At 47.6% G+C, this 228,334-nt stretch carries 232 protein-coding genes and 1 tRNA gene (2 of these 233 cut by a window edge); 118 read left to right on the forward strand and 115 right to left on the reverse strand.

Annotated features, from left to right (window positions below):
* Together LEPBO_RS0107045 and LEPBO_RS0107050 are read right to left on the reverse strand one after the other, a co-directional pair.
* Positions 1-249: the start of a hypothetical protein gene (locus LEPBO_RS0107045; protein WP_017286840.1), read on the reverse strand. Its footprint begins 381 nt before the window's first position; the window shows 249 of its 630 coding nt (coding positions 1-249); it begins with the start codon at positions 247-249; the stop codon falls past the left edge of the window.
* Positions 250-1,068, reverse strand: coding sequence for a hypothetical protein (locus tag LEPBO_RS0107050; RefSeq protein ID WP_017286841.1), 819 nt, complete (start codon positions 1,066-1,068; stop codon positions 250-252).
* Between the two features lie 184 nt (positions 1,069-1,252).
* Here LEPBO_RS0107050 and LEPBO_RS39825 point away from each other — a divergent pair, with 184 nt between their 5' ends.
* The 3 genes from LEPBO_RS39825 to LEPBO_RS0107065 all read left to right on the forward strand — a co-directional run bounded on the left by LEPBO_RS39825 (position 1,253) and on the right by LEPBO_RS0107065 (position 3,775).
* Positions 1,253-2,080 carry a DNA-methyltransferase gene (locus LEPBO_RS39825; protein WP_017286842.1) on the forward strand — a complete coding sequence of 276 codons (828 nt, stop codon included), beginning with the start codon at positions 1,253-1,255 and terminating at the stop codon, positions 2,078-2,080.
* Positions 2,081-2,418: 338 nt separating this feature from the next.
* Positions 2,419-3,405, forward strand: a complete 987-nt coding sequence (locus LEPBO_RS0107060) for a tyrosine-type recombinase/integrase (RefSeq protein WP_017286843.1) — start codon at positions 2,419-2,421, stop codon at positions 3,403-3,405.
* 34 nt (positions 3,406-3,439) lie between these two features.
* The gene (locus tag LEPBO_RS0107065) at positions 3,440-3,775 is read left to right on the forward strand and encodes a hypothetical protein (protein WP_017286844.1); all 336 of its coding nucleotides are present in this window, start codon (positions 3,440-3,442) and stop codon (positions 3,773-3,775) included.
* A 52-nt stretch (positions 3,776-3,827) separates the two neighbouring features.
* Here LEPBO_RS0107065 and LEPBO_RS0107070 read toward each other — a convergent pair whose 3' ends face one another.
* Positions 3,828-4,016, reverse strand: a complete 189-nt coding sequence (locus tag LEPBO_RS0107070) for a hypothetical protein (protein ID WP_017286845.1) — start codon at positions 4,014-4,016, stop codon at positions 3,828-3,830.
* 328 nt (positions 4,017-4,344) lie between these two features.
* On the opposite strand from LEPBO_RS0107070, the gene LEPBO_RS0107080 reads away from it, so the two are divergent.
* Positions 4,345-4,620 carry an HU family DNA-binding protein gene (locus tag LEPBO_RS0107080; protein ID WP_017286847.1) on the forward strand — a complete coding sequence of 92 codons (276 nt, stop codon included), beginning with the start codon at positions 4,345-4,347 and terminating at the stop codon, positions 4,618-4,620.
* A 181-nt stretch (positions 4,621-4,801) separates the two neighbouring features.
* On the opposite strand, the gene LEPBO_RS0107085 is transcribed toward LEPBO_RS0107080, so the two are convergent.
* The 5 genes from LEPBO_RS0107085 to LEPBO_RS0107110 form a co-directional block, all read right to left on the reverse strand.
* Positions 4,802-5,275 (reverse strand): hypothetical protein, encoded by a 474-nt coding sequence (locus LEPBO_RS0107085; protein ID WP_017286848.1) that lies wholly within the window; start codon positions 5,273-5,275, stop codon positions 4,802-4,804.
* A gap of 4 nt (positions 5,276-5,279) precedes the next feature.
* Complete coding sequence (locus LEPBO_RS0107090) at positions 5,280-5,624, reverse strand: hypothetical protein (RefSeq protein ID WP_017286849.1); 345 nt, start codon at positions 5,622-5,624, stop codon at positions 5,280-5,282.
* Positions 5,621-6,016, reverse strand: coding sequence for a hypothetical protein (locus tag LEPBO_RS0107095; RefSeq protein ID WP_017286850.1), 396 nt, complete (start codon positions 6,014-6,016; stop codon positions 5,621-5,623). The genes LEPBO_RS0107090 and LEPBO_RS0107095 overlap by 4 nt, the downstream gene beginning before the upstream one ends.
* On the reverse strand, positions 6,013-6,198 hold the full coding sequence (locus LEPBO_RS0107100) for a hypothetical protein (RefSeq protein WP_017286851.1): 186 nt from the start codon (positions 6,196-6,198) through the stop codon (positions 6,013-6,015). The genes LEPBO_RS0107095 and LEPBO_RS0107100 overlap by 4 nt, the downstream gene beginning before the upstream one ends.
* 126 nt (positions 6,199-6,324) lie before the next feature.
* On the reverse strand, positions 6,325-6,717 hold the full coding sequence (locus tag LEPBO_RS0107110; RefSeq protein ID WP_017286853.1) for a hypothetical protein: 393 nt from the start codon (positions 6,715-6,717) through the stop codon (positions 6,325-6,327).
* A 94-nt stretch (positions 6,718-6,811) separates the two neighbouring features.
* Here LEPBO_RS0107110 and LEPBO_RS0107115 point away from each other — a divergent pair, with 94 nt between their 5' ends.
* The 11 genes from LEPBO_RS0107115 (at position 6,812) to LEPBO_RS0107175 (ending at position 15,770) form a co-directional block, all read left to right on the forward strand.
* Entirely contained in the window at positions 6,812-7,027 is a 216-nt protein-coding gene (locus LEPBO_RS0107115) for a hypothetical protein (protein ID WP_144056165.1), read from the forward strand.
* A gap of 70 nt (positions 7,028-7,097) precedes the next feature.
* Positions 7,098-7,409, forward strand: a complete 312-nt coding sequence (locus LEPBO_RS0107120) for a hypothetical protein (RefSeq protein WP_017286854.1) — start codon at positions 7,098-7,100, stop codon at positions 7,407-7,409.
* 28 nt (positions 7,410-7,437) lie between these two features.
* Positions 7,438-8,109 (forward strand): hypothetical protein, encoded by a 672-nt coding sequence (locus tag LEPBO_RS0107125; protein WP_017286855.1) that lies wholly within the window; start codon positions 7,438-7,440, stop codon positions 8,107-8,109.
* Between the two features lie 346 nt (positions 8,110-8,455).
* The gene (locus LEPBO_RS0107140) at positions 8,456-8,815 is read left to right on the forward strand and encodes a hypothetical protein (protein ID WP_017286858.1); all 360 of its coding nucleotides are present in this window, start codon (positions 8,456-8,458) and stop codon (positions 8,813-8,815) included.
* Entirely contained in the window at positions 8,809-9,207 is a 399-nt protein-coding gene (locus tag LEPBO_RS0107145) for a hypothetical protein (RefSeq protein WP_017286859.1), read from the forward strand. Before LEPBO_RS0107140 ends, LEPBO_RS0107145 begins: the two co-directional genes overlap by 7 nt.
* A 57-nt stretch (positions 9,208-9,264) precedes the next feature.
* A complete protein-coding gene (locus tag LEPBO_RS0107150; RefSeq protein WP_017286860.1) occupies positions 9,265-9,819 on the forward strand; it encodes a hypothetical protein in 555 nt (184 codons plus the stop codon).
* A gap of 119 nt (positions 9,820-9,938) precedes the next feature.
* Positions 9,939-11,633, forward strand: a complete 1,695-nt coding sequence (locus tag LEPBO_RS0107155; RefSeq protein WP_144056166.1) for a hypothetical protein — start codon at positions 9,939-9,941, stop codon at positions 11,631-11,633.
* On the forward strand, positions 11,633-12,127 hold the full coding sequence (locus LEPBO_RS0107160) for a hypothetical protein (RefSeq protein ID WP_017286862.1): 495 nt from the start codon (positions 11,633-11,635) through the stop codon (positions 12,125-12,127). Before LEPBO_RS0107155 ends, LEPBO_RS0107160 begins: the two co-directional genes overlap by 1 nt.
* Positions 12,127-14,898 carry a hypothetical protein gene (locus tag LEPBO_RS0107165; RefSeq protein WP_017286863.1) on the forward strand — a complete coding sequence of 924 codons (2,772 nt, stop codon included), beginning with the start codon at positions 12,127-12,129 and terminating at the stop codon, positions 14,896-14,898. The genes LEPBO_RS0107160 and LEPBO_RS0107165 overlap by 1 nt, the downstream gene beginning before the upstream one ends.
* Positions 14,899-15,098: 200 nt before the next feature.
* Positions 15,099-15,278: a hypothetical protein gene (locus LEPBO_RS0107170; RefSeq protein WP_017286864.1), complete on the forward strand. Its 180-nt coding sequence runs from the start codon at positions 15,099-15,101 to the stop codon at positions 15,276-15,278.
* 3 nt (positions 15,279-15,281) lie between these two features.
* On the forward strand, positions 15,282-15,770 hold the full coding sequence (locus LEPBO_RS0107175; RefSeq protein ID WP_017286865.1) for a hypothetical protein: 489 nt from the start codon (positions 15,282-15,284) through the stop codon (positions 15,768-15,770).
* Here the strand turns inward: LEPBO_RS0107175 and LEPBO_RS45260 are convergent.
* Genes LEPBO_RS45260 through LEPBO_RS0107200 form a run of 6 tightly spaced genes read right to left on the reverse strand, consistent with a single transcriptional unit; the run spans position 15,755 to position 18,339 of the window.
* Positions 15,755-15,907, reverse strand: a complete 153-nt coding sequence (locus LEPBO_RS45260) for a DUF6464 family protein (RefSeq protein WP_225885753.1) — start codon at positions 15,905-15,907, stop codon at positions 15,755-15,757. The two genes, LEPBO_RS0107175 and LEPBO_RS45260, sit on opposite strands and share 16 nt — an antisense overlap.
* Entirely contained in the window at positions 15,849-16,013 is a 165-nt protein-coding gene (locus tag LEPBO_RS42820; protein WP_017286866.1) for a hypothetical protein, read from the reverse strand. The genes LEPBO_RS45260 and LEPBO_RS42820 overlap by 59 nt, the downstream gene beginning before the upstream one ends.
* Before the next feature lie 16 nt (positions 16,014-16,029).
* Positions 16,030-17,541: a glycosyltransferase family 2 protein gene (locus LEPBO_RS0107185; RefSeq protein WP_017286867.1), complete on the reverse strand. Its 1,512-nt coding sequence runs from the start codon at positions 17,539-17,541 to the stop codon at positions 16,030-16,032.
* A gap of 1 nt (position 17,542) precedes the next feature.
* A complete protein-coding gene (locus LEPBO_RS42825) occupies positions 17,543-17,710 on the reverse strand; it encodes a hypothetical protein (protein ID WP_017286868.1) in 168 nt (55 codons plus the stop codon).
* Positions 17,711-17,769: 59 nt separating this feature from the next.
* Positions 17,770-17,952, reverse strand: a complete 183-nt coding sequence (locus LEPBO_RS0107195) for a hypothetical protein (protein WP_017286869.1) — start codon at positions 17,950-17,952, stop codon at positions 17,770-17,772.
* A 57-nt stretch (positions 17,953-18,009) separates the two neighbouring features.
* Complete coding sequence (locus LEPBO_RS0107200; protein ID WP_017286870.1) at positions 18,010-18,339, reverse strand: hypothetical protein; 330 nt, start codon at positions 18,337-18,339, stop codon at positions 18,010-18,012.
* A 70-nt stretch (positions 18,340-18,409) separates the two neighbouring features.
* On the opposite strand from LEPBO_RS0107200, the gene LEPBO_RS0107205 reads away from it, so the two are divergent.
* From LEPBO_RS0107205 to LEPBO_RS41685, 10 genes are all read left to right on the forward strand, one after another.
* Positions 18,410-22,084, forward strand: a complete 3,675-nt coding sequence (locus LEPBO_RS0107205) for a hypothetical protein (RefSeq protein WP_017286871.1) — start codon at positions 18,410-18,412, stop codon at positions 22,082-22,084.
* Positions 22,084-23,079 (forward strand): hypothetical protein, encoded by a 996-nt coding sequence (locus tag LEPBO_RS0107210; RefSeq protein ID WP_017286872.1) that lies wholly within the window; start codon positions 22,084-22,086, stop codon positions 23,077-23,079. The genes LEPBO_RS0107205 and LEPBO_RS0107210 overlap by 1 nt, the downstream gene beginning before the upstream one ends.
* A gap of 39 nt (positions 23,080-23,118) precedes the next feature.
* Positions 23,119-23,553: a hypothetical protein gene (locus tag LEPBO_RS0107215; protein WP_017286873.1), complete on the forward strand. Its 435-nt coding sequence runs from the start codon at positions 23,119-23,121 to the stop codon at positions 23,551-23,553.
* A gap of 590 nt (positions 23,554-24,143) precedes the next feature.
* Complete coding sequence (locus tag LEPBO_RS0107220) at positions 24,144-24,584, forward strand: hypothetical protein (RefSeq protein WP_017286874.1); 441 nt, start codon at positions 24,144-24,146, stop codon at positions 24,582-24,584.
* 158 nt (positions 24,585-24,742) lie between these two features.
* Positions 24,743-25,027 carry a hypothetical protein gene (locus tag LEPBO_RS36350; RefSeq protein WP_026148470.1) on the forward strand — a complete coding sequence of 95 codons (285 nt, stop codon included), beginning with the start codon at positions 24,743-24,745 and terminating at the stop codon, positions 25,025-25,027.
* A 155-nt stretch (positions 25,028-25,182) separates the two neighbouring features.
* Positions 25,183-25,752: a rhodanese-like domain-containing protein gene (locus tag LEPBO_RS36355; RefSeq protein ID WP_071596208.1), complete on the forward strand. Its 570-nt coding sequence runs from the start codon at positions 25,183-25,185 to the stop codon at positions 25,750-25,752.
* A gap of 3 nt (positions 25,753-25,755) precedes the next feature.
* On the forward strand, positions 25,756-25,965 hold the full coding sequence (locus tag LEPBO_RS43930; protein WP_225903980.1) for a hypothetical protein: 210 nt from the start codon (positions 25,756-25,758) through the stop codon (positions 25,963-25,965).
* A 179-nt stretch (positions 25,966-26,144) separates the two neighbouring features.
* Positions 26,145-26,600 (forward strand): IS5/IS1182 family transposase, encoded by a 456-nt coding sequence (locus LEPBO_RS42225; protein ID WP_051077774.1) that lies wholly within the window; start codon positions 26,145-26,147, stop codon positions 26,598-26,600.
* Between the two features lie 380 nt (positions 26,601-26,980).
* The gene (locus tag LEPBO_RS0107245; RefSeq protein ID WP_017286879.1) at positions 26,981-28,879 is read left to right on the forward strand and encodes a response regulator; all 1,899 of its coding nucleotides are present in this window, start codon (positions 26,981-26,983) and stop codon (positions 28,877-28,879) included.
* A 4-nt stretch (positions 28,880-28,883) separates the two neighbouring features.
* On the forward strand, positions 28,884-32,756 hold the full coding sequence (locus LEPBO_RS41685; RefSeq protein WP_017286880.1) for a PAS domain S-box protein: 3,873 nt from the start codon (positions 28,884-28,886) through the stop codon (positions 32,754-32,756).
* A gap of 36 nt (positions 32,757-32,792) precedes the next feature.
* Here LEPBO_RS41685 and LEPBO_RS36365 read toward each other — a convergent pair whose 3' ends face one another.
* The 3 genes from LEPBO_RS36365 to LEPBO_RS0107265 are packed head-to-tail and all read right to left on the reverse strand — an operon-like array spanning position 32,793 to position 35,094.
* Entirely contained in the window at positions 32,793-33,554 is a 762-nt protein-coding gene (locus tag LEPBO_RS36365) for a hypothetical protein (RefSeq protein WP_017286881.1), read from the reverse strand.
* A 21-nt stretch (positions 33,555-33,575) separates the two neighbouring features.
* Positions 33,576-34,580: a methyltransferase gene (locus tag LEPBO_RS0107260; protein ID WP_197693286.1), complete on the reverse strand. Its 1,005-nt coding sequence runs from the start codon at positions 34,578-34,580 to the stop codon at positions 33,576-33,578.
* Between the two features lie 37 nt (positions 34,581-34,617).
* Entirely contained in the window at positions 34,618-35,094 is a 477-nt protein-coding gene (locus LEPBO_RS0107265) for a hypothetical protein (protein ID WP_017286883.1), read from the reverse strand.
* A gap of 414 nt (positions 35,095-35,508) precedes the next feature.
* Here LEPBO_RS0107265 and LEPBO_RS0107270 point away from each other — a divergent pair, with 414 nt between their 5' ends.
* The 3 genes from LEPBO_RS0107270 (at position 35,509) to LEPBO_RS0107280 (ending at position 38,948) form a co-directional block, all read left to right on the forward strand.
* Positions 35,509-36,993, forward strand: a complete 1,485-nt coding sequence (locus LEPBO_RS0107270; RefSeq protein ID WP_017286884.1) for an ATP-binding response regulator — start codon at positions 35,509-35,511, stop codon at positions 36,991-36,993.
* Between the two features lie 67 nt (positions 36,994-37,060).
* Positions 37,061-37,441: a response regulator gene (locus LEPBO_RS0107275; RefSeq protein WP_017286885.1), complete on the forward strand. Its 381-nt coding sequence runs from the start codon at positions 37,061-37,063 to the stop codon at positions 37,439-37,441.
* 142 nt (positions 37,442-37,583) lie between these two features.
* Positions 37,584-38,948, forward strand: a complete 1,365-nt coding sequence (locus tag LEPBO_RS0107280) for an FAD-binding oxidoreductase (RefSeq protein ID WP_017286886.1) — start codon at positions 37,584-37,586, stop codon at positions 38,946-38,948.
* A 112-nt stretch (positions 38,949-39,060) separates the two neighbouring features.
* Here the strand turns inward: LEPBO_RS0107280 and LEPBO_RS41690 are convergent.
* Positions 39,061-40,175 (reverse strand): IS630 family transposase gene (locus LEPBO_RS41690; protein ID WP_096735585.1). Its coding sequence is split into 2 segments (ribosomal slippage): positions 39,061-39,767 and positions 39,767-40,175, totalling 1,116 coding nucleotides; the frame shifts between segments, so codons are not numbered across the junction.
* Positions 40,176-40,246: 71 nt separating this feature from the next.
* Positions 40,247-40,522, reverse strand: a complete 276-nt coding sequence (locus LEPBO_RS0107295) for a GlsB/YeaQ/YmgE family stress response membrane protein (RefSeq protein ID WP_017286889.1) — start codon at positions 40,520-40,522, stop codon at positions 40,247-40,249.
* 270 nt (positions 40,523-40,792) lie between these two features.
* Here LEPBO_RS0107295 and LEPBO_RS0107300 point away from each other — a divergent pair, with 270 nt between their 5' ends.
* Entirely contained in the window at positions 40,793-41,509 is a 717-nt protein-coding gene (locus LEPBO_RS0107300; RefSeq protein ID WP_081614724.1) for a transposase family protein, read from the forward strand.
* A 439-nt stretch (positions 41,510-41,948) separates the two neighbouring features.
* Here LEPBO_RS0107300 and LEPBO_RS0107305 read toward each other — a convergent pair whose 3' ends face one another.
* From LEPBO_RS0107305 to LEPBO_RS0107320, 4 genes are all read right to left on the reverse strand, one after another.
* Positions 41,949-42,596 (reverse strand): TMEM165/GDT1 family protein, encoded by a 648-nt coding sequence (locus tag LEPBO_RS0107305; protein WP_017286891.1) that lies wholly within the window; start codon positions 42,594-42,596, stop codon positions 41,949-41,951.
* 226 nt (positions 42,597-42,822) lie between these two features.
* Complete coding sequence (locus tag LEPBO_RS0107310; RefSeq protein WP_017286892.1) at positions 42,823-43,584, reverse strand: ABC transporter permease; 762 nt, start codon at positions 43,582-43,584, stop codon at positions 42,823-42,825.
* Positions 43,585-43,589: 5 nt separating this feature from the next.
* The gene (locus LEPBO_RS0107315; protein WP_017286893.1) at positions 43,590-44,417 is read right to left on the reverse strand and encodes an ABC transporter ATP-binding protein; all 828 of its coding nucleotides are present in this window, start codon (positions 44,415-44,417) and stop codon (positions 43,590-43,592) included.
* Positions 44,418-44,476: 59 nt separating this feature from the next.
* Positions 44,477-45,595, reverse strand: a complete 1,119-nt coding sequence (locus LEPBO_RS0107320) for an ABC transporter substrate-binding protein (protein WP_026148474.1) — start codon at positions 45,593-45,595, stop codon at positions 44,477-44,479.
* A 443-nt stretch (positions 45,596-46,038) separates the two neighbouring features.
* Here LEPBO_RS0107320 and LEPBO_RS0107325 point away from each other — a divergent pair, with 443 nt between their 5' ends.
* Positions 46,039-46,743, forward strand: a complete 705-nt coding sequence (locus tag LEPBO_RS0107325; protein WP_017286895.1) for a GntR family transcriptional regulator — start codon at positions 46,039-46,041, stop codon at positions 46,741-46,743.
* Positions 46,744-46,874: 131 nt separating this feature from the next.
* Entirely contained in the window at positions 46,875-48,653 is a 1,779-nt protein-coding gene (locus LEPBO_RS0107330; protein ID WP_017286896.1) for an iron uptake porin, read from the forward strand.
* 95 nt (positions 48,654-48,748) lie between these two features.
* Here LEPBO_RS0107330 and LEPBO_RS0107335 read toward each other — a convergent pair whose 3' ends face one another.
* Positions 48,749-49,879 (reverse strand): methanobactin export MATE transporter MbnM, encoded by a 1,131-nt coding sequence (locus LEPBO_RS0107335; protein WP_017286897.1) that lies wholly within the window; start codon positions 49,877-49,879, stop codon positions 48,749-48,751.
* Positions 49,876-50,781 carry an MbnP family copper-binding protein gene (locus tag LEPBO_RS0107340; protein WP_197693285.1) on the reverse strand — a complete coding sequence of 302 codons (906 nt, stop codon included), beginning with the start codon at positions 50,779-50,781 and terminating at the stop codon, positions 49,876-49,878. Before LEPBO_RS0107340 ends, LEPBO_RS0107335 begins: the two co-directional genes overlap by 4 nt.
* Before the next feature lie 188 nt (positions 50,782-50,969).
* Between LEPBO_RS0107340 and LEPBO_RS36370 the strand changes: the two genes are divergently transcribed.
* The 3 genes from LEPBO_RS36370 (at position 50,970) to LEPBO_RS39840 (ending at position 55,695) form a co-directional block, all read left to right on the forward strand.
* On the forward strand, positions 50,970-53,759 hold the full coding sequence (locus LEPBO_RS36370; protein WP_017286900.1) for a WD40 domain-containing protein: 2,790 nt from the start codon (positions 50,970-50,972) through the stop codon (positions 53,757-53,759).
* Positions 53,760-53,853: 94 nt separating this feature from the next.
* Positions 53,854-54,780, forward strand: coding sequence for an NAD-dependent epimerase/dehydratase family protein (locus tag LEPBO_RS0107355; protein WP_026148475.1), 927 nt, complete (start codon positions 53,854-53,856; stop codon positions 54,778-54,780).
* Positions 54,781-54,861: 81 nt separating this feature from the next.
* Positions 54,862-55,695 (forward strand): Ycf66 family protein, encoded by an 834-nt coding sequence (locus LEPBO_RS39840; protein WP_051077776.1) that lies wholly within the window; start codon positions 54,862-54,864, stop codon positions 55,693-55,695.
* Between the two features lie 75 nt (positions 55,696-55,770).
* Here LEPBO_RS39840 and LEPBO_RS0107365 read toward each other — a convergent pair whose 3' ends face one another.
* From LEPBO_RS0107365 to LEPBO_RS36380, 9 genes are all read right to left on the reverse strand, one after another.
* On the reverse strand, positions 55,771-56,541 hold the full coding sequence (locus LEPBO_RS0107365; protein WP_017286903.1) for a hypothetical protein: 771 nt from the start codon (positions 56,539-56,541) through the stop codon (positions 55,771-55,773).
* 100 nt (positions 56,542-56,641) lie between these two features.
* A complete protein-coding gene (locus tag LEPBO_RS0107370; RefSeq protein ID WP_017286904.1) occupies positions 56,642-58,327 on the reverse strand; it encodes an ArnT family glycosyltransferase in 1,686 nt (561 codons plus the stop codon).
* Between the two features lie 65 nt (positions 58,328-58,392).
* Positions 58,393-58,854 (reverse strand): MgtC/SapB family protein, encoded by a 462-nt coding sequence (locus LEPBO_RS0107375; protein ID WP_017286905.1) that lies wholly within the window; start codon positions 58,852-58,854, stop codon positions 58,393-58,395.
* Positions 58,855-61,323 (reverse strand): U32 family peptidase, encoded by a 2,469-nt coding sequence (locus LEPBO_RS0107380; RefSeq protein ID WP_017286906.1) that lies wholly within the window; start codon positions 61,321-61,323, stop codon positions 58,855-58,857.
* A 79-nt stretch (positions 61,324-61,402) separates the two neighbouring features.
* Positions 61,403-63,301 (reverse strand): hypothetical protein, encoded by a 1,899-nt coding sequence (locus LEPBO_RS0107385; RefSeq protein WP_017286907.1) that lies wholly within the window; start codon positions 63,299-63,301, stop codon positions 61,403-61,405.
* Between the two features lies 1 nt (position 63,302).
* On the reverse strand, positions 63,303-64,502 hold the full coding sequence (locus LEPBO_RS0107390; protein WP_017286908.1) for a VWA domain-containing protein: 1,200 nt from the start codon (positions 64,500-64,502) through the stop codon (positions 63,303-63,305).
* On the reverse strand, positions 64,499-66,823 hold the full coding sequence (locus LEPBO_RS0107395; protein WP_017286909.1) for a DUF5682 family protein: 2,325 nt from the start codon (positions 66,821-66,823) through the stop codon (positions 64,499-64,501). Before LEPBO_RS0107395 ends, LEPBO_RS0107390 begins: the two co-directional genes overlap by 4 nt.
* On the reverse strand, positions 66,823-67,920 hold the full coding sequence (locus LEPBO_RS0107400; protein ID WP_017286910.1) for an ATP-binding protein: 1,098 nt from the start codon (positions 67,918-67,920) through the stop codon (positions 66,823-66,825). Before LEPBO_RS0107400 ends, LEPBO_RS0107395 begins: the two co-directional genes overlap by 1 nt.
* Positions 67,913-70,459 (reverse strand): DUF4132 domain-containing protein, encoded by a 2,547-nt coding sequence (locus LEPBO_RS36380; protein WP_017286911.1) that lies wholly within the window; start codon positions 70,457-70,459, stop codon positions 67,913-67,915. Before LEPBO_RS36380 ends, LEPBO_RS0107400 begins: the two co-directional genes overlap by 8 nt.
* A gap of 148 nt (positions 70,460-70,607) precedes the next feature.
* On the opposite strand from LEPBO_RS36380, the gene LEPBO_RS0107410 reads away from it, so the two are divergent.
* Complete coding sequence (locus LEPBO_RS0107410) at positions 70,608-71,111, forward strand: DUF2243 domain-containing protein (protein WP_017286912.1); 504 nt, start codon at positions 70,608-70,610, stop codon at positions 71,109-71,111.
* Positions 71,112-71,200: 89 nt separating this feature from the next.
* Complete coding sequence (locus tag LEPBO_RS0107415; protein ID WP_017286913.1) at positions 71,201-72,133, forward strand: manganese catalase; 933 nt, start codon at positions 71,201-71,203, stop codon at positions 72,131-72,133.
* A gap of 135 nt (positions 72,134-72,268) precedes the next feature.
* Here LEPBO_RS0107415 and LEPBO_RS0107420 read toward each other — a convergent pair whose 3' ends face one another.
* The 4 genes from LEPBO_RS0107420 to LEPBO_RS0107435 form a co-directional block, all read right to left on the reverse strand.
* Complete coding sequence (locus LEPBO_RS0107420) at positions 72,269-73,129, reverse strand: phycobilisome linker polypeptide (RefSeq protein ID WP_017286914.1); 861 nt, start codon at positions 73,127-73,129, stop codon at positions 72,269-72,271.
* 172 nt (positions 73,130-73,301) lie between these two features.
* The gene (locus LEPBO_RS0107425; RefSeq protein WP_017286915.1) at positions 73,302-74,117 is read right to left on the reverse strand and encodes a phycobilisome linker polypeptide; all 816 of its coding nucleotides are present in this window, start codon (positions 74,115-74,117) and stop codon (positions 73,302-73,304) included.
* 134 nt (positions 74,118-74,251) lie between these two features.
* Complete coding sequence (locus LEPBO_RS0107430) at positions 74,252-74,740, reverse strand: globin family protein (protein ID WP_017286916.1); 489 nt, start codon at positions 74,738-74,740, stop codon at positions 74,252-74,254.
* An 80-nt stretch (positions 74,741-74,820) separates the two neighbouring features.
* On the reverse strand, positions 74,821-75,339 hold the full coding sequence (locus tag LEPBO_RS0107435) for a phycocyanin subunit beta (RefSeq protein ID WP_017286917.1): 519 nt from the start codon (positions 75,337-75,339) through the stop codon (positions 74,821-74,823).
* A 544-nt stretch (positions 75,340-75,883) separates the two neighbouring features.
* On the opposite strand from LEPBO_RS0107435, the gene LEPBO_RS0107440 reads away from it, so the two are divergent.
* A complete protein-coding gene (locus LEPBO_RS0107440; protein ID WP_017286918.1) occupies positions 75,884-76,636 on the forward strand; it encodes a phycobilisome rod-core linker polypeptide in 753 nt (250 codons plus the stop codon).
* 71 nt (positions 76,637-76,707) lie between these two features.
* Here LEPBO_RS0107440 and LEPBO_RS0107445 read toward each other — a convergent pair whose 3' ends face one another.
* The gene (locus LEPBO_RS0107445; RefSeq protein ID WP_017286919.1) at positions 76,708-77,271 is read right to left on the reverse strand and encodes a hypothetical protein; all 564 of its coding nucleotides are present in this window, start codon (positions 77,269-77,271) and stop codon (positions 76,708-76,710) included.
* A 240-nt stretch (positions 77,272-77,511) separates the two neighbouring features.
* Here LEPBO_RS0107445 and groES point away from each other — a divergent pair, with 240 nt between their 5' ends.
* The 5 genes from groES to LEPBO_RS0107470 all read left to right on the forward strand — a co-directional run bounded on the left by groES (position 77,512) and on the right by LEPBO_RS0107470 (position 82,206).
* The gene (gene groES, locus LEPBO_RS0107450) at positions 77,512-77,823 is read left to right on the forward strand and encodes a co-chaperone GroES (protein WP_017286920.1); all 312 of its coding nucleotides are present in this window, start codon (positions 77,512-77,514) and stop codon (positions 77,821-77,823) included.
* Between the two features lie 100 nt (positions 77,824-77,923).
* A complete protein-coding gene (gene groL / locus LEPBO_RS0107455) occupies positions 77,924-79,564 on the forward strand; it encodes a chaperonin GroEL (protein WP_026148478.1) in 1,641 nt (546 codons plus the stop codon).
* A 121-nt stretch (positions 79,565-79,685) separates the two neighbouring features.
* Positions 79,686-80,867 (forward strand): AAA family ATPase, encoded by a 1,182-nt coding sequence (locus LEPBO_RS0107460; RefSeq protein WP_017286922.1) that lies wholly within the window; start codon positions 79,686-79,688, stop codon positions 80,865-80,867.
* Positions 80,868-80,869: 2 nt separating this feature from the next.
* Positions 80,870-81,535 (forward strand): DUF3226 domain-containing protein, encoded by a 666-nt coding sequence (locus LEPBO_RS0107465; RefSeq protein ID WP_026148479.1) that lies wholly within the window; start codon positions 80,870-80,872, stop codon positions 81,533-81,535.
* A gap of 176 nt (positions 81,536-81,711) precedes the next feature.
* Positions 81,712-82,206 carry a hypothetical protein gene (locus tag LEPBO_RS0107470; RefSeq protein WP_017286924.1) on the forward strand — a complete coding sequence of 165 codons (495 nt, stop codon included), beginning with the start codon at positions 81,712-81,714 and terminating at the stop codon, positions 82,204-82,206.
* 51 nt (positions 82,207-82,257) lie between these two features.
* Here the strand turns inward: LEPBO_RS0107470 and LEPBO_RS0107475 are convergent, their stop codons facing one another.
* Positions 82,258-83,121, reverse strand: coding sequence for a DMT family transporter (locus tag LEPBO_RS0107475; RefSeq protein ID WP_017286925.1), 864 nt, complete (start codon positions 83,119-83,121; stop codon positions 82,258-82,260).
* Positions 83,122-83,131: 10 nt separating this feature from the next.
* Here LEPBO_RS0107475 and miaE point away from each other — a divergent pair, with 10 nt between their 5' ends.
* The 3 genes from miaE to LEPBO_RS0107490 all read left to right on the forward strand — a co-directional run bounded on the left by miaE (position 83,132) and on the right by LEPBO_RS0107490 (position 85,532).
* Positions 83,132-83,728 carry a tRNA-(ms[2]io[6]A)-hydroxylase gene (gene miaE / locus LEPBO_RS0107480; protein ID WP_239741300.1) on the forward strand — a complete coding sequence of 199 codons (597 nt, stop codon included), beginning with the start codon at positions 83,132-83,134 and terminating at the stop codon, positions 83,726-83,728.
* The gene (locus tag LEPBO_RS0107485; protein ID WP_017286927.1) at positions 83,728-84,225 is read left to right on the forward strand and encodes a GNAT family N-acetyltransferase; all 498 of its coding nucleotides are present in this window, start codon (positions 83,728-83,730) and stop codon (positions 84,223-84,225) included. The genes miaE and LEPBO_RS0107485 overlap by 1 nt, the downstream gene beginning before the upstream one ends.
* A gap of 161 nt (positions 84,226-84,386) precedes the next feature.
* On the forward strand, positions 84,387-85,532 hold the full coding sequence (locus tag LEPBO_RS0107490; protein WP_017286928.1) for an AI-2E family transporter: 1,146 nt from the start codon (positions 84,387-84,389) through the stop codon (positions 85,530-85,532).
* Between the two features lie 171 nt (positions 85,533-85,703).
* Here the strand turns inward: LEPBO_RS0107490 and LEPBO_RS0107495 are convergent, their stop codons facing one another.
* Together LEPBO_RS0107495 and LEPBO_RS0107500 are read right to left on the reverse strand one after the other, a co-directional pair.
* The gene (locus tag LEPBO_RS0107495) at positions 85,704-86,108 is read right to left on the reverse strand and encodes a hypothetical protein (protein WP_017286929.1); all 405 of its coding nucleotides are present in this window, start codon (positions 86,106-86,108) and stop codon (positions 85,704-85,706) included.
* Between the two features lie 3 nt (positions 86,109-86,111).
* Positions 86,112-86,327 (reverse strand): hypothetical protein, encoded by a 216-nt coding sequence (locus LEPBO_RS0107500; protein WP_017286930.1) that lies wholly within the window; start codon positions 86,325-86,327, stop codon positions 86,112-86,114.
* A gap of 320 nt (positions 86,328-86,647) precedes the next feature.
* On the opposite strand from LEPBO_RS0107500, the gene LEPBO_RS0107505 reads away from it, so the two are divergent.
* Entirely contained in the window at positions 86,648-87,058 is a 411-nt protein-coding gene (locus LEPBO_RS0107505) for a hypothetical protein (protein ID WP_225885710.1), read from the forward strand.
* 49 nt (positions 87,059-87,107) lie between these two features.
* Complete coding sequence (locus LEPBO_RS0107510) at positions 87,108-88,052, forward strand: bestrophin family protein (protein ID WP_017286932.1); 945 nt, start codon at positions 87,108-87,110, stop codon at positions 88,050-88,052.
* On the opposite strand, the gene lnt is transcribed toward LEPBO_RS0107510, so the two are convergent.
* Positions 88,002-89,471 carry an apolipoprotein N-acyltransferase gene (gene lnt / locus LEPBO_RS0107515; protein ID WP_017286933.1) on the reverse strand — a complete coding sequence of 490 codons (1,470 nt, stop codon included), beginning with the start codon at positions 89,469-89,471 and terminating at the stop codon, positions 88,002-88,004. The genes LEPBO_RS0107510 and lnt overlap by 51 nt on opposite strands.
* Before the next feature lie 185 nt (positions 89,472-89,656).
* Between lnt and LEPBO_RS0107520 the strand changes: the two genes are divergently transcribed.
* Complete coding sequence (locus LEPBO_RS0107520; protein ID WP_017286934.1) at positions 89,657-90,529, forward strand: pentapeptide repeat-containing protein; 873 nt, start codon at positions 89,657-89,659, stop codon at positions 90,527-90,529.
* On the opposite strand, the gene LEPBO_RS0107525 is transcribed toward LEPBO_RS0107520, so the two are convergent.
* Positions 90,495-91,577, reverse strand: a complete 1,083-nt coding sequence (locus LEPBO_RS0107525) for an acyl-CoA dehydrogenase family protein (RefSeq protein ID WP_017286935.1) — start codon at positions 91,575-91,577, stop codon at positions 90,495-90,497. The two genes, LEPBO_RS0107520 and LEPBO_RS0107525, sit on opposite strands and share 35 nt — an antisense overlap.
* 44 nt (positions 91,578-91,621) lie before the next feature.
* Here LEPBO_RS0107525 and LEPBO_RS36385 point away from each other — a divergent pair, with 44 nt between their 5' ends.
* Entirely contained in the window at positions 91,622-92,251 is a 630-nt protein-coding gene (locus LEPBO_RS36385) for a rhomboid family intramembrane serine protease (protein WP_017286936.1), read from the forward strand.
* Between the two features lie 2 nt (positions 92,252-92,253).
* On the opposite strand, the gene LEPBO_RS0107535 is transcribed toward LEPBO_RS36385, so the two are convergent.
* Positions 92,254-92,652: a type II toxin-antitoxin system VapC family toxin gene (locus LEPBO_RS0107535; RefSeq protein ID WP_017286937.1), complete on the reverse strand. Its 399-nt coding sequence runs from the start codon at positions 92,650-92,652 to the stop codon at positions 92,254-92,256.
* A 2-nt stretch (positions 92,653-92,654) separates the two neighbouring features.
* Positions 92,655-92,951 (reverse strand): hypothetical protein, encoded by a 297-nt coding sequence (locus LEPBO_RS36390; protein WP_017286938.1) that lies wholly within the window; start codon positions 92,949-92,951, stop codon positions 92,655-92,657.
* A gap of 91 nt (positions 92,952-93,042) precedes the next feature.
* Between LEPBO_RS36390 and LEPBO_RS0107545 the strand changes: the two genes are divergently transcribed.
* Complete coding sequence (locus LEPBO_RS0107545) at positions 93,043-93,639, forward strand: DUF4340 domain-containing protein (protein ID WP_017286939.1); 597 nt, start codon at positions 93,043-93,045, stop codon at positions 93,637-93,639.
* On the forward strand, positions 93,636-94,490 hold the full coding sequence (purU, locus tag LEPBO_RS0107550) for a formyltetrahydrofolate deformylase (protein ID WP_017286940.1): 855 nt from the start codon (positions 93,636-93,638) through the stop codon (positions 94,488-94,490). The genes LEPBO_RS0107545 and purU overlap by 4 nt, the downstream gene beginning before the upstream one ends.
* Here the strand turns inward: purU and LEPBO_RS36395 are convergent.
* The gene (locus tag LEPBO_RS36395; RefSeq protein ID WP_017286941.1) at positions 94,440-95,852 is read right to left on the reverse strand and encodes a sensor histidine kinase; all 1,413 of its coding nucleotides are present in this window, start codon (positions 95,850-95,852) and stop codon (positions 94,440-94,442) included. The two genes, purU and LEPBO_RS36395, sit on opposite strands and share 51 nt — an antisense overlap.
* Before the next feature lie 112 nt (positions 95,853-95,964).
* Here LEPBO_RS36395 and LEPBO_RS0107560 point away from each other — a divergent pair, with 112 nt between their 5' ends.
* The 4 genes from LEPBO_RS0107560 to LEPBO_RS0107580 all read left to right on the forward strand — a co-directional run bounded on the left by LEPBO_RS0107560 (position 95,965) and on the right by LEPBO_RS0107580 (position 98,662).
* On the forward strand, positions 95,965-96,648 hold the full coding sequence (locus LEPBO_RS0107560; protein ID WP_017286942.1) for a response regulator transcription factor: 684 nt from the start codon (positions 95,965-95,967) through the stop codon (positions 96,646-96,648).
* 542 nt (positions 96,649-97,190) lie between these two features.
* Positions 97,191-97,880, forward strand: coding sequence for a hypothetical protein (locus tag LEPBO_RS0107570; RefSeq protein ID WP_017286944.1), 690 nt, complete (start codon positions 97,191-97,193; stop codon positions 97,878-97,880).
* A 193-nt stretch (positions 97,881-98,073) separates the two neighbouring features.
* A complete protein-coding gene (locus LEPBO_RS45025; RefSeq protein WP_017286945.1) occupies positions 98,074-98,298 on the forward strand; it encodes a GIY-YIG nuclease family protein in 225 nt (74 codons plus the stop codon).
* Positions 98,299-98,455: 157 nt separating this feature from the next.
* Complete coding sequence (locus LEPBO_RS0107580) at positions 98,456-98,662, forward strand: hypothetical protein (RefSeq protein ID WP_017286946.1); 207 nt, start codon at positions 98,456-98,458, stop codon at positions 98,660-98,662.
* A 108-nt stretch (positions 98,663-98,770) separates the two neighbouring features.
* Here the strand turns inward: LEPBO_RS0107580 and LEPBO_RS0107585 are convergent, their stop codons facing one another.
* Positions 98,771-99,940, reverse strand: coding sequence for an LL-diaminopimelate aminotransferase (locus LEPBO_RS0107585; protein WP_017286947.1), 1,170 nt, complete (start codon positions 99,938-99,940; stop codon positions 98,771-98,773).
* Between the two features lie 14 nt (positions 99,941-99,954).
* On the reverse strand, positions 99,955-100,287 hold the full coding sequence (trxA, locus tag LEPBO_RS0107590; protein WP_017286948.1) for a thioredoxin: 333 nt from the start codon (positions 100,285-100,287) through the stop codon (positions 99,955-99,957).
* Between the two features lie 101 nt (positions 100,288-100,388).
* On the opposite strand from trxA, the gene LEPBO_RS0107595 reads away from it, so the two are divergent.
* Positions 100,389-100,775, forward strand: coding sequence for a hypothetical protein (locus LEPBO_RS0107595; RefSeq protein ID WP_017286949.1), 387 nt, complete (start codon positions 100,389-100,391; stop codon positions 100,773-100,775).
* A gap of 70 nt (positions 100,776-100,845) precedes the next feature.
* Here LEPBO_RS0107595 and LEPBO_RS0107600 read toward each other — a convergent pair whose 3' ends face one another.
* The 10 genes from LEPBO_RS0107600 to LEPBO_RS39845 all read right to left on the reverse strand — a co-directional run bounded on the left by LEPBO_RS0107600 (position 100,846) and on the right by LEPBO_RS39845 (position 107,837).
* Complete coding sequence (locus tag LEPBO_RS0107600; protein ID WP_017286950.1) at positions 100,846-101,193, reverse strand: thioredoxin family protein; 348 nt, start codon at positions 101,191-101,193, stop codon at positions 100,846-100,848.
* A 51-nt stretch (positions 101,194-101,244) separates the two neighbouring features.
* Positions 101,245-101,952 carry an NnrU family protein gene (locus LEPBO_RS0107605; protein ID WP_026148482.1) on the reverse strand — a complete coding sequence of 236 codons (708 nt, stop codon included), beginning with the start codon at positions 101,950-101,952 and terminating at the stop codon, positions 101,245-101,247.
* A 29-nt stretch (positions 101,953-101,981) separates the two neighbouring features.
* Entirely contained in the window at positions 101,982-103,793 is a 1,812-nt protein-coding gene (locus LEPBO_RS36405) for a serine/threonine-protein kinase (protein WP_190711093.1), read from the reverse strand.
* Positions 103,794-103,814: 21 nt separating this feature from the next.
* Positions 103,815-104,471: a V4R domain-containing protein gene (locus tag LEPBO_RS0107615; RefSeq protein WP_017286953.1), complete on the reverse strand. Its 657-nt coding sequence runs from the start codon at positions 104,469-104,471 to the stop codon at positions 103,815-103,817.
* Positions 104,471-104,968: a globin family protein gene (locus LEPBO_RS0107620; protein ID WP_017286954.1), complete on the reverse strand. Its 498-nt coding sequence runs from the start codon at positions 104,966-104,968 to the stop codon at positions 104,471-104,473. The genes LEPBO_RS0107615 and LEPBO_RS0107620 overlap by 1 nt, the downstream gene beginning before the upstream one ends.
* A gap of 13 nt (positions 104,969-104,981) precedes the next feature.
* Complete coding sequence (locus tag LEPBO_RS0107625) at positions 104,982-105,296, reverse strand: hypothetical protein (protein WP_017286955.1); 315 nt, start codon at positions 105,294-105,296, stop codon at positions 104,982-104,984.
* Positions 105,293-105,973: a V4R domain-containing protein gene (locus LEPBO_RS0107630; protein ID WP_017286956.1), complete on the reverse strand. Its 681-nt coding sequence runs from the start codon at positions 105,971-105,973 to the stop codon at positions 105,293-105,295. Before LEPBO_RS0107630 ends, LEPBO_RS0107625 begins: the two co-directional genes overlap by 4 nt.
* 85 nt (positions 105,974-106,058) lie before the next feature.
* On the reverse strand, positions 106,059-106,532 hold the full coding sequence (locus LEPBO_RS0107635; protein WP_017286957.1) for a globin family protein: 474 nt from the start codon (positions 106,530-106,532) through the stop codon (positions 106,059-106,061).
* 60 nt (positions 106,533-106,592) lie between these two features.
* Positions 106,593-107,078, reverse strand: a complete 486-nt coding sequence (locus LEPBO_RS0107640; protein ID WP_017286958.1) for a 2Fe-2S iron-sulfur cluster-binding protein — start codon at positions 107,076-107,078, stop codon at positions 106,593-106,595.
* 6 nt (positions 107,079-107,084) lie between these two features.
* The gene (locus tag LEPBO_RS39845) at positions 107,085-107,837 is read right to left on the reverse strand and encodes a hypothetical protein (RefSeq protein ID WP_026148484.1); all 753 of its coding nucleotides are present in this window, start codon (positions 107,835-107,837) and stop codon (positions 107,085-107,087) included.
* A 210-nt stretch (positions 107,838-108,047) separates the two neighbouring features.
* Here LEPBO_RS39845 and LEPBO_RS0107650 point away from each other — a divergent pair, with 210 nt between their 5' ends.
* The 4 genes from LEPBO_RS0107650 to uraH all read left to right on the forward strand — a co-directional run bounded on the left by LEPBO_RS0107650 (position 108,048) and on the right by uraH (position 111,328).
* Complete coding sequence (locus LEPBO_RS0107650) at positions 108,048-109,070, forward strand: LysR family transcriptional regulator (RefSeq protein ID WP_017286960.1); 1,023 nt, start codon at positions 108,048-108,050, stop codon at positions 109,068-109,070.
* Positions 109,071-109,177: 107 nt separating this feature from the next.
* Positions 109,178-109,627: a salt stress protein, Slr1339 family gene (locus LEPBO_RS36415; protein ID WP_017286961.1), complete on the forward strand. Its 450-nt coding sequence runs from the start codon at positions 109,178-109,180 to the stop codon at positions 109,625-109,627.
* A gap of 25 nt (positions 109,628-109,652) precedes the next feature.
* On the forward strand, positions 109,653-110,867 hold the full coding sequence (locus LEPBO_RS0107660) for a lipid-A-disaccharide synthase-related protein (protein WP_017286962.1): 1,215 nt from the start codon (positions 109,653-109,655) through the stop codon (positions 110,865-110,867).
* A 101-nt stretch (positions 110,868-110,968) separates the two neighbouring features.
* Positions 110,969-111,328 (forward strand): hydroxyisourate hydrolase, encoded by a 360-nt coding sequence (gene uraH, locus LEPBO_RS0107665; RefSeq protein ID WP_017286963.1) that lies wholly within the window; start codon positions 110,969-110,971, stop codon positions 111,326-111,328.
* Here uraH and LEPBO_RS0107670 read toward each other — a convergent pair.
* On the reverse strand, positions 111,325-112,032 hold the full coding sequence (locus LEPBO_RS0107670) for an SGNH/GDSL hydrolase family protein (protein ID WP_017286964.1): 708 nt from the start codon (positions 112,030-112,032) through the stop codon (positions 111,325-111,327). The genes uraH and LEPBO_RS0107670 overlap by 4 nt on opposite strands.
* A gap of 361 nt (positions 112,033-112,393) precedes the next feature.
* Between LEPBO_RS0107670 and LEPBO_RS0107675 the strand changes: the two genes are divergently transcribed.
* From LEPBO_RS0107675 to LEPBO_RS0107695, 5 genes are all read left to right on the forward strand, one after another.
* Positions 112,394-113,653 carry a glycoside hydrolase family 10 protein gene (locus LEPBO_RS0107675; RefSeq protein ID WP_239741302.1) on the forward strand — a complete coding sequence of 420 codons (1,260 nt, stop codon included), beginning with the start codon at positions 112,394-112,396 and terminating at the stop codon, positions 113,651-113,653.
* A 78-nt stretch (positions 113,654-113,731) separates the two neighbouring features.
* Positions 113,732-114,649 carry a bifunctional riboflavin kinase/FAD synthetase gene (locus tag LEPBO_RS0107680; protein WP_017286966.1) on the forward strand — a complete coding sequence of 306 codons (918 nt, stop codon included), beginning with the start codon at positions 113,732-113,734 and terminating at the stop codon, positions 114,647-114,649.
* 108 nt (positions 114,650-114,757) lie between these two features.
* Entirely contained in the window at positions 114,758-115,132 is a 375-nt protein-coding gene (locus tag LEPBO_RS0107685) for a hypothetical protein (protein ID WP_017286967.1), read from the forward strand.
* Complete coding sequence (locus LEPBO_RS0107690; RefSeq protein ID WP_026148487.1) at positions 115,125-115,574, forward strand: HNH endonuclease; 450 nt, start codon at positions 115,125-115,127, stop codon at positions 115,572-115,574. The genes LEPBO_RS0107685 and LEPBO_RS0107690 overlap by 8 nt, the downstream gene beginning before the upstream one ends.
* Before the next feature lie 39 nt (positions 115,575-115,613).
* Complete coding sequence (locus LEPBO_RS0107695; protein WP_017286969.1) at positions 115,614-116,648, forward strand: molybdopterin-dependent oxidoreductase; 1,035 nt, start codon at positions 115,614-115,616, stop codon at positions 116,646-116,648.
* Here the strand turns inward: LEPBO_RS0107695 and LEPBO_RS0107700 are convergent.
* Entirely contained in the window at positions 116,645-117,424 is a 780-nt protein-coding gene (locus LEPBO_RS0107700; RefSeq protein ID WP_017286970.1) for a hypothetical protein, read from the reverse strand. The genes LEPBO_RS0107695 and LEPBO_RS0107700 overlap by 4 nt on opposite strands.
* 98 nt (positions 117,425-117,522) lie before the next feature.
* Between LEPBO_RS0107700 and LEPBO_RS0107705 the strand changes: the two genes are divergently transcribed.
* Genes LEPBO_RS0107705 through LEPBO_RS42230 form a run of 3 tightly spaced genes read left to right on the forward strand, consistent with a single transcriptional unit; the run spans position 117,523 to position 119,018 of the window.
* A complete protein-coding gene (locus LEPBO_RS0107705) occupies positions 117,523-118,278 on the forward strand; it encodes an HAD family hydrolase (RefSeq protein WP_017286971.1) in 756 nt (251 codons plus the stop codon).
* A 29-nt stretch (positions 118,279-118,307) separates the two neighbouring features.
* Positions 118,308-118,862 (forward strand): thioredoxin family protein, encoded by a 555-nt coding sequence (locus LEPBO_RS0107710; protein WP_017286972.1) that lies wholly within the window; start codon positions 118,308-118,310, stop codon positions 118,860-118,862.
* Between the two features lie 6 nt (positions 118,863-118,868).
* Complete coding sequence (locus LEPBO_RS42230) at positions 118,869-119,018, forward strand: hypothetical protein (protein ID WP_017286973.1); 150 nt, start codon at positions 118,869-118,871, stop codon at positions 119,016-119,018.
* Positions 119,019-119,196: 178 nt separating this feature from the next.
* Here the strand turns inward: LEPBO_RS42230 and LEPBO_RS0107720 are convergent, their stop codons facing one another.
* Positions 119,197-120,366: an IS701 family transposase gene (locus tag LEPBO_RS0107720; RefSeq protein WP_036045471.1), complete on the reverse strand. Its 1,170-nt coding sequence runs from the start codon at positions 120,364-120,366 to the stop codon at positions 119,197-119,199.
* Here LEPBO_RS0107720 and LEPBO_RS0107725 point away from each other — a divergent pair.
* Positions 120,345-121,352, forward strand: a complete 1,008-nt coding sequence (locus tag LEPBO_RS0107725; protein ID WP_144056169.1) for an ABC transporter permease — start codon at positions 120,345-120,347, stop codon at positions 121,350-121,352. The genes LEPBO_RS0107720 and LEPBO_RS0107725 overlap by 22 nt on opposite strands.
* Here LEPBO_RS0107725 and LEPBO_RS0107730 read toward each other — a convergent pair.
* Together LEPBO_RS0107730 and LEPBO_RS0107735 are read right to left on the reverse strand one after the other, a co-directional pair.
* Entirely contained in the window at positions 121,349-121,951 is a 603-nt protein-coding gene (locus LEPBO_RS0107730) for a hypothetical protein (RefSeq protein WP_017286976.1), read from the reverse strand. The two genes, LEPBO_RS0107725 and LEPBO_RS0107730, sit on opposite strands and share 4 nt — an antisense overlap.
* Before the next feature lie 212 nt (positions 121,952-122,163).
* Positions 122,164-124,137, reverse strand: coding sequence for an amylo-alpha-1,6-glucosidase (locus LEPBO_RS0107735; RefSeq protein ID WP_017286977.1), 1,974 nt, complete (start codon positions 124,135-124,137; stop codon positions 122,164-122,166).
* Between the two features lie 156 nt (positions 124,138-124,293).
* Here LEPBO_RS0107735 and LEPBO_RS0107745 point away from each other — a divergent pair, with 156 nt between their 5' ends.
* From LEPBO_RS0107745 to LEPBO_RS0107760, 4 genes are all read left to right on the forward strand, one after another.
* A complete protein-coding gene (locus tag LEPBO_RS0107745) occupies positions 124,294-125,037 on the forward strand; it encodes a sucrose-phosphate phosphatase (RefSeq protein ID WP_017286979.1) in 744 nt (247 codons plus the stop codon).
* 7 nt (positions 125,038-125,044) lie between these two features.
* Positions 125,045-125,671: a Holliday junction branch migration protein RuvA gene (ruvA, locus tag LEPBO_RS0107750; RefSeq protein WP_017286980.1), complete on the forward strand. Its 627-nt coding sequence runs from the start codon at positions 125,045-125,047 to the stop codon at positions 125,669-125,671.
* Between the two features lie 97 nt (positions 125,672-125,768).
* On the forward strand, positions 125,769-126,146 hold the full coding sequence (locus tag LEPBO_RS0107755; RefSeq protein WP_017286981.1) for a hypothetical protein: 378 nt from the start codon (positions 125,769-125,771) through the stop codon (positions 126,144-126,146).
* 366 nt (positions 126,147-126,512) lie between these two features.
* Positions 126,513-127,367 (forward strand): universal stress protein, encoded by an 855-nt coding sequence (locus tag LEPBO_RS0107760; RefSeq protein WP_017286982.1) that lies wholly within the window; start codon positions 126,513-126,515, stop codon positions 127,365-127,367.
* Here the strand turns inward: LEPBO_RS0107760 and LEPBO_RS0107765 are convergent.
* The 6 genes from LEPBO_RS0107765 to LEPBO_RS42830 form a co-directional block, all read right to left on the reverse strand.
* Positions 127,364-128,917 carry a serine/threonine protein kinase gene (locus tag LEPBO_RS0107765; protein WP_017286983.1) on the reverse strand — a complete coding sequence of 518 codons (1,554 nt, stop codon included), beginning with the start codon at positions 128,915-128,917 and terminating at the stop codon, positions 127,364-127,366. The two genes, LEPBO_RS0107760 and LEPBO_RS0107765, sit on opposite strands and share 4 nt — an antisense overlap.
* 86 nt (positions 128,918-129,003) lie before the next feature.
* Complete coding sequence (locus LEPBO_RS0107770; RefSeq protein WP_071596146.1) at positions 129,004-129,462, reverse strand: hypothetical protein; 459 nt, start codon at positions 129,460-129,462, stop codon at positions 129,004-129,006.
* Positions 129,463-129,506: 44 nt separating this feature from the next.
* A complete protein-coding gene (locus tag LEPBO_RS0107775) occupies positions 129,507-130,622 on the reverse strand; it encodes an anhydro-N-acetylmuramic acid kinase (protein WP_036044475.1) in 1,116 nt (371 codons plus the stop codon).
* Between the two features lie 4 nt (positions 130,623-130,626).
* Positions 130,627-131,439 carry a type I methionyl aminopeptidase gene (gene map, locus LEPBO_RS0107780; RefSeq protein ID WP_017286986.1) on the reverse strand — a complete coding sequence of 271 codons (813 nt, stop codon included), beginning with the start codon at positions 131,437-131,439 and terminating at the stop codon, positions 130,627-130,629.
* Between the two features lie 47 nt (positions 131,440-131,486).
* A complete protein-coding gene (locus tag LEPBO_RS0107785; protein ID WP_017286987.1) occupies positions 131,487-133,016 on the reverse strand; it encodes a hypothetical protein in 1,530 nt (509 codons plus the stop codon).
* Positions 133,017-133,077: 61 nt separating this feature from the next.
* Positions 133,078-133,218, reverse strand: coding sequence for a hypothetical protein (locus tag LEPBO_RS42830; protein ID WP_154660824.1), 141 nt, complete (start codon positions 133,216-133,218; stop codon positions 133,078-133,080).
* 109 nt (positions 133,219-133,327) lie between these two features.
* On the opposite strand from LEPBO_RS42830, the gene eno reads away from it, so the two are divergent.
* Positions 133,328-134,623: a phosphopyruvate hydratase gene (eno, locus tag LEPBO_RS0107790; protein WP_017286988.1), complete on the forward strand. Its 1,296-nt coding sequence runs from the start codon at positions 133,328-133,330 to the stop codon at positions 134,621-134,623.
* A 121-nt stretch (positions 134,624-134,744) separates the two neighbouring features.
* Here eno and mnmE read toward each other — a convergent pair whose 3' ends face one another.
* The 14 genes from mnmE to hpxO all read right to left on the reverse strand — a co-directional run bounded on the left by mnmE (position 134,745) and on the right by hpxO (position 145,447).
* Positions 134,745-136,103: a tRNA uridine-5-carboxymethylaminomethyl(34) synthesis GTPase MnmE gene (gene mnmE / locus LEPBO_RS0107795; protein WP_017286989.1), complete on the reverse strand. Its 1,359-nt coding sequence runs from the start codon at positions 136,101-136,103 to the stop codon at positions 134,745-134,747.
* On the reverse strand, positions 136,100-136,666 hold the full coding sequence (locus LEPBO_RS0107800) for a GNAT family N-acetyltransferase (RefSeq protein ID WP_017286990.1): 567 nt from the start codon (positions 136,664-136,666) through the stop codon (positions 136,100-136,102). The genes mnmE and LEPBO_RS0107800 overlap by 4 nt, the downstream gene beginning before the upstream one ends.
* Before the next feature lie 6 nt (positions 136,667-136,672).
* On the reverse strand, positions 136,673-138,091 hold the full coding sequence (locus LEPBO_RS0107805; RefSeq protein WP_017286991.1) for a protein adenylyltransferase SelO: 1,419 nt from the start codon (positions 138,089-138,091) through the stop codon (positions 136,673-136,675).
* A 24-nt stretch (positions 138,092-138,115) separates the two neighbouring features.
* Positions 138,116-138,361: a nucleotidyltransferase family protein gene (locus LEPBO_RS45030; protein WP_017286992.1), complete on the reverse strand. Its 246-nt coding sequence runs from the start codon at positions 138,359-138,361 to the stop codon at positions 138,116-138,118.
* Positions 138,358-138,759, reverse strand: a complete 402-nt coding sequence (gene vapC, locus LEPBO_RS0107815; protein WP_017286993.1) for a type II toxin-antitoxin system tRNA(fMet)-specific endonuclease VapC — start codon at positions 138,757-138,759, stop codon at positions 138,358-138,360. Before vapC ends, LEPBO_RS45030 begins: the two co-directional genes overlap by 4 nt.
* Entirely contained in the window at positions 138,760-138,987 is a 228-nt protein-coding gene (locus LEPBO_RS0107820; protein ID WP_017286994.1) for an antitoxin, read from the reverse strand.
* Between the two features lie 287 nt (positions 138,988-139,274).
* Entirely contained in the window at positions 139,275-139,586 is a 312-nt protein-coding gene (locus LEPBO_RS42235; protein WP_144056170.1) for a hypothetical protein, read from the reverse strand.
* Between the two features lie 452 nt (positions 139,587-140,038).
* A complete protein-coding gene (locus tag LEPBO_RS0107830) occupies positions 140,039-140,416 on the reverse strand; it encodes a nuclear transport factor 2 family protein (protein ID WP_017286997.1) in 378 nt (125 codons plus the stop codon).
* Between the two features lie 325 nt (positions 140,417-140,741).
* On the reverse strand, positions 140,742-141,050 hold the full coding sequence (locus tag LEPBO_RS0107835) for a pepsin/retropepsin-like aspartic protease family protein (protein ID WP_017286998.1): 309 nt from the start codon (positions 141,048-141,050) through the stop codon (positions 140,742-140,744).
* Between the two features lie 102 nt (positions 141,051-141,152).
* Positions 141,153-141,413: a hypothetical protein gene (locus LEPBO_RS0107840; RefSeq protein ID WP_017286999.1), complete on the reverse strand. Its 261-nt coding sequence runs from the start codon at positions 141,411-141,413 to the stop codon at positions 141,153-141,155.
* Positions 141,414-141,512: 99 nt separating this feature from the next.
* Positions 141,513-142,358, reverse strand: coding sequence for a trypsin-like peptidase domain-containing protein (locus LEPBO_RS0107845; RefSeq protein WP_017287000.1), 846 nt, complete (start codon positions 142,356-142,358; stop codon positions 141,513-141,515).
* Between the two features lie 202 nt (positions 142,359-142,560).
* Positions 142,561-143,793 (reverse strand): Zn-dependent hydrolase, encoded by a 1,233-nt coding sequence (locus tag LEPBO_RS0107850; protein WP_017287001.1) that lies wholly within the window; start codon positions 143,791-143,793, stop codon positions 142,561-142,563.
* Positions 143,790-144,290 (reverse strand): 2-oxo-4-hydroxy-4-carboxy-5-ureidoimidazoline decarboxylase, encoded by a 501-nt coding sequence (gene uraD / locus LEPBO_RS0107855; protein ID WP_017287002.1) that lies wholly within the window; start codon positions 144,288-144,290, stop codon positions 143,790-143,792. The genes LEPBO_RS0107850 and uraD overlap by 4 nt, the downstream gene beginning before the upstream one ends.
* Entirely contained in the window at positions 144,287-145,447 is a 1,161-nt protein-coding gene (gene hpxO / locus LEPBO_RS0107860; protein ID WP_017287003.1) for an FAD-dependent urate hydroxylase HpxO, read from the reverse strand. The genes uraD and hpxO overlap by 4 nt, the downstream gene beginning before the upstream one ends.
* 314 nt (positions 145,448-145,761) lie before the next feature.
* Between hpxO and LEPBO_RS0107865 the strand changes: the two genes are divergently transcribed.
* From LEPBO_RS0107865 to xdhB, 3 genes are all read left to right on the forward strand, one after another.
* Entirely contained in the window at positions 145,762-146,163 is a 402-nt protein-coding gene (locus LEPBO_RS0107865; protein ID WP_017287004.1) for a gamma-glutamylcyclotransferase family protein, read from the forward strand.
* 135 nt (positions 146,164-146,298) lie between these two features.
* Complete coding sequence (xdhA, locus tag LEPBO_RS0107870; RefSeq protein WP_017287005.1) at positions 146,299-147,708, forward strand: xanthine dehydrogenase small subunit; 1,410 nt, start codon at positions 146,299-146,301, stop codon at positions 147,706-147,708.
* Positions 147,705-150,032 carry a xanthine dehydrogenase molybdopterin binding subunit gene (gene xdhB, locus LEPBO_RS36425; RefSeq protein ID WP_017287006.1) on the forward strand — a complete coding sequence of 776 codons (2,328 nt, stop codon included), beginning with the start codon at positions 147,705-147,707 and terminating at the stop codon, positions 150,030-150,032. The genes xdhA and xdhB overlap by 4 nt, the downstream gene beginning before the upstream one ends.
* Here xdhB and LEPBO_RS0107880 read toward each other — a convergent pair.
* Together LEPBO_RS0107880 and LEPBO_RS0107890 are read right to left on the reverse strand one after the other, a co-directional pair.
* Positions 150,010-151,035, reverse strand: coding sequence for a DUF389 domain-containing protein (locus tag LEPBO_RS0107880; RefSeq protein WP_017287007.1), 1,026 nt, complete (start codon positions 151,033-151,035; stop codon positions 150,010-150,012). The genes xdhB and LEPBO_RS0107880 overlap by 23 nt on opposite strands.
* Before the next feature lie 231 nt (positions 151,036-151,266).
* Positions 151,267-152,496, reverse strand: a complete 1,230-nt coding sequence (locus LEPBO_RS0107890) for an LL-diaminopimelate aminotransferase (protein ID WP_017287009.1) — start codon at positions 152,494-152,496, stop codon at positions 151,267-151,269.
* 170 nt (positions 152,497-152,666) lie between these two features.
* Between LEPBO_RS0107890 and mrdA the strand changes: the two genes are divergently transcribed.
* Both mrdA and dnaX read left to right on the forward strand, forming a co-directional pair.
* On the forward strand, positions 152,667-154,436 hold the full coding sequence (gene mrdA / locus LEPBO_RS0107895; protein WP_017287010.1) for a penicillin-binding protein 2: 1,770 nt from the start codon (positions 152,667-152,669) through the stop codon (positions 154,434-154,436).
* 55 nt (positions 154,437-154,491) lie between these two features.
* The gene (dnaX, locus tag LEPBO_RS39850) at positions 154,492-157,878 is read left to right on the forward strand and encodes a DNA polymerase III subunit gamma/tau (RefSeq protein WP_144056172.1); all 3,387 of its coding nucleotides are present in this window, start codon (positions 154,492-154,494) and stop codon (positions 157,876-157,878) included.
* A gap of 13 nt (positions 157,879-157,891) precedes the next feature.
* On the opposite strand, the gene LEPBO_RS0107905 is transcribed toward dnaX, so the two are convergent.
* The 6 genes from LEPBO_RS0107905 to LEPBO_RS39855 all read right to left on the reverse strand — a co-directional run bounded on the left by LEPBO_RS0107905 (position 157,892) and on the right by LEPBO_RS39855 (position 163,342).
* Positions 157,892-158,170 (reverse strand): hypothetical protein, encoded by a 279-nt coding sequence (locus LEPBO_RS0107905; protein WP_017287012.1) that lies wholly within the window; start codon positions 158,168-158,170, stop codon positions 157,892-157,894.
* 103 nt (positions 158,171-158,273) lie between these two features.
* Positions 158,274-159,515 carry a tryptophan synthase subunit beta gene (trpB, locus tag LEPBO_RS0107910; protein ID WP_026148491.1) on the reverse strand — a complete coding sequence of 414 codons (1,242 nt, stop codon included), beginning with the start codon at positions 159,513-159,515 and terminating at the stop codon, positions 158,274-158,276.
* Positions 159,516-159,548: 33 nt separating this feature from the next.
* Positions 159,549-160,145, reverse strand: coding sequence for a hypothetical protein (locus tag LEPBO_RS0107915; RefSeq protein WP_017287014.1), 597 nt, complete (start codon positions 160,143-160,145; stop codon positions 159,549-159,551).
* A 110-nt stretch (positions 160,146-160,255) separates the two neighbouring features.
* Complete coding sequence (gene acsF / locus LEPBO_RS0107920; protein ID WP_017287015.1) at positions 160,256-161,332, reverse strand: magnesium-protoporphyrin IX monomethyl ester (oxidative) cyclase; 1,077 nt, start codon at positions 161,330-161,332, stop codon at positions 160,256-160,258.
* 211 nt (positions 161,333-161,543) lie between these two features.
* The gene (locus tag LEPBO_RS0107925) at positions 161,544-162,332 is read right to left on the reverse strand and encodes a YdcF family protein (RefSeq protein ID WP_017287016.1); all 789 of its coding nucleotides are present in this window, start codon (positions 162,330-162,332) and stop codon (positions 161,544-161,546) included.
* A gap of 113 nt (positions 162,333-162,445) precedes the next feature.
* Positions 162,446-163,342: a glycoside hydrolase family 19 protein gene (locus tag LEPBO_RS39855; RefSeq protein ID WP_017287017.1), complete on the reverse strand. Its 897-nt coding sequence runs from the start codon at positions 163,340-163,342 to the stop codon at positions 162,446-162,448.
* A gap of 274 nt (positions 163,343-163,616) precedes the next feature.
* Here LEPBO_RS39855 and LEPBO_RS0107935 point away from each other — a divergent pair, with 274 nt between their 5' ends.
* The gene (locus LEPBO_RS0107935) at positions 163,617-163,805 is read left to right on the forward strand and encodes a DUF2949 domain-containing protein (protein WP_017287018.1); all 189 of its coding nucleotides are present in this window, start codon (positions 163,617-163,619) and stop codon (positions 163,803-163,805) included.
* On the opposite strand, the gene ftsE is transcribed toward LEPBO_RS0107935, so the two are convergent.
* Both ftsE and LEPBO_RS0107945 read right to left on the reverse strand, forming a co-directional pair.
* On the reverse strand, positions 163,802-164,530 hold the full coding sequence (gene ftsE, locus LEPBO_RS0107940) for a cell division ATP-binding protein FtsE (protein WP_017287019.1): 729 nt from the start codon (positions 164,528-164,530) through the stop codon (positions 163,802-163,804). The genes LEPBO_RS0107935 and ftsE overlap by 4 nt on opposite strands.
* Before the next feature lie 136 nt (positions 164,531-164,666).
* Positions 164,667-166,316: a mechanosensitive ion channel gene (locus tag LEPBO_RS0107945; RefSeq protein ID WP_017287020.1), complete on the reverse strand. Its 1,650-nt coding sequence runs from the start codon at positions 166,314-166,316 to the stop codon at positions 164,667-164,669.
* 488 nt (positions 166,317-166,804) lie between these two features.
* On the opposite strand from LEPBO_RS0107945, the gene LEPBO_RS0107950 reads away from it, so the two are divergent.
* Positions 166,805-167,251: an SRPBCC family protein gene (locus LEPBO_RS0107950; RefSeq protein WP_017287021.1), complete on the forward strand. Its 447-nt coding sequence runs from the start codon at positions 166,805-166,807 to the stop codon at positions 167,249-167,251.
* A gap of 48 nt (positions 167,252-167,299) precedes the next feature.
* On the opposite strand, the gene LEPBO_RS0107955 is transcribed toward LEPBO_RS0107950, so the two are convergent.
* The 5 genes from LEPBO_RS0107955 to LEPBO_RS0107975 form a co-directional block, all read right to left on the reverse strand.
* Positions 167,300-168,124, reverse strand: a complete 825-nt coding sequence (locus tag LEPBO_RS0107955; protein ID WP_017287022.1) for a SirB1 family protein — start codon at positions 168,122-168,124, stop codon at positions 167,300-167,302.
* 11 nt (positions 168,125-168,135) lie between these two features.
* Entirely contained in the window at positions 168,136-169,698 is a 1,563-nt protein-coding gene (locus LEPBO_RS0107960) for an FAD-dependent oxidoreductase (protein WP_017287023.1), read from the reverse strand.
* Between the two features lie 117 nt (positions 169,699-169,815).
* A complete protein-coding gene (gene lgt, locus LEPBO_RS0107965; protein ID WP_017287024.1) occupies positions 169,816-170,658 on the reverse strand; it encodes a prolipoprotein diacylglyceryl transferase in 843 nt (280 codons plus the stop codon).
* A 34-nt stretch (positions 170,659-170,692) separates the two neighbouring features.
* Positions 170,693-170,896 (reverse strand): sulfur carrier protein ThiS, encoded by a 204-nt coding sequence (gene thiS, locus LEPBO_RS0107970; protein ID WP_017287025.1) that lies wholly within the window; start codon positions 170,894-170,896, stop codon positions 170,693-170,695.
* Positions 170,897-171,952 (reverse strand): thiamine phosphate synthase, encoded by a 1,056-nt coding sequence (locus LEPBO_RS0107975; protein ID WP_017287026.1) that lies wholly within the window; start codon positions 171,950-171,952, stop codon positions 170,897-170,899.
* 281 nt (positions 171,953-172,233) lie between these two features.
* Here LEPBO_RS0107975 and LEPBO_RS0107980 point away from each other — a divergent pair, with 281 nt between their 5' ends.
* The 3 genes from LEPBO_RS0107980 to LEPBO_RS0107990 all read left to right on the forward strand — a co-directional run bounded on the left by LEPBO_RS0107980 (position 172,234) and on the right by LEPBO_RS0107990 (position 175,359).
* Positions 172,234-173,874, forward strand: a complete 1,641-nt coding sequence (locus LEPBO_RS0107980) for a DUF1565 domain-containing protein (RefSeq protein WP_172410468.1) — start codon at positions 172,234-172,236, stop codon at positions 173,872-173,874.
* A gap of 96 nt (positions 173,875-173,970) precedes the next feature.
* Complete coding sequence (locus LEPBO_RS0107985; protein WP_017287028.1) at positions 173,971-174,525, forward strand: phycobiliprotein lyase; 555 nt, start codon at positions 173,971-173,973, stop codon at positions 174,523-174,525.
* Between the two features lie 87 nt (positions 174,526-174,612).
* Positions 174,613-175,359: a hypothetical protein gene (locus tag LEPBO_RS0107990; RefSeq protein WP_017287029.1), complete on the forward strand. Its 747-nt coding sequence runs from the start codon at positions 174,613-174,615 to the stop codon at positions 175,357-175,359.
* Between the two features lie 177 nt (positions 175,360-175,536).
* On the opposite strand, the gene rsfS is transcribed toward LEPBO_RS0107990, so the two are convergent.
* Positions 175,537-175,938: a ribosome silencing factor gene (gene rsfS, locus LEPBO_RS0107995; RefSeq protein ID WP_017287030.1), complete on the reverse strand. Its 402-nt coding sequence runs from the start codon at positions 175,936-175,938 to the stop codon at positions 175,537-175,539.
* Complete coding sequence (yqeK, locus tag LEPBO_RS0108000) at positions 175,939-176,658, reverse strand: bis(5'-nucleosyl)-tetraphosphatase (symmetrical) YqeK (RefSeq protein WP_017287031.1); 720 nt, start codon at positions 176,656-176,658, stop codon at positions 175,939-175,941.
* Between the two features lie 283 nt (positions 176,659-176,941).
* Between yqeK and LEPBO_RS0108005 the strand changes: the two genes are divergently transcribed.
* Positions 176,942-177,628 carry a zinc metallopeptidase gene (locus LEPBO_RS0108005; RefSeq protein ID WP_017287032.1) on the forward strand — a complete coding sequence of 229 codons (687 nt, stop codon included), beginning with the start codon at positions 176,942-176,944 and terminating at the stop codon, positions 177,626-177,628.
* 193 nt (positions 177,629-177,821) lie between these two features.
* Here LEPBO_RS0108005 and LEPBO_RS0108010 read toward each other — a convergent pair whose 3' ends face one another.
* Positions 177,822-179,018, reverse strand: coding sequence for an HhoA/HhoB/HtrA family serine endopeptidase (locus LEPBO_RS0108010; RefSeq protein ID WP_017287033.1), 1,197 nt, complete (start codon positions 179,016-179,018; stop codon positions 177,822-177,824).
* Positions 179,019-179,660: 642 nt separating this feature from the next.
* Here LEPBO_RS0108010 and LEPBO_RS0108015 point away from each other — a divergent pair.
* Entirely contained in the window at positions 179,661-180,050 is a 390-nt protein-coding gene (locus LEPBO_RS0108015) for an AbrB family transcriptional regulator (RefSeq protein ID WP_026148493.1), read from the forward strand.
* Between the two features lie 145 nt (positions 180,051-180,195).
* Here LEPBO_RS0108015 and LEPBO_RS0108025 read toward each other — a convergent pair whose 3' ends face one another.
* Positions 180,196-182,118: a chloride channel protein gene (locus LEPBO_RS0108025; protein WP_017287036.1), complete on the reverse strand. Its 1,923-nt coding sequence runs from the start codon at positions 182,116-182,118 to the stop codon at positions 180,196-180,198.
* Between the two features lie 355 nt (positions 182,119-182,473).
* Between LEPBO_RS0108025 and LEPBO_RS0108035 the strand changes: the two genes are divergently transcribed.
* The 3 genes from LEPBO_RS0108035 to clpB all read left to right on the forward strand — a co-directional run bounded on the left by LEPBO_RS0108035 (position 182,474) and on the right by clpB (position 190,185).
* Positions 182,474-182,863, forward strand: coding sequence for a hypothetical protein (locus LEPBO_RS0108035; protein WP_017287038.1), 390 nt, complete (start codon positions 182,474-182,476; stop codon positions 182,861-182,863).
* A 371-nt stretch (positions 182,864-183,234) separates the two neighbouring features.
* On the forward strand, positions 183,235-187,221 hold the full coding sequence (locus tag LEPBO_RS0108040; protein WP_017287039.1) for a magnesium chelatase subunit H: 3,987 nt from the start codon (positions 183,235-183,237) through the stop codon (positions 187,219-187,221).
* Positions 187,222-187,497: 276 nt separating this feature from the next.
* Positions 187,498-190,185 (forward strand): ATP-dependent chaperone ClpB, encoded by a 2,688-nt coding sequence (gene clpB / locus LEPBO_RS0108045; RefSeq protein WP_017287040.1) that lies wholly within the window; start codon positions 187,498-187,500, stop codon positions 190,183-190,185.
* A gap of 95 nt (positions 190,186-190,280) precedes the next feature.
* On the opposite strand, the gene LEPBO_RS0108050 is transcribed toward clpB, so the two are convergent.
* On the reverse strand, positions 190,281-190,739 hold the full coding sequence (locus tag LEPBO_RS0108050; RefSeq protein WP_017287041.1) for a GatB/YqeY domain-containing protein: 459 nt from the start codon (positions 190,737-190,739) through the stop codon (positions 190,281-190,283).
* Between the two features lie 519 nt (positions 190,740-191,258).
* Between LEPBO_RS0108050 and LEPBO_RS0108060 the strand changes: the two genes are divergently transcribed.
* Both LEPBO_RS0108060 and LEPBO_RS36440 read left to right on the forward strand, forming a co-directional pair.
* Positions 191,259-192,251, forward strand: a complete 993-nt coding sequence (locus tag LEPBO_RS0108060; protein ID WP_017287043.1) for a ribose-phosphate pyrophosphokinase — start codon at positions 191,259-191,261, stop codon at positions 192,249-192,251.
* A gap of 166 nt (positions 192,252-192,417) precedes the next feature.
* Positions 192,418-192,651 (forward strand): LapA family protein, encoded by a 234-nt coding sequence (locus tag LEPBO_RS36440; RefSeq protein WP_017287044.1) that lies wholly within the window; start codon positions 192,418-192,420, stop codon positions 192,649-192,651.
* On the opposite strand, the gene LEPBO_RS0108070 is transcribed toward LEPBO_RS36440, so the two are convergent.
* The 3 genes from LEPBO_RS0108070 to LEPBO_RS0108080 all read right to left on the reverse strand — a co-directional run bounded on the left by LEPBO_RS0108070 (position 192,648) and on the right by LEPBO_RS0108080 (position 195,530).
* The gene (locus LEPBO_RS0108070; RefSeq protein ID WP_017287045.1) at positions 192,648-193,520 is read right to left on the reverse strand and encodes a hypothetical protein; all 873 of its coding nucleotides are present in this window, start codon (positions 193,518-193,520) and stop codon (positions 192,648-192,650) included. The two genes, LEPBO_RS36440 and LEPBO_RS0108070, sit on opposite strands and share 4 nt — an antisense overlap.
* 207 nt (positions 193,521-193,727) lie before the next feature.
* A complete protein-coding gene (locus LEPBO_RS0108075) occupies positions 193,728-194,822 on the reverse strand; it encodes a hypothetical protein (protein WP_017287046.1) in 1,095 nt (364 codons plus the stop codon).
* A 36-nt stretch (positions 194,823-194,858) separates the two neighbouring features.
* Positions 194,859-195,530: an Npun_F0813 family protein gene (locus tag LEPBO_RS0108080; RefSeq protein WP_017287047.1), complete on the reverse strand. Its 672-nt coding sequence runs from the start codon at positions 195,528-195,530 to the stop codon at positions 194,859-194,861.
* A gap of 275 nt (positions 195,531-195,805) precedes the next feature.
* On the opposite strand from LEPBO_RS0108080, the gene LEPBO_RS0108085 reads away from it, so the two are divergent.
* Together LEPBO_RS0108085 and LEPBO_RS0108090 are read left to right on the forward strand one after the other, a co-directional pair.
* Positions 195,806-195,878 (forward strand) — tRNA-Arg (locus LEPBO_RS0108085).
* Between the two features lie 189 nt (positions 195,879-196,067).
* Positions 196,068-197,015, forward strand: coding sequence for a DUF1517 domain-containing protein (locus LEPBO_RS0108090; protein ID WP_017287048.1), 948 nt, complete (start codon positions 196,068-196,070; stop codon positions 197,013-197,015).
* A 92-nt stretch (positions 197,016-197,107) separates the two neighbouring features.
* Here LEPBO_RS0108090 and LEPBO_RS36445 read toward each other — a convergent pair whose 3' ends face one another.
* On the reverse strand, positions 197,108-197,560 hold the full coding sequence (locus LEPBO_RS36445; protein WP_017287049.1) for a hypothetical protein: 453 nt from the start codon (positions 197,558-197,560) through the stop codon (positions 197,108-197,110).
* Between the two features lie 196 nt (positions 197,561-197,756).
* On the opposite strand from LEPBO_RS36445, the gene LEPBO_RS0108100 reads away from it, so the two are divergent.
* The 4 genes from LEPBO_RS0108100 to LEPBO_RS0108115 all read left to right on the forward strand — a co-directional run bounded on the left by LEPBO_RS0108100 (position 197,757) and on the right by LEPBO_RS0108115 (position 200,544).
* On the forward strand, positions 197,757-197,936 hold the full coding sequence (locus LEPBO_RS0108100) for a hypothetical protein (RefSeq protein ID WP_026148494.1): 180 nt from the start codon (positions 197,757-197,759) through the stop codon (positions 197,934-197,936).
* 141 nt (positions 197,937-198,077) lie between these two features.
* Positions 198,078-198,890 carry a carbon-nitrogen hydrolase family protein gene (locus tag LEPBO_RS0108105; RefSeq protein ID WP_017287051.1) on the forward strand — a complete coding sequence of 271 codons (813 nt, stop codon included), beginning with the start codon at positions 198,078-198,080 and terminating at the stop codon, positions 198,888-198,890.
* Between the two features lie 146 nt (positions 198,891-199,036).
* Positions 199,037-200,002 carry a prolyl aminopeptidase gene (gene pip, locus LEPBO_RS0108110; RefSeq protein WP_017287052.1) on the forward strand — a complete coding sequence of 322 codons (966 nt, stop codon included), beginning with the start codon at positions 199,037-199,039 and terminating at the stop codon, positions 200,000-200,002.
* A gap of 242 nt (positions 200,003-200,244) precedes the next feature.
* The gene (locus LEPBO_RS0108115; protein ID WP_017287053.1) at positions 200,245-200,544 is read left to right on the forward strand and encodes a ferredoxin; all 300 of its coding nucleotides are present in this window, start codon (positions 200,245-200,247) and stop codon (positions 200,542-200,544) included.
* Positions 200,545-200,670: 126 nt separating this feature from the next.
* Here the strand turns inward: LEPBO_RS0108115 and LEPBO_RS0108120 are convergent, their stop codons facing one another.
* Positions 200,671-202,290, reverse strand: coding sequence for a SpoIID/LytB domain-containing protein (locus LEPBO_RS0108120; protein WP_017287054.1), 1,620 nt, complete (start codon positions 202,288-202,290; stop codon positions 200,671-200,673).
* 240 nt (positions 202,291-202,530) lie between these two features.
* Between LEPBO_RS0108120 and LEPBO_RS0108125 the strand changes: the two genes are divergently transcribed.
* From LEPBO_RS0108125 to LEPBO_RS0108145, 5 genes are all read left to right on the forward strand, one after another.
* Positions 202,531-202,791, forward strand: a complete 261-nt coding sequence (locus tag LEPBO_RS0108125) for a sulfiredoxin (RefSeq protein ID WP_017287055.1) — start codon at positions 202,531-202,533, stop codon at positions 202,789-202,791.
* Positions 202,792-202,842: 51 nt separating this feature from the next.
* Positions 202,843-203,319, forward strand: coding sequence for a Dps family protein (locus tag LEPBO_RS0108130; protein WP_017287056.1), 477 nt, complete (start codon positions 202,843-202,845; stop codon positions 203,317-203,319).
* Positions 203,320-203,726: 407 nt separating this feature from the next.
* Complete coding sequence (locus tag LEPBO_RS0108135; RefSeq protein WP_026148496.1) at positions 203,727-204,077, forward strand: DUF1815 family protein; 351 nt, start codon at positions 203,727-203,729, stop codon at positions 204,075-204,077.
* Between the two features lie 156 nt (positions 204,078-204,233).
* The gene (locus tag LEPBO_RS0108140; RefSeq protein WP_017287058.1) at positions 204,234-205,115 is read left to right on the forward strand and encodes an alpha/beta fold hydrolase; all 882 of its coding nucleotides are present in this window, start codon (positions 204,234-204,236) and stop codon (positions 205,113-205,115) included.
* Positions 205,116-205,322: 207 nt separating this feature from the next.
* On the forward strand, positions 205,323-206,237 hold the full coding sequence (locus LEPBO_RS0108145; protein WP_017287060.1) for a DMT family transporter: 915 nt from the start codon (positions 205,323-205,325) through the stop codon (positions 206,235-206,237).
* A 49-nt stretch (positions 206,238-206,286) separates the two neighbouring features.
* Here the strand turns inward: LEPBO_RS0108145 and LEPBO_RS0108150 are convergent, their stop codons facing one another.
* The gene (locus LEPBO_RS0108150; RefSeq protein WP_017287061.1) at positions 206,287-207,534 is read right to left on the reverse strand and encodes a methionine gamma-lyase family protein; all 1,248 of its coding nucleotides are present in this window, start codon (positions 207,532-207,534) and stop codon (positions 206,287-206,289) included.
* Positions 207,535-207,677: 143 nt separating this feature from the next.
* Between LEPBO_RS0108150 and LEPBO_RS0108155 the strand changes: the two genes are divergently transcribed.
* From LEPBO_RS0108155 to LEPBO_RS0108195, 7 genes are all read left to right on the forward strand, one after another.
* Complete coding sequence (locus tag LEPBO_RS0108155) at positions 207,678-208,496, forward strand: acyl-CoA desaturase (protein ID WP_017287062.1); 819 nt, start codon at positions 207,678-207,680, stop codon at positions 208,494-208,496.
* Between the two features lie 424 nt (positions 208,497-208,920).
* Entirely contained in the window at positions 208,921-210,537 is a 1,617-nt protein-coding gene (locus LEPBO_RS39860; RefSeq protein ID WP_017287065.1) for a serine/threonine-protein kinase, read from the forward strand.
* Positions 210,538-210,607: 70 nt separating this feature from the next.
* Positions 210,608-210,940 (forward strand): DUF6825 family protein, encoded by a 333-nt coding sequence (locus LEPBO_RS0108175; RefSeq protein ID WP_017287066.1) that lies wholly within the window; start codon positions 210,608-210,610, stop codon positions 210,938-210,940.
* Between the two features lie 34 nt (positions 210,941-210,974).
* Positions 210,975-212,822 carry an ABC1 kinase family protein gene (locus tag LEPBO_RS0108180; RefSeq protein WP_017287067.1) on the forward strand — a complete coding sequence of 616 codons (1,848 nt, stop codon included), beginning with the start codon at positions 210,975-210,977 and terminating at the stop codon, positions 212,820-212,822.
* Between the two features lie 96 nt (positions 212,823-212,918).
* On the forward strand, positions 212,919-213,644 hold the full coding sequence (locus LEPBO_RS0108185) for a PP2C family protein-serine/threonine phosphatase (RefSeq protein WP_017287068.1): 726 nt from the start codon (positions 212,919-212,921) through the stop codon (positions 213,642-213,644).
* A 298-nt stretch (positions 213,645-213,942) separates the two neighbouring features.
* Positions 213,943-215,199 (forward strand): methionine adenosyltransferase, encoded by a 1,257-nt coding sequence (gene metK, locus LEPBO_RS0108190; protein ID WP_017287069.1) that lies wholly within the window; start codon positions 213,943-213,945, stop codon positions 215,197-215,199.
* A 199-nt stretch (positions 215,200-215,398) separates the two neighbouring features.
* Positions 215,399-216,358, forward strand: coding sequence for a glycosyltransferase family 9 protein (locus LEPBO_RS0108195; RefSeq protein WP_017287070.1), 960 nt, complete (start codon positions 215,399-215,401; stop codon positions 216,356-216,358).
* A gap of 113 nt (positions 216,359-216,471) precedes the next feature.
* Here the strand turns inward: LEPBO_RS0108195 and LEPBO_RS0108200 are convergent, their stop codons facing one another.
* Entirely contained in the window at positions 216,472-216,906 is a 435-nt protein-coding gene (locus LEPBO_RS0108200; RefSeq protein ID WP_017287071.1) for a pentapeptide repeat-containing protein, read from the reverse strand.
* 405 nt (positions 216,907-217,311) lie between these two features.
* Here LEPBO_RS0108200 and LEPBO_RS36455 point away from each other — a divergent pair, with 405 nt between their 5' ends.
* The 4 genes from LEPBO_RS36455 (at position 217,312) to dacB (ending at position 221,649) form a co-directional block, all read left to right on the forward strand.
* Positions 217,312-217,722, forward strand: a complete 411-nt coding sequence (locus LEPBO_RS36455) for a hypothetical protein (protein WP_017287072.1) — start codon at positions 217,312-217,314, stop codon at positions 217,720-217,722.
* A gap of 55 nt (positions 217,723-217,777) precedes the next feature.
* On the forward strand, positions 217,778-219,091 hold the full coding sequence (locus LEPBO_RS0108210) for a four-carbon acid sugar kinase family protein (protein ID WP_017287073.1): 1,314 nt from the start codon (positions 217,778-217,780) through the stop codon (positions 219,089-219,091).
* A 124-nt stretch (positions 219,092-219,215) separates the two neighbouring features.
* Positions 219,216-220,175, forward strand: coding sequence for a quinolinate synthase NadA (gene nadA, locus LEPBO_RS0108215; RefSeq protein WP_017287074.1), 960 nt, complete (start codon positions 219,216-219,218; stop codon positions 220,173-220,175).
* A 112-nt stretch (positions 220,176-220,287) separates the two neighbouring features.
* Positions 220,288-221,649 (forward strand): D-alanyl-D-alanine carboxypeptidase/D-alanyl-D-alanine endopeptidase, encoded by a 1,362-nt coding sequence (gene dacB, locus LEPBO_RS39865; RefSeq protein WP_017287075.1) that lies wholly within the window; start codon positions 220,288-220,290, stop codon positions 221,647-221,649.
* Here dacB and LEPBO_RS0108225 read toward each other — a convergent pair.
* Together LEPBO_RS0108225 and LEPBO_RS44340 are read right to left on the reverse strand one after the other, a co-directional pair.
* Positions 221,646-221,867 (reverse strand): Asr1405/Asl0597 family protein, encoded by a 222-nt coding sequence (locus LEPBO_RS0108225; protein WP_017287076.1) that lies wholly within the window; start codon positions 221,865-221,867, stop codon positions 221,646-221,648. The genes dacB and LEPBO_RS0108225 overlap by 4 nt on opposite strands.
* Positions 221,848-222,222 (reverse strand): IS1 family transposase, encoded by a 375-nt coding sequence (locus LEPBO_RS44340; protein ID WP_017287077.1) that lies wholly within the window; start codon positions 222,220-222,222, stop codon positions 221,848-221,850. Before LEPBO_RS44340 ends, LEPBO_RS0108225 begins: the two co-directional genes overlap by 20 nt.
* A gap of 238 nt (positions 222,223-222,460) precedes the next feature.
* Here LEPBO_RS44340 and dpsA point away from each other — a divergent pair, with 238 nt between their 5' ends.
* Positions 222,461-222,991: a DNA starvation/stress protection protein DpsA gene (dpsA, locus tag LEPBO_RS0108235; protein WP_017287078.1), complete on the forward strand. Its 531-nt coding sequence runs from the start codon at positions 222,461-222,463 to the stop codon at positions 222,989-222,991.
* 231 nt (positions 222,992-223,222) lie between these two features.
* Here the strand turns inward: dpsA and LEPBO_RS0108240 are convergent, their stop codons facing one another.
* On the reverse strand, positions 223,223-223,501 hold the full coding sequence (locus tag LEPBO_RS0108240) for an HU family DNA-binding protein (protein WP_017287079.1): 279 nt from the start codon (positions 223,499-223,501) through the stop codon (positions 223,223-223,225).
* Positions 223,502-223,629: 128 nt separating this feature from the next.
* Here LEPBO_RS0108240 and LEPBO_RS40875 point away from each other — a divergent pair, with 128 nt between their 5' ends.
* The 4 genes from LEPBO_RS40875 (at position 223,630) to LEPBO_RS0108260 (ending at position 227,904) form a co-directional block, all read left to right on the forward strand.
* Positions 223,630-224,955, forward strand: coding sequence for a glycoside hydrolase family 76 protein (locus LEPBO_RS40875; RefSeq protein WP_071596147.1), 1,326 nt, complete (start codon positions 223,630-223,632; stop codon positions 224,953-224,955).
* Positions 224,952-225,626: an SGNH/GDSL hydrolase family protein gene (locus LEPBO_RS0108250; protein ID WP_017287081.1), complete on the forward strand. Its 675-nt coding sequence runs from the start codon at positions 224,952-224,954 to the stop codon at positions 225,624-225,626. The genes LEPBO_RS40875 and LEPBO_RS0108250 overlap by 4 nt, the downstream gene beginning before the upstream one ends.
* 125 nt (positions 225,627-225,751) lie before the next feature.
* On the forward strand, positions 225,752-226,795 hold the full coding sequence (locus LEPBO_RS36475; protein WP_017287082.1) for a hypothetical protein: 1,044 nt from the start codon (positions 225,752-225,754) through the stop codon (positions 226,793-226,795).
* A gap of 185 nt (positions 226,796-226,980) precedes the next feature.
* Positions 226,981-227,904, forward strand: a complete 924-nt coding sequence (locus tag LEPBO_RS0108260; RefSeq protein ID WP_017287083.1) for a hypothetical protein — start codon at positions 226,981-226,983, stop codon at positions 227,902-227,904.
* Positions 227,905-227,993: 89 nt separating this feature from the next.
* Here the strand turns inward: LEPBO_RS0108260 and LEPBO_RS44345 are convergent, their stop codons facing one another.
* Positions 227,994-228,334, reverse strand: partial view of a uroporphyrinogen-III synthase gene (locus LEPBO_RS44345; protein ID WP_051077779.1) — the end only. 460 nt of this gene lie beyond the right edge of the window; 341 of the gene's 801 nt are visible here — the last part of the coding sequence; its start codon lies off the right edge, out of view — the gene reads right to left on this strand; its stop codon occupies positions 227,994-227,996.

Genomic DNA, 228,334 nt, shown 5'->3' on the forward strand with positions numbered 1-228,334 from the left:
CCGATCGACCGATTGAAGTTCGCTTGGGTCAAGGTTTGGCTTCAATCGGCTGGCAACCTCCTCATACAGATATCTGAACTCCTCGAACAGCACTAAGTCTGTCCGTGAGTCGTAATAGCCATGAAAATCTTGCACCTGCTGTAATAGCTCCGAGTGATAGGCTCTAATCTCATGCGATCGAGCAAACACCGGAGCCATTACAAACAAGACGCGCCCATTCGATAGCTGAAGTCGAAAGGATGCTTTCATCTAGCAGGCATTGAGCAGAGAAGTATCTACAATGTCAAATCCCAATCCAGAAGCGCTCTGAGGGCTTTGCAGAATCGTCAGCTTGATCGTCCGTTCCGAGGTATCTGCCAGCGGTGCGCTTTCAGTCCGAGAACACGACCAGATCGAAACCAAGCGAGCCTTGTTATCGAACGATACGCCTTGAGCGAAGATGCTGACGAGTCCTAGCGGTTCTGCCGTGACGATCGTTGCATTCGACACGGAACAAGGAACCCAAGCTTGAATATCGACCGCTTTCGCTTCGAGTTCAGGGCTGAATGTGAATAGCATTCCTGCACCGATCGAGCACTCGTCATCTACCAAGGTGTCCGAAGCATCTTTGACCGTCACTTTCACGGCAAGCTTTGTGTCAGGATCAATGTAGGTCACGAGTGCTTTGCTTGTCGCCTCGGTTTGAGCCAGCACCGAATTGCCGATCGTGCCTGACGGACGCGCGCCAGGTGGGTCGGCTGAGTTGAATTCAGCAAATACCATCACTTCGGTTGCACCACTTGCCTGCGCCACGATTTTGCCGTGCATCAAGGCTTCAAGTTCCATCACGGCTCCCGAAAACTTGATTTCAACCTCTGGCTCTGAGCCTTCGGGGTAGGTCAGACCGATGACTTTCCGACCGTCGCAGGCTTTCACCATGCGCTTCTCGATTTGGTCATTTGGGTTAATGGTCATTTCTTCAGGCGGAGCCGCGATCGCGATCGGAACAAGGGTTGGAACGCCACCGACTCGCACTTGGCGGAAGATTCCACAGCGGGTGATGGTTCTGAAACACTGAATCAGAGACATTTAAATTGAACGGGGAAACTGTAGCATCCCGTCTGTGTGGCGCGGGCGTTCCGATTGCTGTTTTCAGAATGCCCAAAGCACTGCATTGTGCAAATTCCCGTCTAATCTGTGACTCTTGAAAATTTGTATTATCAATAGTCTGATTCGGGAAGGCTTGAAATCATTAGCTTTCAGAACTTGCCCAATGTTGCCCCTGAATCAGATTTTGCTCGGTGATGCGATCGAACAATTGAGAACTCTGCCTGATAACTCGATTGGTTGCTGTCTCACAAGCCCGATTTATTTCCAGAAATGCAATTATGAGCATGAAGGACAGTACGGGCATGAGCAGACGATCGCAGAATATCTCGATCGAGTCGGGCTAGTCTTTGCCGAGGTCTATCGGGTTCTGGAGGTTGGGGCGGTTTGCTGGATCGTGATTGACGACACGATGAATAATTGCAGTCCAGTGCGCGGGAAGCATCAGCGGCGCAAGGCTGGAGAATACTCGCACCGCCGTCCAAGGCAGTCAGGTTATCTGGAGAAAGAGACGTTAGGGATTCCGTTTAAGCTTGTCGATCGCTTGCGGCAAATGGGCTGGATACACCGCAATACGTTGATTTGGGACAAGGGTACAAGCGGCGCGATCGCAAACTCTGATACTTCGGCAAATCATCACGAGTACATTTTACAATTCGGCAAGTGGAAGAATCGATCTCGCCCCTACCTTAAATGCAAACCGATAAAATCGAGTGTTTTGCGCTTTTCACCGACCTCAAACCCCGCACATCCGTGCCCCTATCCCCTAGAACTTGCTTTAACGCTAATCGATCACTCATTAGGCGATGCAGTTCTCGATCCTTTCATTGGTTCAGGGACGACGGCTCTAGCGGCTGCCCAGTTGGGTCGATCGTTTGTGGGGATTGAGTTAAACCCAGAATATCGGCAGATTGCCCTTGATCGGTTGCAAGCAGTGTCCACCCCGCTTGCCGTAGCCACTGGTACGTGCTCCACCCCTTCGATGCACCTTTAATCTGCAAATCAGGCCGCCTGTACTGTGGAAACGATGTATAGACTCTCCAAGGATGATGCGATTTCTCGCGCAGGTGCAAGATTTTGCCCGCTTCCCCTTCCCTTAGAGCATCTCGCCGCCCTGGTTGTCGCAGCCACTGATAGGTAGTCCATCCCTCCAGCGCACCTGGATGTGTAAGTTCTGACTGTCTGCACACCTTCAAGCGAAGGCGATCGTCCAAATCCCGCCACATCATTTCGCCCATCGCTTGATCCTCAACGCTGAGCAACGATAGCAGGGAATCTTGAGAACAGCGATCGTACAATTGCGCGATCGATTGCTTCATTTCCCTCGATCGTATGTCCGATCTGATTCAATCCTCCAGCTTCGGTAGTTTCCGACTCATCGAAGAACGCGATCTACTGCAAGAATTGCTTGCCGATAAACGCAGTCCCGAAACCCGTCGAGCGTATGAGCGTTGTCTGAAAGATTTTTTCCGAGTTCTCAGCAATCAAGAGCCTTCCCCTCAACTGATCCGCGAATTCCTTGAATTGGAGCGATTCACCGCGATTCAGTTGGTTTTGTCCTACAAAGCGCATCTGATTAGTAAGGGACTGGCAGAAGCGACGATTAATCAGCGCATTGCGGCGGTGAAATCTTTAGTAACTTATGCTCAAAAAGTTGGGAAATGCTTGTGGAGTCTAGAGGAAGTCCAAGGTCAAAAGATAAGGGCGTATCGCGACACCAGCGGGGTCGATCGCGATAATTACCTCAAGATTCTGAACTTACTCGATCGCTCTACACTCAAAGGATGTCGAGACTATGCACTGTTTCTGCTGCTCTGGTCAAACGTCCTGCGGCGCGGTGAAGTTAGCAAGATCAACTGCTCAGACTTCGATTCTGATTCTGGTTCACTCTGGATTTTAGGCAAGGGCAGAGGAAAACAGAAAGAGCGGGTCACGCTCGATCGAAGTGTCACCGATGCGATCGCGGAATGGCTCGCACGGCGTGGGAAGGTCAAGCCAGATTCACCGCTATTCACCTCGATCAGTCGATCGTCTGCGGGGCATCGCCTCACTGGGGACGGCATTTACAAAATTGTGAGGGAAACGGCAGAGAAAGCGGGCATCAAGAAGATTCTTAGCCCTCACAGAATTCGGCACTCAGGGATTACAGAAGCGCTAGAACTCACGAATGGCGATGTTCGTAAGGTTCAAAAGCTCTCTCGACATGCTTCGGTGAATACTGTCCTTCTCTATGACGACTCTCGGAAGAATACTCAGGGTGAGATGAGCGAATTGCTTGCGCGATCGCTGAAAACTGGGCAAGACTCGACTTCGGCTTAATCGGCTATCATGCTTGGGTCGATCGAGGGCAGATATGCGAGACAACGATGAAATTATTCGGATTGCGGCTGAGATGCAATCGCAGATTCGAGACGGTTTGGTGAAATTGATTCAGAACGGCGCGCCGATCGGAGTCATGCACCCACTGATCGAAACTTTGGATCGGCTAGAACGAGTTCCGAGTGACTTGGCTGAGCCTCGGCACGGGGAGATCAGAGAGATTAGCCCTCCACATTTGGCGGAGTTCTATGTAGATCCGTGGCGGGAAAGAGCATTGCAGGCAGAGGCAGAATTGCAGCATCGCGTGGTGTTAGCAGCAGTCGGGCAACCGCCTGAATCATTAGCGATCGCTGAAGAAGTAGGACATTAAAAGCCGAGTTGCAGATGTTACCGTAATTAGTTACGGTAACATCCCTCAAAGCCTAGCCTAGCTTTGCTCTCACAAAGCAGTCTTTCGCTTCCAGAAGCTTTCGCATTCCTGTTGATTTTTCCGCTCCATCTGGAAGGGATTTGTCCATTAGTTCCGCTAGTTCTGCGATCGGCTTGCTCACTTCTTGTAGATGCGGCGGCAAGTGCTCGAACGTAAAATACTTGTCAACATTGGTCGGCATAGCCATAAACTCCGAGTGATGGGTACGATCCACATTCTTCCTGCACTGTTGCCGCCTGTTGCATGGTGAGAATCGAACTCACGTCCTCTGCCATCCACAGTATCTAATCCCTTTCGGGGAGAATCCCTGAGCTGCACACAACAGATAATCAATGCCCAGTATCATTAATCTTTCGAGATGGTCTCTCGCTAGCAAAGAATTTGATCCCTCCATCGTTCAGGAGCGCGGCTTGCCACTGGTGAAGAATGCGATCGCCCAAATATTCTAACCACGATCGACATTTCCGAAGCACGGCACTATAATTCAGCGCAGAATTGGATTTCAACAAATGAATCGAGCAGAATTGATTGATGCAATCTCAGCAAAAGTAGACGGGACAAAGAAAGATATTGACGCGATCGTGGGAGCAGCGATCGACACGATCGCGGGTGCTGTTGCCGATGGGGATAAGGTCACGATCGTTGGGTTTGGTACGTTTGAGGCGCGAGATAGACAAGCTCGTGAAGGTCGCAATCCGAAAACAGGCGAGGCACTGAAAATCCCTGCTACCCGCGTTCCTGCTTTCAGTGCTGGAAAAGCATTTAAAGAGCGAGTCGCGAACTAGAATGACTCGAAAGGAGCTAAGCTCCCTTCCAACTGCGCGTTCTGGGGGATCAGGACGCGATTTTTTGCTTGATTTTTGGGAGTGCCCGATCGATACTGTACGGGTTAATCCATGACGGATTCTCGACTTGGGAACAGTACGCCAATGTTTAAGCCTCTGCCCGTTGGGTGGGGGCTTTGCTCTAGCGATGCTCTCCACACATCGTTTTCCCGATCGCGACTTCTGCCACCATCGGCACAACAATATCACCGATCCACAAATGCCCTTGCTGCTTATTTGGCATCGTAATCGGCGCACGTTTGGTCGGATTAATCTCGGTTGGATAGCCTAGCTGCATCAAAATTCCCCGCTGATTAATCCTGTCTGGCACGGAAGGAATCAGCGATCGTACATCCGCCGTCAACTGAATCAAACCATCGCGGCATGAGCCAAACGACTCGTAAGACGAGACAATCCAGAAGTTGAACTTGATCGATTCGCGTTCGTTGCGCTCCTCTGGTGTGCCCGACCATCCGGTAAAGTCGCAGATTCCGAAGCGCTGACCAGGGACAGTGCAATCATCCTGAAATGCAGCCGTGAAGCCTAGCTCCGTGGCGAACAGTTGCTCGATGTCTCCGAACAGTTGAGAGATTAGCGCGCCGTATCGAGAAGCCATGTTCCTATGAACCCTCGATCGTGACCTTGAAGCCTGGGCGAGGCTGCAAGATGCCCACTGCCAAGCCTTCTAAATCTTCTTCTGTTACGCCAGTTGTGTTGAAAATTGGTTGCGATGGCGGATTCGCTTCTTCTGTTGCCTTAGCTTCCTCTCTCGCTTTGTGGATATACGCTCTCAATAATTCTGTAGCGTCCTCGCTCAAAACGTTGATTCGCCCCAAGTTAAACCCTGTCTGTTCTGGGGTTGTATCTGAGTTCAGGTTAGCTCGCTGTGAAAGCTGTCGAATCGCAAAGACATGTTGAAACGCCTGTTCAAGGTCGGCTAAACCCTTGCATTCATTCGTGGTCATTGATAGTTAACTCCTGTTTCAACAGTGTTTAGTTCCAGTAGATCCAGCGATACATAGGTTCCATCGTCAGTCATGGTATCCCCTTCAACCGCACATGGCACAACAGGCTGATCATCTCGAACTTGAATCGAATAGGTTCCGTGGCTCGATCCCTGAGCCATCCACCAATCTGCCGAAACCTTCACCGAATGCCGATGACCTGCGACCTCTGATCCAGTTTTCCAGTTCTTCTGGCTCCATCCCTTGTCATCGTGAGCAAAGATTTCAACAGGCTCGATCGCTCCATTTGCAGGCTGGAAGTAGAGTTTTGTCGTGAGAAATCCTAAGCGTCGGAAAATCTTCGACACTCGAGAATCAACCTTAGTCAGCCGATCGGGAATTCGCCGCTTCATCGCATCGCCCTCTCTTCAATCAGTGCAGGAAGCCAAACCGCGATCGCAATGAGATAGCAAATCAGCCAGTCTTGATCGCTCTCGGCTCCAGACATCAGGCAGGATTGCTCGAATTCTTCTTTTCGCAGCAGCACAAACAGAATCCCACCAAGCAAATAGAGTCCAACCAATAGGCTAATCATGTCTCACCCATTTGATTCGATAGGCGATCGCGTCCACAATCGTTTCGTTCGTCGCCAAAGACAGCGCCGCGATCGACAACACCAAAACTGAAAACCCTAGAAGAATCATAGTTACGGGGAACGACATCAGCTTAAAGATTCCCCGATCGCTTGCTCAACATTCGCCCTCAACCGATCCTCAACGCCTTGCATATCGACTTCCGAGGGAGCTAGTACCCCGATTCGCGTTGTTCTGGGGGAAAAGAGTGAAGGGGACGGATAACCGTTTGGATAGCGCTTTGAGGAATAGAGCTTGTAAGGGTATTGCTCGCCAGAGTAACTGACAGAATTTGTGACCTGTCCAGACAGCTTTTCGGGAGATGCGCGTTGACTAATCCGATACCGACTCGCAAGCAGCCCTGTTTTGCGGGGTGCATTCAGCACCAAATCGGCAAGCACATCGTCTAGGGTCCGATTGACCCCACTTGCCGCTGCCTTGAGAATACGGGCTTGAAGTGCTGAGATTGCAGAGATTGTCACCGTTGTGTAAAAAAGGACTTAGGATTTTCTTAAGAATTCCCGAATCCGCTTAACTCCCCCACCTACAAGGTTTGCCAGCTCTCCGGAGGCTCTTTTGAAAATCGACTTCTCAATGATGACGATCGACCCCAGCGATCCAACCACTGTATTCCTGTTCTGTCCTAACCTCGAACCGATTAACTACGCGATCGCGCATCCAGACGACGCGCTGAAACAGGCACAGGAATCTTATCCAAAAGTCGAGAGAATTATCGTTCGATACCGAGAGTTTAGCTGTCCAATCACAGCGAAATGTATGGATTTGGTATAGTTGCGGGCTTTTCGGATGTCTCGATCGTGCTTTGCGTATAGAAGCGAATCACCCTAACCGTTCTCAGAAAATGTCACGCCAGCCTGTCTCTGCTCGCGCACGAATGCTTGAACAATTCAGGCAAGAAACGAAGAGGCGATCCATAATCCATCGCTTTAAAGTTGGAGATTTCATTCGCCCTCGCTGTCCTGAATCAAGACTCAACGATCGACGTGCCTCGATCGAGGTGATTGCCACTTCCTTCGATCGCATGACTGTCAAAGCCACTTACCCCAATGGCTACGTGATCGAAATTCCGCTCGCAAAAATGTCTTCCTATGTACCAGAACCCCAAAGAAGACGCAAGATCGGGAATGCTGGAAAGAAGGAAGTCCGTGCCTGAGTCGGAAGAACCGCTATTTTGATTGAGTGTGGATCAGTCTTGGGCACAGCAACCGAATGAGAATGACGTGTGGTTCGCTAGATTCACACACTATCGACTCATGGGCGAGAAGCGATCTCTTCTGGGTTGCTACAACGATGAAATCGTCCGATCGAATCCCGAAAAACGCGATCGCGCCAAATCGATTCCGAAGTCTTGGAGTGAAGCTGCTAAGCGCTTTTCGTGGAAAGAGCGCGCAGAAGCTTGGGACAAGTGGGGAGCGATCGAACTCGAAAGTAGCGTGATCGAGGCGCGATCGAACCACTGGCAGAAGCGGATCGCGCTAGAGGATAAATGGCTCTCGAAAGAAGCAGCTTTGCGCGATCGGGCTTATCAATGGGTTGAAGACTATCTCTATGGACGGGTGCAAGAATCCCGTGTTACCAAAAAAGAGAAGTTCAGCGACGAAAAAGGACATAGCTCTGAGGAATCAACTGTAGAGATTCCCCAAGCTCCGCCCCAATGGGTGCTAGAGCGCTTTGTGGGTAGACGGAACTATGAGAAGCACTTGAATGCGTTGTATGGGCTTGCTCAACAGCTATTGCAACTAGAAGGCACGTCAGAGGATTTGCAGCGGGTCAAGGCACTGACTCAAGCAACACTCGAGAGTCTCTTACTCTCAGAAGGTGCGGAAGAATTGCGGGCATTTTTGAACAAGTAGTTAAAATGCAGGGTACTTTTCAGACATCTGAATCAACCTGTTGCTATGCCTCCATATCCCGTCATTCTTCTTGCTCGACTAACCTTGTCAGGATTACTGCTCTCGACTCTGATTGTTCTGGGGGCGATCGCGCTCAAGGCTTTGGGGATAGGACGATGAGAAATCGCAAGCGAGATCGCGTCCCTAGTCGAAGCCAGTTGAGAACGAAACCGGGAAACATCTGTCCACTGTGCAAAAATCGCGTCTCGGCTCCTCCAAGAAATCCACGCAATTGGCTCGAAAACGGGATTATTTCAAGATTTTGTCATCCTAATTGCATTGCGCCGATCGACCCAGAGGAAATTCGATGAAGCGATTTAGAACACAGTATCGAGACGAACTAACCCAGTGGACAGGACCTGACATTGAGGCAGAGACTTGGGACAAAGCACAGTCGATCGCGCATTCTCTGAGTGTGATTGAGCAAGCAATCCAGAATCGCGCCTTGTATCTCCAAGTGGTTGCTGAGAATCCACCGCTCGATATGATCGCGATCGAGGTCACACTCGACAGCGGCAAATCGTTCAAGATCGTTTCTGAGGTTCCCACCATTGCGGCGGCATATCTACTTGTAGCAACGCATTGCAGCCAACACGGGTTAATTCCTCTCGAAATGCGACTGCTACTAGAGCACGAACCAATCGTGGAGCCGCCCGAACTATGGTGAAGTATGCCAGTATCGTGATCCGTATGGTGAGCAACCCGCTTACAGGAGAAAGTTACATCGATCGATATGTTTGGGATGGTGAGCCGCACTTGCCTGTACAGCTTGATTTTTGGGCTAGAGCGGATATCAAGAACATGCCGTGGACACTCGAAATTATCAAGCAGGACTACATGCGGTTAAACGCGATCGCAGTTCGTACTGATATTGTTGTGCCGTGGTATGCCTACTATCGGTTTGAGCGCGATGTTTTAGCGATCGTAGATGCAATCAAGAATCTTTTGCGGCGGCTGATTTTAGTTGCAATGGTTTTTGGGTTTGCTGATGTGCCCATGGCAGAGATTCCATCATGGCGGCATTTAGGAAGAAAACAAAAATGGCGTGATGCCCGTTGAGATCAGCCGTTTTCTGATGCAACAATAGCTCTAGAACGTTCTAGAACGACCGAAACCATGCAAATTCATCGGCACTTCTGCAAAGATCTCTACGGTGAAGCGGGTGAATATCGCAACTCGGACGGATCGCCGTTGAGTAAAACGATGTTCTACACGAAATACCTGAAAGATTTGGACATTGAGCCATCAAAGGACGATCAGAACCTGGCATTCGTAACCCATGAAGAGAAACAACTGCTCGATCGCTATCACTCAGCCCGGTTAGCGGGAAAAGCCGCGCTACAAGCGTTCTTGGCTGAGTTAAAGGGTGCGATCGTTCCCTCTGAAGTCAAAGTCTCACCTGTTCTAGAACGTTCTGAAACGAATCCGAACGCAATCACCATCACGGTGATGCCGCCTGAACCTAGCCCGATCGCGAAGTTGAGAGAACGTATCGAACTGCTCTCGGATTTATGCGATCAACAAATTCTGATTCCAACTTCGGACGTGAAATTATTGCTCGATCGCAAGTCAATTTCGGGGTCTGAGCTTTCAGCCTATGGGTTTAGCGTTATTCGTACCGACCTGAGCCAGTCAGGGCAATCACTGTGGAAGGTCAAACGGGCATCCTGAATCGTAGGACAGTCCGCGCCTGAAGACGGAATGCGATCGATAATCTCTTCCGTCCCATGCCCACCGTTAAGGCTCTCAAACAGCAAGCCAAAGCGCGAAAAGTCCCGAAATATTCCCGCATGAATAAGTCTCAGCTGCTCTCTGCTTTAGGCATGAGCAGTGAGGCAAAGGCGCAAAAATCGCAGTCAACGAAGCGCAAAGCGATCGAGGTTCACAGCCGTACTCTATCTGAGGGCAATGCCACCAAACGGGCACAAATCAAGGGCAGAATCACCCGTGCCGTGAAACGTGAACTTGATGCCGCGAAGAAATCTGGCAAAGAACTCAGTCAGGATGAGAAAAGAGCAATCGCAGCAAAGGCACTGGCAAAAGAAGTCAAGGCGATCAAAGCGGGTAAACCTGAGAAGCAGAAGCCTTTCGGTATTCAGAAGCCGCCACATATGAGCGTGGCAGAGTATCGCGAACATTTACGCCGCAAATTTGATCCCAACAGTTCAGGTTCTCGTGTGGAGTCGATCGCGAAGAAAGAGAAGCAACGCTCTGAGATTGGTTCAGGAGAATTTGAAGGGCGATCGACGGCTGAGAACTTGCGACAAATGGAACAGCAAGGCAAGGTGAGCTATGGCAAGTCGGGAGAGCAGCAATCTAAACCTAAGACGCTAGGAGAGGGAATCAAGGCGTATGCAGAGAAAGTGAATGAGCTTCGTCGAGAAAGTGCTCGTAGAGGAGTATCGATCGCGCTCGAATCCGACGTTTTGACTCACCTGAAGGATCAAGGCTACTCACAATCGCAAATCAAAGCAATTCAGGGTGCAACCGACAAGTTGATGGGCAAGATTTCAGGGCGACACGGAACAGTAATTCATCACGATCCTGATCACCCTGGATTTCAGAAGGCGATTCGAGACAAGACTCCACTAGAAAAAGGCAAGGTGAGCTATGCGAAGGAAGAATCGAAACCCAAGCCAATCAAGATTGGAGGTAAATCCTACGATATTCCAGCCGGAAAGCCTGTTAAAGCGGGAACCGACCTCGACACGCTAAGCATGTCTTCAGGGCAGTTTTACGTCGTTCACGGTGCGGATGGATCGTTAATTCGAGAAACCCGCGATCCGAAAACCGGACGGATGCCCGTTGCGCGATTCAGATCTCAATCCGCAGCAGAAAATCTAGCGGCAAAAATCAATAAAAACCTCGATCGCCAACCTGAGCGCCTCACAGATAAGAAGCTCAAAGATCCTGAGCTGAATGAGATGTTTCGGCAAGCTCAAGAGATCTCCGATCAAGGCGATCGTAAGTCTCGTGAAATCAAGAAGGGAATTCGAGAGCTTCGCAGTGCAGCAGAAGGACTACACCAAGATTCGGGCAACTTCGCCGCTGAAGTGACTGAGCAGACTGGAGGTATTAAACGCAAGCAGGATGAGATCAAGCCGTTCCAGCGGAAACAGAGTGAAGATCATGCTTCTTCACCCCGCCAGAAACTTGAGGCTGAAGCCGCAAAAGACCCCAAACTGAAGCAATTCTTAGGCTTGGTTGCAGGTAAAAAACTGTCTGACAAGCAGATGCGAGAAAAGCTAGGAGTCTCGCAGGATGAATTGCTTCAACTGGGAGAGCGATCGCGAAAACTACTTGGCATCACAGCGATGAGTACCTTCAAAGAAGGTTTGGCTCGAATGTATGGCGACACTGGCTCTAAATCTCGCAGTACTACCCCCAAACCCTCACCCCGCCTAATCGAAAAGACTGTGGATGGACGCAAGCGCTACTACAACAGATCCGGTTCTGAAGTTGTACGTGGGAGGTCGATCGACTAATGACCCCTGAATTCCCAAGACTTCTGATCGAATGCCCGTCTGATCTTTATGAGGTTGGTGGTCGTGAGTGCGACTGGGAAACGTTTAACAGCGTTCCCTGCCTCAAGTTGCTCGTTTCTCCGGGCGAATACACTCCAGTCATCAACTATCCCAATAGTGAGCCGGGATACGTGCGATCGCTCTCTTCCCCGCAATACTCCAGACGTGCCTACAAAGGCGGATTTGAACTGAAAGTCTCAGACGAGCGAGACTTTCTCTTCTACACAATGCAGTCGATCTGTACGCGATCGAGTACAACTCAATTCAAGCGAGAAACGAGAGTGTTTGATTTTGTCTTGCCTGAAGTTGAAGATCGCACGATCGGCTACAGCTTGAGAGTCGGAGCCTTTCAGCCACCGAAGGCGCAAGGTGGGCGAATCCTTCTAGAAAGTGAGGGCTGGATCAAAGACGGATTCTCGATCGCGTTTGAGGAAAAGAGACTGAGGATTCGATAGTGTTTCGATTACTGAATGACCAACTCCCTGAAACCGCTTCCCCACCATCCAAGGGCGCGCCCGCTTGGGGAATCGACCTTGATCAAAGCCTTGCACCTCTAGCCCGCATTGACTTTCAGAATCAATATGTTCTGCCTGGAATTCAGCAAACGGCAGAACCCACAAGCCTCACAGCCGTTACCCCCCAGAACACGGATGAACCATTCACGATCGACGTTCCCGAAACATTGGTGCAGGTCGATGCGGTGCAGATCGGCAGCCAAGCCTACACCCTTGCCCTGTCTAATCCTCAGCCAGGGCAATTTACCTTTGATGCAGGCATTTTGACGATTTACCCCAAACCTCGCACCCCCCAGAACAGCCCGATCGTGATTTTGGGAGGAACCGAATCAACTCCGACTGATTGGGTTGATCCGTCGATTCTCAGTCTGTTCTACGGCTTGCCCGTGGTCGCACAAGTTCAATGGTCGATGACGGCTGAGGCTCATCCGTCTGGCTCAATTAATTTGCGCGTTCTGGGGGACATGGCAGAGAGCCAAGTTGCACGTCGATTTCGTAAAGGCACTGAAATCACGTTTGCGGGTGTGGGCTTCTCAGTCAGTTCCTACAGCAAGAAACTTTTAAACACGTTGGAGTGTCCCGATCGCGAATTTGAAGTTTCAATCTCTCTCGCTGGCAAGTGGGAGCGACGCAAATACAATCAACCGACAACGATACTACCGCCTGAGTACCGCGATCCCCTGTTCCCGCGCTATCAAGACCCCGATTGCCAACTTGGTGCAGACGGCAAGACCAAAATTCGCACCAATAAGCCTGAAGTTGTCTCAGTGCAGACATTGGCGCGTCGTGTGGGTGCAAGCTTTACGGGTGGATCACCTGGATCAGTCAGCGTGGCTGGAGATTGGGAGATTCCCGTCCCCAAAGATGCCACGCAGCGCGATACCACGTCATTTTTTGAGGTCGCAGATCAGCTAAAGCGGCAAAATGGCACGCTGATGGACTTCAATAGTCCGATCGCAGTCAGGGCGCGATCGATTAACTCGGGTGCGAACTGGAGTTATCGAGTGCCTGAAATTTCGATTAGCTACAAAGGCGACTGCCAGAACGTTTCAGGCGTTGAAGGTTACGCCGTCGAGTATCGAGCGGTGAAACTCACAGGCAAATTCTCAGAGCCATCTGACCCCGAAACAGGCGAAGACACCCAAGGGGCAAAGACCCCGCCCAAAGTCAAATGGAAGAAACGCGAAGTCAAAGTCAAGACGTTTAAATCCGGCGATAAGAATCCGATGTTTCCACCGGAAACATTCCCGCTGATTCGCAACATGAACATGACGATCGATACTTCGGGACCATCCAAAGAAGAAGTGATCGTTACGACGCACGACGGCATTGAAATGCTGAAGATTCGTCGAGTCTACGGTGCAGTGTTCAACTCTGATCAAGTCATGGAAGACTCTGAGCAGGGAACGCCGATCGGCAACTCTGGGCGAAAGAGAGGTCCAATCATTGCAGATTCGCTTTCGTTCTGGGGGCTAACGACCTACGAGCGCACCGAAACGCTGTTCGATGAGAAGACGCGCTACATTCTGGGATCTCGCACTACAGGCAATCGATCGGGCAGATTCATGCAGGAATCCGATAAGCTCGAAATTCTCGACTTTATTGGACCGAGAGAAGCAGGCGAGAGTGACGAGGATTATAACGATCGAATCTATCGTGAGTCTCTGTACCGGTTTAAACAATTTCCGATTTACTCAGTCGATCAGAAAAAACTGATCACGTTTGGCTCAATCTACGAAGATGCGAGCAAGGAGCCGATTCCGGTCGATTATGAGAAACGCTGTAACCCTGATGGCACTTCCGAAATCGTGCCCGTGGCAAATCCGAACTTTGCAGAGCCGATGTTTGCGATCGCGCATCTCACCTACTCGAATAGTTTTGAAAACACGCGCAATCCTGACTCAACGCCTGAAGAACCTTTACCCGACTTGACCCAGGGCGAGGAACGCCAGACTTACAAAACGATTCAGATTTTGCCGTCTCAGAAGACGATCGCCGATCGTTTCTTGCGTCCGTTCAAAGAAATTGTGCTTGATTACGACTCGTTTATCGAGCATACTTGGGAGTCTTCAACTCAGGGTGCGGCATTCGGGGAGTACACCTCCCGTCGCACCTTTTCCACAAACGACGGTCGTCCTCCTGTTGCTCAAAGACTGCCAGATTTGTACGAGAAGGAAGAACCAGAGAAGAAAGAAGGCGATCCGAATATCTTCCAGAAAGACGAATTTGAGTATATTCTCTGCACACCTGGACACGATCAGTTTGATCCGTCTGCTGGCTCGCTTAACTTCCCTCATGCGAAATATCTGCGTCAGGCGTTGCGCGGTGCAGAAACCGATTTGAAGTATCGAGATGTGATGGAATCGATCGAGTATTCCGCGACGATTCCCACCAATTTTGCGATCCGACCGTTCGATCTCGTTTCGTTGCATGATGGACACCGAAGCCACCAAACACGGGTAATCAGCGTTGAGAATACCATCCTGATTCAAGGGCAAGTCAACGACTATCCCGAAATCGTTGCCCCCCAGAACACACAAATTCGAGCAGGTATCGATCGCACAATTCCAGTGACAAATTACCGTCGCAAACTGCCCAAAAAGCCAGAGCCGCCGAAGCCGTCGAAAGCGAATAACAACGATCGTCGGGATTTCGAGCTAACGCTAGGGCAAGTTCTACCAAGAAGCATGAAAGGGAGAGGGAATTATTGATGAATCGGTTTTTTGGGAGAGCAACGGGCTATTCCTTGCTCTTGACATCTTTTCTATTTATGGGTGCATACTTTCGCCCTTCAAACGTGATAGGTTTCGCGCTGCTGTTCAGCTTCGTAATCGCTGCTGTTATTGAGGGATACAACCCGACTGCGAGATGCTTGCGACGATGGCTCCATGCTAATTTTTGGATCTAAAACATGAGAGTTGCAACGATCGAAGAAGTGCGCGACTTGTTCAAAGACCTTTACAAGCCACCATCGATCGAGGTTCGTAAAGGTGGGCAACAGGTACAGATTCAACCGCAATCCGGGGATATGATTAAGCTCGATCGTGCGCCTGCGGTGAGTGCACGATCTTCGTTGCATTCATTGAGGTAGTGCATGAGTCGAGTCAAGATTGGTGTGAGAAACGAAGTTGAGTCGGTTACTTGGTACAACGCGATCGAGCTAAATGAACCCAAGTCGTTAGATTTCTGGGAATGGCTTAATGCTGACTGGAAAGAATGGCTTAATTGCTTCTCGATTTGGTGGCTAAAGCGTAGAGAACTACTACAGGAAACCGCTCACAAGAAAGTCAGTCTTGCATTTGAAGCAATTGAATTTGATGATCGGCAAATCATCAAGCAGATTCGTCATCACATGGATGCCTTGTGCTACCGATACGGTGAGTATCCTTCAGTGGTCTATATTGGCAGAGACTTGCACGCCCAAGTGATTAGGTTCCACCTCGATCTGCCCGTAATGCGTCCCAGTCTTCACCCTGATTCTAGAATCCCTCATCCAATTACAACTTTATTGGGAGTTGACGTTGTATTTGTCCCGTGGATGGATGGGATTTTTGCATGGAATCCAAACTACGCTTCGCGGTAATCTGAGCATCGATCGCAAGTCTTCGCCATTGGATGTACCGCGCACCAAAGATACCGACTATGGGCATTGTATCGACAGTCAGACGTATTGATAGGCTTGGCTTTTCGGAGTTGCCGAACAAGCGATCGATGCTTCAAAAACTCGATCAGATTCGGGATGAGGATGGAAGCAACGATCGCGATCGGGACGAGTAGCAAGAGCATAGAAAAAGCGGCTATTTGCCGCCTGAACCTGAAAATCCATGAATGAATACCGAATCTTAGCCGCAATCTTCTAGCTCAGTGCGAATTTCTCGCAAAACTAACCAGGACAGAACGACCTGTAAGCTCATCCATAGCAACGGAACTGTTTCAGATCGCCAAGGCACATCATGAATTGCTAAACCTAAAACCATCAAGGCTAATAGTGCAGGCGGAATGAATGCAATCATGCGAATAAAGCGATCGTACTTTGTCGATTTTGCCCCAGTCGCCCCCGTTGGAACCCATGGTGCAACATTGCCCCCCAGAACATCGATAATCCCGGATAGATGCGCGTAGCTTGCCGCGATCGAGGTTGTTAGCACTGGCAACCCCCATCGATTCTTTGCCCACACCCCGCGAGCAATAATGGAAACCGCGATCGCTGGAAACACCAAACTGTAGTTACCTGCACTTAAATCCTGCGGATAGAACCACACATTGATCAGTGAGGGCAAGGGAAAGCAGAGAATTCCTAGTCCTGAAGTCGAATAGTAGAGGATCGAGAGAACATAGGAGAATTTCGTCAGTAGATTGACGTTTGGCTGAGTCCAGAACTGACGAGATGTAATCAGATGTTTTGAGCCTGAGCACCATCTGTATTGTTGGTTGAAGAATCCCTTCACCGTATCGGGTGAGAGTCCTTTCGCGAGGCATAGCGGCAAATACTCGATCGTCCAACCATCTCTCAGTACCATCATTCCCGTGTTCACATCCTCACTGCGCTCGACGGCAGCCGCGCCACCGTGAGGGGCAAGAGCCTCGCGACGGTAAATTGCATTCGAGCCACAGCACACTGATGCACCCCAAGCATTTCTAAAGTTCTGAATCAGTCTGTAGAACACTTCTTGCAGGAACGTTGCACCATTGGCGATCGCTGTTTGTTCTGGGGTGGATTGAAAGTACTGCGGTGTTTGCAGGATCGCTAGTTTGGGATTACGAGCGAAATAAGCAACGGTTTCAGCGAGAAAATCAGGGCGCGGGGCGAAATCCGCGTCAAACACCAAAATCAATGCTCCTTGAGAGCGGGCGAATGCGTGGCGCATATTGCCCGCTTTTTTTAGCTCTCCCTTGTTTGGACGAGACATATATTCAAAGCTGTGTAGCTCTGCTGCGATGCGAACTTCATCGCGTCCAGCATCATCGAGAACGTAAACTTTGAAATTCGGATAGTCAAGCTGCTTTACAGCCTTGAACTGATTGACCAAAACCTGAATGTCTTCGCCGCAGTTCGGCAGATAGACATCGACAGTCGGAACATAATCAGAAAAACGCGATCGTACTTGCTCATGTTCAAGGGCGTTGAAGTTTCGAGCAAACCATGCACCAATCGCGCAAAATCCCACATTGGCAAAATAAATCAAACAAAACACGCCATAGCCTAGTAAGGCTGGATGCTTCGAGATGAACGAGATCGAGGTTACGGCAAAAGTCGTTAGCCCGATCGCGCCCACAAACCCTATCCACCGACCGTTCGGAGTGGAATAGGCGTATTTCTCGTCGTCACTCGGAACGGTGGGTAGATAGGTCATCTTACTTGCCCACGTACCACGAAACAATCAGCAAGACGACATCAGTGATGACGGATTGCGCGTCTAGCGTGGGAGTCTGCCCCGTGAGCACCCTGATCAACAGAAAAGCAAGCGGCATCGCACCTGTGATCGAAGTCACAAGGTCGGTATTTTTAACTTTGAGAGACATGAAAATTAATTGAATTCTGCGGGCATCCCGTCTTGCGTGGCGCGGGCGTTCCAGTCCGACTATGAATTCATTTGATAGGCTCGAAAAATCACGAAACCTGAGAGTAAAACCGTAGCAACTGCACTACCCAAAGCAACCGTATAAAACAGTGTTGGAAGCGCTAAGAAGTCCGAAACAACCAGCGCGATCGCACATAAAAGAAGCGCGATCGACACAATAAATGAAAGAGCGATCGCAGTCATGATTCTGCTGAATAAGGGCTTGCTGCTAGGATTCCCGCGAAATTCGTTGATGTTCTCTCAAGGCAAAAATCGAAGCGTGATGTCGCAATAGTATCCTGCTCTGCATTCTGGAAGCCCTTCTGTGTCGCGACAGCTTGAGCAAGAAGTAATGACATCTTTATTGGTCGATCGTTTTGCATATTCTTGGCACTGCCCAGTCGCATCCGCCTCAGAATCGGTATCAAAATATCTCCAAAAGCTCTGAACAGGTTCCGTCGCTGCAAGCTCAAGCGGGCATTGCTCACGCGAGGCTTCTCGAACAAACTGAATTGAGACGGCACTTAGAACAGAGATTGTCACGATAAGCAGGGCTATTCCAGCTTTTTTGACCCACTGACTGATATCCATACGATGATTTTGCAACGATTTGAAGCTTTAAGGCTATCGTGATCAGCGAATCAGTCACGACTCTTCATAGATGCTTCTTCAATACGCTAACGGCAGATCTCAACTTCCCGCGCCCACAGTCACCGTCACATCTGGCGGTGAGGTTACTACCCCCAGAACACTATGGTTCGCAATCCAAGGATGCAACCCGATCGGGTGCAACCTGCTGAGTGATCCGATCCAAGCCACGATCGCGGCAAATCAAAAAGCAACTGTGACCCTACCAGCAATCCTAGATGGCGAATCGTGGGATTCATTTGTGCTGAGTGCATCCGAGACAAATACGCCATCATCCTTTGTTGCGATCGCTCGAATTGAACCAGGAACAACGATCGAGCTATCGACCGACGCACATTTAAGCCTGAGCGAGATTGTTCTGAATCCCGCTGCACTGCCTACTGCAAGCCTAATCCCCGGCATGAGGCGCGGAGTGTCAAGCCTTGCTCAAGTCTTTGAGTATGACCCTACTTCACTTCTCCCCCAGAACAATCAGACCGTGCTATCTGCTGCGCCCGCTCCTGGAAACTGGCTGATTGTTGCTGGATTCTCGACTTATGTTGTCAACACTGACGATCCAGGTGGATGCGCTCAAGATGTCAGATCGATCGATGAATCCGTCGTCAATCTCAAAACCTATAACTGCAATGGCTCAAGCGGTGATGGCTTCAGGTTTTGGCTGATTAATGATTCCGACGATGCGATCGCGGCAGGTAAGCGCGTCATGATTGCGGTCACGCTCAACGAAATGCCCAGATCGGGTTTATTTGAAGGGCTGTTGCGCTGTGTGTTTCGAGGCTACGTCAACACAATTACAGGTGCGCTCAGAGTCGAAGATAGCAACGGCAATCCGATGCGCGGGATTGATACCGAGGTGCTATTCGAGAACCAGAAAACTGATTTGATGCTCGAAGACGATTTGCAGCCGGATGAAGCTTACGCGATCGATGTCTTCCCGAACTTCACCCCAGAACAACTCGATAATCAAATCCTCAATGGCTCACTGATCAAAATCAATCTCGGCTTGGCAGTGCAGGCGGGTGCATACGTGGAGGGCGGATTTGCCAAGGGTGATCAAATCTATCCAGAGTACGATCGCGGAATCGTAATTCCTCAAGCGAGTGGTGCGAAGTGCCTCAAGCGATCAGGCTTAGTCAATTCGCGATCGTTCCTTGCGGTTTCTCCCTCGCTTGTTCTGGGGTTAGCGCAAAACACGCTGAATCAACCGCTCTACATCAACTCCAACGGTTCGGTTTATCTCAAGCCGCTGGATGAACCACAAGATGATACCGAGGCAATTCGAGCCAAGATCGGCACAGCAGCAGGGATTTCGAGCGCTTCAGACTGGTCTGATCCTGTGACCTTTAGCGCGGGTGCGGGGTTAAAAGTGACCTGCTCCTATCCGTCCAATGGCACAAACGCTACGATTCGGGCGAACTATCCAGACTCACTCATTGCAGGGAACACACAAGCCGAATTCAATCCGCCGTTTGCCGTGGTCTATGTGCGATCGACGGTTGCAAGTGTTGCCACAATCAAGAAGTTTGATGGCTATCTCGTGATTGATGCCGCGACTCAAGAATTTACGATCGACAATTGGAGTGCGGGCGAAACGATTTCGTCAATTCCAGTTGCAGATGAAGATTTCAGCTTATTTGAGGCAATTTCGGCAACGCCTGAAACGTTTGGTTCTGGCACAATTCCAGCGGGCACGATCGAGGTTTGCTTTGCTTACGAATACGACGGCGCGCAAGTCACACTGATTTCGCACAGTACCCTAGATGGATGCCTGCATACGCGCACACTTACCGATGCTGAGGTAGAGGCATCGTCGCGCTACTGGACAGAACCGCTTGCGACTCGTGAAGCGCTGCGATCGACCGTTCAGGTGCGAGTCAGCCCGTATCAGGCGAGATACCTGAAAGAAACTGAATCGCCGTGGTGGTTCAATCCTGAATCAACAGAGGATGAATCAGACCGGGTGATTCGTCCAGTGTGGCGCACTCCAGAACAACCGGGGCGATGGATTGAATCTGCGAGTAATCGCATTCTCACGCCTGATACTATCCCCACGGGAACGGCAGGAATCGGAGATATCGCGATCGTCTTGAAAAACGACACCGAAGATCCGGACCACGGCAAGGTGTATGAGTTTGAATCCTCTGGATGGACGTTCAAGGCAATCCTCAGAGGTCAACGGGGCGCGGCTGGGGCAAGAGGTTCAATTATTATTTTTGAAACTCCTCCGACCTCAGAAACCCCCGGAGATTTAGACGAAATCGGCTTTGTCCTCAATCCAGATCCGGACTACATCCATAACGGCAAGGTTTATCGCAAAGAGGCGGGTGGATGGGTCGAAATCGGCAACCTGAGCGGCGGCAGTGGTTCTGGGGGAGGTGGAAGCAACGTTCTCAGTACCGACGCGATCGCGCCTGCATTGCAGCCCAACGAACTATTTTTGTCGATCGATACCGACGATGCCGGATTGTATCCATTTCTAGAAGACGAATTCGGCAACCGCAGACGCATTGCAATGCCCGATCGTACTCAGCTTTGGACAAGTGCGCAGCAATACAGGCTGGGTCTTGAGTATGACGAATTCGCCTTTGAACCAGTAGACGGGATTCGTAAAACTGGCGATGTTTACACGATCGATGCAGCTTACGCGAATATTTTCGAGTTGGAGCTACGTGGAGAGGATACCGATGTCTCGATCGCGGTGATTAACGGCGTAGCGGGAACGCGGTTTGAGTTGTATCTGACTTGGGACGATTCCGACGCTCCGCGATCGCTGTCGTTCCCGAACGATTTTCAGTGGCTCGATCGCCCACTTGCCCCCGACTTCACGGCTGAGAATTCAGCGCGCTCCCGTGCCAGCGTTCTTTACACGGGTAACAACTGGATTGCAAGCTACACGCCGCTTTTAACGACCTCAGAACCATTTGAGCCTGAGACGATCGATCTACTCGATCGCTTCACTGGCTACTACTCCAACATTCAACAAAATCGGATCAATACGCTCATCAAAACTCTGAAGGAAGCGGACATCTGGGCAAGTAGCACGCTGTTTATTTTCGCGGCAGCGCACCCAGACGATGCGCGCCAATTTTGGACGCAATCAAACTTGCTCAATTCAACCTCAAACACGTTTACTCAGTGGCGCGGCATTACGACAGACAACCCAATGCCAGTTTCGTTTACGTATAGCGGGGTGCAAACACTGGGGTTATGGACAACCTACAACGATCCGCAATCAGGCACGGATTTAGGGGTCGAAATCGTCGATTCAAGCACATACGATCAGGCTTCAACTTTACGATTCAGAAATAACTTGGGGCAGGCTCAGGGACGAGCACTCGGACGGTCCGATGTTTCGATCGCTTCATCGATCAACTTCTTTGATCCCGCGTGGATTGCTGCAACTCGCTATCCGCAAGGCGCAAACCAGACAAACACTCTATTTCTCAACGGCTCTGAAATCGCGTCTCAAACAGAGCTAGCGACAAGTTTTAGTGGAACAAGTCCTGAATTTGTTCTGGGGGGAAGTCGCCGCGTTGTCACCTCTCCCGCAAGTTCAACGATCGTTGACCCGATCGTGCGCGAGTATTCCGCTCTTTTTGCCTCAGATCAGGCGCTCACCCCAGAACAGCACAAGACACTCTATCGAGCAATGCAGACCTATCTTTCCAGTCTGCCAGGAGGGTTTTAGTGGATAAAACCCCGGATGAAGTCGCTTATCAACTCAGGGAGATCGCGAATTCTGCTCAAAACATCATTTCTGCTGTGACCTCCAGCGCGGCAAGCCCAGGCGGATCGATTACGTTCCGCTACACCGATCACAATGGAACGCGCAGTGTCACGGGAACGGCTCACACGGCGATCAGTCCAGGAAACGTGCAAGCAATGCGAACCAATGACGGACAGTGGATTGTGTTCGGAACACCGACCAGTCCAAGCCGCGAAGCGCTGCATGAGTCTCGACGGCGACGGGCAAAACCGGACGAACCCGGAAAAGTTAAGATTCTCTGTTTCAAAGATGGCGCGCTTTGGATTGGCGGCGATCGCCCAAATCCGAAACGCATCTACACGATTCCCGAAGGGGCGCGGCTTGATTTTGATCAGAGTCGCATCGTCAACAAAGGGGGCGGGGATAAGTGGATCGTGACCTTTGTTTTAATCGGTAACGATCGCACAGGGATCGTGGTTCTTCAATCCGGGGTTGGTACGCTTTGGGAGATCTGGATGGATGATCCGCGACTGAGTTCCTTGGCTGGTCCACGACCAGTCTTGTGGACTCAGACGGGATTGTGGACTCTCTTCAGCGGTAGCGGCGATGACACTACCTTTATTTATGCGGGGGAGGTTTACGGTAGCCTCGGCGAAAGCCCGCTTAATTACATCAACGGGCGACCCGATTTTGTTGATCCCAAGGCTGGTACGGCGATTTACACCCGATCCGTTGGACTAGATATTCAGGTTCTCTTTTGGGATGGCGCGACTGAGACGGAAGTTCCGCTTTTGGAGTCGTTTCCGCTCGGTGCGCCAACATTTATCAAAGACACGCTCTATTCCTGCCTAACCGAGGGAAAAACAGCGACGATAACAAAAATATCGCTCCCGTCTGGGGACACATCAACTCGGAAAACGAAAGTCTTTCCGATTCCCAATGGTTACACTCGGCTTGATGTCGGATTCCACCCTTGATTCGGGGAACGCTGAAGAAAATATTAAGCTCCCTGAAACATGACTACGACGATCGCGACAATTGGGACATCAACCAATCAATCCACTACTGGTCAAATGCCTACCCTGTTTGAAGGGGGAGTCGCTCTCGCCTTGCTGTATTTTGTGCTCAAGGAAGCGATCGAGTTTTTCAAGAAAAAAGACGATGCCGAGGGCGCATTGACGCAATCCTTAATCGACGACTTGAGGAAGGAGCGCAAAGAGGATCTGTTCAACATGAGTCAGATCATGCTGAAGATTGATGGCTCTAATCAGCAAATCGCGATCGCAATTCACGACATGTCGAAAGCGATTCACGACTTGAATGTATCGACGCAGCAAAATGCTCGAATTCATTCCGAAATTTTCGGACTACTCCGAGAGCAAGAGCGTGTGTTGCACAAAATCGAAGCGCATATTAGCGATCGAGAAGCCCCGAAAAGAGTGTCGGTTTGAGGACAATTTGAGTACGAAATCAAATCAACTCTCGTAAAATCCTCCTTTATCAAGGTTTTTAAGCTTAGAGTGCATCCTTGACAGGGATGAAGTCACTGGTTCGAATCCAGTATCGCCCATCAATTTCAGGATACCGAGTTTCATAGCTCCCTAAAACATCCCTAAAACCGAGTTACAACCGAATAAGTGAGACGCGATATCAAAGCGTATTCACAGCTTCTTAAGGGAAGAGAAACCTATGGGAAGTCTATGAATACCAAGACTGATACCGCTGTTTTTTTCGGTATGTCCACAACTTGCAGTTTGATTTTATAAATGCAAGTTGTGGACGTGCGTACTAAAGTTCAGTTGTATCAAGCGTGATCGACACAATTTGCCTCTAGAAAACATAAGCCCGTTCCCTATTCCAGTGGCAATGGAAGGAATCGGTTTGATGATAAATTTCGAGTCTGCATCTGCGCCGATGACGACCGCAGCATAGCTGATTCTAGCGATCGTGCTTCGGATCTACGCGGTACTAGCTTGGTTACGGTACGCTGAAGCATGGAGGCTTTTTCGTACCCATTTCGTTGAGCGATTGCTTTTATCCCATGAATAGCGAATCTTCTCGTTCGTTGCCCTGGCTCTCGTTAGGACTGTTTTGGTGCGCTTATGCCATGCTCGGATGGTATCTTGCGGCGCATCATATTATCTGGCTTGTTGGAGCCGCCGCAATCCTTGCAATCGTGATCATTTCTGGAACGGGCAGGGCTTTGCTTGAGCAGTTGTCCGGAGTGATTTCTCGCACTTTATTGATCGTTGTATTCCTGAGCTTTTTGATTAGTGTCTGTGCATTTCTATTTGTCAGCAAGTTTGAGTTCTTGGGTTTAGTCTTTCTGCCACTTGTGACAGCGGTTCTAGCGGATCTCAGCCTGCGTTCTGCGGGGTTTGAGCAGCGTCAGATATGGATTTATCTTGTCGTTATCGCTGGATTAGGAATCGGTTTAGGCGAGGTGTTCGACCTTGTATTCCTTCCGAGCATGCGGTACTGAAGAAGTCCAAATCATTAGAGCCGCGATCGTAACCGCTCTCTACACTGCCAGAAACTATAGCGAAGACGAAGCCTCGTATGAATGGGTAAATTTTCAATTAAAGCTGATCCCTCAATACTGGGAGGAGCCCTGAGTTAACCGAGGATTTTTGCAAACTTGTGAAGTCGCTTCGGCGGCGGCAGGAAGCTTACGCAAATCTTGAGGCACAACAGGGGAATTCTAAGCCCGTTCCCTCAAGATTTGCGCCAATGGAAAATCAATGGACAGCCCGACCCTGGAAAGTATTTCAAGGTGTGGGGATCTCATTCCTGCTGATCGTGGTTCTCGCCTTCATCTATGGCAAGTTCATTCATCACCCGTTGCGTATCTGGCTGGCGGATGGGGAATGGTGCGTCAGATTTTCTCCAGATGGATCGGGAAAAGTCCTCTACGGCTTCGAGTGAGATCGTTAACAGATTGAGATAGTCCAGCCTTGTTTTTCTCTGGTTTGATAAGCTTGAGTAGCTCTGACGGGATCTCTATCAGTAGGATTGCAGCAGAGTTATGGAAAATGGGTGCCAGTCAAGCTTCTTCGATCTTCTTTGATAAGGAAACAGTGATGAAATATCTCGCAGTGGCTCTCCTCTCTTGCATCGTTCTGTCCAGTGAGATGCTGGCTACTTCTAGAAATCAGGCAGCGATCGCCGCTCCCAAACCCCCTTTAGATAATCCGGCAATTGATATGCCAGGGTATTTGCGCGTTTCCTATGAAGCTGCAAAGCATCGGGAGACACGCCGAATTTCTGAGGACGACTTTATTCGCATGAGCCGTGAACCGAATACGATCATCCTGGATGCCCGGAGCCGCGAGAAGTATGATTTGCTGCATATCAAAGGGGCAATCAATCTGAGCTTTCCAGACATTACGGTTGAAAGTTTGAAAAAAACGTTTCCTGACAAATCAGCGCGAATTCTCATCTATTGCAACAACAATTTCATCAACGCTGAAGAACCTTTTCCTTCAAAACTCCCAACGGCTTCCCTCAATCTCTCAACCTACATTGCCTTGTATAACTACGGCTATCGCAATATCTACGAACTGGCTCCCCAAATTGACCCAAAGGTGTCCAAACTTCCCTTTGAATCGGCTCCCGTCTCAACCTCGTCTCATGGAAGCATCGTTCCTTAAATTATGCGATCGCATTCTCCCTGTCTGGCACAAGAACAATCCTCTATGGCTCCGAGTGCGATCGCTAAACCAAAGCTCATGCGCAAGGGGAAACGTGGCGGACAAGGCAAGTTTGGTGTCGAAGACCAACTGCTCATTGCGATGGCATATTGGCGAGAATATCGCACCATCTTACTCAATTCCCTACGGAGGGAAATCCTCCTACAGGATTGAGCGCCAGTTCCACATCGGGCAAAGTTGGGGAATTCATGAAACGACGGTTGGACGCATTGTCCGCAAGATTGAAAACATCTTGATTCAGTCGGGTGAGTTCTGCTTGCCAGGTAAAAAAGCGCTGCACTCAGCCCAGACCGAATGGAACATCCTCGTCGTCGATGTGAGTGAGAGTCCAATTGAACGCCCAAAAAAAACAACGACCTTACTACAGTGGCAAGCAGAAATGGCACACGCTAAAAGCTCAAGTGGTTGTGGACTATCTCAGCGGGATGATTATCTGTACTGCTTTTGACAAAGGGCGAAAACATGACTTTCGCATCTTCAAGGGTTCGCAACTTCCGACTCAACTTGAGCAACTCTGGGTCGCAGACCGAGGCTATCAAGGCATCGCCAAGTTTCATGCTTACAGGTGTACTCCAGTCAAAAAGTCGCGCAAGCGCTCCCTCTCCAAAGCGGAACGGCAATTCAATCGCCAATTAGCGCAAGTTCGCATCACGGTAGAACACACCTTTCGCAAGCTGAAGATCTTTCGCATCTTATCGGAGCGCTATCGCAATCGACGCAAGCGCTTTGGGCTACGCTTCAACCTGATTGCAGGCTTACTCAACTACGAGCTTACTCACTCAAACTGATTCGTGCAGGAGGTCTAATAGTGCGATGACTTCTGCTTGATTGGCTGTGGTTTTGAGTTGCTGTTGCAACTGTGCGTTTTGTAGCAATTCTTTGAGAGTTTGAAGCGTGGATGTTCCCCTAATTTGTGACTTGGTTCTGAATGTTATCGGTGGCAGCGTTAAGTTGTGTCTCCGTCGCATTCCTGAACTGATTTGAATTGAATCAATTTATCGGGGAGAAGCCGTGGAGAAACTTGCTCAAAAAGAGAATTTTCAGCACTCCGAAAAGACTCGCTCGCATAAAGTCAAATCGGGGAGAACTAGGGGACTTGTTGCATTCCGTAAGGCTTCCTCGCATCGTGAACCCGTACAATGCAATCAGCGTTGGATGTTGGGATTGGATGCGGATTTTAATTGTTGAAGATGATGAGGCGATCGCGAATTTAGTTGCGCAATCGCTCAAAGCACATCACTATGCAGTTGATATTGCTGATGATGGTTCGATCGGCTGGGAATGCGCAGAAAGCACCACTTATGACTTAATTCTGCTCGATGTGGATTTGCCCAAACTCGATGGCATTTCACTTTGTCAGCAACTTCGCGATCGCCGCTGTGAAACGCCAATTTTGTTGATGACCGCAAAAAATGCAACCGAACATCGCATTCGAGGATTGGATGCAGGAGCAGATGATTACTTAGTCAAGCCGATCGACTTGGGAGAACTACAAGCACGAGTTCGAGCACTCCTGAGACGCGGTGTTGTGGGAGCGTCGCTGTTAGAAGTTGGAGATTTGCGGCTTGATCCGCAATCGTGCCAAGTTACTTATGCCGAGGAACTATTATCGCTGACCCCGAAGGAATATAGCCTTTTAGAGCTATTTCTGCGTCATCCTGCCCGTGTATTTAGCTGTGGAGACATTATTGAGCATCTATGGACGTTTGATGATCCCCCGCAAGAAGACAGCGTTAAATCCCATATCAAAGGCTTGCGACAGAAATTAAAAGCCGTCGGTGCAGTCAATTGGATTGAGAATGTCTACGGATTAGGCTATCGATTGAATCAAACCATCGGAAAAGAAGAGAAGAAAACGACGATCGATGACGCGAAAACAATCGCTTCTCCGGTTTCTGAACCCGAAGTCCCCGATTCTGAACCATACAATCAAGCGGTAGCGCAACTTTGGAATCAGTATCGTGGGTTAATGGAAGAACGCCTAACAGTGCTACAGCAAGCCGTTCAAGCGTTGAGGACTGAGACGTTAACCGAGGATATGCAGCAAGCGGCAGAACGAGCGGCGCATAAATTGGCGGGCGTATTGGGAATGTTCGAGCGTCCCGAAGGCACTCAGATTGCGCGTCAGCTTGAGGAACTTTTTTCAGGACAGCTAAATTCTCAACAGCACCCCGCACTCCAGTTGCTCGTTCAACAGTTGAGTCAAGTATTGGAGATTGAGCAGTCGAGCATCGAGCAGATTGAAGTTCAAATTGAAGTTCAACCCATTACGACACCTGCTTCGATTCGATCGTGGAACATTCTCGCAGTCGATGATGATCCGATCATTCTCGCCACGTTAAAGCAACAACTTGAACCTTGGGGAATGCGCGTCACGGCGATCGAGAATCCCTTACAATTTTGGACGATTCTACCCAGCGTTAATCCGGATCTGATGATTTTGGATGTGGAGATGCCGCAACTCAATGGAGTCGCACTCTGTCAAGCGATTCGAGCGAATCCAACTTGGCAAAGTTTGCCGATCGTCTTCCTCACTGCTCATCAAGACCCTGCAACGGTTCAGCAAATTTTTGCAGCGGGAGCCGATGATTATGTGGTTAAACCTGTGGTTGGGCACGAATTAATTTCACGGATTACCCAACGATTAGAGCGAATTCGATTGCTGCAAACATTGTCCACTAAAGATTCGATCACTGGACTTTCCAATCAATATCATTCGAGTCAAGTGATCGCGACGCTCATAACACAAACCCAATCGGGCTGTTTTGCGATCGCATATCTGCCAACACTCAGACAAATCAATATTCAACAAGGTCACGCCGCTGGAAATCAAACCTTGAAACAATTAAGTCAACATTTAGAAATGACTTTTAACAACGCAGCAATCTTAGGATATTGGGGGAATGGAGAATTTGCGATTGCACTTTCTCACACTTCAAAAGAAGCCTTGCAAAAACAACTCTCAGCCATCCCAATGAGGTATGAATTTGCAATTGTGCAATATCCAGTCGATGGATTTACTGTACAAGCGCTGTATCAAGCTGCAAGTCTCTGCTTAGAAGGTTAAACCTATGAGTAACGCCTCTAATTCAGTTCCGCAACTCCAACGCGACGATTTGATTACTGTTCTAGAGTCAGCCGTTGATTTGATTGGAATTGCCGATGCGGAAGGCAGAACGCTTTATGTCAACCCTGCAACCCGCCGAGTCATGGGGTTTGGAGAGACCGAAGACATTTTACAGAAACGCATTCTAGACTATCATTCCCCCGAAGCTGCTAAGTTTCTGATGGAAGAAGCTTTTCCGATTGCTTTACAACACGGAATTTGGATGGGCGAAACGCGCCTGCTGAGGACGGATGGACAAGAGATTCCAACGTCTCAAGTGATCATGACGCACAAAAATCCAGATGGATCGTTGAAGTTCGTTTCTTCAATGATGCGAGACATTACCGAGCAAAAAGCGATCGAAGAACAACTTCGACGTAGTAATGCGTTGCTCAAGGCTCAGCAAGAAGCCTCGATCGATGGCATCCTAGTTGCAGACGAACACCGCAACATTGTTGATTACAATCAAAAGTTCTGTGAAATCTGGCGATTGCCACAAATTCTAACGGCTAGAAGCTCGCGTCAGATTGCAGAAATGGTTGCAGATCAGGTAGAAGACCCAGAAGCTTTTTTAGCAGACATCGAAGCGCTTTATCAGAACTTAGATGAAGTTCTGCACGATGAGCTTTTGTTGAAAGATGGACGAACGATCGAACGCCATAGTAAAGCAGTAAAGTCTCCAACAGGCGAATATTACGGGCGGATTTCGTTCTTTCGAGATATCACCGAGCGTAAGAGTGCTGAGAAAGCACTTCGTCGTAGTGAAGGTCGATATCGTGCCTTTGTCACCGCAACGGCTCAAGCGGTTTGGATGACCAATGCTCAAGGAGAAGTAGTCGAAGATATTCCGCTTTGGTGTGCGCTCACGGGACGCAGCGCCGAAAGTGCAAAAGGCTGGGGATGGCTTGAAAGCGTTCATCCCGACGATCGCGCTCCTACCGCACAGGTTTGGTTAGACGCAGTCAATTCTGGAACAATCTATGAAGTTGAACAACGGGTGCAGATAGCATCGGGTGAATATCGATTGTTTGCGGTGCGAGGTGTCCCCATTTTCGATGAGCAGGGCAAGATTCAAGAGTGGATTGGAACGCAAACCGACATCACTGAACAAAAACAAGCCGAAGAAGCATTGCGGCATCAGAATGCTTTACTCCAAGCGCAACAACAAGCCTTACAGCGCAGTGAACTCAAATATCGCAATCTGTTTGAAACCGCTCAAGTTGGCATCTACCGAATTCGCTTAGAAGATGGGCTAATTCTAGAAGCAAATCCGTATGCGATCGCGGCTCTTGGTTACGATTGCGCTGATGAAGTCGTTGCTAAGAAATACACGATCGATTTCTATGCCGATCTCAGCGATCGAGACATCATTCTCGATGAAATTCAAAAGCATGGCAAAGTCACGAACTATGAAATGCAGTTTCGTTATCGGGATGGATCATTGCGATGGGGAATGTTTACTTTGTCGATCAATGCTGCCGAAAATGTTTTAGAGTCTGTCTTTACCGATATTACCTCCCGCAGACAAACCGAAGAAGCGCTGCGGCGGAGTGAACTGAAATACCGTCATTTGTTCGAGAATTCTCAAGTTGGGATTGGACGCACCCGCATCGAAGATGGTTTATTTCTCGATGCGAATCAACGCTGTGCGGATATTCTGCGGCTTGAATCGGCAAGCGACTTGATTGATAAACGCTACACCAGCGAGTTTCAGGTTGATCCGCAGGCACGGCAGTTGATGTTGAATGCTCTTCAGCAAAACGAAGAAGTACGCGATTTAGAAACGCAATTGCATCGAGCAGACGATTCAACAGGTTGGGGCTTGTTTTCGCTGCGTCCGAGCTTAGAAGAAGGCTGCTTTGAGTTCGTGATTGTGGATATCAGCGATCGTAAAGCTGCCGAAGAATCACTGCAACGTCGCGCTGGACTCGATAACTTACTCAGTCAAATCTCTCGACAGTTCATTGACCAAGATGCAGAAACCGCAATTGGGGAAGCTTTGGAGCTGATTACTCGCCATATTGGTGCAGAGCGCGGCTGCATCTTCGAGTACTGGAACAATCACGGTGAATGTCAATTGTTGTACGAATGGTGTGGTGAGAATATTGCTCCCTTAACTCCTGAAGCAAGAGGGTCGAGTGTTCCTGAATTTCCCGTTCTACACCAGCAGATTCTTTCAGGAGAAGCCTTATATACGACCAATATCGCAATGATTCCGGACTCTCCAGAACGACGGTTATTTATGCAACAGTCGATTCAGTCGTTAATGGCAGTGCCCGTGATTTACCAGGGAAACGTAACGGGCTTTATGGGGGTGGACACGACTCATTTTCAGAAAGCTTGGAGTCAGGAGGATATTAACAGCCTCAGATTGGTGGGTGAACTCATTGCGATCGGACGAGCCAGATACAAAGCCGAAGCCGATTTACGTATCGCGAAAGAAGCGGCGGAAACAGCAAATCTCGCAAAGAGTACGTTTCTTGCCAACATGAGCCATGAACTGAGAACGCCGTTGAATGCAATTCTTGGATTTGCTCAATTGATGGAGCGTGAGGTTGCACTGTCCGATCGACAACGCAATTCGCTTGCCATTATCAATCGCAGTGGTGAACATTTGCTAGATCTGATCAATGATGTATTGGAGATGTCCAAGATTGAAGCCGGACGAACGACGTTAAACCTGGTTTCCTTTGATTTGCATCATCTTTTGTACACGCTACAAGAAATGTTTTTAATGCGGGCAAAGGCAAAGCATCTTGCGTTGAATTTTACGATCGCACCTAATCTTCCGCAGTACATCCAAACCGACGAAAACAAGCTCCGACAAGTCTTGATCAATTTGCTCAGCAATGCGATGAAGTTTACAGACCACGGCAGCATTACGCTCGAAGCAACGGTGCAATCCGAAACAATGCTCCAATTCAAAGTCCAAGACACGGGACAAGGCATTGCTCCCGAAGAATTTGACCAGCTATTTCGCACCTTTATTCAAACTCATAGCGGTTCCCAATTGCGAGAAGGTACTGGGCTTGGATTAACGATTAGTCGTCGCTTTGTGCGATTGATGGGCGGTGATATTCAGGTTGAATCGACAGTCGGACAAGGATCAACGTTTTCATTTGGGATTCAAATCGCGATCGCGAATCCCAAAGATGTTATACCCATGCTGAATTCAAAACGGGTGTTGCAGCTTACACCACAACAATCGAGCTATCGAATTTTAGTCGTAGACGATCGCGCTGAAAATCGAGAATTCGTAGAACAATTGCTCACAATGGTGGGCTTTGAAACGAGATCAGCAATCAATGGAGAAGATGCGATAGCACAATGGCAACACTGGCAGCCGCACTTGATTTTGATGGATATGCGAATGCCCATCATGGATGGCTACGAAGCAACTCGACAAATTCGCGCGCTGGAATCGGCTCAGACTCGATCGAAGATCTTAGCGTTAACTGCCAGTGCCTTTGAAGAACAACGCGCTTCGATCTTGGCGGCTGGCTGTGATGACTTATTAGCAAAACCGTTTCGAGAAGCTCACTTATTTGAGAAATTAGCTCAGCATCTTGGTGTGAACTATGTCTACGAGGAAGAGACAACACCCTCAACTGAACCAACGTTAGAACTAACTCGTGAGATGCTAGATTCGATGCCTTCTGCTTGGATTGCCCAACTACATCAAGCATCGCTCGCGGTAGATGCTGATCAAATTTTGCAATTAATTCAGCAAATTCCAAAATCTGAGCAGCAAATCGCGATAGCATTAACCGAGCTAGTTCAACAGTTTGGCTTTGACGAAATCGCCGAGCTTTCTCAATCCGAGAATCACACAATCTGATGCTCGATCAAGATCAGCAACGATCGCTACAGCAAGCTAATTGAGCCAAGTGATTGATTGCATAATCTCAATCGCTTGATTTGGAGTAATCGTATTCTGGCACAGAGGTGATCCACCTTTGTAGTAAGCGTCCCGAGCAGTATCGCCTCCACTGATGCGATAGAACGGACCCACACCTGCCCAATCCGTTAATAAATTGGGCTGTGGTGAATCAAGCTGCTCTGCTGAAGGCGTTTTGAATTCGCCATTTTCTTGACCAAATAGCAGCGAAGTTTCTCCCAACAACTCGGTCTTGACTTTCGCTGCATACTCTCTCGGCACACCACCCACTCCGCCGCCTGTCGCTTCGATGGCAAAGCAGCTATTCTGTTCAGCATTGCGATAAACAATGCCGTATTGTGGCCCAAACCGACAAGTGCCTTTCTCTGAACGAGACGCATTTTCAGGGCAAGGTTCGGTATCAACTTTGATGACCGTATAGCCTGCTGGAATCGCGCTTGGAACTGCGATCTCAATCCCTAACGATTTGAGTGAAGCTTGCTGAGACGGACTCAAGCCCCCGATTTGCTCTGATTGAGAGTTGTCAGAACTAACATTACTCGCATCGTGAGAAACTTGTACCGATTGATTCGAGTTCTGTGCAACTTCAACCGAACGATTGCTCTTAGAGGGTGGAGCAGATGCTACTTCAACCGGACTGCTTTTAGAAGATGGAGCAGATGCATAAATGTTCAGACAGGCACTGGAGCCTAAAGCGAGAGCAACAGTCAACGGCAGGAGAGCAAAATGGCGCTTCATAACGGTTGGGAAGGAGATACGTTAAAGTTTGACAGCTTCAATAATGCTGAGCATTGAAGGTGTGGGAATGACTCGTGTCAGTTCAAAGCCATTCGATCGCAGCAACGATCGATATTCTGCTTCAGTGCGTTCTCTTCCACCCGTCATCAATAACATAATCATGTCAATCAACTTGGCTGGAGATGGTTCATTACCAGGTGGAAGAATGCTTTCAACTAGCAGCAATTTGCCGTGATCTGGCATGGCTCGATGACAATTGTTCAGAATGATCGAGGACTTTTCATCATCCCAATCATGAATAATCCATCGCATCACATAAGCATCACCCCCCGTTGGAACAGACTCAAAGAAATTTCCAGCAATCCGTTGAAGATTTCTATCGTCCTCAATATTCCCAATCACTTCGGGTAAATCGAACAGAATGCCTTTAAGATGAGGATTCGCTTGCAGAATCGTAGAAATTAAGCTGCCTTGCGCTCCACCGACATCAACGATCGTATTGAACTGAGAAAAGTCATAGCTTGCAGTCACCGCTTGCGCGATCGCAATTCCCATACTCGACATCGATTGTGAGAAGATGTGTCCATCTTCAGGATGTTGAGCGAAGTGCTGCCAAATGTTCATTCCCGCAGCCTGATCAAACGCAATCTCGCCTGTTTTCAAGCTGTGTAATCCATTGTTCCAGCCTAAAGAATGGTCGTATCCCATTTGCGCCATGACTGCATACCGCATTGAAGCTGGATGATCACTTTTGAGGGTTGCAGCCAGCGGAGTCAGCGCAAACTGTTGATCAGATACTTCAGTAAAGACACCAATACTGGCTAAAGCACGCAGAAGTCGATACAGCGATCGCGGATCAGTATTGGTTCCGGCGGCAAGTTGAGCGATCGTTTTCGGTTGGTCGTCAAATAAATCGGCAACTCCTAACTTGGCTGCAAGATAGAGCGATCGAGCAATCCAGAATCCACTAATGAGATTGAGCATTGCTTCTTGAGGAGCAACTTCGATTCTTTCCATTGTCAACATGATGTCTTTCACTCCAAGTAATGTTCAACAGTAATAGTTAAGCTTCAACGAGTTGGGCGGCAGCTTGATTGAAAAATGCCTCAAAGACACCTGGCTGTGCGAACTGTAAATAGTCCTTCGCCAGTTCAGGCGTGAGAAATTCAAGCATTAACTTGTTTTCCACCCAGAATTCGATCACTTTGAAGGGGCCGCGATCGCACAGTCTAACCAGCCAGCCTTCCCGGTTTGCAATTTCTCCAATCTGCTCTAAAGAAGTAGGAACGGAAATCGCTGCATGAATCGAAGTAAACGATTGAGCCATATTTCCAGTAGAGAATTCAACTTCTTCTAGCCCTGGAGTCAGTTGAGTATCCGCCGGATAAAGTTCGATTCCAGTTCCATACTCGTCTCCAACGACTACCATATAGCTTCCCGGATGCGGCGGAAAAGGAAAACAACGACCTTGTAAAACTTCTGCTAGTACATTTCCAACGTGTAATGGCTGATTCACGGCAACCGAAATATGATGCAACATAATAACCTCTGAGAAAGTTCTGAATTGGATACATCAGCTTTAACTTGCTGATGACCCTTAAAGTAAGGAACGATCGAGGAAAAGTCGGGGAGATGCTGAAAAAAATCTACCTGTAAATTTCGGTTGAACGTTGATCGCGCTCTCCCGCCCGTGATTGAAAATCACGGTCTAACCGTGCGAAGTCTCTAAAGAGACTGCCGGAATACAGCGATGCAGTCCCTTCAGGGACTTCGCACAGTTAGCACGGGGTTTTAAACCCTGTGCGGGAGAGCGCGATCAACAAATCAATCCGAAATTTGCAGGTGGAAAAAATTTGGAACAACATCGAGAAAAGAAATTTTGTTTTGATGAAGGTTCTTTGGAGACTTACGGTCACGTCATAAAATCTGATGAGCGTTCCACTGAAGTTGTGTAATGACCGAGTCCGATTTGCCGAAAGCTGACATTTTAGTCATTGACGACACCCCGGAAAATCTCAATCTGCTCTCAACAATGCTGATCGATCGCGGCTACAAAGTTCGGAGCGTGACAAAGGGTTCCACGGGCATTCGAGGCGCACAGGTGATGCCGCCGGATCTCATTTTGCTCGATGTCAATATGCCGCAGATGAATGGATACGAAGTCTGTGAACAGCTTAAAGCCGACGATCGCACTCGTGACATCCCCATTATTTTTATCAGTGCTTTAGAAGCGGTCAACGACAAAGTAAAAGCATTTCAAGCGGGCGGCGTTGACTACATTACAAAACCATTTCAAATCGAAGAAGTGCTGGCTCGAATTGAAACACATCTAACACTGCGGCGATTACAAAATCAACTGCAATCGAAAAATGAACAACTCCAGCAAGAGATCCGAGATCGTCAACACGCAGAAGAAAAGTTTGCAACCATTTTTCGGCAAAGTCCAAACCCGATCGCGATCGTGACCATTCCTGAAGGTCAATTCATCGAAGTCAACTCTAGTTTCTTAAGCATTAGCGGCTACTCGCTGGATGAAGTGATTGGTTGTACGATCGCGCAATTACATCTAGGTCGTGATATTGATGCGTTCATGCGTCGGCTTCAAACCCGGACTGCTTTTCACAATCTAGAGTTTGAATTGCTCACTCGTTCTCAAACTAGAAAAAATATTTTACTTTCGGTTGATCACATTGACCTCAATGGCACATCCTATGCGCTGCTGATTGCGAATGACATTACCGAACGCAAACGCCTTGAAAACGAATTCATTTCCTTGGTCAGCCACGAACTTCGGACTCCGCTAACTTCAATGATGGGTTCGCTGGATCTACTCGGCAGCGGACAGTTAGGCAACCTCACCGAACAAGGGCAACAGGTTCTCAATATTGGCATCAAGAATGCTGAACGATTGATTCGATTAATCAATGACATTCTCGATCTCGAACGAATTCGCTCAGGCAAAATCACGATGAATCTACGATCGTGCAATTTAGCCGACTTAATGACACAAGCCACCGAAGAAATGCAATCCATGGCGAATGGCTCAAACATTCAACTGATCACAGAGCCGCTATCGTTGTTTCTCACAGTAGATCCCGATCGCATTGTGCAGACCTTAACCAATCTGCTCAGCAATGCGATCAAATTCTCACAACCTAACAATCAAGTTTGGATGCAGGCACGATCGACGATTTCAAGCATCTGTATTAGTGTTTGTGACCAAGGACGAGGCATCCCTGCTCATCAGATCCAGACCATCTTCGAGCGATTTCAGCAGGTCGATGCCTCGGATGCCCGACAAAAGGGAGGAACTGGACTAGGACTTGCGATCTGTCGCAACATCGTCGAGCAACATGGCGGCAGAATTTGGGTTGAAAGCATCGTCAATCAGGGCAGTACATTTCATGTTGAATTGCCGCTTAGCGATGAAACGATTTAAGAATAGCTCCCCGACTTCTCCTCGATTCATTGCTACTTTGTGAATATCAGACCTCCAAAGATTAGAAATGAACAAGCAAATTTTGATTGTGGATGATGAAGAAGATGTGAGAGCGATCGCTACACTCGGTCTGCAAATGGGAGCAGGTTGGAATGTCTTAACGGCAAGTTCGGGTGCAGAAGGAATTGCGATCGCGACTCAACATCAACCGGATGCAATTCTGCTGGATCTGATGATGCCGGATATGGATGGCTGTGCTACGTTACATCACCTTAAGCAAAATCCTGAGACCCAGCTTATCCCTGTCATTTTGATGACTGCTAAAGTGCAAGCTTCAGAGCAACATAATCTCCACGATTTAAAAATCGCTGCTGTGTTTACTAAGCCATTTCGTCCCCTCACGCTTGCCCAACAGATTGCTGATGCGTTAGCTTGGCATGATGATTGAAGCAACGCAACTTGAAATGTAGTATTTGCCCGATGTACTTAGGGAATTTTGACAGCTGAACTGTCATTATCCTCTGCGAATTTTCTGAAATGCTCCTCAGTGTGTTTGTGTCTATGAAAGGCAAGCGATTTGGAACAATGCAATGGCTGAACTTACTGGAAAAGTCATTTACGCAGGCGAAGCAGGGTATGAAGATGCGCGGCTGAACTTCAATGCGCGATTTGCTGCCTCGCCGCTGTTGATTGTCTTCTGTCAGTCTGTGCAAGATGTCGTCAACGCTGTAAATTGGGCGCAAATGAGTGGAGTTCCGGTACGAGTTCGGAGTGGACGACACAGTTATGAGGCGTTTTCGGTTGCAGATGATGCGCTGATTATTGATCTCAACGATATGGAGCAGATTCGATTTGATCGCACTACAGGACAAGCTACCATCCAAGCTGGCGCAGAACTCGTTGCGATCTATGAAACTCTTGCGGCAGAGGGGGTCACAATTCCAGGTGGATCTTGTGCGACGGTAGGCATTACCGGATTAACGCTCGGAGGCGGCTATGGATTACTCGCTCGCTGGAAAGGATTGACTTGCGATAGCTTGCAAGCCGTAGAAATGGTGACGGCTAAGGGAAAACTCATTGTTGCGGATGCGACTCAGAATGCTGATTTGTTCTGGGCGTTGCGGGGTGGCGGAGGTGGAAATTTTGGCATTGTGACTGCGCTCAAGTTTCAAACTCATGCGATCGATAAAGTCACCATCTATCAACTCAAATGGGATGCGACTGAGATAGAACGGGTGATTCAACAATGGCAAGCTTTTGCACCAGACAGTGACGATCGTCATACGAGCATTTTGAAACTCACACCCGGAAACTCGGTCTATATCGTGGGTCAATTTGTGGGAACCGAAGCAGAATTACGCACTGTGCTCGCGCCTTTATTCGCGATCGCACCGAAAGAAACCGAGATCGAGACATTGCCTTACCTTGAAGCAGTCTATGCCTTTGCTGGATTAAAGCCAGATTATCCAAAACGCTTAGCTCATTGGCATGGTTCACAGACGAAATTTAAGAATGCTTCTGATTATGTTGTTCGTCCATTAAATGCAGAGGGCATTGCCACGGTTGTTAAATTCCTCAAGCAAGCACCCAGTCGAAATGTTGTGCTGCAATTTGATAGTTATGGCGGCGCGATCGCCAAAATTCCCCCTGATGCCACAGCGTTCTGCCATCGCCAAGTGAAGTGGAACATTCAATATCAAGCATATTGGACAAAACCGCAGGAGCAAGCTGCCCATATCAATTGGGTGCAAAATTTCCGCTCAGCCATGCAGCCGTATGTTACTGGGGGATGCTATGTGAATTACTGCGATCGCTCGATTAAAAACTGGCAAACCGCCTACTACGGAGGTAATTGGCAACGATTAAAGCGGGTGAAACAACAATACGATCCGGGTAATTTTTTCAGTTTTGAACAAAGTATTCCTGCGAATACCGGCGGTCGTGGATTGGCCTGAGTAATACTCGCTTTCGCAGCAGTCTTAGGACTAGGTGTAGAAAGACTGCTGCAGCGAAAACGACAAATCCTTACCTTCGCTCAATGACGTTAGTAGTAGTCCACCACGTTGATTATGAGGGTGAAATTTCTGGGTAAAGTCGCTTCAATTTAACCCTGGCATCCGTGCTGGTAAACTGCCAATCAATCGTTGCTTTTTGAGCATTGCGCTGTTGCTCCCAAGCTTGTACTTCCTGGCGCAAGGTTTCAAGGTCAGGTAAGCGACGGTCTAAGCATTGTCTGACCAGAATGGACAGTTCAATTTCGACCATATTCAGCCAACTGCCATGCTTTGGTGTGTAGTGCCACTCCAGTTTCTCCAAAATTCGACGTGCTTCTTGTGCTTCAAAGGTTTGATATAACGCAGCAGGCGAGTGAATGTTGAGATTGTCGAGGATTAACCGAATCTTCGTAGCCGTGGGGAACCACTCATCGACGAGTCGCTTGAGCCAGTGGGCAAAATCAGCATTAGTGCGGCGTTCGGTCACTTCTACATGCCGCCATCCCACGCGATGTTGGAAGGCAACAAACAGGTTGCAGGTGCCATTGCGTTCATATTGAAAGTCTTCGCGTTCTGGCTTGCCGGGTTCAGCAGGTATCGAGGGTTGTTTGTCGACCAGCAGTTGACAAGGACGCTCATCGACACAAACGACCGGATGTTGTTCGTCGTAGGGTTGCTTGTACAACTCCAGTACATCTTCCATGCGCCAGACAAAATCAGCACCCACTTCGGCGATACACCACTGCTGCTTCAACCACGGCTTAAGTTTGTTTTTTTCAGAATGCGCCGCACGGTTTCATCCGAAATGCTCTCGACTTTGTTCAAGGCGACTAAGCGATCTGCGAGCAGTTGCATCGTCCAGTTAGCACGTCCATCTGGTGCATCACTGCAAGCCGTGGCAATCAAAAAGGCTTCGGTTTTTCCGTCGAGTTTGCACGGCTTGCCAGGGCGAGGTTTCTCAGTGATTGCCTGATCAAGTCCCTGTTGCACGAACTTCTGACGGGTACGTTCCACCGTTGCCACACTCACACCCACACGCTCAGCAATGATTTGGTCTTTGTACCCTTGTTCACTCAGCAGGAGAATTTGCGATCGTTTAAAGGTTCGGACAGCAACCTTGCCCTTACTGGTGATCTCGACCAGACGTTGGCGCTGTTCATCAGTGAGTCGAATTTGACGTTTTGGCATGACAATGTTTCAGAGTGTTCATTGCCTAATCTACCTGAAACAACCTCACCCTGCAAAATCAACGTGGTGAACTAGTAGATTCTTCGGCGGCTGACGAAAGCATAGTAGAGCCACAAGGCAACGATAGCACCCATTACTGCAATCAATAGTCCAGGCAGGGTGAAGCCTACTGCACTGAGGGATAACGTTCCTGTAGTCAACAAGGTGTACAAGGTGCCACCGATAAAAGCACCAACAATTCCCAAAAGCATTGTTCCTAAAATGTTGCTGTCTTGATAGCCAGGATAAATTGCTTTGGCGATCGCTCCAGCTAATAGTCCTAAAATAACCCAAGCCAGAATACCCATAGTGATAATCTCCTGTTTAGACGTATTCAAAAATTAAATTAGGCAGAAAAAAGATGGTAGAACGGATTTTTTACCGCTCACCATCGAATGAAAAACTTGTTTCATTATATCCAGACTTCTCCGCATCGCAGTCGCTCATTAATAGGAATTGAATATGAGCAATTGTCGCGATGACTGCGGTATCTCCAACAGTTAGAAGCAGAATCCATTGCCCAACAGAACAGCCGAAAGATTCGGGTCAATGCTGCTGGAGCAGGTCGCCCAACAACGCTGAGTGCTGAAACCGAGATTCTGTTGTGCTTATACTACTTGCGACACTATCCAACCTTTGAGATTTTAGGCTTAACGTTTGAGGTGAGTTCCAGCCAAGCTCATGCGGTAATGCACTATTGGGTGCAGTTTTTGCGCCAAGCTTTGCCAGCGAGCCTGTTTGAGGAATTTGAAGAGTGCGAGGTAGCTTGGTCTGTGGTTACAGAAATGCTGACCGAATGGGAATTGATAGTCGATAGTACGGAGCAGGTGCGTCAACGACCCGGTGACTCAGACCAACAGACACAATACTACTCCGGCAAAAAGAAGCAAACGACTTACAAACAATCGGTGATTGGCTTGCCCGATGGCAGCGATATCGTGGATGCCATCGTTGCCCATCCCGGTCCGAGTGCCGATATCACCTTGTTCCGGCAACAGCAGTCCCAGTTTCAAGACGTGCAAACGTTTGCGGGAGACAAAGCCTATCAAGGGGCAGACCGCACTCGCACTCCACACAAGAAGCCAAAAGGACGGGAACTGAGTGAAGCGCAAACCCAAGCCAATCGCATTTTTGCAGGAGAACGCATTTTGATTGAACACTTGATGCGTCATCTCAAAATCTTCCGTGCTGCCAAAGAGATTGTGCGGTTGAGAAAAGACAATTATGCACAAGTCATCTTAGCCATTTGTGGATTAGTTCGACTGCGATTAGGCGCGATTGAACTGCCCGTTTAAGAAGTAGAAAAAACCGGAGGTGAGGGTGATGTAAGTCCTCGATCTTGATGGTTCATTGCTGATAGAAACTGCTGTAAACCCGCATGATTACGTCCGGCAACTATCCTGGTGAGATTGCCCTCAAAGCCAGGAACAGTATCGCTTGTAAATTTCTGGAAAGGTCTTTTGAATAAAGATAGAATTCTTCAGTAATTTGTTTTAACGGTTTCGTTCTGTCGTGTAGATGCTTGCCATCTATGTGCAATATATAGGATGTCTCTAGCTCAAGCGACCTTCCTTGAGAGAGAAGGTCACTCAGCTTTGAGAAGGAAAATCATTGAGAACTTGAAAACTTGGGGTAGAGTAACGGAATTCGAGAAAATGATCATTCTAGTGCGGGCGCAATCGCGAGGAATCTGCACTGCGAAACTGAGCAGTGCAGGTTTTAGTAAAGAAGAAGTTAAGCAGGCTGTACCCAAGTTACGATCGCAAACACAAAGAACAATAAGCCCCCCACGATCGTCACTGTTCGCTCTGAAATTCGAGACGCGATCAATCGACCGCCAAATACGGCGATCGCACAACAGATCGCATGTCCCAAAATTGCACCGAGCGTCACTCCGATTAAATTCTTCGAGGCTCCTAGTGCCATCGTGGTAATTTGAGTGCGATCGCCCCACTCGGCAATAAAGGTCAGCGTAAAGGCTTCCAACATAATTGCAAGACGGGTTTTCTTCTTGAGATTTGCCTCTGCTTGGAAAACCGCTTCTATGGCTTCTTTCTCCGCCTCAGAAGCACATTCCGAGTTATCCAGCAGCGATTTGTCTTGGCACTCCGGCTTCATTTTGCTGGCATCGTAGAGCATTTTGAATCCAAACACTGTGAATAACACGATCGTGCCGTAATGCACCCAACTTTGAGGCAAAACATTCGCAGCTTGTCCAAGTAGAACCGAAAGGATCGTCATGGTAGCTAATGCCAACATTGATCCCAGAAATACAAACCGCCGCGAATGTCGCATTGCTAAACACATCGAGATAAAGAACGTCTTATCGCCCAATTCCCCGATCGTGATAAACAATAATCCAGCTGTAAATGCCTCTAACATCAGGCTTCCTCTCAGTCAGTTGATAATGAACTGAGCAAGCTTGATGAAAGACAAAAGACCTCACCAAGCTCACTGCAATTCGTGAACTTAGTGAAGGTCTCGCTTCCAAGTAAAAAAGCTTCTTGTCGCTTGAACCAGGCTCATCGCCAGTATGTTGACTCAAGCGGGCTGAACAAATGTCAGCAGCTACTCCCCTTCAAACTGAATTGATTATACAGGAGATGGGCTACCGCGCCCAATAAATTACTTTTTTCTCAACTAGAACGAAAAAGCCATACAGCAAAATTCCCATCAGTGCCAGAATCAGCAACGCTGCAAAGGCTAAGGGAACATTGAAATCCGAGGTGGCCTGCACAATCAAAAAGCCGAGTCCTGCATTGGAAGCCACGGATTCAGAAATGACCGTTCCAATAAATGCAAATGAAGCGGCAATTTTCAGCGATGCAAAAATGTAGGGTAGGGTGTGAGGCCAACCAATTTTCTGGAACGCTTCGACCTGATTTGCGCCTAATGCCCGCAGCACATCTTTCATTTCTGGCTCAACGGTGTCTAATCCGAGCGCCACATTCACCGCGATCGGGAAGAAAGCCAGCAAAAATGCAGTTAACGTCGCTGGAATTGCATTCGCGCCAAACCAAATGGCGAGCAGCGGCACTAATGCAGCTTTGGGAATCGTGTTAAATGCCACAAGCAGGGGGTACAGCGTCAGATAAGCTGTCCGTGAATACCCAATAATGAATCCAAGTACCACTCCGACTGCAACGGCGATAATGAACCCTAGCATCGTTGTCCAAAGCGTGCGGATCGCATTGACAGTGAGCTGCGGTGCAAAATTGATCAAAGCATTGAGGATATTGGTGGGTGCAGGCAAGTTGAAGGGCGGGATCTTAAAAATGATCACGACCAATTCCCAGACGATGAAGAGGACAACAGTTGCAATGAAGGGCAACACAAAGCCTGCTGACTTTGATTTCAGAAATTTTTCCATCGGTGCTAGTTGTGCTGAATGTGTTTGCGAATGCTGGCAAAGTAGTGATTAAACTCGTCGCTTAGCTCCATTTCCAAGGTTCTTGGACGGGGGAGATCAATCTTGACTTCATAGATAATTGAGCTAGGACGCGCGCCCATCACATAGACGGTATCGGATAAAAAGACCGCTTCTCGTAAGTCATGCGTAATCAAAATACCGACGCATTTGACCTTCATCCACAGGTTTTGCAGCATCCCCCACATTTCCTCGCGGGTAAAAGCATCTAATGCTCCGAACGGCTCGTCGAGGAGCAGAATTTCTGGGCTATGAATCAGCGATCGACACAAAGAAGCCCGTTGTCTCATCCCACCGGACAACTGCCAAGGATATTGCTTCTGAAAATCTTGTAAGCGCACCGTTGCCAGCAGATCTTGCGCCATGCGCACATACTCTTCTTTGCGCTGACGATAGTTTTTCTTGTACGAATCGACGATTTCGAGTGGCAGCATCACATTGTCGATCGTATTGCGCCACGGCAGCATGACTGGATTCTGAAAGGCAATTCCAGTATTGCGCAGGGGCTTTTTAATCGGTGTGCCGCGATAGCGAATTTCCCCGATCGGAGCCGGACTCAAGCCTGAGACCATCCGCAAAATTGAAGTCTTCCCACATCCACTGGGACCGACAAACGACACAAACTCACCTGGTTGGATCGAGAGATTCACTTCTTGAATAATCCGTCGCATTTTCCCTTCAAACGGATACTCCAATCCAACCCGATCAAACTCCAATAATGGCTCTCCAGATGACGAACCAGAATTGACCGATAGAGAATCAACCTGTGGCTGCATAATTCCTCAAGATGTAAATGAAAAAAGGGCTGAACAGTTCAGCCCTGGTGTGAACGAGGTTAGGACAACGGTTTACGATCGCTGGGCAAAGTCCGCTGCTCTTTCGGGGGCAAGAACTTGTCGGTATAAATATCTGCGACAGATGGCGTCGTTTTTAAGCCAAACCCTTCGGCGGTTTGCTTCAAGGTTTTCTCTAGCCGCGCCGGATCAACACTGCCTAGCCCGATTTGCTCCACTTCAGGACTGATAAACATCCGCTCCAAGGCAACTTGTAGTCGCACCTTCTCAGCTTCGCGATCCATCAGCTTTGAATCATCTGATGCCATGACCGCATCCAGTCCTGCCGTTGGGTCTTTCAGCACATCCTGCAAGCCACGCATGTAAGCTTTGACGAATGCTCTCACGGTGTCAGGATTTTGCTCGACAAAGCTGGCTTTGGCTAAAATGGCGTTGCCATAAAAGTCCATGCCATTGTCGTTGTAGTAGAAAATATTGATGTCCTCTAGCTTCTTGCCGCCTTTGAGCAGACTGGGCAATGCAGAGGTTGAGAATCCACTGATCGCATCGACTTGACCTTGAAGTAAAAAGCTTTCCCGAAGTCGGGGTTCCATGGTCGTCCACTCTACAGATTTGGGATCAAAGCCGACTTCCTTGGCGAGCACGGGAAAGAGTTTGCGAGGCCCATCGCCGGTGGGTGCGCCTAGCTTCTTGCCAACGAGGTCTTTGGGAGAATTAATCCCTTTCTCCTTGAGGGTCAAAATTGCAAAAGGTGCTCTACTCTGCGTCACCGCCACCGCAATCACTTTATCATTCGGGTTTTTCTCATTGAATTCCAGCGCGTTGTACATGTCGCTGAAAGACAGATCAAATTTTCCAGTCCCGAGTTTGCTAATGGTGTCTGCGTTGCCGAATCCTCGTTCATAGGAGACATTCAAGCCTTCTTGAGCGAAGTAGCCTTTGTTCATGGCAACAATCAAGGGAGCATCTAAGCTCTGTTTCAAAAACGAAAGTTGCACGCGAACGGCTTTGAGTCCTTGCTGATTGGCGGCAGGGCTAGCCGAGTTAGCAGAACTGCCTGTTGGAGCCGTAGCCGTGGGCTGAGAGGCGCATCCTCCGAAAACCACGATCGATGCCGCAATTAAGGATAGGCTTGATAAACGTCTTGATATCTTACTCACAATCATTCTCCAGCGTTAAATGTCAGCGAAACCGCAAAATCCGCAAAGATGTATAAGATGGGTTGTAGGGTTAGGAAGATAGCGCGCTGAGTGAAGGCGTTGCGGATTGAGTACAGCATCGCTGCTCTTACGAAGCCCGTAAATAACAAGGCTTGTAGTGCATACAGGATACAAAACTTCCCTTAGAGCATTATTGAGATCATCTATCCTGCTTTCTGTATCTTTCGTTACTGGGTTTAGAGTTTCTTAAGCGCTTGGATGATTTCCAAACTAATATAAAAATTTTTATATACTTCCCTTTCCTGCCAGTTTGAAAGATGAATGATGAAGAAACTCGACCATTCACGCTTTCAACGTTTACGAAGTAAATTTTTGTGGTTTAGCGTCGAAAATATTGCCCGATCGCTTATCAAGTTTTTTAGAGCGAGGACTCTATTGTGCTGATGTCTGGTCAATCTCTCCAACGTGCTCAATTGCTTCATGAACAGACCTATCAAATGTTGCGCAGTGCGATTCTGTCTGGGGAACTGGCTGCTGGCTGTCGTTTGATTGAAACCCAACTTGCCGACCAGTTGCAAGTGAGCCGAACGCCGATTCGAGAAGCCCTGCGGTTATTGCAACGCGATCATTTGGTGACGACTGATGCTCAGGGAGCGATGCGAGTCGCAGTGTTATCGATCAAGGATGCAATCCAACTCTATGATTGCCGGATTGCGCTAGAGCAATTATCGGTTTCTGCGGCGTGTGGAACTGCGAGTGATGAGCAAATTCAATGCATTGAAAGCGCCTTGCAACAAGCAGAAAAAGCAAGTTTGACTCCCGCAAATTCGCTCACTCCGTATCAGCTTTTGCATTTGGATTATCAATTTCATCGCTCAGTTGCGGAGAGTTCTAGTAATACGTGGCTGGTGCAGATTTTAGATCAGGTGTTCGATAAGATGGCGCTGCTGAGATTGAGAACGATCGAGCATAACCCGAATGTTTTAGAAATTCGCGGGGAACATCGCCGCGTCTTAGAAGCGATTCGCCAGCGGGATGCTCTCGCCGCGATGCAAGCCATTCAGTATCACTTAATCGCGAGTAAGGAGCGAGTCGTACAAGAAATTCAAGAGTTAGAAGCCTTACTTACGACAGAGGCGGAAAGTTAGGAAATGCTGTTCTCCAGCAAAAGTATGTATACAGCACTACAGAAGATTAAATTGTGCTCGCTGTATTTATTAGGTCAGTAATAAGTCTGTATACCGGATACGATCCGGGTGGTGGTGGAGTGAATAAATCTATGAATAAGCGGCTTCTGTTAGCCCCGGCTGCTGCATGGATAGCGAGCCTTGGGTTCGCTTCGAGTGTGAGTGCAGAATCAGCGATCGAGCAAAAACCAGCAGCGGATGGAATGCAGCGCTTTGCTCCTCTTTCCCAGCTTGAGACTTCTGAATCGAAGTCTGTGCCTGCAAGCGTGAGTCAGGTTACTTCTGTTTCGCAACTTTCAGACGTGAGACCGACCGATTGGGCGTTTCAAGCTCTGCAATCCTTGGTTGAGCGATATGGATGTATTGCAGGCTATCCTGACCGAACCTATCGCGGCAATCGGGCATTGACGCGATACGAGTTTGCCGCCGGGTTAAATGCGTGTCTCGATCGAGTGAATGAACTGATTGCGGCTGCAACTGCCGATTTGGTCAAGAAAGAAGATTTAGCAAGACTACAGAAACTGCAGGAAGAATTTGCTGCAGAACTTGCAACGTTACGAGGTCGAGTCGATGCTTTAGAAGCAAAAGTAACGACGCTCGAAAAACAACAATTCTCAACCACGACAAAGCTCACCGGGAATGTCTGGTTTAATCTCACGGGCGCTTTTCCCAGTGGAGATATCACCGCAGAACGAAATCCCGCAGGCGGGGGAAATAGTGCTTTTGCGCCGCCTGTGCGAGGAGCGGGTGGAGTGCCTTCGCGGGTTCAGCGCCGCAATGTAAATCCGACATTTAGCTACTATACGTTCTTAAACTTAACCACTTCGTTTACAGGGCGAGATCAGTTAGTCACTCAGCTTGTTTCTGGAAACGGCAACTCCCCAGCCAATCAGTTAGTATCTTCGGGCTTTTTTAACTCTTGGGGAACTCCTTTCTTGGATCAAACCGGATTGCCTCCGAATTCAGGACTAGCAATTCGTGAGTTGTTTTACTCGTTTCCGCTCAATGATGCAGTTCGAGTTGTTGTTGGTCCGAGAGTCAACTTCTATCGCCACTTTGATCAAAATCGGTTTACCTTTTACTTGACAGGGACAAGTAGCTTTAACTCGAATGGAAGTACGTTGTCCAATGCAGTCGATCGCGGTTCGGGAGCGGTCGTTGCTTGGAACATTAATAAACAACTACGCCTCACAGCAGCTTATTTAGCTGAGAATACAGAATTTCTCAACTCTGCTGCGGGGTTCAATACTTCGAGCAATCCGGCTAGAGGACTATTCAAGGGCACAAATACGCTCAGTGCTGAATTAGCTTATGCTCCGAGTCCTAGCTTTAATTTCCGGTTTTTGTATACACGATCGAATCTTGACCCGACGAATGGCTTTGCAGGAGGTTCAGCAGGTGAACCGTTGCCTTACGGTTTTGCAGATGATGGATTTGGGGGGCGAGTCCGAGAGTCAACTTCGGATGCGTTTATTGCAAACTTTGATTGGTTGATTACGCCGAGATTTGGAATTTTTGGGCGGTATTCTTATGGACGTACCAACATCAATCCGGTGAATCCTGTGCGCGCGGGTGGTGATGTGAAGGTGCAATCTTTCCAAGCGGGATTGGGTTTCCCGGATTTGGGTAAGAAAGGGGCGTTGGGCGTGATTTCGTTTGTGATGCCACATGACTACATTGATGGTCGGGAATTTTTACTGTCAGGTGGAGGTGATGGTGGAACGCAGTACGATTTAGAAGTGTCTTACTACTATCCGTTGACGCGAAATATTGCGATCGTGCCTTCGTTCTATGCGATTTTTAACGCGAACAATTTCGAGAGTAATCCGACCGTGTTTGTAGGAAATGTTCGCACCCAGTTTAGTTTCTAGAAGTAACGATTGACTCGAAGTGTCAAAGATATTCTGCTGCTCTCTTAACAGGATCGTTGAGAGAGCAGCAGAATAAAGTCTTTCATTTGCAATCCTCAGGAATTTGGATTGCTAAACGCTGGATTTTGGATGAACGATTCATCAGTCAAGCTTTGCAGAAAAGCGAGGAGATCTTGCTTTTCTCGATCGCTCAATTGAAACCCTTTAACAAATGAACTTTTGAAAGGATTCTCGCTGCCGATCCCGGCAAATGCGCCTGCATGAATCGTTCGTCCGCCTGCTTTGTAATGTTCAATTACTTTTTCGAGAGATGCGATCGAGCCATCGTGCATATAGGGTGCAGTCAAAGCAATATTGCGGAGGCTCGGAGCCTTGAATCGACCCATATCAGAGGGTTTGAGTGTGATTTCCTGAATTCCAGTGTTATTGCTTGGATAAGCGCCTTTTCCATCTAGGTTGTAAAGCCCAGTATTGTGAAACGCAATCTCATGAAAAGCTAAACGCGAATGTTTTACAGAATCCGAGAAATTGATTCCCCCGTGACAGTGAAAACATTCGAGCCGTTCACTTTCAAATAAGGCTGCACCCCGTTTTGCTGCATCTGAAATGGCGCGATCGTTGCCTCCATATCGATACTGATCGTAAGGCGAATTGAATGATACTAACGTGCGCTCGAAAGCTGCGATCGCTTTTGCCAAATTTTTAATGCTGACCTCTCCATCAAAAGCAGCTTTGAACAATTTGGAATACTTCGGATCGTTCTGCAACATTGCTAGGATTTCTTGCTCTTTGCCGACCATGCCCATCTCGATCGGATGCTCTCCAAACAAGGGCACGAGCAATTGATCTTCTAAATTGATCAAGTTGGGATTTGCCCAAGTGAGTACCGAATTGTAGGCAACATTGGTTAAGCTCATCGCATTGCGAGGATGAGAATCCCCTGTTGCTCCGATCGAGACAGATTTCTTCTCGGTGAATGCTCTCGATTGTTCATGACACGTTGCACAAGAAAACTCACCTGTAATCGACAAGCGTTTTTCATAAAACAAGTGCCGTCCTAGCTCAACCTTGGCATTGCTCATGGGATTATCTGCCGGGACAATAGGCGTGGGTGTCCAATCCGGCAGATTCCATTGATAGCGCTCGGTTGCAAGAGCCGAACTCAATCCCACAGACAAGCAGAATGAGAGAACTGCCAGAACGATTAACGTGAGAAAGCGCTTCATTGTTTCGGAGCAACACGAAAGAAGGTTTGACGGGCAGGTTGTCCGTTCCAAGGTAAACCGAAGTTTCTCATCACTCCAGCACAATCGCCGTCTTTTGGATCAGACATGCAGCCGAGTGGTGTTTCAGGCTGATTTTTTGCAAGATTTGTATTGGCAACGAGCGCCATGATGTCGGCAGCAATTGCATCTTGTTCTGGATTGAAATTATTCAAAGTAATCGTTGAAGTATTGGGATTTTTGCAGCTTTCTGGTTTTTGTGCTCCACCCATACAGCCAGTACTTCCCAAGTGAATGATAAATCCAGCCCGATCGCGATGATGGGCAGGCGTTTTACCTGGAGCATCATGCTTGGAATGTGCTGACATCGCAGGCGTGAAGTCAATTCGAGCGAATTTGTAGCCCGCTCGCCAATTCCACCAGAGCGAAGTCAGATTCAGCGGAGAAGGCGCGATCGCAGCATCATTGTGATTGAGATTAAACGGCACTCCTAAAGTAAACTTTACGCCTTTGTAAGTTCCTTTTGGAACTGTGCCAACAATGCGATCGTTGGTGTCGATCGTGCCATTAGAACACATGCCAGATTTGTTTTCAAAATCGATCAATGCCACATTCTGATACTGCCATTTCTGATCTTGTGTGAGGGTAACGGGCACTGTGCGACCCTGAGCATCAATCAATGCGGCTTCCGAGACATAGAACCGAAAATCAGTTGGGTTAACAGAAATCGCAGGTGTCCCAAGCGAGTAAGCGGCATCGCATCGAAAAACTTGCTGCCCCGCCATGCCGCGAAACTGAATCGTAATCGGCTGCGTTTCCTGCGCCGCTACACGTTGAGCCATCAAACAAGACGCGATCGAAAGTCCAAACAGAGAAACACCAATCTTCATAAACTGCACGTTCACAGGTCGTTCCAACTCTAAAACAGGCGTAGCTTGGATTCAAAAGACGGCTTGTAGTACTCTATCGTTTCTCCATCACTCCACTCCCTACTACACTCGATCGCTGACCTAAAAATGCTTCGAGCATCTCCGTAAAACGCAAGTAGAATTTAGTATCTTTTTTATCCAAGCAGAAAACCGCTTTTGCTGCCATGACTGATGTTTTTATCTCCTATTCTCGGAAAGATAAGCTCTTTGTGGAGCGGCTGCACAATGCGCTGAAAGACCAAGGACGCGAAACTTGGGTGGATTGGCAGGATATTCCACTGACCGCAGATTGGTGGCAGGAGATTGAGCGTGGAATTGAAGGGACTGCGACCTTTGTGTTTATCTTGAGTCCAGATTCGATCGCGTCAGAAGTCTGCACTCGTGAAATCAATCATGCGGTCAAACATAACAAGCGACTTGTGCCGATTGTGTATCGCGAAGGCTTTGGGCAAACTCATCCGGCACTCGCAAGACATAACTGGCTGTTTTTTCGAGAATCGGATGACTTCGATCGTGGGTTTCAGCAGTTAACAACTGCGATCGAGACGGATTTAGAGTACGTGAAATCGCATACTCGCTTGGAAGTTAGAGCGATCGAGTGGGAGCAACATCAGCGCAACGAGAGCTATTTGTTACGAGGAGCAGATTTAGAAGCCGCAGAAACCGCATTGCTGCGCGGGACAGGAAAGCACCCGCAACCGACCGAACGACAGGGACAGTATGTGAATGCAAGCCGTGAGGCAGAGCGCAAGCAACGGCGCAAAGAAGCGAGACGGCAACAAGCATTTTTGACTGGGGTCGGAACATTCGCGTTACTAGCATTAGGATCTGCGGGGGTTGCCTTTCAACAGCGACAAGAAGCGATCGAGCGAAAAGTCAATGCGGAGTTAAATGCTCAAAGCCTCAGCGCGTTAAATCTGTTCTCATCTCATCTGGAGATTGAAGCTTTACTCGCAGGGCTGAAGGCAGGACAACAGATCAAACAAGCAAACCTTCAGATCGACAATACAGCAATGCAGGTTGCGACAACGCTGCACCAGTTAATTTACGGGGTGAAGGAACGCACGCGACTGGAAGGACATAGCCTTGCTGTCAATAGTGTGAGTTTTAGCCCCGATGGCAACACGATCGCGACTGGCAGTGGAGACAATACAGCCAAACTCTGGAGCAAAGATGGTCAATTACTCAAGACCCTTGAAGGACATACTGGCTTTGTCCATAGTGTGAGTTTTAGTCCCGATGGTCAAACGATCGCGACTGCAAGTTGGGATAACACAGCTAAACTCTGGAATTTGAATGGACAATTACTCAAAACGTTTGAAGGGCACGAATCTTATGTCAACAGCGTGAGTTTCAGCCCTGATGGTAAAACGATCGCAACAGGCGGTTTTGACAATACAATCAAGCTCTGGAGCAGAGATGGGCAATTACTCAAAACGCTCAAGGGTCATAGCAACCCTGTCTTCAGTGTGAGTTTTAGTCCTGATGGTCAAACAATTGCGACAGGCAGCAATGATAAAACAGTGAAACTGTGGAGTAAAGATGGACAACTCCTTAAAACACTCAAAGGTCATAGTGGTACTGTACATAGTATAAGTTTTAGCCCTGACGGTAAAATTCTTGCCACAGGCAGTAGTGACAATACGGTTAAGCTGTGGAGCCTTGAAGGTCGAGTCCTGAGAACGCTCAATGGGCTGGGTCGGGGAATCTCTAGTGTGAGCTTTAGCCCCGATGGCAAGATGATTGCTGGCGCGAGTGAGAATGCTGCTCAATTGTGGAGCATTGAGGGGCAAGAACTGGGTGTATTCAATGGACATAAAGAGTATGTGCTGAGTCTCAGCTTTAGTCCTGATAGCAAAACGATCGCGACAAGCAGTAATGATGGTACAGCAAGAGTATGGAGCATTGAAGGTCAAGGGCTGAAAACTCTCAAAGGGCATGATGACCGCTTACATAGTGTGAGTTTTAGTCCCGATGGTCAGACGATCGCAACGAGTAGTCAGGACAACACAGTCAAGCTATGGAATAGAAACGGGCAAGTTCTCAGAACCCTCAAAGGACATATGTCCGGTGTCGTGTTTATCAGGTTTAGTCCGGACGGTACAACGATCGCGACAGCTAGCTATGACGATACAGTCAAACTCTGGAATCGAGAAGGGCAAGAACTTAAAACCTTGAAGGGGCATGATTATACTGTGACCAGTGTGAGCTTTAGTCCAGATGGTCAAACGATCGCGACAGGCAGTGACGATAAGACCGTAAAGTTGTGGAATTTAGATGGGCAAGTTCTCAAAACCTTTAAGGGACACGATGAGTCTGTAAAAAGTGTGAGCTTCAGTTCCAACGGTAAAATGCTTGCCACAGGTAGCTATGACAAGACTGTAAAGTTGTGGAATTTGGATGGGCAAGTTCTCAAAACCTTTAAAGGTCATGACTGGTCTGTGGAAAGTGTGAGCTTTAGTCCTGATAGCAAGCTGCTTGTGACAAGTAGTGGTGACAAGACAGCAAGATTATGGAATTTGGACGGGCAACTTCTTAGAACTTTCAAAGGGCATAGTGGTTCTGTGAACAGTGTGAGCTTTAGTCCTGATGGCAAGACGATCGCGACGGGGAGTGAAGACAAGACGATCCGATTGTGGAATCTAGACGGACAAATGCTGAGTACCTTGAAAGGGCAGAACAGCCCGATCAAGAGTATCAGTTTCAGTCCAAATCCGAGTCATCTTCTGCTTGCTTCTGCGGGTGAAGATGGAGCAGCTATTCTCTGGAATTTCGACTTAGATGACTTGCAACAGCAAGGGTGTCAGTGGCTCGATGGTTATCTTAAATACAATCCAAATGGCAAGCAATACCAAGACCTGTGCAGGGATGTTGTTCCGAAGTCTATCAGTGATGATCCGAATCCTTGGGGAAAACCCCTCGCTTTTCTGACAAAGCTATTCCAGCGATCGTAATCGAACAGCACAGCAGCGAATGCAGAAATTCCCCATTCCCCCACTCCCCCAATCGCCCTAAGATAAAACTTGTTGTAAATTAGGCGCGATCGCGATGCGAATTCTAATTATGGGTGGGACTCGGTTTATCGGAGTCTATCTCACCCAGCTTTTGGTGCAGCAAGGGCATGATGTGACTCTGTTCAATCGAGGCAATAAGCCCGCTCCAGTCGAAGGCGTAAAGCAAGTGACGGGCGATCGCACGAATGCAGATGATTTGAAACAGTTGGCAAGCCTCGATTTTGATGCCGTGTTTGACAATAATGGGCGGGAACTCAGTGATACTCAGCCTTTAGCCGAACTGTTTAAAGGGCGGATTCAACATTTTGTCTATATGAGTTCGGCGGGAGTCTATCTCAAATCCGATCAAATGCCCCATGTCGAAGGCGATGCCGTCGATCCGAAGAGTCGGCATAAAGGCAAACATGACACCGAATCTTATTTGGCGGATGCTGGAATTCCGTTCACGTCGATTCGTCCGACTTACATCTATGGGCCGCAAAATTATAACGATTTGGAAGCGTGGTTCTTCGATCGCATTGTGCGCGATCGTCCAGTTCCGATTCCTGGACATGGACAACATTTCACCCAATTTGGACATGTGAAAGATTTGGCGGCGGCAATGGCGAAGGTGCTAGGGAATCAAACCGCGATCGGACAAATCTATAACGTGTCAGGTACACGAGAAGTCACTTTTGATGGATTGGCGCGAGCTTGTGCAACAGCGGTTGGCAAAGATCCAGGCAGTCTTAAAATCGTGCATTACGATCCAAAATCGTTTGACTTTGGCAAGAAAAAAGCCTTTCCGATGCGGACGCAACATTTCTTTGCAGATGTGCACAAGGCGATCACCGAACTCAATTGGACACCGGAGTTTGATCTGATTTCAGGGCTGAAAGACTCTTTCCAGAACGACTACTTAAAGACTGGACGCGATCGCAAAGAGATTGATTTCTCACTCGATGATCAAATTCTCGCTTAGTGCAGTTCTGTTAACCCTACCTGTGTACTCTGGCGCTTCAGAGTACATTTAATGTAGTTTTTCCGAGTTGAGGGCAGCAAAATGCTGACATTTCTTTTAGCGTTATTCGTTGCATTGGGTAGCTTCGGGCTTTACATGTCCGCGTTTTTTTACCCAGAAATTTATCGTAAAGGCGATCTAACTCTGGCAGGAGTGGGATTGTTTTACGCATTGGTGCTTTGGATTTGTGCCGATCGTATTACCGGGGGGGTGTTGTTAGGACAGATGGCAAGTGTGACGCTGATTGGGTGGTTTGGCTATCAATCGCTGACTTCTCGATTGGGCTACACGCCTTCGACTGCTGAATTGCAAGCAAAATTTACAGAAGCACTCAACTCGGAAAAGACGGCGAAAGCAGTCGAGCAAGGAAAACAACTGTTCTCAACGGTGAAAGATCGCGCGCAATCCTTGTTGAATCGAGGAGAGCAAACGACGACCACAGCCGAACCCTATCAGCCTTTGACCCGCGAGGATTTTGGGAATCCCAATCCTGAAGTGGGTAAGCCGGATGTGATGGGAACGATCGGGGCAGTAGGCGGCGCGGTCGCTGGTTTATTTAAGAAGCCTGAGAAAAATAAAGAAGTCTACGTTCGCAAAGAGTTTCGCGAAGAATCGACAACTCCTGCAACTCCGGTTGAATCAACTCCTCCTGCAACTCCGGTTGAATCAGCAATTCCTGCAACTCCGACTGAAGTTGTGACGGATGAAGATGATGATTTCGGATTTGAGGAAGACACGATCGCTGAAACACCAACGGTGATTTCTCCTGTAGAAGTGGCTGGCGTTTCTGATTCGGCAGTTACAGCCGATGAGGTGATCGAAGAAGAAGTGGCGTATGAAGCCACGGAGCATGAGAAACAAGAGCCAGAGTCGTAGATCAGTTTTGAGAAGCTGAGAAAATGAGGTTCTCTCCGGTACCAGGAGAAGAACCTCATTTTTTAAGCGAAAGAATTACAATCCAGCGAACACACTGAAGCGATCAGCGATCGCTCGAATATTGGCTGCCAACTGTTCTTTCGTAATGCTTTGAGTCGCGCGAGCAGTAATATTGCGGCTAAAGCCACCCCCAGTGAAGAAGTCTCCGATCGATTGAGTCACCGTGCCGACGAGATTGGAACCGCGCACATCGAGATTGGTCGATCGAGCATTGAACGTATCAACTCGAATTGGACTACTAGAGTTATCCAAACTCAGCGTTAGGTCTAGCTCTAAATCGAAAAACACACGATACGACGGATCAGGTAATGCAAACACATTCGCAGAAGCGTTGACATTATTCCGAGGAGCAACGAGACGTACACTAATTTGATTCGCTCCTGGACCAGCTTTCACCTCTTTGACCGCGAGATCTCGCAGATTGACTGAGACATTTTTCAGGTGAATGGTTTTGATGATTTTGCCAACGCGTTTTCCATCCAGCTCATCTTTGATTTGCTGCGCCAGTACGCCTTTGCCAAATTCGCTCCAAGCTGTATCGATCGTTTGTTGGATTTGACCGGATCGAGCTAAAACTTGTTGCACGATGGGAGAAGGCGGAACTGGGGCAGGAACGGGTTTGGGCTTGGGTCTGGGTCTCGGTTCACCAGTGCATAAAGGGGCATCTGGGGTTTTATCGCAATCAATCACAGCCAGTGCAGGACTAGCAATTCCTGCGAGTGTAATCAATCCGAGGCTGGCGATCGTGCTAATTGAACGAGAGGGAACACAGAATCGAGTCATCATGAATCTCCTTGAGATCAACTTGCCAAATCAATTGCGGGTTGCGATTCATTTGGTCTTGGTTCTTCTCACGATTCAGCGGATCGAATTATGCAAAGATGCACTACCTGCGTGCGGATCGAGGGAGCATTTTTTTCGGTTTTTTCCTTGCCGTTACGGTGGTTTTGACCGCAGGATTTCGGCTCACCAGTACCCAATTCTCGGTCGTTCCCAACCACTGCATCTGTTTCTGCGGCAACTTCTTCAGGGCTTCCATGTCCAGTAACAAATGCGGATGAGCATCTTCTTTCCAGCGTTTGAGTAACCCTTCAGGAGTTTCAGGGACGATCGTTCTCTGACTATAAAAATTCAAAGACGGACGGAAATAAGAATATGACGTATAGATGGTTTGCCCCTTCGGAGTTGCTCTCTGAATCATCACGCCTACGGGTTTTGCTGGAAACGTTTCTTGTAATTCCCATACCCAATGATTTGACATCATCAGCGCGAGCAGCGTCAGATACGTTCCCCAAATCAACACCACAATAAATTGAATATCCTGCCGTGCAACTAAAATCGAGGCTACGGTCAGCGTCAACGCTAAAGTCGAGAATACAAGCTGCACATCCGGCTGCGCTCTCATGCCGTAATAAATTGTGCCTGCCCAAGCCACGATCGATAAAACCAAAAACACTGCCATCCAAATCCGGGCTTTGGGAATCGGGCGCGGATCGGAAAACATTGCGGGTTGCCAGAATTCCTGAATCTGTGCGCCAATCATCAGCGCAAATGCAGGATAGAGCGGCATCGCATACCAAGGCAGCTTTGTCTGCATCACCGAAATCACAACGAAATACACGCCGCTCCAAACCAGTGCCAGTTTTGCCCAACTGAGATTGCGATTTTCCCAAGCGTGCCGCAATCCAACGGGTAGAAATAACACCCACGGAACGCCATGTTTCAGAACTTCCAAAGCGTAATAGAAGACTGTGCCGCGATTATCTTCTACGGGGTCTGACACTCGTTTCAAAGACTGGTTCCAGAAATGGATGCCTAGAAATTCATTGCCATAGCGAACGATCTGCGCACCATTCCACAGCACAACCGGGATGCACCCTAATCCAAATCCACTCCACAAATATGCCGATGTCAGCAATCGAGGCGTATCCCACGCGAGAAACGCTAGCGCGATCGCCACTAATAAAATTCCTAAAATTCCTTTCGTTAAACAAATGCAGCTAAAGGCAAGCCCAATGCCCAATCCCCAACGCAAGTCTCTGCGCGATCGTAAAACACACAAAATCATTGCCAAGAAAAAGCAGAGAATGGCTCCATCGAGCATTGCCAAGCGTCCCTGCCGCACGACTGGCAGTGAGGTGAGATACACCAAAGCCGCAAAAATTGCGGGACTGCGTTGGAAAAAGATTTCGCGCCCGATTCCGTAGAGTAAGGGTACAGAAGTTGCGGTTAACAAGGCTCCTGGAAGGCGAGATGTCCATTCGTTCACGCCCCAAATTCGATAAAACAGCGCCACCATCCAATGCACTAGCGGTGGTTTATTCCAATAGGGTGCGCCATTGGGGTCAAGCGGAAAGAGCCAAGCCAGCGTATCAAATGGGGCTTTAGAAATTTCGCGGGCGATCTGCGCGACAATTCCTTCATCCCAATCGCGTAAGGGCAGTCCGCCTAAATTGATTGTGAATAACAAGAGCGCGGCTGCCCAAAGCCCGATCGACCAAGCCGGATCAATCCAAGCTTGGTATTTTGTCGCAATCCCTGATTTTTGACCGGAGGAGATCTCATGATCCATGTTGGAAATATTGAATTGTTAGGCTAAATGTCACTGAGTCGATGCAATGTATCATTTATTCTGCATCATTCTTCTTCATCTAGGTCATTTCGGCGGGAAACGATCGCGCGTTGTTCGACTTGTTTGACCCCAATTAAGATTAGCAGAGTCAATACCGTACCTAAGAGCGTCAATAGCCAAAGTCCTGCTCCTGAAGTGATTCCCAACGCGGCTGTGACCCAAATCGAGGCAGCAGACGTTAACCCTTTGACTTTAGGATTGCGTTGATCAGGGCGCGATTGATGCAAAATTTCCCCTGCGCCCAAAAATCCGACTCCAGTTGCAATCCCTTGAATTGCCCTGCTTAACTCCTCTCCCGAACCATTGATTTCGATCGGGACAAGCACAAACAACGCCGCTCCCAAACTGACGAGCATATGCGTTCTCAGTCCACCTGCCTTATGTCGTTGTTCTCGATCCCACCCGATCATGCCTCCTGCAAGTATGGCAAGGGCTAATCGGATCACTAAATTGTCCCAGTTGTGCATCTAAGTCAAAGTTCCGCGCGTGACACCGAGTTGATTTTGGAGTTTGAGATCGCGCCAGAGTTGAGCACCTGTGATTTCGTGATTGAGCAGTTGGCGATAGAGTGCGATCGTTTGTGTAATCTGCTGGCTCGATTCGTTCAGAAATTCTACTCTAAATCGTTGTGCGCCACTGTGAACGAGGTGATGCAGAAATTCTGCTCCGGTTTGTGCGGTTCCGTTGAATACAGTATTTCGACAGCCTGCATCTGCTTGAAGAATGTGTTCAATGCCGGGATGTTTTCCTCCACTCATGCCAGAAGCAAGGCGAAGTTTCACTTCATGCTGCTCACAAGGTCGTCCGCAATTGGTGAAATCAGTTCCAGTCGAGAGAAATGCACAGAAAACGCAGTGCTCCATATGAAACATCGGCATGTGCTGGTGAATGGTAATCTCTAACCAATTTGAGGGGCAGCTTTTCAGCAGTGCGATCAGTTGTTGGACGTTGAGATCGTAGGACGCGGTGAGATGTTCTAAGCCAAATTGTTTGAAGTAATTTGCGGTGATGGCGTTGGCGATGTTGAGAGAAAAATCGCCAATTTTGCGATCGTGTTCAAAGAATTTCAAATGATCATAGTTTCGGATTAGATATCCATCAGCGTTGGATTTGCGAACTTGCTCTAAAATCCATTGCTCACTGGGTTTGGTAATGCGAGGGGGAGCAACCCAGATTTCTGCATCTGAGAGTTGGCGGGTGAGTTCAACGGCTTGGCGATAAGCGCGCGGGTCTTCAAATTCGCAGTAGACGGTTTGAATTCCGAGTTTGAGAACGGTTTCGAGTTGCTGGAGATTGCGAACTAGGATGGTGAGTTCTGGCTGCGGTTGAAGGGGGTTCTGCCCAGATTCGTTATCGATGCGAGGCAATAATTCTGAATGCGATCGCGATTCTTGCAACTGCCATTGTTTTGGTTGCATTCTGAGATTTTCTAAGCGATCGACAATTTCCCGGCGCATCCGATTCAATTCGCTCACGGGAATCATGGCTGCGTCCGTGAGATGGTTCTCGAATTTGCCTAAACAGAAAGGAGTGTTGCCTAATCTGCCGAATTGTTCTTGCAGTCGTTCTGTGGTTAACGGCTTGGAATGCGCTTCGATTAGGGGCATTTCAGATTCAATTCGCGTAATGTGCCCGATCGTATCTCTGGCGATCGCAATTAATTCTTTGCCAATTTCGCCATGAATTTCGATGTCGATCGGACGTTGGAATTTTGGCTGATCTCCTGCATAGGTTTGGCGAATTTGACGATCGAGTTCTGGGTCGCTGGTTTTCCAAACGCGATCGCCAATATCAATTCGTCTCAAATTCAACTGATCTCTGCCGAAGGTCAGCACTGTTTGATTGCGATGTTGCTCGACGGCATAAATTCTGCCGCCTTCTTCTTTGGCTTCGGGATGTCCGCTGTCGAATACAACGCCATCACCGGGTTTGACGGGGGCTTTGGTCGCGATCGTAATTTGCTCGTGCTGAATCTGGGTGACTTCGCCCAGATAAACGCCTCGTTTTTTCCCGAATCTGGCATGGACTAATTCTTGATTGTTAATGCCTTCAAACCATCCGGTATGCAATCCACGTGAAAATGCCATTTCTAAGTTGTATCGTTCAGCATTCACATCGGTGATCGCTTGATCGAGCGCATTGCGATAGACTCGCGTGACGTTTGCCACGTATTCAGGAGATTTCAGTCGTCCTTCGATTTTGAGGCAAGTGACTCCTGATTTTACTAAGTCTGGTAAAACGGCTAAGCCTGACAAATCTTGTGGACTGAGCAAGTATCGTCGATCGCCTAAATTCACAGCTTCGCCATCAGAGATTAATTCATAAGGCATTCGGCAGGCTTGAGCACATTCGCCTCGGTTTGCGGATCGACCGCCCAATGCTTCACTCGTCAGACATTGCCCTGAATAAGCAACGCACAACGCTCCATGCACAAAGACTTCCAGCGGCAATGTAAGATTGCTTTCCGTAAGTTGCTTTTGAATTTTATTGATCTCTTTGATCGAACATTCGCGCGCGAGAACGACTAACTGACAGCCTAATTCTTTTGCAAACTCGACTCCTGCGGCACTGGTCACGGTCATTTGTGTCGAGCCATGAATCGGAAAATCCGGTGACAAATGGCGAATGAGACGACAAATTCCGATGTCCTGAACAATGACAGCATCGACTCCGGCAGCAATAATTGATCGTAGATACTGTTCTGCTTCGACTAATTCATTTTGAAAGATTAACGTGTTCAAAGTGACGTAACCTTTCACGCCGCGCCAATGCAGAAACTCCATTAGCTCTGGCAGATCGGATTCTGTAAAATTTTCTGCCCGCATCCGAGCATTAAACCGCTCCAGTCCAAAGTAGATTGCATCTGCGCCATTCTCGATCGCTGCTTTGGCACAGTCCCAATTTCCCGCAGGTGAAAGAAGTTCTGGAGTGTTCATGGTTGGTCGATCGTCATTCGATAGAGAGGCTTTTCAATCCTAAGATGTTCTTACAAAGATTGGCTGAGAATTTCGCTCTTTATTCTCGATCGACAAGATGGTGCAGAACGGACAGGGTGAGAATGGATTGGCTGAGAGATTGAAGGTTCTGATGGGGTGCAGTTAATTGAGAGGTAATCGGGTCGATCGTCGCCGTCAGTGTTTGAAATCCTAACTTGTGGCTGATCTCATTGATCTCTCGCCAAGTTTGTAAGGTCTGAGAATTGGATTGTTCGATGCCAATTAGGAGAAGATCCGCGATCGCATTCAACACGCTCTCTAAATAAGTCTCAATCGGATCAAGCTCGGTCGGGGTTGAATTTGCAATCAATGCACTTTCTGAGGCATGTTCAGCGATCCAGGGTTGCAAAAAGGAATCCTCGAACACAAGTCCGATGGGCGAAATTGTCAGTTGATGACCAGAACGAATGTGACCGGAGACAAAGCGGAGAGGCTCTTGGGTGAGTTGGGTCAGCAGTGCTTCTGTGCCCGCTTGAGCACGATCGTGATAAGGAAAATTCAATCGAATCGCGTTTTGCTGAGCATCCCAGAGCGTTGCAGTTACAGCTTGTTCGATTGAGGAAAATTCGACCGAGGTTACTTTGTCGATCGCTAACACATACAGATTCTCAGTGAGGTGACGGGGGCGGAGATCAGCAGGAGGGAGAAGTTGTAAATGCGCGGAAAGTTCGGAAAAGTCTTCGACGAGCAGCGGGGAGCGGAGTTGGCTCCATTGGAAGGATTGAGGGTTGAGAGAGAGCGGAGAACGTCCGGGCAGAAGACGGAAATCGGGAGAGCGTTTGGCAGATTGGATGAGCAGTTGTCCTGAACCCAGTTCAGTGAACGTGTGCTGCTTGAGAACAGGTTTTTGAGCGAGATCGGAGAAGGAATCGGGAGCATCGGACTCGGTTGAGAATGCCGTCAGCATTCCAGTATTGGCATCTTGAAAGTAGCTGGTGAGTGTGGTGCTGTTCTGTTTAAGCTGGACACCGCAGCCTAGACCGATGAGGCGAGCAGTTCCAATTGCGGTTGTGCGATCGCGCTGTGTACCTGCGATGAAAAGACGAGGAACTTTGCCTGTGTTAGAGCGCAGAGCATCACTGCGGATACAGAGTTCAGCGATTAAAGCAATGACTTCGTGAGGAGAAAAGCGAGCATCTCGGTTTTGATAGCGATCGCATTGTTCCAAGAGTTCGACGAGAATCTCAGCAAACCAGATCAAATTAGATTGACGACAGTGTTGTTCACAGCGCTGGAGTTTACTGAGTAAGCTTGAAGTGAGATTGTTCAGTCCTCGCTGGAGTAAGGTTTCGAGAACTGATTCGATGTCGTCGAGAAGCTGAGTTGGAGTCGTCAGATCAGTTTCAGTGGAAATGATAGCGCTCGTTTGATCATGAAGTTGGCGGAATGCCCAAATTGCGAGAGGCACATGCTGACAAGGAGAAGGCTCGGAACAGTCGCAGTGGGTATATCGGAGATCATGAGGAACGAGAAAGCGGAGGGTGTGACCAAGAGAGTGCAGATATGCGATCGGCTTTGTACTCGATCGCACTTCAATGACTTGATCGGTTTCAAATTGTTGTTTGAGCCGTTGCAGTTGTGAGGGTGTGAAATGGTTGGTCAGTTCTTCGTCTGAGATGCTGCCTGGGTTCCAGGGTTGAGGAGTAAAAGAGTTGGATTGCTGGTAGGCAAGAATTGAGCGGATGAGGTGGCGGCAAATTGTGTTTGCGGAACAGTTACACTGTCGATCGCTGACAGGTTCGCCATTCGGAAAGGTACATTCAACTGAATCTGACCATTTCAGACGCACGAAGTCATTTTTCTCGATGATCTCAACTGTAAATTGTTCGAGTTCTCGTTTAGCGCGATTGACAATGCCGCGATTGGTTAGGAGGGTCAGATCATCTGTGGTTAATGCAAGTAAATCTGTCCGAGACATGCTACTTCCTCACTGTTCGAGCAATCCATTCTGCAAGTTCTCCGGGAGTCATTGCACCAACGTGCATTCCCAGATTGACGAGCGCTTGGGCAGTTGTGCGATCGTAGTTCGGATTGGCATCAGAATCGAGTGCGGCAAGTCCTAGCATCGTCACACCACTTTCAATTAAACGGCGAGTGGTACTAAACAGCGTTTCGCGAGGTGCGCCTTCATAGAAATCAGTGATGAGAACAACGATCGTGTTGCGAGGATGATCAATCAGTGTTTCAGCATAGTTCAACGCTTGCCCAATGTTCGTGCCGCCTCCGAGTTGAACTTGCATTAAGGTTTCGACCGGATCACGGCATTGTTCGGTGAGATCGACGATCGAGGTATCGAAAATACAAAGATGAGTGCGGATCTGCTGCAATTGACAAAAGATAGAAGCTGTTACTGCGGCGTGAATAATGCTATCGATCATGCTGCCAGATTCATCGACCAGAATGATTAACTGCCAGCGATCGAGATTTCGACGAATTCGAGAATAGAAGTGTGGGCTTTTGATGTAAAGCCGTTTTGTCTCAGGATCATAGGTGCTGAGATTATGGTGAATCGTGGCTTTTGGGTCGAAGTTTTTCGCAATTTTTAGGCAAGAGCGATGTTGTCGATCGAGCGTACCTAAGAACGGAGATTGAACCGCGCGCGCGAGTTTTTCGAGTAATTGATCAATCACTTTTTGAACAAGCTGCCGCGCCATTGCTAGCACGGCTTGATTCATTAAATGCTTTGTTCGGAGAACAGCTTTGAGTAGAGTTAAGCTTGGTTCTGCACGACTCAGGAGATCTGGATCAGTGATCATTTCTTCGAGACGATAGCGCTCTAAGGCATCTTTTTCTAAACGCTCAATCGTCTTTTTCGGGAAGAGTTCATGAATTTCATTGATCCACTCTGGAATCGTCAATGCTGAGCTTGCAAGTCCGCCTTCGCGAGAATGCTTTGGATCAGATGGGTTTTGAGAGTTGCTCGGTCGATCTTTTTGATTGATCCGAGAATTGCTTGAGTTGTGGCGAACATTGCGGGATTGGTATTCTCGATCGTACAAAAACGATAATGCTTCGGCTCGTCGCTGCCAAGTTTCTGAGGCATCTTGTCCGATGTTGGAATCTGGATGCGCCGATAAAATGACTTTCCAACGCATGGCTTGAGTGAGTGGATCATTCATTCGCGGATACCTCGCAGTCCATATTGTGCGATCGTGCTCAGTAATCTGGCTTCTCGTGCTTTAATCTGAGCAATTTGTTCAGGTGAGATTTCCAAGATTGGCGCAGGGGATTTTGTCCAAAATTGAGTCAGCGTGTGTGAAAGCATGTGCTGTTCTCTGGGAGTGAAATAAGTAAACGCTAGTCGGAGCGAGGGCAGTGCTTCGAGAAATGCTTCGTCATCAAACTGGGCAATGATGCGATCGATTTGATTTAACAGCTCTGGAGAACGCTGGATCATCTCACGCGCAATGCTGAAAAGCCCTGTTAAGAAATCGCCTAAGTGATTAGAAATCGCATATAAATCGGTTAAAACTTGCTCAGTGGGAGCTTCGTCTAGTACCCATAGTGCGCCAATGGTTGCACCTCGTAGAACTGGATTTTGAGTTTGCTCCTGGCTCGTGCGGGCGAGAACGGCGATAAAGGTTTCACGATCGAGATTCAGTGTGCGATCGCATCTTTGCACTGTTTCAAGGAGCGTTTTGACTGCATTGAGAAGCTGTTGATCTTGATCTCGAACTTGTCCAAGACTTTCTAAAAGCCAAAGGCTGCGAGTAAAAGTAACCTGCAAGAGATAGCCAATTTCTGCATGTTCTGCAATTCCCAGAAGTTCATCATAGCTATAGAGATAAAGTAAATGCGTTAATGTGCTAGTAACAGCAAAGAAATCACTATCAGATTGAATCAGCGTGAGAAGCTGCTGATAGAGAGGAGGAATCAGTGTTTGAACTCCCATTAAGCAAGCATCAAGTAAGAGTAAGGCAGCACTTTCAGATTGCTGCTCACATTGTTTTGCAAGCTCTAGCAATCGCATCTCAGCCGCTTCCAGTAAAGTAGACCCATAAATAGCAGCTTCAATGCAACTGCCTTCATAAGCAGGACTCCACGCGATCGACCATTCCTCCCACTGAATCGAGAGATCCTGACGTGCAGCCAGATCGATTCCACCTGTGCGATTAAAGCCCGCAATTTGTAAGATTCGCAGTTGGTGCAAAAGTTGAGAGCAGGCGGGTTCTTCGAGTAGATTGAGTTGAACAATTCGCCCAATCGGTTGGGGTTCTAAATCATGCTGTTTTAATTGCTGCTTGATCTCTTGAACTAAAGGCGGAACAGAAATTCCCGCAGCAAGTTTCCCTCGTTCTGACCCGCGAAAAACTTCATGGACTGCCCGCAGTAGGGGGTGAGTGGTTGTCACTTCTTCTTTGATTAAAGAAGTTACGATCGCGTCAATGATATCCTGTCGCCAAATCTCTGCATGACTTCGCAAAGCAGCGAGAGCATGGGCAGCAGATTCAACGGCGATCAAATCTGCCGCGCTGATCAGTTGTTGATGTGATCGTAATGCTGTCACGATTTGAGCAAACACTTCGCGATAGATCGCATTGTGAGTGTAAGTGTCTTCTTGAGCGGAGCTTTGATAACGATGCTGCCAAACCTGATGATAGAAGCCTGGATTGGGCATTCCCGCATCATATCCAGTCAGGCTATCTAAGCGATCGTAAGAAAAAGGAGTCAGCGCAATGCCTTGCTGAACGATCGCAGGTTTAAGGCACTGTTCAAGATAGGAAAAGACTAGGCTTGCTTGTGGCTCAGTCGGTGGATTCAAAAGCTGAGTGTGAAGTGCATAACTATGAAAGCCACCCGTTACCACTAAGATTTGACCCCCGTATCGCGCGATCGCTTGCCGAATTTTCTCGGTCATAAAGGCTTCACGCTGCTGATCTTCGAGTGTGGGTTCGTCTAAAGCTCGACAGTGAAAACAAAACTGATGCGCTCGATCGAGATAAGTTTCCAAAGTCAGCGCTGGATCAATTTCAAATAAATGATCCCAGAGATGATCCAGCCCTTCAATTCCAAGCGTTTCGCATAATTGGCTGACGTACTGACTTTGGCGAAGCTCTCGATCGCTATAACGATGATGAGCCGTTTTTGTCGTCGCCATTTTCGACCAGGGCAAATCAATGAATTCAGCCGGAATGTCTAATTCTTTGGCGATTTGTAGCGCTTGCCATTCTGGAGAATAGACACAGTAAGGATAGAACGCAGCTAAGCGAGTATTGTCTGAAAAATGCGCATAGCTATAAACCGCGATCGGTAATTGGTGCAGTAAGTTAAGCTCGGAAATTTGATCATTAAAATCCGCAGGCCCTTCAATCAAAATTGCAGCAGGGCGAATCTTCGTTGCAAGTTCTCGAACAAATCGCGCACAAGCAGGACTATGATGGCGAACTGGAAAAAAGATCACCTTCGCATCTAAATTCAGAATTGAAGTATCAAAATCCATTACAACACCTGATGATGAGCCGTGTAATAGTCTTGCCAAAGCTGGTCTTGGCGATTTTTTACTACATGATTAAAGTAATGCCGGAGCTTTTTCAAATCATCGGTTGCATCTTTTAAAGCAGAACCGACTAAGCTGTGTAAAAGATTTTCAGGAGTGGGAGCGCGATCGCCATAATAATAAGCATGAATCACCGAAGCATATCCGACTGAAACTGCCTCAGCGGTACTCATCACAGTTGTGAGCGGCTCAAATGTTCGACCATCTTCAGTTTGTCCGGTGCGAAGCTCGCGAAATGTGGTAACTAAAACTTCTGTTAAATCTTCATTCAAACTCGCTGGAATGGAAGCCTGTTCTAACATCCGATTCGTTTCTCGTTGTACTAGCTCGATTTCTTGCTGCAAATCTGAGATAGGTTGCAAGGTCTCGAAATTGAAGCGCCGTTTCAGGGCTGCACTCATTTCATTGACTCCGCGATCGCGAGTATTAGCAGTTGCAATCACATTAAATCCGACTTTTGCATATAAGCTCCGATTGCTATCGGGTAATTCTGGAATGCTCATCATACGATCGCTGAGCACAGACAGTAAAGTGTCTTGAATCTCTAAGGGACAGCGCGTAATTTCCTCAAATCGGACAATCTTACCTTCGCTCATTCCGCGATGAAGTGGGGCGGAAACGAGCGATCGAGAACTTGGGCCTTCTGCTAGTAACAGAGCATAGTTCCAAGAATATTTAATATTGTCCTCAGTTGTCCCCGCACTGCCTTGAATCGTGAGAGTTGAATCTCCACTGATTCCTGCCGCGAGCAACTCGCTCAGATAGCTTTTTGCAGTCCCCGGCTCACCAATCAGCATCAAACCGCGATTCGTTGCGAGTGCGACAATGCAGCGTTCCAATTGGGCACGACTGCCAACGAATTTTTGAGTAATTCCCAGTGCGCGATCGCCCAAAATAAATTTCAAAACCGATTGCGGCGTGAGCTTCCATCCCCCCGGACGAGGTGCATCTTTATCGAGTTCGACAAGTTTCTTCAGTTCGGTTGCGTAGAGCGATTCGGCAGCGGGGCGTTGAAGTTCAATCTGAGCGCGTTTAGGCATGACGTTTTTTGGAACGGTGGGTCAGGTGGTCGATTTCGCGGAGTACTTCGCTAAAAACAAGTGGAGCAACTGTCGTTAGCGGAATGCGATCGCGCTCAGTGGGGACACGCCTACCATCCCAATCATTTGCAACAAAGAAAATGCGATCGATGCGTTGATACCCGTGCTCGCGGGGCATCTCCGAGACACTGAGAATAGCAGCGGTATGGTCAGCACGAAATCGCTTACAATACCCGCGCCAATGTCCGCGCCCGATATAGGTTTCAGTCCAGCCTAGCTTCATCAGAGATTGAGTTAAATTGACAGTGAAAACGCCTCGATCGGCGAACCGGGTGACAATCGTAGCATCTTGTTCCTGGGTTGACACAGAATATATTGGGCGATTGACTTGGGCAAAGGGCGGAATCAATTCATAGTCGGACAACAACTCCGCCCAGGTTGATCGATCTGGCATCTCCAACGGATGTGGCAAGTAAATCTCGGCTTCTGAAGAGAGTTCTACGGGCATATCAGAGCTATCCGCGAGAGTTCCATCCTCGGCAATGCGAAAACACATCGATTTAGCTTGCCAAATCAAACTCTGAGCCATTGGACGTACGATCGGATGAAAGACGAAGGACTGAAATTCTGCAACAGTATAAGCAGCTCTGTGAATCATTTGCTGCTCAAATCGTAGCGATTGCAGGGTGAGAAATTGCTTGAGTTGGGTTTTGCTGAGTTGGGTTTGATGGGTCTTGGGTCTACGTTTGCGGGGGCTTCCCGAATTCGCAATCGTAGTGCAATGCCTCTCAAGAACTTCTCGCATTGCACAATCTTCTAACTGTCGCCGAGATAGATTGCGCGCTTTTGCAATCTCATCGAGTGCTTGTTCAGGTCGAATCAGTCTAGAAATCGGTGGGTATGCGAATTGCATCAATTGGTAAATTGCTGTCTCTGACGCATGCAATGTTAGTGCAGCGATTCCCGATGTTGCAAGCTGATGCTTTGATGCTTTACACCAGGCTCGAATCAAATCAGCTAACTTGAGAAGAATCTCATCATCGCCTAATCGCCCTAATGCTAAAATTACCCAGTCTGCTCGACCTTTCGGCTTTTTTAAGCTCCATTGTTCATAGAGTTGCCACACAAATTGGCTGAGTGAATCAGCATTTGTATGTTGTCTCAGAATTGATGAGCAATTGTCAGGATCAGCTTGAAGTAGATTCAAGATTGCTTGATGGTGAGTTGTTGAGAGTCGAGTGTCACCAACGACGATCGCGGGTAAATCACTCACTTTCACCCAATCTAGTGGCTCAAGCTTCGGAGCCGCATCTACGATCGCTTTGAACCACTTGGGCGTTTTTCCCAGTTCTTCTCGCTGCGGAGCATCAAAAATTTGCAGTTCGATCTGCTGATATTCATCACTCATTTTTTCTCGAATCAAATCGCCAAATCCTTGTCGCTGCATCATTCTGAGCCAAGCGATCGCGGTTTCTCTTAAAGGATGTTTTTGAATCGTGAGGGGAAGTAATCCCGCGATCGACAATTCTAGATTCTCTTCTAGCCATTGCTGTGCTCGATCGCGAATTCGCGATCGCTGAACAAGAGCAAGAATTTGGGGAGCGACAATGGGCGATCGGATCAAAGTCAGCACATCAAACATCTCAGCAGCATTTGATACTTCTTTGTTGCTATTGAGCGCAGCAATGCTTTCTGTGACGAGTTCTAGTGCAGTTAATTCCGTATGTGCCAACCATGCTCGAACCTGTTCGGCTGTCCCCAATCGTAATCTTAAACGACGAACATGATGCATGACTAAATCCGCACTTTCTAGCCCAAAAATAACTTCAAGTCTAAAATTGCGATCGAAAGCAGCATAGGATCTTTCAGGCTTCCATTTTGCAACTAAGGCTTCAAGCCAGTCATGTATACCTAATAAGGCGGAAAGATGAGGTCTAAAGTAGAACCTTTGAGGCTCCCAATTTGCCCTAATATAAGTTTTGATTGCTTCAAATTTCGTCTCATTCAAGTAAGGCAAAATATGCTGCCTGAATCCTACAAATAGTTGATATTGCCGATGCTCAGTTAATTTATCTAATAGCTGTTCAATCGATAGAAAATAGCTTAGGATAAACGTCATTTGAGCAGGCGCATAGTTACTTTCAACGAGGGTAAACCATTCCTGTATTTCAGCAATCTCGACTGGAGCGGCTAGAGGCTCAGTTTCAAAACGTTCAGTTTCAAAGCGTTTTACTAAATCTCGAACGCGATCGAAGTGATGTGCTTTCGTAATTGCCTTATACCAAAAAATTGCTTCCTCGATCGACATTGAAACCGGAATCTCACACGCCTCCCATTGCCAATGTCTACTTTTCAATCGTTTTACTTTTTTTAATTTTGCGATCGCAACTTCTCGGTCAAAAGACTGCGGCTCTGGACGGATCAATTGGGGACGTTTGCGCCAAGTTGCCCAACACCAATCTGCTGGATCAAGATCGATGAGAGGATGACGGTCACATTGATGTGTGCCACAGGCATCGAAAGAATCATACAGCATCATCTGGTTGATGGTTCAATTATACTATCACGGAGATTTGACTCGCTATCATAGCACGCAACTTAGTGATGAAGCGTGTTCGTTAAGTGCATTTGGCTCTATAGATAGACGATACTCAGCTTCTCCTGACTAGGATTTAGGTTTTAGCCTTATGACTCAAGTTCTAGAACCTCAACAATCGCGGCTCCTCTCTAAGCAATTCATGCTCGCTGGAATCTTGCTCGGTATGGGATTTGCGGGATTTTTCGATGGAATTGTGCTGCATCAGATTTTGCAGTGGCATCACATGTTAAGCAGTGTGCGACCGATGACGAACATGAGTGATGTCAAAGTCCATTCAGTCGCAGATGGATTGTTTCATTTAGCCGATTATGGATTGACGATCGCGGGTGTAACTTTACTTTGGCGATCGCATCTCCAAGATCAACTGCCAAAATCTTCCCAACCATTCATCGGATTAATTCTATTTGGGGCAGGATTATTTAATACGATCGAAGGCTTCATTGATCACGAAATTTTAGGAATTCATCATGTCCATTCAGGCACACATTACCTGCTTTGGGACATTGGTTTTTTAATGTTTGGAATTGGGCTGATTATAGCGGGTTTGAAATTACTCGATCGCTGGAAAAACGCTCCTGAATCTATGCCCTGAGTGTTCAACTATAGGCTGATTCAACGGTTAGATTGCATCGCTAAAACGGAGAGGTTCGCATGAAATTAACTCTTTTTTAGAGGAATCTTATGTTTCTACACACGAAGCGTTTACAGTACTTTACTCCTCCCTCTAAGCCCGACCCAATCTACGCCAAAAAGCTACAAGAATTAATTGGCGGTTCGATGGGTGAAATGACCGTAATGATGCAGTACTTATTCCAAGGCTGGAACTGTCGCGGTCCTGCAAAATATCGCGACCTATTGCTAGATACGGGAACCGAAGAAATTGGTCACGTTGAAATGCTCGCAACAATGGTGGCTCATCTTCTCGATAAAGCACCTGTAGAAATGCAGGAAGAAGGCGCAAAAGATCCAGTTGTCGGTGCAGTCATGGGCGGAACCAATCCCCGCGATGTAATTGCAGCAGCGATGAATCCTCAGCACGAAATTGTGTCTGGACAAGGTGCAATGCCCGCCGATAGTGTCGGCTTCCCTTGGAACGGTCGCTTTATTGTTGCCAGTGGAAACTTGCTGGCAGATTTTCGCTCGAACCTGCACGCAGAATCACAAGGTCTAATGCAGGCGGTTCGGTTATACGAAATGACCGACGATCCAGGTGTGAGAGACCACTTGAGCTTTATGATTGCACGGGATACGATGCATCAGAATCAATGGTTAGCCGCGATCGAAGAATTACAGAGCGACGGATTTGAAGAGACGGTCACTCCCAAGATTGCCCACGAATATGGCAAGAAAGAGTACGCTTATCAATTCTGGAACAATTCCGAAGGTCAAGAAAGTGCTGAAGGTCGATGGGCAAAAGGACAATCGATCGATGGTAAAGGTCAGTTTGAGTATGTAGCTAACCCCCAAGCCGTTGGTCCAATCCCAGAACCACCGCAACCCGATCCAAAACTACATGCCACTCCCGCGACTCCTGCCATGCAGAAGACCAGCGATAACGGTGCAAAAAACTTTGTCGATAGCGCAGTCGATACAGTCAAACAGATTACGAAGTAAGAGAGTGTAGGGAGTTCTTGTGTAACAGCCCTAAATTAGGTATGAAGTGGGGAGTGGGGAGTGGGGAATTGTTCCCGTAGTTGCTCCCTACTCCCCACTCTGCAAAATCAATGCAGTTGACGACTAATTCACATCCTATAGCGGAGTAATGCTCGCGATTTTACCGCCCTGACGCTGAACTCGCTGCATATGTGCCGACAGTTCCTCATAAGGAATCACCACAACCTTATTCACCCGGCGAACTTTTGGATAACCGCCACCGCGAATACCAGCCACTTCCACCCGGTAGAATTGCCCCGATCCGTGCGCCTTGGAGCCACCAAATGCACTCGCCGTCGCATCTCCTTTCTGAGCAGACAAGAACGCAAAGCCCGGTGCTGAAGACGGAATAATCGTCGGAGCAGATTTCTGAGCAATATTCTTCGCTAAGCGAGGTGCACTGCCGGTCAGAGTTGCATTATCACTATTGGCATAGCCGCGATACAGTTGCAGCAAGCGAGGGAATCCAACCGTGCGTTGACCAACGCCAGTCGTCGTGAAATCCCGATAGTAAGGCACAATGTTTTCGCCAAAGCTGGATTGATACTCATCCGAATCAATGTAAGAATCAATGTCTGCTTCAAATCCCTTGGACTGATACAGATCTAGATGCTCAGTGATCTCAGACTGATCGTAAGGCGCACGACCCAACAGGTGCTTAAAGTTCAACTCGATCGTCCGGCTTTGGAAGCAGTTGTAAAAGAATTTCTCCTTGTACAAGTCTGATTTAGCAACTTGGCGCACAAACTCTTGCACGGTGATCTGACGGTTGCGGAGCAAAGACTCTGAAATGGTCAGGCGCTCAGACTTTAAGAGATGAGGATTTCCCAAAACTTGCTGATAAACCGCAAGAATCACGCCTTCGATCTCGTCCTGAGTCGCATAAGGACGCAATTCGACTTTGGCATCATCCAAACTGGAGATACCCAAGCGAGCTGCTGCTGTTGTAATAGCCACCTAAAACTCTCCTTTATATCGTAGGAAATGAACTGAATAAGGGACTTGCCATTCATTAGCATCCCACTGCTACATTGCAGAAACCGCCCGAAGTTGAGCTTAGGGCGGGATAGAATCGAGATTAAAGAAATCGTTCCTGGGACTTCATCGATTAGCAATTCCCTCAATCGATTTAGACAGGAGTCACACTGACCACTCTGCTGCCCGAACGATTCAACTGTTGAAGTTTCGAGGACAGTTGATCATAAGAAACAAGCACTTCCGTGGTTGCCTGCCGCACAACGGCTGAGTTTGGAGATGCAGAGCGCAACACCCGCAGACGATAGACATCACCACGGTTGCCACCTAACGCACCTGAAAGTGCAGTTGCCGAAGGAGCAGAGATCGGGGTTGCTAGGTTCTTCGCAACTTCCCAGGTTAAACGAGGCTGTTTTTGTCCCTGAGAGCGATCGCTATTTGCATATCCGCGATAGAGATGCAATAAACGACTAAAGCCGATCGCCCGTGAGCCAGGGTGATCGACTTGGAAATCGCGATGGTAAGGAACAATGTTTTCGCCGAAGCTGCTTTGATACTCAACTGAATCCAGATAAGAGTTGATTTCAGCTTCGTAGCCTTCATTCAGGAACAAGTCCAAATGGTAGGAAATCTCAGCCTGCTCGTAAGGTGCACGTCCTAGGAAATGCTTATAGTTCAGCTCGATAAAGCGCACATGGAAGTTCGGATACAAAAACTTCTCGCGATAGAGATCAGACGTTGCGATCGCCCGCACAAAGTCCCGCACCGAAATCACACCCTGAACGAGCTGCGATTCTGCTGCAACCAACCGTTCGCTTTGCATCAGATGCTCGTTGCCAAGCACTTGCCGATATGCTGCTCGAATCACGGCCTGCACTTCATCTTGAGTCCAATTCGCACGGAGTTCAACGGGCTTTGCTTCTTCAAAAGGCGTAATCCCTAACCGTGCAGCTTCTTGTAAACCAGGCATAGTTTGGTTCTCCCAATCTTACAAAGGACTAATCAATTGTTTCTTAAGCGTTCATGCCGACAAAAGTTGCCCAGAACGATAAACATAGCTCTCTCACAGACAGGAATGCTGATCGTCCTGGGCAAACCGCACAATTATGCAAGTGCGTTAATGATGTAGTCGATGTAGGAGTTTGCTTCCAGTGCAGGGTCACCGCTCAAGCCATGGTTTGCTTTGATGTAGCGAAGCGCTTCAGCATACCAAGCAGGAACCAATTCAAAACGGCTGTGCATTTCAGCCAAACCTGCCAACAGATACTCATCTGCAGGTCCAGTTCCACCTGCGATTAAGCAGTATTGGATCATCCGAATATAGTAACCGATGTCACGCAAGCATTTTGCTTTACCGCGTGCGTCGGAAGCATAATTCGCACCCTGCATTTGGGTGGTGTAGGGGAATTTTTGGTATACAGCGTTTGCTGCACCTTGAGCGAGTGAATCTGCTTTGTCACCCAAAGCTTTTGCAGCTTCGAGATCAGCGGTTGCCAAGCGGAGGCGACCGAAAGCGATTTGCAGCTCGGTGTTACCGAGGAAACGACCTTGTGAATCAGCAGCAGCAACTGCTTCTGTCAATTGTGTTTTCATTGGATTCTTTCTCCGTAGTGTTGTAGAAGTTTTCAAACTAAAGCGAGTGCGATGAATCGCATCGCCGAGAATTGAGGGAGTTAGCTGATCGCAGCAGCAGCACGATCGAAGTAGCTGCTCAATTCAGCAATCAAAGAGCTACAATCACCCGGTTGGATATTGTTGCGATCGTTGGCAATTGCGATCGCAGCTTCTTTCATTTTGACGATGCTGTTCGCCATTGAAGAGGTCGGAACGCCCAAAGCAATGTAGGTTTCACGCAGACCATTCAAGCAGCGATCGTCGAGCACGCTTGCATCACCCAAGAAGACTGCATAGGTAACGTAGCGCAGAACGATTTCCATATCGCGCATACAAGCTGCAACACGACGGTTGGTGTAAGCATTTCCACCAGGAGCAATCAATTGAGGCTGTTCTTCAAACAATGCCCGTGCTGCATTCGTAACGATCGTCGAAGCGCTACCTGTGATTCTGTTCACAACATCGGTGCGCTTTGCACCGTCTTTTACGACTGCCAAGAGAGCGTCGATTTGTGCGCCACTGACGAGCTGACCTTGTGTATCAGCCTGTGAAACGACCTTAGTAAAGGCATCTAGCATTGATTCAATCTCCTAATGTGTTGGATTGAGTAAACTTCCTGTTTAAATCTGTGAGAATCAGTCGCACCTGGAGAGCAACCGTCTCATTAAGACTAGCCATAAGAATTAAAGTCTTAAGCTTTTCTGTTAAAGATTTACTTCTTTTGACTATTCTTGCTGAATTAATTAGAGCAGTCTGCTTGTGCAAAACTTGTGCAATTTTCAGCAGATAAGATACAAACTTAGTTAAGAAATATAAACTGAAACAAAAGCCAGTTTTTGTAAGCTTTCTCAGGATTTCTGAAGCTTTCTATTTCAAAGTTTAGTCATTAAGAAAAACGAAATTAAACGGCAAAGTGCTTTCAGGGCAGAACTTTCAGCGTCATTTCGTAATGGTTTTTTACGAATTTATAGCGAGGTTTCTGTTGGCTTTATCTGGTATTCTGTGTTGACGAAGTTAAGGTCTGTAACGTTTTATCGAACGGATGTCTGTTGAAATCCCCTTATCTTTTATGATCGAAGGTGCCATTTTTTCAAGTTTTATAAAGTTGGAGGTTTGTATAACGTGGCAATTCCTCTCTTAGCCTATTCTCCTACTTGTCCTAACCAGCGGGTTGATGCATTAGGCGCACCCGATGATGAAGCAATCATTTATTCAACTGATAATCAGTATTCACCCACGGAGATGGGAGATCTGATTAATGCGGCGTATCGCCAGATCTTCTTCCATGCTTTTCGATGGGATCGAGAAACCATTCTTGAGTCTCAACTTCGCAATAGACAGATCACGGTGCGTGATTTCATTCGCGGACTGTTGCTCTCGAATACCTTTATCGATAGCTTCTATAACAAAAATAGTAACTATCGCTTCGTGGAACACTGTGTCCAGAAAGTTCTGGGACGGAAAGTTTACAACGAAGCTGAGAAGATTGCTTGGTCAGCCGTTGTGATGACCAAAGGGGTCAAGGGGTTTGTCGATGACTTGCTGAACAGTGAAGAGTACATCGAAAACTTTGGTGAGAACACTGTTCCGTATCATCGCCGTCGGACTCTACCAAGCCGGACATTGGGTGAAACGCCGTTTAACATTACTTCTCCCCGCTACGATGGTTACTATCGGGCGAAGTTGGGCTTCCCTCAAACGATCTGGCAAGAAGTGGTTCGCAACTTCACGTCTTACGAGAATCGACCCAAAAATGGCGATCCTTCGCTGTTCCTCAATATGGCGAGAAGTGTCAACACTCAAGGCGGCAATCCAGGTCGTACTTCTGTGTATGACATTGACATTGAAAAGTCTGTTCCTTATCGCAAACGCTAATTAGTCTGCGATCGTCATCCGATTTGGATGCTGAGGAACTTTACTTCATCGTCTAAATCGGATTCATCCATCTATTCGCGAATCCAGAGCGCCAGCCCGCCGCCACGACCGCGCGCTGCAATTAAATCGTCAGTGATCAAAAAGAATGCAAAGAAAGGCAGTTTAGCGATCGATATCTCTTCAAATTCCTGTTCTTTTGCTTCTCCACCTCGAACCGCACCTTTTTTCAGCACGATCGATCCAAACGTCACCTGGATCTGTGTGAATTCAAACGCCAACAAATTTTTCTTCGTCTGAAATCGGGCAGGTCCCGTAAATTTCAATTGCAATGCGCCAAGCTGTGCCAGATTTCCGATGCGCTCCGCTTCATCTCGCGCAAAAGAAATCTGAGCCTTTGCCAATTTCGGCACGTAATAGCCTTTTTTTAACTGAATACCGCCTTGTCGAAGCTTGCGGGTTCCAGTCGCGAAGCAAAGTCGCCACTGACCAACAAGCTGATCAAAAGAAAATTGCGGTGGATGTTGTTTCGCAAATTTTTCTGCCTGTAAGAGCGCATCCACAACCTGGTTTGCATCCGGTCGGGGCGTACCGTCTCGAAACGCCTTTGCTGCCTGATTTAGAATCTCAATACTCATAAAACTGCTCACCCGTTCGGGAACCCGTACTCATCCAAAAGTTGCATCTAACACCGCACTTCGTTAAATTAGCACTCAGGAGATGAGAGTGCTAACTCAAAGATCCAAATGCCTGTAGACTGGTAAGCGTTGAAAAATTACCCGTACTGCGGCAACTGGCTGAACCTGTTGTGAAATGGGACATCCAGCTTAACAGTATTTGATCGTTTCGTGTCCATTTAGATTGTTTGGAGAATTTGTATGGCAGCTGTGTCTCTGAGCGTTTCCACCGTCAAACCGTTGGGCGATCGCGTATTTGTGAAAGTGAGCGAAGCAGAAGAAAAAACTGCTGGCGGAATTATTTTGCCGGATAACGCTAAAGAAAAGCCCCAAGTCGGCGAAATCGTTTCGGTTGGAAACGGCAAGCTCAATGAAAAAGGCGAACGTCAACCCATGGAAGTTCAAGTCGGCAACAAAGTTCTGTACTCGAAGTATGCAGGAACCGACATCAAACTCGGTGGCGACGACTATGTTCTGTTGTCTGAAAAAGACATCTTGGCTGTTGTTTCATAACGATTCTCGATTTTGGATTGCAGCAATCTAAAGTCGCAGATCCAAATTTCTCTTCTCTCTTCTTTCTCTCTGTAAACCTTACAAAGCTTTTAACTCCACTATGGCTAAGCGCATCATTTACAACGAAAACGCTCGTCGTGCTCTAGAGCGCGGTATGGACATTCTCGCTGAAGCAGTTGCCGTCACCTTGGGTCCCAAAGGACGCAACGTTGTGCTTGAGAAAAAGTTCGGCGCACCTCAAATCGTCAATGACGGTGTGACGATCGCGAAAGAAATCGAACTCGAAGATCACGTTGAGAACACTGGCGTTGCTTTGATTCGTCAAGCGGCTTCCAAAACCAATGATGCGGCTGGAGATGGAACCACGACTGCAACCGTTTTGGCTCATGCGATCGTCAAAGAAGGAATGCGCAACGTTGCCGCTGGTGCAAACGCAATCCTCTTGAAGCGTGGTATGGACAAAGCAACTGCATTCTTGGTTGAAAAAATTGCAGCACATGCTCGTCCGGTTGAAGATTCCAAAGCGATCGCGCAAGTTGGAACCATCTCAGCAGGGAATGATGAAGAAGTCGGTCAAATGATCGCTTCGGCAATGGATAAAGTCGGTAAAGAAGGCGTTATCTCGCTCGAAGAAGGCAAATCAATGACGACCGAATTGGAAGTCACCGAAGGGATGCGCTTCGACAAAGGCTACATCTCGCCTTACTTCGCAACCGACACCGAGCGCATGGAAGCAGTTCTCGAAGAACCTTTCATCTTGATCACCGACAAGAAGATCAACTTGGTTCAAGACCTCGTTCCTGTGCTTGAGCAAGTCGCTCGTGCAGGTCGTCCTCTGATCATCATTGCAGAAGATATCGAGAAAGAAGCTCTGGCAACCTTGGTTGTGAACCGTCTGCGTGGCGTATTGAACGTTGCAGCAGTTAAGGCTCCTGGCTTTGGCGATCGTCGGAAAGCAATGCTCGAAGATATCGCTGTTCTGACTGGTGGACAATTGATCACCGAAGATGCAGGTCTGAAACTCGATACGACTAAGCTTGACCAATTAGGTAAAGCTCGCCGCATCACGATCACCAAAGACAACACCACGATCGTCGCTGAAGGCAACGAAGCGCAAGTGAAGTCTCGCGTCGAGCAACTTCGCCGTCAAATGGAAGAAACCGAGTCTTCTTACGACAAAGAAAAGCTGCAAGAGCGCTTGGCTAAGTTGGCAGGTGGTGTTGCAGTGATCAAAGTCGGTGCTGCAACCGAAACCGAAATGAAGGATCGCAAACTTCGCTTGGAAGATGCTATCAACGCAACGAAAGCTGCTGTTGAAGAAGGTATCGTTCCTGGTGGTGGTACAACCTTGGCTCACTTGGCTCCTGAACTCGAAAGCTGGGCTTCTAGCAACCTCAGCGGCGAAGAGTTGATCGGTGCTCAAATCGTGGCTCGTGCGTTGACCGCTCCTCTGAAGAGAATTGCTGAAAACGCAGGTCAAAACGGTGCGGTGATTGCTGAGCGTGTGAAAGAGAAAGAATTCAATGTTGGCTACAATGCTGCATCGGGTGAATTCGTTGACATGCTGGCTGCTGGTATCGTTGACCCTGCGAAAGTAACTCGCTCTGCATTGCAAAATGCTGCATCGATCGCGGCAATGGTCTTGACTACCGAGTGTATCGTTGTAGACAAGCCTGAGCCGAAAGATGGTGCTGCGGCTGGTGCTGGCGCTGGTGGCGGCATGGGCGACTTCGATTACTAATCTCAGTCTCTAAACAATTTAGCGCGATCGTTTCTGCAAAGGAGCGATCGCGCTTTTTTAGCGGAATGTTTAGCGATCGCGTATCCTAAATCAGTAGGAAGCTGCCATCTTTTGAAGAATTATGTTGAAGTCATTAAAGCTTGAGAATTTTCGGGGGTTTAAATCATTTGAGCTTCAGCAACTAGGAAGAATTAATTTGCTAGTTGGGTCGAATAACAGCGGCAAGACTTCCATATTGGAGGCAATCGATCTTTTGCAGTCGAGAGCAAACCTTACCTCTCTAAAGAACCAGATGCTGGCACGTGGAGAGCTTTCAATAGGTGAAGATCAAGAAGAGGAAATTACTCTAGATGCACAACAAATATTCCACAATTACAGTGCTTCAGAAGATGTTGAATTACTACTCAAAGGTGAGCTTGAAAATGGTTCTCAGTTAATACTGCGGATTGCTGTATGGTCTGAAAATCTTGAGAAATCATTTTATGTTCACGGTCAAGTCAATGTTCAGGGTGAGACTAAGGGAGAACTTATGTTTCCTAAGCCTGAAGCCTCTAAAAATCAATCACTTATTACTAAAGAGACATATCCTTTCTTAAGATTTGGTTGGGAATTCCCAAAAAGCCCAAGTAGTATTGGCGTAGATATTGTAGGTATCAGAGTGTTTCCTGGCTATGCAATATCTATGCGAGAACTTAGAGAATATGTCAGAGAGGATATTCTTTCTACCAAGAGCGCTTACTTTATTAGATCTTCCTCACTTACTTCTTATGAAATGACAGAAATATTTAATCGAGTTGTTCTTACTCCTGATGAAGAACTTGTAAATCGAGCCTTACAAGTCATTGAGCCAACTATTCAACGAATTGCGTCAATGGGCATAAACCTAACTAGACGCAACAATAATCATGGCAACTTCTTTGTTCTCAGATCCGATATTAATCAACGAGTTCCAATTGGGAACATGGGTGAGGGAATGTGGCGCATGCTAGGGCTTGCGTTGGGATTAATTAATGCTAAAGGTGGCATTTTGCTTGTTGATGATATTGATACAGGATTGCACTTCAGCACAATGGTTGGAATGTGGAAAATGATTTGGGAAACTGCCAAGCGTTTGGATGTGCAGGTTTTTGCCACGACCCACAATAGCGATTGTTGGACAAGTCTCGCTGAAATTGCGCGATCGCAGGATGCTGCAGAACAAGGAATCACAATTCATCGAATCGAGAAAGATAAACAACGCTCGGTTGTCTTTAATGAACGAAAGATTGTGATTGCGGCTGATCAAGATATTGAGGTTCGTTGAGCGTGGCGAAGAAAGTTTTCCCGAAGAAGCTTCTTGTAGAGGGCAACGAAGATAAAAGAGTTATTCCTGAACTAATCGAGAAAAATGGTGTGATATGGGTAGATGAGCAGAACCATCCTATTGTTCAAATTCAGGCACTCGATGGGTATGAAAAGCTCACCGATCCTGACGAATTAGCAGTTCAACTGGATGCGTCTGGATTACAGATACTTGGTATCTTAATTGATGCGGATGAGCAACCTAATTCTCGATGGCAAAGTATCAGAAATGCTGCTCGTAAAAGTATTCCGGATTTGCCGAGTCAACTTCCAGAAGCTGGACTGATTCATCAAGCTCAGAACTCTATCGGTGATCCAATCAAATTTGGAATCTGGCTGATGCCTGACAATCAATTACAAGGGATGCTAGAAACTTTTCTTGCAAACCTCATTGAGGATGATAGACAGGAACTCTGGCAATATGCTCAGGAAGCGACACAAATTGCCGCCACTAAATCTGCTCCTTTCAAGCTAACGCATACAGATAAAGCTAATTTGTATACCTGGTTAGCTTGGCAAGCTCCACCGGGAAGACAACTTCATCAGGCAATCCAAGAACGAATTTTGCAGCCACAGCATCCAACAGCACAAGCATTCGTTCGCTGGTTTAAGAATTTGTATAACGTTTAATTGTGATCGCGGCAATAGTTCTGATAACTGAATGTCTTGCTGTGAATAAGCATGAACCGAAAAATGGCGCTGCGGTTAGTCCATCAGCGCGATCGCGCTTTTTTTGAATTCAGGAAATTGCTCCAGCGGTGGTGTATTTAACGGAACCACCAGAATGCAAAAAACTGAGCTATTTTATGCGATCGAATATTGCTCGATTGGGTTTAGGAATTGTTGCTTTATCTATTTTCTCAGCCGTTCCAGCCAGCGCCGCCAATGTTGAAATGCGAGTCCTTACAGCAAACGATACTGGCGCGATCTGTCCTGATAAGGTGACGTTGACAGAAACTCCGCGACCCTATCGTGAGGGAGGTTATACGATCGATGGGTCAGCAAACCTCAAGGCGATCGCAGAGAACATGACGATCGCTGCGACTGATGATTATAGTGTCACTTGGGTCGGCAAACTCAAACCTAAGTACAGCAAATGCACCGCAACGGCTGGCATCACTCGTATTGGCAATGAAGCTTATCAAGGACATTCTTATCTGCGCCTCCGCTTCATGAATGGAAAGGTTTACCTGATCCTTGATATGACTGGACAGGCAGATGCCAACGACTTCACAACGGTGATCTTGCAGAAATCAGTGCGAAATGGCAATCCAACCTGGAGTTGGGGAGGAACCGACTAAAGCGGAAATAAAGCGCGATCGAACTTTAACGTAAGAGAACCAGACAACTTTTTAGAACAACGTCAACACAATTACGCCGAATACCATAATTGCGGCTCCACCGAGCCGCTCTTTTAAACCTGTTTCTCGAAATAGGAAATGCCCAAACAGTACACTGATGAGCGCACTCATGCGTTTAATCGCAATGACTTGCGTGACTAACGTATAGGTTACGGCAATCATTTGAAACGTAATTGCGATCGCATGAAAGAACCCAATCAACATCAGCGGCTGCAAATTTGGCAAAATCTGCTTGAACTTGTGGCGGGAATTGAACAGCGCGATCGGAAACATGCCGACTGCTAAATAAGCATAAAGTGCTGTTGACCAAAAGAGCGGGGAGGAATTGACGACTCCAACCTTATCGAAATTAGACGTAATACTCCAGATGAAGGCAACCATCAACATAAATCGGCTGCCTTTATTTTTCAGCAATGCTTTCAAGGGTGCAAAGTAGCCTTTCTTGCGCTCGCGTAAGTTCAAAACATAAGAGCCAATTACGATCAGAGCAATTCCGATCGCATCAGCAAAGGTTGGATTTTCCTGCACAATTAACGGCGACGTGACCAGCAAGAATAATGGAGTCAGCGTCACTAATGGAACCGTTAGCGATAAATCTGCGATTTGAATTGCGCGAATGTAAAGCGTAAAAGAAATGACATTCAACGTTCCACCAATCAGCAATGCAACCCAAAATCCAGGCTCAACTTTTGGGATACCAGCCGCAAATAGTAAGGGAATCAGAAAAAGAACAGCAAAGATATTGGCAGTCCAAGCCACGATGTAAACATCTAAGTTTCTCAGACTGTATTTACTCGAAACATCCTTCAAAGACTCAAAAAAAGCCGTTAGAATTGCAAATGCCAACCAAATCATGAGAGTTTCCGTGGTTTCTTCTTTGCCGACGATTCGCTTTTTGCAACAGCCGACGAGTTCTGCTTGGGTCGAGCAAGCCTTGGCTAATCTAAACACAATTTTGCTAGATCATTCTCACTGCGAGCGGAAAGCGGCTGGAGTTGCGTTGAATTTAATGTTTCGCTATCCTTCCAGTGCAAAATTAGTGCGGATGCTAACCGCGATCGCTCAAGAAGAACTCGAACACTTTGAGCAAGTCAACCAAATTTTAGAGCGTCGCAACATTCCGCTTGCATCGCTTGCACCGCCGCCTTATGGTGCAAGTTTGAACAAACAAATTCGTCGCGAAGAACCCGATCGCATGTTAGATTCTCTCTTGGTTTCTGGCTTGATCGAAGCTCGGAGTCATGAGCGGTTGGGACTTCTCGCCACGCATTGCGAGGATCAAGAATTAGCGAAATTTTATCGAGCCTTGATGGCTTCTGAAGCTCGACATTATGGGGTGTATTGGACGTTAGCGGATACTTACTTTGAGCGATCGCTGATCACTCAACGCCTCGAAGAACTCGGAGCCATCGAAAGCCAAATTCTCTCGACGTTATACCCCCAGCCCAGAATTCATAGCTAATGCAGTATCGAGACTTTCTGATTCGAGCTTGGCAGCCGCACGATCGCATGGCTGCTTTCAACCTGATTGGCTCAGTGTTGGCAGAGTATGGACTGATTCAGGAACCCGAAGGAGCCGATCTCGATGTCTTAGAAGTCGAAACTTTTTATCAGAGTGGCGAATTCTGGGTCGTTGAGCGCAATCTTCAACTGGTGGGAACGGCAGCTTATTATCCAATTTCTAGAGGCAAAAATGCGGTTGAAATTCGCAAAATGTACTTGCGACCCGAAGCGCGAGGAGTGGGATTAGGAAAGTTTTTATTGAGCGAATTGGAAAACGCGATCGCTCAAAAAGGCTTTGAACAAATTTGGATCGAAACCGCGAGTGTTTTAAAAGAAGCCGTTCAACTCTACGAAAAAAATGGTTATCAACCCGCAACAGGTGTTGAAACTGCCCGATGCGATCGAGTGTATGTCAAATACCTGACTGAGAATCAACCTGCCTTCCTTGAGTTGTAAATGTCAAAACCACTTCCCACTCCCCACTCCCCACCAAATTCAGGATCGCCCTACGTCAAAAAATCCATCCCCCCTCCCGTAATGAAGTTTAAAAAATCAGACTCACATACGACCAGAGCAGCTAAACTCGATTAGTTTGCTCGTGTTAGGGGTGAGAAATTGTGGGACTTGGCAAGTGGGTCGGATTTCTAGCATTAGCGATTTCCCTCTATGTGCTGTGGGAGATGCGACAGGTTTTACTGCTCGTCTATGCAGCAGTTGTGTTTGCGACCGCATTAAATAGTTTTGTCAATACATTGCAGCGCTTCAAAATCAAGCGAGGCGGAGCTGTTCTCATTGCAATTGTGACCTTATTGACTGCGGCGATCTTTTTCGTCGCGCTGATTGTGCCGCCGTTTATTGCACAGTTCCAGCAGTTAGTAGAAATTGTGCCCCGGGGACTCGATCGCGTTCAGATCTGGGCGCAACAAATGCAGAACACGCTTCCTGGAGGAATGGCGCAATATATCCCGGATGTAGAAGATTTGATCCGTCAGGGTCAACCGCTTGTAGCGCGGTTACTCAGTAACTTCTTTTCATTCTTCTCGAACACATTCAACGTTCTGTTGAATATTCTATTGATCTTGATTCTGACCGTTATGTTGCTGATTGATCCTCAATCCTATCGACGAGGATTCATCGCACTATTTCCGTCGTTTTATCGGAGACGGGCAGATCAAATTCTGGCAATGTGCGAAGTTTCATTGGTCAATTGGGTAATTGGGATCATGATCAATATGATTGTGATCGGTCTAGTCAGCGGAATCGCACTGCTGATTTTAGGTGTACCGCTGGTATTAGCCAATGCGCTTTTAGCCGGATTGTTGGAAGCAATTCCGAATGTGGGTCCTGTTTTAAGTGTGATTCCACCAATGGCAGTGGCATTACTCGATGCGCCCTGGAAAGCCGTTGCCGTGCTAGTACTGTACATTGTGATTCAGCAATTAGAGCAGTATTTACTCGTTCCGTTTGTGATGTCGCGTCAGGTGGCAATTTTACCTGCGGTAACGTTGATGTCACAAGTTGTATTCACGGTTTTCTTTGGCTTTCTTGGCTTGTTTTTAGCCATTCCGCTTGTGATTGTGGGTCAGATTTGGGTGCGTGAGGCATTAGTGCGGGACATCCTCGATCGCTGGCGCAAAGACGAAATCGAAGCAGAACTGCTCGAACCCACCCCCCCAGAATTACAAAAGCTGCCAGCAGCCACACCAATCCACAGCTCGACTGTACCAAAAGATGAACCGCCGAGCGAGTCTCAAGAGGAGTAGTTGACTGCAATCTTGCGAAGTGGAGGAATAGGGCAAACCCAGGCACAGAAAGCTCCCTATTCCCCCACTCCTCCATCTCCCTATCGGTTCTGTTGAGTGGCGGCAAGTATGACTGAAACGAAGCGAGGAGAATTTTTTGCCGCTCTAACAGAATGGTTAGCTGGCTAGCCACTAGGATTTTGGATTGACTTCAAACTCCATCTTGGAGCGGTAGAAGCAAACATCAAATTCAAGAAAGAAGTTTGTCTGTCCCAAGATTAACGGAGTGTTTGGGCGCTTCACCCATGCGAAGAGTAATTCAACGGGTTGAAATTCACCGATTTGGGCAATCGCAGAAAAAGGCATCGCTGGCTGATTACTGAGATTCCCTGCTAACTGAATAATGGCTCTGCGATCGTCCCAAACTCCCCCCAATTGAAGACCGAGTTCATAGGATAAGACATTAACTGTTGCTCCGCTATCTACGAGACCGACTGCTTCAACGCTCCGAGCTTCTCGATGTAACATTAATGGAAGTCTCGGCAAACTATCAAACTCATTTTGAACTGGACTGTTGGTTGAATATTTGAATCGCATACACTATTGCTGACTTGCATCTGGCTGCTTGAAAGCCTCCATCAAAACTGCACCCGCGCCATAGCAATCATATGGAGTTGGCAAGTCATAGGTTTTGAAGGGTTCTAATGGCCCAAGCTGCTCAGTCATCTCCAAATCCTCAGCTAGAATCCGAATCAGCTTAAGTTTTTCTGCGGCAGAGAGTCGTCTTGCATCAGGAAGCAAATCAGCTAATGTCATGTCGTGTACCTCTTTTCAAGCAATCACACTTACAGCTTACTCGATATCAAACTGACCAGAAGACACGCCTTGGCTTGCTAGTACGCGAATGCTATATCCTGATCGTCCATAAATCCGCCCACTCAACGATTCAAATGATACATTCTTATGCCAACTATGTACGCAAGCAACTTGATCTTCATATCTAACTCTGCATTTCCAAATAACGCCCCTACCAACTAGAACGAAGCCAGCTAACAAATTGATTATGGTGAACGACTAGTGCGCTAAACTTGAGCCTGTATCACATCTGGAATAGTTGAGTTATGAGAATGCGATCGATGGTTGCAATCCTCCTGGCAGCGTGCATTTGGCTGTTGGGGACATTCGATGCGTGGGCATTGGTGCAGATTAAACTCTCAGATGTATCGTATCGAGAATGTCCCGAGGATTTAGCCAAAGGAGCGATTACAGCGGGCGGTGTACCTCAATCGGCGCGCTGTTTTATGGTGTTTGGCAAGGCAACCAATCCGACCAATAAATTGATCGTCAACGCAGATATTTTTGGACGAATTTACGATGCGAATGAAGATCCGATTATTGAAAATCGGACTCGCTTAGGTTCAATTCCAGAAGTGCCACCTGGAGTCAGTGAATTTGAATTTCCGATTAATGTGCCAGAGAGTCAGCCTTTGCCGTTAAAGCTTTTACAGTTCAAAGCGGCTGGATTTACGGGAACAGTCCGTCGTTAAGATCGCAAATGGTCAAGTATTATGAAGCGGTTGCAATGCGATCGAATGTATGAGTTTTGAAAAACAGCGCTGGCTGCGAACGGCACTTCAACTGAAAGGATCAGTTGTTTTAGATGTTTTACCGCGATCGCTCTTTTGCGGTTTTTTTGGGCTAATTGTCTCGATTGCATTTGGTCAAGGGATTCCGGTTTCAGTTCCTGCCTTAGCGAGTTTAATTCCTAATATTGTCTTAGGCTTGCTCTTAGTGTTTCGTACTAATACAGCCTACGATCGCTTTTGGGAAGGCAGAAAAGCTTGGGGAAAATTGGTCAACGATACCCGAAATCTCGCTCGACAAATCTGGGTGACCGTGTGCGAGAAAACAGAGCGCGATCGTATCGAAAAAATTGAAGCTCTGCATTTGTTAGTTGCTTTTGCAGTAACCACAAAAGCACATCTTCGCCAAGAACTTGCAGACTCAGAGTTAGAAAGTTTGTTAACTCCTGAGCATGTTTCAAAACTGAAAACGGTGACGAATCCACCTTTGAGAGTTGCGTTTTGGATTGGCGATTATTTGCAATTACAGCATCAGCACGATCGTGTCAAAATTCATCAACTCGTTGAGATGCAGCTACTCCTAAATGGATTAGTCGATTGTTTAGGCGCATGTGAGCGAATTCTCAAGACACCGATGCCGATCGCTTATGCCATTCACCTCAAACAGTTAATTTTGCTCTATTGCCTATCTTTGCCGTTTCAAATGGTGGGAAATTTAGGCTGGTGGACGGCTCCAGTGGTTGTGCTGATTAGCTTTACGTTGTTTGGAATTGAAGCGATCGGCATTGAAATTGAAAATCCATTTGGACGCGATCCAAATGATTTACCCCTCGATGCAATCTGTGAAACGATGCTGAAAAATATTATCGATTTAATCAGCTTAGAGCCGAGTATTAACCCTCAAGATCTATCGCTGATTACGACCTACGAAGAACAGCAACGTAACGCTCGCTCCTAGTAGAGTCGGAGTCAGCCAATCGCCCCATTTCACATACAAAGTCTGGGTTTGCTGGCGATAAATGGTGTCTGCGTGAACTGCATATTGATTCGGGTGCGATCGCCATTGCACCCGACCATGTGGATCAACAATGCCGGAGTATCCTGTGTTCGTTACCCGCACTGCCCACCGATCAGTTTCGATCGCTCGAATCACATCATGTGCTTCATGTTGTGCCATGAGTACGGTGCTGTAAGGATCTAAATTCGAGGCAGTGATCAAAAACTGCGCGCCTTTTGCCACCTGACGGCGAAACACTTCTGAAAATGCAGAATCGAAGCAAATCCCGATCGCGATTCGTCCTAATGGCGTTTGAAAGTCTTGATTAAAGTCTCCCGGCGACATCGAGGATTCAATCGGCGATAACCGCCCGAGAACTTCCTCAAACGGCATATATTCGCCCAAAGGAACTAATTTGATTTTGTTGTATCGAGCGATCGTGTTGCCTTGGTCGATCGCGATCAAGCTTTGGGTATATCGCGTGCCCTCTGGAAAAAATGTGCCAATCAATGCAAGCGTTTTCTTGTCCGCGATCGCTTGATTGACGCTATTTTTCAAATTCTGCCCTTGCCACAAAAACGGCAATGCTCCTTCTGGCGTGACGACAAAATCAGCATTTTGATCTGAAAGAGTTCGATAGCCTGAAGAATAGCCGTCTAATGCTTTTTTCAACCCTTCTGCAAAAAGTTTGACTCGCGTTGGCACATTGCCTTGCACAATGCCTGCGGTAAGTTTGGCTTCCGGGTTCTGTACGATCTCGCTTTGATAAAGTCCAAATCCGATCAGATGCAGCCCAAGAAAACTCGCAATGGCAATTCCATATAACCGCTTCTCTTTAGCTAACCAAGCCTCTGCAAGCAATCCATTCACCAGCACGATCGCGGCGGTGACAGTCAAAGTCCCTGAAATTCTTCCCAAATGTAAAATAATTAGATTCGCTGGACTCTGCGTATAAGCGAGCGATGTCCAATCGAGAGCGCTCCACTGTCGCACCGTTTCTAGCCCACACCAGAGCGCGACCCCGATGAGAATTCGCAACATTGGAGCTTTAAGCGTTCTCACGCCCCACGCCCACAGCCCTACACACAGCGCTCCCCATCCTGTGATAAATGTCCAAGCGAATGCGACGACTGCCACACTGGCAATCCACGGAATTCCGAGCCACATCAACGGATGCAAGCCCGTAATCCAATGCAGCGCAAATCCGTGATAAACAATTCCCCAAAGAATGGCAGGCTTTCTCGATCGAGTCTTGACCGTCACGACCCACAAGGGAGCCAACGCGATCCAAGCCAGACTCCAAAGCCCAATCGGCGCAGGCGCACATCCCATCAATCCAGCGCTGAAAATTGCGATCGGTAAAGCTATTTTCAGCTTCATAAAACACAACACTAACTCTTGTGCGATCGATACTACCAGTTAACTTATAAATCCTGCTGCTGGGGATTTTTTGAATTCAATCTCGATATGAACTTTAGTAAGCAACCGTTTCATTCTGTTTCTATCTCCGCGCAATTTTAGATAAACCGCATAAGCTGAAGAGAATCTTAAGATTGGAAGCAGACATGGAAGTCAGCGAGCTACTCCGACGATATGAATACGGCGATCGAGATTTCTCTGGAGTCAATCTCAGGAATGCAGACCTCAGCAATCTCACCCTTGTCGATATCAATTTGGAAAACGCCAACCTTACTGGTGCAAACTTCAGTCGATCGTTCTTAATGAAAGCCAACCTTAAAGGCGCTTTTCTCAACTGGGCAAATTTCCAGTTTGTCAAACTCACTGAAGGCAATTTTACCGATACAGATTTGACGAAAGCCCGCTTGAATGGCGCATTTCTGGTCAAATCTGACTTTACGCGATCGCGGCTAAGTGGAGCCGATCTCAGCCATGCGAACCTTCGTAGCGCTATCTTGGAACGAGCGAATCTCTGCGGCACGAAGCTGATCGGAGCCAATCTGCGCGGAGCTAAGCTTGATGGCGCAAACCTCAACTGGGCAAATCTGCAAGCTGCAAAACTCAGTGGTGCATCGCTCAAAAACGCTTTTCTCAGCGATACCAACCTTGCCGAAGCCTTCTTAAATGGAGCCGATCTCAGCGGTATCGATCTCACGGGAATCAACCTCAGCGAAGCAAAACTTAGTGGTGCAAATTTGGAGGGTGCGTCGTTATCGCTCTCAAATTTTAGAAATGCCCGTCTGCATGGAGCGAATCTCTCAGGTGCAAATCTGACGGGAGCAAACTTAGAAGCTGCCTTTCTCTATGGCGCAAACTTGCAATGGACAAATCTGAGCCGCGCAAATTTAACGCGATCGGATCTCAGTAACGCCCGAATTCTCGGAGTCAAACTCGAAGAAACCATTCTTACGGATACCGTCTTCTCAGATCTGGCTCGCCGATATATTACGCTCGCTGATCAATCTCATGCAATCGTGTGATGCGATCCAACGTTGCCTCTAAGACGGCTGCCGTCTGCCCCGAAACAGAGAACACTAATGCTTCTCGATAAACTCTCTGGGCTGGATGTCCTTTAGAATTTGCCGCTCCACTCGAAGCTACAACGGCGGCATGAGCGCACTTTGTAGCGAGTTCGATCGCCCAAGCTCGCAATTTCAAACGTTCCTCGAAGCTTTGATCTTGAGCCGTAGTAATCAAGTGCTGACAGCGTTGCCATTCCTCAGACAGCGCGGCATAGGCAGGTGCGATCGCTAGCTCTGATTTAGTTTCGATCGCCGCTTTGAGAATATCTAATCCAGCCTGAGCACACCCGAGTGAAAAGAAACTGTGATTAAGCACATTCACGCGATCTTGCTTGAAAATTGCCCCTGCTTCCGCTACAAATGCCACATCTGAAGCTGCAAGATGCCACTTTCTCAATTCTGCCGTTACCGTATTCGTCGAACTCATTGCCGCTAGCTGCATCGGTTCACTCAATCGAATTGAACCCTGAGTATCGGTATTCGTAAACGGAATCATGCCGTAAACCGCTTGACCATTGGGCAGAACGGCTGCAATCAGCGCCGATTCAAACAAGCCGAATCCGGTGATCCAGGGAATATGACCGTGAAGCTCATACCCATGAGCCGTCTCGATCGCTTGAAGCGGCGGATGATTCGATCGCCGTAAATGTGAAAACCCAATTCCCACAAGCTTCTCACCTGTTCCCATCTTCGGTAAGTAAGCTTGCTTCAACGCTTCATTCTCGCTTTTCGATAAAATTGCTCCAGCACTTTGATGTTGCGTTTGGAGAAAGGCAAGCGCACCAGAAAATCGAGCCGTTTGAGTTTGAAAGGAGTGAAACGCAGAAACGTCTAATTCTGCGCCGTTATAAAGTTTAGGAACTCTCAGCGCCAGCAGTTGACGATCGCCCAATCCTTGTAATGCCGATCGCAATGCTTTGACCTCTTCATCGAGCTGGTTGGCGATCGGTTGAATCGTTTCCCGCAGATAAGTATTCGCGATTTCCAGAAGAGATGCAGTTTGCATGTATAAAAGGGTGAATGTGAGAATGTGCGAATTCTGATTTGCGTATGACTGATTTTAGCCAAACTGCGGTACTCAACTGGGTTGAACGCGCCAAAATTCTTGGATATTTAGTCGCGATCGCTTGGATTGTGGCGGTGATCAATTTTGGCTTTTTCGCAAAGTCTTTGAATAACTTAGGGATTCGTCCCCGGCAATTGCCTGGATTATGGGGTGTGCTGTTTGCTCCGTTTTTGCATGGCAGTTGGGGACATTTAGAAAGCAATACGATCGCGTTTATCACTTACGGTGGACTAATTCTGTTACAAAACCCTGAGAATTTTGGAGCCGTCACGTTCACTGTTGCATTAACAAGCGGATTCGGAACATGGTTACTTGGGCGCGATCGCACCAATCATATTGGTGCAAGTGGCGTAACGTTTGGGTATTTAGGTTTTTTAATGTCTTTGGCATTCTTCGATCGTAATATCCCAACCGTTCTCCTCTTAGTGTTCACCGCCTTTTTTCACAGCAAATATCTTTGGGGTTTGCTTCCCATCTATCAGCGCATCTCCTGGGAAGAGCATCTGTTTGGCTTTCTCGGCGGCATTTTTGCTGCACGATATTTGCCGCAACTTCGAGAAGGATTTGGTCAATTTCTAGATGTTTTTAGGCAAGCCGAGGCTTGGATTCGATAAATTTAAAGCCAGTTTTCTAGATTTAACGACTGCACATTCTGCAAATCGGCATCATTAGAAACAACGGTTAAAGAATTCACGATCGCAGTTGCCGCGATCAAAATATCTGCATCTTGAATCGGTCTACCCCGTCTGCGCAAATCAGCATGGATTCTCGAAGCAGTTTCAATGATTTCGAGATCATCAATCAGCAAGATTTCGACTGATAAACAAAAAGTTTTAAAATTTGATAGCTGGCGAGTTGCATTGGAATAGATAAGACCGCGCTTGATTTCGTAGTAGCTCATACAGCTAATACAAAGCCTTGAGCGAGATTGCCTTGCGCGTCTGAATTGACGCATCGCTTGCTGGTTTTCTTTCAAAATCACGGTGATAATATTTGTATCCAGCAAGTAACCCATCTCTAATTTCCACGCTTCACCGCTTCATCAAACATTTGCATCTGCGCTGGTGTCAAATCGTTGAGCATTCCTGCAACACTATTCATGACCATAATATCTTGAACAATGCTAACCAACTCTTCTTGTGGAATCTCTAGAATCTGTTGCGGTTGCCAAAGTTCTAACAGTTCATCCGTATGTTCGCGAATCTGTTGAGTGCGATCGAGATCTTGAAGAAAAGGATGGTCTTTCTGAAGCTGATCAATAATTTGGGTAATCCGATGTTCAACGACTTGTTTTAAATCAGTTGCTTGAGTCATTTTCTTACCCTCCAAATGCCTGACTCAATTCTAACCGAGTCGTCCTCGTCGCGAAATCCTCTAAAATAGCTGCGGTGATTTGTTGCTTTCTATGAAATTTCAGCGCACTTCGATCGCTCTCGTCTTTGCTGCTTTGGCACTAGGTGGATATGTTTATTACACCGAGTCAAAAAAGCCGCCTCAAGTCGATCAAGCCCAGTCCGACGAGAAGCCGCTTTTTAACTTCAGAGAACAAGACATTCAAGCGTTCACGGTGCAGACTCCAAAACAAACCCTTGTCTTTGAGAAAGCAGGCAATTGGACATTGAAAAAGCCAGAAGTCGCCCCCGCAGATGAAGGTGCAGTGGCTTTTCTTCTCAATCTGCTTGCAACAGGGAAAAGCGATCGCACCTTTACCGTTCCCCCTGCTAAAAAGCCAGAATTCGGTTTAGATCAACCTTCTGCAATCGTTGAAGTAAAACTAAACAATCAGCAAAATCATCGCTTAGTCATCGGTAAACCAAACTTTAATCGAAATTTCTTGTATGCCTTAGTTGATCCGCCTGACAATCGAGATCTCTCTGTTTTACTCATTCCGATCAACTTTCAAAATGCAGTTGATCGCCCTTTAATAGAATGGAAACGGGATAAACCCAAACCTAAAGCTAGTCCCTCTATCCGCCCTAGTGCTTCTCCTTCTCCCAAATGAACACTCCAACCGCGACCCTGTTAATTTCCTGCCCTGATCAAAAAGGCTTAGTTGCAAAGCTTGCGAACTTTATCTACTCAAATGGCGGCAATATTATTCACGCTGATCAACATACTGACTTCTCAGCAGGATTGTTTCTGAATCGAATCGAATGGCAACTTGAAGGATTTCATTTACCACGTGAGGTAATCGAGCCTGCTTTTCAAGCCGTTGCCACTCCTTTAAATGCGAGTTGGAAATTACATTTCTCAGATGCCGTGCCGCGAATTGCGATTTGGGTGAGCAAGCAAGATCATTGTTTGTATGACTTGCTTTGGCGACAGCGATCGGGAGAATTCAAAGCGGAAATTCCAGTGATTATCAGCAATCATGAAGAGCTTGGAGCGATCGCGAAACAATTTGAGATTGATTTCCATCACATTCCCATCACCAAAGAAACGAAACTTGAACAAGAAGCAAAACAATTAGAACTCTTAGAACAATACAAGATTGATTTAGTCATCTTGGCAAAATATATGCAAGTTTTGAGTGCAGATTTTGTCTCAAAATTCTCGAATGTGATTAATATTCATCACTCATTTCTACCTGCATTTGCAGGCGCGAACCCTTATCAAAGAGCTTTTGAACGAGGGGTAAAAATCATTGGAGCGACGGCACATTATGTAACTAAAGATCTCGATGAAGGTCCAATCATTGAACAAGATGTGGTCAGAGTCAGCCATCGAGATGATGTCAAAGATCTCATTCGCAAAGGAAAAGATTTAGAGCGAATTGTGCTTGCAAGAGCCGTTCGACTACATCTACAAAATCGCGTTTTGGTGTATGGAAATCGAACAGTTGTCTTTGGTTAGAAGATGGCGAGCCAGTTCGATCGTGACAGTCGTGCCTTGACCTTTTTCGCTTTCAATCGTCATCACGCCCTGCTGTAACTCCACACACTTTTTAACGACTGCTAAACCTAAACCTGTTCCGGCTGCATAGTTTAGATTTTGCCCCCGATAAAAGGGTTCGCAAATCCTCGGCTGATCTTCTAAAGGAATTCCAATTCCTTGATCTTTGACTTGAAATCGAATGCGATCGCTGGTTCCATTGAGCAGTAATAAAACACTACTGCCTGGCTCAGAATACTTGATCGCATTCGCCAGCAAATTACTCAAAATCGAATACAACAATCGCTCATCCAAATTGGCATGAGTATATTTTCCTTGCGTTTGAAAGTGGATCACGTGATTCGTCGAAATCTCAAAATCTTCCACGAGATTCAAGCAAAATGCTTCTAGATCGATCGTTTCTGGATTGCACTCTAGTTTTCCTGCATCTGCTCTAGTTAAGGTCAGCACATCGATAAATAGTTGCTGCATTGATTTTGCAGCAGATTGAATTCGATCGAGATTTTTCAATCGCCGGGCTTCACTCCAATCTGAATTCCCTTTAATCAGCAATTGAACTGATCCTAGAACGACACTCAGCGGGGTGCGAAATTCATGAGAAACCATCGAGAAAAAATGAGTTTTCAGATCGCTGATTTCCTTCTGCTGCATCAATTTCTGCTTTAGATATTCTGCTTGATGACGTTGAGTGACCTGACTATACAAAGCCGCAAAGCAGATAAAAATTGCCATAAATCCAGCAATCATCATCCAAACTTCGATCACTTTTCGCGTCTGAATACTTTGTTTTGATTGCTCAATTGATTGTTTTAACTCTGTCTGCTTTTGCTGAGAAAGTTGGGAAATTACAGTGTGGATTCGTTCTCTCAAAGCAATACTTCGACTCGTTAAAATGCTTTGCTGCATCAATGCAGTTTGATTGATGTCATACAGCGCGATCGATTCGTTTAAAAGCTCAACTCGCTGTAAGACTATTTTTTGTAGCTCTTGATAACTTGAAAATTCTTTTGGCTCTAGCAAAAACTGCTGATGCAACTGGCTCAGCTTCACTGGAATCCGATCAATAGCAGATTTATATCGATTGAATTCGCTGCGATTTCCTAGATAAATATATCCGCGCCGAGCAGATTCTGCGCTCGTAATTTCTGCAAACACTTCATCTAAATTTTTAATCACTTCATAAGTTTGCTGAGACTTGTGACTGCTTTCCACTAGTTGATTTACATTTTGATATGAGATTAAACTGCTGATACAAAGAATCACAAGCAGCAATCCAAAGCCTGCAACGAGCCAGTTTCGTTCTGATGAATTTAAGAAAGTCATATTTTCTAATTTTTCAGATCGAGCCGTTTATCCGCAAAAATAGCAGGAAAAATTAACTATTGTGTGCAGCTAGATTGATTACAGTAACGATCATGCAAGCTTTCCTGTCGATATGCGTATTTTAGTCGTTGAAGATGACCAGCATTTAGCAGAGATTCTCACCGAAACTCTGAGCGATCGCGCTTACTCAGTAGATGTTGTAAAAGATGGTGAGTCTGCCTGGGATTGGCTAAATTCTTTGGTATATGACCTGATCGTCTTGGATGTTACCCTCCCTAAATTAGATGGCATTAGCTTATGCAAACGTCTACGAGGAGCACTCAATGAGAATGGAACGACCCCGGTCTTAATGTTGACCGCACGAGATACGATCGCCGACAAAATCTTAGGACTTGATGCTGGTGCAGATGATTACATGGTCAAGCCTTTTGATATTGAGGAACTAATGGCGCGAGTTCGTGCTTTACTTCGGCGCGGAACCAGTAGCCCAAATCCGACCTTGATCTGGGGCGACTTACAAATCGATTCAAGTACTTATGAAGTCAATTATGCCAATGCACCGCTGACGCTCACCCCGAAAGAGTATGCGTTGTTAGAGTTGCTTGTCTCTAGTGGACGAAAGGTACTGAGCCGCTCAGGAATTATCGATCGGCTTTGGTCACTTCAAGATCCACCCACTGAAGAAACGGTCAAATCTCACATCAAAAGTTTGCGCCAAAAGCTCAGAAATGCAGGTGCGCCTGAAGATTTGATTGAAACTGTTCACGGAGTAGGATATCGATTGAAACAACTCTAGGAATGTCTTGAACTGGCTGCGCAAACAGTGCGTGTGTGAGTTCTTACAGATGATATGACCAATTTAGTGAAGGGCGATAGCAGTTTTGTCGATCGTCTTTTTTGCTGTTTGTTTGTCGTTACTGCTCGGTCTAATCAGGTGAAGTTGGATCGTAGGCAGACGAAGACTTGCTTTCTTCGAGAAGAAATACTTAAATTTTCTGTCTAATCTGCTTCTAAGGGGTATCATACCGAACATCGGTCGATCTAATATTCCAAAGGTCCGAATTAGGCAGAAGCAGTCAAGCTAACTCCCCAATCTAGAGTGTTATACCGGCTCTCAGCAGCCTAAATCGCTCCAGAGGAATGTTATGCTGACTGTCTTCGGGCTAACAGGTGATTAGACGGAAAGAGTCAGGCTAAACAATTGTTGGGCAGTATTTCTTTACGTAGTGGAGGGCAAGTAGATCCAAGTTTTCTAGGTGGCTGGCTAGGATTTTCAAAACCACGTTTCAAGACTTAAAGCGGTTAAGCTTTATAAAACTAGAACCTGAAAGTCAATTTATGGTTGAATTTAAGTGGGAATTGCTTCTTGATATTATAAGAACAGCTTGCACGGTCGGTACATTCTTTATAGCTATTAGTGCTTTTAGAATCTTTCTTAAAAATAAGCTTGCTGAGAAGCAATTAGATTTAGTGATTGAATTGATTAGAGAAATATCTGACTCTAAATTAATAGTTGTTTATCGACTTGATCCTCAACAAGCGTCAGAGATGATGAAACGCGGAGTCGCAGGTGAGATAACTCCTCAATTATCTTTATTTGGCATTGCCTCTGATGTTTCAAAAGAAAACTCTCCGTTGTTCTTACGTCAGGATGTCTGTGATCACCTGACCTCAATTAGTAGACAATATTCAGAAAATCCCTTGCTTCCTACAAAAATTGCCTTCTCTTTACGTCAAATTGTGCCTCGTCCTAAGGGTTTAGTGGTTAAGGCAAACCAGGCTGGCTATGTATTTGATCTTTGTGAAATACCTAAAAATTCAGTTATTTATTTAGCTCAAAATTTAGAGAACTTCGATAACAAAGGGATAATATCGGCGTTCTCTACTTATGGTGAATTTGTGACAGTATGTAGAGACTTAGTTATATCTATAGAGATTTGGCTAAGTAAGTACGGAATTAAGGATGTCAATGCATTGCGAGGGGGTAGTCGTAAGTCCACAGAAAAGAGCAGCCCAACAAGGCGATAAAGCGGACGTGTTCAACTTTGTAGTTGAGTTGCAAAGGTTGTTTTCCGCTGCTTATCTTGGTCGTTAGACTGCTGAATTTCGGTTAGGACACAACTTGAAACTTGTCCATGTTCTAAGCAACGATTTTCAATTACTCCCGCAGTTTTAACTACATAGGAAGATATAATTCCGTGCGGTCAAATTTCTGATTCCTATGCCATCGAATAACTCTGAGTCGCAAGCTCAAGCCCGAAGAATTTTAGATGCGATCGCCTTTATCCCTTTTGAGCAGTGCCAACTACTAAGCCGTGAGTTTAATAGTCTTCCTGCACGTCCCGGTATTTATGCGATTCGGCACAAAAACGATGGGTTGCTTTATGTCGGTAAAACGAAAAGTTTACGAGGTCGCTTTAGCGGTGGGCACAAAGCTTTTTTATAGGCTTGGCTTGACAAATACAATGACGAGGAAGTTCGGATTGCGGCACAGGTTATTTCTCATTGGGAGAACCCCACGTTACTATTGGAGCTAGAAGCCATAATTCTAAGAGCCACTGAACCCCCTTACAACGCCCAGATCCCGACTGAAAGGTGATGCCATGCAAGCCAAACTTCAAGAGAGACTTTCTCCCGCCGATGCAGAGGTGATTTTAGGACGGTTGCCTGAGCGGATTCGTGCTGCTCTCATGACGCGTGCTGCTGAAATTGAATATCCAATCGAAGCAGTAGTTGAAATGGCGATCGCAAGCTTTCTTGATTCAGAAGCGTTGGGTTTTGCAGATTGTAAACCAGGGCGCGGTCAGTAGCGTATTTTGGTTGATGCTTGCATGGGCTAACAATTCAAATACAACGGACAGCCCGAAAGGCTTTCTGCTCTATTCTCAGTCTTCCGCCTATTGGCACTGAATCTGCTGCTAACCTCGCAAAAATCCCGCAATTCGATCGACCGCTTCCACCAAAATTTCCGGCTCATGCACTAACGCAAATCGCACATATCCTTCTCCCGACTTGCCAAATCCTGCTCCTGGAGAAACCGCAACTCCCGTCGCCTCAACCAACTTCACCGCAAAGTCGATCGAATCTTTCACCCAAGGCTCCGGCAACCTCGCCCAAACATACATTGCCGCTTCAGGCATCGGCACAGGCCACCCAATCTCATGTAAGCGATCGACAAACACATCCCGGCGATGCCGATAAATCTCAACCGCTTGATGCACCCCCGCTTGATCACCTTGCAACGCTGCAATTGCACCATTCAAAATGCCAAGATACTGATTAAAATCAACCGCCGCTTTCACTTGTCGCAGCGCCAGAATTAACTCCGAATTGCCGATCGCATATCCCACCCGAAATCCGCCCATCTTGTAAGACTTCGAGAAGGTAAAAAACTCGATCGAAACTGTCTTATCTGGATCAGCTTGCAGCACCGAAGGCATAGTTTCCTTACCCAGATAAAAATCTGCATAAGGAAAATCATGCACCAAAACCAGATCATGCTCTTGACAGAATCGCACCGCTTTTTGGAAGAAAGACAACGGCGCGATCGCAGTCGTTGGATTGTGCGGATAGCTCAATACCATCATCCGCGACTGCGCCAAAACCTCTGCTGGAATCTCCTCGAACACAGGCAAAAACTGATTTTCAGCCCGAAGCGGCATCGGATAAATCTGACCACTTGCCAAATAAACCCCACCCGCATGAGAGGGATAGCCTGGATCGAGCAGCAGCGCAAAATCACCCGGATTCAAAATTGCCAGAGGTAAATGTGCCGTTCCTTCCTGGGAGCCGATGAGGGGTAAAACCTCAGTTTCTGGATCAACCGCGACTCCAAACTTCTTCGTGTACCACTCTGCCGCCGCTTGCCGAAATGCCTTTGTCCCATGAAAGAGCAAATATCCATGGGTAGACGGATCATAGAGAGACTGAGCGATCGCTTCAATCACATGCGGCTCCGTCGGCAAATCCGAAGATCCTAATGACAGATCCAGAATCTCTCGCCCCGCCGCTCTTGCTCTCGATTTTGCCCGATCCATATCTGCAAAAACATTCATTTGCAGGGGGGCTAAGCGTTTGGCAAACTGCATTTTTCTACCCTTAATTAAGCGGTCACTAATCCTTTGTTCAGCAATTCCTCAATCTTTTGCTTGTTCATTGCTCCTTCCGCCGATTGCTTCATTTCGCCATCCTGAATCAAGCGAAACGCCGGAACGCCTTCAACTTTGAATTTTTTCACGCTTTCGGGGTTCGGATCGACTTCCATTTTCACCACTTTTAAGCGATCGCCGTATTCTTTCGCGATCGTCTCAATCACTGGAGCCATCAGCCGACAAGGACCGCACCACTCTGCCCAAAAATAAACCAAAACGGGTTGAGTGGCGTTCAATACCTCAGCTTCAAATTCCGAATCACCAATTACAAGAACGCTACTCATGATGAGATTTCCCAACAAATTGCCTTTTCAATTTTAAAGCCCTTCGCTACGTTCTGGGAAAGCGTTACAGTGAGAAAGCACGCATTCAGTCTCGATCGTCTATGTTTGGTACTTTTCAGCAGAGCAGTCTCCGCATCGAAGTCGAAGCTTCTGAAGCCACGCTGACTAAAGCGTTGACCGATGTGAACGAATTACAAAAATGGCTCTGGTTTGAGCGCTTCTCGATTGGCTATCCAGAAACCCTGACTCCTGGCGTAAAACTCAAAGGGCAAGTCGGATTGGTCACGATCCAGCACGAAGTCGAATTGAGTGAACCTCATCGCGTTCGCTTTCTGCTTAGCCAGGGCATTGACGGCTTTCACGAATGGGCGTGGGGCGATGGCTGGGTACAATCGCGCATCGAAGGCATCTCTCTCCTTCCGCTCAATCTTGGACAAACCGCAACGTTATTGAGCCTGAAACAATATCTGCAATCAAAAGCTGCTTGAACTCGCCGCAGATTCACAAAAAAAACGATCGCCTAACCAGACGATCGTTTGCAAATATTATCTAATAAAATTATATTTTCCGAGCCGTGCTCGCTGCCGGAACCAGAATTTCTTGGAGAATCGACTTCAACTCCTCACGGCGTTGATAGCAATCGAGCCGATATAGCACCTGACCGCCCTGAAACAGAAGCACCGTCGGCAATGTCGTAATCCGATACATACTGGCGAGCTTCAAATTCTCGTCTGCGTTAACACCCACTAATTTCAACTGAGTGCCCCATTCTTTCAGGAGCAAATTCAGCGAAGGTTCAATCAACCGACAGATTCCACACCAGGGTGCCCAGAAATGCACAAGAACAGGGGTCGTAGACTCAAGAACTTCTTGTTTAAACGCCCCTTCGCTAATGCCTGCTTGCATAGTTCTCCAGAATGATTAATTATTTGCTTTTTACTAACGCTTGGGATCATGCTACCAGGGTACGTTCCCAGATGCACGAATGACGATCGGATGAAGCCACCAAAACAATAGCGTAAATGCAGTCACACCGAGGTATGCAGGACGTAAAAATTCTTTTAGATCCAGTTTCTGCTTCCCCGAAAAAATCGCTCCAAACGGAACGATCGAGGTTCTCGCTTTCACGGCTTCAAACGCTTCGCCATACCGAAGTGCTAACCGTCGATCGCCATTCCACACCCCAAATAAATGATGCAAAATTAACCCGATCGAGGTCACAACCATGAAACTGGTTCCTATCCATACTGTATGAGTAATGCACCACAAGATTTGTCCGACCATTTGCGGATGTCGCGAAATCCGAATTATTCCGCTTTCGTATAAATGCACTTGCGGTTTTTGAATCGCTGCGATCTCTAACAAATTAAAAGTCGCGGGATAAAGAAACAGAAAAGAAATCGCAGATCCGATCCAAACGGCTTCACTCACACCCGGAATGCCTTGCACATTCCAGAGTTGCAGCCCATCATACCGATGATTAAAAAAGTAAATCATCATCGGAACGGCAATCCCTAAACTCACCAGCGCAAAAATCACACGGTAAAATCTTGCTCCAATCCGCTGCTCTGCCATCATTCGCAACGAAGCTAACCCACTATGCGCGATCGCAAATCCAACCAACCAACCGAACATTATCAAATGGCTCGACGTAAACCAAGACATACCCAACTGAAATGAAGACCAGATCTAGCTTACAAGCTTGCGGAGCGGATCACTTCAAGATTCAAAGTATACAGTGTACTTTGTCCAGCATTCCAGGTAGCAATGGCTAAGCCCGTTTCTCCGTGCGCCGCGATCGCGCAAATCCCCGCAGGAAGTTCTGCCTGCCCAATTTGCTGTCCATTGTAGTCGAGCGCAATTAAATGATGATCATCACACACGACAATTCCCCAAGGATAAGCAGTGACGAATTTTGGGGTGATTAGAATTCCAACTCGGATCACGCGATACGGTTTGAGATGGAGCAACACAAGCGATCGTTCAAACCCTGTTTCAATCGCAATTAGAAAATGAGCATTCCTCGTTGGAAAGACTCGCTCAATTTGTAGAGGAATGCTGAACGTCCCAAACGCTTTTCCATGTCGATTGAAGAAATCGAATCGGGTGGAGCCAAGTTCTCTAGATACCAGTTTTCTAGATACGAGTGCAATGTGTCGAGTATGAAGGGCTGCGATCGCAATGAATTCGCCAGATCTCGGTTCGCAAAGTGCAGGACGACAGGCAAGCTGCGCCTGTGGTAATGTCCAAATGCTGAAAAATTTAGCTTGGCTTTGGTTGAGTGTTGCAACAGCCATCCATTTGCCAGATGGGTCGATCGCAATACGAGAAGGGTGATTAAATTGAGCCACTCGCTGCGCAGTCGTGTCTGACAGTCGATAAATTGAACGCTCCGTGACCGCAAAACATCCGCTCGATCGCACGATTAAGTCCTGAATGGGTTCTGCAATGGCATCGTTGCGCCGAATCTTTCCGGCACGGCGATCAAAGAATCCCTTGGCATACGATCGAGCGGAAATCGCTTGATCTTGGCTGTAAAAGATCAAGCTCGACTCGCACAAATCGCGATCGCATTCAGGCAAGACTTCAATTACGGAAAGTTGATCAACCCGATCAAGTAAAGCTTCTTGTCTTAAAGTTTGCAAGGTAAATTTTGGAGCCGCGATCGCCGTTGCAAAGTTGTGCGGGGCGAATTGCGGTTGAGATCGATCTTGTATCGCCCCTTGCAGCGCCTCAAGCATTTGGGTTGCAGACTGATACCGTCTTGCTTTTAACTTCTGAAGTGCCGTTAAAATTACCGTCTGTAGCCGTGTCGGAATATGCGCGGGAATATTCACAGCTTGATTGAGATGCGCCACCATTAAGTCAGGCGGTGCGCCTGAAAACGGGCGATGCCCAACTAACAATTCATACAGCAAAACACCAACTGCATAGAGATCCGTTGAGTGAGAGTACTGCCCATAGAACCGCTCCGGAGCCATATAAGCAGGTGATCCTGTTAAATTTGCAGGTTCACGAGTCAGGTCGTGACTCAAGCGTGAAATTCCAAAATCAGAGATTTTTGCACTCCAACCTGAAGCATCCACACTCAGCAAAATATTCTCAGGCTTAATGTCACAATGCACAATGCCTTGAAGACTCGCATGTTCTAATCCTGCGAGCACATCGCACACCAGTTTTACACTGAGCGCTGGATGTAACCGATGATGATTTTCCATCAATTGCCGCAGCGTTCCACCCTCGCAATACTCCATCACGAGGCAGCGCTTTCCCTGCCAATGCTCGATCGCTTCACAGGCAACAATATTTGGATGTTCAAGCGTTACTAAGAACTTCAATTCTCTTAAAAACTGGCTCGTTGGAGAGCCAGTCAAATCGAGGGCTTTGAGCGCGACTAACTTTCCAGTTTGACGGTGCATTGCACAATACACTCGTCCAAACTGTCCCCGCCCAATCAAGCCTAAAATTCGATAGTTCGATCGCTTGACTTCCTGTAACCTCAACACATCCGCGCGACTCATCCCAAGCTAGACAAATAAACGAGGCAAAATTGATTCGTGGTCGAGTTGCTTATCGACTAATGCTTCAGCCACTTCTAGGCGTTTTTGCAGCCCGATAATAAAGAGATTGCTTGCTGCTCCGAGCGATTCACACTGAGTCTGCACACAATGTAAATCCCGCCCTGCTAGTTGGCTAAAAACCGATGCCAAAACGCCAGCTTCTAGAAAACACGACGGCACTTCAGCCTCGGTTGCAAGTCTTGCAAAAGGCGAATGATGAGTTTCAACAATCAGAAATCCACGATCGTGATACGTCTGATCCAGATTCAACTGACCCAGCCCGTAAGTGATCCAACATTGCTTCAATGCCTGAAGAAAATCCGCCATCTGCATTTCGACGAGCGGAGTTTCGTAGTACTCGCTCACTTCATCTCGAAAGCGATTGAAGAAATTTTTTCCCCACCAGCGTCCGCAGTTAAACAACACTAGACGAGAAGCTTGTCCTGTTTCCTTTGCCAAACCCGAGTAGATGGCTTGGATCAAAGTCTCGGGAAGTGCGAGTAAGCGATCGCCCCGACGACTTTCGAGCAATCCCATTTCTAGATCGCCGCGCACATAGACATCGCTCGCGTAATAGTTTGCGGGAAGACGATCGTGAATTAATAAATCGCGAACAGAAATCATTAGAAAATACCTGCAACAGTGAGCATTTCTTCTTCCTGGGCTGGAATAACAGGGTCAACAAGACTCAGAAAAGGTTCTAACAGCGCAACTTGCTGAGCATTGAGAGAGAACCGAAGCTGTTGCTGTATCAATCGGAAGAAGACAGCATTGATTTTTTGGTCTTGATGCAATGCGATCGCATCCTTGAGCCAACTCAGCAAGCGCTTTTGTACATATTCGGCATCATTGAGCAACATTCCCATGGCACATTGACGCAGGATTAACATGCCATATTTGATCGTGCGCTCCAAAGCAGTTGTCTCAATGCTCGGCAGTTCGAGTTGCAGTTCATCAGCGGCACGCTGAACTAGATCAATTTCGTGATCGCGGAGGGCACGGTATGCACTCATGCGCTCTGAAATCGAAGCAACATATTGCCCGATCACTTGTAATTCTTCGGGTTTGAGATAGCGGTTCTCGGCTTCGTCAAATACGCCTTCAAGAGGAGATTGCATCATCGTTTTAGAGAAGTTAGAAGAGGTTAGAGAAATCAGTCAGAGTAAACTTACTCTCAGTTAGTTCATCAGATAATCTTTCCGGTTCAGGAGCCACTGCCATCGTGACCGCTGGCGTTCCATCCCAACGCATTGCGGCAAAAAATTGCTTCACTTTTAGCTCAAACGAGAGTTCGGTCAGCACTTCAGGCGCGACGGCTTGCTCCAACATCGCGACTTCTTCAGCCGTCGAATACTGCGCTTGATTTTCCCAATTACAAGTCGTGAAAAAAGAATGAACGGAGGACTGTAGCCAATTCTGAGTATCTTGGGGAGCGAGTGACGAAATCATTTCAACTCTCCCGAACGTAACCGTTTTTCGATGTCTCTTGCGGTTGCACCTTCATTCAGCCAGAACGATGCCGCATCGATTCGCTCTTGCCCACCGAGCAAGAATTTACAGTAAGTCTCACCCATCGAATAGCATTGAATCTCAATACAGCTGAGTTGCTTTTTGACGAGTTCCGTGAAGAAACCTGAGAATAACCCTGCATACAAAAAGCAGACGGGTTTCCCAACATCGCCCAAGGTTCTCGCAACTGCCGAATCAAAGACATTGATGAACATAAACCCTTGTTTGCGATCGCCCAAATCGACTTCCCAACGTCCCCAACCTTGCGCCGTGAAAGGCCACCACCAAGTTTCGAGCAAAAACATCAAATTCGTCTGACGAATCGAGCGATCGTATTCTTTCTCAAACCACTTCTCGAAAAAGAAAGCGTCTTTTTGCCCCCACTCACACCCGATTGTGTACATGGTTGCGGCTGAGGCATCTCCGACTTCTTCTTCTAGCCCTTCGACTAAGCCAATGATAAAGTCTTCAGTCGTCAGAACGTTCTGACTATTATTCCAATCCACGATCGTGCCTTGATCGGGGTCGAACTGGAAAAAATCCTTGAAACCATAATGGTTGTGCTTTTTGGGATTTTTGAGTTTTGAGGGAGTTTGGTGAGCAAGGGAGAACGCCATAGTCGCGACAAGGGTGGAAGGACAAAAAGGAAGCAACAACAGGTTGCGCTGATAGTGGTCAGTGTGCCCAGAACAAGCTCTGAAATTAGACGGTTCCAAGCATTCGACGATTCACTTCCAGAAGCGGCAGGATCAAATTGGCTTCACTCGGGGTGAGCACTTGTTTGACCACTTCTTGCATCACGGTATAAGTCACGCCACAGGATTTTTGAGCGTTGAAGGCACGCATAATGGTCTGAAACCAAAATAGAAATCGTTCTCTCAACGTTTCTGAATCATCCAACAGCATTGCGACGGCAGAATAGCGCAAAACTCTTAAAGTGTCGCGCTTCCATTTCGGTGTGACGTCCTCGCTCCCATTGCGGAGTAAGGTTGGATCGATCGCTCTCATTTTGGCGAGGACTTGTTGAACAATCGCAGCTTCGCTCGCTTGTAATTTTTGATAGGTTTGGACGCGCAATTCAAACGATCGAGCATACTCCGCCAAAAAACGAAGCTCCTCATCGGTCGCGTAACGTCCTTCGGTTGTTTGACTTAACCGTTGGATTTGGCTCAGCATAGGGGGTCGCAATTACAGCAATTACATTTGTATGCAGCGTTCCCGATTGGGTTAAGAGACTCACACTTCAGAGGAGTTTGAGAAATAATTCGACATATTGAAGGTGGTCGTATCTTCGATCTTTTTCATCATCGATCGCGTGATTAATTTGCCAGCTTCAACCAAAACTTGCCCGGTCAGAGGATGCAGCAAATCTTGTTCTGCTCTGCGTCCAATCAACGCTTCGATGTCTTTGATCGAATTGATATACATCCCTGGGGGCAGTTCGACGACGACTCCACTGCCGATGACTCTTGCCTGACATGCTAATCGCGAGTTTGTCTTGCACGATGTAATCACTTCTAATGTGCGTTGCTCTCGCCGATTTGTGGGAGTCAAAGCGTCCATGCCTGATTTGACATAGACATGACAGGTCGCACACATGCCGCGACCGCCGCATTCTTTGAGAACATCTAGATCTTTGTTGATTAGAACCGAGAGGAGATTCCCCATTGTTTCGACCGCACTCTCTTGGGCGATCGGTTCGAGGCGGACAGTTTTTACCATGATTTTTTAGGGCAAGAGGAGGGCTTTTTGCAAGTCGGTAAGCGCTTGCTGCTCGACTAAAGCGGCATAACCTCGCACAGCTTGCGAACAACGTTGAATAAAGCGGGCTATCCAACGTCGCAACACTTCGAGGTCTTGAGCAGTTACAGACTGTTCTAGGCTTGAGGGTTCCCCTAAAAAGATGATTTGCCCCGATCGCTCAATCTGAAATTGCTGGAACCATACATCGTCTAGACGGCTTGATTTCCAGTAGTTCGCAATGACGGCGATGCCTAAAAATCGTTGGGTAAACTCACTCAACTCGTTCATGACCTGCATGACATCCTTGAGTTTCGGATGGGCAGGAGACGGAAGCGGCGGAAGATTGCCAGTTTCGACTGTCGGATTCGTCGCGATCTCTAATGTCGAATTGGTTACGATCTCCAATGTCGGATTCGTCGCGATCGCGGAGCGCAGCACCGTAAAAGCAGAAATAAATTGTTCAGAATTTAAAGTATCGTTTTTAATCACTAAGGCAAGCAGATCAGAGTGCAATCGATGGAGTGCAATCTGGTACTCAGCGAAGTGAAACGCGAACCCATCATACTCCGGCGGAATCGTTGCCACGAGTTGCAAGATACTCTGGAGCAAATCAGATTTATTTCCTTCGGCAAAAGCAGGGTGGTGCGTATAAAAAACTGGCTCAGAGTGTCCACTTAGTAGGGCGATCCCCACGATTCCTGGTACATTCAGAAAGTCCCGTATAACTTCCTGGTTCATAAGCTGATCTACTCATCGTTCTGTACAATACTTGCCACATCTATTTTTTAGGGAGATGTAATTTGTGCGATAACGCAACGGACTTCAGGATAAGTTTACAATTTTTTGCATTTCCGGTCTTGCTTCCCAGTTTAGAGTGAACGCACTCACAGTTTGCTAAATTTGATTTCTTACTCGCTTTAAGCTCCCCACAACTTTAGGCTTAGCCGTATGTCTGACCTTCCTTTCACCCTTGATCAATTACGTATCCTAAGAGCGATCGCGTCTGAGGGTAGCTTTAAACGGGCCGCTGATAGTCTGTATGTGTCTCAGCCTGCCGTTAGTTTGCAAGTCCAGAATCTAGAACGGCAGTTGGATGTGCCCTTATTTGATCGGGGTGGGCGACGGGCGCAGTTAACGGAGGCAGGACATCTACTGTTAAATTATGGCGAGAAAATCCTAACGCTGTGTCAGGAAACGTGCCGGGCGATCGAGGATTTGCAAAATCTCCAGGGTGGCACTCTGATTATCGGAGCAAGTCAGACAACGGGAACCTATCTGCTGCCCAGAATGATTGGTCTGTTTCGTCAGCAATATCCAGATGTGGCGGTTCAGTTGCATGTGCATTCTACCCGCAGAACTTCCTGGAGTGTTGCCAATGGTCAAATTGATTTGGCGATTATTGGCGGTGAAATTTCTCCAGAACTTCAAGATTCATTGGAGATTATTCCCTATGCTGAGGATGAACTCGCGCTAATTTTACCTCCCAATCATGCATTGGCAAGGTTAGAGACGATTCAAAAAGATGATTTATATCGATTGCAGTTTATTGCCCTGGATTCGCAATCGACGATTCGGAAAGTCATTGATCAGGTGTTGGGGCGTTGTGGGATTGAGACACGCCGATTAAAGATCGAGATGGAACTCAATTCGATCGAGGCGATTAAGAATGCTGTTCAGTCTGGGCTAGGAGCTTCTTTTGTGTCAATTAGCGCGATCGAGAAAGAATTGCAGATGGGGATGTTGCATCGCGCTAAGATCGATGATGTCGTGGTGAAGCGGACTCTTTCAGTGATTATTAATCCGACTCGCTATCGATCAAAAGCAGCGGATGCGTTCTGTCGAGAGATACTGCCGAAGTTTACAAATCAGCCGATCGAGTTTGAGCGTCCGACTCCAGCTTTTCCAGAAACCCAGAGTTTAAAGGCAATGCTTCAAGCAGCGAGTAATCGAGCGATTTCGGAGTTGGAATAAAGTCTGGCGGCATTGCGATGGGGTTTGTCTCAACAGCTTGTCGATCGCAGGTTTGGGCTGGACTAGAATTTAGTTGAGCTTTGATGAAATTCTGCACCCTCACGACTATGGACGAAATCGATCAGTTGTTGGCAAGTCTCCATCCCTCTCCACCTCCCCCTGCTTCAAGACCCTCTCCACCTGCTGCCAATTTCTCAACTCGATCGATCGAGGATCTTTTGTCTCAGATTGACGTGTCTGAGACTCGAACCGCGCGGTCTGCTGCACCTCCTCAGCAGTTAGTCGAGGAGATCAAAACAGAAAACTTACAACAGCAGGCAGAAGTGGCACGACAGGTCGAGTTAGATCGACAACAAAAACAGCAGCGTCGTGAGCAACTCAAACAGCAACGCCGCGCTGAATTAGCTGCACAAGCTGAACAATGGCTAAAATCTCTTCAGCCAAAATCATCAGAAGGGCGCTGGTTTGAGGAATTTGCTTGTCACTATTCGTCTCGCCTAGAAGCCGCGATCGATTATTTAGAAGCTCTGCAAGACATTACCCCGTCTTCGGATTGAGGATTTTTACTGTTTTGGAGCGACTATGCGTTTATTGTGCTTAAGTAATGGTCACGGGGAAGATACGATCGCCATTCGGATTCTTCAAGCTTTACAACAGAAATCAGATGTGACGATCGAAGCTTTACCGATCGTAGGCGAAGGCCATGCATATCAAAAAGCAGATATTCCAGTGATTGGCACCGTGAAAGTTATGCCATCCGGTGGATTTATTTATATGGATAACAAACAGCTCGTGAGAGACATACAAGGGGGATTAGTAAAATTAACACTTGAACAAATTAAAGCGATTCATACCTGGGCAAAATCAGGCGGGATGATTTTAGCCGTTGGCGATATTGTGCCGATGCTATTTGCCTGGACAAGTGGCTTGCCGTTTGCCTTTGTTGCGACCGCAAAATCTGAGTATTACTTGCGCGATGAGAATGGCTTTATTCCTCGAAAATCCTGGTGGGACGATCGATTAGAACGTTCCACGGGATGTATTTTTCAACCTTGGGATCGTTGGTTAATGAAACGCCCGCAGTGTAAGGCTGTTTTTCCGCGCGATCGCTTAACGGCTCAAGTTCTCAAGCGCTTTCATGTGCCAGCGTTTGATTTAGGCAATCCGATGATGGATGGCTTAGAGTGGTCGGGTGTAAAAGAGTCTGACTGTTTGACGATCGCGTTGATTCCCGGTTCGCGCCCGCCTGAATGTTTTGCCAATTGGGAATTAATGCTGCGCGCGCTCAATGCGATGATGGGCGATTTTCAACGTCCCATGCGATTTTTAAGCGCGATCGCGCCCGGAATCGATCTCGATCACCTGCATCATTTATTGCTGAGTTATCGCTGGACTTCTACAGAATCCAATATTTACGTTAATGGATACGGCGAGAAACAAGCCACACTCCAGTTAATGCCAGGGCGATTTGCAGAATGTATTCAGCGCAGTGAACTTGCGATCGCGATGGCGGGAACGGCGACTGAACAATTTATTGGACTTGGAAAGCCTGCATTCATCATGCCGGGAGAAGGTCCACAATTTACGCCCGCTTTTGCTGAAGCGCAAACTCGATTGCTAGGTGCCTCCGTTACCTTGGTTGAGCAACCCTCACAAATGGGGAATGCAGTGCGATCGCTGTTAGAAAATCCCGATCGCATTCAAATGATCGCCGACAATGGGCATCGACGTATGGGAGAACCGGGTGCAGCGGATCGAATTAGCGATCGTCTCCTCGAAATCTTGAAAACCTGCTAGATTTTGTACACTTCGGCAGTCATCGTTTTAAAGTCCCCAAATTTAGGAATTTGAGGGACTAAAACCGTGAACCCCGACGCGAATCCATCCACATCAAACTCATGGGAAAACTGACTACTCACGTTCTAGATACCGCTCACGGCTGTCCTGCCGCAGATCTCAAGATTGAACTCTGGCAAATTGATTCGCAAACGGATCAGAAAACCTTGATTAAAACAGTTTTGACAAATTCAGATGGACGGACTGATAGCCCAATGTTGAATGAATCAGAGATCAACGTTGGCATCTATGAGCTAGTTTTCGCGATCGGCGAATACTTCGCCTCGAAATTCGCTCATCCTGTAGAGCCTGCATTTCTCGATCGCGTTCCCATCCGTTTCGGAATCGCAGATGCGACTGCCCACTATCATGTTCCACTGCTAGCTTCCCCGTGGTCGTACAGCACCTATCGAGGTAGTTAGCGCGAACTCACAGCCGAATTCAAAAGATCGAGCAAAGCTTGACGATAGATGCGCTTGCCAGAATCATTTAAATGTACGCCATCTAAGGTGAGATCTTCCCGCAGCGCTCGATCGCGAAATAAGGGTTGAATCACGTCTATTCGCACCGTGACATCTTGCTCTGTTCCAACTTGACGAATCAAAGTGTTAATTTCATCGACCCGATCGAGTGTACCTGCCACATTTGGATTTTTACTCGCTTCAACCGTCGAGTAAAATGCAGGCAACAAGGTGATTTCTGATGCTCCTAATCCACGAGTTAACGTCACAATCTGGCGCAAATTATTTTTGAAATCGACATTGTTAATTGAATACATCGCGTCATTTGTGCCGATCGCAACGATCACGTTTTGGCACTGAATATTGCCTGCTTTAAGCTGCTTCAACTGTTCGAGAAGCGACACAGTACTCATGCCGCCCATTGCAAAGTTATAGTTTGATTGACCCAGCGAATTGCCCAATCCAGAAGAAATTGAATCCCCGAAAACGCAACCTGTATAACGCTTTCCCGTACTTGCAGTAATTTGAGAACTGACCTTAGAACGCCACCAGTCTACCGAAGGCAGCTTATCTACTTTCGGAGACGAAACCGCAGGCAAAACACAGGGCGAACTAGCAAGAAGTGTAAACCCAAAGAGTAAGCCAATTTTGAGCACACGCTTCATGCAAAAACACTCCAATCATCAATAATTTCTTTGACTTAGTATGGTAAATAAAAGTTCAGTACTTCGTATCCGTATTGGCACATTTCTCAGTCGCCCCAAGTTAGATTTCCCCAGAACCCTGAATCCCATCAGGACGAATTCTGATATCCAGTCACCATAGAATTGTTCATTCCTCTTGGCAAGCGATCGGGCACTTCCAGAGAGAAAATGCGTCACGTCAGGTTGGGATCTGAAATTTTACAAAGTTTTGAGTTTACAAAGTTTTGATATTGCACGAAATCAGATCCCGATGCCCTTCCTCCATGCTTGTAAACTGTAGAGCTAGTGCATTTTGCCTGTTTTGATGTTGATTGAGTTGCTCATGATTAAGCTTCGATCCTGGTTCCGTCACTGGAGAAAAACGATTCTGATGCCGCTCTTTTTGGCATCTTTTGTCACTGTTGTTTGGGCGAGTACTCCTGCAATCGCTCAGATGCAACGTCCTCTCCTGTTTCCTTCACAACCGACTCCGACCCCGACTGTTCAACCTTCACCCGTCGTTCCACAAATTCCTCGCACCGAGATTCGAGGTGTATGGCTGACGTTCAACGATCTCGATGTCATGAAAGATCGCACGAAAGTGCAGAACGCAGTGGATCAATTGGGACGCTTGAATTTCAATACGATTTATCCGGTGGTGTGGAATTCTGGATATGTGACGTATCCCAGTGCAGTTGCCCAACGCCAGGGCATCCAGCCTTTTGTGTATCGTGGTTCAGATGGACATGACATTCTCGCGGATGTTGTCGATCGCGCCCGTCGTCGAGGCTTGCTCGTCGTTCCCTGGTTTGAGTTCGGATTCATGATTCCGTTCACGTCAGAACTCGCGCTGAATCATCCAGACTGGCTGACTCAGCAGCGCAATGGCGACCAGACTTCCATCAGTGGAGCAGGCGAAGTGGCTTGGCTCAATCCCTTTCATCCTCAGGTGCAGCAGTTCATCACCGATTTAGTCTTAGAAGTGGTGACTCAGTACAACGTGGATGGGATTCAGTTTGATGACAATATGAGCCTGCCGCGTGAGTTTGGCTATGATGCTTACACCCGAGCGCTCTATAAGAGAGAGACAAAAAAAGACGTTCCCAATAATCCAGCGGATCAAGCTTGGATGCGTTGGCGAGCCAACAAAATTACGGCATTCATGGCGCAATTGAAGAAAGCCGTGAGAGACCGCAAACCCAATGCAATTTTCTCAATTTCACCTAACTATTATGACTTTGCCTACAAATTCCATTTGCAGGACTGGCTCGCTTGGGTTCGGCAAGGGATTGCAGATGAATTGATTGTGCAAGTGTACCGTCCGAATTTGCAAAGCTTCATTGAAAAGATTTCACGTCCTGAAATTCAAGAAGCCCAAAAACGAATCTCAACCGGGGTTGGGGTCTTCACAGGGCAAAGAACAAATCCCGTTTCGATTCGCCAAATTCAAGAGCAAACGCGAGCGGCTCAGGAACGAGGGTTAGGCGTTGCCTACTTCTATTACGAGAGCCTTTGGGATATTGCTCCGGAGCCTGCCAGCGATCGCCAAGCGGGATTCCAGGCGCTTTTCCCTGAACCTGCGACTCGACTCGCACAGTGGTAGATCGTGCAGGGGTAGATTTGTCTATTTTTAAGACTGTCTTCCAACTTTTGCGGATCGAAGTGTGTAAAAATGTGAAGCGTGTGGATAACTTCATCGCCGACTACTGCTTTAACTCCGACTGCCGTTGCCCTGGGAAACTTTGACGGTATCCATTTGGGGCATCGACAAGTCATTGCACCTGTGCTGGAAAATGACGGGATCGCCCGGACTACGGTTGTAACTTTTAGTCCACATCCGAAAGAATTTTTCACTGGAGAACCTCGATCGCTGCTCACGCCTCAAGAAGAGAAAGTGTTGCACCTAGAAGCGATCGGGGTTCAACAATTGGTGTTGCTGCCGTTTAACCGTGAACTGGCAAAGCTAACGCCGCAGCAATTTGTCGAAGAAATTTTGGTCAATCAGCTTCAGGCTCGACAGGTGAGTGTAGGGGCTGATTTTTGTTTTGGACATCGACGCACGGGAACGGCGGACGATCTGAAAGCGATCGCGGCAACGTTTGGGATTGGGGTGACGATCGTGCCGTTGTTACTCTTTCAAGGCAAGCGAATTAGTAGTTCAGCAATTCGAGAAGCGCTGTTGTCTGGAGATTTGCAGACCGCGAATCGAATGCTCGGCAGACCTTATCGGCTGATTGGACAGGTCGTAACGGGTCAACAACTGGGTCGCACGATCGGATTTCCAACTGCGAATTTGCAGCTTTTAGGAGATAAGCTTGTGCCTTGCCGGGGCGTGTATGCGGTGAGAGTTTCAGGGGCTGGAGAAACTTCGATTCTGGGTGTGATGAACATTGGCAATCGTCCGACGGTGAATGGTCTCAGTCAAACGATCGAAGTGCATTTGCTCGATTGGTCGGGCGATTTGTATGGAAAGACGCTGATTGTGGAACTTGAGGAGTTTATTCGCCCTGAGCAAAAGTTTGCGTCATTAGAAGAGTTGAAGGCGCAGATTCAAGCAGATTGTGAAACAGCACGATCGACACTCGCAGCAATGAGTTAGCAATCATCACCGCACATCTGCCTATCTCAGGGCTTTAAGGGTATCGGTGACTTCACGATCGCCTTTTAGAATTCAGATATGATGTGAGCAGAGAGCTTGGAAACGTTGATGAGCCTTGATGAACTTTTACATGCAGTTCAAGCATTAGACGAAACCGACTTAGATCAATTGGTTCGTCAAGCTCTCTTGTTGCAAGCACAGCGTAGAGCGAATATTCTATCGTTAGCAGAATCCGAATTACTGCTGCAAATCAATCAAGGAATTCCAGCAACACTCCATCAGCGATATCAAGAATTGGCTGAGAAACGAGATGCCGAAATGCTGAGCAATTTGGAGTACGAAGAATTGTTAGAGTTGAGCGATCGTATTGAAGATCTCACCGTTCAGCGATTGGAAGCGCTTACAAAATTAGCAGCGCTACGTCATGTATCCTTACAGCAGGTCATGGATGAGCTAGGAATTCAGGCTCCTAGCTATGTCTAGGGAATACATATCTATTGGACTGAGACAACTTGTTTTTGAGCGTGCTCAAGGATATTGCGAATATTGCCGTAGTCCTGCACGAGTCGCGTTGGAGACTTTAGCGATCGAGCATATTTTACCTGTGAGCCGAGGGGGTAAAACGGTTGCAGAAAATCTAGCGTTGGCTTGTCAAGGCTGTAATAACTATAAGTACACTAAGACTGAGGCAGTTGATCCAGTTTCTGCACAAGCTGTGCCGCTGTACAATCCTCGCCAGATGAATTGGGTAGAGCATTTTGCGTGGAATGGAGACACAACTCTCATGCTGGGACTGACACCAACGGGTCGAGCCACTGTGAACGCGTTGCGAATCAATCGTACGGGGGTAGTGAATTTACGGCAATTGTTGCGAGATGCAGGACAGCACCCACCTGACGATCCTTCTCCACCTCAACAAGATTGATAGGATAATAAATTTGAGATTTTACCTTGTGAGCTTGCTGTGAATCGTCGAGAACTTCTGAAATTATTAGGTCAAACTTCGGGCGGGCTGATTGCTGCAAGCGTTTTGGGTGGCTGTCAAGCTAAATCGATGGATTTACTATTTTCGCTTGATCCGGCTGAAGCTCTACCAGATCATTTGATCACGCCGCTTGACGAGTTTTATGTGCAGTCTTATGCGCTTCCTTCTCAGGTGAATGTTGAGAAATGGCGGTTGAAGATTGGGGGTGAAGTCAATACTCCTGTGACTTTGAACTTTCAAGATATTCTCAATGCGCCGCAAGAAGAGTTTTACCTGACGATGGAATGTATCGGCAATCCAGCAGGTGGGAATTTAATCGGGAATGCGAAATGGACAGGTACGCCATTGCTGCCCTTTTTGAAGCAGGCAGGTGTGAAAAAAAGCGCGATCGAGTTTGCGATGAAAGGCGCAGATTGGTATGAAACGACTTTACCTGTTGCAGAATTAATGCGTCCTGAAGTGCGATTAGTTCATCAAATGAATGGCACACCTTTAACGGCAGCACATGGCTATCCGGTTCGGATTATCATTCCGGGACATTTTGGGCAGAAGCAACCGAAATGGATCGTCGGAATTGATGCGATCGCCAAAACGAAGACCGGATTTTGGGAGAATCAAGGCTGGTCGAATACTGCCGAAATCCCAACTCATTCATTGATGCGGCAAGTTCACGATTCTAGAGTCTGGAACAAGCAGCATCAAGTCAAACTCACCCGCGATAACTGGGAAAAAGGCGTTTTACTAGCAGGAGTTGCTTTGGATCGATCGACTGCGATCACGTCAATTCAAATCAGTACGGATGACGGTGTAACCTGGCAAGCTGCCGAGCAGAATCGTCCAGAATCGCCGCATGAATGGACATTGTGGCGCTATCTGTGGAAACCAACTCAGGCTGGAAAATATTCGCTATTAGCGCGCGCTAGCTCAGAACGACAGCAGCAAGCGATCGAGGACAAAAATAGTAAAGACGGAAGCTCTGGAATCCTGAAAATTCAAACTACTTTAGACGCCTAGTTTTTACTCGCAATGCGATTTGTTCTGAAGGTGACGTTCGAGCCTTCTTGAGTCTGTTCTAAAACTAGGAGCGGCGTGGGTTTGGCATTTTGATCCCAGCGCATGTTCGCGATTCTGCCTTGAATCGCAGGTTGCCACGTATCATTTTCATGCGTGGGGCTGAGGAAGGTTTCAAAGCAATCAATGATTTGATTGATCGTCACAGAAGTCGGCTGAGTTGGAAGTTTGAGAATTTTGATTTGAATCCGAAACAGGACGCGAGTCGATTGAGCCGATTCGCCAGATTTGTACAAGACATCAAAGATTTCATCGACTTGGCGACCTGTGCTCGCAATTCCAATTTCTCCCTGATTTGCTTGAGTCGGGCGGAGTGCCAATGTAATTTTGTCTTTGACTCTGATTTTGATTTGATTGACGATCGCGAAATGGAAGACCTCTTCTGCCATTCTCATCCGCAGATAGTCGAGGTTAAATTCACGCGAGTGAATCAGATCGGGGTTGCGCTCCATTTTCCCCATCATTTCCACCGCATATTTCAGCTTTTTCTGAATTTCGCGATTTTTAACGATCTCAAACTTCACCTGTTTCTTCAGCTTATTCGCCTGCAGTGTCGAGAAAACCCCTAAAACGATCAGCAGTAAAAACAGCCCGCCGGAGGTCATCATCCAAACATTACCGCCAGCAGGAGAATTCGGACGAGCAGGCTGACTCGATGCAGATTGAGTTTTGACAGGCTTTGCAGCAGTCTGAGCCAAAAGGGGGGACACCATCGACATAAGACGTTTTTACAGGAAGAGGTGGTCGATTCCAGAATGCCCCGATGTCACTGGGAACTTGATAATTTGTACACAAATCAAGTCAGGATTTTTTTGAAATGACACCACTCGATTGTGCTGAAAATTTACACCGAATTCGATTAATTGCAACAGATATGGATGGAACGCTGACCATTCAGGAAAAATTCAGCACGAAACTGTTAGCAGCCTTTGATCGATGCCATCACGCTGGAATTCAAATCCTTGTGGTGACGGGGCGATCGGCAGGTTGGGTGAGCGGCTTAGCGAATTATTTGCCGATCTGGGGTGCGATCGCAGAGAATGGCGGCTTGTTTTATCGCGGTGAAACTCAAGAATTCCTTGTCCCAATTCTCGATGTGAATTTGCATCGTCAGAAATTAGCAGAGATGTTTGCCGAGTTGCAGACTCATTTTCCTAATCTGCAAGAATCGAGTGATAATGCCTTTCGGCGAACAGATTGGACATTTGATGTGGCAGATTTGACGTTAGAAGAACTCGAACGCATCAATCTCCTGTGCCAAACCAAAGGTTGGGGCTTCACATACAGCACGATTCAATGTCACCTGAAACTGGTAGCACAAAGCAAAGCATTGGGATTGAGCCGAATTTTAGAGCATGACTTTACCCACTACGATCGCGAACAGATTGCCACGATCGGCGACAGTCCCAACGACGAAAGTTTATTTGATGCAAGCCAGTTTCCCATCTCGATTGGAGTTGCGAATCTGAAGCGTTATCAGAATCAACTTCAGCATTTGCCGACTTATGTAACGATCGCAGAAGAAGGCAATGGATTTTGCGAATTCGTCGATGCTGTCTTAAAGGGTCGGTAAACTATAGAAAATTGCTGATATCAGAAATCATGGAATCCTCAACCCCAAATCGTATCCGAAACTTTCTTATTGCCATCGTTGCAATCACTCTTTCGGTTGCCGTCGCACTTGGGCTGAAAACTCAAACTACAGGCGTTTCGCTGAATGCGATGTCTGCTGAGGCAGTTCCGCTGGAAGTGGCACTCACCAATGGCAACCCAACGCTGATGGAGTTTTACGCCAATTGGTGTACAAGCTGTCAGGCAATGGCTCCCGAACTCAAATCGTTAAAAGATAGCTACGGCGATCGCATTAATTTCGTCATGCTGAATGTGGATAACGAGAAATGGTTGCCAGAGATTTTGTCGTATCGCGTCGATGGTATTCCGCATTTCGTCTATCTGAATGACAAAGGAACCGCGATCGCGCAAGCAATTGGGGAACAACCACGCACCATTATTGAAGAAAATCTGGTAGCGTTATCTTCTGGTTCAGATTTACCTCACGCTCAGAGTATTGGACAAACTTCGGCGTTCTCATCGCCCGTTGGAACCAAGCCAAGCGATCCGCGAGGTCATGGCAGCCAGGTTGTTGAAAAATCATAGAAAGCTATGTCTCGATCGAGTGCGTTACGCTACTACGTTTTATCTCGTCTATTGATGGCTCCGCTGATGCTCTGGCTGATTACGACGATCGTATTTCTGCTGCTGAGAGCCACGCCTGGGGATACAGTTGATGCCATGCTAGTACTACAGTTGTAGATCTATCGTGATAAGTCTTGGGAATATATAGCCTGACGGCGTTTGTAGTGATGGAACTGTGCCACTGTTTGATGCTGTTGCCGCCACATCGACCAATGCAATCGAAACAACATCGACTGTTTGAGTTCCCAACCTAAATGCCAGATCAAGCGGCGAATCTCAGCAATTGAGTTTGGAATTACAGACCACGCTTGCGCTTGAATGCGGAGAACTGACGCGATAGATGCCCCCCTTTTTCTAATTCAGATGCATGTGAGCGGACTATCGTCAAAAACGCATGAGCGAGGCAAGATAAGGTGATATGACGATACCAGCCTTGCCAAGTTCTGACCTCATACTGGTCGAAGCCGACTTCCCCTTTGGCAGTTTGAAAGCACATTTCGATTGTCCAGCGCGTGCCTGCGATCTTGACGACGGCTTCGAGGGGAGTTTCCGTCGGAACAAATGCTAAGAAGTAGGCAACTTCATTGGGTTGGTCAACAGAACGGCGTGCCACCACCCAACGCTGCCAGTTTGGTCGCTCAGGATGCGGGATAGCAATCGCTGTCCAATCGAACCAGCGTTGTCCTTTTGCACCGCTGCCTGCACTCAGGCGTGACCAATCACTGGAGTCAAGTTCAGCAATAACTTGGTCAATCCGCTGTTTTTCCCACTTGAAACTGACCGAGTGATCACACGCGACCTCCAGCACATAGCGCACCTGATGTTGTTCCAACAAATCGCGCAAGTGGTAGTCACTGCCATACACACTATCCCCTGTCACCCAGCCCACGGGCACTTGTGCTTCAAACGTTCGCTCCAGCATCATACGTGCCAGTTTTGGCTTGGTAGCAAACTTGCGCTCCACGGGGATATGCGCCGCTCGACAACGTGCCGCGTCGTCTGTCCAACTTTTCGGCAAGTACAATTCTCGGTCAAGAAATGTATGTCCTTGACGAGTTGCATAGACTAGGAACACGCCAATCTGACAGTTCTCGACTCGTCCTGCGGTTCCAGAGTACTGCCGCTGTACCCCAACGGAATGCTTGCCTTTTTTGAGAAATCCGGTTTCATCAATCACAAGCACAGCTTCACGATCTCCCATCTGTTCCACCACATAGCTGCGAACATCATCCCGCAACTCATCTGCACTCCATTTTGACCGATTCAACAGATGTTGGATGCCATAAGGTGTCTCATCGCCACATTGCTCTGACAACTGCCAACCGTTCTTGCGCTCAATTGGACTCAGCAACCCTTGAACGTACTCCTGCATCCGTTGTCTGGCTTCGACTCGTCCGAACTGATACCCGACTCGCGCAATCAGTGCATCGAATTCACGCAGCCATGTCTGCACCTCAGTCCTCATTTGTAGCAATGCACCTGGATGACTCAGCATCGACCACCAGCCCCAAAATGTTCACGACATTTCTAGGGTTCCCAATATCTACAACTGTAGTACTAGGCACTCGGGCATCGCAAGCCGCAAAAGACGAGTTGCGGGCGCAGCTTGGATTGAACAAATCTTTGCTATTTCAATACTTTGATTATATTGGAGCGCTCTTGCGCTTCGATTTGGGTAAGTCTTTGACGACTCAAGGACAATCGGTTTGGGAAATTATTGGCAAGTTCTTTCCGGCAACGGTTGAACTAACAATCGTCGGTTTAGCGATCGCGCTCGTTGTCGGCATAACCGTCGGCGCGATCTCTGCCTCACGTCCGAATAGTTCACTCGATGCGACGGGTCGGCTGTTTGGCATTATTACGTACTCCATTCCGATGTTTTGGTTTGGAATGGTCTTGCAGCTAATTTTTTCAGTCGGTTTGGGATGGTTTCCATTGGGGACTCGATTCCCAGTGACGATCAGCCCGCCGCCGAATGTCACGGGTTTATATACGATTGATAGTTTGCTGAGTGGAAATTTCGAGCAATTTGCGATCGCGATTTACTATCTCGCCTTACCTTCGATCACCTTAGGGGTGCTGATTAGTGGGATTTTTGAGCGAATTGTGCGCGTCAATCTTAGGCAGACTTTGCAAGCCGAATATGTCGAAGCGGCACGCGCAAGAGGAATCCCAGAATCGAAAATCCTGATCAATCACGCCTTGAAAAACGCAATGATTCCAGTGATTACAATTCTGGGGCTGACGCTGGCTGCGTTGTTAGGAGGAGCAATTCTCACCGAAGTGACATTCTCTTGGCCGGGACTTGCAAATCGCTTGTACCGAGCCATTAATCAAAGAGACTATCCCACGGTGCAAGGCATTGTCGTTTTCTTTGCGGCAATTGTGTCGATCGCGAGTATTGCGATCGACATTATCAATGCTTATATTGATCCACGAATCCGCTACTAGCGAGGCAGACAAGCAACCGGAATCGGGTTAGACGAGGTGCGAATCGCAGTTTCATTCAAATTCCGCGACGCGATCAAGTTCTGACCTTCTCGGTAAGCTTCGAGATTCATCATAGCTTCGTGCCCTGAAGTTCCAGCAGGACCATTGTTGCGGAATGCGATCGCAGCACTGCGGTTGTTTGCATCAAACTGACGGTGCTGAGGCGAGCCTGCGGCTTGCAGAACTGTATTATATTGAGTCGAACTAATCGTTTCTGCATTCATCGACTGCTCCATGTTCGTCGAACTTGGAGATTGATTCACACTCGAAGGCGAAGGGGGAACTGCACCATTTCCGAGTGGAACTGAGGTATTTCCTTGAATGCCGCTTGATGCCGTATCGTAGCTCGAAGGAGAGGTTTGATTAGAAGCGCCAGAAGACGAGGTTTGATTGGAATAATTGGAGGAAGATTGAGTATCCACTGGACCTCCAACTCCACCATTAATATAAGCTGAACACTCCGCAGCAGTAGGAGCAGATTGTGCGAGAACAGGGAGTGCCATTAATGCGGCTGTACCTGTTGCACTGAGAGTTGCCAAGGTGCGTTGTAAAAGATTCATTTTTCTCCTCGAAGGTCGTTAGATGTGAATTTTTTGTAATGATAGATACGCTATTACTGTAGAAATTCAATCTGCGATCGCCCTCTGTCTTCTGGCATTGATGCTAATCTGCCAAGAGTTAGAAACGGTACCAACAAATCTAATCCAACTTTAATTGTGAGAATTGAGAGCCTGAATTACAGCCTCGCTCATGCATTCTGTCGATCGATGATTTAGCTCTTGGCTAAAGTAATCCAAGCTCGTAAGACTTCTGCAACCGTCCAGGCTTGAGCGAAACACCCCTGTGGCATCATCGGTGCGTCTCCATCGAAAATTTCGCTGAGGCTGCCTAAGCCTTGATTCCGCAGATGGTTTGCCATCGGTTCGAGAAATTCTCGGGCTTTGACCGGATCACCATACACTCGATGATGCGCGATCGCAAACGATCCAATCAACCAGCCCCAGACTGTGCCCTGATGGTAAGCTCCATCTCGTTGAACTGAGTCACCGCTGTACCGTCCTCGATAGTTCATATCGCGTGGATCAAGCGATCGTAATCCGTAAGATGTGAGCAGCGATCGCGAACAAGCATCGACCACGCCTTTCTGCTGATTCACATTCAATGGACTTTCCGGCAGAGAAACCGTAAAAATCTGATTCGGGCGCAGTGAGGCATCGTTGCCCTCAGGTGAATCGAGAACATCGTAGCAGTAGCCTGCTTCTGCATTCCAAAAGCGTTCAAAGCGGGCAAGCACTCGTTCTGCCATCGCGTCATATTCTCGGTAAGGTTTCCCGAGTTGCCGAGCGAATTTTGCCATAATTCGCAGCGCATTGTACCAAAGAGCATTGACCTCGATCGGTTTACCAATCCGAGGCGTAACCACCCAATCTCCAACTTTGGCATCCATCCAGGTCAATTGAGTTCCAGCTTCTCCGGCATACAGCAAGCCATCGGCTGAATCTAAGTGAATGTTGTACCGAGTCCCACGACAATGCCAATCGATAATTTCAGACAGCATGGGAAATAAATTATCGATTACATCATGATCTTCGGTTGCATTGTAGTAATCAAAAATCGCGATGAAGTACCATAACGTTGCATCGACAGTATTGTATTCAGGAATTTCTCCAGCATCAGGGAAACGATTCGGAAGCATCCCTCGATCGAGATATTGCGCGAACGTGTAGAGAATCGATCGGGCAATTTCTACTCGTCCGGTTGCTAGCGTTAAGCCCGAAAGACTAATCATCGTATCGCGTCCCCAGTCTCCAAACCAGGGATATCCCGCAATGATGGTTTTCCCATTCGGAGCACGATTCACAATGAACTGATCTGCCGCAAGTACCAGTTGGCGCACCCAAATTGGAGAGGTTTCGACTTGTTTGACGCGATCGAGTCGCCAGCAGTCAAATAGTCTTTGTTCATGATTATGCTGGGCGCGTAGGGCAGTTTCGCCATCAAGATTCGGATTCGCTTCTGTACTCGTAATGAAGGTGAGCGACTGACCAGGATAGAGCGTGGTTTGAAATGTTGCAGCATGCAGATGATCTTCTCGATCGCTGAGTCCTCGCGATCGCTCAACGGCTAAATCGAATCCGTAGTACCAATCATGAAAGGCTGTGACGCTCGCACCTCGGCAGATTAAAAAGAAAGGCGTTGCATCAGGATAGGCAGAGAGCTTCAAACCATGCTCAATTTCCTCTATTTCCATTTGCCAACCATTTCCATTGGTATTACCGTGATAATCCCGATAATTTACAAATGTCTTGAACGTCAGTGTTAACGGCTGTGTTGCACGATGTAATTGATAGTGAACATAGGTTGTGTTTTCACCTTGCTGCATCCAGATGCGTTTTTCGAGGATGGCATCGCCACAAGCGTATCGCCAAACCGGAACCGTTCCTTCGAGAAAAAAGCGCTCAAGATGTCGGTATCCGTGCGGGCCAACAATTCCATCTGACCAACGATTTGTGCTGAGCGGGTAAACATCTTCACCGTATCGAACGGACTCATCCAGCTTTGTCACCAGCAGTGTGCGATCGAGGGGAGGCTTGAGTGCTGCAATCAGGAGTCCGTGATAGCGGCGGGTGAGAACCCCTGCGATCGTGCCGGATGCAAATCCACCAATTCCGTTTGTGACCAACCATTCTCGTGTTTCCGCAGACGGCAGAACCCCGCAAATTTCCCGCCCAAAATCAATGACCATAAAAATAATCTAGCCAGCCTAATGATTCTAGGAGACGGTCGCAAAGAAGGAGCAGTTTCGCTACAAGAAATTCGGATTTCAAAGCTCAATCTTGGGAATCAAGATATTTTTGCAGTTGAGATCTAAACTCGTACAGTGGCAGTTATGAGGTGAAATGTGTCGCCGTTTTTATTTGTGACTGATTTGGATCATACGTTGGTGGGCGATGACTTCGCTCACGAAGCCTTGAATGAGTGGTTGCTAGAAGCGCGATCGCACGGCAGCAAAATTGTGTATTCGACCGGGCGATCGCTAGCGCTGTACCGAGAGTTAGCAGCCGAAGCTCCTCTGTTTGAACCCGATTTGCTGATTGCCGCCGTTGGTACTGCGATCTATACAGATTTAGCAGGAGAGCCGGATGCAACTTGGTCAGAAAAGCTCAAAATCGGGTGGAACGTTGAGCAGGTTAGGTCAACTACAGCGCATTTCGCTGATCTTGTCCTGCAACCGGATACCGAGCAAAGCGAATTTAAGGTTAGCTTTTTCTTGACGGAAGAAGCTGCGATCGAGGTTTTACCGCAACTTGAGCTACTGCTGACTCAACAGGGTTTAGACGTGCAATTGATTTACAGTAGCGGCAGAGACTTAGACATATTGCCCCGTCATGCGAATAAGGGATCGGCTTTGACCTTTGTGCGGCAGACCTTAAATTTTGCACCTGAAGCAACGATCGTGTGTGGCGATTCGGGGAATGATATTGCTTTATTTGCGGTCGGAGAAGAACGCGGCATCATTGTCGGCAATGCTCAAGCAGAACTGCTCGCTTGGCATCGAGATCATCCGATTCCGCATCATTATCTGGCTCAATCTCATTGTGCTGCTGGCATCTTAGAAGGGCTAAAATACTTCGGCTTTCAGTAAAAATTCTATGATTGGCTATCTTAAAGGTACGATCGCTGCAATTCAAAAAACCAACACTAATCGCGTCACCTTGACGTTAGAGGTGAATCAAATCGGGTATGACATTCAAGTTGTACCGCGATTGATTCAATCTCTACCAGGTCAAGGTGAAGAGGCGCAGATTTTTACGCATTTGAATGTGCGAGAAGATCAGGTGACGTTGTTTGGGTTTGGCTCAGCAGCAGAGCGGGATCTATTTCGGCAATTGGTGAGCGTCAGCGGGATTGGACCCCAGTTAGCTGTTGCGTTGCTCGATACTCTGGGATTGCAGGACTTGGTGCAAGCGATCGTGTCGGGCAATACGCGCTTGCTTTCTCGAACGCCAGGAGTGGGAGCGAAAACAGCCGAGCGGATTGCGTTGGAGCTAAAAACGAAGCTATCCGAATGGCGACAACAATCGGGAATTGTCGTGACTCCGGGTGCAGGACCTGCGGCGAATATTCTCGAAGATGTAGAAATGACGCTACTCGCGCTCGGCTATACCGATCAAGAAATTTCACAGGCGTTGCAAGCAGTTGGGCAGAATACAGCCTTGTCGAAATCAGCAGATACCGAAGCTTGGATTCGACAAGCGATCGCTTGGTTGAGTCAATGATTACATCCTGAGATATTCCAAGCTCTATCGGTCGAGCGATTTGAGCCACAGCGCAAACCAGGTACAACAAGATGAAATTACATATGGAGTGTATCCTATGAAACTAAACTATGTTGTGAAAGCGTTGATGAGTTTTGCTTTGGCTGCGGTGATGATTTTTGCAAGTCCTGCGTTCTCGATCGCGGCTCCGATGAATGCAGAGAATACCGTTCACTCGAAAGTGAGTGAAGATACGGCAAATACCAAAAACTTTGTGCGTGGAGCACGTGAGACCGTCAAAGATGCAGCGAGAAGCAATGCATCGAAGGTTTCTGATGCCACCGATGGCGGCTTCTTTGCGAAGAAAGCTCGAAAAGATGCAGCTCGGATCGAGAAGCGTGCAAACGAGGATGCATCTCGGACTCAGAAAGCGATCGATAACACCAAACAGGCTGTTGATAAGGCAGTGAGTGGCGTTAAAAACGCGCTTGACTAAGCCGGACAGGACGACGATCGGATAGCAATATTCGCTCATCGCAGTCGTTCGGTTCAGTTCGCTAAATCCCCTTATTTAGCGAGCTTTGAAGATACAGAATCCCCTCAATCTTGTAAACACAGATCTGAGGGGATTTTGCATATTATCGTTTGCAACATGCGATCTTGACTTCTCAAAGTGCTCCACCCTCAAGAATTGCAAGACCATTCCAAGCCATCCTAATTCAAACGAATTCACATCATTCTGTGAAGTGGAGAGATGTCGCACTCAGTAGGAACAGGCAAGACACAACAGAAATCATCGAAACCTTGTCGGATTGCGTCCAATGTTGCACAGTAAAAGCAACACCGCGATCGTTCACTCCCTATGTTTCACCGAATTCTCATTTGCACAGATTTGACAGACGGTCTTCAGCGCCTCGTGCGGTTCGTACCGCAGCTTGCACAGGGCGGAATACAACAAATTACCTTTCTGCACAGTGTGCCTATTGCGGCAGATCCGGGTATGCCAAAACCGGATGCAGCAAAAATTGAACGCGCACAGGCTCAACTTGCTCCTGCACTGGAGCACAATCTAACCGGGATTGACGTTCAAGTCGAAGTCGAAAGCGGGAAACCGATTGAGGTGATGCTGCGCGCAGTCAAAAAGCATCAATCAGATGTCATTTTGATGGGGACTCAAAGCCGCAATCTGCTCACAGAAAAGCTATTTGGCAGTACCACGGTAGAATTAGCTCAGCGATCTCCCATTCCCATCCTGGCAATTCGTCCGCAGTTGATCTCAGCCATGACTTCCGAAGAATTGAGCTTACGCTGTCAGCATCTGTTTCGAGAATTGCTCGTTCCATACGATGACAGCGATGCGTCCAAACATACGATCGCTGAAATTGCCAAACGCGCCAATGCTTCTCCTGCTTGTATGATTTGTCGCGTCCTTGAAAGTGGACACTATGAACTTTCAGCCGCAGAAGAACAGCAGATCTTGACTGAAACCTTAGAGCCTGCGAAAGCACAACTACAAGCAGCAGGACTACAAGCTGAAATTGAACTTCGTAAAGGGAATGCGCTGACTCAAATTCTACAAGCAGCCCAAGAAAACGATATTAGCGCGATCGCCTTGTCTTCTAATTTGAGCGATCATGCATTTGGCGCAATCCCAAGCTTTGCGGCTGAACTCCTGCGTCAAAGTATGCATCCAATCTTATTGTTTCCTGCTCCTTAAGGCAGCAGCGTTTTAATCTGCGAATCTCGGTTGGCTAACTCTGCAATGATTTTTGGCTTTGCTTTCTCAAATTCGGTTTTGAGCAACTCTTTACTCGTAGCAGCATTGCCAACCGATGCCCAAGTTTGACTCGCGAGCATCCATTCGAGCAACTGCGATCGCTGCATTGGTGTTGTCTGTAACGGCATCACGTAAGCGCAGTGATGAGGATCTTCGATCGCAAAAAATAAGATGTAGTAGCTTTCTTTCTCGATCAGTAATCGCGTCAGTTTTTGCCCTTGCTCGGTCTTCAAATCCAGAAAACACTTGAGCCAGCGAGGATTGCCATCTTTATGCTGGAGTTGATTGTATAGCGCAGTGACCCACATGATGACTGGATGCGGGGATTGAATACACAAGAAGGTTTTGAAAAACTGATTGTAGAGCTTCCCAATTTGAATGTTCTCAATTTCTTGCTGCGATAACATCACCCAAAGCGTTGCAGAAGTCTCACGCTTGGTTTCGAGAATATGGGGAAAGACAATTTGCGCGATCGGTTTATTTTTAGGCCAAGTCGTTAACTGACAGGCTTCATCTGGCGAAAGACCGTTCGGATCTCTCGGCGGTGTCACAACAGGTCGCCGGAGTAGCGCTTCCCCGATGCGATGACTAATTTGACGAGTCGCATTGTAGCGTTGTTCTAACGGCTCCAACGCTTTGAGAATATCTTCGATCGTGTCAGGACGGTCTTGTGGTAATTTTGCCAGACAACTCATCACCAAAGACTCCAATATCTTTGGCACTTTCGCTGAAGGACTGATCGCTTCAAAAGGCTCTGGAGCTTGAAAATGATGCGTTTTATACCAACCGCCAAAAGAATGCGTATCTGCTTTGAGCGGCATTTTCCCAGTCAGCATCTCGTAGAGCAGCACACCCAAACTATAAATGTCCGATCGTGCATCCAGTTCGCGCCCTTCCATTTGCTCCGGGGAGGAATATGCCAACGTGCCCATATAAGAACTCGTTTGGCTAGCATCACTTTGCAACAGCTTCGAGATGCCAAAGTCTAAGATCTTAACGAGTTCCCCAAATCCTGGATCTTGAATGACGAGAATATTACTGGGCTTAATGTCACGGTGGATAATCGGATACGTCGTGCCCTCGATCGTGATTCCTTGATGGGCGCATTGCAGCCCTGCGCAGATTTGGCGCGCTAGGCTTAAAAATCGCGGCAATGGTAAATTCTGCACCCCAATCACATCGCTCAGACTATTGCCTTCTAGATATTCCATCACATAGTAAGGCACTTCTTGATCGTCCACGCCATAGTCCATGACTCGAACAATGTGCATACTTTTTGTACTTAACAAGGCACAGGTTCGAGCTTCGCTGCGGAAGCGATCGCGCATTTTGCGAGTCAGTAACGTCTGTGAAAGAAACTTCACAGCAACAATGACCCCGCCGAGCAGGACATCTTCTGCTTTGTATACTTGCCCCATCGCACCACGACCGATCAGTTGGATCAGTTGGTAGCGATTTGAGAGCAGTTGTCCAATTCTAGGGTCAGCCATGCAGGGAAGGGGAATCGATGAACAAGATGCTTTCAGTATGGACAGCTTCGATTTTGTAATAACTTTATGAAGCTACAATCTTGTACTTAAGTATTTTGTTCTGCCTGCCGCTCTAAGGTCGCTTCCATGGTGCTGTTCAGGTGATGTCCGGTGAGTGTCGTGCTTGAGAAATAATAGCGATCGTCGTTCAATCGATACAGAGTTTCAAAACTACTGCGGCGCTGTTGGCGATCGCTTAACACCCAATGCCGTTGCACAAGCGACTCCGGTGCAACCAAGCCTTCGCCTTCAACCCGTCCGAGTTGGCTATGCTGAAGCACGAATGTATAACGGCGATCGCCTGCACTCAAGCGTCCTCGATATTGCAACGTCACTTCATCACGATCGTGATAGGGGAAGGTGAGCTTCGTAATCATTGTGAACCAATCATCGCGGCTCCAGGCGATGAGAATTCTGCCTTTGACCGCGATCGGAAGTTCTTCGCGCTCCAGCCAGTTGCCTTGAAGCGTCCAACGTCCGGGTTGCATTAAAAACGTGTGGTTCACGGTAAGTTTTAGATCGGTGGCTCCACATGCTATCACGCCGCTTTCTATACTACGTGGTGAATTTCCCCTAGAAGAACAGATTTTGGTGCGCCTGTGACCTCCGGGAGATTACCAGGGATCTCGTGATATCGCCAATAGGCAAGCACAGCGAAGGCGATCGCTTCTTTAAAGTCGGCATTTAATCCCAGGTCGTCGGTCGTGCAAATGATGCTGTCAGGCAGTAAAAATTGCAGCCGCTGCTTTAAGTAAGTGTTGCGACTGCCTCCACCGCAGACGAGTACTCGATCGGGCAATTGCGGCAAAAATCTCTGATAGCTCTGGGCAATCGAGGCAGCGGTAAATTCGGTGAGGGTTGCTAGGATGTCGGCTTGAGTTAAGCCAGACGCGTCTGCAAGACACGCATCGAGATAAGCTGCACCAAAGTGTTCGCGCCCCGTAGATTTGGGCGGCGGTTGTTGGAAAAAGTCTTGTTGTAACCAGCGATCGACAAGTTCTAGATTTGGAGTGCCACGGGCAGCCCAAGCTCCATCGCGATCATACGTTTGCTCGGAAAATCGTTGAACTGCTAAATCGATCAACATATTGCCAGCCCCCGTATCCCATCCTCGAATCGGCAGGTCAGCTTTGAGCGGCGGCAGATAAGTGACATTGCCAATGCCGCCAATATTTTGCACACAGCGATGCTCGATTGGGTGTCTTAACAATGCAGCATCAATCGGCGGAACTAGCGGCGCGCCCTGACCCCCGATCGCGATATCCGCCGCCCGAAAGTTACTCACCGTCGCAATTTTGGTCTGATAGGCGATCACCTCCCCTCTGCCGATCTGCAAACTGTATCCGAGTTGAGCATTTGGCGGACGATGAAAGACCGTTTGACCATGTGAGCCAATCAGCACAGCCGGAGCTTGATTAGCTTGAATTTTCAGCGCGGCTTGGGCAAATTGAGTCGCGATCGCGTCGTCGAGTTCTGCAAGTTCCGCCAGCGACAACGGCGCACCTCCGCAGACTGCGAGAATGCGATCGCGCAGGTCTGCTGGATAGGGATAGGTTGCGCCTGCGATTAACGTCGCTTGCAGATCCTCGGTCGAGCCAGAAATATCAACAAGCGCCGCATCAATTCCATCGACGGACGTACCACTCATTAGCCCAATAACGCGCATGAGATTAGACCAAATTGCGATCGGTTAAGATTTCGTATCCGGTTTCTGTGACTAAAACCGTATGCTCGAATTGTGCAGACAGAGAACGATCTACCGTCACCGCTGTCCAGCGATCGGGCAGAATTCTCGTATTTTTGGAGCCTGCGTTGACAATTGGCTCGATCGCTAATGTCATGCCTGCTCTCAGCTTCACATTCGGCATTTGATAGGTTCTGAAATTGAACACCGACGGTTCTTCGTGCAGATTCCGCCCAACGCCGTGTCCTGTGAAGTCTTCCACGATTTTGAAGCCATTTTCTTCCACATAATCCTGGATTGCGCCCGCGAGTTCGAGCAAAAATGCCCCGGCGCGCACTTTTTCAATGCCTTTGTATAACGCCTGCTCAGCCACATGGATTAATTTAGCGGCATCTGGGGGAACGTCGCCAACGGCGATCGTAATGCAAGAATCGCCGTGGAATCCTTCAAAGAATGCGCCTGTATCGACTTTCAGCACATCTCCCTTGTGAATCACTTTCTTTTTATTGGGAATGCCGTGAACGACTTCGTGATTGATGCTGGAACAAATCGAAGCCGGGAACCCGTGATATCCCTTAAAGCTTGGAGTCGCCCCCATTTCGCGGATGCGTTTTTCTGCATGAGCATCTAAATCCCAAGTGGTCATTCCTGGCTGAACCATTTCTGAGATCTCTTTCAGCACGGTGGCAACGATGCGCCCAGATTGGCGCATGATTGCGATTTCTTCAGGAGATTTGAGTTCGATGCCCCGACGCTGTTTTTTCGAGGGTTGCGGAAGAAGATTGCTCAGAATGTTCATGTAAGGGCGCTTATTGAGAAATATCTGCTTTACTAACTTAGCTCAAACTACGGCAACCATCGCGGGTGCAGTCCAGCAAATGGTAATTCTTCTGGCTGCGTTTTAGCCGTTAGATCGTCTTTGAGCGGCAGGAGCCAGAGTCTACTGTTGGCGACTGCTTGTCCGCCTTCAGCTTTGGCACGATCGTCTGCTTGCGTTTGATCAAAAATTAAGGCTTTGCCGTCTGGCGCTAAATCAACTGTAGTTTCGCGCTGATTCGGCAGTAAGACCAGCGGGCGTAAGGTCTGCTCCATCGGTTTGCCTTCTCGCGCTGCTTTCAAGTCGATCGCGGCTAAGAACGGTTGTTCTTGAAAGGTTGTGCCTGGAAGAAGATTGGTCAGCAAACAGTACAAAAATTGATTGTTCGCATCAAATTCGGCACTGATAATCGATCCCGGAATTTTGAGAATTTCTTTTTGCACCCCTTGGGAAACGAGGAACATCGATCGCGTGTAGTCGGTGTTGAATTTCACCATAGCAGCAGCGCTTCCGTCCTGCGAAAAGCTGAGCACGGTTCCAAATTTGGGCAGAAAATCGAGCGGATTGGCTTGAGATTGTTCAGATTGGGGTTTGAGGGGCAAAATTGCCAATCCTTGTCCTTGAGCAACCGCGAGCGATCCTCCATCGGGTGTGATCAGAAAGTCGCCTCCAGTTTGGCGATTATCGATCGGTTGTGCAGGTTGCCCTTCTCGCAAAATCCACGCGCCTGCATCATTGGGATCGCGACGGCTCAAGCGCTGAATGACAATTACACTGCCATCTCGCGAAAGATCGAATTTCAGGTTTTGATAGTCTCGATTGTCTAGAACCTCGGTGATTTGTCCGACTTGAGTGGGAGAAGCGGATGCGGTGGAGGTGGAGGCACTGCCTAACTGCACCGGATCATTGATGTGAATCCCCGTTGTCACGGTGTAGAGTTTCTGTTCGGCAAGAGATTGCGGTGGATTCGTGCGTTCGATCGCGCTAAATAGAATTTTGTCATTGCCGGGATACGCTTTGAAATCCATCACAGTCAGGTTTTCCGGCGTGAGGACTTTTTTATCTTGCTGAGTCATGTTGTAGAGAATCAGCCGCCCAGTTTCATTGCCTTCTGCGCCGATAAACGCAAAACTGCGATCGCGGCTCTTAAAGGTCTCGCGAAAGGGTTGGAGAATGCCATTGCTTGAGCCTTCTTTACTAAAGCGATCGCGGGCACTTTCGAGTGAAATTGTGAATTCGGCTCCGTAAGGAGCAGGTTGATCGAAAGTGTACGCCATGCGTCGTCCTGCCCAACTGACTTTGCCTTTTAATTCGGGCTGGATGCGGAGATTTTTCTCAACGCTGGCATGATCCATCGGGCGACTAAAGGTGAGCAGGAAGGCGCGATCGTCTGCCCCAATTTGTTTTCCTTGCCAATTAAAATCACGTACTCTGGGTGCACTGCGATCTCCGCTCAGCAGCAGAATTCCGATCAAAAAGGCAGTGGCGAGCATCAGTGCGATCGCGACTCGATCGAGCGGTTGGGGAAACTTGCGGAGCGATTCACGAGACGTTTGCATAGGAAAATAAGATTGAAGATCTCCGAGCGTTATCTGATTCTACGCTACGCAATCCGGCTCTTTAGATCTGCAAACACAATAGAGAATCAGGATGAAAATTCTCTGGCGCAGTCAGGAAAATTTGACGATTGGATGACGCGATCGCAACAGGTGAGACGGGACTTTGGACTGTGCCTGTTCTCCCGACTTTTACGTAAGCCATAGACTTAAACATTCAAGACTATCAAGCCTATCGCCATAGCCTGTATTCTAAGCAAAGGCAAAAATCGATTTGCCTATTTTCTGCTCCCTCTTTATAAAGGTTGATCCCAATGATTGATGCACGAGACACTGCAATTGAATCCATCCGCGCTCGTGAGATTCTTGATTCTCGCGGTCGCCCGACGATCGAAGCTGAAGTTACCCTTGCCAATGGTGCCTATGGAATTGCACAAGTTCCAAGCGGTGCATCGACGGGAAGTTTTGAAGCGCATGAACTCCGTGACGATGATAAGAGTCGCTACGGTGGAAAAGGTGTGCTGAAAGCCGTTGAAAATGTTGAAAAAACGCTGGCTCCAAAATTGATTGGATTGGATGCGATTAATCAGGAATTGATCGATCGTACGATGATCGCGATCGATGGTTCTGCGAATAAGGCAAGTTTGGGCGCGAATGCGATCTTAGGCGTATCGTTGGCAACGGCGAAGGCTGGCGCAGATTCCTTGGGATTGCCGCTTTATCGGTATTTGGGCGGTCCGCTGTCGAATGTTTTGCCTGTGCCATTGATGAATGTGATTAATGGCGGCGCACATGCAGACAACAATGTGGATTTTCAGGAGTTCATGATTGTGCCAGTGGGAGCGGGAACGTTCCGAGAAGCGCTGAGATGGGGTGCAGAGGTTTTTGCTTCACTCAGCAAGGTGTTGCATGATAAAGGTTTGCTGACAGGCGTAGGCGATGAAGGCGGATTTGCGCCGAATTTAGAGTCGAATCAGGCGGCGCTTGATTTATTAATTCTGGCGATCGAGAAAGCGGGATACAAGCCGGGTGAACAAGTGGCGCTGGCACTGGATGTGGCGGCGAGTGAGTTCTATAAAAATGGGCAATACACCTACGATGGAACGGCTCATGCACCAACGGAAATGGTGGATTATTTAGCGCAATTGGTCAGCAGCTATCCGATCGTGTCGATCGAAGATGGTTTACACGAAGATGATTGGCAGCATTGGCAATTGCTGACGGAGAAGATCGGCAGCAAGTGTCAGCTTGTGGGTGATGATTTGTTCGTGACGAATATCACGCGCTTGCAGAAAGGCATTGAGCAAAAGGCTGGCAACTCAATTCTGATTAAATTGAATCAGATCGGATCGTTGACCGAGACCTTGCAAGCGATCGATTTAGGCGCAAGAAATGGATTCCGCTCGATCATCAGCCATCGCTCCGGTGAAACGGAAGATACGACGATCGCAGATTTGGCAGTCGCGACACGGGCAGGACAAATTAAAACCGGATCGCTCTGTCGCAGTGAGCGGGTGGCGAAATACAATCGCCTGCTGAGAATTGAGGATGAATTGGGCGATCGTGCGGTGTATGCCGGAACGATTGGTATGGCTCCGAGTTATCAGTAGTAACCCGGCAACAATCAATCTGATAGGGGGATAAAGGGATAGGGAGCAATCTGAGTCTAGGTTCTCCCCACTCCCCACTCCCCACTCCCTACTTCGCAAGCCAAACCGCAGCCAATTCGGCTCATTTGCCAATGCAGAATCGGCTAAAAATTCGATCGAGCACTGATTCTGTAACATCCTCACCTAAGATTTCGCCCAAGGCTTGAATAGCGCTGCGTAAATCGATCGTCCAAAAATCTAAGGGCAACTGATTCGAGATCGTCACTTGTACTTGTTGCAATGCTAGTTTGGCGCGAGTCAGTGCTGCGGCTTGACGTTGATTAATTGCCAAATCCATATTTGCGGCTTGAATTTGTCCCGATTGAACGGTTTCTAAAATCGCAGTTTCGAGCGCATCAATGCCTTGGTTTTGAGCTGCAGCCGTTTTCACAATTTGTAGAGCTGAAGGTAAATCTGAAGTTGGTTCAGCCAGATCGATTTTGTTAATGACAAGAATCAAAGGTCGATCGCGGACTCGATCGTAAATTTCGCGATCGAGTTCGGTAAATCCGGCTTGAGCATCGATCGTGAACAGAACCAAATCCGCAGATTCAGCGGCTAAACGCGATCGCTCAACGCCAATTTTTTCGACTTGATCCTCAGTCTCACGAATCCCTGCCGTATCTAAAACTTGAATCGGAATTCCACCCACAACCAATTGAGATTCGACAACATCGCGCGTTGTGCCAGGAAGATCCGTGACAATTGCGCGATCGCAGCGACTCCAGGCATTGAGTAAGCTCGATTTTCCAACATTCGGACGACCGACGATCGCAACTTTCAGCCCCGTTCTCAGCAGTTCTCCACGATCGGCCGTCTCTAAGATGCGAGTGACATCGGCTAAGACTTGATCAAACTGTGATCGAATCAGATCTTCATCCAACGGCGGTAAATCATCCTCAAAATCGATTCGCGCTTCGACTTCTGCCAAAATATCGAGACAAGTGGCGCGCAAGTGACGAATGGGATGTGCGAGTTTGCCTTGTAATCCGGCGAGTGCTGTTTGTGCAGCTTGCGGCGATCGTGCTCCGACTAGGTCTGAAATACTTTCCGCTTGAGTCAGATCAATTCGTCCATTCAAAAACGCTCTGAGTGTAAATTCTCCGGGTTGCGCCAGTCTTGCACCTTGTTCGATGCAGAGTTGCAGAACTTGCTGGACTGCCATAATTCCACCGTGACAGTGAAATTCGATCACATCTTCGCGCGTGTACGATCGCGGAGCAAGCATCAGTAAAAGTAAAGCTTCATCAATCAAGCGATCGGTTTCAGGATGACGAATGAACCCATATAAAATTCGATGACTTTCCCAAGCTTGCTGACCCGGTGCATGGAAGAGTTTTTTTGCGATCGCAACTGATTCCGATCCAGACAATCTGACAATGCCAACACTGCCTTGTTCTGGAACAATTGCAGTCGCGATCGCCGCAATGGTGTCACTCATCCCACTCTCCAATTTGGATTAATTAAGCTTGTGCGAATATGATCTTCCCATTTGCCATTGATGAGCAGGTAATCTCTGGAATATCCTTCGATCGTAAAACCTAATCGTCTTAAAACGCCTGCACTGCGGCGATTGTGGGGCATATAGTTGGCAGTAATTCGGTGCATATTCAAGTCATTAAAAACATAGCGAATCGCTGTTTCTAATGCCTCACTCATATAGCCATTGCGTTGTTCATTCTCAGCGAGGCTATAGCCCAAACTACACGAATAGCTAATGCCTTGAGTAATGTTCGTGAAATTGACAGCACCAATAACTTTTTTAGGATCATCTTTCTTAAACAGAAAGAGCCTGAGCGATCGATCATAGCCAAATTCGATCAGGCTTTTTTCGATCTGCTGTGCCCAAAAATCACGCGTGTAGAAATTTTTAGGACGAAAGGGTTCAAATGGCTCTAGAAAATCTCGATTCTCAGTATAGTAATTGACGATCGCAGTTGTGTCATTCTGCTGAAGCATCCGAACAATTAAGCGGGACGTTAAAAGAACTGGTGTTTGCAGCATAGACTTTCAATGGCGAATTCGAGTGAGTAAATCATAAAACGGTTGCCAGTTGTCGTCATCTGCAATCGGATTCCAAACCGCTTCAATCTCCGATCGAACTAAACCAAAGTCAGGATTGTAAGCTTTCAACCGCGCCGGAACTGCTTCAAGCTCAGGATGGCTCAAGGTATTTAAAGCCTGGCAATAACTCTGTCGCCAGTTTTCAAATAGGGTTGCTAACTCCGTGTTAGAAGTCTCACGTTGAGAGAAAATATTGCCTGCATCCTCGCTCCAACTGCGATCGAACTGTTGCGTAATCTGAGCAAAGAAATCGTGATAGTCGATTTGAGACGCTTGCAGAAATTGCACGGTTCGATAGACTAAATTCGCTGCGATCGATTGCTCTAGCTGATCAAATCCCAATCGATACAGCATTCTCTGCCGATAAGATGACTCATAGCGATCGACAAATTTCGACAATCCAGATTTCAGATCTTCAGCCGAAATCACTCGCTTTAATGGAGCTTGCAGCATTTCCAAGTTCCAGTAGCAAATTTCAGGCTGGCTTGCATAGGCATAGCGCCCGTAGTAATCAAAATAAGCCGCAGTAAATCCCGGCTGATACGCTGGAATGAAAGCATAAGGACCATAATCAAAGCTTTCTCCAGTAATCGACATATTATCGGTATTCAAAACGGCGTGACAGAAGCCTGCCGCCATCCATTGCGCGACGAGATCAGCAACTTTTTCAACTAATTCTGCATAAAACAAAGCATAGCGATCGCGCTCATTGATCAAATGCGGATAGTAAATTTCAATCACATGATCGAGCAAAATCGCAATCAAATCTTTGCGATTCAGTGCATCCAGTCGTTCAAATGTTCCGAAGCGAATATGCGATCGACTAAAGCGAATCATTACCGACGATCGAGTGGGCGAAGGTTCATCGCCTCGCCAAAGCCCTTCTCCCGTTTCAATCAAGCTCAAACAGCGCGAAGTTCTCACCTTCAATCGATGCAGCATTTCTGCTGCTAAAACTTCTCGCACGCCACCCTTGAGCGTCAATCGACCATCGCCCCCACGCGAATAAGGCGTTGTCCCAGAGCCTTTTGTACCAAAGTCATACAATTCACCATCATTCGCACGAACTTGCCCATAGAGAAAACCGCGACCATCGCCCAAGGCTGGATTATAAGTTCCAAACTGATACCCGTGATAGCGCATCGCCAGGAGGGGATCGCGCCCCTGAAATTTGCCAAACGCTTCGATGAAATGCTCATCCGTTACGGCATCTAAGCCCAACTGTGCCAAGATATCGTCGTTGCGAAATCTCAGAATATGTTGCGGAAAAGACGCGGCGGAAACGCGATCGGAAAAATCATCTCCTAAGCGCTCAAACGCAGGCTCGTAGTCGAGTGCTAAGAGTGGGTTCACAAATTCGGTCATCAACTTGGATCGGTGAGGTTTCTATCATCCTAGCGGGAAACTGAGATCCCTAGAACGACTTCCCGCCTTGCATAGAATTTTTGAATTAGTAAGGTGAAATTGCACCATTACATCAATGTCGCTGTCGGGGCGAAAGTCATCGCGCAGGATAGAGCCAAATAGAGCGAATTCTGTCACTTGCCATTTGTGACAAAACTCAGCAATGTTCTCCATTGGTAATTCGATCGCTGCAATGCTCATGTCAGATTTACTCCCTTTGTCGCGATTCATTCTGCCCAGTTTTGCAGAGATAGATTGGCAATGCGTGAAAACTCTCGCACATTGTTGCTGACTAACGTAACGCTAAGGCTCAATGCGTGGGCAGCAATCAGCATGTCCATTGCTCCGATAACCAGTCCTCTACTTTCTAGATCGCTTCTGATTGCGCCATAGAGGGTCGCAGCCGCTTGATCAAACGCAACGATTTCTAGCGGGATTAAAAATTGCATCAAAGCATTACGGTTTTTCTCTCGTTGCTGGCTTTTGCAAACGCCATATTCTAGTTCCGCCACAGTGATAGAGGATATGCCGATATCTGACAAAGCAAGATTTGAAAATCGCTCCAATACCTTTGGAGGTCTTTGCTTAATCAAATAGATGCAGATGTTCGTGTCCAACAGATATTGCATTTAGAAAGCCTCACGAACGTCGAGAGGGGGCTGCTCTCTCGTGGTCATGAAGTCTTCAGAGAATTGCTCTAAGCTATCGAAGAGCGATTGCCAAGGATGATCTTTGGCAATTAGAACGATCGCACTTCCAACTTTTTTAATGTAGACCTCCGTACCCGTCATTTTGCAGTCTTCGGGGAGTATGACAATTTGATGGGTGCCATCGGTGCTAAGTTTGGCAATATTCATGGTGCAGATCCTCTAGGTGTATTTGATGTTCAAGGCTTCTAACTGCTCATTCATCCAAATTATTGCTGTCGCTTCATCGGTTGCGATCGCTTGTTTTACTCCTGTTTTAGCAATTTCTAGTAGTTGTTTCGATCTCGATCGCCATTGCCCTCACCAACAACATTCTAGGCGCTATTTTTGGCAGGGAAAGTAGGAAACTCCATATTCAGCATCACAGGCTAATAGACAAAGCGCAACGAAGCATAAGCGTGCAATCCGATCGGTGCAGAGGATGGCAGGTGTTGGGTTCATAAGCGCGGTGGAATAGGAGGACGACGGCTCCGAATCCGCCGGGTCAGTCGGATGAGTCCGAAACCCATAATTCCACCCCACAATGGAGCGCCGATGTAAGGGGGGAACCACACGCCCGGTATTGTCAGCACATGGGCTACTGCATACCACCACGGCTTTGGTGCACCGCGCCAGCCCCAAGCAGCCATAATAAACGCAAAGCAAAACAAAGTGTATGCAAGCGCGCAGAGCGGGACAAATACCCAGTAAGACCACTGCGACGATCGTGGTAAGGGGGTCTGGATTTCTGAAGGTTCACGTTTGGGCATGGTTTTGGTTGATGTTCTAAGTAGAGGGTGCAGTTGGCAAGTGGGAAATGATTGCACGGATGACAGCAAGCGATAAAGCTAGTTTTGTCGATCGAGAAAAACTTCTGGCAAGATTCATCGATACCTTGTGGCAATGAAAAAAGTTCAATTGTGAATAGAAGCAACTCTGATTTAGGTCGCTTTGTATAGGTTTAAATTTTAAGTCTAGAGAGGTTATGCAATCTCATTCTTAAAGCGTGCTTTTGCGATCGCTGTTGATGTCTTATGACCTGATGCAATTTGTTTGGCAAGCTCGATGATTTTGAGATGTTGCCAATGAACAACTCCAGTAGCCCTCAAGTATTATTCCGTATCAACTCTAAATCATTGCTGCAAGTCAATTCTCAGCAACGAACCGATTACTTCAAAGTATTGCTATTTGCCACGATGCAAGCTTGAGCAAGTTTAGAACTTCAGACGATCGCAATAACGCTACCACCAACGATTTTCCAGCCACTTGTTCCTTTATGCCAAACTCTCATGTAGCGGTAATCACCTGCAAAGGCATTTCCTAAATACGTGCCGCTCAAGAAAATTTTAGCTGACGCAAGAACGAAGTGTTCGCTGCAAACCCGTATTGCTAGCTCTTTAGGCACGAGTTCGTGAAACTGAGTACCACCAGTACGGTGCAAGTCTAAATCCATAGCTTTAGTGACCAGTTCACCAGTTGGTCCAGCGAAAAGCAGATCATCGGCGATGAGCATATCTAGCTCAGATACATTGGAGGCTAACATTGCGGTGTAAAGCCGCGCTTCACACTCACGAATTTGGGTTTCAATTTCTGAATCCATCTTTCCCACTACAGTTATCCCTACACTTAACTATTCCTTATTATCGATCGCCCTAATCTTCATGTCAGCTATACCTCCAAGGCTTCTAGCTGCTTGTCGCTTCATCGGTTTCGATCGCTCGTTCTACTCCTGTTTTAGCAATTTCTAGCAGTTGTTTCGATCGCGATCGCTTTTGGTAGGAGACTTCAAGCTTTAAGATCCCTCCACCGAAGGCTTGCAGGATAACGGCTAAAGTTAGCAGCGGCGTGAGAACTGGAACGAAGCGCGAAGACTCTGTACCGTCCGATCCACTGTGTTGTTAGGCTACTGGCTGTGGCTACCAACTTCATTCGTCCTTCGGGCAAACCTCAAAAGCCAACTCGTGTCGGTAAAAACACACATTGAACTCTGCGAAGAAGTTCATGTGCCCAAGACTTACAGGTGTATCTCTCATCTCAGTCCAAGCAAATCCAAGCAGGACAGGAGGGAACCGTGCGATCGTGCCTAACACGACTATACCGCGTGAATCACTCCGCGCTAAATTTCCACTTAATGGAATGGATACCGTTTGATTTTCCCAGACTGCCCCTAGCTGTAGACCAATCTCGTAGGGCAGAACGTTAACACTCGCACCTGTATCCAGCAATGCTGTCACTTCTAGAGAGCGATCTCCCAGTGTAAGGGTTAGAGGATATACGGCATGATCACTGCTCGCCCTAGCTTGTCTCTTCGTTCAGTAAATGAATAGCGCTGTCCACTAAGCATTGGAGGCTTCCTTTGCTGCGACCAAAAGGTCTGACAGTGCTTGGACAGATGCACTATCAGTTTGAGGCGACCATACCACGGCTTCAGTAGATGCGAGTTGCTGGAGCAGCATATTCTCCGAATTAGAAACTTCTGTTGGTTCTAGGTTGCATCCTTCTTCCTTAGCAACTGCTAGAAGGAGAAAATGGATAAGTCGTAGCTTATCTTGATGAGATAACTGCTCAACGGTCGGCAACAGTTCGCTGAGTGACATATCGCTTGCTCCAAAGAATACGCTTCTCTATTATAGGTTTGATTCTGCTGTTAGCCTCAGGGCATATGTTAGACTGCTTTTACCAACTTATATCAAATATCAAATATGAAAAGATGATATTCCAATTGTTGCAGCTTGAATGGTCTCATCAATGGCAGAAGGCTTCCAAACAATGCCTAATTGAGCTTTGTAGTGATCATCCCCAAGTCGCCCAGAATAGATTCCTAAAAATCTTCTTCCTTCACCTATTACAGCTTCATTCTGGTTTGTAGCACCTTCTGTTAACCAATAACCTATCTGCTGTGCATAAACAGGTGAACCAGACATTCCTTCGCGCGTTGCTGTGTCAATCAAGATTTTAGGCAAGCCGTCTATATCAAAATCTGGTTCCGATGCAATACTGGCACGCTTCCAAATAGGGAAGTTAGCTCCTCCACCTATTCCTCTAGGAAACCCCAACACAAAAACATCTAAACCTGGGCGCAGTCTTATGTTGTCAAACTCAAGATTCGGATCATTTGCGGCTCGGCTCTCAGTTTCTTCAATGCCGTTCACGGGAATAACAACTAAATCTACTTTATGTCTATATCGTGGATGCTCATACCAAACAGGCTTACTTGGTGCATCCCCTTCATCTTCGTACAATGGCATAATTTGAGTCCGCCACTGCATCAATTTAGCTCCAGATTCATGTTGAGTACTGTATGGAATCTTGATGTGTAGGCGATCTGGAATTCCTGCTTGACTGGATTTACACTTCAAAGTGTCTGGCTCTCTTCCCGTGACGTTGTGCCAATTTGTTACCAAGTACGGCTTACCTTCATACAGATAGAAAAAAGCAGTGCCAATAGCAATCTTTGTGTCCTTAAAGCACATAGATATTTGGAAAGGCACGTGAGAAAATGCATCACGCAATTCGGGAAATCTTTGCTTAGAAATATCCACAGAATTTCTTTTTAGTTACAAAATTACTTGATCAGCAGGATATTCTAACAGCTATTCAAAGATTTTAAAGTGCGTTCCTGACAAAGGCTTTGCAGGACAATAATTGTTTAGACTGAAATTTTCGGTACGCTACACCAACTCGACGCACCATACGGAAAATTTCAGCATATTTTTCACTTCACTCTGATGAGTAACACCAAGGTTATCGATACAGACGATCGAGCTTCAAAAAAGTCTGTAACAAAACATTCGTTCCCTGCGCGCACTCTTCGGGTGAAGTATATTCTTCTTCCGAATGACTGATTCCCGCCCGACTCGGCACAAAAATCATGCCCATATCAGTCATCCGTCCGACTTCTTGAGCATCATGCCCCGCGCGGCTTGGAAGCTGGATATTTGGGAGTTTGAGATCCCCGCAGATTTCCTCGATCGCGCTCATAATCTTCGGGGCTGCCAACGTCGGAAGAATGTGTAACGTCTGCCGCATCTCGATTTCCGTTAGAGTCGAATCCGCGATCGCTGCAATCCCAGATTTTAATTGTTCTACTAGCATCTCTAGATGCGACTGCGACAAATCTCGCAAATCAATTCTTAAATCTACTTCTCCTGGAACTGTATTGGTCGCATTCGGGGAAACAGTCAAATAGCCAACCGTCGCCACCTGATCACCCGGAGTCTCTGAAGCAATTTGATTGACTAGTAAAACAATCTGCGCGGCAGCAACTAAAGCATCTTTGCGGAGGTGCATTGGAGTAGTGCCCGCATGATTTGGGCGACCTTTGATATTGACCGCAAATCGATACTGTCCAACAACACCGCTAACCACACCAATCGGAACCTGTGCATGTTCCAGCACTCCACCCTGCTCGACATGCAATTCTACAAATGCAGCAATATCAGTGCGTTGAGCCGTTTCAATCCGTTCCCAATCTCCACCCACTTTTGCTAAACAGTCTTGAATCGGCGTACCATCCAGTCGAACATAGTAATCTGGATCTTCATGGACTTCGCCAGACATTGCTTTACTACCAATCACCGATCGCTCTTCGTCACTAAAAACAATTACCTCGATCGGATGATCCAGCCGAATCTTGTTCTCTTGCAATGTCCGAACCACTTCAATGCCTGCTAACACACCCAAACACCCATCGAACTTACCTCCGACTGGAACAGTATCAATGTGTGAACCCGTTGCTAAAGCAGGCGCATCAGCAATCTTACCTGCATATCGACCAATCACATTTCCCGCAGCATCAATCCGAGTCGTCATCCCTGCTGCTTCCATCCAAGCTTGAACCGTTTGACGAGCTAGTAAATCCGCATCTGTAAAAGCAAGCCGACAAACTCCACCATTCGCGAGTCTGCCAATGTTAGCAAGGTCAGTAATACTTTGATTTAAACGAGCACAATTAATCGATAAAAGGGTCAAAGTCATGAGGTTACCTGTTGGATAAGACGAAAATAAGCAATCTGGGAAATTTCAGCGATCGCAGTTTGCATTTCTGCACTCTGAGAATGCTCTAAGCGCGTCACAAACGCTTCGAGAATGCTGTCCTTTGTATGATTCTTCACCGCAACGATGAAAGGAAAACCAAACTGAGCTTTATAGCGTTCATTTAACTGATGAAAGCGCTCGTATTCTTCAGGGCTAAGCCGATCTAATCCCACTCCTGCCTGTTCTTTCACAGAAGCATCTGCCATTTTTGCTTTACTGCCTAAATCTGGATGGGCACAGATTAAAGCTAGCTGTTGTTCAGAGGTCATCGATTGCACGATCGAGATCATGGCTTGATGCAGATCCTCCACACTCTCGAACGGTCGCTGCTGCCAAGCTTGAGCCGCGATCGTCGGAGTCTGTTCAAAAATCTCGCCCAATGCGTCAGTAAAGGCGGATTGTTCCATTTGATTGAGCGCTGAGAGTGAATAGGTCATTGCAAGGGACCTGTGAGAATCGTTTTTGCGATCGCATCGGTGACATCACTGGGCGATTCTTGCCGCAGTTGGTCATACCATTGAGCCGTCACTTCAGGATCTTTTCCGTGAATGACTTCTGCACGATTGCGCGCTTTTTTGACGATCGAGCGAGTTCGATCTTCTCTCGCTGCTTCATAGCGTTTCAACGCATCCTCAACGCTAATATTCGTTGTCAGTAAGAAATGGTTCAGCATGTAGACATCTTCGAGTGCCTGACAGCCGCCTTGTCCCAAATCGGGACAAGTCGCATGAGCCGCATCACCCAGTAAAGCTACTCGTCCGCGCACCATACGATCGACTGGACCAACATCTGAAATTTCTAAGCGATTGGTCTGCTCTGGATTGATTCGCTCGATCAACGTTTGAACGGGTTCAGCCCAACCTTTGAAATGCTCAGCTAGTTCAGAGCGAATTAATTCAGGCGGCGCACTCGTTCCGAGGGGTAAGGGCACATCAAAAAAGAAATACAAGCGATCTCCGCCCACAGGCATCAGGGAAGCGCGTTGATGATTGCCCACATAGATTGTCCAAGTATTCGCCGGAGTTAACGCTTCGTCGGCTGCGACTAATCCATTCCAATTCACATAGTCGCGATAAGTTGGATGCACTTCTCGATCGAGAACATATTGCCGCAAGCTCGATCGCACGCCATCTGCCGCAATCAACAAATCTCCGGTCGCTTTATGCCCATTCTCAAACTGCGCCGTCACTTGCTCTCCATGTTCCTCAACTGAGAGACAGCGATATCCCAAATTCACAGTTCCCGGAAATTTCTTTAACAGCATTGCCTGTAAATCGGCTCTGGCGACCGGATAAGGACGCTGCCCAACCTCTTCAATCAAAGGATGCAAATTAACATGATTCAGTACCTCTCCCGAAGTGCTGAGGTACTGCATAAAATCCATTTGCCCGCCAATTTCGGCAATGTCTTTCCCCATGCCAAATCGGTTCAGGACTTTCACCCCATTCGACCAGAGTGAGATGCCTGCTCCACGGGGACGCAGTTCTTGTGCCCGCTCGTACACTTCGACGGTGTGACCTGACTGCGAAAGCGCGATCGCGGCAGTCAGCCCACCGATTCCCGCCCCGATAATCACCACCTTTAGCCCATCCATACCGAACTTCCTCGCGAAATGATTATCCCGTACCTTGATTGTTACAGAATTTCAGAATACTGTATACAATCAAGCTTGCTTAAGAATAGCTTGTGATCTCATTGTGTGAACTGCCACATGCTTGAAGCAAAATTATCAATTTAGTCGAGTCACCTCCGACACTGATAGGCTGAGCCATCAATCGGCTCTCACCCAGATGATAAGGGAATCTTGACAGCATGAAGAAAGGTAACAAACCTGTCTATTCTGCACTCTGATCCCGCCTTAGAGTTCTACAACATACACAAGGAGTAGTTAGTATCGTGACGAGCAATATGACCTCAAACAATCGACGTGTGTTCATTTGTGGTTCTGCCTTGCGGGGACAGCCAGACCATCAAAACCTACAAGATGCAGTCTTTATCGGTGCAACTGCGACTCAGCCGCGCTATCGGCTGCATGTCGCGGGTGACGATTGGCATCCTGCCATTCATGAGGTCGAATCAGGCGGCATTTCGATTCCAGGAGAAATTTACGAGATGACGCAAGCCCAATTTGAGTATTTAGAGGCGAATGAACCGCCGAATATGTATGCAACGGATGTGTATTTGGAGAATGGGGAAGTCGCGACGGCTTTCTTGTATCCGAAGGCACTGATCGATGAGCACAATTTGCCGGACATTTCTAATACGTATGGGGGTTGGGCGGCTTATAAGGCGAGAGAGGTGAAGGTTTAGGGAGGTGGGGAGTGGGGAGTGGGGAGATGAAGCAAAATTGTGGATTCAATTCTCAAATCTCCACTCTGCATTCTCCAATCCCCCTATCTCTCAATTCCCCTACTCCCCACTCCCCACCCTCTATCGAAAAAACCCATGACCCATCAGGCTTTAGAGAACCAATTATTTCTCACCCTCAACGGAGAACGAGTTTGCCTCAAGGGTGTTTCGCCATCGATGACTTTGCTGCAATATCTGCACCAGTCGCGGCGGACGGGGACGAAAGAAGGCTGCGGGGACGGTGATTGTGGGGCTTGTACAGTTGCGATCGTGGGTCGCAATCCTGACGGGCAAGCATCTTATCAAGCCGTCAATAGCTGCTTGATTCCGATAGGCGCGATCGCAGGTCGGGAAATTGTCACGGTTGAAGGAATCGCCAACGGAAAGCTTCACCCAGTTCAAGCGGCAATGGTAGAAGCCGGGGGATCTCAATGCGGGTACTGTACACCCGGCTTCATCATGAGTCTGTTTTCTGCTTACTATGACGGTCGAGTGGATGATTTCTCAGTAGAAGGAAATCTTTGTCGCTGTACAGGTTACATTCCGATTCGCAAAGCGGCTCAGAATGTGACGAATGCTCAGCCTTCGGATCAATTCTCAGAGCGATTAGGACAATCTGCATTAGATCTCAGTTCAGTTGCCTATTCCAATCAAACGCAACAGTTCTATCGTCCCACTCAACTCTCAGAAGCATTAGAACTACTACAACAGTATCCAGAAGCAACTTTAGTTGCAGGCGGTACAGACTTAGGCTTGGAAATGAGCCATCATCGGCGATCGTTTCCGATTCTGATTTCGCTAGAAGGTATTCAAGAATTACAGCACATTGAGCAAGATAGTAACCGACTGACTATCGGTGCAGCCGTTCCCCTACATACAATTGAAACAACTCTGAAAGGAGTTTTTCCTAGCCTTGATGAAATGCTGCATTGGTTTGCGGCAAGGCAAGTTCGGAATCGAGCCACAATCGGCGGAAATATTGGCACTGCTTCACCGATTGGAGACTTACCTCCGGTTTTACTCGCTTTAGATGCAGAATTGACGATCGCGAATTTAGCCGAAACTCGAACGATTCCTTTATCTGACTTCTTCAAAGGCTATCGTCAAACGGATCTCAAACCCGGTGAAATCATTGTTTCTATTAGCATTCCGAAATCAATTCACGGAGTCAAACGCCTCAGCCAATCCTACAAGATTGGCAAACGCGGAACCGATGACATTAGCATTGTTGCTGCTGCTTTCGTAATTGATGTAGATCAAAACAACACCATTGTTCATGCTCGACTAGGATATGGGGGTGTCGCAGCAACTCCAATTCGAGCGATCGAGGTTGAAAATCTGCTGATCGGTCAGCCTTGGACAATCGAAACGATTCAACAAGTCAAACCCGCTTTACGAGAAAGCTTTACCCCTTTAACTGACTTCCGAGGAAGCGCTGCATATCGCAAGCTGTTGGTCGCGAACTTATTAGAAAAATTCTTTGTAGAAATGGAGGAGCTATCATGAGCGTCGGTAAACATAAGCCTCATGAGAGTGCAGAACTGCATGTGACGGGAAAAGCAATTTACACCGATGAGCAACGTCCTCCACTGGGAATGCTTTCGGTTTATCCAGTCATTGCTCCTCACGCAAAAGCAAAAATTCTCAGCATTGATACGTCTAAAGCTGCTGAAGTCGAAGGCTTTGTCACAGTGCTCACGGCTGAAGATGTTCCAGGTCGGAACAATACAGGCGTGATTGTTCAAGATGAAGTGCTATTTCCAACCGAGGAAATTAGCTATTGGGGACAAGCAGTGGTTTGGGCAGTCGGCGAAACTGAGGAAGCAGCACGCCTAGCAGCCTCGAAAGTCACGATCGACTATGAGCCACTTGAACCCATTTTGAGCATCAAAGATGCGATCTCTCACCACAGCTTTCACTCAAAAGCACATCCCGTCAAACGCGGCAATGTTCAAACCGCACTCGAAAACTCTGCTTTTACTTTGAGCGGCGAAGTGTCCGTGAATGGACAAGATCACTTTTATCTGGAAACTCAAACTAGTTGGGTGATTCCTGATGGGGAAGGGAACTATCAAGTTTATTCTTCGACTCAGCATCCAACAGAAACTCAAGTCATTATTGGTCGAGTCTTGAATCTTCCCTCGAATCAAATTACTGTGACTTGTATTCGTATGGGTGGAGCCTTTGGTGGGAAAGAATCTCAGGCGAATCCTTACGCTGCGATCGCAGCAATTGCTGCCCATAAAACAGGTCGTCCGGTGCGCGTGAAACTAAAGCGATCGCACGATATGACTTTAACTGGAAAGCGTCACGGCTTTCTCGGAATCTATCAAGTCGGGTTTAGTGAAACTGGAAAAATTATGGCACTAGACGTTGATCTCTATGCAGATGGAGGCTGGAGTTTAGATCTCTCTCCGCCTGTGTTACTTCGAGCAATGCTGCACGTTGATAATGCTTACTACATTCCAGATGTTGAAGTTCGAGGTGCAATTGCTAAAACGAATAAAGTCTCAAACACTGCCTATCGAGGCTTTGGTGGGCCTCAAGGTATGATTGTGATTGAGGATATTGTCGATCGCATTGCTCGAACTCTGAATCTGCCACCTGAGCTTGTTCGTGAACGCAATTTTTACTACGGTTCGGATGAGACAAATACGACGCATTACGGGCAAGAACTCTTTGATAATCGCCTCGATCGCGTTTGGAGCGAAGTGCAAGCCAATGCGAATTTTGCAGAGCGAAAAATTGCGATCGCAGAGTTCAACCAAGCTCATCGCTACAAAAAACGTGGCATTGCCATCACTCCCGTCAAGTTCGGAATTTCATTTAATAAAACCCAATACAACCAAGCAGGCGCACTCATTCACATCTATACCGATGGCAGTATTCAACTGAATCACGGCGGCACCGAAATGGGGCAAGGTTTACACACGAAAATGCTCCAAGTTGCCGCATCTTCGCTCGGGGTGAAGCTCGATCGCTTTCGCATGATGAATACCAGTACAGATAAAGTTCCAAACTCCTCTGCCACAGCCGCTTCTAGTGGTTCTGATCTCAATGGTCAAGCGATTAAAAATGCTTGTGAAACTTTAAAGGCTCGCCTTGCTAATGTGGCGATCCAACTTCTCGACCTAGATACACCAGAAGATCTGGTCTTTGAAGATGATTGGATTTACTGTCGGAGCTATCCAAGTGCGAGAGTCAGCTTTGCAGAAGTGGTCGATCGAGCTTATAACGCTCGCGTTTCTCTTTCTGCAACAGGTTACTACCGCACTCCCAACATTCATTGGAATCCCGAAACTTGTACAGGCAGACCGTTTTACTATTTTGCTTACGGTGCTGCGGTCAGCGAAGTAGAAGTCGATGGCTTTACTGGGACTTACAAGCTGCGTCAAGTTGATATTGTGCATGATGTGGGTGAATCGCTAAACCCACTCGTCGATCGTGGTCAAGTTGAAGGCGGATTCGTTCAAGGAATGGGCTGGCTAACGATGGAAGAGCTAGTCTGGGATGAGCAAGGACGACTTCGCACCGATGCGCCAAGTACTTATAAAATTCCAACGATTTGCGAGATTCCAGAAGCTTTTAATGTTCACTTGCTCAAACGTGCTGCTCAAGATGGAGTGATCTATGGCAGTAAAGCTGTAGGTGAGCCGCCGTTTATGTTAGCCATGTCCGTGAGAGAAGCCATTCGAGCCGCGATCGCTGCCTTTGGTCAGACCGATACGGTTTCCTTACCGTCACCTGCGACTCCTGAAACCGTCTTATGGGCGATCGAATCCGTGCGAACCCATTCAAGCCAAGAAGTCACCGTCTCTTCTGAGGCGTAGAGTTAGAGGGGTTTGGTTGCCCTCGAACTTCTTCAATTTGACTCGCCGAAAAAATCAGCGTGAATTGCCGTCCCATTTCTCGCTGAATAAACTGTTCCAATAACTGCACCTGATTCGGTGTGATTTCTCCTCTTGAGCGCACACTCAAATACACTTCGGGCGGTGTCGTCAACCAATTCGTTTGAATATTGAGCAGTTCCATGCGTTGAAACGTGACCGTGCGATTGAGTAACGCCCGTTCAAGACTCATTTCGAGCTGTGCTTGACGTACCAATCGTGCAAAGCTGACTCCCAAAGGAAGCAGCAAAACAGAGGTCAGCACCAGCATCCAAATCAGAGCTTTCCGAGCACGTTTGAATGGAGCATATCCAATCAGCAAGAACGTTAGCGCACAAGAGAGCGCAATGCCCAGTAGATTAGTCAAATAGAGCAGAGTTGCGCCGAGACTGAGAGAACTATTCGTCTGCGCAAGTCCTAACCCAATCGTACATACCGGAGGCATTAGTGCAACGGCGATCGCGGTTCCTGCCAGAGTTCCAGAAATTCTCGGTTCTGCCTTAGCGTAGGCACTAATTGCCCCGGCGACCACGGCGACCCCCAAATCTAAAAGGGTCGGTCGCGATCGAGCAAGCACTTCACTTCCATAGCTCGGTAATCCAACCATCAGTCCTAGCAGCAAAGACATCAGCAAGGCTAAAAGCGTCCCGACAATCACTGCGATCGCACCCTTGCGAAATAGCTCTAAGTCTCCTGACAAAGCACCAAAAGCAATTCCGCGAATCGGTAACATCAAGGGAGCAATAATCATCGCGCCAATAATCACAGCCGCACTGTTTGAAAGCAACCCAAAAGTCGCGATCGCGCAGGAACCCATGATCAGAATGAGGTAATGCAGACTGAGTGTTGATTCGTCGAGCAATTCTGTCTGCACTTGCTGAATCCGATTCGGATGTCCTTTTTTCTTTCTAAACCTGGAGAAGCGATTGCGAATGTTAATGATCACGAGCTGATTCCTCCACTAAACAATCGAGCAGCACCAATGCACTCCCAAATTGATAAATTGATTTGAGGAGACAAATTTCCACCGCCTTCGGTTGGTCAAGCTGTTTTCCCAACTCCTTGTTCAAAAGTAGCAAGAGATCCCCCTACATTCCGCTTTCCTCTCAAACAAAGAGGAATTAAGGAAGAGTGAGATCTCTCGCAACCACAAATTCAGTTCGATCGACAACTTGTGCTAAAACTTCGCCGTAATCCGCTTCATTGCCTCAATCACATTCTCGCGACTGTTAAACGCTGAGATGCGGAAATAGCCTTCACCTGCCGCCCCAAAACCTGAGCCGGGAGTTCCAACCACATTACATACATCCAGCAACTTATCGAAGAAATCCCAACTCGATAATCCATTCGGAGTCTTCACCCACACATAAGGCGCATTCACTCCACCATACACAGACAGACCTGCTGCCGTGAGTTGTTCCCGAATGATCTTGGCATTTTCTAAGTAGAAATTGACTAAGGTCTTCGTCTGGGCTTGACCAGCTTCCGAGTAAACCGCTTCTGCACCGCGCTGAACAATGTAAGATACGCCGTTGAATTTAGTCGATTGCCGACGATTCCAGAGTTTCCACAATTCGACATCTGAGCCATCAGCTGCTTTTGCCGTCAAAGTTTTGGGCACCACGGTAAACGCGCATCGGGTTCCGGTAAAGCCCGCATTCTTCGAGAACGATCGAAATTCGATCGCACAATCACGCGCGCCTTCAATTTCATAAATCGATCGCGGCAGACTCTCATCGGTCACAAAGGCTTCATAAGCTGCATCAAAGAAAATGATCGTGCCATTTGCCTTCGCATAATCCACCCAAGCTTTCAGATACTCTTTTGTCGCTGTTGCACCCGTTGGATTATTCGGAAAGCAGAGATAGACTAAATCCACTTTCTGAGACGGAATCTCAGCCGTGAAGTTATTCTCAGCCGAAATCGGCAAATAAACGAGTCCAGCATATTCGCCTTTCTCATTCGCGTCTCCGGTATTCCCTGCCATCACATTCGTATCGACGTACACAGGGTAAACCGGATCAGTGACCGCGATCGTATTGCCTTTACCAAAAATTTCCAAAATGTTTCCGGTATCGCACTTCGAGCCATCCGATACGAAGATCTCAGAGGCATCAATCTCACAGCCGCGCGCCTGAAAATCGTGTTTCGCAATTTTCTCTCTGAGCCATTCATATCCCTGCTCAGGTCCATAGCCTTTGAAGAGACCACGATCGCCCATATCTTCCACCGCTTGAATCATGGCGGTTCGACAGGCTTCCGGTAAAGGCTCAGTCACATCTCCAATGCCTAAGCGAATAATTGGAGCATCCGGATTCGCCTGAGCGAAAGCATTGACCCGGCGGGCAATTTCGGGGAACAGATAGCCTGCTTTCAGCTTCAAATAATTGTCGTTAACGGTGGCCATGTCGATTAAGTTAAATCAGGTTCAGCCCACTATTATCGTTGATTGTTCGCTTAAATCTCCGGAGCGTATCAAATCGCACTTGAAATCTCTGAAGGAGACTTGTCGGAGAACTCCGTAGTCGCAAAGTTTCTGTTACAGTAATTTCGATCCATTGAATTCGTCTTGACCTTATGGCAAACCTTTCCGTCTCTGCCAGTTCTTGGGTAAATAAAGCGCGATCGCAACGGTCTTTCCGAGCGGTGATCTTGTTTATGCTTGCCAGTGGTTTGATGAGTATCTGTGGTTTCCGGTTAGCATATTTACAACTGGTCGAAGGCAGCCGCAACCGTCAACTGGCTGACCAGAACCGAATTCGATCCATTTCGATCGTGGCAGATCGGGGAAATTTAATCGATCGCAAAGGTACGCCGATCGTCGTGAATCGACTGTCACGATCGGTCTATCTCTATCCACGCGAGCAAACCAAAGAGCAATGGCAGGTTTCGGCTGAGAAAATTAGCCAACTTTTAGAGATTCCCAAAGAAGAAATTCTTAAAAAACTAGAAGCGGTTCAATATAAATCAGTGGCTCCGGTCAGAATTTTGCGCGGCATTGACGAGAAGAAATACACCGCAATTAACGAAATCGGGCAGATTCGCGGCTTAGAAGTGCAAGCTGAATCAACTCGACAATATCCGTTTGGCAGCCTAGCAGCCCATGTTTTAGGGTACATCGGTGAAGCAACCGCAGAAGATCTCAAAGCGCATCCTGAATTTCCCAATGGCATGTTAGTCGGACAAATGGGAATTGAGCGCATTCAGGATGCAGTACTCCGTGGAACCTGGGGAAATCGACTCATCGAAGTCGATTCGACCGGCAGAGAGCTAAAAATGCTAGGAACTCAACAGCCTGTGGCAGGGCAGCCGTTACAACTCACGTTAGATGTAAAACTTCAACAAGCCGCAGAACGAGCATTAGGCGGTCGGCGCGGCGCGGTCGTGGTTCTCGATGTCAAAACAGGAAGCGTGTTGACAATGGCCAGCGGACCAACGTTTGACCCCAACATGTTTACGCGCAAAATTAGCCAGAAAGCTTGGGATGAATTGCAAAAGAAAGAGCATCCTTTCTTAAATCGTGCCCTGCAAGGCTATCCACCCGGTAGTACCTTCAAAATTGTCACGGCAATGGCAGCCATGAAATCCGGTAAGTTCAATGCAACTTCGATGCTGCCGACCTACAGCGCTATGAACATTGGCGGCACACTGTTCCACGAGCACGGCGATGCAAGCTATGGCACAATCGGGTTTAAGGATGCTCTAGCAGTCAGTAGTAATTCATTCTTCTACCAACTCGGCATGTCAATTGGCCCTGAAGCGATCGCGCAGTGGGGTGGTAAATTTGGCGTGGGCACGACTTCGACGATGGGTTTAGATGGGGCAAGTCATGGCATGATTCCGACCCCAAAGGAGAAGGAAAAGGTTTTTAACGAGCAGTGGTATGTCGGGGATACAGTCAGTACCTCGATCGGGCAAGGCATGGTGCAGATGACCCCACTCGAGATGGCAGTCATGGTGTCAACGGTGGCAAATGGGGGCAAGCGCATCAAGCCGCACTTATTTGCCCATCAGACTTATCAGCCGAATATGCAACCTGAATCGCTCGCATTTGACCCTGCTGCTTTGAAAGTTCTGCAAGAGGGATTAATTGCGGTTGTGCAAGCTGGAACGGCTCAGAGCTTGAATGATGGCTCGATTCCACTCACAGCAGGGAAGACTGGAACGGCGGAAGTGCAGGGGCAAGAAGATAACTCGATGTATGTCGGCTATGGTCCAGCGAATAATCCGCAGATCGCAGTTGCCGTAGTGGTTGAAAATGGGGGGTATGGTGCGACTGCTGCAGTTCCCATTGCCCATGAAATCTATAAAGCGTTCTTCGGTGTGACGAAACCCAAAGCCGAATAAACTCAAATTCACGATCGCTTGGTAGGATCAATCAGTCGATTTGCTGATTGATCCTGTGACCTATATTCCCCTGCATCATAAATACCGTCCCCAAACGTTCTCGCAACTTGTGGGTCAAGAAGCGATCGCGACAACGCTCTCGAATGCGCTGCTGCAAAATCGAATCGCCCCCGCCTATCTCTTCACTGGCGCACGCGGTACGGGCAAAACCTCTAGCGCCCGAATCTTTGCAAAATCTCTCAATTGCATTGCAGCGAATGCTCCAACTGACAATCCTTGTGGCGTTTGTCAAACCTGCCAAGAAATTACGAGGGGAAATGCTTTAGATGTCATTGAAATCGATGCTGCCAGTAATACTGGCGTTGATAACATTCGTGAATTAATAGAACGTGCTCAATTTGCCCCAGTGCAATGTCGCTACAAAGTCTATGTCATTGATGAATGTCTAACAGGGGACACACTGGTTAAAACAGATCAAGGGCTGACTCGAATTGATGATCCAACATTAGTTGGCAAGCAAGTTTTAAGCTACAACGATAAAACCGGAACCTGGGAATACAAGAAAGTTCTGAACTGGTTTGACCAAGGCAGCCGCCAAGTGTTCGTGATTAAAACAAAAAGCAGTACAATCAAATGTACTGGTAATCATTTAATCCGGACAACCCAAGGATGGATCTCAGCAAGCAACCTGAAGCCTGGGATGCAGATTCTATCCCCACAAAACGAGCAAAAGCAGCTACACAGCCAGAAATCGACGCATTCAGACCTCTCTGTGCCTGCGGCTGTGGTGAGCTTCTCATCATCCCAACCAGCTTTCTCAAAAACGCTGCCAGTCTCTCTACTTACCAAAAATATTGGAAACAGTACCCCTACAAACGGCATCATCGACTCAAGCCCACACCCTATCAAGCCAAGTTGGAACAGTTGGAGTCAATGCGCCCTCTATGCGCCTGCGGATGTGGCGAACGCTTGGACATTCCAACGATCGCAGAACATCTCAGCGTTACCTATATCCAAAAGTACTGGCAAAAACACCCGACTAAACAGAATCATCGAATTGTTCAATCCATTCCTGAGCGGATTGCTGAGTTGGAAGCTTCACGACCTCTCTGTGCCTGCGGATGTGGCAAACTCTTGGACATTCCAACCCACTTTTTCACCCGCTCCCATCCAGTTAACGCCCAGACTGTTCAAAAGCATTGGCAGAAGCATCCTTACCGACAAGGGCACGGAATCTGGAACACCCGCACCGAAAGCGATTTGGAAGCATTTGAGACATTGGATGCAAAATGCTTGGGACTTATTTATGGAACTTTACTGGGAGATAGTTCAATTACTTACCCCAACTCCCATAGTCGCTTTCCCAGGCTTACCTTCATCCATTCAGAGCAACAAAAAGAATGGCTGGAACACAAAGCACAGCGACTGGCACAATTGCACCCTACAACCTGGTCTGCTCCCAATATGGGATATTCCAGCGGAAAGACAGCATTCTACTGCCGTACAGCTTGCCATCCTCAACTTCGAGAAGTGTGTGCAGTGGTTAAGCCTGAACCTTCAGGAAAGAAAACAGTTACACAAGACTGGCTCAATCAAGTTACTTCAGAAGGATTGGCTTGGTGGTACATGGATGATGGATCGCTTAGTATTACCAGTACCAACAGCCCGTCGATTAGACTCCACACGCAAAGATTCTCGATCGAAGAAAACCAACTCTTGGTTGCATGGCTCAACGATTGGGGATATGCTGCAAAGCTTCACTATGCCCGCAAAGCCGAAAAACGCTACCCATACATTTACATGGGTGCAAGAGCCACTCGTCAATGGATCTCTGACCTCAAAGCTTTCTCAATCCCAGCAATGGCATACAAGTTTAGAGCCAATTGAGTCGATCGAGTTAGGAGAGCTTGAACCCGTCTACGATATCGAAGTCGAAGATAATCACAACTTTGTAGCAAACGGGCTATTAGTCCATAATTGCCACATGCTGACTTCAGCTTCCTTTAACGCACTGCTGAAGACTTTAGAGGAGCCGCCAGAACAGGTTGTTTTTGTTCTAGCGACTACTGATCCACAACGCGTGTTACCAACAATCATCTCTCGCTGTCAGCGATTCGACTTTCGGCGGATTCCGCTCGACAGCATGGTTAAACATCTCAAAACCATTGCGCAAAAAGAACAAATCGCGATCGCAGAGGATGCAATTTATCTAATCTCACAAATCTCGCAAGGGGGCTTACGCGATGCCGAAAGTTTGCTCGATCAATTGAGTCTCTTATCGGGCGATATTACTGTTGAGCGAGTGTGGGATCTCGTCGGTGCTGTGCCAGAGCGCGATTTGATGGCACTGATTGCAGCGATCGCGCAAAATCAGCCTGAAACTGTGCTGGATACGACCCGGAGATTAATGGATCGCGGACGAGAACCACTCATCGTGCTACAAAACCTAGCAGGCTTTTATCGCGATCTGCTCATTGCAAAAACGGCTCCGAGTCGTGGAGATTTAGTCGCAATGACTGCACCAACTTGGGCGCAATTGTGCGAATTTGCTAAATCGATGTCGATCGCAACGATTCTTGCTGGACAACAACGCCTTAAAGAAAGCGAAGTTCAACTGAGAAACTCAACTCAGCCGCGTCTTTGGTTAGAAGTAACTCTAATGGGACTCTTGTCTGCATCGACCAGCACCGTTCCAAGCCAGCCGATTACTCCATCTATAAAAGCAAGCGTCTCCAAACCGATTGCAAACCCTAGCATTTCCAAGCCGATCGCAGAACCGATTGCAGAACCGATTGAACCTGTTCAACCTGTTGTAGAACCAGAGCCAGAGCCTGTACAGGCAGTGCAACCTCGTGAACCTGAAAGTGCTGATGGGGATCTCGATCGCTTATGGCAAACGATCATCAGCAAAGTTCAACCCTTTGGAACCCAGGCACTCTTCAAGCAGCATGGCACGCTTCTCTCATACAATGGCGATGCGATTCAAATCGGCATTCCTGAAAAGCTGTTACCGATGGCACAGAGCCGATCAAAGAGCATCTTAGCCGCATTAACGAAGACCTTTGAAAAAGAGATCAAGCTCAGCTTAGTCATTGCCCCTACTTTGGATACACCGACTGCTCCACTTCCTGAATCAAAAGTTGAGGAACCGCCTAAACCGACTGTATCTAAACCGACTTCACCTAGCCCTGCTCCACCGCAGCCCATTGTTGAAGCCCCGATAGAAGAGCCTCCTCAAGATGTTCCTCTGTCTAGGGCAGATTGGGATGAAGACGAAGTGACTCGTGCAGCAAGAATCCTAGCAGAAGCATTTAATGGTGAATTGATCGATGCCGAAGAGCCAGAAATCGAGATACTTGAAACAGCAGAGCAATCCCTCGCTGCGGACGCTGCACCCTTAGAAGAGGTCGAAGAAGAGGACGATGATGATACTCCGTTCTAACATTTCCCCAACTCTATTGTTCCTTGGGCTTATCCGCTCCAGGTAATCCAGACGGAGTGTAAACAACATCAGTAGCATTGATTCGTCCCAGAATCGTTACTCCAGAGGTTGCTAGAACAACAACAATCTGAGAAATGCCATTCGGATCAATTTTTCCAGTGTTTTGATAGGTTTCGATGTTTTTAGCAACTGCAGGTGAGATAGCAGCGATCGCAGTCAAAACCGCCCCCCAAAACGTGGTGCTTTGAAAGATGCTCTTTTGGGGAGCGCTAGAAGAGTGATTCATTTGCATGATGATGCTCTGTAGATGGTAGTGATTACATCACCTCTACAGAGCATCGCTACGGAGAGCGGATATTACCCTTTCGGGTAATTTATAGCGAGCACAGAAAGCTCTAAGGATTGAGCATCTTCGAGACGGTCAAAACATCCTTGTCGCCCCGTCCCGAGCAGTTAATCACAATCCGAGGACTGCCCGAAAGCTGAGGACAAAGGGTTTCGAGATATGCGATCGCGTGAGAAGTTTCCAGTGCCGGAATAATCCCTTCTAACTGCGACAATCTTTGAAACGCATCCAACGCTTGCTGATCCGTCACGCCATAGTACTCAGCCCGACCTGCTTCCATCAAAAAGCTATGCTCAGGACCAACACCCGGATAGTCTAAGCCCGCACTAATCGAATGCGGTTCAATCACCTGACCATCCTCATCTTGCAGCAAATAGCTCATCGCACCATGCAAGACCCCGACTCTACCCGCCGTTAAGGTCGCTGCATGTTTGCCACTCGGAACACCATGACCTGCGGCTTCGATGCCAATCATTCGCACACTCAAATCAGGGATAAATTCATGGAACAGTCCCATCGCATTCGAGCCGCCGCCGACACAAGCCATGAGAATATCAGGCAGCCCACCCCATTTTTCTTGGCATTGCGATCGCGTTTCTTGTCCGATCATCGCATGGAAATCTCGAACGATCATCGGATAGGGATGTGGCCCTGCGACTGATCCTAAAATGTAATGGGTCGTCTCGACATTCGTCACCCAGTCGCGAATCGCTTCTGAAGTTGCATCTTTCAGGGTTCCTGTTCCTGATTCAACCGGGCAAACTTCCGCACCCATCAAGCGCATTCTAAACACATTTAGCGATTGACGTTCCATATCGTGAACGCCCATGTAAATAATGCACTTCAACCCAAACCGCGCACAAACGGTTGCCGTTGCCACACCATGCTGACCTGCTCCGGTTTCAGCAATAATGCGCTGTTTGCCCATCCGTTTTGCGAGGAGCGCTTGCGCGATCGCGTTGTTGATCTTATGTGCGCCTGTGTGATTCAAATCTTCGCGCTTGAGATAAATCTGTGCGCCTGTGCCATCGGGACGGGCATAATGCTGGGTCAAGCGTTCTGCAAAATAAAGCGGACTGGGACGACCGACATAATCTTTGAGTAACCCTTGAAGTTCGGCTTGAAACTGCGGATCTTGACTGTACTGCTGGTACGCAGCTTCGAGTTCTGCCAAGGCGGGCATCAAGGTTTCCGGCACATACTTGCCGCCGAATTTACCAAATCTGCCGAGTTTGTCCGGACGGTTTTCAATCGAAACAGAGCGATTAGGAGGAAGCGGAGTAGTAGTCACGAGTCGCACAATTCAAATCAGAACTTCTTTATCTTAAGGCATCCATTCGAGTCCAATTCCAAATCGGCTCTCTTTACGATCGCGCGAATTCTGTTTCTGGATGTCCGTTGAAAGCCTCAAATTATGCGTCAACGCATAGCCAATCGATAAAGTGGTGAGTCCTGTTTCTTCTACGCTAAAGGGAGCCACCCAACTTTGAGTCAAACTGATATCTGCTCCTCCTCCACGCGACAGCACAAATAACGCTCTGACTCCTAAATTTGCGCCTTCCGCTGTCTCTAAATGTCGATATCCAACTGTCGGCGCGACATTGATATAACTGCCGAGTGGACGCACATAGTAGTGGAGATCGGCTCCCCAATTTGAGGCTCGATAGTTCGCGCTGGTAGTGAAATTTGTGCGATCGAGTCGCAAATCTTCTACACCAATGTATAGCTCAGACGCATAACCAACTCGATATCGTGTCCGAAAACTCGGATCATTGCGAATTTTGTCTGCTAAATTTGGCACTTGTTTTTGCCAACGCTGTAGCACCGGGCTGTTTTGAATCACGGTCGGATCGAGGTCAAGTTCTGCTGCAAATCCAGGCGATCCGCTCAGAATCATCAACCCAATAATTGAGGCTTTCATCGTCAATGCTCATGTCTCACTCCTAACATTGAAGCGAAAATTCTGGGTAGGTTTCCATAGAAAAAGCGGCTCCATGATGGAACCGCTCCTGACCAAGGGGTTTTAGATGTCTAGCGAACTTGACCGTGGGTTGTCGTCATATCAATCGGCTTAATGAAGTACAACTTCGCAAGTTGCACACCGTTTGAGATGTAGTAAGGCAATTTCTTCAGGGTCTTCACAAATTTCGGAGCATTCGTGCTGTCGATCGCTCTTAAGTTCTCGTTGTTCTTCACGCAAGTTTCTAAACGTGGGTAGAACTCCGGATGCTGAACGTTGAGAATAATCGGGAACACGCGACCTGCGGTTTCGTTGGTTTTCTCAATCACGGTGTACTCAAATTCGCGCGTATTTAGCCCGATTGCTTCATAGAAGTCGGTACGCTGAATATCATTCAAGTACATGGTTGCAAACACCGACAGCAAGAAGAACCGACACCACAGTTTCGCTTTCCAATCGTTCAAGAACTGGGGCTGAGTCCGCATCAAAGCATCAAAGAAGTCACCATGACGGTTCTCGTCCTGACACCAGTTGTCGAAGAACTTGAAAATCGGATAGAGCCGATCTTCAGGGTGAGCATTCAGATGATGGAAGATTGTGATGTACCGCCAGTAGCCGATCTTCTCAGACAAGTAGGTGGCGTAGAAGATGAACTTCGGCTTGAAGAAGGTGTACTTGCGGCTCTTGGTCAAAAAGCCCAAGTCAAGCGAGAGATTGAAGTCGGATAAAGCTTTGTTCAGAAATCCAGCGTGACGCGCTTCATCACGGGACATCAGCTCAAATCCTTCTGCCAGGAGAGGATTGCGGTCTTTGAGTTTGCGCGAGAGTTCTTTGTACAGCAAGAAGCCGGAGAATTCAGCCGTGCAAGAGCGCTCTAGGAATTCGACAAAGACTTTGCGGGTTTCACCATCAATGTGATCCCAGGATTGCTCAAATTCTTGATCGCGCACGAAGTGGTGACGATTGTAGTCATTGCGCAATTCTGCCACGAGTGCTTCAAATTCTTCCTCATTGACAGACAGATCCATCTGCGCCATTTCGTCAAAGTCGGTGGTGTAGAAGCGCGGCGTGAGAATGGTTTCTTTCGCTGGAACTTTGATTCCGGGGCGCAGTTCTTCAAAGCCTGGTTTTTTAAGAGAATCTACCATGAGTTTTACGATCGCGCAGTGTGGTTCATGTGCGGTGCGTGGATCTGATAAACGGTTTTACCATCAGCATTCCACGACTTTTTTACGTCTCCTAGTCTACCAAGCTTCCCGCAATGCTTCTCCACAGTTTTATTAAGAGTTGCAACGAGTCTTTACAATTTGGAACATTGGTTAAGGGGTAGGGAGGTGGGGAGTGGATTTCCCCACCTCTTTAAGCCCATCCCCGCAATCGATAGACAAAAATCCCCAGATATTCTTTCAGCGCCCGCGTTGTTCGCCGCATCTGATCTGCATCTGGGAAGAAATCGAGAATGGTCGCTTCTATCTTCGATTGAGATGCTTGATCCATCTGGAGTGCTATGTAATCGGTTGGAGCAGCGATCGCATCAATTCCTAGTTTTCTGAAAATCATCATGGCGCGGGGCATGTGCATAGCAGAAGTCACGAGCAGGATTTTTTGAATCTTTTGCGCTTTCATGATCTCTAATGAATTTACGGCGTTCTCTCTAGTGTTGAGTGAATTCGGTTCGAGTAGCATTGCCGATCGCGGAACGCCCATCGTTTCCATTAACACTGCCATATCTTCTGCTTCAGACGAACTACTCGGTCGCCAATCGATGCGTCCGCCGCTGAGGATAATTCGAGAAGCTTTTTGATCTCGATACAGTTTTGCGCCGTACAGCACACGATCGCTTTCTTCTTTCAGTTCAATCCACGGGCGCGGCGGAATTGCTGATTCAGTTGCACCACCGAGAACCACGATCGCGTCAGCCGTCGGAATTTGTTGCGGCAAGTATTGAAATTCTAAGGATTGAACGATCGCGTTGCTGACCGAGGCATTCGAGCTGAGAAACAAAATTAATCCGGTAAGCGTAACCGGAATGAGGGCAAGTCGCGATCGCTTTTTCCAAAGTAGAACCAGCGTAATCAACAGGAGAATGCAACTCAACCCCAACGGATAAAGGAAGATTGGCAGCAGTTTGGAGAGAAATAAAAACATAAGGATGCGCTTGAGACGCAGACATTCTATCGTGCCATCGCATCCGCTCAGATCACAAAAGACCTCAAATCGGGCGTTTCGACTCAGGTATACGTCCGATTTGACCTTTTGCCTTACACGTTCAACACTTTCTTCGCAATTTCCAAATAATATTGTCGATCGGCAAACCCATTCAATCCACCATTGATCGTCCGAGTCACAGTCTCCACATCATCGCGATCGGCAAACTTGTTGATTTCATGTTTCGACCAAAACCAGCCTGCACTCAAACAAGCTAAATCATGCTCAGCTAAGCGAGTCGGAGTCTCAATCAAATTCACACCTAGCGCTAACCCGCACGCTTCATAATTGGCACGACCCGTAATCTGAATCAGCCCTCTTCCTTTGAACCGACGACCATCTCCAGGATGAACATTCCCCAAATCTTCGCGACCTTCTAGATAATCACCGAGATCGATCTCTTCCAAGTAATTGAACGAACCCGATTCATGAATCAACTGCGCGAGAAAATGTGCCTGCCGCATGGGAGTCGAAATCTCATACTCCGCCATCGTCAGCAGTAAATGAGGAAAGAGCGAAGTCAGTTGATGAGTATCCGCATACGGTGCAATCTTTAATAAATGATTGAGCGTAATCGCAGGCAGCGGCGTTTCAGGAAAAATCTCAGCATAAGGATTCTGAGTCGTGCGCGCAGGCAGATTGAGAATCGATCGCAAAGCTGCATCCACCATTTGATCTTGCGGTTGAAACTCTGCACCCTTGATATTCACAATCAACTGTCTTAAGCGGTTCACTGTCTTCACCCGTGCCCCACTGACCGATTCATTCGGAAAACTACCTTGATAAGGCGCACGATCGCTTGGACGTGCCGGAAGGTTACTCAACTGGCGTAGCAGCGTATCCACATGAGCATCGATCGGCTGTAAATCTTGGCTCGTCATGCTAAATAAGACTTGCTGCAAGCGATCAGCAGCTTGTTTTCTCCAAATGATCAGTTGAGGTGATGACATGCTTAAAGTCCCTGAGAAAATCAATGGTTAAGTTTCAACAAGTTCTAATAATCTTGCTGAAACTATTTGGTTTACTCAGATTGGACAAAGATTAGATTTGAAAAGTCGGTAATTTCGGGCAACTCCCCTACCTCTCTCAATACATCTCCGTAATTTCAGGGATAGAGGTTTCTCTCTGTTCAATTCCAAAAATCCTCACCTTTAGGATGATCTATGGATTGTAAGAAACTGTTTACATAAGTTAAATTGATTTTCATAAATGGGTAGCTGCACGATGGAAGCGAAACGATCAAAATTAATTGAATTTCTCAAAACTGAACTGGCTCTGCCCAATTCAGCGATCGATTTGGCGGTACGTCATAGCCAAATCGACACCGAACCCTTGCCGATGATTCTCTGGCAATATGGCTTAGTCACCTTAAACCAGTTAGATCAGATTTTTGATTGGCTAGAAAAGGCTTAACGCTCTCGATATAATCTGCCACCACGGATTTGCACGACTGGATGGTTTGCCATCCGAATCAGATTTTCATCGTGAGTCGTCACCAGCACAGTAATGCCAATCTGATTTAGCTTCTTCAAAATTTTAATCACCTGCCACGAATTATCCGGGTCAAGATTTCCAGTTGGCTCATCGGCTAAGAGAATCGGAGGTGTACCCACGATCGCACGGGCAATGCTTACCCGTTGCTGCTCTCCACCGGACAGTTCTTCAGGAAAACAATCGGCTTTGTGAACGAGTCCCACCATCTTCAAAGCGGGCTGTAAACGGCGTTGAATTTCACCTCGTGAATAGCCTTGCGCCCACAGCACGAACGAAATATTCTCTGCCACGGTTCGGCGCGGAATCAATTTGTAATCCTGAAACACAACGCCAATGCGTCGCCGCAAGAACGCAAGTTTGTTGCCTTTTAAGCGGGCAGGATTCTCGCGATCGATTAAAACTTCCCCGTCTGAAGGACGCTCAGCCCCGTAGAGCAACTTAAGAAGCGTCGATTTCCCAGAGCCAGACGGTCCTGTAATAAATAAAAAATCACCTTTGTTGACAGACAAAGAGATTCCAGTCAGCGCTGGACTGCCATTCGCGTAAGTTTTACTCACTTGACGCAATTGAATCAGCGCTTCGGTCGATTGAGAAGCATCGATTTCACGGGTAGGGGATTGAGGCGAATTCAGGACAGGAGCCATAGAATTTGGCACGGGAAATCAACTCCATTCTTGTACACCTGAAGCCGATGTGATCCCTCCGTGAAATCTCGGGATCGCCCAAAAAAAACGCCGGGTTAGATCCCCGACGCAGTTCTATTTCGCTTTGGCTCAAGTTTTAATTTTTAAAGCTTCTCAGCCAATCCCGGAGTTGCTCGCTTGCAACATCCCGACCGCCAAGCCCAAATGCGATCGCAATTGCAACCGCGATCGCGCCCAGCAGCAGTCCAAACGCCAAATTGACAATGTTCGATGCGATCCCCATTTGCTGAAGCGCCATCGCGGCAACTAAGCCAATAATCGCAATTCGAGCCGTTTGACCTAATAATTTAGCTTGCCGACTTCCCGAACTGGTAATCAAGCTATAAGCCAAATTCGCAAGGTATAGCCCTACAGCAAAGACTGCCAACCCTGCTAGAATCCGTCCGAAAATCACCAAAATTCCGGACAAGATCGCGGTCAATGCTGGAATATTCAGCACATCAACTGCGGCAACGGTCGCTAGCAGCATGATACCGACTAAGATCACTACCCCTGCAATCTCAGAGGGGCTACGCAACCCGGTTGGCTGATCGGGCTGAAGCATGGTTTCGCCCGTTTGAAATTCGGTGTCAAAGCGATCAGGGGCAACGGTCGGAGTCGTTGGAGACGCTTGCAACCCAAGCCAGTAAAAGAGATTATCAAATCCAATACTGGCGAGAATGCCTGAAGCCAAATCGCTGATGAATTTACCCACCACATAAGCTACTGCCAAAATTGCCGCCGCTGTAAAGACTAATGGCAACGCATTCAATACTTGATTCAGCATTGCAGTTGCAGGTGCCGAAATTGCCGGAATACTCAGGGCATCTAAGGCTGCGGTGATCGTGGGAATCAAGATCAGAACATACACGATCGTTCCGAGCAACCAGGACAAAGATTGCCCGCCTCGCGCTCGGTTGAGTCCCATTCTTGCGCCAATTTGATCCGTTCCGGTTGCTGCCAGTAAGTTCGTGACAATGCCGCGAACAGTTCGCGCCAAGAACCAGCCAACGACCCCAATGACAGCCGCCTTAATAATGTTGGGAAGCGCGCCTAAGATGTCATTCAACAAGTTTTGGACGGGCTGAAGCGGGCCTTGAAGATTCAAAACACCCAAAATCAGCGGTAAGAAAAATAGGAAAACAAACCAGTAAACTGCATTTCCTAAGGTATCGCTGAGCCGAAAAGGGCTAGCTTCTAAAGTGGAATCCTCTGGATCAGAGATTTTCTCATCTAGCCCAAATGATTCTGAGGTACGCACCACGATCGTTTTTGCCAAAGTTGCCACCACCCAGGCGACACCTGCTAAAAGTGCAGCCGCACCTAACTGAGGCAGAAACGCAAAAATCTGATTGAGGAAATTGTTGAGTGGTTGTGAAACGGTATTCAGACCGAGCACATTTAATGCAGCCACCAATGCCAGGATCGTGATAATCCAAAACACGATCGATGCAATGAGTTTTTCAACTTTAAAGTCGGCTCTAGTGCGACCGCCAGACATCCAATTTGCAAGCTGATCGTCTAGAGTCGTCCGTTTCAAGAGTCCACGAACAATACTCGAAACAAAAGCGGCAATAATAATACCGAGCAGGAAGATGATTAATGCCCCGCCCCATTTCACGAGAATATCGCCAATATTGACCCCAAAGACTACTAAATATGGAGCCTCTCCAGGCGGAGGAAGTTGAGCTAGGATTTGGTCGCCCATGAGTAGCTGCGCTCCCCCAAACTGATAAGTTTCATTCATGGTCTTTTGATAAACCCCTTTCGCTTACAAAAAAGCGTTGTTTGAGCGCTTTTGTATGATGCTTACAACTGTGCAATCTAGATAAGAGTAAGTGGCTTGACCGTTCAAAATAACCTTGCGAAGTCAATCGTAAAATTACTGAAATATCTCGCACAACTTATCATTTCATCCAAAAATTTACAGTTGCACTCCTAAGATTACTCGTATCTCTCACTGGAGAAAAGCTCTCAGAAACACTTTTTTGAATTTTCCATAAAGTCTTCAAGCCTTGTATGAACAAATAAGCTTGAATTGATAAGTCCGTATGTATCCTACGAATGCTGACTCGCATCCTCACGGCAGAGTATCCCATTCTAGAAATCGGGGGATCTTCCCTCTCTGGAAAGAGATAATGCAGGTCAGCATTTTTTTAGGTTTAGTTAAGAATTAATCTCAAGGCACAATTCGTTTGCCATGATCAATTTCATGGACTGTTGGGGGAGCGAAAAATGGGAGTGCCGCAGGTTTTTGAGCAGTCGATTTTGATTCAGGCGAGCGCAACGGATGTGGAGCGTTGTTTTACGGATTTGAATCTGATGCATCGCTGGTTAAATCCGGCTCTGCGCTGTGAACCGATCGAAGCTTGGTCTACGGACTTGGGCAGTCAGAGCCGTTTTGTTGTGCAGATACCGCTGTTGCGCCCGACGCTGAAGAATGTGGTAGTTGAGCGGCAGCCGGGACTGGTTGTATGGCAGTTTGAGGGATTTTTTAAGGGTCGCGATCGCTGGGAGTGTCAGCCGGAAGCGAAGGGAACAAGATTGTTGAATCAGTTTGAGTTTGAGATTCCGAATCCGATCGTGCGCTTTGGGTTTAATCAGTTTGCAGCGAAGTGGACACAGGAGGATATGGAAGCTCAATTGAGGCGATTGAAGCAGGTCGCAGAGTCATTGAATTAACTTGGGCGTTTGCAGTTCAGCCTGCTCCATCTGCCAGTTCGCTCGACTTCAATCGCTCTCAATTTGATCAAGCAATTGCTGAATCAAATCGCGATCGTTCGCCGCTGGCACTTGATCGAGATAACCCTCTAAATCCTGCCGCGCCTCAATCCAGCGATGCGTTTGAAAATAAATGATGCCGCGATCGCGCAATTCATACGCCGCATCTGGAAACAGAATTAGAATCCGCTCAATCATCGCCAGACATTTCTCAATCTTGCCCTGATTGAGATAAATGCCTTTCAAATTCGTCAACATTCGCGCGAGAAATTGCCTAGGGGAGACTGCTTCTAGAAATTGAGGACGCATTTCAACCGGCTGTCCTGCCAATTGATTTAATCGTTCCTGGCAATCTTGAGGGAATAGAATTTCTCCGTTGTGGAACGCATCGACAAAGATCTCCATCTCCTCATTCACAGCCGGACGAATCAGAAAATGCCCTGGCATCCCGATCCCGACCATCGGAAATTCGATCCGCTCCGCGATCGCTAAATACAACAATGCCAGCGAAATCGGGATTCCGGTTCGACGATCAATGACATCGTTTAAGAAGCTATTACAGGGATCGTAGTAGTCTTCAGAATTACCTGAAAATCCTAAATCCTCATATAAATATCGATTAATCGTCTGAATGATTTTGAGCGGATAGGGTTCTTCTGGCAGGCGGGCATGAACTTCCGCAGCCATGCGATCGATCTCAGTTAAATACTTCTCAATTTCTAAATTTGGATATTCCTCTTGAGCGATGTATAAAGCTGCTTTCTCAAGGTTAATTTTCTCGTCATCTTGACGTACCTCTTGATAAAACCGCTGCCGAGCTAACGAGAATTCCATCACTAAGATCCTTAATCAGTTACGTAATCTTTTCCTGAGCCAAATTGCCACGCTTCAACTCGTCGATGCCAGGTATAGTGCTGCGCTGGCGGGAGTTTGGCAATCCAGGGGTGAAAAGATTGGGAAATCGAATAGAGAACGGTATAAGTTGCCAAATTGAAATAGTGCAACATCCAATCTAGCAAAGCGAAAATTCCAACATGGGGAATGATTTTTAACACTAAGCCAGGATGGAGAATTCCGGTCTTCAGTAAGGTTTGAGAAAGTGGGACAAACTGAACCACATCTTGTAAAAAGGGCTTCAAAACTGGCTCTCCCGATCGCTGCATTTCTCCAAAGACAGTGTTCAACAATTGATTGATCTGATCTGGATCAATGTTCTGATTCACTCCGACACTCATCGATCGTTGAAATAACCAAGTGACCGACAAATTAGGCTGATACGGTTGCAGCAAAGACAGAGCCGAATGATTTAGCATTTCATATCGTAGCGCTTCATCGATACCATTGGTTAAGCGCACTAGATGCCGCACCATTGCCCCAAATCCGCCAAAACTCAGAGGAGACTGACTTCCACTACTATCTCCAACAGGCAAAATTCGATCCCATTTCAAGTGCAAGGGACTGTTCTGATAGCAAGGAAAAAATCCAAATGGCGCGCGCACAAATTCTAATTGTTCAAGCTGAATGTTTTGATAGTCAGGCAGCAGATTCAGATAGTCCTCGAATAAATCTTCTAAAGAAAAGCGATCGCGATTTGCATCTAGATAAGTGAATAGATACGTTGTTCTGCCATCTCGTGCGGGAAAAGCTTCCCAAAAGTACTGACATTGCTTCTGAATCGGCGTAAAAGACGCAATCAGATCGCCTGATTCATTCTGCTCAAATCCTTTTGCACAAGTCCCAACAACTAAGCAAACTCCATCTGGTTTTTGTCCCTGTCTCGCTTGCTGAACGATCGGGGAAAAATGCCCCATTGCATCTAGCATCAGTCGGGCATTGAGCGATCGATTAACACAAACCCCATTCGCACAAATTTCTACGCTCTCAAAAGGCGTGTTCTCCAACAAAGTTCCGCCATGCCGCAGAAAAACTTGCTTCAACGTTTCTAGCAAGTAGACCGGATCAACGCCGATATTCAGCACATCCTGCACAAAGATATTCGAGCCTTCTGCAAAGCTGACTCGAACCGGATTAAATTGAGTTGCGATCGCGGTTTCTAGCTCGGTCTCGCTTAACAATCCTAATTCCAGAAATGCTGCTAATTCTTTGCGCGAAATATTCCATTCTTGCTCGCGTCCTTTCAAAGTTCCGCGTTCGATCAGGGCAACTCGCCAGCCTTTCAAAACGAGCGCTGCACCTAATAAAATTCCAAGCGTTCCGCCCGCGATGAGCACATCGTATTCAATTTCTAAAGTGCGCTCAGTCGGGCTATACCCGTCGGCACTCGTCTGTACCACGTTCGGAACTGCGATCGCATCTTCACGCAAAGCCTTCCATAGTGCATCGACCCGACGTAATCCTTCTAATGGATTGCCTGGAGTTTTCGCAAGAATTTGTTCAGTAAGCGACATGAATGAGCAACAAATTGAGTTTTCCGGATTGGCTTTGTTCGCTGGAGGAAACAGCAATGGTAGATGCACCCTGACTTAATTCCCTAGAGGCAAGCCCTCTAGGGTTTTTTATGAGCATTATCGAGTCGGTTGCGAATCCGGATTTGGATCATCCACCACATCGGGGAGCGATCGCTTCATCCCATACAGCCAGAACAATCCAATCGCCCCGATCGCAATTCCTGTCAAACTGACCACTTGAGCCATTCTCAAAAAGCCCAACATCAAGCTATCAGTTCGCAGTCCCTCAATCCAAAACCGCCCCGAACTATACGCAACCATATACGTTAAAAAAAGCGTTCCAACCTTTAACCGAGACCCTTTGAAAAACAGGAACATCAGCAACGCAAAAACGCCTAAATTCCAAAGGGACTCATACAAAAAGGTCGGATGATAGTACGCAACATTCTCTAATCCCGGCGGACGGCGATCGAGCGGGATGAATAGCTTCCAAGGTAAATCCGTCGGACTACCAAAGGCTTCCGAATTAAAGAAATTTCCCCAACGCCCGATCGCTTGTCCCAAAATCAGTGACGGTGCAACCAAATCTGCCAATTGCCAAAACGAAATCTTTTTCACGCGCGCGAAAATCAAAGCCGCGATTGCGCCACCCAAGATCGCGCCATGAATCGCAATCCCGCCTTGCCAAATCGCAATCATCGAAGCCGGATTCCCGACATAATCGCGCCACTGAAAAATCACGTAATACAAGCGAGCACTCGGAATCGCAGCAAGCACTAGCCAAATCGCTAAATCACTCAGTAATTCTGGATTCACCTGCCGTCGCGATGCCAAGTATTGAGACAAATTCACCCCAATCAGCACTGCCGATGCGATGAGCACTCCGTACCAGCGAATCGAAAGCGGCCCAATTTGAAATCCAATTCCTGGCGAAGTAAATTCAGCGAGTAAAGGCAACATAAACGCAATTCATCCGAAGTGGCACTAATCAACATTAGCCGCCTCCGACGATCGTGACAATCTCTAAGCGATCGCCATCCTTCACCTCAGTCGTTTCCCAAAGCTGCCGATGCAAAATCTCGCCGTTGTACTCGACTGCAACTAAGCGCGGATTCATACCTAAAGACTCCAAAAATTCCGGCATGTTCAATGCGGCTGCACAAGTTTTTGTCTCGCCATTCACTTGCAATGTAATCATTCACGCTTCCCAAGGATCAGGAGTAGATTGAGGTTGAAATCGCCGCTTTTGTTCTAATTGCGCGATAAAAAATTGCGTTACAAAGGTCGGCTGTTCAGCTTGCATAATTGCTCTCACAACCGAGACTCGCTGCGCTCCTGCGCCGAGCACCTCATGAATATTTTGCGTGTCAATTCCCCCGATCGCATACCAAGGAATCGAACAATGTTCCGCCGCATATTTCACATACTCGAGTCCAGCGGCAGGTCTGCCTGCTTTGGTTGGCGTTTCATACACTGGCCCGACTCCAACATAATCGGCTCCTTCTGCGATCGCGGCTTTCAGTTGTTCCGGGCTATGCGTCGATCGCCCAATCAGCTTATGCTGACCCAACATTTGTCGCGCCCAGGCAAACGGCATATCGTCTTGACCTAGATGCACGCCATCGGCATCGACAGCTAGAGCCAAATCTACACGATCGTTGACAATAAACAATGCTCCATAGTCTCGGCAAAGCTCACGCAGCTTCTGAGCATTCTGAAACCGAGTCGCATCATCTGCCTCTTTGTCTCGATACTGCACCAGTCCCAATCCGCCCTTCAATGCAGCTTCAACCGTTGAGAACAAATTTTCAGAGGGAGAGGTGACGAGATAAAGCGCAGCAGAATCCAGCACTTGACGACGATGAACCGTCATTAAATGACTTTCTAAGGTGTAAACCTGATAGCGCATTTGCTTCACTGCGCTTGCCATATCAGCACGATAAACTTTGCCGTATTCTTCTAAGACTCTCAGCGCTTCTTCTACGCGGCAAAAATTCACCTGCAACACTTGTTCAATGCTGCCTCGGGTTGCCTCGTTCGGATGAGTCAGATCCGTACCCGGATCATCCGGGGTATTGCGGGCAGCCCGTAATTCTGCTTGATGCCAATGCGCGAGTTCTTGTCGCCAGTATTTGCACCGTTCTGTCAATGCAACATCGTTTAAGCCAAAGCGACACCATTCTTCGATCACCCGGAGACCTTCACGGGCGCGATCGAGGTTCGCATCTAAAATTCGATAGAGGGCTGACTGCATAAAGAAGTGCAAGGGCGCAAATTTCCCAGATATTAATCTCTTATCGTATCAGGGGCAGAGGATGAGGCTACTTCATAAAGATTTTTTAATTTACTTGACCACCGTAGACTTACAGAGACAATAAGTTCAATCCGATCATTTCCGTGGAAACCCGCGCGTGATCAGCGTTCCAGTGATTTTACAGAGGTTTACTCAGATTCTCTGTGTAGACTGAACCTTCTGTAACCGATCCGAGAAAATCAGTCATGTTATCCGAACAAGCCGTGTGTTGGAGAACAATCGTGAATCGATGCTCTGTGTATTCCTCCGTATTCGCTGTATTAAGTGTATCTGCCTTATTCGCCATTACAGAAAAGCCTGCGATCGCGAACCCACTGCCCGACTCGATTGCTCAAATCACTCCATCGGTGATTTACGTCAATCCAGCGATCGGCAACGACAATGGCTCTGGTCAAGCGAATTCTCCGCTCAAAACGATTACAGTAGCCCTCGACCGAGCAGCACCGAATACTGTCATTCTTCTAGCTCCTGGAACGTACAGTATCGCGACTGGCGAAGTGTTTCCGATTCAGCTTAAGCCGACGATCACCTTACAAGGCGATCCCCGCAATCGGGGGCAGAACGTGCTGATTCGGGGAGGCGACTTTTTTCTCAGTCGAACCTTCGCTCGGCAAAATGTCACGATTCTAGGCGCAGATCGCTCAATGCTCGCTGGAGTCACCGTGACGAATCCTAACCCCCAAGGCTATGGACTCTGGACAGAATCGACCAGTCCAGTGATTTTCGCGAATACGTTTACGGGCAATACCCATGACGGAGCCTCGATCGTGGGCAATAGCGCCCCCGTGCTGAAAAACAATTATTTCTACCAAAACGGCGCGAACGGTGTCACCGTCTACGGAACGTCTCGCCCAGAGATTCAAGACAATATTTTTGAGCGCACCGGATTCGGAGTGAATATTGCTCAGAATTCTGCTCCCAAGCTACTCGGAAATCGGATTACACAGAACAAAGATGGGGTCGTGGTGCAGGGCAGTGCTCAGCCCATTCTTCGCAACAATGTGATCGATAACAACGCGCGAGACGGGATGGTGTCGATCGCGCAATCCCGTCCTAATTTAGGGAATTCTGCTGATCCCGGCAACAACACGTTCTTAAACAATCAGCAATTTGATATTAATACTCAGCGCACCACTCAAACTGTGCCCGCCTTTGGTAATCAAGTCTCAGCCAAAACGATCGGGCGGCTCGATTTCTCTGGCATTGCGGCTCCTGAAATGACGACGAATGTAGCTTCCTCGACCGGATTTGGGCAGCCTCGACCTTTGCCTCCGCTCGCCATTCGCAGTCGCCCTCTGCCTCAAGCCCGGAATAATGGTGCGATCGAGATTCCGGTTCCAGCCGCAACTTCGAGAAGTGCTCCTTTACCGATCGCCCGCTCAAATCGCCCACTTCCCACCCTGCGAATCAACGCTGCGATTCGTCCAACTGAAATTCGCCCAACTGAAATTCGTCCAACTGAAGGAATTCCAATCCGCATTCCCCAAGTTCAACCCCAAATCGCACAACCTAAACCGCAACTTGTTCAACAACCCCGTCGTGTCGCTTCTGCTTCCGGTATTCTGCCTGTTCCACGAGCGACCCCACCAATTGGCAATACAGCCGGAACCTCAGTCCGAATTTGGCGCGGCGGATCGGGTGCAGTGAGTCAAGCTTCCAGTCTTGGATTCCGATTTCGGGTCATTGTCCAAGCGAGTACAGCGTCTGAGCAGACTCAAGTGCGATCGGTGGTTGCCGATGCGTTTGCCTTAAGAGGACGGAGAGTGATGCAAGCCGGTGCATTTCGCGATCGAGCAGAAGCAGATGAATTGCTGCAAATCCTCCTAAATCAGGGATTACAAGCGTCGATCGAACAAATCTGAGCGCGATCAGCCGTCAATTCTTTCTCGACGGCTGATTTTTTCGGGTAACTGAACCTTTTACAATGGAGAGGAATCACAACCCGCTATAGGATCGTTATGGATATTGTCGAGTTTTTTGAACTTAGTGCAGGCAGATGGTCGTCGATGCGAACTAGCCATCATCCTGCCGCTCAGCAAGGGAGCGGAAAATCTACGATCGAGATCGACCTACTCGACAAATCCGACCCTGCTGTGATTCAGCTATGTGAAAAGTATCAGGTTGACCCAACTACGGCATTGCTCGGCGCACGGCTGACGTGGGAAGGCTTTCTCGATGGCGAAACGAGGAAGCAAACTGGCTCGACTGTGCTTGTGCCGATCGCAGGCGATACCCAAAATTCGGGCAAGCTACTTGGCGAAATGGGAACTACCCAGCAGACCCCGATTGTGGGACACTACGAAGTCTCAGACGCGATGGGATTAACTCTGATTACCGAATCAGACACCCTTTACTCGAAAGAGCGAATCTGGTTTGAAAGCCCAAATGTGCGCTTCCGGCACAGTGTTTTGAAGCAGGCAGGCGGCTTCAGTCTGGCATCGTTCTGTTCTGAAGTTCGCTTAGGTGCAGTCAAGCCCGATCCAAAAGCAGCGGATGCGGCTGCCGCGAAATAGGTCGGGAGATAGAGAACAAAGCTGTCTCCTACTCCCTACCGCTTCAGCGCGTTACCATAGCGGGTGCAGTCCTCACCTTTTAGAGCGATGAATCTTCTGACGCAATTTCTCCACATTGTCGGTTCAGGTGCGAGCGCTTACATTTTGTCGAGTGGAATTCGCGATCGTCAAACTCGTCCGAATCTCCTCGCTGGCTTTCAAATGGCAGAATCGGGTTCTGTGCCATTTTTGCAGGCTTTGCGCGATCGTGCACTTGCAGAAGACAAAACCTGGTTCGCAGAAAAGCTTGATCTCCATGCCAACGATGAGAAACGGCATGGTCAGATCTTTGCGCATGGCTTAAAGCAGCTCAATAAAAAGGTCATCGATTTTAGTCAACTGCGCGATCGTCAAACGGACAGGAAACCGGAGGAATCGAAGCGGAGTCCCTTTTTTGATGCCTATTTTGTAGGCTACTCTCAAGAACAGTTGAAACCTGCAAATATTCCTTGGGAAGTCTTTCTTGCCAGCACTTATATTCTTGAACTGGATGCGAGTAAAGACTTTTTCAGACTTGCAGAAGCCCTACCAGAAGATGCGACGAGTACAAACTTGAAAAAGGGCGTTTTGAGTATCGCTGAAGATGAGACACGACACGCTGCTTATCTTTATGAAGTCATGGAACGTGACTTTGGCATTGCCAAAACGCAAGCGTTAATTGATGAATGGCGGACTCGCAAAGTGAATGCAATGTTTGCAGCCGTGCAAAACTACATTCGTAAAGGCGGCAAGATGGCTCAAATGGTAGAAGAAGGCGCACCTGTTGAAATGCAGCCTGAGCCTGCTGCTGCGTAAAAGGTACATTTCGAGCTATTTCGCTGCGTCTCGGCTTGGTTCAACGATCGCAATTTCCGACATTCTAAACCGTTCTGAAGCTCGTCTCCTCTAAAAATTGAGCCGAACCCCAAACCTCATAAAAAATCGAGAGGTTAGAATTCTAATCTCTCGATTCACTTTATGTTCTAAATCAATTTACAAGGTGCCAAACGGAACGCGCGGTGCATGTCCCCAGAACGACTCTAAGCCATAGAATTCGCGTTCTTGAGGCATCATCACATGCACGATCACATCACCGTAATCCTCAATAATCCAAGTCCCATCCGAGAAGCCTTCGGATCGAATGGGCTTCCGTCCCATCTCTTCTTCCAGTTTGTCTTCAATCGATCGAGCAATTGCCCGGACTTGCACCTTTGAGTACCCTGTCACGACGACAAAATAATCTGCCAGAACCGACACATCGCCGACTTTCAACAACACAATATCGCTCCCTTTGCGCTCATCAGCTGCCGTAGCGACTAACTGTGCCATTCGATCTGAGCGATCGTCTAGCGTCGTATTGAGCGAAAGAGTTTGCTGGTTAGAAAGTTCTGTCATTCAGGTTTGAATTCCTTTTACGAGTTGGATTTTAGCGATCGGGTCTTTTACAACTGTTTGTTTGAACCGTTGTAAAAAGGCATTACGAGTTTGTACCGTGCGCGGATGGATCAGGTGACCCGCTTGAATCAAGTGTCTGAGCGATGCATCTGCCACTCGCCAAGTTGCCTGAATCAAGTCCTGCCGACTCAAGTCTCGCAATTCTTCTAACTCAGGTGTGGCTCCCCGTCCTGGTTCTAGCCCATCCGCTAGATACACCACACAGCCGAGTAAACTCATCTCCGGACTGCCAAGCGTATGATGCCGAATTGCATTTAATACCTCAGAATCCGTTACACCGAATTCGTCCCGTGCCACGATCGCACCTGCATCTGCATGAAGTAAATGAGGATTCATCTCTTCAATCGGATCGATCTCCAAGCCTTCTGCGATCGCCATACTCAACAGTCGCTTTGGCTTAAAGAACTTTGCCAAATCGTGCATGAGTGCAGCTTGCGCCGCTTTCTCACGATCGAGATGATGCCGTTGAGCAAGCTCGATCGCGAATTGTTCGACCCGCAGGATATGTCGAATTCGAGTTTCGGGGACTTGACCTTTCAGCCAGAATAAAACTCTTGCACGCGATCGATCAGGAGGCGGAAGTAAACGTGAAAGCGCGATCGATTTATCCACCTGTGGCGAAGTCCCTTCAGTCTGTAGTGCTTTGGGCAATTCACGCATCAGTACTGCTATCTCCTGCCAGTACCTTGTGCGGGGATAAAAATTGACATCGAGCGATCCATTCCTTCCTTTCAGTGCTGTCTTTATTCTAACGTAAGTCTCTGAGTCTCGATCCCCTCTCATCGGATGCGATTTGTGACAAATTCATCGAAAATTCCGCAGCTAAAATTCAACCGGGTCGAGTTCGGTTTTCGCTCCAGGCATCCTAGATTTAGAGGTGATAGCATAGCGGATAAAAGCAGTCAATTAAGCCTCGCATAGAATTTAAGAAAAGGTAAACGGCATGTTTTTCCATTGGTCTTATCTCCTGCTGATTCCCGGCATGATCCTGGTATTCTGGGCGCAGCAGCGGGTTCAAAACACGTACCGCAAATACTCTGAGATTCCCTCACGAATGGGAATGACGGGGGCAGAAGTTGCGAAAATGATTCTCGATCGCATGGGCGTTTATGACGTGAGCGTCGAGCCTGTCGCGGGGGAACTGACGGATCATTACGACCCAAGTGCAAAAGCGGTTCGACTCTCAGAAGTCGTTTACGGTTCGAGTTCATTAGCTGCAGCAGCGGTAGCAGCACATGAATGTGGTCACGTTCTACAAGATGTGAAAGGATATGTACCGATGAATGTTCGGGCGGCATTAGTTCCAGCCGTAAACCTAGGCGCAAATTTTGGACCACTCTTGATTATGGGTGGTTTGTTCCTAGGAGCACTGGGTGGCGTATTCATCAAAATTGGAATTGCGCTGTTTGCGGCTGTGATTGTGTTCCATCTGGTTACTCTGCCCGTTGAATTTGATGCGTCAAGCCGAGCCTTACGCTTGATCGATGAACTCGGCATTTTGCAGGGTGAAGAGAATCAAGGTGCGCGAAAAGTCTTGAATGCAGCAGCATTTACTTACGTTGCAACTGCGCTGTATGCATTGCTCCAGTTGGTTCAGTACATCTTAATTGCGCTCGGTCAGCGCGATTAGCCTGAGACTTCAAGATTAACTAAAAAGCCGATGGATATATCCATCGGCTTTTTGTATCAATTCACTATGGTTCAATATCAATCTGATAGGGAGATAGCGTGAGGATCTGAAATCAGGGTTACTATTCTCCACTCGCCACTCCGCAAAATTCATGGGATTGACGAGTAGAGACACCATCAACGATGAACTGTCATTAATTCTGCGCCGTTTGAGTCGGGAACACCCCAGGCTGTACACTCACAGTCGTCGTATTCCCTCCGCGACTCACATCAAGCCGAAGATTTCCGCCCACCGAAGCGTTCTCCACTGCTTGCTGAACTTGATCCGCTTTTGTCACGGTTTGACCATTTACTTTCTTGATCACATCTCCATTCCGCAAGCCCGCTCTTGCAGCCGGAGAATTCGGCATCACGCGAAAAATGACCACGCCTTGATCATCTTGGACTCGGAAACCAACTTCTCGATCGCGGTTAATCTGATCTCTCAAGTCCGCTGTCAATCCCCGCATCTGAATTCCTAAATAGGGGTGATCCACCCGACCTTTAGAAATCAACTGCTGCGAGATCCGCTGAGCCGTATTGATAGGAATTGCAAAGCCTAACCCCTGCGCCCCACCAATGATCGCGGTATTCATGCCAATCACTTCCCCGCGTTGGTTGAGCAAAGGACCACCAGAATTCCCCGGATTAATCGCGGCATCCGTTTGAATAAAGCTCACCCGCTTGTCTGCTACTCGCACTTCCGCACTGGATCGCCCGGTCGCACTGATGATGCCAGCCGTGACGGTATTATCTAACCCGAGCGGATTTCCGATTGCGATCGCCCATTCTCCTGGCTTCAACCCATCCGAGTTGCCCAGTGGAACCGTCGGTAAATTATTCGCCTGAACTCGCACCACAGCAACATCGGTCAGAGAATCTTGACCCACCACTTTTCCACTGATCTCACGTCCATCTTTCATCGTGACAGTCACGATGTCTGCACCACTGACCACGTGAGCATTCGTTAAAATCAATCCATCGCCGCTAATGATGAAGCCTGAACCTGTTCCGCGCTCAACGCGTTGCGAAGGTTGATTGGGAATTTGATTGCCGAAGAATTGGCGGAAGAAAGGATCGTTAAATACTTCGGGAACGCGCGATTGCACGGTTCGCGAAGCGTTAATCCGCACCACCGCAGGTCCGACTCGCTCCACGGCAGATGCGATAAAATTCGGGTCAGCGAGTCCAGCGGTACGATTCGTTGCTTGCGCGATCGCAGGAGGTGAAACAATATTATTGACAGCATTGCTGGAGAGTAGACGATTTCCAGCGAGGGCTGTCCCCGCTCCGACCAATGGCAGCATGAAATAGACAGCAGACTGTTTAAACGATTTGCGAGGCGTTGTCATCGGGTGTGTACTCTCCTTAATGTTGCATCTCCAAAAATTTCAATCATTTCCGTAAGCAAAGATGCAAATTGCTCTTCATCCAAATGATAGATACTTCGACTATAGTCATCAAATATGACGTTAGCGCGGCAATTTAGTTGCAACTGTGCCATATCTTTATCGCTGCATGCAGGATGCTCTCTCTATCTTTGATTTTGTCATTTCAACTTCATGACGAACACACAGCGTTGACAAGTGAGGTTGATAACTTATGAATCACAGGTGAATGAATGGTAAGAGCAGCTTACAACTTGAGCGACAAAAGGTTTTTGATCTCTAAGGTGTCGATGTTTGACGATGCCGTCAGGATTGCCGCCGTAGTTCGCTCAACGCAGTAAGTCTGCTCCTTTTTATTTTTACATTTCCCTTCCCAAACTTCTAAAGACTACGATCACGAGAAAGAAGGGCGAAAATCGTTGCAAATTCTAAGCGAATTCGCACGTCATTTTTGTCGGCAATCTGAGACGAATTTGTGTCAAAAATCAGCGATGCCAGTGTAATATGAATTGGGCAAACTCACCGGGCACTAAATAATCTCAATTTAGTGGATTTGGGAGCGCTGATCAGATCGAATTGATGTCCACTGATTCGGATTTCGGGTTGATGACTAAGAAGAAAAAGATTGAGCCACTGACGGGGGAATCTCTGCTGAAGAAGGTGAAGGAACTCGACCATCTCAATAAAGAAGAAAAAGCGAAAGAATGCGGCTATTACACGGTGACGAAAAATGGAGTCGAACGTGTGAATATGATGAAATTCCTGAATGCATTAATCGATGCAGAAGGAATTCAATTAGATGGGAAACAGGCAACCAATGGACGAGGAGGTCGCAGTGCAAGTTACCGAATTAGTGTGCAGTCTAATGGTAATTTGTTAATTGGTGCAGCGTATACAAAACAAATGGAATTGCAGCCAGGAGATGAATTTGAAATCTCTTTGGGACGAAAGCATATTCATCTGAAACAACTCGATCGAGAAGAACTCAACGTGTAATTCTATGGAAAACATTGATTGGCAAACTGCTATTCCGGTGGGTCTAGCGATCGCGATTTTTCTAGGCGGGATGCTAATGATGTTTACAGGAGTTTGGACCAGCCGAAACCGATGAGACTCTACTTTTATAAAGTCTCATCTAGAGTTAATTCAATACGCCTACATTGGCAAGTTCAGCTTCGGTTGGACTTGTTTTTTTGGCGTGAGACAGATAAGGCGTTAACCGAACTCTCGTCAGCGCCAAATTACATGCCAATGTGATGCCTTCTTGCTCTAAAAGTCCCAGAATTTGATGCGGATTTTCGCGATCGATGACAGGAAGTTGATGCAATCCACGAGTCGCCATTCTATCTAATGCATCGGTTAATGGCTCATCTTTATAGGCATAAAGAATGTCGGTTGTACACACATCCGCGATCGTGCGATCGAGGGCTTGATCAAAATGATTCAGTTCGGTTTCCCAACGTGCGATCGCACGATTGATATCTTGCAAGGTGATAATGCCGATCAATTGGCGATCGAGATTAACCACTAATGCACTATGACAATGATTTTGAATCAATTGCAAACCTGCCTCTAAAAGTGGCATTGACTCTTCAACCTGTAGAAAGTTCGGATGCATTGCCTCTGCAACAGAAACATTTCTGAGCATTTCCTGCTTCTGTAAGCTCGTTGAAGTTGGGGCAGGATCACCTTTTGCTTCGATTTGCTGCAAGTTAGAAGGCTGTTCGGGATTCGATTTCAACAGATTCGCAAGCCAGACGCTCAATCCCACCGCTGCCATCAACGGTAAGACAATTCGATAGTCGCGGGTCATCTCAAACAGCAACAAAATCGAAGTTAAAGGCGCATTCACACTCGCCGCTAAAACTGCCGCCATCCCGACCATTGCATACGCAGGTGGTGCAGCAATGCTTCCTGCAAACATAGGGAAGACGAAAGGCAAAACTTTGCCATATGCCGCACCCAATGTCGCACCCAAAAACATCGCAGGCGCAAACATCCCCCCGATTAGCCCGCTCCCTAAACTGACCGCTGTCATGAGCAATTTCACAACTAATAATGTCATGAGCAGGAGTAACGAGAATTGCACATCTCGCAGCATCGCTTCAACGGTGTCATAGCCTACCCCTAAGATTTGCGGCAATTTTAGGGCTACTAATCCGACGCATAGACCGCCTAAAATCGGCTGCGCTTCCCGCGGAATTTTTGCCATCCAAACGGTTCCAGGAATTTTGCCCTGAAAGACATCACTTGCCCACTTTAAAGAAGTGGTGTAAGCGATCGACACAACACAAGCAAATAGCCCTAACCCTAGATAGAGCGGCAATTCTAGCGGACTGCGAACTTCATAAGCCGGCAGCGCAAATGCAGGTTGTCCTCCAAGTCCAATCTGAGCAATCAGCGCTGAAACGACCGCCGAAAGTAAGACAATACTTGCTGCAGACGTTTCAAACGTCGTCCCCAAGACCACCTCTAGCGCGAAGAATACGCCAGCGATCGGCGCATTAAATCCGGCTGCTAATCCGGCTGCTGCGCCTGCACCTAACAGTAATCGTTGGCGATCGCGCGATACTTTCAAACTCTGCCCCACTAACAACCCAAAATTTGCGCCGACTTCTACACTTGGACCTTCGGGTCCGAGAGATGCTCCAGTCCCCAACGAAACGGCTGCCGCTACTGTTTTGATAATGGGGCGAGTTGGCGACATTTCCTTGCCCGCTTGCACCGCCGCAATTAATCCTGAAATTCCTGGACTAAATTCTTTCGTGAGCCAGCGCATCAGCCCAACTAGAATTCCACCGAGCGTTGGAACACAAGCTAATGTCCAAGCCCCAAAATGCCCGATCGTTCCCATCAGGTCTTCTAGCGTCAGTCGGTGAAATAATTCAATCAAATAGCGGAACATCAATACGCCTAACCCCGCCCCACCACCGATCACAACGGCTAAGAGCAGCACGATCGTATCCGGATGAGGTTGAAGGCGATTCAGCAGACCATTGAAGCGAGATTGAGGAGCGATCGAAGAATCAGGCAGCAGAATTTTGGGCGGCGGAGTCGAGGGCACGGCAGGGGTTATCAATAATGATTAATTTTTATTTCTCATTCTCATTGTGATTGATCAAAGCCAGAGTAGACAAGTATTTTGCGAAATTCCGAAAGATTTCGACACAGGGCAAATTTTGCCCTTCCGAGAAGACGAAACTGCGAAAAAAATCGCTCTCATTTTTCCGCAATTTTGCTGAACGATCGCACTTTGCACGGAAGATCGCGGGTAAACTGGTATCAAAGGATCAAGTCTCAACCTATTACAAATATTATTTCTTAGCTATTTAAGTCTTGAAGCTATTTTTCGCTTGGATTGACTCGACTTTAAAAACGCGCCTTCCGAATGTTGTCATTTTGCTGGTTTTCTGCTGCCAATGAATGCTGATACCTTTGATCGCGGTTCTCATGCTTGCCCGGTTTGCCATCGTACAGGCAACTTTGTCTCAGTCAACTCTGTGAATGGATTACTGACCTGTCCGCATTGTCGATCGCGCCTTGTTGTAAGTATTAGCGGTCATTATGTTCGCGATCCCTTCAGCGTCAAAAAATTAAAGCCAAGTAGTCGGCAGTTGAGGAAGCAGAGCCGCCCGATTGCAAGAATCATGAGAGATTCAGGGCTTGCCAAACATTCTCCCTTGATCACAATTTTAAGCAGCTTGATTGTTGCAGGATTCTCGATCGCAGTTCTGAGTCAGCCTGGTGCACAGAAACTTCCCAATTGGGTGCAGCAGACGATTTTGAAAAATACCGATCTGAAAAATTAAATATTACAAAACATTGCGAATTTATCGGGTTAATAGGTCCTTATACCTAGCTTGAAAGGTTCATCTTTACATTTCTTAATTAAGAAATGTAAAGAAAACTAGAGCACTAGCTCATAACTCTGTAACGGTTAGTAACAAAAAATTACCGATTTCTTATCAATTTGTGTCATATATGTCCCGAAATGCGCTTTATGTATACGTTTTCTGGTAAAAACACAAATGTAGATTAAATACAGTTTGCGATCGCAAAGCCGAGCATGTAACTTTACAAACCGTTACATCTCTGCCTGAATCTGGGGTTGATCTGGATTAGGACGCTCACGTTCGCTTGTCGATTTAAGAAGAGAACACGCTAAAAGGAGTCTGACTGCATGTTCACCCACGTCAAGCCCACCGTTCGACACATTACGCCAGAGAACTTGGCAGGACGGTCATTGCTCAAGGTGGTCTATGTCGTGTTAGAGCCACAGTATCAAAGTGCGCTCTCCGCCGCCGTTCGATCAATTAATGCAAATCATCCCAAGGTCGCTGTTGAAATTAGTGGCTATCTGATTGAAGAACTCCGCAACCCGGAGAACTACGAAGCCTTTCAACGCGATGTTTCAGAAGCAAACATTTTCATTGCCTCGCTCATTTTCCTCGAAGATTTAGCGGAGAAAGTGGTTGCTGCCGTTGAGCCGCATCGCGATCGTTTAGACGCAGCAGTCGTCTTCCCGTCGATGCCGCAAGTGATGCGCCTAAACAAATTGGGTAGCTTCTCAATGGCTCAGTTGGGACAGTCAAAAAGCGCGATCGCGAACTTCATGAAGAAGCGCAAGGAAAATTCCGGCGCAGGCTTCCAAGACGCGATGCTGAAGTTACTCAATACTTTGCCCAAAGTGTTGAAGTACTTGCCGATGGATAAAGCCCAGGATGCTCGCAACTTTATGTTGAGCTTCCAATATTGGCTCGGCGGCAATTCAGACAACTTAGAAAACTTTCTGCTGATGTTGGCAGATAAGTATGTTTTCAAAGGCGAAATCGGTCATAACGTCGAATACCAAGACCCGCAGGTTTATCCGGATCTAGGAATTTGGCATCCGATGGCTCCTCACATGTTCGAGGATCTCAAAGAGTATCTCAACTGGTTTAGCTCTCGCAAAGATATTCCCGAAGATCTGCGCGACCCTCTCGCTCCAACGGTTGGGCTAGTGTTGCAAAGAACTCACCTGGTCACAGGGGATGACGCTCACTATGTCGCAATGGTTCAAGAATTTGAAGCGATGGGCGCACGGGTGATTCCAGTCTTTGCGGGTGGCTTGGATTTCTCGAAACCAGTTGATGCGTTTTTCTATGATCCGATTAATCCTGAGAATGCGATCGTTGACGTGGTTGTCTCTTTGACTGGATTTGCGCTAGTAGGTGGCCCCGCTCGTCAAGATCATCCCAAAGCGATCGAATCTTTGCGCCGCTTGAATCGTCCTTACATGGTGGCATTGCCGCTGGTCTTCCAAACAACCGAAGAGTGGCAAGATAGCGAACTCGGATTGCACCCGATTCAAGTTGCGTTACAAATCGCATTGCCTGAGCTAGATGGTGCGATCGAGCCGATCATCGTGTCGGGTCGAGATGGTGCGACGGGTAAAGCGATCGCGCTTCAGGATCGAGTCGAAGCGATCGCACAACGCGCCTTGAAATGGGCAAATCTGCGTCGCAAACCTAAGCTGCATAAGCGTGTTGCAATTACAGTCTTCAGCTTCCCGCCGGATAAAGGTAACGTGGGAACCGCAGCTTACCTGGATGTCTTTGGCTCGATTTACAAAGCCATGGAAGCTTTGAAACAAAACGGCTATGACGTTCAAGATTTGCCTGAATCAGGTGAAGCGTTGATGCTAGAAGTGCTGCATGATGCTCGCGCCCAGTACAACAGCCCCGAACTGAACATTGCTTACAAGATGTCAGTTCCTGAATACGAGGAATTGACTCCCTATCATGAGCGCTTAATCCCGTCATGGGGACCAGCTCCTGGACATCTCAACACCGATGGACAAAATCTTTTGGTATATGGGAAATCGTTCGGAAATGTCTTTATCGGAGTTCAGCCGACTTTCGGATATGAAGGTGATCCGATGCGGCTGTTGTTCTCGCGATCGGCAAGTCCACACCACGGATTCGCAGCGTACTACACCTATCTAGAGAAAATCTGGAAAGCAGACGCAGTCCTGCACTTTGGAACGCATGGATCGTTGGAATTTATGCCTGGTAAGCAAATTGGGATGTCCGATGAATGCTTCCCAGATAGCTTGATCGGCACCATTCCGAACCTTTACTACTACGCTGCCAATAATCCATCTGAGGCAACGATCGCAAAACGCCGCTCTTACGCTGAAACGATCAGTTACTTAACACCTCCGGCTGAGAATGCTGGACTATACAAAGGGCTGAAAGAACTGAGCGAATTAGTTGGCTCTTATCAAACCCTGAAAGACTCCGGTCGTGGGGTTCAGATCGTCGATACAATCATGGATAAAGCTCGGATTTGCAATCTCGATAAAGATATTGCGTTTCCTGACAATGCCAGCGAATTGAGCCAAGAAGAGCGAGATACGATCGTTGGAAAGGTCTACATCAAACTGATGGAGATCGAATCGCGGTTGTTACCTTGCGGATTGCACGTGATTGGTAAGCCACCTACGGCAGAAGAAGCGATCGCAACTTTAGTGAATATCGCAAGCCTCGATCGTCCTGAAGAGGAAATGCTGAGCTTGCCTCGGATCATTGCGAATAGCTTGAACCGCGACATTGACGAAGTCTTCCAAAACAGTGATTTGGGCGTGCTCAACGATGTTCAACTGTTGAATGATATCAACCAAGCCACTCGCAATGCTGTCGCAGCAATGGTGAATGCTCAGATCGACCAAGAAGGGCGCGTTTCTAAAACCTCGATGTTAGGCAACTTGTTTAACTTTGGAGGCAACAAGAAAGCACCTTGGATCGAAGCTTTGCATGAAGCAGGCTATCCGAATGTGGATCAAGAAGCGATCAAACCTCTGATCGAGTTCTTGCAGTTCTGCTTGAAGCAAGTCGTTGCAGACAATGAATTGGGTGCATTGCTGACGGCACTAGAAGGGGAATACATTCTGCCAGGCCCCGGTGGTGATCCGATTCGGAACCCCGATGTATTGCCGACTGGAAAGAACATTCACGCACTTGATCCACAATCGATTCCGACTGCTGCTGCGGTGAAATCTGCGAAGATCGTCGTCGATCGCTTAATTGCCCGGCAATGTGCAGAGAATAACGGAGCTTACCCAGAAACGATCGCCTGCGTGCTCTGGGGAACTGACAACATCAAAACATATGGCGAATCGCTGGCTCAGATTCTCTGGATGGTTGGAGTTCGTCCGTTACCCGACTCCTTGGGACGGATTAATAAGCTGGACTTGATTCCTTTAGAAGAGTTAGGCAGACCTCGGATCGATGTCGTCGTCAACTGTTCCGGTGTATTCCGCGACTTGTTTATTAACCAAATGGCATTACTCGATCGAGCTGTGAAAATGGCTGCCGAAGCAGAAGAACCTTTGGAAATGAACTTTGTTCGCAAGCACGCGATGAAGCAAGCCGATGAGTTAGGCATTAACCTGCGCCAAGCGGCGACTCGTGTGTTCTCGAATGCTTCTGGTTCTTACTCGTCGAATATCAACTTAGCCGTTGAGAATGGTACGTGGGAGAACGAAGAGGAACTGCAAAACATGTACCTCTCTCGGAAAGGGTTTGCTTTCTCCTCAGACAATCCCGGCATGATGGAACAAAACGAAGCCGTTTTCCGCGCCTCGCTGAAGACTGCCGATGTTACCTTCCAAAACCTCGATTCTTCTGAGATTTCGCTCACCGACGTTTCGCACTACTACGACTCCGATCCGACCAAGATCGTGTCGAGCCTGCGCGATGACGGCAAGATGCCTTCTTCCTACATGGCAGACACGACTACAGCGAATGCTCAGATTCGGACGCTTTCTGAAACCGTTCGTCTCGATGCTCGGACGAAAATGCTCAATCCGAAATGGTATGAGGGCATGTTGAGCCACGGGTATGAAGGCGTGCGGGAATTGTCGAAGCGATTGGTCAATACAATGGGCTGGTCAGCAACGGCAAACGCTGTTGATAACTGGGTTTACGAAGATACCAACACCACATTCTTCAAAGATGAGGAAATGTGTAAGCGCTTGTTGGATCTCAATCCCAACTCGTTCCGTAAGATGGTGACGACCTTGCTCGAAGCAAATGGTCGAGGCTATTGGGAAACGAGCGAAGAAAACCTTGATCGACTCCGCGAACTCTATCAAGAAGTCGAAGACCGCATCGAAGGCGTTGAATAATCTCACACTGAGATGAGTAAAAAGGCACGATCGATATCGATCGTGCCTTTGCTTTTAACGGAATAAATTAAGTGCCGCAAGGTTTTTTCCAAAATTCTCTGATGCAAAAGCTCAATCCGATATTTTGGAAATCAAAAATTTACTGCCGGGCAAAAATCATCATGAAGCTGCAAACCCTGCTTCAACCATGAGACTGCTCAACTCAATACAAACTCTTGACCCTAAGTCGCTACAATGAAGGCTCAAGAAGAATGATGAATAGACCTATCGGAATACATGCAACCCACAGACCCAAGCAAATTTACAGATAAAGCCTGGGAAGCGATCGTACAGGCACAAGATGTCGTACGCCGCTATCGACACCAGAATTTAGAAGTTGAACATTTAATGATTAGCCTGCTAGAGCAAGAAGATGGGCTAGCAGCAAAAATTTTAACTAAAGTCGGAGTGGAAGCAACCCGCTTGTGGCAGCAGATCGACGAGTATGCCCGTCGCCAGCCCAAAGTCGGGAGTTCTGAACAGCTCTACCTGGGTCGTAATCTGGATGTCATGCTCGATCGAGCTGAAACCGCCCGTGTCGCGATGCAAGACGATTTTATTTCGATCGAGCATCTCCTCAAATCCTTTGCAGATGATCCTCGCCTCGGCATGAAGCTATTTCGCAGCCTCAATGTCGATACCGCAAGGCTAGATACGGCAATTCGAGACGTTCGTGGTAGCCAAAAAGTGACCGATCAAGCCCCTGAATCCCGTTATTCCGCTTTAGAGAAATTCGGGATGGATCTGACCGAGCGTGCCAAAGCCGGAAAAATCGATCCAGTGATTGGGCGGGATGAAGAAATTCGTCGGGTTGTGCAAGTTCTGTCTCGCAGAACGAAAAATAATCCGGTCTTAATCGGAGAACCAGGCGTTGGGAAAACCGCGATCGCTGAAGGTCTTGCCCAACGAATTATCAATGGTGACGTTCCCGAATCGCTTAAAAATCGGAAATTAATCTCGCTCGACATGGGATCGCTGATTGCTGGTGCGAAGTATCGAGGTGAATTTGAAGATCGACTGCGAGCCGTCCTGAAAGAAGTCATTCAGTCCGATGGGCAGATCGTTCTCTTCATCGATGAACTCCATACCGTGGTCGGAGCCGGGGCAGCAGGGCAAGGCAACATGGATGCTGGAAACTTGCTGAAGCCGATGCTAGCAAGAGGCGAGTTGCGCTGTATTGGAGCAACGACTTTAGATGAATATCGCAAATATATCGAGAAAGATGCGGCGCTAGAACGGCGATTCCAGCAGGTGATGATTGACCAGCCGACCGTTGAAGACACGATTTCGATCCTGCGCGGCTTAAAAGAGCGCTACGAAGTCCATCACGGGGTCAATATCACTGATTCAGCATTAGTGGCAGCGGCAACCTTATCGAGCCGATATATTAGCGATCGCTTTCTTCCCGATAAAGCGATCGATCTCGTTGACGAAGCTGCCGCAAAACTGCGGATGGAAATCACCTCCAAGCCGACCGAGCTAGAGCAAATCGAGCGTCGTTTGAGACAGCTTGAAATGGAAAAGCTCTCGATCAAGAGCGAAGACAAAATCACGGGTTTAACTGGACTTAGCCGAAATTCTAAAGACCGTTTAGAACGGCTGGAACAAGAAATTTCGGAGCTTCAGCCCAAAAAAGACGCGCTCGATTCGCAATGGCAAAGCGAAAAACAAATTCTTGAAACGATTAAATCGCTCAAACAAGAAGAAGATCAACTGCGCGTACAAATCGAGCAAGCTGAGCGCGCCTACGATCTCAATACCGCCGCACAGTTAAAATACGGTCGCCTAGAAGCCTTACAGCACGATCGAGAAAAACAAGAAGCACAACTCATCGAACTGCAAGCCGGAGGAAGTACGCTTCTGCGCGAACAAGTCACGGAAGCAGACATTGCTGAAATCGTAGCGCGATGGACAGGCATCCCCATTACTCGACTGCTCGAATCTGAACGGCAAAAACTTCTCAACTTGGAAGGGCATCTGCATGAGCGCGTAATCGGACAGCATGATGCAGTCGAAGCTGTTGCAGCCGCGATTCGTCGAGCGCGATCGGGAATGAAAGATCCCAGCCGTCCGATTGGATCATTCCTATTCATGGGACCAACCGGAGTCGGGAAAACAGAACTCGCGCGGGCATTGGCGCAATTTTTGTTTGACTCTGACGATGCGATCGTGCGCCTCGATATGTCGGAATACATGGAAAAGCATTCCGTCTCGCGTCTGGTCGGTGCGCCTCCTGGATATGTCGGCTATGACGAAGGCGGACAACTTTCAGAAGCGATTCGTCGCAAGCCTTACTCGGTTGTCTTGCTGGATGAAGTAGAGAAAGCCCACCCGGATGTGTTCAACATTCTGCTGCAAGTTCTCGACGATGGGCGAATTACCGATTCTCAAGGTCGCACCGTCGATTTTCGCAACGCAGTCATCGTAATGACGAGCAATATTGGCAGCGAACACATTCTCGATATCGCAGGCGATGAAGCCAAGTACGAGGAAATGCAGAAACGAGTCATGACGGCTCTCCGGAAACATTTCCGCCCTGAATTTCTCAATCGGATCGACGATACTATCCTGTTCCATCCATTGAGCCGAGCAGAATTAGGCGAGATCGTCAGACTGCAATTGATCCGAATTCAAAGCATGTTGAGCGATCAGAAAATTACGTTGGAACTTTCGGCTGCAGCCCAGAAATATGTTGCCGATGTTGGATACGACCCAACTTACGGCGCACGTCCCCTGAAGCGAGCCATTCAACGCGAATTACAAAACCCGATTGCAACCAAACTGCTCGAAAACGCATTCGGCGAAGGAGATACGATCGTGATCGATCTCGTCGAAGGCAAGTTGAAATTTAGCAAGAAAGAGTTGGTTTCCAGTTCTCAAACTGTGAATACGGCTTCTGTGGCGGTGGCAGAAAGGCGGGAGTAGGGAGTAGGGGGTAGGGAGTGGGGAGTGGGAGTGAATTTAATCTCGACTCAACTGTTTGGATCTTGGATCATTCACCTACTCCCCACTCCCCACCTCTACGCGCCCAACTTTGCCTTCACGATCGCTTGCACCTTCTTCCCATCCGCCTTACCTTTCAACTGCTGCATCACTGGACCCATCACTTTGCCCATATCTTTCGGTGAAGACGCTCCGACATCTGCAATGATTTTCGCGATCGCATTTTCAACTTCCTCATCCGACATCTGCGCCGGGAGAAATGTCTCAATAATCGCCAACTCCTCCGCTTCTTTCTGAGCAAGATCCGGGCGATTCGCGTTTGTATATTGCTCGATCGAATCGCGCCGCTGTTTTGCAATCTGAGACAACGACTCGATCTCCTGCTCCTCAGTCAACTCCGTCTGACCCGAAGGACGAACACTCACCTCTTTTTCAAGCAGCACCTTTTTAATACTCCGCAACGTCTCCAAGCGCAATTTATCTTGAGCTTTCATCGCGGTTTTAATCTCATCGGTGATGCGATCTTTTAGGCTCATAACTGGCTAATCCTTGCATAACTAAAGCTCTAAGGATAGCTTAGTCCGTTTACTTCAACCTAGTCGTTCACCGCAAGAAATCGAATAGGGAGATAGACAGCAATCTGAACTTGGGTTCTCACCCATCTCCCCACGCCGTAAAATGAATGCAGTTGGCTGCTGAAGCACATTTGTGAATTTAGAACAATGTCACTCCGCACAAAATGATGGTGCCCGTCCGCGATCGCGATCCTCGTAAATACACATTGCGAATTGCAAACAAATTTGGCAGAATAAGGTGCGATAAATACCCTTTTACTGACTCACTGACTTGGATCGATTCTTACTTGTGGTAACTTTTTCACCTAATTGGATGAAGTTCGATAGCAGCAACTGTCGGTACGCTATCAGTGGTTCGGTTTTAAACAAATATTTCGCAAATTCATCTGCCATTTACGAATACTTTAGAACCACGAAATCTGAGACAACAGCTAGAAGTCTCAGTGATACTATTGCGTTGAATGCGTTCGAGGACTTGACGTGATCCATTCTGCAACATTGACTCCTCCCTCTGCTCTGCCTACGATTCCTGATAACCATCGTCTGCGGCTGCTTGCGGGATCATCTAACACTCCGCTATCCCTAGAGATTGCCCGCTACTTGGGAATGGATCTCAGCCCAATGGTGCGTAAATGCTTCGCTGACGGCGAACTTTACGTCCAGATTCAAGAGTCAATCCGAGGATGTGATGTTTATCTGATTCAGCCGACCTGTCGCCCAGTCAATGACAACTTGATGGAACTGCTGATTATGATTGATGCCTGTCGGCGCGCGTCGGCACGGCAAATCACAGCCGTTCTACCCTATTACGGTTATGCTCGAGCCGATCGTAAAACTGCCGGACGAGAATCAATTACGGCAAAACTTGCCGCGAACTTGATTACGCAAGCAGGTGCAAACCGAATTCTCGCGATGGATTTACATGCCGCGCAGATTCAAGGATATTTCGATATCCCAATGGATCATGTCTACGGTTCGCCGACTCTCGTTGATTACATCGCGAGTAAGCAGCTTGAAGATCTAGTCGTTGTTTCTCCAGACGTGGGAGGCGTTGCACGAGCACGGGCGTTGGCAAAACGACTCAATGATGCGCCACTCGCAATTATTGATAAGCGTCGGCAAGCTCATAACATCGCAGAAGTGATGAATGTGATTGGAGATGTCCGCGGCAAGACTGCGGTTCTCGTCGATGACATGATTGATACAGCAGGCACAATCTTAGAAGGCGCAAAAATTCTTCGGAAAGAAGGTGCCCGTCAAGTTTATGCATGTGCAACTCATGCCGTTTTCTCGCCTCCTGCGATCGAGCGACTCTCAAGCGGCTTGCTTGAAGAAGTCATTGTGACGAACACTATCCCGATTGCAGAAGAAAATCGCTTTCCCCAGTTGACCATTCTTTCTGTGGCAAACGTGATTGGTGAGACGATTTGGCGGATTCACGAAGATAGTTCTGTCAGTAGTTTGTTTCGCTAATTAGCTTGCACAAAACCGCCGATATCGGCGGTTTTGTTTTTTAAAATGAAAGTGGGCAGTGTCTAACCTGCCCACGGAGAGGAAATGTCTCACAAGGATTTAATTTCTATCAGTTCGCGGCTGATGATATTTCCTACACTTGCTCAGTCCTTGATTCCTGAAACTTATGAGAAGTTTTGCCACTTTACTGACTGCATGCATTGTTGCCGTTTGGATTGGCGCGATCGCGCTGATTGCTATTCAAAACGCAACCCCTGTCACCTTGAGATTTCTCACCTTGCAAACGATCGAAATCCCGTTTGGATTAGTGATTGCGTTCAGCGTCATGATTGGGATCATCGGCAGTGCGATCGCTCAACCGCTTCTCGGATTTTCTCTCACACCCAGTGACGAAGATTAGAGCGCATACACTTGCCCGTCAATCAGCAGCCGAGTAATTCCCTTCGCTTGCAAGTGAGGGGCCGTTTTTTGCAGCACTCGGCTATCCGGCACTTTGATCACCCGTTGCGTCCGGATATTAGAAAATCGTTTCGCAACTCGGTGATTATCAAAGACAGGGAGCGTTTTCTCTTCGATCTCATCTTTAGGAATTTGTCCCAATTCCGCAAATTCACTCAATGGACGCGCGACGAGTTCCGCAGAGCGATCGACCACCAAATAACACGTCTTTGGAATGGCAGCTTCTGCGATCGGCAAAACCCGAATAAAGTCTGACGCACTCAGTTGAATCGAAGGCAAAATTGCTGGCTCGTCATCCTCGTCATCGAGGTCATCATCGAGACCATCGAGATCATCGAGATCGTCTTCTAAATCATCGTCATCCAGCATTCCGTCTGGGGTGGGCGTGAGATCTTCACCGACGATCGCTTCAATGGTGCTCGCTTCCGTTAATTCTGGCTCTGCTGCAACCGGAGTTGACTCTACTTCTTCAGGCTCGGAAGAGCGACGACGCGAGCGACGAACAGGCGCAGCCGGTTTCGACGGCTTCTCTTCAATCAGTTCTGGCTCGACCGTTTCTTCGGGTTCGAGCAAACTGCCTTGCACAGGAGCCTCATCGGGGGGAGCCGCTGGTTTCGATCCTCCACGAGATGCTGACCGTTTTTGCTGAATTAGACTGTCGTACTCTTCAGGCGACAACGTGCTTTTCAGAATACGGCTGATCGTTGTATTGCTGACTCCGTAACGCTCTGCCAACGTAAGCGTCGTTTCCCCGGATTGGCGATACAGTTCAATAATATGGCTCTTATCAGAATCAGACAGTCTGCTCATGCGAAACTTAGCGCACTTGCGGCGCGGCAATTACTCATCTATTCTATGCTGAAGCGATCGAGAAGGACGGGCAAATCCGAATTTTGCATTGGGAAACCAATGGCATTGATCGGGTTGCGACTTCGCTCACAAAGATTCTATGTATCTGTATTCCCCGAAGGGTAGGGCAAAAAAAAGGAGAAGCAAGTTGCTTCTCCTTTTTTTGCTCTAAGCTCTTCTCCGGGAGCTACTCCGCCTCGATCGACTCAGATCAAACTCTAGCGCTGCGCCAATTCCAAAGAGCACGCCGCTAAATGTCCAGAAGATTTCGACTAACGCTCCACTCTGATAGTTTTCGAGTTGAGTGGTTGCGTACTTAAACCACATATCTGCGATATAAAGCGAAAATGCCGCTGCTGCAATCATTCGCCACGACTGCGAGAACCGTCCACCCCAGAAAGCAAGCAGCAACGTTGTCGCAATGATCAGAATGAACACATCCGCTAAAACGTAGAAGTAATCGAGAAAAGGTTTGAGCGGTTCGAGCTGGGTTTCAATCAGGACAACCCAAGCTGGAGCAGACTCTTCTGCGGGCTGTTCTTGCTTAGATTCAGTGGGCGCAGCCGTTGGTTTCGGAGCAGCCGGAGTCGCATTGATCACAGGAGAAGGCTTCGGAGCAGGAGCAGTCGTGGCTCTTGGAGCAGGTTTTGTAGGAGCGATTTGTGCCGGAGCGATTTGTGCCGGAGCCGTTTGTGCCGGAGCCGTTTGTGCAATTGCAGGTTCACCCAAGAGAGACTGCGTTGGCAGTTTTGCATTCGTTGCTAGAGTGAGCCAAGTTGCAAAAGCGATACTGATTGCTGCAATTAATCCAACAATTGCCCATTGCCAGAGATCCAAATTCAATCGGCGATCGGCAAACGCCATAATCATGCCCCACGACAAAAAGATATAAGTGGGAACAAAAAAGAAATCTCCAGGAGAAACCGCTGCCTCTCGTCCCAAATAAGTCTCCCAGAAGGTAAATAGAATCGTTCCAATGCCGTAAAACAGCATTCCTAAGCCAATCCCCAACCAAACGCGGCGACCACTCACGATTTGAGGGCTGTTCCAGTTCCTAAAACACAACATCGCCGCTGTGAAAAATGCCACAGCTTCAAACATTGAAGTGCCATAGGAATACCAATCCGGGCGACTTTGACCTGGATCTGGCACACTAAACAGTAAGGAAAACAGCAGGGCAAGGACTGCTAAGAGGATCTCTGAAAAGACGATCGCTTGAACAGAGAGAGTTTTCGAGGAAGATTTACTAGCTGAACTACTCATAAGGAATTTTCAACAAGGGGACGGTGTGCAAGGGGGTTAAGACCAGAGTTTGCCCGTGGGGGAATGACTCAGCCATTCCATAAATCGGCTGCGTTCGCCTTGCGGGAGATCTTGCAGGGCATCTAGAATACGATTGGAGAAAGATGATTTACCGAAATAGGCTTTTCCAAGACGGTGCAGTTCTTGTAGCAACACGTTGAGGAGATTCTCTTGCCAAGTTGGAGTCTGCAAACTGTTGAGGGGATTCACAGTCAAAAGTTGCTTGACTGCACTAGGAGACTCGGTTTGCGGAAATCGCCACTGCTGAAATACATGAGTGACATCTTTTTCAAACGAAGCCGCTTGCTTTGTGCCCATGAGATCTTCAATATCGATGTACATCGCTTGGAGCATCAACAAACAGGCTTGAGTAAACATCGCTGAAACCGCTCCCCCAGCGTCGTGACCACTTGGCTCATTGCCCAATTGATCGAGGCGGACTTTGCCCCAGATACTGTATCGCTCTGGTTCTTCAAGGAGAACGCAGGCTTTTCCTTGGTTGTCAGTTAAGTCTCGCCAGAAGGCGCGTGCATCTTCTTCCTGTCCAGCACTAAAGACCTGGATCAGGCGAAACGTTTGCCCTTGGTAGGACAAGATAGGAACTTTTTGATCGCGTTTGGGGTGCTGAATGCTGCTGATCTCAACATCCTGCCGTTTCAGAATGAACATAAAGCGGCTCAGGGCTAGGGGGTAGGGCACTGACGTTGTTCGTCATTATGCCTGGGATTGTGTCGATCGACACTCAAGATAAGATCGGATTTGGGACAAACCGCATCGAATCGGTTCACTTTCTTGAATTCCCCGTTTTGTGCCTCGACTTCACATCTGCTTGATAAATCTTGTTGCGATCGTCAACAGTACAAAGCTAAAAATTTATTTTGATGTCGTTTCGCTGTCTTAAAATTGCCTTCCGCCGTTATATTGGTAAATGACTTGATTTTTTTGGATCCTTAGCTCAGTGGATAGAGCAACCGCCTTCTAAGCGGTCGGTCATTGGTTCGAGTCCAATAGGATCCGCTTTTTTAGAGCGTGCGTTTAAGTACGGTTATCTCCCCTGAAACCCTTCTCTTGGGACATTCTCAACCCATCGGGAACGCGATACAGTAGATCTGTTAGCTTAAAACTCTGTAACGAAATGTTAAAGCAGAGTGCCACCCAACCGGACTGAGACAGATCCTTGTCCGGGTAAGAGATGAGGATAAACTCATGAAACTTTCAAACCTATTTAAAACGTTGATCCGACCTGTGCTTGCGATCGCGCTCGTCTTTACGCTGGTTTTTAGTCAAGCAGATAATGCAATGGCGGCGAGCGGCGGACGGATTGGCGGCGGATCGTTCAGAATGCCGTCTCGTGGGTATTCCTCACCGGGTCGTACCTATGCGCCTCCTGGAGGCGGGGGCTATTATCCGGGTGGGGGCGGCGGATTCTTTCCGTTTGTTTACTTCCCCTTCTTTGGAGTCGGTGGCGGATTTGGCGGATTGTTTACGCTGTTGATTTTTATCTCGATCGCGAGCTTCCTCGTCAATAGCTTCCGCCGGGCAGGTGACGATAACGAATTAGGATATAGCAGCACACCGACGATTTCCGTTGCGAAAGTGCAAGTTGGTCTGTTAGCCGAAGCGCGGGAACTCAAAGCAGATCTCGATCGCATTGGTGAAAAAGCAGATACCAGTTCTTCGGAAGGCTTGGCGCAAGTCTTGCAAGAAGCTTCACTGGCACTGCTTCGCAACCCCCAATACTGGGTCTACGGCACAACAGAAGCGAAGCAAACGCGATTAGAAGCAGCAAGTGGTGAATTTAATCGGTTGGCGTTGTCGGAACGGAGTAAATTCAGTGCTGAGACGCTCTCGAATGTGAATAACCAGTTGAAACAGGCTTCGTCAAGTGCACTCACCTTGGCAGACAAGGATTCAGCGTTAGCAGAGGCTCCAGGAGAGTATATCGTCGTGACGCTGCTGGTTGGAACTCAAGGAAAGTTGCAGCTTCCAGAAATTAACAGCGCTGAAGATCTGCGACGATCGCTGAGTCAATTGGGAAGTGTTTCGAGTGATCAATTGTTGGCACTGGAAGTATTATGGACACCTCAAGCTGATGGTGATGTTCTCACCCGAGACGATCTTCTGGCAGAATATCCCAATCTAAAGCTGGTTTAATGTGAACGAAAAAAGGCGGACTAACTTCCCGCCTTTTTATTGATCAGATTCTTCTTCAAGTTCTAGATATCCGCTACGAGGGCATTCATCCGCTACCATTCTTCACGATCGTCGAATCGAAATAATCCCCAATCGACCGCTTCTTTATCAGGACAGGTTTCAACGCCTTCTCCCATGCCATAGGGGTGCATTCCGCAGACTAAAAAGCTCTCCCCGTAATACTGACCGTGAAAATGACGGCAGCCGACACAAGCAGAGTGTTGCGTCAGCATCGGTTCAACGGTGCGAGTAATTGGCTGAGTCACTTCATCGATCGCGCCTCCTATCCCGAAGTAAGCTTCCAGAACCGGACTGACTAAGTGCGTGAGATATTCCTCAACTTCATCGACAAAGGTTGTATTGATTTGAACTGAAACTTCTTCAGAGAATTCAACAAATTCAGACATCGCCTCAGTGGCATTTTGAGCAACATCTAAAAAGAATTCTTCCACTTGATTGACGAACGTTTCTAACATCTCAGTTAAGTCCTTTTGCCAGTCATTCATGACAGATCCAGTCCGGGTTTGTTACAAGGGAAATCATTTACTTAAGAAACCGATCATAACTTGAACTCAAACCCTTGACTGTGAAGGAATCTTACGCTTCTGATGAGCAGATAAATTGAAATGTAGCTTTTGTTAGAGGGCAGAATCCGCGCTCAATTTTAGAGTGAAGATATTAATTTTTGAGTTGGTGAAAGAAATGAGTCGGGCTTTAACTTCGCTACTATTGATGACCTTGCTGTTAGTGTTCGTGATTTCGCCATTCTCTGCGTTGGCAATGTTAATGATGTTTTTGGTGGTCGGTGCGATCGTTGGAATTATTTCTTCAATCGTTCAAATTGTTTTGCACCATAATCCTCAAGAGCGATCAGATTCATAGAAAACTTACAGCGATCGGGATCAACGCGGTCTAAAGTATTAAGTGAGCAATTTCAAATCCTGAGATTGCCCACTTAAAGCTGTTTTAAAAGCCCGGTACGATTTAGAGCCATTTTGAGCGCAAAACCCGTGAGTTGATCCCATGAAGTCTTATTTAGCTGCTGCTGTGCAAATGAACAGCTTGCCCGATCTGCAAAAGAATTTGGCGCAAGCAGAAGAATTGATCGAGATTGCAGTTCGACGAGGTGCAGAATTAATCGGCTTGCCTGAGAATTTTTCGTTTCTCGGAGATGAAGAAGGAAAAATTGCGCAAGCAGACGAGATCGCCGTTGAAAGCGAAAAGTTTCTCAAAACAATGGCGCAACGTTTCCAAGTGACAATTCTAGGTGGCGGTTATCCTGTCCCTGTTGAGCCTGGGAAGGTCTACAATACGGCGTTGCTCGTTGCTCCGAATGGAGAAGAACTTGCCCGTTACGAAAAGGTTCACCTGTTTGACGTGAATTTGCCCGATGGTAATACGTATCGGGAATCGGCAACTGTCGTTGCAGGAACAAGAGTCCCACCGATTCATCCTTCCAAGGATCTCGGAAATATCGGTTTGTCTGTTTGCTATGACGTGAGATTTCCCGAGCTTTACCGTCAAATGACTCAGCTTGGCGCAGAAGTTCTGTTTGTTCCGGCAGCCTTTACGGCGCATACCGGAAAAGACCACTGGCAAGTATTGTTGCAAGCAAGAGCGATCGAGAATACCTGTTATGTGATTGCCCCTGCCCAAACCGGACGACATAATTCTCTGCGACAATCGCATGGACACGCCATGATTATTGACCCGTGGGGCGTGATCTTAGCAGATGCCGGAGAAATGACTGGAGTCGCGATCGCGGAAATTGCACCCGGTCGATTGGAGCAGGTGAGACGACAGATGCCTTCGTTGCAGCATCGGGTATTTAGTTGATTGGCTTGCAGAAGTAGGGAGTGGGGAGTGGGGAGTAGGGTAATGCAAGCTTTGTGAAAAGGTTTGTGAAGAAGAGATAGAAGGAATGCTTCGACTCCCCACTTCCTACTCCCCACTCCCCACCCCACTTAACTAAGGAAACCCTCATGCGCCAACTCTATCCCGCGATCGCACCGTATCAATCCGGAATGCTCCCTGTTTCCGCTCTGCATACGATCTACTACGAGCAGAGCGGCAACCCCAATGGAAAGCCAGTTGTTTTTTTGCATGGCGGCCCTGGGGGCGGCACAATTCCAACCTACCGCCAGTACTTTGATCCGTCGAAGTGGAGAATTATCCTGTTTGATCAGCGAGGAGCCGGAAAAAGTACGCCTCATGCTGAACTCAGAGAAAATACAACCTGGGATTTGGTCAGCGATATCGAGAAACTGCGATCGCATCTGAATATCGATCGCTGGTTTGTGTTTGGCGGGAGTTGGGGCAGTACTCTCTCACTCGCTTACAGTCAGACGCATCCTGATCGCTGCTTAGGATTGATTCTGCGTGGGATCTTTCTGCTGCGCCGTAAAGAGATTCTTTGGTTCTATCAAGACGGCGCAAGCTGGATTTTTCCTGATGCCTGGGAGCACTATTTAGAGCCGATCCCGCCCGAAGAACGAGACGATATGATTTCGGCTTATTATCGTCGGTTGACCAGCAAAGATGCAGAGATTCGCTCAACTGCGGCGAAAGCTTGGTCAGTCTGGGAAGGCACAACCAGCCGATTAATTGTTGATCCAAGTTTGCAGAGTAAATTTGCCGACGATGAATTTGCCGACGCATTCGCCCGGATTGAGTGTCACTACTTTATCAATCGGGGATTTTTTGAAACCGACGATCAGCTTTTGCAGAACTGCGATCGCATTGCTCACATTCCCACAGTGATTGTGCAAGGGCGGTATGATGTCGTCTGCCCCATGACTTCGGCATGGGCACTTCATAAAGCTTTGCCAGAGTCGGAATTGATTGTTGTGCCCGATGCAGGACACTCCATGATGGAAGCTGGAATTCTGAGTGCATTAATCGATGCTACGGATAGATTTGTAGCGCAGAAAACCAATGGAAAAATATAGGGGTAGAGGATTGTAACTCTCGATTGCGCCCGATTGATCGTCCTATAAGTATAAGTAGATTCAATCATGGTGATTTATTAGGAATCACGTTCAGCGATCGCGCCAAATAGCGGGTTTAACTCGCAAGTTTTCCCGTAGTATCAGAATTGGAACGAACTTGGTTACTCAACTATTGATTGGGAAAACTTAAGTCTCGGAATTTTTGGCAAATTTGCCGCTTCTACAATAGAGAGGATCACCGAATGCCTAGTTTTAAGGTCACATTAATCAACGAAACTGAAGGGCTGAACACCACGATCGAAGTACCTGATGATGAGTACATCTTAGATGCGGCTGAAGAGCAAGGCATTGACTTGCCTTACTCCTGCCGTGCAGGTGCTTGCTCAACCTGTGCAGGTAAGATCACTGCTGGAACTGTTGACCAATCTGATCAGTCGTTCTTGGATGATGATCAAATTCAAGCAGGTTATGTGTTGACCTGTGTGGCTTACCCCACATCGGACTGCACGATCTTGACTCACCAAGAAGAAGATCTCTACTAGTTCTCAGCAAAACAGGGAGCCACGTTCCGCTTCTCACGTTCGTTCTCCCCGTCTTAGTGATTTCTAGTGTTTTAAGCAGAACTCTCGATATGAGAGTTCTGTTTTGTTTTGGCACGATCTCAGCATCTAACGAGCAGAGGTTTGCTCAGTGGAATGATCACGCCAGATCGTGATCGAATTATTGATTGGCTGTAACTGGGTTCCAGGGAAATAGAAGCTGAGAATGCGATCGCTCGACCATCCCAATCGACCCAAGTTGTACGACCCAACTTGACTCATCCCAACTCCATGTCCAAATCCACCCCCGGTAAAGATAAAGCCCTTGACTCTGTTTTTATCCATCCAAGCATCGACATGAAATAGAGTACTCGCAGGCGCTTCAAATACCGTTTGAATATCATCTTTTTCAAGCTCGATCGTGCCTGCATCAGTGATGATAGCGGATTTGAGAATGCGTCCTCCATTCGATCGCGCTAAAACTTTGATGTTTTGAATCGTCTTGAAGTTTATCAAGGGGTGACGAATTGCAGTAAGGTACTCGCGAAGCTCTTGATTCAATTGCGCCATTGGCACTTCATAGCGCCAGCGGAACATATCCGTTCCATCTTCGTTAAATCCCTTCTTCTGCTTGAGAAACTCGCGGAAATTGCGCTCATCGGCAAGGGTGCGATTTTGTATATCCCACATCGGTTTGACCGAATCTACGACTGTTCTAAGATAGGGACGATCCCAGCCGTGCCAGATATCGTTAAAGCCAGAAGTGACCCCGCCACTCGTTGACGAGTACACAGCATCCACCAGTTCATTTTGGTAAGTCAACACCAACCCGCGCGTTGCGGAGATCGCTTTATCGGTTGAAGCTGCTGCCCCATCTAAGCCCCGGTAAACCTGACATTGAGTGGTGGCACAGAGTTGATAATTGTCGATCGCAAATCGCCGTATATTTCTCAGAGCATAGGTTCGCGCTAAGACCGCTTGCGCTTCTAGAACAGGTTGCGGTGCCCATGTTCCAATTTCATGCGGGACAACCCCTCTTAGATAAGTCTCAATCCCAACAAAATTCACTAAGGTGTAATTGCCATAGGCATTGGGTTGAATTCTGAGCGCGCCACCGTAGGGACGGTTAGGATTGTCATCTTTTTCTCGATCGACTTGAATCACATTTGATCCCGATGAGATATCCAGGACATCTCGGGTATATCGAAACCCATTGATCACCCAAGTTGGGCGAGGCACTTCTTTCATCGTCCGACTTTCAATCCGTGCGGTTTGAATGCCTTTGGCTTGCAAGCTTTGCAGCAGCAACCGTCGGAGTAACGGCGTATTATAGACCTCTCGTTTTGCCCAAACTTGCCAACGTTCCGGTTGAGCAATTTCAACTTCAATCCCTTGTTTTCGCCATTCCTGAGCCTGATCTTCAGCAGATTCAAAGCTGCGATGGGTACTAAACACAACGCGCTCATCGGTCACAGGTTCAGACAGAGACTGTGTTGCAATCTCCAGCTTCAACTCCTGAGCCGTTAACGTTTCAGGCTTGCCATTCGTATCAAATCGAACCGTTAAGCGATCTCCCGGATTCGCTTTGAGCGTCAGAGTATCTTTGGCGCGATCGCCGAATCGTTGCACAATTCCAACCTGGATTCCAACGTCCTGTTGTGCAGCAGCCGGGGTAGCAAACCCAATCAAACAAGTTAAACCAAGAGCGATCCGGGTCAGGGGTTTAAGAGAAATGAATGTCAGAGCCAAGGGGGTCAAGCCTCCGATTCGCGAGGTGGCATAGGTGAAAATCTGTAATCGATTGTAGTGGGATTTCCCAAGATCAGTTGTGTGTCATCAATTTTCGTCATCGTGTTCTTCTGCTCCGGAGATCCATGCAAAAGCTACATGAGCTGAAACACTTGTCCAGATTTGAGCAACTTCACACAATAGATTGCAAGTCGTAGTCATTATGAGTATGATATAGAGGTCAGGTGAGGACAGACATTTATGAGAATTGAAGAAATCCCCATCCATCAGATTCGCCGTCCTTTATTTCGACAAAATGACCAAGAGAAAGTCAGAGATCTGATGACCTCGATCGCTGAAATTGGACTTCAAGAACCGATCGATGTTTTAGAAGTAGACGGACAATTTTACGGATTTTCAGGCTGTCATCGCTACGAAGCTTGTAGCCGCCTCGGACATGAAACAATTTTGTGTCGCATCCGACGTGCGCCAAGAGCGGTTCTTAAGCAACATTTAGCCTAGAGATCAAGTTTGCTGCGAGATAATTTAAGTTAGACAGATCAGGAGAAAACTATGGTAAGTCAAGTGTCGATTGGAATTGAAGACACCAAGCGTCAAGAGATTGCAGAAGGTCTATCGCGATTGTTGGCGGATACCTATACGTTGTATTTGAAAACTCATAACTTTCATTGGAACGTCACGGGTCCAATGTTCCAAACCTTGCATTTGATGTTTGAGACGCAATATACCGAACTGGCGTTAGCAGTCGATTTGATTGCTGAGCGAATTCGGGCACTGGGATATCCTGCTCCCGGAACCTACAGCGAATATGCTAAGCTAAGCTCGATCGCTGAAACTCCTGGCGTTCCCAAAGCTCATGACATGATCAAATTGTTGGTCGAAGGTCAAGAAGCCGTCGTGAGAACCGCTCGATCGCTCTTTCCTTTAGTCGATGAAGCGAATGATGAACCGACTGCGGATTTGTTAACACAAAGAATGCAGGTACATGAAAAAACCGCTTGGATGCTGCGGAGTTTGTTAGAAGCTTAATCAGGTTTGCCAAGCCTTCAGGACTGAGATTCTGAAGGCTTGAGTTTGGTAGAAACAAAATCTACCGATTGAGAGTCATGCATTTCCTGATTCAGTCATTAGAATGTGCACATAGTTAATGAGCACTGAAGGCTCGGTTTCTCCACATTTTGCGACACAACACCTTTTAACCTTGCTCCCAAGGCAATTGGTAAAAAAGATTAAGAATTGCATCGTTTCTTAGACTTGTTGCGTTCGCTACTTTGGGGTTCAATTCAGTCAGTTAACATGGCAAAGACTGAGTATAAGTATCGGATTTAACATTGTCTGGAATGCTGATCTCCGTGAGGTGGAGATATTAGCAGCAAAATTAGCGGTGAAAGATTAAGAAAAGGTTTAGAATCATATGTGGTGATTGGAGGACAATTGTGTTCTTAAGACTTGCAGAACAGCACCGTCAATTCGTCAAAGACTTGGTTATGAATCTCCAGGCTTTGGCGACTGTATTGGAGAACCGGGGATATCTGGCATCCTGTTATACCTGTGGCGGTCAAATGAATAGCGCATCGTTTATGGTGAGCCTCGGCAACAACCATCTGATTCGATTTTTGGTGTCCGATTACGGCATTACCTGGACGGAAATGAGAGACGATCGCGAATTGATGAAACTTGAAGGAGCCGAGGCAATCAGCCAGCTTCAAGAATTAGCGAATCTGGTGAAATATCAGATCAAGCCCTCTGAGTATCGTCCTACCGCAGCGGTAGAAAGCGTAATTTAGACTGGGATCGGTTGCCTAGTCGTGATCCCCTCATTTCTGTTGGTGCGCTTTCAGTGAGATAATTCAACAGAAAGTGAGGCGCATCCTTGCACAAAACCTGGTGCTCCTCATCGTGCATCGTTTTACAGCGCTTTGTGGCTGTTGTGTAAGGGTACTATGGTTTCTGATTCAGCTTGGCAGCATCAATTCATTGAAGCGAATGCGATTCGCTTGCACTACGTGACGCAGGGAGAAGGAGAGTTAGTCCTTCTGCTGCATGGATTTCCTGAGTTTTGGTATTCGTGGCGCTACCAAATTCCAGCTTTAGCAAAGCATTTCAAGGTGGTTGTTCCAGATCTTAGAGGCTACAACGATTCAGAAAAGCCAAAGAGTGGATACGATCTTGATACATTGAGTACCGATGTTCGGAGTTTAATTGAGCGATTGGGCTACTCGCGTGCTCACATTGTTGGGCATGATTGGGGTGGCGCGATCGCGTGGCGATTGGCTCAGCAGTTCCCGAATTTTATCGATCGATTGGCATTATTAAGCGCTCCCCATCCGCAGCGATTTGCCAAAGATTTGCTCAGCAATTTGGATCAGTTGCGGCGGAGTTGGTATGTGTTGGCGTTTCAGGTTCCCAATCTGCCGGAATGGCTCATTCAGTTAAATCTGAGAGAATTTGTGCGCAATATGTTCCAGGAGCAAGCGGTGCGGAAAGGCGCGTTTACTCAAGAGCAGATTCAGCAATATCAAGCGGCGTTGCAAAAACCAGGAGCACTGGCGGCGGCTGTGAATTCTTATCGGCAATTATTTTTGTCGGGGAATTGGATCGATTGGATGCGATCGCCGGATCCGATTTCTGTACCGACTCTTGTACTGTGGGGTGACGAGGATTCAATTCTCAGTCCAAAATTGATGGATGGAATTGAGCAGTGGATTTCGGCTCCATTTCAGTTCAAGCTGATTCCACACTGTGGGCACTGGATTCAACAGGAAGCTCCTCAGACTGTGAATCGGGAATTGCTGCAATTTCTACGCAGTCCCGCTTTGGCATAGCTGCTAATTTAACGAAAGCCCAGTGTGCCTAAAATATGATCACGTCAGCGATCGCCAATCCTCATAATTTTGGAAGCAGCGAGTCTCGTGCGATCGATTCGGCTTGGAAAGATTTCGGAAAGGTCTTTCATTAAAATCTAGCCTTTTCGTGGCTTGAGCAACGCTGCCTTTTAATCTGTTGGCTGCCCGGCATGGAACTGATTTAGAATGCGAACCCGTCAGGAAGCGAAACGACTGCACACTCAACTGACGATTGTTTTAGCGATCGGGATTCTCTCCGTCTCAACCGCTGCAATTCTGATTCGACTGGCAACAAACACTGCTGGAACTTCCACGGTTGGATTTAGCCTGGTTTTAGCAGCATCTCGATTATCGATCGCGGCTTTCACCCTGATTCCCACCTGGCGATCGTTTCAACCGAGTTCACCAACTGCTGTGAAATTCGCAATTGGAGCAGGGATTGCCTTAGCGGTGCATTTTGCAGCTTGGATTTCGTCTTTGTCGTTTACGTCGATCACCGCTTCAACAACATTAGTCACGACCAATCCCATTTGGGTCGCGATCGTCAGTTGGATTTGGTTCAAAGATAAACCGAGCCGAGCGACATTCTGGGGCATTGCAATCGCCATGATCGGCGGAATGCTAATCGGGTTCAACAGTACAAGCCAAGGAGGAACCAATCCACTGTTAGGAAATGGACTGGCGATCGTTGGAGCTTGGGCAGCAAGTTTCTATTTATTGCTAGGAACAGAAGCGCAACGACGAGGATTGAGCGTGAAAAGCTATATTGCGATCGCTTACAGTGTTGCTGCGATCGCGCTGTTTCCTTTGCCGTTTTTATTTGGGGCATCTTATCTCGGCTATCCCAGTGCCACGTATCTCTGCATTCTCCTTCTGGCGATCTTTCCGCAACTGATTGGACATACCAGCTTTAACTGGGCAATGCGGCATTTGCCACCCACGATTGTCACGTTGATAATTTTGCTAGAGCCGGTGGGATCGACAATTTTAGCGATCGCATTTTTCCGAGAACTCCCTGGAATACAGGTGATTTTCGGCGCGATCGTCTTATTAGTCGGTGTAGCTGTGGCAATTTTGGGGAATTCTGAAAAAGTGTCCTGATTTACATGGAACCTTCGGTATAGGGAATTGGTAGATGCACCCTGATTAATTACCCCTGACTTCGGTCGGGGGTTTTTTGTATGGCAGCGATCGCATCTTCTAGCGCGATCGCCACATGCGTCCAATGCGTCCCACCCTGGCAGAACACGACATAAGGTTCGCGTAATGGACCGTCGGCAGAAAATTCCGAAGTGCTGCCATCGATAAACGTTCCGCCAGCCATCACAAGTTCGCTCTCATACCCAGGCATTCCAGAGGGAACCGGATCGAGATACGACCCGATCGGAGAATTTTTTTGAATCGCACGACAGAAAGCAATGATCTTTTCAGGCGAACCCAATTTGATCGCTTGAATTACATCGCGTCGAGGAGCCATCGGAGCCGGATTGACGGGATAACCTAATTTGTCAAACACATATGCCGTAAGGTGATTTCCCTTCATCGCTTCCCCAACCATTTGAGGCGCGAGAAATAATCCTTGGAAGAACAGGCGATTTTGCTCTAGGGTTGCTCCCCCTGAGCTACCAATTCCTGGAGCCGTTAACCGACAAGCCGCCATCTCGACTAAATCGGCTCGTCCTGCCACATACCCACCGGTTGTGACAATCGTGCCGCCCATATTTTTGATCAACGATCCTGCCATCAAGTCGGCTCCAACAGCGGTCGGCTCTTGATCAGCGACAAATTCGCCATAACAGTTATCGACGAAGCAGACCGTATTGGGATTTTGTTCTTTGACGATCGCAATAATTTTCTCAATTTCGACGATCGACAAACTGGGTCGCCAGGAATACCCACACGATCGCTGAATCGACACTAATTTCGTCTCGGGTCGAATTGCCTGTTGCAGCGCGTGCCAATCGATTAACCCATCCGGAGTCAGTTCCAACTGTCGATAGGAAACGCCTAAATCTTTGAGTGACCCTTGATTTTCGCCTCTTAACCCGATGACTTCCTCTAAGGTGTCATAAGGCGCGCCTGCAACACAGAGCATTTCATCCCCGGGACGAAGCACCCCGTAGAGCGCGGCAGCGATCGCATGTGTGCCTGAAACAAATTGGACTCGAACGATCGCCGCTTCGGCTTGGACGATTTGGGCAAAAACGCGATCGAGGACTTCTCGACCCAAATCATCATGACCGTATCCTGAAACACTTGCAAAATGGTGAACGCCCACCCGATGATCACGATAGGCGGTCAGCACTCTTTGTAAATTTTTCTTGACCTGAGAGTCAATACCAGAAAAAATTCTAGTTAGTGCTTGTTCCGCTTCTTTTAGCAGGATCGAGCCGTTCATGTCCGCCTCATTGATTAAAAGTTACAATTGATTAAAAGTTACAGTTAGAGATTGCGCTTTCCCGAACTGATCCGGGTTTTGGCAAACCGGGTCTTACATTGTCGCGCAAATTGAGCATCATAGTTCCGTTTAGAGACTCTTTCATGACTATTGCAACTTCCGAAAAACTGAAAATAGACTATCTCACCACAGGTTTCATGGTGGCGATTCATATCGGCGCTTTGTGTGCGTTTTTGCCAGGAAACTTTAGCTGGAGTGCAGTTGGATTAGCCGTTTTCTTGCATTGGCTGACCGGAGGACTCGGAATTACGCTGGGATGGCATCGCTTGATGAGCCACCGCAGTTTCCAGGTTCCTAAATGGTTGGAGTATACGCTGGTATTCTTTGGCTCCCTTGCGATGCAAGGGGGACCGATCTGGTGGATTGGGTTACATCGTCATCATCATCTTTATTCTGATCAACCCAACGATCATCATGATTCGACCAAAGGCTTCTGGTGGAGTCATATGGAATGGATGTTGCGCGACGTTCCAGCCGAAAATGAAGTTCCTAAATTCACGAAAGACATTGCAGATGATAAGTTCTATCAGTTTTTAGAGAATTATTTTGCGCTGTTGCAGGTTGCGTTGGGCGTGTTGCTTTACGCGATCGGAGGTTGGTCTTTTGTAACTTGGGGCATTTTTGTGCGCTTGGTGCTGGTTTATCACTGCACTTGGCTCGTAAATAGCGCAACGCACAAGTTTGGTTATCGGACGTATGATTCGGGCGATCAGTCAACCAATTGCTGGTGGGTTGCACTTTTGGTGTACGGCGAAGGCTGGCACAACAATCATCATGCGTTTCAGTATTCGGCACGGCATGGTCTGAAATGGTGGGAGATTGATATCACCTGGATGACAATTCGCTTGCTGGAAGTGCTCGGTCTTGCAACTAAGGTGAAGTTAGCAGAAGACAAGGCTTAAAAAAGTCTTCTAGCTGCCGTTCCTGGCTCAAGGGAACTCCATCAATCGCTGGCGAGGAGTGCAAACTCACTCGATATTGATTAGAAAATCCCGGATGCATCGTTAAGTGCGATCGTTCGGGATTTTTTGATGTCGCTTTGCCCTTCGGGATAAATCATTCCATTCACGAATTTTCGATTCGGATCAGCGATCGTGCTCACTTTGACTTTGGAACAGAGCGATGAATTTTTTGGAGGGAGTGGCGGTTATTGAATCATCGCTTGTGAAGGAGAAATCGCAGATTGTGATTTCTCTTTCTATTGGAATCCATCTGACGACAAAAAAAGCTGCCTTAATTTTTTCTATCGCAAAGACCTGTCCGGAATGTTGGGAATTGTCCTCGAAGGGGTTAGCATGATTTGGATTGCGTGCAGGAGCCGTCAGGATGAAATTGCAGATGGGTGCAACCCTTCAGAATGGGAAATATCAGCTAAATCAATTTTTAGGGCGTGAAAGTTTAGGCGCAACCTATATCGCGACTCAAACTCTGCTGCAACAACCCGTTGTTATCAAAACCCTCGATCCCAGCCTGCAAGTCACTCAAAGCTTCCCGCACCTCAAAGCACGCTTCATCGAAGAAACTCGTCTTCTCGCTCGCTGTCAGCATCCGAGCTTAGTCCGCATTCTTGACTTCTTCGAAGAAGATCACCTGCCGTTTCTGGTCATGGATTATATTCCGGGTCAGACCTTACACGATCGCGTTTCCACGACCAGCGCGCCACCCCTAACGGAAGCTGAAGCCATTCATTACATGCGGCAAATCGCTTCAGCGTTGAGCGTTGCGCATCGTGTCGGATTAGTTCACCGCAATATTCGCCCCGAAGCGATCGTGCGTCGGCAAGGCACAAATCTCGGTATTTTAGTCGGATTCGGACTGGCTCACGATGTTGCCATTCCAGACCTACTGCCAGACAATCCATTCGCCCCACCTGAACGCAACTGGAGCCGAGACAATCCATTCGCGATCGATCTGTACTCACTCGCGTCAACTCTCTACTATCTCCTCTCAGGACAGTTTACAAACGGTACGCTTTCCCTCGAACAGTACTCGTGGAGTCCTGCGACTAAACAAGCCATCTTCCGGGGACTAACGCATGATCCCCAATGGCAAGTCCAGACCGTTGACGAATGGCTGCGGCTCCTCCCCAATACAACGCTGCCTTTAATGTCAGTAAACACGTTGCAAGCACAACCTCTATCCGTCCCCTCCAAATCATCCAATGGCAAAAATGGCAGCCTGTCCAGCGGTCATGATCTCCCACCCATTCCTGCCGCAAATGTAACCGTTCCTCCTGCTCCGGTCAAAGTTTCACTCCCTGAACCTCCCACTCATCCTGCAATAGTGAACTCTTCAACCGTGAACTCTCCAACCGTGAATTCTTCAGCGGTGAATTCTAGAGCAGGTGCAGCAAAGCTTGCCGTTCCGGTAAAGGCAGCAATTGTGGCTCCAAATCGCTTGCCAAAATTCTTAATGTTCGCGATCGTCACGGCAGGCGCAATCGGCTTAGGGTTTGGAGTCACCCTCCGGCTCAGTGCCGCTAAAGCTCCGGGAAGCAGCATTCTGAATCCAGTTCAACCCTTTGCAGAAAAAGACTGGAAAGGCACATTAACCCCCAACGACCGCGCTGATATCTTCACCGAGACAGCAGGAAGCGCCAAATCTTCTAGCCCTTCTCAAAACTATATCGATCCTGAAGTTGATCAACGTTCCGCTAGCCCATCCCCCAACCTGCGAAAAGAGCCAGAATATCCTTCACCCATCCAGCCTCGCTATCCGCGATCGCAGAGCAACCCGATCTCCCCAGCGCCGATTCAACCTGCGCCTGTCAAACCTGCTCCAGAACCCGTAGAAACCGCTCCAGAACCGAGCGATTCCCTGCCTGTCGAACCTGTTACCCCGCCAGTTACGCCTCCTGCACCTATCGAACCTGCCCCGGTCAAACCTAGCACTCGTGATATCGAACCGGCTCCCCCACTTCCACGATCAGATCGTGGAGAATAATCGGTTGCGCCTTGCTCTCTCAACGTCGCACGCTATAATTCAGGCAGCGCGCTAGTAAAGTAAAGGGTTTATGAGTACTCCATTAGTTCATGCTTTCTTTGTCGGTCGAGCGATCGCGGAAGTTGTCTACGAACGTCTCGAAACAGGCGTGACCGAAGCCTTGAGCGAACTCGGTAAATTTGATGCCGAGCAGCGGGAAAACCTGCGGCAATTTGTCGATGAAGTAGTGGAACGGGCACAGCGCGAAGAAGCGATCGCGACTCAAGCCAGCACAACCACCACCATCGTTCCCACGGATTTACAAACAGGTGGAGATCTGCAAGCAACGATCGATGATCTGCGAGCAGAAATCGCCGAATTGCGGTCTGAACTTCAGCGGTATCGGACTCGTTCTAGTCAATAATTCTTTAAAGATTTCGTTTTAGTTGAGAAATTGCGTGTCTGTTTCTTCAAATGACTCCAGTTCGCCTTCGGTAGAGCCAGTCACGCCTGAGCAATCCGAGCAGCGCGATCGCCCTAATCTGTCTGACGTTACTGAGCTAAAAGCCTTGTCTTCTGCCGATCACCGCATTCCTGAGTCGCTTCCCCGTCGTCGCAAACCCCCAGAAGTCTCGTATTCCGGCAAAGCCTACCGTTGGAATCGCGAAAAATATTCGCGACAACGGCGCTTTATCGACATCTGGGCATTTGTGCTGAAACTGATGGGAGCAAGATGGCTCTACACCAAGTCTTGGAGCTACCGAGGCGGGGTTAGTGATGCCAAGAAAGCGGCGCGGCGGCAAGCTTTGGCGATCTGGATTCGAGAAACGCTGCTCGATTTAGGTCCAACGTTTATCAAAATTGGGCAGTTATTCTCAACGCGTGCAGACTTGTTTGCCGCCGAATTTGTCGAGGAGCTTTCTAAACTTCAGGATCGTGTGCCTGCTTTTAGTTACGAGCAGGTTGCCACGATTATTCAGCAGGATTTGGGCAAATCGATCGAAGAACTGTATCGGAGTTTTGACCCCATTCCCCTCGCTGCTGCAAGTCTGGGACAAGTTCACCGCGCGCAGCTTCATTCAGGTGAAGAAGTGGTCGTCAAAGTGCAGCGTCCAGGCTTGCGGAAGCTGTTTGAAATTGATTTGCAAATTCTCAAAGGAATTACACGTTATTTTCAAAACCATCCAGAATGGGGAAAAGGGCGCGATTGGTTAGGAATTTACGAAGAGTGCTGCAAGATCCTGTGGGAAGAAGTCGATTATCTCAACGAAGGACGCAACGCAGACTCATTTCGTCGGAATTTTCGAGGAGAGGATTGGGTGCATGTCCCTAGAGTCTACTGGCGATATGCCTCTCCGCGAGTTCTAACCCTGGAATATATGCCAGGCATTAAGATCAGCCATTATGACGCGCTTGAAGCTGCGGGACTCGATCGCAAAGAACTGGCGCAATTAGGAGCTAAAGCGTATCTCCACCAATTGCTGAATGACGGCTTTTTTCACGCAGATCCTCATCCTGGAAATATTGCAGTCAATCCAGACGGGGGGCTGATTTTCTATGATTTCGGCATGATGGGGCAAATTAAGCCTGTCACGCGCGAGAAATTGCTCGATACATTCTTTGGAATCGCTCAAAAAGATGGCGATCGCGTGGTCAAATCTCTCATCGAACTGGGCGCGCTTTCTCCAGCAGACGATATGGGACCCATTCGGAGATCGGTGCAGTTCATGCTCGATCATTTCATGGACAAACCGTTTGAAGAACAATCCGTGGGAGCCATTAGCGACGACTTGTATGAGATCGCTTACGATCAACCCTTCCGATTCCCCGCAACGTTTACCTTTGTCATGCGAGCGTTCTCAACCTTAGAAGGGGTCGGAAAAGGTTTAGATCCAGACTTTAACTTTATGGAGGTTGCAAAACCGTTTGCAATGCAGCTTATGACCAATGGAAATTCTCCCGATGGTGGACTCTTAAACGAGTTGAGCCGTCAAGCCGCACAAGTTGGCACGACTGCTTTTGGGCTACCTCGTCGCATCGAAGATACTCTCGATAAATTAGAGCGCGGTGATATCCGAGTCCGGGTGCGATCGACCGAAACTGATCGCATCTTACGGCGGATCAGCGGTGTGAATATGGGCACAAACTATACCTTGCTCGCTAGCGCTTTCACCGTATCTGCCACAATTTTATTGGTCAATCATCTCTATTGGATTGCCGGAATTGTTGCGGTTGCAGCTGTAGTTAGCGGCATTGCCCTGATTCGATTAATGATGAAACTCGATCGATTTGATCGAATGCCTTAAATTTTGGTGTGATTTAGGGCGAGATGTGAATAATTGAATGAGAGCAGCAGATTGACTGCCGCTTTAACTGTCTTCTACCCTCGCGCTTGAGAACTCATGAAACGCTTTTTCACTGCCGGGATGACTGACACGGGATTAATCCGATCAGTTAACCAAGATGCTTACTATGTCGATCCAGAAGAGCGATTCTTCATCGTGGCGGATGGCATGGGTGGACATGCAGGTGGGCAAGAAGCCAGTCGAATCGCGATCGAGACGATGCAAGCATTTCTTGCTCAGCAGTGGGAGACTGACCTCGATTCTGCAACTCTTCTCCGTCAAGCCGTTTTAGAAGCGAATCAAGCCATCCTCAAAGATCAGCGGTTGCATCCAGAGCGATCGGATATGGGCACGACCGCTGTTGTTGTCATTTTCCGAGATGAAGAACCGCTCTGTACTCACATTGGAGATTCGCGCCTTTATAGGCTGCGCGGAGCCAAGCTCGATCAAATTACTGAAGATCACACCTGGGTTGCACGAGCGATGCGGCTCGGCGAACTCACGCCTGATCAAGCGAGGGTTCATCCGATGCGACATGTTTTAGCGCAATGCTTAGGTCGCCCAGACTTGGAATTTGTAGAAATTCAATCGCTTTCGGTGCAATCCGGCGATCGCTTACTGCTTTGTAGTGATGGACTGACGGAAGAATTATCAGACCAGCTCATCGCAACCCATTTAAAAACGATTCGAGCTTGTGAAAAAGCAGCAACCGCTTTAATCAATGCAGCAAAAGATCGCGGTGGGCGAGACAATATCACAGTTGTAATTGTTGCCGTTCCGTAGTCAGGACAAAATTCAACATTTTCCTGGGGATCGCTCTACGGATCCGGAAAAACAGAAATAGACCATAATATGAGTAACAATCGTGCAGGATTTCAAAGACTACATGAAGATGTAGTTTGAAGATAGACCTTTTTACGTGATATTGCTAGGATGCTTGCACGTAGATTAGAACGGTTCCGATCCACTTGGCTCTTCCAAGCAATTGCTTCGGCTATTGTTTGAGAACTAAGTGGTGTAATTTCCGCAACTGTACTGACTTCTAAAGTACTAGACCCTTAAGCGAGAGAGGAAACCACCCTTGACCCGTCGTTATTTTTTCACTTCCGAGTCCGTCACTGAAGGACATCCCGACAAGATTTGTGACCAGATTTCTGACACGATTTTAGATGCAATTCTCAGCCAAGATCCAAGTAGCCGAGTTGCCGCTGAAGTAGTTGTAAATACTGGACTTGTATTGATCACTGGTGAAATTACCACCAAAGCGAACGTCAACTACATTGACCTTGCCCGCAAGAAAATCGCTGAGATTGGTTACACTGGCGCAGAAAACGGTTTTAGTGCAAATAGCTGTGCGGTGATGATTGCCCTCGACGAGCAGTCTCCTGACATTGCTCAAGGCGTTGATACCGCTCAAGAAAGCCGTGAAGAACTCAGCCAAGAAGCACTCGATGCGATCGGGGCTGGTGATCAAGGGATTATGTTCGGGTTTGCCTGCAACGAAACTCCCGAACTGATGCCATTGCCGATTAGCTTAGCGCACCGGATTTCCCGGAAGCTCGCAGCGGTTCGCAAGACAGGTCAACTCCCTTATCTGCGTCCAGATGGTAAGACGCAAGTGACGATCGCTTACGAAGACGATCGCCCGGTTGGAATTGACACGATCCTCGTTTCGACACAGCACACTGCAGAGATCGATGGCGTTACCGACGAAGCTGCAATCCAAGAGCGCATCAAAACCGATCTTTGGGCATTGGTAGTTGAGCCTTGTTTTGCAGATATCGACATCAAACCTGATAGTGAAACTCGCTTCTTGGTCAACCCGACTGGGAAATTTGTCATTGGTGGTCCTCAAGGCGACTCTGGTTTAACCGGACGGAAAATCATTGTCGATACTTACGGTGGCTATTCTCGTCACGGTGGCGGTGCTTTCTCTGGAAAAGACCCCACAAAGGTTGACCGGAGTGCAGCATATGCTGCCCGCTATGCCGCGAAAAACATTGTGGCAGCAGGCTTGGCTGAGAAATGTGAAGTGCAATTGAGTTATGCGATCGGGGTTGCTCGTCCGGTGAGCATCATGATCGAAACCTTTGGCACAGGCAAAGTCAGCGAAGAAGTCTTGCTGGAATTGGTGAAGACTCATTTTGAGTTGCGTCCTGCCGGAATCATTCAGACCTTTGGATTACGGACTGCACCGGGCGATCGCGATGGTCGTTTCTATCAAGATGTCGCAGCTTATGGTCACTTTGGTCGTCCTGACTTAGAGCTTCCTTGGGAGCAAACCGATAAAGCGGCTGTCTTGAAAGAAGCTGCATTATCGATGACCGCAGTTGGCTAAGATTTAGCCTTCTCATCCCCTTTAGCCTCTAGTGAGACTCTCGTTCTTCTAGAGGCTTTTTTATGATTGAGTTCCTGTTTCCTGAGACACATTCAATCGATTTCGCTCAGAAATACAATTAAGCTGAATTTCGTTCTTTCTTTGAACGATTTCTTCCCGTAGAATTAAGGGCGGAATGCAGCCTTACAATAACTGTCTTATGAGAATTCTTGCCCTAGTGCCTGGCGGCATTGGCGATCAAATCCTATTTTTTCCAACGCTGGATGATTTGAAGGCGACTTATCCTGATGCCCAAATCGATGTGGTCGTGGAGCCAAGGGCAAAGGCAGCGTATCGCGTCTCTAAATCAGTCAGCGACACAATTTTGTTCGATTTTAGTGGCAGCAATAGTTTGGCAGATTGGGGAAATTTGCTCGGGGTGTTGCGCGATCGCGAATACGATATCGCGCTTTCTCTTAGCCCAGGTTGGGGCACTGGATTTCTCTTATGGCTCAGCGGCATTCCAACCCGAATTGGATTTAGTAGAAGTTCAGCCACAGAGAGATTTCTGACTCAGGCAGTCGAGTTTAGACCGGAGCAATATGAAGCCGCAGTCTATCACGACATTTTGAAGGGATTAAAGATTGATAAACCGTTAGGCGAACTTGCAGTCAGTGTGCCAACGAAAGACTTGGAATGGGCAGATGCAGAGCGCAAGCGGCTAGGACTGCAAGATGGCGGTTATGTTCTGATGTATTCAGGTGCGGATACACAGAAGAAGGGACGTTTGAAGTCTTATCCGATCGAGAATTGGCAAAAAATCATTGCAGATTTCAAGCAAAAGCAGCCGGAGCTCCCGCTTGTTCTCATCGCAGATGAAGAGAATGCAGCACTGGTCGCTGAATTGATCAAACTGTGTCCTGGAACCAAAACTTCTGCACCTGAAAATATGGGGCAACTGGTCGCCATGACCGCTGGAGCCAGTCTAGTTCTTACTACTGATGGCGCACCTATGTATGCGGCGATCGCGGCTCAGACGTTTACCTTGGCATTACTCGGCGAAACGGAACCTGCGAAGATTTTGCCAAAGAGCGATCGCGTTTTGGGCATCAAGTCGCCGACTGGAAAGATGGCAGACATTGCCCCGCAGATGGTTCTCGATCGCGTTTGGGGAGGATAGAACGTTCGCTCGGTTAGCAGCGTCTGGAGCGTTAAACTGAGCCGAATCGCAGCGAATTGAGAAGATTTGGCTCAAATATCCTCAGTTCTGATTAGGGCATTCTGGTGAACTGATTAGTATTCGCCGCCTGCTGCAATGCCACTGCCGTAGACTTCAGCGTTCTGAATGTTGATGCCTGTCAGGATTGCGCCGAATGTTTCTGCATTGTAGAGACGCGCGCTTGATAAGTTGGCATTGGTTAAATTTGCACGATCGAGCGATGCATTCGTCAGGTTAATCCCGCTCAGATTTGTATCTTTGAGAATCGCACCCGTGAGATCTGCACCTTCGAGATTTGCACCTGTGAGATTTGCGCCTGTGAGGTCTGCATCTCGGAGATCAGCGCCTAAGGCATGCAGTTCTTTTAAATCTGCACCTGTCAGATCACACCCGGAACATGCACCCGTTTGAATCAGTCGTTGGACATGTTGTGGATTTTCTGCTCGGATTGGAGCCGCGATCGACAGAGCAGTCGCACAAGCTAAAGCGATGCCAACTTTTGCAAACATAGCCATATCCTCCCAGAATCCGTAAGAGCAGTTTTATAAATCGAGTTCGTGCAGAGTTATATCAATAACTTCAAGACTATGAAATCGGATTCCAGAACGTCTCCCTCGATCGATAGGAATCTTGTCTCATTGAAGTTCGCCTAAAGTGCAATGCAGCGAATTTGCACTGGCTGGATTGAAGTTCTTGAACTGCCTAAGAAGCTCTATCTGCCTTAATTCTGCCAAATTTTCCTGTCCTTCGGGGAATTTCTCAACTTATCCTCACAATTCGGACAATTTAGTTCACTCGTTTTTCTCGAAGGCAAGTGGATGGATTGAGAATTGCCATGCTTGTAACACTAAACAGATATTAAGTTTGGTAAAATCAACTTTAAGTAATGTAAAAGTTAGAGGCGAAGACATCTCATGACCGGGTTTATCCGTGGGTTCTTTTCAAAACCAACATCGAATGAAGCTGAAGCATCCGCACCTGTAGAGCGCCCGAAGCGAGAGAAGGCTGTTCGTCCTGAGAAAGAAGGCGGTGCTTTCTTTTTAGATTCCAATGAAGCGCAAACGTTTGGCAACTTGGAATACATGAAGACCTCGAAGAAAATCAGACGGACTTTCCCAAAAACTGTGGACAGCCCAGAAGAGAAAGAGTTTATTCAAGAGCTTTCGGCAATGGATCGCATCGTCAATGGCAAGCCTGAAACGAATGCGGCTCCGATCGTTGAAAGCAGTCCTGCCGAGAGCAAGACCGCTGAGAGTACTTCTCGGCGCACGGCTGGATCAGACATGGACATGTTCCTCAAGATGGCGAAGGACATTAAAAAGTAGAATAGGGCGCTTTTCCTGATAGATTGAGCGTTGTAAATGCCCAGGAGTCAGGAATATGCAACCTAAAATTATTGTTCTTGATGATGATCCAACTGGATCTCAGACGGTGCATAGTTGTTTGCTTCTGATGCAGTGGGATGTAGAAACCCTACGGTTCGGTTTGCAAGACGATGCACCGATTTTTTTTGTTTTGACGAACACGCGATCGCTGACTCCTGAAGCGGCTCAGTCGATTACGCAGGAAGTCTGTCGAAATTTAAAGACGGCGATCGCTCAAACCGGAATTGAGGATTTCCTAGTCGTGAGTCGATCAGATTCGACGTTGCGAGGACATTATCCGATTGAAACTGATGCGATCGCAGAGGAACTTGGTCCATTTGATGCTCATTTCTTAGTTCCAGCCTTTTTTGAAGGGGGGAGAACGACTCGCGATAGTATTCATTATTTGAAAGTGAATGGAGTGGATACACCTGTTCATGAAACTGAATTTGCGAAGGATTCCGTTTTTGGATACAAGCATAGCTATTTGCCCGATTACGTTGAAGAGAAGACCCACGGGCGAATTCGAGCCGATCAAGTTGAGCGGTTTTTGCTTGCGGATATTCGATCGGGAATTCAAGCGCGATTAGATAAGTTACAAAATAATCAATGCTGCGTTGTAGACTCTGAAACGCAATGGGATATGGATCGGTTTGCGTCAGATGTATTGGCTGTGGCATCTGAAGGGAAACGATTTTTATTTCGGAGTGCAGCGAGTTTGTTAACGTCGCTCGCGAATTTGGGAGCGCAACCGATCGCACAGGCAGAAATGGCGAAGTATGTGCGGGATGGGAAGCCTGGTGCGGTAATTGTTGGGTCGCATGTGAAGAAAACGACCGAGCAATTGCAGAAATTGTTAGAAGCTCCGGGGACAGTTGGAGTGGAAATTGAAGTGGGGCAGTTAGTCGGGTCGAATGATGCTCACGATGCTTTGCTCAATGATGCCGTTGAGAAAATTAATGAGATTCACAATGCTGGAAACACACCTGTCGTGTATACGAGTCGGACAGAGCTAACTTTTGATGATGCTCAGACTCGGCTGAATTTTGGGGAATCGGTTTCTGGATTATTGATGGATATTTTGCAGCATTTGCCTGCGGATATCGGTTTTTTGATTAGTAAAGGTGGCATTACTTCAAATGACACTTTGAGTAAGGGATTAGCTTTAAGAACTGCAAGACTTTTAGGACAAGTTTTAGCAGGAGTTTCGATGGTCAGAACGGATTCAGATCATCCTCAGTTTCCGAATCTACCTGTCGTGCTGTTTCCGGGGAATGTGGGAGATGAGACGGCATTGGCGACGGTTTATCGGCGGTTGAGTGGGAAGTAGGGAGTGGGGAGTAGGGAGTTTTCATTCCTTACTCCCCACTTCTTGGTAAATTAATCCGAAATGGCGCTTTTATTTTTGGTAGTTTAGACTATAATTAACTCAACTCTCTAACCGACGATCGCGCATGTTTACGACTGCTGCTCCTGTTAAAACTGCTCTGCCCCGCGACTTATTTAGCGCGATCGCAGATCTCAAACGTGAATTGAATGCGGTAATTTTGGCGCATTACTATCAAGATCCAGATATTCAGGATATCGCTGATTATCTCGGCGATTCGCTAGGTTTATCGCAGCAAGCTGCTCAGACTGATGCGGATGTGATTGTATTTGCAGGCGTTCACTTCATGGCAGAAACCGCGAAAATTCTCAATCCAGATAAGCTCGTTTTGCTGCCCGATTTGAATGCAGGATGTTCCTTAGCAGATAGCTGTCCGCCCGATGAGTTTGCTAAATTCAAGGCAAAATATCCTGATCATTTGGTAATTTCCTACATAAATTGCACCGCAGACATCAAAGCAATGAGTGACATCATCTGCACCAGTGCCAACGCGGTCAAGATTGTGAATCAGATTCCAGCCGATCAGCCGATTATTTTCGCACCCGATCGTAATCTTGGAAAATACGTGATCGAGCAAACTGGGCGAGATATGGTGCTATGGCAGGGAAGCTGCATGGTACATGAAACGTTTTCTGAGAAGAAAATGGTGCAGTTGAAAATTCAGTATCCGGATGCAGAAGTAATTGCACATCCAGAATGTGAGGAAGTGGTGCTGCGTCACGCTGACTACATCGGTTCAACCACAGCCTTGCTGAACTATTGTCAAAAGAGCGATCGACAATCTTTCATCGTGGTAACTGAACCCGGCATTATCCACCAAATGCAGAAAGCTGCACCCGATAAGCAATTTATTCCGGCTCCTCCCTTGAATCAATGCGCGTGTAATGAATGCCCCCACATGCGATTGAATACTTTGGAAAAATTGTATTTGGCAATGAAAACTAAAACGCCAGAGATCACCCTGCCCGAATCGACTCGGATTGCAGCATTGCGTCCAATTCAGAAAATGCTGGCGATGAGCGTATAATATTCAGCGATTTGTTGCTCGATTTCGGATTGCAAACAATCAAAAATTGGGCAACAAATCCATCGGTACAGTAGTCAATGCCGATGAATATTCATACCCGGAAATCGCTCCTATGAAGCTGGCTCCTCTGGTTTGTGCAACACTGGCATTGTCGATCGCGTCTGAAAGCCTTTTTGCTCCCGTCCGCGCCCAAACACCGCTATTTCCGCCGCCGCTCACCCCGCTGCCGCGCGCGACACCGCTCCCTATTCCACCTCGCACGACACCGCTGCCTGTCACGCCTCGACCCACAACACCCGCTCCCACCAATGGAGGCATCTGTCCGGCTCAATTGGGAGGAACGCTCGATCGTATTGTCAATCAGCTTCCAGCCAGTTGGAGCGTTTTAGTTCAAACTCAAGCTCCACGAGGCACACGGCAAAATCTTTATTCTCGCAATCCTTTCACTCAGCTTGTTCCCGCTTCTAATAACAAGCTGTTCACAACCGCTGCTGCTCTGACTCGGCTGGGTGCGCAGTACCAGCTCCGGACTCCTGTTTTCGGCAATAGCAATACTTCAGAGCTTGCAACCTTGCGAGTCATCGGTCAAGGAGATCCAAGTTTCAGTTCGGCACAGTTAAACTCGCTGACGCAGCAACTTCGCCAAAAAGGGATTCGACAAGTTGGGTTACTGATTGGAGATGACACGGTTTTTAGAGGGGCTGATTTTAATCCTTACTGGGATCAAGAAGATCGAGGACAAGGTTATGCACCGCCTGTCAACAGTTTGATGTTGAATCAGAATAATATTTACACTGGCGCAGTCCCCAATCCTGGCAATTACTTTGTCGGTGAGTTTCGGAACCGATTAGCCAATGCCGGGATTCAGGTCAAAGGTTCAACGCTGGTGAAACGGACTCCTGCACCTCCTGGAGAAGTAGAACTCGCATCGGTCATTTCCCCCCCGCTCTCACGCCTGATTTTTGAAACCAATCAGGAAAGCGATAATGCATATGCAGAAGCGATTTTAAAGACGTTGGGACGGTTGCAAGACCCCAATGGATCGGATTCGACCGCGAGTGGAGTCACTGCTGTTAGATCGATCCTGTCTGAGTTGGGAGTCAATCCGAATCGCTATAGTATGGTCGATGGTTCAGGACTTGCCGATCGTAATCGCGCCAGTGCAGAGGCATTTGTGCAAACGTTGCAAGCGATGGCTGAAGGAGCCAACGCAGACGTATTTCGGCGATCGCTCGCTGTTGCAGGCGTGAGCGGAACCTTAAGTAGTCGATTCCGAAATACCCCCGCTCGCGGCATTGTTTTTGCCAAAACTGGAACAATCTCTGGTGTGGTGTCACTCTCAGGTTACGTTACGCCTCCAGGCTATTCTCCCGTTGTATTTAGTGTGATTGTGAATTCTGGCTATTCTGCTTCGACAGTTCGCGCTTCGGTTGACAGTTTAGTAGTGGCATTAACACGATTGCGGAATTGTTAACGACAGTTCCAGCAAGTTTCGAGCCATGCGATTTGGGTCTGACGGGGCGTTGTGATGTGTTTTGCAACGCTCCATAGTTGCACGAGCGCGATTGGAGTCTCGACTTTGACAATCAAAGGTTCATAAGCATTACAGGTACAGGCGATCCCCAATTCGCAAAGCCGGTGATAAATTTGCCAGCGATGACCGCCTTTAATCTCAATAGGATTTAAATTCATAATTTTGCGTAAAAAAATCTTTCTCAGTAAGACTCGAAGACTGGAGTTCCGAATTTGCACAGTTTTGTAAGGATACAGCCTCCGGGGGATCAGGTTCGGATTGCTCTTGAGCATTCATCTGCTTTACCCAATTAATAATGGTGTTGTGGCTAACTCCTGTTGTTCTCTCGATCGCTCTAAATCCGATGCCATCGCGATACATTTTCAGACAAATTTGCTTGGCATCGTCGGAATATCCTTTGGTCGATCGCGCTGCGACAAATTGACGACCACAGCTTTTACAGCGATAGTTCTGTTTTCCTCGGCAGTGCCCGTTTTTATTAATCTGGGTTGAGCCACAGCTAGGGCATTTCATGACTTACTTGTGCAGCAGCATTCTAGGAGGAAGTTGATATGAATGAAACGAAAAATTTCTAGATAAAATCTTTTCTCAATTGCGATTTGAAATGAATAAAAACATACAGAATTTCACTTGATTTCTCATAGAAAATGCGCCAATTATGTAGAAGAAAGTGGTTGTACAGATATCATTCCAGCGTTTCTGAACTGTCTTGTTTTTACAGCTAAGCTCTCTAGATCATTAGGAGAATAAAATGTCCAACACGCAAGTTTTGATACGTCAATTTGGTCAAATCGCTGAAAACCCAGTTCTACTCGATCACACAACAACTGAGCCAGTTTGCGAAGGTTTGAATGCTTTGCTCGCAAGTTTTCAAGCACTGTATTTGCAGTATCAAAAGCATCATTTTGTTGTCGAAGGTGCAGAGTTTTACTCGCTTCATGAGTTTTTTGAAACAAGCTATGAGGCTGTGCAAGACCATGCTCATGAAATTGGGGAGCGCCTCGAAGGCTTGGGCGGCGTTCCAGTCGCAAGCTTCTCAAAGTTGGCTGAGTTATGCTGTTTTGCACCAGAACCGGATGGAGCCTACAGTTGTCGATCGATGTTGGAGCACGATCTAGTCGCAGAACAGGCAATTATTGACCTACTGCGTCGTCAGGCTGCTCAAGCAGAAAGCCTCGGCGATCGCGCAACGCGCTTTTTGCTAGAAAAGATTTTGTTGGCAACAGAAGATCGAGCATTCCATGTTGCTCACTTCCTAGCACCGGATAGCTTGAAGCGATAGATTTCTGGGTGGTCTAAGCCTCCTTAGAGTAATTTTTCTCAAAATAAACGCAAGAACCCCACAGCCTCTTCCCCAAAAGAAGGGGCTTTTTATCTGAATTGAGCAGTTTATTGAAATCTCTTCTCAATAAAGAAGATAAGCCAATCAATAATATGTGTCAAGAGTTGGTCACAAAAAAGCTGCTAGTCGGCGCAGCAACAGCCAACTAGCAGCTCATTTTTATGAATTGAATTATTGCGGTGCAACTTTATCTTTGAAGCCTTTACCTGCGGCAAACACAGGAACGCGAGTTGCAGGAATTTGGATCGCAGCACCTGTTGCAGGGTTACGACCTTCACGGGCTTGACGTTCCCGCGCTTCAAAACTGCCAAATCCGACGATTGTTACTTTGTCGCCGCTTGCCACGGTTTCAAGGATGGTATCGACCATTGCGCTGAGAATTGCATCAGCTTCTTTCTTGGTGACACTCGCCTTTTGAGCGATCGCATCAACTAATTCACCTTTGTTCATTTACGTGTCCTCACAATGATTCCTACATTGGTTCGCTGCATTGTAGTGCAAGATTTTCAAAAGTTCAATCGTACTATGCAAATTTGCGTCACAATAAGACACCGTAAGGGTTTGAGGGATATCCGTATATGATCGTACCAGCGACATGCTCTCCAGGAATTGCAGCCGGCATGGCTGCATTGCAGATGTTTTACAACGCCGGGACGGGGCTTTGGGACTCGGCAAATTGGTGGAATGCGGCGAATGCACTCGAAGCCACGATCGAGTATTCAAGATTAACGGATTCACTCACCTATCGAGGCAACATTTTCAATACGTTTTATCAAAAGCCGCGCTACGCAAATTTTATTAATCCCTGGTTTCGAGATGATGATGGTTGGTGGGCGATTGCTTGGATCAGAGCCTATGATCTCACAGGTGAAAAGCGGTATTTAGATCAAGCTAAGTTGATCTTTTGGGATATGACGAAAGGTTGGGATAACGTCTGTGGGGGCGGGCTTTACTGGCATAAGCGCGAATTGAACTACAAGAATGCAATCACAAATGGATTATTGCTATCGGTTGCAGCAAAATTGAATCTCCGTGAACCGGAAGACAAACGATATTTAGAATGGTCGCAAAAGATTTGGAAATGGTATCAGCAAAGCGGAATGATCAATGCTGAGAATCTGGTGAATGATGGTTTAGATTACGAGACTTGTCGAAATAATGGCAAAACGACTTGGACTTACAATCAGGGAGTTTTGATTGGGGGACTCGTCGATTTATATCGGGGGACAAATGACCCTGAATTGTTGCAACAGGCAGAAGCGATCGCCGATGCGTCGATCGTCAAACTTGCCCGAAACGGAATTTTACGCGAACCCTGCGAAGATAACAATGATTGTGGCAATGATGGACCGCAATTTAAGGGCATCTTCATGCGGAACTTAGCCGAGTTGTATCGAGTCAGCCCAAAACTGAGCTATCGAGAATTTATTACTCGAAATGCAGAGTCGATTTGGGCAAATCGCAATCAGAACGGTCAATTTGGACTCGATTGGGCAGGAAATGTTGATCAAGCCGATGCGAAACGGCAAACGAGCGCGGTCGATGCTTTGAATGCAGCCATTGCCTTGAGAACAACTTGGACAGGCATTCAACCCAAATTGAGCGCTGATACAACAAAGTTCAATGTTTCAGTCGCTTGCTCAGGTCGGTATGATTTGCAATTTCGGTACGCCTCGCCTGAAAGTGCTGTGAGATATCTGTATGTGAATGGAAAAAGTTTGGTCGATCGACAACTTTTCCCAAAAACAGGTGCATTGGATCAATGGCAAACGGTCACCGTTGAGAATGTCTGGCTGAATGCAGGTGATAATGCCATCTCCGTGATTTTTAATTCGAGTAAAGGCAGCCAAAATCCCCTTTCTGTAGGTGCATTATCGATCGATGTATCGCGCAGGTTGAAATGAACCAGATTAAACAACTCTATCGTCAGATCAAAGCTGGAATCGAACTCAGTGTTTGGGAAACGTCGCTGATCAAAGAGCGCATGACCGATTGGGCACAGCTTCAACGGTATGAGCAAGCGAATCGCGATGTCAAACAGGCTGAAGTGATTTTCTTTGGCGATTCCATTACTGATCAGTGGGATTTATCGCTGTATTTTCCAGATCAGTCTTATGTCAATCGTGGAATTTCCGGGCAAACGACTCCTCAAATGCTGGTTCGATTTCGTCCTGATGTGATTAATCTACATCCCAAAATTGTTGTTTTTCTTGCTGGAACTAATGATATTGCAGGCAATACGGGACATATGACGATCGAGCAAATTCAGAATAATTTTATGTCGATCGCAGATCTCGCAAAGGCACATCAGATCCGACTCATCTTTGCTTCGATTCTTCCGGTCAGCGAGGAACGATCCATCACTCGACCTCTTACCAAGATCCAAATGCTCAATCAGTGGATCATTGAATATTGTGAGACAAATCATCTCATTTATCTGGACTACTACAGTTCGATGGTGGATGAGCGAGGATATTTGCGATCGCACCTTGCGGACGATGGGTTACATCCGAATGACGCTGGATATCAGATCATGGCTCCGCTTGCAGAAGCGGCGATTCAGAAAGCTCTCTAACGCCATCTCACAAATGAATTTTACCTATGCAGAAGGATGTAGCAGAAATGAATTTTACCTATGCAGAAGGATGAAAAAGCTTTTCAGGAGGGAGAAACTAAAAATAACTTCTGCAATCTAGATTTATGGCACAACCCACTTCTCAAAAAACTGGTAAAAACTTGCTCGCGCTTCCAAGTACGATCGCGCAGCACTCTTTGCGTTTGATTCGGAGCTTTTTACCGAGATTAGGACATGCCTTAGATTTTGTCGATACGATTCCTTTACTGAGAAATCCGATTGTTAGACGATTCGCAGGAGTTTTGCGATTAGAGTGGTTACTTGGGCTGACAGGTCAAGTGAACCTAGAAAAAGCGGAAGCAGAAGTGAAAAAGCTTCAGCAACAATTTCCGAACGAAACACCGAGCCAAATCTCGCATCGATTGATGGTGAAAAAAGCAATTCAAGCAGGTGGTACGGGCTTAGTGACCAGCATTTTGCCTGGATTTGCTGTGGCATTTCTCGCACTTGATATCGCGGCAACAACGGCACTACAAACTGCTTTAGTCTATGAAATTGCTGCTGCCTATGGATTGAATCTGCGGGATACAGCCCGAAAAGGTGAAGTGTTAGCGATTTTTGGACTCGCACTCGGTGGCGGCAACGCATTGAAGGCAGGCTTGAAGTTTTTACGCAATGTTCCGCTTGCTGGAGCCGCGATCGGTGCCAGTACAAATGCGACGATTCTCTATTCCGTCGGTTATGCTGCAAGTCGATTCTACGAAGCTCAGATCCAAGAGGCTTCTGAAGTTCCCAAGACCGAAACCTTGAAGACGATTCAGCAACAGAGCGAAGCTTATCTCAATGTCGCGATCGCTCAGCAAGCAATTGTGGATCAAGTCCTTGCACATATGCTTTTAGTGAGCTATCCAGAGAAAACTTGGGAAGATATTTTGCCTGAGTTAAAACAATTGCAGTTAGAACCGTCTTCATTGAAGACGATCGCAGCTCACTTAAAGTCACCTCAGCCTTTAGCTAGCTTGTTGGATCAACTGAACTGCGATTTTGCCGCTCCTCTGTTAGCTCAATGTCGTCGGATTGCAGAGAGTACAGGCGGAATTTCTCAGCCAGAAGCAGATGTGTTGAACGCGATCGAGCAAAAGTGTCAGACTTCATTCATCGACGCTTAGCGATCTATTTTAAACAGATCTTAAAGGATTGACGTATTGAAAGAAGTTTCTAAGCGCCAATAGGGTTTATCTCGATCAACTGCAGCCAAAAGGACAAAACTCGCGTACATTACAAGATGGAGAATCGAGGGTGTTTTTATCGGGGTGGTCGCCTTTGTCATAAACTTCTACAAGATTTGTATCGTATGTTCTCAAAAAACTACGGGACGGGTTCCTTGCGAGTTGCGACCCTTGCACTAGCAGGAACGATTGGACTAGTTACGTCTGGATGTGAAAATTCGACACTCTCCAGTGTCCCCCAAGTACAAGCTGGACCAACTCCACCTCGGCAGCCACAGATTGCATCAGTCTCTGAGGCGCAAGATTCCAGTTCAGCCACTAGAACGCGAAACTTCACGGTTTCAGATGGAATGAGAACAGTTGGAACGATGACGATCGCTGCAGACGGAACCGCAATTCTGAAAATTCAAGATCCAAAAACCTCGGCTGTCGAATATCACGGCAACTTCTCTAGTCCAGCTGCTCTTGACGATCGCAAAGCGCCTCTGCCCGAAGTCAATCAGGTCTATCCACTCACGCCTGAAGGGCAGAGTGAGAATCGCTGCGTGAGTGGGGATACAGCTTGCGAATTTCCGCGCAGCCAAATGACCCATCAAGTCTCGGAAGTCGCTGTGCAAGATGAGAGTCTGGTTAACCATGACGATCGCTTTATCTATCAAGACTTTAGCTCTTCTTTCTTCCAACAAGTGCTAGAAATCAATCGCGATTGTGGACTCAGTATGGTGGCTGCTCCCTGCTCTACTCGCGTTTATGCTTTCAAAGACGGCAGCCTGACGACGAAATTTATTGACACTGAATCGACAGAAGAATACACAATGATGTTCCAGCAACCTGTGACAGAGGAAGTTGCTTTCAGTTATCTCGCAATCTTGAATGATGGTAAAGCAGTTGACTTCACTTCATCTACATCTGACCAACCCCATTCGCAAAGTTGTCCTGATGACACTACACGCACTGCCTCCTACTGCAAAGCTGAACTTCTTTTTAATGCAGATGGAGCCGTGTCAGGAGTCAAATTGACTCATATCAAACCGAAACGGAATGGTTAGCAGGAATAGACGGGGAAGTGTATACCGCCCGCCACGCTAAAGCAAGAGGACTAGCTGAATAGGGAGCAATACCCCGATATCAACTTTGCTTAAGTGTCCATTTTCAGACTTGCCGATCGCACAACTGCTTGAATTAACCCTTCCAAAGTAAATTCTTCGGCTTCAATCTCAACGCGCCCTAACAAGGCTCGACAAGTTTTAGAAGTCTGTGGACCGATCGACGCGAACCGCACTTTCTCTAAATGTTGGCTCCAATTATCCCCGATCGCTTTTTGCAACAATTCGCAGAAATGCTTGACGGTTTTAGAACTCGCGAAGGTAACGATATCAACTTTGTGAGCTTGAATCGCCGCGATCGCAGTGGCATCTGGAATTCTCGGACAAGTGGATTGATAGGCGGCAACTTCTGTGACAATTGCCCCGCGATCGC

Source organism: Leptolyngbya boryana PCC 6306 (assembly GCF_000353285.1).
GTDB classification, from domain to species: domain Bacteria; phylum Cyanobacteriota; class Cyanobacteriia; order Leptolyngbyales; family Leptolyngbyaceae; genus Leptolyngbya; species Leptolyngbya boryana.

Excerpts from the sequence above, each read along its gene's own strand:
- LEPBO_RS0107445 (WP_017286919.1), bottom strand. The coding sequence starts at position 77,271 with ATGAGTATTGAGATTCTAAATCAGGCAGCAAAGGCGTTTCGAGACGGT.
- rsfS (WP_017287030.1), bottom strand. The coding sequence starts at position 175,938 with ATGACAGAACTTTCTAACCAGCAAACTCTTTCGCTCAATACGACGCTA.
- LEPBO_RS0107275 (WP_017286885.1), top strand. The coding sequence starts at position 37,061 with ATGAACAAGCAAATTTTGATTGTGGATGATGAAGAAGATGTGAGAGCG.
- LEPBO_RS0108010 (WP_017287033.1), bottom strand. The coding sequence starts at position 179,018 with ATGACAACGCCTCGCAAATCGTTTAAACAGTCTGCTGTCTATTTCATG.
- LEPBO_RS0107485 (WP_017286927.1), top strand. The coding sequence starts at position 83,728 with ATGCAGTATCGAGACTTTCTGATTCGAGCTTGGCAGCCGCACGATCGC.
- LEPBO_RS0108175 (WP_017287066.1), top strand. The coding sequence starts at position 210,608 with ATGAGTACTCCATTAGTTCATGCTTTCTTTGTCGGTCGAGCGATCGCG.
- LEPBO_RS36445 (WP_017287049.1), bottom strand. The coding sequence starts at position 197,560 with ATGAATGACTGGCAAAAGGACTTAACTGAGATGTTAGAAACGTTCGTC.
- LEPBO_RS0108090 (WP_017287048.1), top strand. The coding sequence starts at position 196,068 with ATGAAACTTTCAAACCTATTTAAAACGTTGATCCGACCTGTGCTTGCG.
- LEPBO_RS0108070 (WP_017287045.1), bottom strand. The coding sequence starts at position 193,520 with ATGAGCAGACTGTCTGATTCTGATAAGAGCCATATTATTGAACTGTAT.
- LEPBO_RS36440 (WP_017287044.1), top strand. The coding sequence starts at position 192,418 with ATGAGAAGTTTTGCCACTTTACTGACTGCATGCATTGTTGCCGTTTGG.
- LEPBO_RS0107775 (WP_036044475.1), bottom strand. The coding sequence starts at position 130,622 with ATGCGCGTTATTGGGCTAATGAGTGGTACGTCCGTCGATGGAATTGAT.
- uraH (WP_017286963.1), top strand. The coding sequence starts at position 110,969 with ATGGGAAAACTGACTACTCACGTTCTAGATACCGCTCACGGCTGTCCT.
- LEPBO_RS0108260 (WP_017287083.1), top strand. The coding sequence starts at position 226,981 with ATGTTCTCAAAAAACTACGGGACGGGTTCCTTGCGAGTTGCGACCCTT.
- LEPBO_RS0107375 (WP_017286905.1), bottom strand. The coding sequence starts at position 58,854 with ATGCACAACTGGGACAATTTAGTGATCCGATTAGCCCTTGCCATACTT.
- LEPBO_RS0107085 (WP_017286848.1), bottom strand. The coding sequence starts at position 5,275 with ATGGCTTCTCGATACGGCGCGCTAATCTCTCAACTGTTCGGAGACATC.
- LEPBO_RS0107950 (WP_017287021.1), top strand. The coding sequence starts at position 166,805 with ATGGGAGTGCCGCAGGTTTTTGAGCAGTCGATTTTGATTCAGGCGAGC.
- LEPBO_RS0108210 (WP_017287073.1), top strand. The coding sequence starts at position 217,778 with ATGCAACCTAAAATTATTGTTCTTGATGATGATCCAACTGGATCTCAG.
- LEPBO_RS0108185 (WP_017287068.1), top strand. The coding sequence starts at position 212,919 with ATGAAACGCTTTTTCACTGCCGGGATGACTGACACGGGATTAATCCGA.
- LEPBO_RS0107905 (WP_017287012.1), bottom strand. The coding sequence starts at position 158,170 with ATGCAAATGAATCACTCTTCTAGCGCTCCCCAAAAGAGCATCTTTCAA.
- LEPBO_RS0108080 (WP_017287047.1), bottom strand. The coding sequence starts at position 195,530 with ATGTTCATTCTGAAACGGCAGGATGTTGAGATCAGCAGCATTCAGCAC.
- LEPBO_RS0107850 (WP_017287001.1), bottom strand. The coding sequence starts at position 143,793 with ATGACTTTGACCCTTTTATCGATTAATTGTGCTCGTTTAAATCAAAGT.
- LEPBO_RS0107890 (WP_017287009.1), bottom strand. The coding sequence starts at position 152,496 with ATGGCCACCGTTAACGACAATTATTTGAAGCTGAAAGCAGGCTATCTG.
- LEPBO_RS0108200 (WP_017287071.1), bottom strand. The coding sequence starts at position 216,906 with ATGTTTGCAAAAGTTGGCATCGCTTTAGCTTGTGCGACTGCTCTGTCG.
- LEPBO_RS45030 (WP_017286992.1), bottom strand. The coding sequence starts at position 138,361 with ATGAATCGCGACAAAGGGAGTAAATCTGACATGAGCATTGCAGCGATC.
- LEPBO_RS0108005 (WP_017287032.1), top strand. The coding sequence starts at position 176,942 with ATGTTTTTCCATTGGTCTTATCTCCTGCTGATTCCCGGCATGATCCTG.
- LEPBO_RS0107545 (WP_017286939.1), top strand. The coding sequence starts at position 93,043 with ATGAAATTTCAGCGCACTTCGATCGCTCTCGTCTTTGCTGCTTTGGCA.
- LEPBO_RS0107660 (WP_017286962.1), top strand. The coding sequence starts at position 109,653 with ATGCGTTTATTGTGCTTAAGTAATGGTCACGGGGAAGATACGATCGCC.
- LEPBO_RS0107625 (WP_017286955.1), bottom strand. The coding sequence starts at position 105,296 with ATGATTTCGTCACTCGCTCCCCAAGATACTCAGAATTGGCTACAGTCC.
- LEPBO_RS0108130 (WP_017287056.1), top strand. The coding sequence starts at position 202,843 with ATGGTAAGTCAAGTGTCGATTGGAATTGAAGACACCAAGCGTCAAGAG.
- LEPBO_RS36355 (WP_071596208.1), top strand. The coding sequence starts at position 25,183 with ATGAAATATCTCGCAGTGGCTCTCCTCTCTTGCATCGTTCTGTCCAGT.
- LEPBO_RS36370 (WP_017286900.1), top strand. The coding sequence starts at position 50,970 with ATGACTGATGTTTTTATCTCCTATTCTCGGAAAGATAAGCTCTTTGTG.
- LEPBO_RS0107600 (WP_017286950.1), bottom strand. The coding sequence starts at position 101,193 with ATGCAAGCAGGCATTAGCGAAGGGGCGTTTAAACAAGAAGTTCTTGAG.
- dacB (WP_017287075.1), top strand. The coding sequence starts at position 220,288 with ATGAAGCTGGCTCCTCTGGTTTGTGCAACACTGGCATTGTCGATCGCG.
- LEPBO_RS0107205 (WP_017286871.1), top strand. The coding sequence starts at position 18,410 with ATGCTTCTTCAATACGCTAACGGCAGATCTCAACTTCCCGCGCCCACA.
- LEPBO_RS0108250 (WP_017287081.1), top strand. The coding sequence starts at position 224,952 with ATGAACCAGATTAAACAACTCTATCGTCAGATCAAAGCTGGAATCGAA.
- LEPBO_RS0107755 (WP_017286981.1), top strand. The coding sequence starts at position 125,769 with ATGAAACTAAACTATGTTGTGAAAGCGTTGATGAGTTTTGCTTTGGCT.
- LEPBO_RS0107560 (WP_017286942.1), top strand. The coding sequence starts at position 95,965 with ATGCGTATTTTAGTCGTTGAAGATGACCAGCATTTAGCAGAGATTCTC.
- LEPBO_RS0107415 (WP_017286913.1), top strand. The coding sequence starts at position 71,201 with ATGTTTCTACACACGAAGCGTTTACAGTACTTTACTCCTCCCTCTAAG.
- LEPBO_RS0107935 (WP_017287018.1), top strand. The coding sequence starts at position 163,617 with ATGGAAGCGAAACGATCAAAATTAATTGAATTTCTCAAAACTGAACTG.
- ftsE (WP_017287019.1), bottom strand. The coding sequence starts at position 164,530 with ATGGCTCCTGTCCTGAATTCGCCTCAATCCCCTACCCGTGAAATCGAT.
- LEPBO_RS45025 (WP_017286945.1), top strand. The coding sequence starts at position 98,074 with ATGCCATCGAATAACTCTGAGTCGCAAGCTCAAGCCCGAAGAATTTTA.
- map (WP_017286986.1), bottom strand. The coding sequence starts at position 131,439 with ATGAACATTCTGAGCAATCTTCTTCCGCAACCCTCGAAAAAACAGCGT.
- LEPBO_RS0108040 (WP_017287039.1), top strand. The coding sequence starts at position 183,235 with ATGTTCACCCACGTCAAGCCCACCGTTCGACACATTACGCCAGAGAAC.
- LEPBO_RS44340 (WP_017287077.1), bottom strand. The coding sequence starts at position 222,222 with ATGAAATGCCCTAGCTGTGGCTCAACCCAGATTAATAAAAACGGGCAC.
- LEPBO_RS0107065 (WP_017286844.1), top strand. The coding sequence starts at position 3,440 with ATGCGAGACAACGATGAAATTATTCGGATTGCGGCTGAGATGCAATCG.
- LEPBO_RS0107690 (WP_026148487.1), top strand. The coding sequence starts at position 115,125 with ATGTCTAGGGAATACATATCTATTGGACTGAGACAACTTGTTTTTGAG.
- LEPBO_RS0107865 (WP_017287004.1), top strand. The coding sequence starts at position 145,762 with ATGACCTCAAACAATCGACGTGTGTTCATTTGTGGTTCTGCCTTGCGG.
- LEPBO_RS36365 (WP_017286881.1), bottom strand. The coding sequence starts at position 33,554 with ATGAAGCGCCATTTTGCTCTCCTGCCGTTGACTGTTGCTCTCGCTTTA.
- LEPBO_RS0107395 (WP_017286909.1), bottom strand. The coding sequence starts at position 66,823 with ATGGATTTTGATACTTCAATTCTGAATTTAGATGCGAAGGTGATCTTT.
- LEPBO_RS0107725 (WP_144056169.1), top strand. The coding sequence starts at position 120,345 with ATGTCTGCACCTCAGTCCTCATTTGTAGCAATGCACCTGGATGACTCA.
- LEPBO_RS0107670 (WP_017286964.1), bottom strand. The coding sequence starts at position 112,032 with ATGAAGCGTGTGCTCAAAATTGGCTTACTCTTTGGGTTTACACTTCTT.
- LEPBO_RS0107370 (WP_017286904.1), bottom strand. The coding sequence starts at position 58,327 with ATGGATCATGAGATCTCCTCCGGTCAAAAATCAGGGATTGCGACAAAA.
- LEPBO_RS39840 (WP_051077776.1), top strand. The coding sequence starts at position 54,862 with ATGCTGACATTTCTTTTAGCGTTATTCGTTGCATTGGGTAGCTTCGGG.
- LEPBO_RS39825 (WP_017286842.1), top strand. The coding sequence starts at position 1,253 with ATGTTGCCCCTGAATCAGATTTTGCTCGGTGATGCGATCGAACAATTG.
- LEPBO_RS0107820 (WP_017286994.1), bottom strand. The coding sequence starts at position 138,987 with ATGAATATTGCCAAACTTAGCACCGATGGCACCCATCAAATTGTCATA.
- LEPBO_RS0108225 (WP_017287076.1), bottom strand. The coding sequence starts at position 221,867 with ATGAATTTAAATCCTATTGAGATTAAAGGCGGTCATCGCTGGCAAATT.
- LEPBO_RS0108050 (WP_017287041.1), bottom strand. The coding sequence starts at position 190,739 with ATGAGCCTAAAAGATCGCATCACCGATGAGATTAAAACCGCGATGAAA.
- LEPBO_RS0107070 (WP_017286845.1), bottom strand. The coding sequence starts at position 4,016 with ATGCCGACCAATGTTGACAAGTATTTTACGTTCGAGCACTTGCCGCCG.
- LEPBO_RS0107675 (WP_239741302.1), top strand. The coding sequence starts at position 112,394 with ATGATTAAGCTTCGATCCTGGTTCCGTCACTGGAGAAAAACGATTCTG.
- LEPBO_RS0107585 (WP_017286947.1), bottom strand. The coding sequence starts at position 99,940 with ATGCAGTTTGCCAAACGCTTAGCCCCCCTGCAAATGAATGTTTTTGCA.
- LEPBO_RS0107310 (WP_017286892.1), bottom strand. The coding sequence starts at position 43,584 with ATGGAAAAATTTCTGAAATCAAAGTCAGCAGGCTTTGTGTTGCCCTTC.
- LEPBO_RS0107635 (WP_017286957.1), bottom strand. The coding sequence starts at position 106,532 with ATGCTGAGCCAAATCCAACGGTTAAGTCAAACAACCGAAGGACGTTAC.
- LEPBO_RS0107100 (WP_017286851.1), bottom strand. The coding sequence starts at position 6,198 with ATGATTAGCCTATTGGTTGGACTCTATTTGCTTGGTGGGATTCTGTTT.
- LEPBO_RS0107955 (WP_017287022.1), bottom strand. The coding sequence starts at position 168,124 with ATGGAATTCTCGTTAGCTCGGCAGCGGTTTTATCAAGAGGTACGTCAA.
- LEPBO_RS0107605 (WP_026148482.1), bottom strand. The coding sequence starts at position 101,952 with ATGTCTTGGTTTACGTCGAGCCATTTGATAATGTTCGGTTGGTTGGTT.
- LEPBO_RS0107685 (WP_017286967.1), top strand. The coding sequence starts at position 114,758 with ATGAGCCTTGATGAACTTTTACATGCAGTTCAAGCATTAGACGAAACC.
- LEPBO_RS0107425 (WP_017286915.1), bottom strand. The coding sequence starts at position 74,117 with ATGCCTGGTTTACAAGAAGCTGCACGGTTAGGGATTACGCCTTTTGAA.
- LEPBO_RS36395 (WP_017286941.1), bottom strand. The coding sequence starts at position 95,852 with ATGACTTTCTTAAATTCATCAGAACGAAACTGGCTCGTTGCAGGCTTT.
- LEPBO_RS0107335 (WP_017286897.1), bottom strand. The coding sequence starts at position 49,879 with ATGAAGCGCTTTCTCACGTTAATCGTTCTGGCAGTTCTCTCATTCTGC.
- LEPBO_RS42825 (WP_017286868.1), bottom strand. The coding sequence starts at position 17,710 with ATGTCTCTCAAAGTTAAAAATACCGACCTTGTGACTTCGATCACAGGT.
- LEPBO_RS0107160 (WP_017286862.1), top strand. The coding sequence starts at position 11,633 with ATGACCCCTGAATTCCCAAGACTTCTGATCGAATGCCCGTCTGATCTT.
- LEPBO_RS36415 (WP_017286961.1), top strand. The coding sequence starts at position 109,178 with ATGGACGAAATCGATCAGTTGTTGGCAAGTCTCCATCCCTCTCCACCT.
- LEPBO_RS0108115 (WP_017287053.1), top strand. The coding sequence starts at position 200,245 with ATGCCTAGTTTTAAGGTCACATTAATCAACGAAACTGAAGGGCTGAAC.
- ruvA (WP_017286980.1), top strand. The coding sequence starts at position 125,045 with ATGATTGGCTATCTTAAAGGTACGATCGCTGCAATTCAAAAAACCAAC.
- LEPBO_RS0107925 (WP_017287016.1), bottom strand. The coding sequence starts at position 162,332 with ATGTTTTTATTTCTCTCCAAACTGCTGCCAATCTTCCTTTATCCGTTG.
- LEPBO_RS0107220 (WP_017286874.1), top strand. The coding sequence starts at position 24,144 with ATGAATAGCGAATCTTCTCGTTCGTTGCCCTGGCTCTCGTTAGGACTG.
- LEPBO_RS0107215 (WP_017286873.1), top strand. The coding sequence starts at position 23,119 with ATGACTACGACGATCGCGACAATTGGGACATCAACCAATCAATCCACT.
- LEPBO_RS0107400 (WP_017286910.1), bottom strand. The coding sequence starts at position 67,920 with ATGCCTAAACGCGCTCAGATTGAACTTCAACGCCCCGCTGCCGAATCG.
- LEPBO_RS0107505 (WP_225885710.1), top strand. The coding sequence starts at position 86,648 with ATGGTTGCAATCCTCCTGGCAGCGTGCATTTGGCTGTTGGGGACATTC.
- LEPBO_RS0107095 (WP_017286850.1), bottom strand. The coding sequence starts at position 6,016 with ATGAAGCGGCGAATTCCCGATCGGCTGACTAAGGTTGATTCTCGAGTG.
- LEPBO_RS0107385 (WP_017286907.1), bottom strand. The coding sequence starts at position 63,301 with ATGTCTCGGACAGATTTACTTGCATTAACCACAGATGATCTGACCCTC.
- LEPBO_RS0108145 (WP_017287060.1), top strand. The coding sequence starts at position 205,323 with ATGCGAACCCGTCAGGAAGCGAAACGACTGCACACTCAACTGACGATT.
- LEPBO_RS0107260 (WP_197693286.1), bottom strand. The coding sequence starts at position 34,580 with ATGTTGACAATGGAAAGAATCGAAGTTGCTCCTCAAGAAGCAATGCTC.
- LEPBO_RS0107305 (WP_017286891.1), bottom strand. The coding sequence starts at position 42,596 with ATGTTAGAGGCATTTACAGCTGGATTATTGTTTATCACGATCGGGGAA.
- mrdA (WP_017287010.1), top strand. The coding sequence starts at position 152,667 with ATGGCAAACCTTTCCGTCTCTGCCAGTTCTTGGGTAAATAAAGCGCGA.
- LEPBO_RS0107650 (WP_017286960.1), top strand. The coding sequence starts at position 108,048 with ATGTCTGACCTTCCTTTCACCCTTGATCAATTACGTATCCTAAGAGCG.
- lgt (WP_017287024.1), bottom strand. The coding sequence starts at position 170,658 with ATGTTGCCTTTACTCGCTGAATTTACTTCGCCAGGAATTGGATTTCAA.
- LEPBO_RS0107760 (WP_017286982.1), top strand. The coding sequence starts at position 126,513 with ATGTTTCACCGAATTCTCATTTGCACAGATTTGACAGACGGTCTTCAG.
- LEPBO_RS0108075 (WP_017287046.1), bottom strand. The coding sequence starts at position 194,822 with ATGAGTAGTTCAGCTAGTAAATCTTCCTCGAAAACTCTCTCTGTTCAA.
- mnmE (WP_017286989.1), bottom strand. The coding sequence starts at position 136,103 with ATGAGTGACACCATTGCGGCGATCGCGACTGCAATTGTTCCAGAACAA.
- pip (WP_017287052.1), top strand. The coding sequence starts at position 199,037 with ATGCGCCAACTCTATCCCGCGATCGCACCGTATCAATCCGGAATGCTC.
- LEPBO_RS0107615 (WP_017286953.1), bottom strand. The coding sequence starts at position 104,471 with ATGATTTCTGTTCGCGATTTATTAATTCACGATCGTCTTCCCGCAAAC.
- LEPBO_RS0107510 (WP_017286932.1), top strand. The coding sequence starts at position 87,108 with ATGAGTTTTGAAAAACAGCGCTGGCTGCGAACGGCACTTCAACTGAAA.
- LEPBO_RS0107640 (WP_017286958.1), bottom strand. The coding sequence starts at position 107,078 with ATGGTAAAAACTGTCCGCCTCGAACCGATCGCCCAAGAGAGTGCGGTC.
- trxA (WP_017286948.1), bottom strand. The coding sequence starts at position 100,287 with ATGAGTAGCGTTCTTGTAATTGGTGATTCGGAATTTGAAGCTGAGGTA.
- LEPBO_RS0107945 (WP_017287020.1), bottom strand. The coding sequence starts at position 166,316 with ATGAATGAAACTTATCAGTTTGGGGGAGCGCAGCTACTCATGGGCGAC.
- LEPBO_RS36380 (WP_017286911.1), bottom strand. The coding sequence starts at position 70,459 with ATGATGCTGTATGATTCTTTCGATGCCTGTGGCACACATCAATGTGAC.
- LEPBO_RS0107470 (WP_017286924.1), top strand. The coding sequence starts at position 81,712 with ATGCGATCGAATATTGCTCGATTGGGTTTAGGAATTGTTGCTTTATCT.
- LEPBO_RS0107315 (WP_017286893.1), bottom strand. The coding sequence starts at position 44,417 with ATGCAGCCACAGGTTGATTCTCTATCGGTCAATTCTGGTTCGTCATCT.
- LEPBO_RS0108035 (WP_017287038.1), top strand. The coding sequence starts at position 182,474 with ATGAATGCTGATACCTTTGATCGCGGTTCTCATGCTTGCCCGGTTTGC.
- LEPBO_RS0108240 (WP_017287079.1), bottom strand. The coding sequence starts at position 223,501 with ATGAACAAAGGTGAATTAGTTGATGCGATCGCTCAAAAGGCGAGTGTC.
- LEPBO_RS0108015 (WP_026148493.1), top strand. The coding sequence starts at position 179,661 with ATGACTAAGAAGAAAAAGATTGAGCCACTGACGGGGGAATCTCTGCTG.
- LEPBO_RS39860 (WP_017287065.1), top strand. The coding sequence starts at position 208,921 with ATGAAATTGCAGATGGGTGCAACCCTTCAGAATGGGAAATATCAGCTA.
- LEPBO_RS0107785 (WP_017286987.1), bottom strand. The coding sequence starts at position 133,016 with ATGCAAACGTCTCGTGAATCGCTCCGCAAGTTTCCCCAACCGCTCGAT.
- LEPBO_RS0107460 (WP_017286922.1), top strand. The coding sequence starts at position 79,686 with ATGTTGAAGTCATTAAAGCTTGAGAATTTTCGGGGGTTTAAATCATTT.
- LEPBO_RS0107325 (WP_017286895.1), top strand. The coding sequence starts at position 46,039 with ATGTCTGGTCAATCTCTCCAACGTGCTCAATTGCTTCATGAACAGACC.
- groL (WP_026148478.1), top strand. The coding sequence starts at position 77,924 with ATGGCTAAGCGCATCATTTACAACGAAAACGCTCGTCGTGCTCTAGAG.
- LEPBO_RS0107175 (WP_017286865.1), top strand. The coding sequence starts at position 15,282 with ATGAGTCGAGTCAAGATTGGTGTGAGAAACGAAGTTGAGTCGGTTACT.
- LEPBO_RS0107765 (WP_017286983.1), bottom strand. The coding sequence starts at position 128,917 with ATGGCTGACCCTAGAATTGGACAACTGCTCTCAAATCGCTACCAACTG.
- xdhA (WP_017287005.1), top strand. The coding sequence starts at position 146,299 with ATGACCCATCAGGCTTTAGAGAACCAATTATTTCTCACCCTCAACGGA.
- LEPBO_RS41685 (WP_017286880.1), top strand. The coding sequence starts at position 28,884 with ATGAGTAACGCCTCTAATTCAGTTCCGCAACTCCAACGCGACGATTTG.
- LEPBO_RS0107080 (WP_017286847.1), top strand. The coding sequence starts at position 4,345 with ATGAATCGAGCAGAATTGATTGATGCAATCTCAGCAAAAGTAGACGGG.
- LEPBO_RS0107410 (WP_017286912.1), top strand. The coding sequence starts at position 70,608 with ATGACTCAAGTTCTAGAACCTCAACAATCGCGGCTCCTCTCTAAGCAA.
- dpsA (WP_017287078.1), top strand. The coding sequence starts at position 222,461 with ATGTCCAACACGCAAGTTTTGATACGTCAATTTGGTCAAATCGCTGAA.
- LEPBO_RS0107280 (WP_017286886.1), top strand. The coding sequence starts at position 37,584 with ATGGCTGAACTTACTGGAAAAGTCATTTACGCAGGCGAAGCAGGGTAT.
- LEPBO_RS0107050 (WP_017286841.1), bottom strand. The coding sequence starts at position 1,068 with ATGTCTCTGATTCAGTGTTTCAGAACCATCACCCGCTGTGGAATCTTC.
- LEPBO_RS36390 (WP_017286938.1), bottom strand. The coding sequence starts at position 92,951 with ATGACTCAAGCAACTGATTTAAAACAAGTCGTTGAACATCGGATTACC.
- LEPBO_RS0107330 (WP_017286896.1), top strand. The coding sequence starts at position 46,875 with ATGAATAAGCGGCTTCTGTTAGCCCCGGCTGCTGCATGGATAGCGAGC.
- LEPBO_RS39855 (WP_017287017.1), bottom strand. The coding sequence starts at position 163,342 with ATGTCATCACCTCAACTGATCATTTGGAGAAAACAAGCTGCTGATCGC.
- LEPBO_RS0107710 (WP_017286972.1), top strand. The coding sequence starts at position 118,308 with ATGGAATCCTCAACCCCAAATCGTATCCGAAACTTTCTTATTGCCATC.
- LEPBO_RS0107520 (WP_017286934.1), top strand. The coding sequence starts at position 89,657 with ATGGAAGTCAGCGAGCTACTCCGACGATATGAATACGGCGATCGAGAT.
- LEPBO_RS0107155 (WP_144056166.1), top strand. The coding sequence starts at position 9,939 with ATGAATAAGTCTCAGCTGCTCTCTGCTTTAGGCATGAGCAGTGAGGCA.
- LEPBO_RS0108195 (WP_017287070.1), top strand. The coding sequence starts at position 215,399 with ATGAGAATTCTTGCCCTAGTGCCTGGCGGCATTGGCGATCAAATCCTA.
- LEPBO_RS0107140 (WP_017286858.1), top strand. The coding sequence starts at position 8,456 with ATGAAGCGATTTAGAACACAGTATCGAGACGAACTAACCCAGTGGACA.
- eno (WP_017286988.1), top strand. The coding sequence starts at position 133,328 with ATGATTGATGCACGAGACACTGCAATTGAATCCATCCGCGCTCGTGAG.
- LEPBO_RS0107570 (WP_017286944.1), top strand. The coding sequence starts at position 97,191 with ATGGTTGAATTTAAGTGGGAATTGCTTCTTGATATTATAAGAACAGCT.
- LEPBO_RS0107475 (WP_017286925.1), bottom strand. The coding sequence starts at position 83,121 with ATGATTTGGTTGGCATTTGCAATTCTAACGGCTTTTTTTGAGTCTTTG.
- LEPBO_RS0107145 (WP_017286859.1), top strand. The coding sequence starts at position 8,809 with ATGGTGAAGTATGCCAGTATCGTGATCCGTATGGTGAGCAACCCGCTT.
- acsF (WP_017287015.1), bottom strand. The coding sequence starts at position 161,332 with ATGGTAGATTCTCTTAAAAAACCAGGCTTTGAAGAACTGCGCCCCGGA.
- LEPBO_RS0107805 (WP_017286991.1), bottom strand. The coding sequence starts at position 138,091 with ATGACCGAATTTGTGAACCCACTCTTAGCACTCGACTACGAGCCTGCG.
- LEPBO_RS0107735 (WP_017286977.1), bottom strand. The coding sequence starts at position 124,137 with ATGGTCATTGATTTTGGGCGGGAAATTTGCGGGGTTCTGCCGTCTGCG.
- xdhB (WP_017287006.1), top strand. The coding sequence starts at position 147,705 with ATGAGCGTCGGTAAACATAAGCCTCATGAGAGTGCAGAACTGCATGTG.
- LEPBO_RS0107390 (WP_017286908.1), bottom strand. The coding sequence starts at position 64,502 with ATGAATGATCCACTCACTCAAGCCATGCGTTGGAAAGTCATTTTATCG.
- LEPBO_RS42830 (WP_154660824.1), bottom strand. The coding sequence starts at position 133,218 with ATGGCTTACGTAAAAGTCGGGAGAACAGGCACAGTCCAAAGTCCCGTC.
- LEPBO_RS0107120 (WP_017286854.1), top strand. The coding sequence starts at position 7,098 with ATGTCACGCCAGCCTGTCTCTGCTCGCGCACGAATGCTTGAACAATTC.
- LEPBO_RS0107730 (WP_017286976.1), bottom strand. The coding sequence starts at position 121,951 with ATGAATCTTTTACAACGCACCTTGGCAACTCTCAGTGCAACAGGTACA.
- LEPBO_RS0107535 (WP_017286937.1), bottom strand. The coding sequence starts at position 92,652 with ATGGGTTACTTGCTGGATACAAATATTATCACCGTGATTTTGAAAGAA.
- LEPBO_RS43930 (WP_225903980.1), top strand. The coding sequence starts at position 25,756 with ATGCGATCGCATTCTCCCTGTCTGGCACAAGAACAATCCTCTATGGCT.
- LEPBO_RS0107595 (WP_017286949.1), top strand. The coding sequence starts at position 100,389 with ATGTTTGGTACTTTTCAGCAGAGCAGTCTCCGCATCGAAGTCGAAGCT.
- LEPBO_RS0107700 (WP_017286970.1), bottom strand. The coding sequence starts at position 117,424 with ATGTCGATGGTGTCCCCCCTTTTGGCTCAGACTGCTGCAAAGCCTGTC.
- LEPBO_RS0107960 (WP_017287023.1), bottom strand. The coding sequence starts at position 169,698 with ATGTCGCTTACTGAACAAATTCTTGCGAAAACTCCAGGCAATCCATTA.
- LEPBO_RS0107720 (WP_036045471.1), bottom strand. The coding sequence starts at position 120,366 with ATGAGGACTGAGGTGCAGACATGGCTGCGTGAATTCGATGCACTGATT.
- LEPBO_RS39845 (WP_026148484.1), bottom strand. The coding sequence starts at position 107,837 with ATGAACCAGGAAGTTATACGGGACTTTCTGAATGTACCAGGAATCGTG.
- groES (WP_017286920.1), top strand. The coding sequence starts at position 77,512 with ATGGCAGCTGTGTCTCTGAGCGTTTCCACCGTCAAACCGTTGGGCGAT.
- LEPBO_RS0107365 (WP_017286903.1), bottom strand. The coding sequence starts at position 56,541 with ATGATGACTCGATTCTGTGTTCCCTCTCGTTCAATTAGCACGATCGCC.
- yqeK (WP_017287031.1), bottom strand. The coding sequence starts at position 176,658 with ATGCGTGAATTGCCCAAAGCACTACAGACTGAAGGGACTTCGCCACAG.
- LEPBO_RS42230 (WP_017286973.1), top strand. The coding sequence starts at position 118,869 with ATGTCTCGATCGAGTGCGTTACGCTACTACGTTTTATCTCGTCTATTG.
- LEPBO_RS0107265 (WP_017286883.1), bottom strand. The coding sequence starts at position 35,094 with ATGTTGCATCATATTTCGGTTGCCGTGAATCAGCCATTACACGTTGGA.
- thiS (WP_017287025.1), bottom strand. The coding sequence starts at position 170,896 with ATGATTACATTGCAAGTGAATGGCGAGACAAAAACTTGTGCAGCCGCA.
- LEPBO_RS0107975 (WP_017287026.1), bottom strand. The coding sequence starts at position 171,952 with ATGCAGTCAGCCCTCTATCGAATTTTAGATGCGAACCTCGATCGCGCC.
- clpB (WP_017287040.1), top strand. The coding sequence starts at position 187,498 with ATGCAACCCACAGACCCAAGCAAATTTACAGATAAAGCCTGGGAAGCG.
- LEPBO_RS0108150 (WP_017287061.1), bottom strand. The coding sequence starts at position 207,534 with ATGAACGGCTCGATCCTGCTAAAAGAAGCGGAACAAGCACTAACTAGA.
- LEPBO_RS0108105 (WP_017287051.1), top strand. The coding sequence starts at position 198,078 with ATGAAGTCTTATTTAGCTGCTGCTGTGCAAATGAACAGCTTGCCCGAT.
- lnt (WP_017286933.1), bottom strand. The coding sequence starts at position 89,471 with ATGAAGCTGAAAATAGCTTTACCGATCGCAATTTTCAGCGCTGGATTG.
- vapC (WP_017286993.1), bottom strand. The coding sequence starts at position 138,759 with ATGCAATATCTGTTGGACACGAACATCTGCATCTATTTGATTAAGCAA.
- LEPBO_RS0107830 (WP_017286997.1), bottom strand. The coding sequence starts at position 140,416 with ATGGATTCAGAAATTGAAACCCAAATTCGTGAGTGTGAAGCGCGGCTT.
- LEPBO_RS42235 (WP_144056170.1), bottom strand. The coding sequence starts at position 139,586 with ATGCCCAAACGTGAACCTTCAGAAATCCAGACCCCCTTACCACGATCG.
- LEPBO_RS0107580 (WP_017286946.1), top strand. The coding sequence starts at position 98,456 with ATGCAAGCCAAACTTCAAGAGAGACTTTCTCCCGCCGATGCAGAGGTG.
- LEPBO_RS0107295 (WP_017286889.1), bottom strand. The coding sequence starts at position 40,522 with ATGGGTATTCTGGCTTGGGTTATTTTAGGACTATTAGCTGGAGCGATC.
- LEPBO_RS0107090 (WP_017286849.1), bottom strand. The coding sequence starts at position 5,624 with ATGACCACGAATGAATGCAAGGGTTTAGCCGACCTTGAACAGGCGTTT.
- LEPBO_RS0107060 (WP_017286843.1), top strand. The coding sequence starts at position 2,419 with ATGTCCGATCTGATTCAATCCTCCAGCTTCGGTAGTTTCCGACTCATC.
- LEPBO_RS0107985 (WP_017287028.1), top strand. The coding sequence starts at position 173,971 with ATGGATATTGTCGAGTTTTTTGAACTTAGTGCAGGCAGATGGTCGTCG.
- LEPBO_RS0107525 (WP_017286935.1), bottom strand. The coding sequence starts at position 91,577 with ATGCAAACTGCATCTCTTCTGGAAATCGCGAATACTTATCTGCGGGAA.
- LEPBO_RS0108125 (WP_017287055.1), top strand. The coding sequence starts at position 202,531 with ATGAGAATTGAAGAAATCCCCATCCATCAGATTCGCCGTCCTTTATTT.
- LEPBO_RS0107500 (WP_017286930.1), bottom strand. The coding sequence starts at position 86,327 with ATGACATTAGCTGATTTGCTTCCTGATGCAAGACGACTCTCTGCCGCA.
- LEPBO_RS0107840 (WP_017286999.1), bottom strand. The coding sequence starts at position 141,413 with ATGTCACTCAGCGAACTGTTGCCGACCGTTGAGCAGTTATCTCATCAA.
- purU (WP_017286940.1), top strand. The coding sequence starts at position 93,636 with ATGAACACTCCAACCGCGACCCTGTTAATTTCCTGCCCTGATCAAAAA.
- LEPBO_RS0107705 (WP_017286971.1), top strand. The coding sequence starts at position 117,523 with ATGACACCACTCGATTGTGCTGAAAATTTACACCGAATTCGATTAATT.
- LEPBO_RS0108100 (WP_026148494.1), top strand. The coding sequence starts at position 197,757 with ATGAGTCGGGCTTTAACTTCGCTACTATTGATGACCTTGCTGTTAGTG.
- LEPBO_RS36475 (WP_017287082.1), top strand. The coding sequence starts at position 225,752 with ATGGCACAACCCACTTCTCAAAAAACTGGTAAAAACTTGCTCGCGCTT.
- LEPBO_RS0107185 (WP_017286867.1), bottom strand. The coding sequence starts at position 17,541 with ATGACCTATCTACCCACCGTTCCGAGTGACGACGAGAAATACGCCTAT.
- LEPBO_RS0107150 (WP_017286860.1), top strand. The coding sequence starts at position 9,265 with ATGCAAATTCATCGGCACTTCTGCAAAGATCTCTACGGTGAAGCGGGT.
- LEPBO_RS36385 (WP_017286936.1), top strand. The coding sequence starts at position 91,622 with ATGACTGATTTTAGCCAAACTGCGGTACTCAACTGGGTTGAACGCGCC.
- LEPBO_RS0107195 (WP_017286869.1), bottom strand. The coding sequence starts at position 17,952 with ATGACTGCGATCGCTCTTTCATTTATTGTGTCGATCGCGCTTCTTTTA.
- LEPBO_RS0107915 (WP_017287014.1), bottom strand. The coding sequence starts at position 160,145 with ATGAAAGCCTCAATTATTGGGTTGATGATTCTGAGCGGATCGCCTGGA.
- LEPBO_RS40875 (WP_071596147.1), top strand. The coding sequence starts at position 223,630 with ATGATCGTACCAGCGACATGCTCTCCAGGAATTGCAGCCGGCATGGCT.
- LEPBO_RS0107170 (WP_017286864.1), top strand. The coding sequence starts at position 15,099 with ATGAGAGTTGCAACGATCGAAGAAGTGCGCGACTTGTTCAAAGACCTT.
- LEPBO_RS0107435 (WP_017286917.1), bottom strand. The coding sequence starts at position 75,339 with ATGCTAGATGCCTTTACTAAGGTCGTTTCACAGGCTGATACACAAGGT.
- hpxO (WP_017287003.1), bottom strand. The coding sequence starts at position 145,447 with ATGGATGGGCTAAAGGTGGTGATTATCGGGGCGGGAATCGGTGGGCTG.
- LEPBO_RS0107380 (WP_017286906.1), bottom strand. The coding sequence starts at position 61,323 with ATGAACACTCCAGAACTTCTTTCACCTGCGGGAAATTGGGACTGTGCC.
- LEPBO_RS0107630 (WP_017286956.1), bottom strand. The coding sequence starts at position 105,973 with ATGGCGTTCTCCCTTGCTCACCAAACTCCCTCAAAACTCAAAAATCCC.
- LEPBO_RS0108140 (WP_017287058.1), top strand. The coding sequence starts at position 204,234 with ATGGTTTCTGATTCAGCTTGGCAGCATCAATTCATTGAAGCGAATGCG.
- LEPBO_RS0107990 (WP_017287029.1), top strand. The coding sequence starts at position 174,613 with ATGAATCTTCTGACGCAATTTCTCCACATTGTCGGTTCAGGTGCGAGC.
- LEPBO_RS0107270 (WP_017286884.1), top strand. The coding sequence starts at position 35,509 with ATGACCGAGTCCGATTTGCCGAAAGCTGACATTTTAGTCATTGACGAC.
- LEPBO_RS0108155 (WP_017287062.1), top strand. The coding sequence starts at position 207,678 with ATGACTATTGCAACTTCCGAAAAACTGAAAATAGACTATCTCACCACA.
- LEPBO_RS0107620 (WP_017286954.1), bottom strand. The coding sequence starts at position 104,968 with ATGATGCAATCTCCTCTTGAAGGCGTATTTGACGAAGCCGAGAACCGC.
- LEPBO_RS0107800 (WP_017286990.1), bottom strand. The coding sequence starts at position 136,666 with ATGCTGCAAACACCAGTTCTTTTAACGTCCCGCTTAATTGTTCGGATG.
- LEPBO_RS42820 (WP_017286866.1), bottom strand. The coding sequence starts at position 16,013 with ATGGATTTTCAGGTTCAGGCGGCAAATAGCCGCTTTTTCTATGCTCTT.
- LEPBO_RS0107200 (WP_017286870.1), bottom strand. The coding sequence starts at position 18,339 with ATGGATATCAGTCAGTGGGTCAAAAAAGCTGGAATAGCCCTGCTTATC.
- LEPBO_RS0107430 (WP_017286916.1), bottom strand. The coding sequence starts at position 74,740 with ATGAAAACACAATTGACAGAAGCAGTTGCTGCTGCTGATTCACAAGGT.
- LEPBO_RS0107495 (WP_017286929.1), bottom strand. The coding sequence starts at position 86,108 with ATGCGATTCAAATATTCAACCAACAGTCCAGTTCAAAATGAGTTTGAT.
- nadA (WP_017287074.1), top strand. The coding sequence starts at position 219,216 with ATGTTTACGACTGCTGCTCCTGTTAAAACTGCTCTGCCCCGCGACTTA.
- LEPBO_RS36455 (WP_017287072.1), top strand. The coding sequence starts at position 217,312 with ATGACCGGGTTTATCCGTGGGTTCTTTTCAAAACCAACATCGAATGAA.
- LEPBO_RS0107245 (WP_017286879.1), top strand. The coding sequence starts at position 26,981 with ATGCGGATTTTAATTGTTGAAGATGATGAGGCGATCGCGAATTTAGTT.
- uraD (WP_017287002.1), bottom strand. The coding sequence starts at position 144,290 with ATGACCTATTCACTCTCAGCGCTCAATCAAATGGAACAATCCGCCTTT.
- LEPBO_RS0107355 (WP_026148475.1), top strand. The coding sequence starts at position 53,854 with ATGCGAATTCTAATTATGGGTGGGACTCGGTTTATCGGAGTCTATCTC.